The 225,868-nt window shown below is 65.3% G+C and carries 210 protein-coding genes, 1 other RNA gene and 2 pseudogenes (1 of these 213 only partly in view); 129 read left to right on the plus strand and 84 right to left on the minus strand.

Going from position 1 to position 225,868, the window contains the following annotated elements:
- Positions 1–54: 54 nt before the first annotated feature.
- The 5 genes from ACREB4_RS00275 to ACREB4_RS00295 all read right to left on the minus strand — a co-directional run bounded on the left by ACREB4_RS00275 (position 55) and on the right by ACREB4_RS00295 (position 6,356).
- Positions 55–1,779 (minus strand): AMP-binding protein, encoded by a 1,725-nt coding sequence (locus ACREB4_RS00275; RefSeq protein WP_431586401.1) that lies wholly within the window; start codon positions 1,777–1,779, stop codon positions 55–57.
- A gap of 88 nt (positions 1,780–1,867) precedes the next feature.
- Positions 1,868–2,650 (minus strand): hypothetical protein, encoded by a 783-nt coding sequence (locus ACREB4_RS00280; protein ID WP_431586176.1) that lies wholly within the window; start codon positions 2,648–2,650, stop codon positions 1,868–1,870.
- Between the two features lie 113 nt (positions 2,651–2,763).
- Positions 2,764–3,585 (minus strand): PEP-CTERM sorting domain-containing protein, encoded by an 822-nt coding sequence (locus ACREB4_RS00285; protein ID WP_431586177.1) that lies wholly within the window; start codon positions 3,583–3,585, stop codon positions 2,764–2,766.
- 39 nt (positions 3,586–3,624) lie between these two features.
- Positions 3,625–4,326, minus strand: a complete 702-nt coding sequence (locus tag ACREB4_RS00290; RefSeq protein ID WP_431586178.1) for a PEP-CTERM sorting domain-containing protein — start codon at positions 4,324–4,326, stop codon at positions 3,625–3,627.
- 206 nt (positions 4,327–4,532) lie between these two features.
- A complete protein-coding gene (locus tag ACREB4_RS00295) occupies positions 4,533–6,356 on the minus strand; it encodes an acyl-CoA dehydrogenase C-terminal domain-containing protein (protein ID WP_431586179.1) in 1,824 nt (607 codons plus the stop codon).
- A gap of 292 nt (positions 6,357–6,648) precedes the next feature.
- On the opposite strand from ACREB4_RS00295, the gene ACREB4_RS00300 reads away from it, so the two are divergent.
- From ACREB4_RS00300 to ACREB4_RS00315, 4 genes are all read left to right on the plus strand, one after another.
- Positions 6,649–7,359 (plus strand): hypothetical protein, encoded by a 711-nt coding sequence (locus ACREB4_RS00300; protein WP_431586180.1) that lies wholly within the window; start codon positions 6,649–6,651, stop codon positions 7,357–7,359.
- Positions 7,360–7,484: 125 nt separating this feature from the next.
- Entirely contained in the window at positions 7,485–7,778 is a 294-nt protein-coding gene (gene bufA2, locus ACREB4_RS00305) for a BufA2 family periplasmic bufferin-type metallophore (protein WP_431586181.1), read from the plus strand.
- Between the two features lie 23 nt (positions 7,779–7,801).
- The gene (bufB, locus tag ACREB4_RS00310) at positions 7,802–8,668 is read left to right on the plus strand and encodes an MNIO family bufferin maturase (protein WP_431586182.1); all 867 of its coding nucleotides are present in this window, start codon (positions 7,802–7,804) and stop codon (positions 8,666–8,668) included.
- Positions 8,665–9,456, plus strand: a complete 792-nt coding sequence (locus ACREB4_RS00315) for an HvfC/BufC family peptide modification chaperone (RefSeq protein ID WP_431586183.1) — start codon at positions 8,665–8,667, stop codon at positions 9,454–9,456. The genes bufB and ACREB4_RS00315 overlap by 4 nt, the downstream gene beginning before the upstream one ends.
- On the opposite strand, the gene ACREB4_RS00320 is transcribed toward ACREB4_RS00315, so the two are convergent.
- Positions 9,445–10,257: a hypothetical protein gene (locus ACREB4_RS00320; RefSeq protein ID WP_431586184.1), complete on the minus strand. Its 813-nt coding sequence runs from the start codon at positions 10,255–10,257 to the stop codon at positions 9,445–9,447. The genes ACREB4_RS00315 and ACREB4_RS00320 overlap by 12 nt on opposite strands.
- 139 nt (positions 10,258–10,396) lie before the next feature.
- Between ACREB4_RS00320 and ACREB4_RS00325 the strand changes: the two genes are divergently transcribed.
- The 12 genes from ACREB4_RS00325 (at position 10,397) to ACREB4_RS00380 (ending at position 21,589) form a co-directional block, all read left to right on the plus strand.
- Positions 10,397–11,278, plus strand: a complete 882-nt coding sequence (locus tag ACREB4_RS00325) for an RNA polymerase sigma-70 factor (RefSeq protein WP_431586185.1) — start codon at positions 10,397–10,399, stop codon at positions 11,276–11,278.
- Positions 11,279–11,332: 54 nt separating this feature from the next.
- On the plus strand, positions 11,333–11,719 hold the full coding sequence (locus tag ACREB4_RS00330) for an OsmC family protein (RefSeq protein ID WP_431586186.1): 387 nt from the start codon (positions 11,333–11,335) through the stop codon (positions 11,717–11,719).
- A 163-nt stretch (positions 11,720–11,882) separates the two neighbouring features.
- Positions 11,883–12,362: a carboxymuconolactone decarboxylase family protein gene (locus tag ACREB4_RS00335; protein WP_431586187.1), complete on the plus strand. Its 480-nt coding sequence runs from the start codon at positions 11,883–11,885 to the stop codon at positions 12,360–12,362.
- A 50-nt stretch (positions 12,363–12,412) separates the two neighbouring features.
- Positions 12,413–13,438, plus strand: a complete 1,026-nt coding sequence (locus ACREB4_RS00340) for a LysR family transcriptional regulator (RefSeq protein WP_431586188.1) — start codon at positions 12,413–12,415, stop codon at positions 13,436–13,438.
- 12 nt (positions 13,439–13,450) lie between these two features.
- The gene (locus ACREB4_RS00345; RefSeq protein WP_431586189.1) at positions 13,451–14,206 is read left to right on the plus strand and encodes an SDR family oxidoreductase; all 756 of its coding nucleotides are present in this window, start codon (positions 13,451–13,453) and stop codon (positions 14,204–14,206) included.
- A gap of 126 nt (positions 14,207–14,332) precedes the next feature.
- The gene (locus tag ACREB4_RS00350) at positions 14,333–14,878 is read left to right on the plus strand and encodes a carboxymuconolactone decarboxylase family protein (protein ID WP_431586190.1); all 546 of its coding nucleotides are present in this window, start codon (positions 14,333–14,335) and stop codon (positions 14,876–14,878) included.
- 31 nt (positions 14,879–14,909) lie between these two features.
- On the plus strand, positions 14,910–15,782 hold the full coding sequence (locus ACREB4_RS00355) for a cupin domain-containing protein (RefSeq protein ID WP_431586402.1): 873 nt from the start codon (positions 14,910–14,912) through the stop codon (positions 15,780–15,782).
- 3 nt (positions 15,783–15,785) lie between these two features.
- Positions 15,786–16,490, plus strand: a complete 705-nt coding sequence (locus tag ACREB4_RS00360; protein ID WP_431586191.1) for a glutamine amidotransferase — start codon at positions 15,786–15,788, stop codon at positions 16,488–16,490.
- 103 nt (positions 16,491–16,593) lie between these two features.
- Positions 16,594–17,160 (plus strand): carboxymuconolactone decarboxylase family protein, encoded by a 567-nt coding sequence (locus tag ACREB4_RS00365; protein WP_431586192.1) that lies wholly within the window; start codon positions 16,594–16,596, stop codon positions 17,158–17,160.
- 52 nt (positions 17,161–17,212) lie between these two features.
- On the plus strand, positions 17,213–19,378 hold the full coding sequence (locus ACREB4_RS00370) for an acetyl-CoA hydrolase/transferase C-terminal domain-containing protein (RefSeq protein WP_431586193.1): 2,166 nt from the start codon (positions 17,213–17,215) through the stop codon (positions 19,376–19,378).
- Complete coding sequence (locus ACREB4_RS00375) at positions 19,375–20,184, plus strand: DUF2007 domain-containing protein (RefSeq protein ID WP_431586194.1); 810 nt, start codon at positions 19,375–19,377, stop codon at positions 20,182–20,184. Before ACREB4_RS00370 ends, ACREB4_RS00375 begins: the two co-directional genes overlap by 4 nt.
- On the plus strand, positions 20,141–21,589 hold the full coding sequence (locus ACREB4_RS00380) for a TonB family protein (protein ID WP_431586195.1): 1,449 nt from the start codon (positions 20,141–20,143) through the stop codon (positions 21,587–21,589). The genes ACREB4_RS00375 and ACREB4_RS00380 overlap by 44 nt, the downstream gene beginning before the upstream one ends.
- A 183-nt stretch (positions 21,590–21,772) precedes the next feature.
- Here the strand turns inward: ACREB4_RS00380 and ACREB4_RS00385 are convergent, their stop codons facing one another.
- Both ACREB4_RS00385 and ACREB4_RS00390 read right to left on the minus strand, forming a co-directional pair.
- Positions 21,773–24,877 carry a TrlF family AAA-like ATPase gene (locus tag ACREB4_RS00385; RefSeq protein WP_431586196.1) on the minus strand — a complete coding sequence of 1,035 codons (3,105 nt, stop codon included), beginning with the start codon at positions 24,875–24,877 and terminating at the stop codon, positions 21,773–21,775.
- Positions 24,878–25,728: 851 nt separating this feature from the next.
- Entirely contained in the window at positions 25,729–26,724 is a 996-nt protein-coding gene (locus ACREB4_RS00390; RefSeq protein WP_431586197.1) for a DUF3616 domain-containing protein, read from the minus strand.
- Positions 26,725–26,870: 146 nt separating this feature from the next.
- Between ACREB4_RS00390 and ACREB4_RS00395 the strand changes: the two genes are divergently transcribed.
- The 14 genes from ACREB4_RS00395 to ACREB4_RS00460 all read left to right on the plus strand — a co-directional run bounded on the left by ACREB4_RS00395 (position 26,871) and on the right by ACREB4_RS00460 (position 41,587).
- Positions 26,871–27,776, plus strand: coding sequence for a hypothetical protein (locus ACREB4_RS00395; RefSeq protein WP_431586198.1), 906 nt, complete (start codon positions 26,871–26,873; stop codon positions 27,774–27,776).
- A gap of 123 nt (positions 27,777–27,899) precedes the next feature.
- On the plus strand, positions 27,900–29,018 hold the full coding sequence (locus ACREB4_RS00400; RefSeq protein WP_431586199.1) for a BMP family ABC transporter substrate-binding protein: 1,119 nt from the start codon (positions 27,900–27,902) through the stop codon (positions 29,016–29,018).
- Positions 29,019–29,036: 18 nt separating this feature from the next.
- Positions 29,037–30,131 (plus strand): ABC transporter permease, encoded by a 1,095-nt coding sequence (locus tag ACREB4_RS00405; protein WP_431586200.1) that lies wholly within the window; start codon positions 29,037–29,039, stop codon positions 30,129–30,131.
- Complete coding sequence (locus ACREB4_RS00410; RefSeq protein ID WP_431586201.1) at positions 30,128–31,051, plus strand: ABC transporter permease; 924 nt, start codon at positions 30,128–30,130, stop codon at positions 31,049–31,051. Before ACREB4_RS00405 ends, ACREB4_RS00410 begins: the two co-directional genes overlap by 4 nt.
- Before the next feature lie 20 nt (positions 31,052–31,071).
- Positions 31,072–32,121: a formamidase gene (locus tag ACREB4_RS00415; RefSeq protein ID WP_431586202.1), complete on the plus strand. Its 1,050-nt coding sequence runs from the start codon at positions 31,072–31,074 to the stop codon at positions 32,119–32,121.
- 58 nt (positions 32,122–32,179) lie between these two features.
- A complete protein-coding gene (gene biuH / locus ACREB4_RS00420) occupies positions 32,180–32,875 on the plus strand; it encodes a biuret amidohydrolase (RefSeq protein ID WP_431586203.1) in 696 nt (231 codons plus the stop codon).
- A 382-nt stretch (positions 32,876–33,257) separates the two neighbouring features.
- Positions 33,258–34,259: an ABC transporter substrate-binding protein gene (locus ACREB4_RS00425; RefSeq protein ID WP_431586204.1), complete on the plus strand. Its 1,002-nt coding sequence runs from the start codon at positions 33,258–33,260 to the stop codon at positions 34,257–34,259.
- Positions 34,260–34,274: 15 nt separating this feature from the next.
- Positions 34,275–35,054, plus strand: a complete 780-nt coding sequence (locus tag ACREB4_RS00430) for an ABC transporter permease (protein ID WP_431586205.1) — start codon at positions 34,275–34,277, stop codon at positions 35,052–35,054.
- A gap of 406 nt (positions 35,055–35,460) precedes the next feature.
- A complete protein-coding gene (locus tag ACREB4_RS00435; RefSeq protein ID WP_431586206.1) occupies positions 35,461–36,264 on the plus strand; it encodes an ABC transporter ATP-binding protein in 804 nt (267 codons plus the stop codon).
- A complete protein-coding gene (locus ACREB4_RS00440) occupies positions 36,261–37,922 on the plus strand; it encodes an ABC transporter ATP-binding protein (RefSeq protein ID WP_431586207.1) in 1,662 nt (553 codons plus the stop codon). The genes ACREB4_RS00435 and ACREB4_RS00440 overlap by 4 nt, the downstream gene beginning before the upstream one ends.
- Positions 37,919–38,614, plus strand: a complete 696-nt coding sequence (locus ACREB4_RS00445; protein WP_431586208.1) for a cysteine hydrolase family protein — start codon at positions 37,919–37,921, stop codon at positions 38,612–38,614. The genes ACREB4_RS00440 and ACREB4_RS00445 overlap by 4 nt, the downstream gene beginning before the upstream one ends.
- Positions 38,615–38,644: 30 nt before the next feature.
- Positions 38,645–40,492, plus strand: a complete 1,848-nt coding sequence (atzF, locus tag ACREB4_RS00450) for an allophanate hydrolase (protein WP_431586209.1) — start codon at positions 38,645–38,647, stop codon at positions 40,490–40,492.
- On the plus strand, positions 40,489–40,890 hold the full coding sequence (hpxZ, locus tag ACREB4_RS00455) for an oxalurate catabolism protein HpxZ (RefSeq protein ID WP_431586210.1): 402 nt from the start codon (positions 40,489–40,491) through the stop codon (positions 40,888–40,890). Before atzF ends, hpxZ begins: the two co-directional genes overlap by 4 nt.
- A gap of 10 nt (positions 40,891–40,900) precedes the next feature.
- The gene (locus ACREB4_RS00460; protein ID WP_431586403.1) at positions 40,901–41,587 is read left to right on the plus strand and encodes a GntR family transcriptional regulator; all 687 of its coding nucleotides are present in this window, start codon (positions 40,901–40,903) and stop codon (positions 41,585–41,587) included.
- 26 nt (positions 41,588–41,613) lie between these two features.
- Here ACREB4_RS00460 and ACREB4_RS00465 read toward each other — a convergent pair whose 3' ends face one another.
- The 4 genes from ACREB4_RS00465 to ACREB4_RS00480 all read right to left on the minus strand — a co-directional run bounded on the left by ACREB4_RS00465 (position 41,614) and on the right by ACREB4_RS00480 (position 45,710).
- Complete coding sequence (locus ACREB4_RS00465; protein WP_431586211.1) at positions 41,614–43,095, minus strand: FAD-linked oxidase C-terminal domain-containing protein; 1,482 nt, start codon at positions 43,093–43,095, stop codon at positions 41,614–41,616.
- Positions 43,096–43,131: 36 nt separating this feature from the next.
- Positions 43,132–43,548: a hypothetical protein gene (locus tag ACREB4_RS00470; protein WP_431586212.1), complete on the minus strand. Its 417-nt coding sequence runs from the start codon at positions 43,546–43,548 to the stop codon at positions 43,132–43,134.
- 142 nt (positions 43,549–43,690) lie between these two features.
- Entirely contained in the window at positions 43,691–44,953 is a 1,263-nt protein-coding gene (locus ACREB4_RS00475; RefSeq protein ID WP_431586213.1) for an FIST signal transduction protein, read from the minus strand.
- A 13-nt stretch (positions 44,954–44,966) separates the two neighbouring features.
- Complete coding sequence (locus tag ACREB4_RS00480) at positions 44,967–45,710, minus strand: PhaM family polyhydroxyalkanoate granule multifunctional regulatory protein (RefSeq protein WP_431586214.1); 744 nt, start codon at positions 45,708–45,710, stop codon at positions 44,967–44,969.
- 67 nt (positions 45,711–45,777) lie between these two features.
- Between ACREB4_RS00480 and ACREB4_RS00485 the strand changes: the two genes are divergently transcribed.
- Genes ACREB4_RS00485 through ACREB4_RS00495 form a run of 3 tightly spaced genes read left to right on the plus strand, consistent with a single transcriptional unit; the run spans position 45,778 to position 48,148 of the window.
- Entirely contained in the window at positions 45,778–47,370 is a 1,593-nt protein-coding gene (locus ACREB4_RS00485) for an alkaline phosphatase D family protein (RefSeq protein ID WP_431586215.1), read from the plus strand.
- 23 nt (positions 47,371–47,393) lie between these two features.
- Positions 47,394–48,008 carry a TetR/AcrR family transcriptional regulator gene (locus tag ACREB4_RS00490; protein WP_431586216.1) on the plus strand — a complete coding sequence of 205 codons (615 nt, stop codon included), beginning with the start codon at positions 47,394–47,396 and terminating at the stop codon, positions 48,006–48,008.
- A complete protein-coding gene (locus ACREB4_RS00495) occupies positions 47,963–48,148 on the plus strand; it encodes an SDR family oxidoreductase (protein WP_431586217.1) in 186 nt (61 codons plus the stop codon). The genes ACREB4_RS00490 and ACREB4_RS00495 overlap by 46 nt, the downstream gene beginning before the upstream one ends.
- 56 nt (positions 48,149–48,204) lie before the next feature.
- On the opposite strand, the gene ACREB4_RS00500 is transcribed toward ACREB4_RS00495, so the two are convergent.
- Together ACREB4_RS00500 and ACREB4_RS00505 are read right to left on the minus strand one after the other, a co-directional pair.
- A complete protein-coding gene (locus tag ACREB4_RS00500) occupies positions 48,205–48,894 on the minus strand; it encodes a Bax inhibitor-1/YccA family protein (RefSeq protein WP_431586218.1) in 690 nt (229 codons plus the stop codon).
- A gap of 38 nt (positions 48,895–48,932) precedes the next feature.
- A complete protein-coding gene (locus ACREB4_RS00505; protein WP_431586404.1) occupies positions 48,933–49,691 on the minus strand; it encodes a TerC family protein in 759 nt (252 codons plus the stop codon).
- Between the two features lie 92 nt (positions 49,692–49,783).
- Here ACREB4_RS00505 and nhaR point away from each other — a divergent pair, with 92 nt between their 5' ends.
- Entirely contained in the window at positions 49,784–50,683 is a 900-nt protein-coding gene (gene nhaR, locus ACREB4_RS00510) for a transcriptional activator NhaR (RefSeq protein WP_431586219.1), read from the plus strand.
- Positions 50,684–50,695: 12 nt separating this feature from the next.
- On the opposite strand, the gene ACREB4_RS00515 is transcribed toward nhaR, so the two are convergent.
- A complete protein-coding gene (locus ACREB4_RS00515) occupies positions 50,696–51,253 on the minus strand; it encodes an HNH endonuclease (protein WP_431586220.1) in 558 nt (185 codons plus the stop codon).
- Positions 51,254–51,528: 275 nt separating this feature from the next.
- Here ACREB4_RS00515 and ACREB4_RS00520 point away from each other — a divergent pair, with 275 nt between their 5' ends.
- The 7 genes from ACREB4_RS00520 (at position 51,529) to ACREB4_RS00550 (ending at position 60,434) form a co-directional block, all read left to right on the plus strand.
- The gene (locus tag ACREB4_RS00520; protein WP_431586405.1) at positions 51,529–52,227 is read left to right on the plus strand and encodes a TetR/AcrR family transcriptional regulator; all 699 of its coding nucleotides are present in this window, start codon (positions 51,529–51,531) and stop codon (positions 52,225–52,227) included.
- A gap of 94 nt (positions 52,228–52,321) precedes the next feature.
- A complete protein-coding gene (locus ACREB4_RS00525; RefSeq protein ID WP_431586221.1) occupies positions 52,322–54,112 on the plus strand; it encodes an acyl-CoA dehydrogenase C-terminal domain-containing protein in 1,791 nt (596 codons plus the stop codon).
- Between the two features lie 91 nt (positions 54,113–54,203).
- Positions 54,204–56,603 carry a 3-hydroxyacyl-CoA dehydrogenase/enoyl-CoA hydratase family protein gene (locus tag ACREB4_RS00530; protein WP_431586222.1) on the plus strand — a complete coding sequence of 800 codons (2,400 nt, stop codon included), beginning with the start codon at positions 54,204–54,206 and terminating at the stop codon, positions 56,601–56,603.
- A 17-nt stretch (positions 56,604–56,620) separates the two neighbouring features.
- On the plus strand, positions 56,621–57,832 hold the full coding sequence (locus ACREB4_RS00535; protein ID WP_431586223.1) for an acetyl-CoA C-acyltransferase: 1,212 nt from the start codon (positions 56,621–56,623) through the stop codon (positions 57,830–57,832).
- Positions 57,833–57,916: 84 nt separating this feature from the next.
- Positions 57,917–58,777 (plus strand): alpha/beta hydrolase family protein, encoded by an 861-nt coding sequence (locus ACREB4_RS00540; RefSeq protein WP_431586224.1) that lies wholly within the window; start codon positions 57,917–57,919, stop codon positions 58,775–58,777.
- Entirely contained in the window at positions 58,777–59,622 is an 846-nt protein-coding gene (locus tag ACREB4_RS00545; RefSeq protein WP_431586225.1) for an alpha/beta hydrolase family protein, read from the plus strand. The genes ACREB4_RS00540 and ACREB4_RS00545 overlap by 1 nt, the downstream gene beginning before the upstream one ends.
- 32 nt (positions 59,623–59,654) lie before the next feature.
- Positions 59,655–60,434 (plus strand): enoyl-CoA hydratase, encoded by a 780-nt coding sequence (locus ACREB4_RS00550; protein WP_431586226.1) that lies wholly within the window; start codon positions 59,655–59,657, stop codon positions 60,432–60,434.
- 7 nt (positions 60,435–60,441) lie between these two features.
- Here ACREB4_RS00550 and ACREB4_RS00555 read toward each other — a convergent pair whose 3' ends face one another.
- The 3 genes from ACREB4_RS00555 to ACREB4_RS00565 are packed head-to-tail and all read right to left on the minus strand — an operon-like array spanning position 60,442 to position 62,618.
- A complete protein-coding gene (locus tag ACREB4_RS00555) occupies positions 60,442–61,095 on the minus strand; it encodes a cytochrome b/b6 domain-containing protein (RefSeq protein ID WP_431586227.1) in 654 nt (217 codons plus the stop codon).
- A 10-nt stretch (positions 61,096–61,105) separates the two neighbouring features.
- Positions 61,106–61,561, minus strand: a complete 456-nt coding sequence (locus tag ACREB4_RS00560; RefSeq protein ID WP_431586228.1) for a c-type cytochrome — start codon at positions 61,559–61,561, stop codon at positions 61,106–61,108.
- A gap of 16 nt (positions 61,562–61,577) precedes the next feature.
- Positions 61,578–62,618 carry a hypothetical protein gene (locus ACREB4_RS00565; protein ID WP_431586229.1) on the minus strand — a complete coding sequence of 347 codons (1,041 nt, stop codon included), beginning with the start codon at positions 62,616–62,618 and terminating at the stop codon, positions 61,578–61,580.
- 198 nt (positions 62,619–62,816) lie between these two features.
- On the opposite strand from ACREB4_RS00565, the gene ACREB4_RS00570 reads away from it, so the two are divergent.
- The 10 genes from ACREB4_RS00570 to ACREB4_RS00615 all read left to right on the plus strand — a co-directional run bounded on the left by ACREB4_RS00570 (position 62,817) and on the right by ACREB4_RS00615 (position 76,890).
- Positions 62,817–63,653, plus strand: coding sequence for a response regulator (locus tag ACREB4_RS00570; protein WP_431586230.1), 837 nt, complete (start codon positions 62,817–62,819; stop codon positions 63,651–63,653).
- A 31-nt stretch (positions 63,654–63,684) separates the two neighbouring features.
- Positions 63,685–64,050, plus strand: a complete 366-nt coding sequence (locus tag ACREB4_RS00575) for a response regulator (protein WP_431586231.1) — start codon at positions 63,685–63,687, stop codon at positions 64,048–64,050.
- Between the two features lie 12 nt (positions 64,051–64,062).
- Positions 64,063–64,572 (plus strand): chemotaxis protein CheW, encoded by a 510-nt coding sequence (locus ACREB4_RS00580; protein ID WP_431586232.1) that lies wholly within the window; start codon positions 64,063–64,065, stop codon positions 64,570–64,572.
- Complete coding sequence (locus ACREB4_RS00585; RefSeq protein ID WP_431586233.1) at positions 64,569–66,383, plus strand: HAMP domain-containing methyl-accepting chemotaxis protein; 1,815 nt, start codon at positions 64,569–64,571, stop codon at positions 66,381–66,383. Before ACREB4_RS00580 ends, ACREB4_RS00585 begins: the two co-directional genes overlap by 4 nt.
- A gap of 37 nt (positions 66,384–66,420) precedes the next feature.
- Positions 66,421–69,819, plus strand: coding sequence for a hybrid sensor histidine kinase/response regulator (locus tag ACREB4_RS00590; RefSeq protein WP_431586234.1), 3,399 nt, complete (start codon positions 66,421–66,423; stop codon positions 69,817–69,819).
- A gap of 41 nt (positions 69,820–69,860) precedes the next feature.
- Positions 69,861–71,570 carry an AAA family ATPase gene (locus ACREB4_RS00595; protein ID WP_431586235.1) on the plus strand — a complete coding sequence of 570 codons (1,710 nt, stop codon included), beginning with the start codon at positions 69,861–69,863 and terminating at the stop codon, positions 71,568–71,570.
- 6 nt (positions 71,571–71,576) lie between these two features.
- Positions 71,577–72,305: a general secretion pathway protein GspB gene (locus ACREB4_RS00600; RefSeq protein ID WP_431586236.1), complete on the plus strand. Its 729-nt coding sequence runs from the start codon at positions 71,577–71,579 to the stop codon at positions 72,303–72,305.
- A gap of 16 nt (positions 72,306–72,321) precedes the next feature.
- A complete protein-coding gene (locus tag ACREB4_RS00605; RefSeq protein ID WP_431586237.1) occupies positions 72,322–73,761 on the plus strand; it encodes a dihydrolipoyl dehydrogenase in 1,440 nt (479 codons plus the stop codon).
- Between the two features lie 91 nt (positions 73,762–73,852).
- Positions 73,853–75,742, plus strand: coding sequence for a PAS domain-containing sensor histidine kinase (locus tag ACREB4_RS00610; RefSeq protein ID WP_431586238.1), 1,890 nt, complete (start codon positions 73,853–73,855; stop codon positions 75,740–75,742).
- Between the two features lie 5 nt (positions 75,743–75,747).
- Positions 75,748–76,890, plus strand: coding sequence for a metallophosphoesterase (locus ACREB4_RS00615; protein WP_431586239.1), 1,143 nt, complete (start codon positions 75,748–75,750; stop codon positions 76,888–76,890).
- A gap of 13 nt (positions 76,891–76,903) precedes the next feature.
- Here the strand turns inward: ACREB4_RS00615 and ACREB4_RS00620 are convergent, their stop codons facing one another.
- The 6 genes from ACREB4_RS00620 to ACREB4_RS00645 form a co-directional block, all read right to left on the minus strand.
- Positions 76,904–78,949, minus strand: coding sequence for a TonB-dependent receptor (locus ACREB4_RS00620; RefSeq protein WP_431586240.1), 2,046 nt, complete (start codon positions 78,947–78,949; stop codon positions 76,904–76,906).
- Between the two features lie 62 nt (positions 78,950–79,011).
- The gene (locus ACREB4_RS00625; RefSeq protein ID WP_431586241.1) at positions 79,012–80,346 is read right to left on the minus strand and encodes a PepSY-associated TM helix domain-containing protein; all 1,335 of its coding nucleotides are present in this window, start codon (positions 80,344–80,346) and stop codon (positions 79,012–79,014) included.
- Positions 80,347–80,356: 10 nt separating this feature from the next.
- The gene (locus ACREB4_RS00630; RefSeq protein WP_431586242.1) at positions 80,357–82,753 is read right to left on the minus strand and encodes a TonB-dependent receptor; all 2,397 of its coding nucleotides are present in this window, start codon (positions 82,751–82,753) and stop codon (positions 80,357–80,359) included.
- 64 nt (positions 82,754–82,817) lie between these two features.
- Positions 82,818–83,222, minus strand: coding sequence for a DUF2946 domain-containing protein (locus ACREB4_RS00635; RefSeq protein WP_431586243.1), 405 nt, complete (start codon positions 83,220–83,222; stop codon positions 82,818–82,820).
- A 4-nt stretch (positions 83,223–83,226) separates the two neighbouring features.
- Positions 83,227–83,970, minus strand: coding sequence for a 2OG-Fe dioxygenase family protein (locus ACREB4_RS00640; protein WP_431586244.1), 744 nt, complete (start codon positions 83,968–83,970; stop codon positions 83,227–83,229).
- 25 nt (positions 83,971–83,995) lie between these two features.
- Positions 83,996–85,843 carry a hypothetical protein gene (locus tag ACREB4_RS00645; RefSeq protein WP_431586245.1) on the minus strand — a complete coding sequence of 616 codons (1,848 nt, stop codon included), beginning with the start codon at positions 85,841–85,843 and terminating at the stop codon, positions 83,996–83,998.
- A gap of 154 nt (positions 85,844–85,997) precedes the next feature.
- Here ACREB4_RS00645 and ACREB4_RS00650 point away from each other — a divergent pair, with 154 nt between their 5' ends.
- Complete coding sequence (locus ACREB4_RS00650) at positions 85,998–87,482, plus strand: hypothetical protein (RefSeq protein ID WP_431586246.1); 1,485 nt, start codon at positions 85,998–86,000, stop codon at positions 87,480–87,482.
- 6 nt (positions 87,483–87,488) lie between these two features.
- On the opposite strand, the gene fdhD is transcribed toward ACREB4_RS00650, so the two are convergent.
- The 3 genes from fdhD to ACREB4_RS00665 are packed head-to-tail and all read right to left on the minus strand — an operon-like array spanning position 87,489 to position 91,146.
- Positions 87,489–88,283, minus strand: coding sequence for a formate dehydrogenase accessory sulfurtransferase FdhD (fdhD, locus tag ACREB4_RS00655; protein WP_431586247.1), 795 nt, complete (start codon positions 88,281–88,283; stop codon positions 87,489–87,491).
- Positions 88,280–90,637, minus strand: a complete 2,358-nt coding sequence (locus ACREB4_RS00660) for an FdhF/YdeP family oxidoreductase (protein WP_431586248.1) — start codon at positions 90,635–90,637, stop codon at positions 88,280–88,282. The genes fdhD and ACREB4_RS00660 overlap by 4 nt, the downstream gene beginning before the upstream one ends.
- Before the next feature lie 29 nt (positions 90,638–90,666).
- Positions 90,667–91,146 (minus strand): glycine zipper 2TM domain-containing protein, encoded by a 480-nt coding sequence (locus ACREB4_RS00665; RefSeq protein WP_431586249.1) that lies wholly within the window; start codon positions 91,144–91,146, stop codon positions 90,667–90,669.
- Between the two features lie 164 nt (positions 91,147–91,310).
- On the opposite strand from ACREB4_RS00665, the gene ACREB4_RS00670 reads away from it, so the two are divergent.
- Positions 91,311–93,005, plus strand: coding sequence for a hypothetical protein (locus tag ACREB4_RS00670; RefSeq protein WP_431586250.1), 1,695 nt, complete (start codon positions 91,311–91,313; stop codon positions 93,003–93,005).
- A gap of 10 nt (positions 93,006–93,015) precedes the next feature.
- On the opposite strand, the gene ACREB4_RS00675 is transcribed toward ACREB4_RS00670, so the two are convergent.
- The gene (locus ACREB4_RS00675) at positions 93,016–93,438 is read right to left on the minus strand and encodes an acyl-CoA thioesterase (protein WP_431586251.1); all 423 of its coding nucleotides are present in this window, start codon (positions 93,436–93,438) and stop codon (positions 93,016–93,018) included.
- A 56-nt stretch (positions 93,439–93,494) separates the two neighbouring features.
- Between ACREB4_RS00675 and ACREB4_RS00680 the strand changes: the two genes are divergently transcribed.
- The 5 genes from ACREB4_RS00680 (at position 93,495) to purH (ending at position 99,185) form a co-directional block, all read left to right on the plus strand.
- Positions 93,495–95,339, plus strand: a complete 1,845-nt coding sequence (locus ACREB4_RS00680; RefSeq protein ID WP_431586252.1) for an ABCB family ABC transporter ATP-binding protein/permease — start codon at positions 93,495–93,497, stop codon at positions 95,337–95,339.
- A 154-nt stretch (positions 95,340–95,493) separates the two neighbouring features.
- Positions 95,494–96,108: an FxDxF family PEP-CTERM protein gene (locus tag ACREB4_RS00685; RefSeq protein WP_431586253.1), complete on the plus strand. Its 615-nt coding sequence runs from the start codon at positions 95,494–95,496 to the stop codon at positions 96,106–96,108.
- Positions 96,109–96,247: 139 nt separating this feature from the next.
- Entirely contained in the window at positions 96,248–97,318 is a 1,071-nt protein-coding gene (dusB, locus tag ACREB4_RS00690; protein ID WP_431586254.1) for a tRNA dihydrouridine synthase DusB, read from the plus strand.
- A 7-nt stretch (positions 97,319–97,325) separates the two neighbouring features.
- Positions 97,326–97,562 (plus strand): Fis family transcriptional regulator, encoded by a 237-nt coding sequence (locus tag ACREB4_RS00695; RefSeq protein WP_431586255.1) that lies wholly within the window; start codon positions 97,326–97,328, stop codon positions 97,560–97,562.
- A 39-nt stretch (positions 97,563–97,601) separates the two neighbouring features.
- Positions 97,602–99,185: a bifunctional phosphoribosylaminoimidazolecarboxamide formyltransferase/IMP cyclohydrolase gene (purH, locus tag ACREB4_RS00700; protein WP_431586256.1), complete on the plus strand. Its 1,584-nt coding sequence runs from the start codon at positions 97,602–97,604 to the stop codon at positions 99,183–99,185.
- A gap of 28 nt (positions 99,186–99,213) precedes the next feature.
- Here the strand turns inward: purH and ACREB4_RS00705 are convergent, their stop codons facing one another.
- The 9 genes from ACREB4_RS00705 to asnB all read right to left on the minus strand — a co-directional run bounded on the left by ACREB4_RS00705 (position 99,214) and on the right by asnB (position 108,602).
- Positions 99,214–100,293: a PEP-CTERM sorting domain-containing protein gene (locus ACREB4_RS00705; RefSeq protein ID WP_431586257.1), complete on the minus strand. Its 1,080-nt coding sequence runs from the start codon at positions 100,291–100,293 to the stop codon at positions 99,214–99,216.
- A gap of 181 nt (positions 100,294–100,474) precedes the next feature.
- Positions 100,475–101,635: a hypothetical protein gene (locus tag ACREB4_RS00710; RefSeq protein ID WP_431586258.1), complete on the minus strand. Its 1,161-nt coding sequence runs from the start codon at positions 101,633–101,635 to the stop codon at positions 100,475–100,477.
- An 8-nt stretch (positions 101,636–101,643) separates the two neighbouring features.
- Positions 101,644–101,892 carry an acyl carrier protein gene (locus tag ACREB4_RS00715; RefSeq protein ID WP_431586259.1) on the minus strand — a complete coding sequence of 83 codons (249 nt, stop codon included), beginning with the start codon at positions 101,890–101,892 and terminating at the stop codon, positions 101,644–101,646.
- Positions 101,889–102,944: a 3-oxoacyl-ACP synthase III family protein gene (locus ACREB4_RS00720; protein ID WP_431586260.1), complete on the minus strand. Its 1,056-nt coding sequence runs from the start codon at positions 102,942–102,944 to the stop codon at positions 101,889–101,891. The genes ACREB4_RS00715 and ACREB4_RS00720 overlap by 4 nt, the downstream gene beginning before the upstream one ends.
- Complete coding sequence (gene prmC / locus ACREB4_RS00725) at positions 102,941–103,861, minus strand: peptide chain release factor N(5)-glutamine methyltransferase (protein WP_431586261.1); 921 nt, start codon at positions 103,859–103,861, stop codon at positions 102,941–102,943. Before prmC ends, ACREB4_RS00720 begins: the two co-directional genes overlap by 4 nt.
- Before the next feature lie 13 nt (positions 103,862–103,874).
- Positions 103,875–104,855, minus strand: a complete 981-nt coding sequence (gene nadE / locus ACREB4_RS00730; protein WP_431586262.1) for an NAD(+) synthase — start codon at positions 104,853–104,855, stop codon at positions 103,875–103,877.
- Between the two features lie 4 nt (positions 104,856–104,859).
- On the minus strand, positions 104,860–105,111 hold the full coding sequence (locus tag ACREB4_RS00735) for an acyl carrier protein (protein WP_230177685.1): 252 nt from the start codon (positions 105,109–105,111) through the stop codon (positions 104,860–104,862).
- Positions 105,112–105,141: 30 nt separating this feature from the next.
- Positions 105,142–106,668 carry a class I adenylate-forming enzyme family protein gene (locus tag ACREB4_RS00740; protein WP_431586263.1) on the minus strand — a complete coding sequence of 509 codons (1,527 nt, stop codon included), beginning with the start codon at positions 106,666–106,668 and terminating at the stop codon, positions 105,142–105,144.
- Positions 106,665–108,602, minus strand: a complete 1,938-nt coding sequence (gene asnB, locus ACREB4_RS00745; protein WP_431586264.1) for an asparagine synthase (glutamine-hydrolyzing) — start codon at positions 108,600–108,602, stop codon at positions 106,665–106,667. The genes ACREB4_RS00740 and asnB overlap by 4 nt, the downstream gene beginning before the upstream one ends.
- A gap of 171 nt (positions 108,603–108,773) precedes the next feature.
- On the opposite strand from asnB, the gene ruvC reads away from it, so the two are divergent.
- A complete protein-coding gene (ruvC, locus tag ACREB4_RS00750; protein WP_431586265.1) occupies positions 108,774–109,325 on the plus strand; it encodes a crossover junction endodeoxyribonuclease RuvC in 552 nt (183 codons plus the stop codon).
- Between the two features lie 23 nt (positions 109,326–109,348).
- Positions 109,349–110,776: a serine hydrolase domain-containing protein gene (locus tag ACREB4_RS00755; RefSeq protein ID WP_431586266.1), complete on the plus strand. Its 1,428-nt coding sequence runs from the start codon at positions 109,349–109,351 to the stop codon at positions 110,774–110,776.
- A gap of 21 nt (positions 110,777–110,797) precedes the next feature.
- Here the strand turns inward: ACREB4_RS00755 and ACREB4_RS00760 are convergent, their stop codons facing one another.
- From ACREB4_RS00760 to dsbD, 4 genes are all read right to left on the minus strand, one after another.
- On the minus strand, positions 110,798–111,955 hold the full coding sequence (locus tag ACREB4_RS00760; RefSeq protein ID WP_431586267.1) for a carbonic anhydrase: 1,158 nt from the start codon (positions 111,953–111,955) through the stop codon (positions 110,798–110,800).
- 95 nt (positions 111,956–112,050) lie between these two features.
- Positions 112,051–112,377, minus strand: an RNA gene (rnpB, locus tag ACREB4_RS00765) — RNase P RNA component class A.
- A gap of 9 nt (positions 112,378–112,386) precedes the next feature.
- Positions 112,387–113,586, minus strand: a complete 1,200-nt coding sequence (locus tag ACREB4_RS00770; protein ID WP_431586268.1) for a multidrug effflux MFS transporter — start codon at positions 113,584–113,586, stop codon at positions 112,387–112,389.
- Positions 113,587–113,649: 63 nt separating this feature from the next.
- On the minus strand, positions 113,650–115,518 hold the full coding sequence (dsbD, locus tag ACREB4_RS00775) for a protein-disulfide reductase DsbD (protein WP_431586269.1): 1,869 nt from the start codon (positions 115,516–115,518) through the stop codon (positions 113,650–113,652).
- Positions 115,519–115,591: 73 nt separating this feature from the next.
- Here dsbD and cysK point away from each other — a divergent pair, with 73 nt between their 5' ends.
- Positions 115,592–116,509, plus strand: coding sequence for a cysteine synthase A (gene cysK / locus ACREB4_RS00780; RefSeq protein WP_431586270.1), 918 nt, complete (start codon positions 115,592–115,594; stop codon positions 116,507–116,509).
- Positions 116,506–117,252 (plus strand): TetR/AcrR family transcriptional regulator, encoded by a 747-nt coding sequence (locus ACREB4_RS00785; protein WP_431586271.1) that lies wholly within the window; start codon positions 116,506–116,508, stop codon positions 117,250–117,252. The genes cysK and ACREB4_RS00785 overlap by 4 nt, the downstream gene beginning before the upstream one ends.
- Here ACREB4_RS00785 and pyrC read toward each other — a convergent pair.
- Positions 117,197–118,240 carry a dihydroorotase gene (pyrC, locus tag ACREB4_RS00790; protein WP_431586272.1) on the minus strand — a complete coding sequence of 348 codons (1,044 nt, stop codon included), beginning with the start codon at positions 118,238–118,240 and terminating at the stop codon, positions 117,197–117,199. The genes ACREB4_RS00785 and pyrC overlap by 56 nt on opposite strands.
- Positions 118,241–118,478: 238 nt before the next feature.
- Between pyrC and ACREB4_RS00795 the strand changes: the two genes are divergently transcribed.
- From ACREB4_RS00795 to ACREB4_RS00810, 4 genes and pseudogenes are all read left to right on the plus strand, one after another.
- A complete protein-coding gene (locus tag ACREB4_RS00795) occupies positions 118,479–121,175 on the plus strand; it encodes a C25 family cysteine peptidase (protein WP_431586273.1) in 2,697 nt (898 codons plus the stop codon).
- A gap of 502 nt (positions 121,176–121,677) precedes the next feature.
- Positions 121,678–121,773: pseudogene (locus tag ACREB4_RS00800) on the plus strand (PEP-CTERM sorting domain-containing protein); the annotation flags it as partial.
- Positions 121,774–121,912: 139 nt separating this feature from the next.
- The gene (locus tag ACREB4_RS00805; RefSeq protein WP_431586274.1) at positions 121,913–123,340 is read left to right on the plus strand and encodes an esterase-like activity of phytase family protein; all 1,428 of its coding nucleotides are present in this window, start codon (positions 121,913–121,915) and stop codon (positions 123,338–123,340) included.
- A 37-nt stretch (positions 123,341–123,377) separates the two neighbouring features.
- Complete coding sequence (locus ACREB4_RS00810; protein ID WP_431586275.1) at positions 123,378–123,860, plus strand: YqaA family protein; 483 nt, start codon at positions 123,378–123,380, stop codon at positions 123,858–123,860.
- Positions 123,861–124,086: 226 nt separating this feature from the next.
- Here ACREB4_RS00810 and ACREB4_RS00815 read toward each other — a convergent pair whose 3' ends face one another.
- Entirely contained in the window at positions 124,087–124,371 is a 285-nt protein-coding gene (locus ACREB4_RS00815) for a copper-binding protein (protein ID WP_431586276.1), read from the minus strand.
- A 173-nt stretch (positions 124,372–124,544) separates the two neighbouring features.
- On the opposite strand from ACREB4_RS00815, the gene argB reads away from it, so the two are divergent.
- A complete protein-coding gene (gene argB, locus ACREB4_RS00820) occupies positions 124,545–125,459 on the plus strand; it encodes an acetylglutamate kinase (RefSeq protein WP_431586277.1) in 915 nt (304 codons plus the stop codon).
- A 7-nt stretch (positions 125,460–125,466) separates the two neighbouring features.
- Here the strand turns inward: argB and ACREB4_RS00825 are convergent, their stop codons facing one another.
- Both ACREB4_RS00825 and ACREB4_RS00830 read right to left on the minus strand, forming a co-directional pair.
- A complete protein-coding gene (locus tag ACREB4_RS00825) occupies positions 125,467–126,441 on the minus strand; it encodes a CapA family protein (protein WP_431586278.1) in 975 nt (324 codons plus the stop codon).
- Positions 126,438–126,851, minus strand: a complete 414-nt coding sequence (locus ACREB4_RS00830) for a hypothetical protein (RefSeq protein WP_431586279.1) — start codon at positions 126,849–126,851, stop codon at positions 126,438–126,440. The genes ACREB4_RS00825 and ACREB4_RS00830 overlap by 4 nt, the downstream gene beginning before the upstream one ends.
- Positions 126,852–126,906: 55 nt before the next feature.
- Between ACREB4_RS00830 and ACREB4_RS00835 the strand changes: the two genes are divergently transcribed.
- The 5 genes from ACREB4_RS00835 (at position 126,907) to ACREB4_RS00855 (ending at position 132,058) form a co-directional block, all read left to right on the plus strand.
- Positions 126,907–127,620: a pyrimidine 5'-nucleotidase gene (locus ACREB4_RS00835; protein ID WP_431586280.1), complete on the plus strand. Its 714-nt coding sequence runs from the start codon at positions 126,907–126,909 to the stop codon at positions 127,618–127,620.
- A 16-nt stretch (positions 127,621–127,636) separates the two neighbouring features.
- A complete protein-coding gene (gene slmA / locus ACREB4_RS00840) occupies positions 127,637–128,257 on the plus strand; it encodes a nucleoid occlusion factor SlmA (protein WP_431586281.1) in 621 nt (206 codons plus the stop codon).
- Between the two features lie 106 nt (positions 128,258–128,363).
- Positions 128,364–128,963, plus strand: coding sequence for a PEP-CTERM sorting domain-containing protein (locus ACREB4_RS00845; protein ID WP_431586282.1), 600 nt, complete (start codon positions 128,364–128,366; stop codon positions 128,961–128,963).
- 24 nt (positions 128,964–128,987) lie between these two features.
- On the plus strand, positions 128,988–130,922 hold the full coding sequence (locus ACREB4_RS00850; RefSeq protein WP_431586283.1) for a bifunctional metallophosphatase/5'-nucleotidase: 1,935 nt from the start codon (positions 128,988–128,990) through the stop codon (positions 130,920–130,922).
- Between the two features lie 122 nt (positions 130,923–131,044).
- On the plus strand, positions 131,045–132,058 hold the full coding sequence (locus ACREB4_RS00855; RefSeq protein WP_431586284.1) for a hypothetical protein: 1,014 nt from the start codon (positions 131,045–131,047) through the stop codon (positions 132,056–132,058).
- On the opposite strand, the gene ACREB4_RS00860 is transcribed toward ACREB4_RS00855, so the two are convergent.
- Positions 131,983–132,594: a PEP-CTERM sorting domain-containing protein gene (locus ACREB4_RS00860; RefSeq protein ID WP_431586285.1), complete on the minus strand. Its 612-nt coding sequence runs from the start codon at positions 132,592–132,594 to the stop codon at positions 131,983–131,985. The genes ACREB4_RS00855 and ACREB4_RS00860 overlap by 76 nt on opposite strands.
- Positions 132,595–132,742: 148 nt before the next feature.
- Here ACREB4_RS00860 and ACREB4_RS00865 point away from each other — a divergent pair, with 148 nt between their 5' ends.
- The 4 genes from ACREB4_RS00865 to ACREB4_RS00880 are packed head-to-tail and all read left to right on the plus strand — an operon-like array spanning position 132,743 to position 137,845.
- Positions 132,743–133,618: an ATP-binding protein gene (locus tag ACREB4_RS00865; protein ID WP_431586286.1), complete on the plus strand. Its 876-nt coding sequence runs from the start codon at positions 132,743–132,745 to the stop codon at positions 133,616–133,618.
- On the plus strand, positions 133,611–134,084 hold the full coding sequence (locus ACREB4_RS00870; protein WP_431586287.1) for an NUDIX domain-containing protein: 474 nt from the start codon (positions 133,611–133,613) through the stop codon (positions 134,082–134,084). Before ACREB4_RS00865 ends, ACREB4_RS00870 begins: the two co-directional genes overlap by 8 nt.
- A 34-nt stretch (positions 134,085–134,118) precedes the next feature.
- Entirely contained in the window at positions 134,119–134,997 is an 879-nt protein-coding gene (locus tag ACREB4_RS00875) for a crotonase/enoyl-CoA hydratase family protein (RefSeq protein ID WP_431586288.1), read from the plus strand.
- A 4-nt stretch (positions 134,998–135,001) separates the two neighbouring features.
- A complete protein-coding gene (locus ACREB4_RS00880; protein ID WP_431586289.1) occupies positions 135,002–137,845 on the plus strand; it encodes an SNF2-related protein in 2,844 nt (947 codons plus the stop codon).
- Positions 137,846–137,929: 84 nt separating this feature from the next.
- On the opposite strand, the gene ACREB4_RS00885 is transcribed toward ACREB4_RS00880, so the two are convergent.
- Positions 137,930–138,277: an SWIB/MDM2 domain-containing protein gene (locus ACREB4_RS00885; protein WP_431586290.1), complete on the minus strand. Its 348-nt coding sequence runs from the start codon at positions 138,275–138,277 to the stop codon at positions 137,930–137,932.
- Between the two features lie 257 nt (positions 138,278–138,534).
- Here ACREB4_RS00885 and ACREB4_RS00890 point away from each other — a divergent pair, with 257 nt between their 5' ends.
- The gene (locus ACREB4_RS00890) at positions 138,535–139,800 is read left to right on the plus strand and encodes an NADH:flavin oxidoreductase/NADH oxidase family protein (RefSeq protein WP_431586291.1); all 1,266 of its coding nucleotides are present in this window, start codon (positions 138,535–138,537) and stop codon (positions 139,798–139,800) included.
- Positions 139,801–139,812: 12 nt separating this feature from the next.
- Here ACREB4_RS00890 and ACREB4_RS00895 read toward each other — a convergent pair whose 3' ends face one another.
- The 15 genes from ACREB4_RS00895 to ACREB4_RS00965 all read right to left on the minus strand — a co-directional run bounded on the left by ACREB4_RS00895 (position 139,813) and on the right by ACREB4_RS00965 (position 156,180).
- Positions 139,813–140,388, minus strand: a complete 576-nt coding sequence (locus tag ACREB4_RS00895; protein ID WP_431586292.1) for a PEP-CTERM sorting domain-containing protein — start codon at positions 140,386–140,388, stop codon at positions 139,813–139,815.
- A 35-nt stretch (positions 140,389–140,423) separates the two neighbouring features.
- Positions 140,424–141,980 (minus strand): PhoX family protein, encoded by a 1,557-nt coding sequence (locus tag ACREB4_RS00900; RefSeq protein WP_431586293.1) that lies wholly within the window; start codon positions 141,978–141,980, stop codon positions 140,424–140,426.
- 130 nt (positions 141,981–142,110) lie between these two features.
- Entirely contained in the window at positions 142,111–143,235 is a 1,125-nt protein-coding gene (locus ACREB4_RS00905) for an alpha-hydroxy acid oxidase (protein WP_431586294.1), read from the minus strand.
- 6 nt (positions 143,236–143,241) lie between these two features.
- Positions 143,242–143,778 carry a cytochrome b/b6 domain-containing protein gene (locus tag ACREB4_RS00910; RefSeq protein WP_431586295.1) on the minus strand — a complete coding sequence of 179 codons (537 nt, stop codon included), beginning with the start codon at positions 143,776–143,778 and terminating at the stop codon, positions 143,242–143,244.
- Positions 143,775–144,047 carry a PepSY domain-containing protein gene (locus ACREB4_RS00915; RefSeq protein WP_431586296.1) on the minus strand — a complete coding sequence of 91 codons (273 nt, stop codon included), beginning with the start codon at positions 144,045–144,047 and terminating at the stop codon, positions 143,775–143,777. Before ACREB4_RS00915 ends, ACREB4_RS00910 begins: the two co-directional genes overlap by 4 nt.
- A 40-nt stretch (positions 144,048–144,087) precedes the next feature.
- A complete protein-coding gene (locus ACREB4_RS00920) occupies positions 144,088–144,771 on the minus strand; it encodes a Fe2+-dependent dioxygenase (RefSeq protein ID WP_431586297.1) in 684 nt (227 codons plus the stop codon).
- A gap of 33 nt (positions 144,772–144,804) precedes the next feature.
- Positions 144,805–147,012 carry a TonB-dependent receptor gene (locus ACREB4_RS00925; protein WP_431586298.1) on the minus strand — a complete coding sequence of 736 codons (2,208 nt, stop codon included), beginning with the start codon at positions 147,010–147,012 and terminating at the stop codon, positions 144,805–144,807.
- 151 nt (positions 147,013–147,163) lie between these two features.
- Positions 147,164–147,946, minus strand: a complete 783-nt coding sequence (locus tag ACREB4_RS00930) for a heme ABC transporter ATP-binding protein (protein WP_431586299.1) — start codon at positions 147,944–147,946, stop codon at positions 147,164–147,166.
- Positions 147,947–147,964: 18 nt separating this feature from the next.
- A complete protein-coding gene (locus ACREB4_RS00935; protein ID WP_431586300.1) occupies positions 147,965–149,020 on the minus strand; it encodes a FecCD family ABC transporter permease in 1,056 nt (351 codons plus the stop codon).
- An 8-nt stretch (positions 149,021–149,028) separates the two neighbouring features.
- Positions 149,029–149,913 carry a heme/hemin ABC transporter substrate-binding protein gene (locus ACREB4_RS00940; RefSeq protein ID WP_431586301.1) on the minus strand — a complete coding sequence of 295 codons (885 nt, stop codon included), beginning with the start codon at positions 149,911–149,913 and terminating at the stop codon, positions 149,029–149,031.
- Positions 149,913–151,019, minus strand: coding sequence for a hemin-degrading factor (locus ACREB4_RS00945; protein ID WP_431586302.1), 1,107 nt, complete (start codon positions 151,017–151,019; stop codon positions 149,913–149,915). The genes ACREB4_RS00940 and ACREB4_RS00945 overlap by 1 nt, the downstream gene beginning before the upstream one ends.
- 24 nt (positions 151,020–151,043) lie before the next feature.
- Positions 151,044–153,206, minus strand: a complete 2,163-nt coding sequence (locus ACREB4_RS00950; RefSeq protein ID WP_431586303.1) for a TonB-dependent receptor domain-containing protein — start codon at positions 153,204–153,206, stop codon at positions 151,044–151,046.
- Positions 153,207–153,355: 149 nt separating this feature from the next.
- Complete coding sequence (locus ACREB4_RS00955; protein WP_431586304.1) at positions 153,356–154,000, minus strand: PEP-CTERM sorting domain-containing protein; 645 nt, start codon at positions 153,998–154,000, stop codon at positions 153,356–153,358.
- 150 nt (positions 154,001–154,150) lie between these two features.
- Positions 154,151–154,354 carry a hypothetical protein gene (locus tag ACREB4_RS00960; protein WP_431586305.1) on the minus strand — a complete coding sequence of 68 codons (204 nt, stop codon included), beginning with the start codon at positions 154,352–154,354 and terminating at the stop codon, positions 154,151–154,153.
- A 137-nt stretch (positions 154,355–154,491) separates the two neighbouring features.
- Complete coding sequence (locus tag ACREB4_RS00965; RefSeq protein WP_431586306.1) at positions 154,492–156,180, minus strand: M48 family metalloprotease; 1,689 nt, start codon at positions 156,178–156,180, stop codon at positions 154,492–154,494.
- A 111-nt stretch (positions 156,181–156,291) separates the two neighbouring features.
- Between ACREB4_RS00965 and moaC the strand changes: the two genes are divergently transcribed.
- Positions 156,292–156,765, plus strand: coding sequence for a cyclic pyranopterin monophosphate synthase MoaC (gene moaC / locus ACREB4_RS00970; RefSeq protein WP_431586307.1), 474 nt, complete (start codon positions 156,292–156,294; stop codon positions 156,763–156,765).
- A 4-nt stretch (positions 156,766–156,769) separates the two neighbouring features.
- Here the strand turns inward: moaC and ACREB4_RS00975 are convergent, their stop codons facing one another.
- Positions 156,770–158,584: a Wzy polymerase domain-containing protein gene (locus tag ACREB4_RS00975; RefSeq protein ID WP_431586308.1), complete on the minus strand. Its 1,815-nt coding sequence runs from the start codon at positions 158,582–158,584 to the stop codon at positions 156,770–156,772.
- A gap of 69 nt (positions 158,585–158,653) precedes the next feature.
- Here ACREB4_RS00975 and ACREB4_RS00980 point away from each other — a divergent pair, with 69 nt between their 5' ends.
- From ACREB4_RS00980 to hprK, 4 genes are all read left to right on the plus strand, one after another.
- The gene (locus ACREB4_RS00980) at positions 158,654–159,880 is read left to right on the plus strand and encodes an MFS transporter (protein WP_431586309.1); all 1,227 of its coding nucleotides are present in this window, start codon (positions 158,654–158,656) and stop codon (positions 159,878–159,880) included.
- 209 nt (positions 159,881–160,089) lie between these two features.
- Positions 160,090–160,449: a ribosome hibernation-promoting factor, HPF/YfiA family gene (gene hpf, locus ACREB4_RS00985; RefSeq protein WP_230177821.1), complete on the plus strand. Its 360-nt coding sequence runs from the start codon at positions 160,090–160,092 to the stop codon at positions 160,447–160,449.
- A 299-nt stretch (positions 160,450–160,748) separates the two neighbouring features.
- The gene (locus ACREB4_RS00990) at positions 160,749–161,219 is read left to right on the plus strand and encodes a PTS sugar transporter subunit IIA (protein WP_431586310.1); all 471 of its coding nucleotides are present in this window, start codon (positions 160,749–160,751) and stop codon (positions 161,217–161,219) included.
- A gap of 63 nt (positions 161,220–161,282) precedes the next feature.
- Positions 161,283–162,251, plus strand: coding sequence for an HPr(Ser) kinase/phosphatase (hprK, locus tag ACREB4_RS00995; RefSeq protein WP_431586311.1), 969 nt, complete (start codon positions 161,283–161,285; stop codon positions 162,249–162,251).
- A 15-nt stretch (positions 162,252–162,266) separates the two neighbouring features.
- Here hprK and fur read toward each other — a convergent pair whose 3' ends face one another.
- Positions 162,267–162,725, minus strand: coding sequence for a ferric iron uptake transcriptional regulator (fur, locus tag ACREB4_RS01000; protein WP_431586312.1), 459 nt, complete (start codon positions 162,723–162,725; stop codon positions 162,267–162,269).
- Positions 162,726–162,871: 146 nt separating this feature from the next.
- Here fur and ACREB4_RS01005 point away from each other — a divergent pair, with 146 nt between their 5' ends.
- The 5 genes from ACREB4_RS01005 to ACREB4_RS01025 all read left to right on the plus strand — a co-directional run bounded on the left by ACREB4_RS01005 (position 162,872) and on the right by ACREB4_RS01025 (position 166,991).
- Complete coding sequence (locus tag ACREB4_RS01005; protein ID WP_431586313.1) at positions 162,872–163,414, plus strand: outer membrane protein assembly factor BamE; 543 nt, start codon at positions 162,872–162,874, stop codon at positions 163,412–163,414.
- 48 nt (positions 163,415–163,462) lie between these two features.
- Positions 163,463–164,281, plus strand: a complete 819-nt coding sequence (gene dapB / locus ACREB4_RS01010) for a 4-hydroxy-tetrahydrodipicolinate reductase (RefSeq protein WP_431586314.1) — start codon at positions 163,463–163,465, stop codon at positions 164,279–164,281.
- Complete coding sequence (locus tag ACREB4_RS01015; protein WP_431586315.1) at positions 164,281–164,952, plus strand: MotA/TolQ/ExbB proton channel family protein; 672 nt, start codon at positions 164,281–164,283, stop codon at positions 164,950–164,952. The genes dapB and ACREB4_RS01015 overlap by 1 nt, the downstream gene beginning before the upstream one ends.
- An 18-nt stretch (positions 164,953–164,970) precedes the next feature.
- Positions 164,971–165,396, plus strand: a complete 426-nt coding sequence (locus ACREB4_RS01020; RefSeq protein ID WP_431586316.1) for an ExbD/TolR family protein — start codon at positions 164,971–164,973, stop codon at positions 165,394–165,396.
- Between the two features lie 95 nt (positions 165,397–165,491).
- The gene (locus tag ACREB4_RS01025) at positions 165,492–166,991 is read left to right on the plus strand and encodes an AMP nucleosidase (protein ID WP_431586317.1); all 1,500 of its coding nucleotides are present in this window, start codon (positions 165,492–165,494) and stop codon (positions 166,989–166,991) included.
- A 79-nt stretch (positions 166,992–167,070) separates the two neighbouring features.
- Here the strand turns inward: ACREB4_RS01025 and ACREB4_RS01030 are convergent, their stop codons facing one another.
- Positions 167,071–167,394: a helix-turn-helix transcriptional regulator gene (locus ACREB4_RS01030; RefSeq protein ID WP_431586318.1), complete on the minus strand. Its 324-nt coding sequence runs from the start codon at positions 167,392–167,394 to the stop codon at positions 167,071–167,073.
- A 139-nt stretch (positions 167,395–167,533) separates the two neighbouring features.
- On the opposite strand from ACREB4_RS01030, the gene ACREB4_RS01035 reads away from it, so the two are divergent.
- The gene (locus ACREB4_RS01035; protein WP_431586319.1) at positions 167,534–168,307 is read left to right on the plus strand and encodes a Crp/Fnr family transcriptional regulator; all 774 of its coding nucleotides are present in this window, start codon (positions 167,534–167,536) and stop codon (positions 168,305–168,307) included.
- On the opposite strand, the gene purT is transcribed toward ACREB4_RS01035, so the two are convergent.
- The 3 genes from purT to ACREB4_RS01050 all read right to left on the minus strand — a co-directional run bounded on the left by purT (position 168,304) and on the right by ACREB4_RS01050 (position 171,856).
- Positions 168,304–169,554 (minus strand): formate-dependent phosphoribosylglycinamide formyltransferase, encoded by a 1,251-nt coding sequence (gene purT, locus ACREB4_RS01040; RefSeq protein WP_431586320.1) that lies wholly within the window; start codon positions 169,552–169,554, stop codon positions 168,304–168,306. The genes ACREB4_RS01035 and purT overlap by 4 nt on opposite strands.
- A 35-nt stretch (positions 169,555–169,589) precedes the next feature.
- Complete coding sequence (locus tag ACREB4_RS01045) at positions 169,590–170,837, minus strand: sensor histidine kinase (protein WP_431586321.1); 1,248 nt, start codon at positions 170,835–170,837, stop codon at positions 169,590–169,592.
- A 65-nt stretch (positions 170,838–170,902) separates the two neighbouring features.
- A complete protein-coding gene (locus ACREB4_RS01050; RefSeq protein WP_431586322.1) occupies positions 170,903–171,856 on the minus strand; it encodes a response regulator in 954 nt (317 codons plus the stop codon).
- A gap of 280 nt (positions 171,857–172,136) precedes the next feature.
- Here ACREB4_RS01050 and ACREB4_RS01055 point away from each other — a divergent pair, with 280 nt between their 5' ends.
- The 4 genes from ACREB4_RS01055 to ACREB4_RS01070 are packed head-to-tail and all read left to right on the plus strand — an operon-like array spanning position 172,137 to position 174,083.
- Entirely contained in the window at positions 172,137–172,586 is a 450-nt protein-coding gene (locus ACREB4_RS01055; protein ID WP_431586323.1) for a YeeE/YedE family protein, read from the plus strand.
- On the plus strand, positions 172,583–173,011 hold the full coding sequence (locus ACREB4_RS01060) for a DUF6691 family protein (protein ID WP_431586324.1): 429 nt from the start codon (positions 172,583–172,585) through the stop codon (positions 173,009–173,011). Before ACREB4_RS01055 ends, ACREB4_RS01060 begins: the two co-directional genes overlap by 4 nt.
- Entirely contained in the window at positions 173,008–173,757 is a 750-nt protein-coding gene (locus tag ACREB4_RS01065) for a 5'-methylthioadenosine/adenosylhomocysteine nucleosidase (protein ID WP_431586325.1), read from the plus strand. The genes ACREB4_RS01060 and ACREB4_RS01065 overlap by 4 nt, the downstream gene beginning before the upstream one ends.
- Before the next feature lie 23 nt (positions 173,758–173,780).
- A complete protein-coding gene (locus ACREB4_RS01070) occupies positions 173,781–174,083 on the plus strand; it encodes an Mpo1-like protein (RefSeq protein WP_431586326.1) in 303 nt (100 codons plus the stop codon).
- Positions 174,084–174,095: 12 nt separating this feature from the next.
- Here the strand turns inward: ACREB4_RS01070 and ACREB4_RS01075 are convergent, their stop codons facing one another.
- A complete protein-coding gene (locus ACREB4_RS01075) occupies positions 174,096–175,529 on the minus strand; it encodes an aldehyde dehydrogenase family protein (RefSeq protein WP_431586327.1) in 1,434 nt (477 codons plus the stop codon).
- A 115-nt stretch (positions 175,530–175,644) separates the two neighbouring features.
- On the opposite strand from ACREB4_RS01075, the gene ACREB4_RS01080 reads away from it, so the two are divergent.
- Positions 175,645–177,441 (plus strand): AMP-dependent synthetase/ligase, encoded by a 1,797-nt coding sequence (locus ACREB4_RS01080; RefSeq protein WP_431586328.1) that lies wholly within the window; start codon positions 175,645–175,647, stop codon positions 177,439–177,441.
- A gap of 15 nt (positions 177,442–177,456) precedes the next feature.
- Here ACREB4_RS01080 and ACREB4_RS01085 read toward each other — a convergent pair whose 3' ends face one another.
- Complete coding sequence (locus ACREB4_RS01085; protein ID WP_431586329.1) at positions 177,457–178,293, minus strand: hypothetical protein; 837 nt, start codon at positions 178,291–178,293, stop codon at positions 177,457–177,459.
- Positions 178,290–178,937: a choice-of-anchor R domain-containing protein gene (locus ACREB4_RS01090; protein ID WP_431586330.1), complete on the minus strand. Its 648-nt coding sequence runs from the start codon at positions 178,935–178,937 to the stop codon at positions 178,290–178,292. The genes ACREB4_RS01085 and ACREB4_RS01090 overlap by 4 nt, the downstream gene beginning before the upstream one ends.
- A gap of 142 nt (positions 178,938–179,079) precedes the next feature.
- Between ACREB4_RS01090 and ACREB4_RS01095 the strand changes: the two genes are divergently transcribed.
- The 3 genes from ACREB4_RS01095 (at position 179,080) to ACREB4_RS01105 (ending at position 182,021) form a co-directional block, all read left to right on the plus strand.
- Positions 179,080–179,784: a response regulator gene (locus ACREB4_RS01095; RefSeq protein ID WP_431586331.1), complete on the plus strand. Its 705-nt coding sequence runs from the start codon at positions 179,080–179,082 to the stop codon at positions 179,782–179,784.
- Positions 179,781–181,061 (plus strand): ATP-binding protein, encoded by a 1,281-nt coding sequence (locus ACREB4_RS01100; protein WP_431586332.1) that lies wholly within the window; start codon positions 179,781–179,783, stop codon positions 181,059–181,061. The genes ACREB4_RS01095 and ACREB4_RS01100 overlap by 4 nt, the downstream gene beginning before the upstream one ends.
- 75 nt (positions 181,062–181,136) lie before the next feature.
- A complete protein-coding gene (locus ACREB4_RS01105; RefSeq protein ID WP_431586333.1) occupies positions 181,137–182,021 on the plus strand; it encodes an intradiol ring-cleavage dioxygenase in 885 nt (294 codons plus the stop codon).
- A 30-nt stretch (positions 182,022–182,051) separates the two neighbouring features.
- Here ACREB4_RS01105 and ACREB4_RS01110 read toward each other — a convergent pair whose 3' ends face one another.
- From ACREB4_RS01110 to ACREB4_RS01130, 5 genes are read right to left on the minus strand one after another with little or no spacing between them, the layout of a single operon-like run.
- Complete coding sequence (locus ACREB4_RS01110; RefSeq protein WP_431586334.1) at positions 182,052–182,603, minus strand: response regulator; 552 nt, start codon at positions 182,601–182,603, stop codon at positions 182,052–182,054.
- Complete coding sequence (locus ACREB4_RS01115) at positions 182,600–183,895, minus strand: HD domain-containing phosphohydrolase (RefSeq protein ID WP_431586335.1); 1,296 nt, start codon at positions 183,893–183,895, stop codon at positions 182,600–182,602. The genes ACREB4_RS01110 and ACREB4_RS01115 overlap by 4 nt, the downstream gene beginning before the upstream one ends.
- Before the next feature lie 13 nt (positions 183,896–183,908).
- Positions 183,909–184,757 (minus strand): HDOD domain-containing protein, encoded by an 849-nt coding sequence (locus tag ACREB4_RS01120; protein ID WP_431586336.1) that lies wholly within the window; start codon positions 184,755–184,757, stop codon positions 183,909–183,911.
- Entirely contained in the window at positions 184,754–184,933 is a 180-nt protein-coding gene (locus tag ACREB4_RS01125; RefSeq protein ID WP_431586337.1) for a hypothetical protein, read from the minus strand. The genes ACREB4_RS01120 and ACREB4_RS01125 overlap by 4 nt, the downstream gene beginning before the upstream one ends.
- Positions 184,930–187,446, minus strand: coding sequence for an EAL domain-containing protein (locus ACREB4_RS01130; RefSeq protein ID WP_431586338.1), 2,517 nt, complete (start codon positions 187,444–187,446; stop codon positions 184,930–184,932). The genes ACREB4_RS01125 and ACREB4_RS01130 overlap by 4 nt, the downstream gene beginning before the upstream one ends.
- A 471-nt stretch (positions 187,447–187,917) precedes the next feature.
- Here ACREB4_RS01130 and ACREB4_RS01135 point away from each other — a divergent pair, with 471 nt between their 5' ends.
- Entirely contained in the window at positions 187,918–188,994 is a 1,077-nt protein-coding gene (locus tag ACREB4_RS01135; RefSeq protein ID WP_431586339.1) for an FIST signal transduction protein, read from the plus strand.
- Here the strand turns inward: ACREB4_RS01135 and ACREB4_RS01140 are convergent.
- On the minus strand, positions 188,972–189,283 hold the full coding sequence (locus ACREB4_RS01140; protein WP_431586340.1) for a hypothetical protein: 312 nt from the start codon (positions 189,281–189,283) through the stop codon (positions 188,972–188,974). The two genes, ACREB4_RS01135 and ACREB4_RS01140, sit on opposite strands and share 23 nt — an antisense overlap.
- Between ACREB4_RS01140 and ACREB4_RS01145 the strand changes: the two genes are divergently transcribed.
- The 20 genes and pseudogenes from ACREB4_RS01145 to ACREB4_RS01240 all read left to right on the plus strand — a co-directional run bounded on the left by ACREB4_RS01145 (position 189,254) and on the right by ACREB4_RS01240 (position 207,415).
- Positions 189,254–190,087 (plus strand): ATP-binding protein, encoded by an 834-nt coding sequence (locus ACREB4_RS01145; RefSeq protein ID WP_431586341.1) that lies wholly within the window; start codon positions 189,254–189,256, stop codon positions 190,085–190,087. The two genes, ACREB4_RS01140 and ACREB4_RS01145, sit on opposite strands and share 30 nt — an antisense overlap.
- 123 nt (positions 190,088–190,210) lie before the next feature.
- Positions 190,211–190,579 (plus strand): response regulator, encoded by a 369-nt coding sequence (locus ACREB4_RS01150; protein ID WP_431586342.1) that lies wholly within the window; start codon positions 190,211–190,213, stop codon positions 190,577–190,579.
- Entirely contained in the window at positions 190,576–191,187 is a 612-nt protein-coding gene (locus ACREB4_RS01155; protein ID WP_431586343.1) for a chemotaxis protein CheC, read from the plus strand. The genes ACREB4_RS01150 and ACREB4_RS01155 overlap by 4 nt, the downstream gene beginning before the upstream one ends.
- Before the next feature lie 2 nt (positions 191,188–191,189).
- The gene (locus ACREB4_RS01160; protein ID WP_431586344.1) at positions 191,190–192,503 is read left to right on the plus strand and encodes an ATP-binding protein; all 1,314 of its coding nucleotides are present in this window, start codon (positions 191,190–191,192) and stop codon (positions 192,501–192,503) included.
- 151 nt (positions 192,504–192,654) lie between these two features.
- Complete coding sequence (locus tag ACREB4_RS01165; protein WP_431586345.1) at positions 192,655–193,692, plus strand: aliphatic amidase; 1,038 nt, start codon at positions 192,655–192,657, stop codon at positions 193,690–193,692.
- 2 nt (positions 193,693–193,694) lie between these two features.
- Positions 193,695–194,510: a CbbQ/NirQ/NorQ/GpvN family protein gene (locus tag ACREB4_RS01170; RefSeq protein ID WP_431586406.1), complete on the plus strand. Its 816-nt coding sequence runs from the start codon at positions 193,695–193,697 to the stop codon at positions 194,508–194,510.
- Positions 194,507–196,195, plus strand: a complete 1,689-nt coding sequence (locus tag ACREB4_RS01175) for a nitric oxide reductase activation protein NorD (RefSeq protein ID WP_431586346.1) — start codon at positions 194,507–194,509, stop codon at positions 196,193–196,195. The genes ACREB4_RS01170 and ACREB4_RS01175 overlap by 4 nt, the downstream gene beginning before the upstream one ends.
- A gap of 48 nt (positions 196,196–196,243) precedes the next feature.
- The gene (locus ACREB4_RS01180; protein WP_431586347.1) at positions 196,244–197,413 is read left to right on the plus strand and encodes a transporter substrate-binding domain-containing protein; all 1,170 of its coding nucleotides are present in this window, start codon (positions 196,244–196,246) and stop codon (positions 197,411–197,413) included.
- Positions 197,406–198,023, plus strand: coding sequence for an ANTAR domain-containing response regulator (locus ACREB4_RS01185; RefSeq protein WP_431586348.1), 618 nt, complete (start codon positions 197,406–197,408; stop codon positions 198,021–198,023). Before ACREB4_RS01180 ends, ACREB4_RS01185 begins: the two co-directional genes overlap by 8 nt.
- Positions 198,024–198,031: 8 nt before the next feature.
- Positions 198,032–198,856 carry a nickel transporter gene (locus tag ACREB4_RS01190; RefSeq protein WP_431586349.1) on the plus strand — a complete coding sequence of 275 codons (825 nt, stop codon included), beginning with the start codon at positions 198,032–198,034 and terminating at the stop codon, positions 198,854–198,856.
- Between the two features lie 206 nt (positions 198,857–199,062).
- A complete protein-coding gene (urtA, locus tag ACREB4_RS01195; RefSeq protein WP_431586350.1) occupies positions 199,063–200,244 on the plus strand; it encodes an urea ABC transporter substrate-binding protein in 1,182 nt (393 codons plus the stop codon).
- A gap of 17 nt (positions 200,245–200,261) precedes the next feature.
- The gene (ureE, locus tag ACREB4_RS01200; RefSeq protein ID WP_431586351.1) at positions 200,262–200,759 is read left to right on the plus strand and encodes an urease accessory protein UreE; all 498 of its coding nucleotides are present in this window, start codon (positions 200,262–200,264) and stop codon (positions 200,757–200,759) included.
- Positions 200,752–201,492: an urease accessory protein UreF gene (locus ACREB4_RS01205; protein ID WP_431586352.1), complete on the plus strand. Its 741-nt coding sequence runs from the start codon at positions 200,752–200,754 to the stop codon at positions 201,490–201,492. Before ureE ends, ACREB4_RS01205 begins: the two co-directional genes overlap by 8 nt.
- A gap of 30 nt (positions 201,493–201,522) precedes the next feature.
- Positions 201,523–202,244, plus strand: a pseudogene (locus tag ACREB4_RS01210) (urease subunit beta).
- Positions 202,245–202,246: 2 nt separating this feature from the next.
- Complete coding sequence (ureC, locus tag ACREB4_RS01215; protein WP_431586353.1) at positions 202,247–203,959, plus strand: urease subunit alpha; 1,713 nt, start codon at positions 202,247–202,249, stop codon at positions 203,957–203,959.
- A 13-nt stretch (positions 203,960–203,972) separates the two neighbouring features.
- A complete protein-coding gene (gene ureG / locus ACREB4_RS01220; protein WP_431586354.1) occupies positions 203,973–204,605 on the plus strand; it encodes an urease accessory protein UreG in 633 nt (210 codons plus the stop codon).
- Positions 204,595–205,410: an urease accessory protein UreD gene (locus ACREB4_RS01225; RefSeq protein WP_431586355.1), complete on the plus strand. Its 816-nt coding sequence runs from the start codon at positions 204,595–204,597 to the stop codon at positions 205,408–205,410. The genes ureG and ACREB4_RS01225 overlap by 11 nt, the downstream gene beginning before the upstream one ends.
- Before the next feature lie 99 nt (positions 205,411–205,509).
- On the plus strand, positions 205,510–206,073 hold the full coding sequence (locus tag ACREB4_RS01230) for a DUF3455 domain-containing protein (protein ID WP_431586356.1): 564 nt from the start codon (positions 205,510–205,512) through the stop codon (positions 206,071–206,073).
- A 62-nt stretch (positions 206,074–206,135) separates the two neighbouring features.
- Positions 206,136–206,693 carry a sigma-70 family RNA polymerase sigma factor gene (locus ACREB4_RS01235; protein ID WP_431586357.1) on the plus strand — a complete coding sequence of 186 codons (558 nt, stop codon included), beginning with the start codon at positions 206,136–206,138 and terminating at the stop codon, positions 206,691–206,693.
- A complete protein-coding gene (locus tag ACREB4_RS01240; RefSeq protein WP_431586358.1) occupies positions 206,690–207,415 on the plus strand; it encodes an anti-sigma factor in 726 nt (241 codons plus the stop codon). The genes ACREB4_RS01235 and ACREB4_RS01240 overlap by 4 nt, the downstream gene beginning before the upstream one ends.
- A 17-nt stretch (positions 207,416–207,432) precedes the next feature.
- Here ACREB4_RS01240 and ACREB4_RS01245 read toward each other — a convergent pair whose 3' ends face one another.
- Complete coding sequence (locus tag ACREB4_RS01245; protein WP_431586359.1) at positions 207,433–207,993, minus strand: pseudouridine synthase; 561 nt, start codon at positions 207,991–207,993, stop codon at positions 207,433–207,435.
- Positions 207,994–208,012: 19 nt separating this feature from the next.
- The gene (locus tag ACREB4_RS01250; RefSeq protein WP_431586360.1) at positions 208,013–208,570 is read right to left on the minus strand and encodes a TetR/AcrR family transcriptional regulator; all 558 of its coding nucleotides are present in this window, start codon (positions 208,568–208,570) and stop codon (positions 208,013–208,015) included.
- Between the two features lie 98 nt (positions 208,571–208,668).
- On the opposite strand from ACREB4_RS01250, the gene ACREB4_RS01255 reads away from it, so the two are divergent.
- The 9 genes from ACREB4_RS01255 (at position 208,669) to ACREB4_RS01295 (ending at position 215,516) form a co-directional block, all read left to right on the plus strand.
- A complete protein-coding gene (locus ACREB4_RS01255; RefSeq protein WP_431586361.1) occupies positions 208,669–209,250 on the plus strand; it encodes a hypothetical protein in 582 nt (193 codons plus the stop codon).
- 5 nt (positions 209,251–209,255) lie between these two features.
- The gene (locus ACREB4_RS01260; protein ID WP_431586362.1) at positions 209,256–210,047 is read left to right on the plus strand and encodes an SDR family NAD(P)-dependent oxidoreductase; all 792 of its coding nucleotides are present in this window, start codon (positions 209,256–209,258) and stop codon (positions 210,045–210,047) included.
- A 21-nt stretch (positions 210,048–210,068) separates the two neighbouring features.
- Positions 210,069–211,121 carry a saccharopine dehydrogenase family protein gene (locus ACREB4_RS01265; RefSeq protein WP_431586363.1) on the plus strand — a complete coding sequence of 351 codons (1,053 nt, stop codon included), beginning with the start codon at positions 210,069–210,071 and terminating at the stop codon, positions 211,119–211,121.
- 88 nt (positions 211,122–211,209) lie between these two features.
- Positions 211,210–211,656 carry a peptide-methionine (R)-S-oxide reductase MsrB gene (msrB, locus tag ACREB4_RS01270; protein ID WP_431586364.1) on the plus strand — a complete coding sequence of 149 codons (447 nt, stop codon included), beginning with the start codon at positions 211,210–211,212 and terminating at the stop codon, positions 211,654–211,656.
- Positions 211,656–212,162, plus strand: coding sequence for a peptide-methionine (S)-S-oxide reductase MsrA (msrA, locus tag ACREB4_RS01275; protein WP_431586365.1), 507 nt, complete (start codon positions 211,656–211,658; stop codon positions 212,160–212,162). The genes msrB and msrA overlap by 1 nt, the downstream gene beginning before the upstream one ends.
- Positions 212,163–212,245: 83 nt before the next feature.
- Positions 212,246–213,043 (plus strand): GDSL-type esterase/lipase family protein, encoded by a 798-nt coding sequence (locus ACREB4_RS01280; protein ID WP_431586366.1) that lies wholly within the window; start codon positions 212,246–212,248, stop codon positions 213,041–213,043.
- Positions 213,043–213,345 carry a hypothetical protein gene (locus ACREB4_RS01285; protein ID WP_431586367.1) on the plus strand — a complete coding sequence of 101 codons (303 nt, stop codon included), beginning with the start codon at positions 213,043–213,045 and terminating at the stop codon, positions 213,343–213,345. The genes ACREB4_RS01280 and ACREB4_RS01285 overlap by 1 nt, the downstream gene beginning before the upstream one ends.
- Complete coding sequence (locus ACREB4_RS01290; protein ID WP_431586368.1) at positions 213,342–214,292, plus strand: hypothetical protein; 951 nt, start codon at positions 213,342–213,344, stop codon at positions 214,290–214,292. The genes ACREB4_RS01285 and ACREB4_RS01290 overlap by 4 nt, the downstream gene beginning before the upstream one ends.
- A 27-nt stretch (positions 214,293–214,319) precedes the next feature.
- Entirely contained in the window at positions 214,320–215,516 is a 1,197-nt protein-coding gene (locus ACREB4_RS01295; protein WP_431586369.1) for a chitosanase, read from the plus strand.
- Positions 215,517–215,587: 71 nt separating this feature from the next.
- Here ACREB4_RS01295 and ACREB4_RS01300 read toward each other — a convergent pair whose 3' ends face one another.
- From ACREB4_RS01300 to ACREB4_RS01310, 3 genes are read right to left on the minus strand one after another with little or no spacing between them, the layout of a single operon-like run.
- Entirely contained in the window at positions 215,588–218,689 is a 3,102-nt protein-coding gene (locus tag ACREB4_RS01300; RefSeq protein ID WP_431586370.1) for an efflux RND transporter permease subunit, read from the minus strand.
- Entirely contained in the window at positions 218,689–219,801 is a 1,113-nt protein-coding gene (locus ACREB4_RS01305; RefSeq protein WP_431586371.1) for an efflux RND transporter periplasmic adaptor subunit, read from the minus strand. The genes ACREB4_RS01300 and ACREB4_RS01305 overlap by 1 nt, the downstream gene beginning before the upstream one ends.
- A complete protein-coding gene (locus tag ACREB4_RS01310) occupies positions 219,798–221,279 on the minus strand; it encodes an efflux transporter outer membrane subunit (RefSeq protein WP_431586372.1) in 1,482 nt (493 codons plus the stop codon). The genes ACREB4_RS01305 and ACREB4_RS01310 overlap by 4 nt, the downstream gene beginning before the upstream one ends.
- A 116-nt stretch (positions 221,280–221,395) precedes the next feature.
- Between ACREB4_RS01310 and ACREB4_RS01315 the strand changes: the two genes are divergently transcribed.
- Positions 221,396–222,013, plus strand: a complete 618-nt coding sequence (locus tag ACREB4_RS01315) for a TetR/AcrR family transcriptional regulator (protein WP_431586373.1) — start codon at positions 221,396–221,398, stop codon at positions 222,011–222,013.
- A 109-nt stretch (positions 222,014–222,122) separates the two neighbouring features.
- Here the strand turns inward: ACREB4_RS01315 and ssb are convergent, their stop codons facing one another.
- Positions 222,123–222,659: a single-stranded DNA-binding protein gene (gene ssb / locus ACREB4_RS01320; RefSeq protein WP_431586374.1), complete on the minus strand. Its 537-nt coding sequence runs from the start codon at positions 222,657–222,659 to the stop codon at positions 222,123–222,125.
- Positions 222,660–222,813: 154 nt separating this feature from the next.
- On the opposite strand from ssb, the gene ACREB4_RS01325 reads away from it, so the two are divergent.
- Positions 222,814–223,566 (plus strand): class II glutamine amidotransferase, encoded by a 753-nt coding sequence (locus ACREB4_RS01325; RefSeq protein ID WP_431586375.1) that lies wholly within the window; start codon positions 222,814–222,816, stop codon positions 223,564–223,566.
- Here the strand turns inward: ACREB4_RS01325 and ACREB4_RS01330 are convergent.
- Positions 223,547–225,151, minus strand: coding sequence for a CoA-acylating methylmalonate-semialdehyde dehydrogenase (locus tag ACREB4_RS01330; protein ID WP_431586376.1), 1,605 nt, complete (start codon positions 225,149–225,151; stop codon positions 223,547–223,549). The two genes, ACREB4_RS01325 and ACREB4_RS01330, sit on opposite strands and share 20 nt — an antisense overlap.
- Positions 225,152–225,229: 78 nt before the next feature.
- On the opposite strand from ACREB4_RS01330, the gene recQ reads away from it, so the two are divergent.
- Positions 225,230–225,868: the beginning of a DNA helicase RecQ gene (recQ, locus tag ACREB4_RS01335; RefSeq protein WP_431586377.1), read on the plus strand. 1,281 nt of this gene lie beyond the right edge of the window; the window shows 639 of its 1,920 coding nt (coding positions 1–639); its start codon is at positions 225,230–225,232; its stop codon lies off the right edge, out of view.

The following is a 225,868-nucleotide window of genomic DNA, read 5'->3' on the forward strand; positions in this document are numbered from 1 at the left end:
AGCCTCATGAAAAAAGGCCTCCAGCATGGAGGCCTTTTTGTTGGGCCCAGCGGTTCAGGCCGCGGCCTTGGTCTTCTGGCGCAGGGCCATGTCGCGGATGGCTTCATCGCGCAGGTCCTTGCGCAGGATCTTGCCGACGTTGGTCATGGGCAGGTCTTCGCGGAACTCGACGTACTTGGGGCGCTTGTAGCCGGTCAACTGCTCCTTGCAGTAGTTGGCCACGTCCTTCTCGGTCAGGCTGTAGTCCTTGCGCACCACGAACAGCATCACGGCCTCGCCGGCACGTTCGTCGGGCACGCCCACCACCGCGCATTCGGTCACGCCGGGGTGCAGGTTCACCACCTGCTCGATCTCGTTCGGGTACACATTGAAGCCCGACACCAGGATCATGTCCTTCTTGCGGTCCACGATCTTGATCTGGCCATGGGCGTCGAACACGCCGATGTCGCCGGTGCGGAAGAAACCATCGGCGGTCATGACCTTGGCGGTTTCATCGGGGCGGTTCCAGTAGCCGGACATCACTTGTGGACCGCGCACGCAGATTTCGCCGGGCTCGCCCGTGGGCTGCACCTGGCCATCGTCGTTCAGCAGCACGATCTCGGTGGAAGGCAGTGGGTAGCCGATGGCGGCGTTGTAGTCGGTGTTGGTGAGCTTGTTGACCGTCAGCACGGGCGCGGTCTCGGACAGGCCATAGCCTTCCACGATGGGCACGCCGGTGATGCGCTTCCACTCATCGGCCGTGGACTTCTGCACGGCCATGCCGCCGCCGATGCACATGCGCAGGCGCGAGAAATCGATGGTGGCGAAGTCGGGCTCTTCGATCAGCGCGTTGTACAAGGTGTTGACCGCCGGGAATTGCGTGACCTTGTACTTCTTGAGCGTCTTGATGACGCCGGGCAAGTCGCGCGCATTGGCGATCAGCAGGTTCATCGTGCCCATGCGCGCGCTCAGGAAGAAGCACACCGTCAGCGCGAAGATGTGGTACAGCGGCAGGGCCACCACGTTGATCAACTGGCCGTCGACCTTGTCGAGCTCGGGCTTGAACCAGGCCTCGCACTGGAGGATGTTGGCGGTGACATTGCGCTGCGACAGCGTGGCGCCCTTGGACACGCCGGTGGTGCCGCCCGTGTACTGCAGGAAGGCAGGGTCGGAGCCTTTGATGATCGGGCGCACGTACTTGCTGGCGCGGCCCTTGGCCAGGGCAGCCTTGAGGGTGGTTTGCTTGCAGCGCTCGTTGTCGGGCAGCGTGAAGGCCACCACATTCTTCTCGAGGTGGCGCGTGTTGAAGGTGACCAGCGGGCCCTTGATGGGACCGAAGACGTCGCCCATGGCGCTCAGCACGATGTGCTTGACGGGCGTGCGCTCGACCACTTCCTGCAGGGTCACGGCGAAGTTTTCGAGGACGATGATGACTTCGGCGCCGGAGTCCTTGAGCTGGTGCTCCAGTTCACGGGGCGTGTACATCGGGTTGACGTTGACGACCACGAAGCCCGCGCGCAGCACCCCGGCGATGGCCACGGTGTACTGGGGCACGTTGGGCATCATGATGGCCACACGCGTGCCTTGGGCCAGGTTCAGCGACTGCAGCCAGGCTGCCAGGGCCTTGGACTGGGCATCGATCTCGGCGAAGGTCCATCGCGAATCCATGAAGGCGGCCATGTCGCGCTTGGCGTGCTTGGCAAAGGCGTCTTCCAGCAGGTCAACGAGCGAGGTGTATTCGTCGGGGTTGATCGTGGCGGGGACCCCTGCGGCGTACTGGTCCAACCAAGGTTTGGCAATCGACATGAATTTGTCCTGTGAGAAAAGCCGGGATCAATCTGAAAACAACTGCTGTCATTTTGCAATAGATCCGGGCTTTTGCCATCCCTCAGTCGAGTGCGGGGTTCTCACGAGGCCTGGCGGCGGCGCTAAAAACCAAGGCGAGCAGGCCGCCACCCAGGGCCAGCGCCCAGTTGGCGGGTTCGGGCACCGCGGTGTTCGACAGTTCGACGTCGGCGTGCACCACCAGCCCCAGGAACTGGTCTTCGGTGCTGTTATTGGCATAGGACAGGCCCACTGGCGCCGTGAACGATTGGGACGGGGCGGCCAGGCTGGTGAACAGGGTCTTGGTGTAGGAGCTTTCTTCGCCGTAGTAGCCGAAGCTGAAATCGAGCAAGGCCACCGCATAGCATTCGGTAGCGCAAGTGGCGCTGGCCTGCAGCTCCGCATTGCCCGAGAAAGTCAGCCGGGTGCCGGGCGCGATCCGGATCAGCGGGGCGTAGTACGAACCGACGAGGTTGCCGCTGCTCTGGAGTAGGTAGCTGGTGGTGACGCTTGCACCGGTGGCCCCGGCTTCGACCGAATTGCTGGTGACCTGGGCCAGGGCCGTGGTCCCGTCGGCGAAAGCCTGGCTCACCGAGGCATTGCCCAGGAAAGGCACGACGTTGTCGCTGACGAAGAAGGGTGGCTTGTCATGGTAGATGGAGGTGGCTGATTTCCAGTGGTCGCTGGGCAGCAGTTCGTAGAACGGGCCCACGCCGTCGCCCGGAGTGATGTCGGTGACGGAAAACGCCAGGTTGCTGAACTTGACCGAGGCGGACAGATCGGCCGCGGCGTGCGCGGTGGCCCCGGCACAGGCCAAAAGCAAGGTGAAGGTGGTGAGACGCTTCATGAGGGGCCCCTGTTTGTTGAGTGGGACGAGCATAGGAACAAGTGAGCCGGGGGGCAAGCATGAAAAAAGGCCCTCCGGGGAAGGGCCTTTGAGGGCGTGCGTCAAGGCACTGCTCAACCTTGTGACTTAACGCGGCGGCGGCCCAGCGCGGCGGCCGTCAGCAGGCCGGCCACCATCAAGGACGTGGTCATGGGTTCCGGCACCGAGGTGATCGACGTGGCCAAAGAGTTGTCGCGCACACCGGCCTCGGCGATGAAGCGCAGCGTCAGGTCCTGCGTATGGTTGCTGAAGTTCCAGTAGGTCACGCCGGCAGAGCCCGTGAAAGTCTGGGTTCCAGTGGTCTCGTTGGCGAAATACTTGTTGAACGAGGTGGAGCTGCCAAATTCGCCATAGGGGGAAACATCGTCGAACGAGATGTTCCATTCGCTCCCTGGGAAGTCCGCCCTCAGTTCCACCGAGGAGCGACACAAGTAGCTCACCTCGGTGCAATCGGTGGTCAGCTCGATCTGGTAATCGCCGGTGACCAGGATGGCCGTCCCGGGGGCCAGCCTGATGTTGGGCGTGTAGCTGCCGATGGGGTCGTCACTGCTGGCCACGAGGGCCGACGCGCCAGGGCCGCTGGCTGAAGCCAAGAACCCCGACGCCCCGATCGACGCCTGTGCCGTGCTGCCATTGGTGGTGTCCGAACTCGTGGCGGACAAGGGGGTGAAGATGCCAGGCGCCGACTGCTCGGTCGACTCGCTGGTGACCGCCCTCACGGTCGTGGGTGAGCCGCCGCTCAGCACCTCATAGCCGGCGATGACGTTGTCCTGAGGGTTCAGATCGATGGTGGCGATGCTCAGGTTGCTGAAAGTGATGGCGGCGGTGCCCGTGGCGTGTGCGGCCGTCGATGCGCCCATGGCCAGCGCCAGCGCCAGTTGAATGGTTTTGTTCATGGTGTCCCTTGATGAATGGATTGAAGGCGTCGGTGAAATTCACGCCGCGGTTTGGCCGAGGGCTGTCAGGGCCCTGGCGCCGCGTTGGCGGCGGCTTGCCATGCCGGCGACCAGCACGCCTGCTGCCATCAGCCCCCACATGGCGGGTTCGGGCACCGTGGCGACCGACACAGATCCGCCGAGGCTCAGGCCCAGGTCCACATACTGGTTGCTGAAGTTCACGTAGCTGGCGCCGAATACGCCGTCCAGCGTTCGGCTGCCGCTGTCGATCGACAGCTCTTTGAGGAAGGAAGACTGGTTGAAGTAATCGTAAAAATTGTAGGGGGCGAAGATTCTGGCATCCAAATGGACCGTCGATTTGCAGGGCGTATTGACGGCGGGGCAATCGCTGGTCAGGGCTATTTCATAATGGCCGGACAAAAAAATGGCCGAGCCCGGTGCCAGGCGGATGAGATTGAGGCTCGTGGGGACGGCGGCGTTGGCGGCCACCGTTTCAAAGAGCCCCGTGCCTGCCACGGTGGTTTCAAACCCAGTGGCGGTGAACGAAGCGCTTGCATTGACGTTGGGCCCATCGTTGGCCGTCAGCGACACGGGCGAGAACAAGCCGGGCGTGGTCTGTTGCGTGGTCGATTGGAGGCTCTTGCGGTAGATCGATACTTGTGAACTCCCGTTCTCTTCGAACAACTCGTAAGAGGGCAGTTGCGCATTGCCAGGCACCAGATCGATCACGGTGAACGCCAAGTCGCTCACCTTGAGCGAGGCGGAACTGGTGTTGGCCTGCGCGGCCGATGAAGCGACGCAGAGCAATGCCGCCCCTGCGATGGAGGCTAGTCTTTCATTCATGGTCATCCCTTGTTTATTTGGTGGATGGCCAGTCTAATTTGACTTTCAATTCCCCATAAAAAAAAGGCCCTCGCAGGGAGGGCCTTTCATCACTGAGACACCAATCACTGAAAAGTGAAGTGCTCCGCGTCCATCGCCATCACGGCGCTGGTGGGCGCCAGGGCGCTCTTCTTGTGGCCATCCGCGCGCGGCAGCAGGCGTTCGAAGTAGAACTCGGCTGTCTGGATCTTGGCTTTGTAGAACTCGGCGGGCTCCTTGCCCTTGCCACTGGCCAGCGTCTCGGACGCCTTGATGGCCTGCAGCAGCCAGAAGTGCGCCATCATCACGAAGCCCGAGTACATCAGGAAGTCGACGCTGGCCGAGCTGACCAGGTCGCGGTCCTTGGCAGCGCGCAACATGATGCGGGTGGTCAGCACGTTCCATTGGATGGCGCGCTTGGCCAGCTGGCGGGCCATCTTGCCGATGGGGCCACCGGACAGCAGGTGCGGTTTGGCCAGGCCCAGCATGTCGCCGGTGAACTCGCGCACGCACTTGCCCTTGGTGGTCAGCAGCACCTTGCGGCCCAACAGGTCCAAGGCCTGGATGCCGGTCGTGCCTTCGTACAAGGTGGAGATGCGCGCATCGCGGGCGATCTGCTCCATGCCGTGTTCCTTGATGTAGCCGTGGCCACCGAACACCTGCATGCCGAGGTTGGCCGATTCCAGGCCCATCTCGGTCAGGAAGCCCTTCAGGATGGGGGTGTAGAAGCCCAGCTTGTCGTCGAACTCTTCGTACTTCGCCTTGTTGCCTTCCAGCACGCCGTTGACCATGTTGTCGGCCAGCTTGGCGGCGTGGTAAATCATGGCGCGGCCGCCTTCGGCCACGGCCTTTTGCGTCAGCAGCATGCGGCGCACGTCGGCGTGCCAGATCAGCGCGTCGGCGGTGTGGTCGGCGTCTTTCTTGCCGGACAGGGCGCGCATGGAGCGGCGCTCCTTGGCGTAGGGCAGCGAGCCTTGGTACGACAGTTCAGCGTGGGCCACGCCTTGCACGGCGGTGCCGATGCGGGCGGTGTTCATGAAGGTGAACATGGCTTCCAGGCCCTTGTTGGGCTCGGCGATCAGGTAGCCCACGGCGCCGTCGAAGTTCAGCACGGCGGTGGCGGAGGCGCGGATGCCCATCTTGTGCTCGATCGAGCCGCAGACCACGGGGTTGCGCTCACCGACCGAGCCATCGGCGTTCACCAGGAACTTGGGCACGATGAACAGCGAGATGCCACGGGTGCCGCGGGGGGCGTCGGGCAGGCGGGCCAGCACGATGTGGATGATGTTGTCGGCCAAGTCGTGTTCGCCGGCCGAGATGAAGATCTTGGTGCCAGTGAGCTTGTAGCTGCCGTCGCCCACGGGCTCGGCCTTGGTCTTGACCTGACCCAGGTCGGTGCCGCACTGGGGTTCGGTCAGGCACATGGTGCCAGTCCATTCGCCCGAGACCAGCGGGGGCATGTACAGGTCTTTCTGTGCTTCGGTGCCGTACTGCATGATGGTGTTCATGCAACCCAGGCTCAAGCCGGGGTACATGGTGAACGACCAGTTGGCCGTGCCCATCATTTCCGCCTTGAGCAGGTTCAGCGACATGGGCAGGCCCTGGCCGCCGTGCTTGACTTCGTGCGACAGGCCTTGCCAGCCGCCGGCCACGTACTCCTTGTAGGCTTCCTTGAAGCCCTTGGGCGTGGTGACGTTGCCGTTTTCGAAGTGGCAGCCTTCCTGGTCGCCCGACAGATTCAGGGGGGCCAGCACTTCTTCACAGAAGGTGGCGGCACCTTCCAGAATGGCTTCGACCATGTCCGGGGTGGCCTCACCGCCGTTGGACAGGCTGGCGTAGTGGCTGGTGTAGTCGAACACGTCGTTCAACAGGAAGCGCATGTCGCGCAAGGGCGCCTTGTACTGCGGCATAGGAAGTCACCTCTTTCAAAGCCGCGTGAACAGCGGCCGGGCCATGGGAGCAATCTTGGATTTTCGAACGACCGTGCTTTTCAAACGATCGTTCGAATTAAGGTCGCATTTATACCGCAGAGTGGCAGTCCGTGGGGGTGGATTGACCCTGTGGCGGCAAATTTGCTGGTCTGATGGGTGGTTTTTGCCCCCTGGAAAGGGGGGTAACCAGGAGTAACCCTGGCTTGGCTGAACGACCTGCGTGCAACGATTGCCCCTGGTCCGAAAGGTGTGAAAGGACAAGGAAGTCGTCATGTTGGTGATTAAAAAACAGCGTCGCTCGATGGTTTGGGCAGTGGGGGGCGCCGTGGTGGTGGCCATGCTGGGCGGGGCTTATTACGCCACCCGCACGCACCTGGACACCGAGGCCCCACCGCCGCACATCGAGGCCTACGCCAAGATGCTGGACAACGAACCGCCCGCGGCCACGGCCTCGACCACGGGCACGCGCGAGATCGAACGGCCCGCCGACATCGATCCCAAGGCGTGGCAGCAACTGGAAGACGCGGTGCGCAACCATCCGCAGCGTGACCAGGAGCTCCAGCGCCTGATCGGTTACCTGCGCTTCAAACGCGACATGGACAAGTGGACCGCGCTGAAAGACCAGCCCAATGCGCTGGAACGCGCCCAGGTGGGCCAGCGCATCCTGGACGCGCTGCCAGTGCGCTTCGCCAACCAGGAAGTCACCGGGCCCGAGGCGCTGTTGCTGCAGGCCGCCATCTACGCCGACATGATCCCCGACGAGGCCCAACGCAAGCCCATCGAAGACGCCGCTCGCCAGTCCTTGATGCGGGCGCTCGAACACGACGCGGCCATGGACGCCAAGCTCAAGGCCGAAGATGCCCAGACCGCCAGCTACAAGGAGCGCGAGGCGGTGATCATGAAGCGCTTCAAGGACCAGTTGATCGACCAGGGGCAGATGGAGAAGGAACTGGACGCCGCGCGCCTGGCCGCATTCAGGTAAGGCGGACTTATTTTCAAGCGGGGTGTAAGAAGTGGGCCGTGTACTCGACTACACGCTTGTCCCGGATGACAAACCACATCCGGGCCATGTTTCACAAACCCACTTGCTACCTTCGGAGAACCAACATGACCCAACGCACCCACTCTTCCGCCCTGGCCGCCGCTGCTGCCCTGATCGCCATGTCGGGCGCCGTCTTCGCTGCCGAGGCTCCCGCCGGCAGCATGGGCTCGGCCGTGGCCGCCAGCGACAAGGTGCACTGCTACGGCGTGCACGCCTGCAAAGGCAACAGCGATTGCAAGACCGCCGAGAACGCTTGCAAGGGCCAGAACGCCTGCAAGGGCCACGGCTTCAAGGCCATGGAAGCCAAGGCTTGCCTGAGCAAGGGCGGCACCATTGGCGACCTGGGCGCCGCCAAGTAATCCAGCGCTTTCAGCATCACGGCATGAGCGGCTCCCTTGCATCACCGCATGCCGTGCTGACGCGGCCCTCGCCCGGTTTCGGGCTGGGCCTGCGCACCGTGCATTACCCCGACTTCCTGGCCGGGCCTCAGCAGGTGGACTGGCTCGAAGTCATCTCCGACAACTACATGGTGCCCGGCGGCAAGCCCTTGCGCATGCTCGACGCCATCCGTGAACGCTACCCCATGGCCATGCACGGCGTGTCGCTGTCCATCGGCTCGGTGGCCGGACCTGATCCTGATTATTTGAAGCAGTTGTCGGCCCTGGTGCGCCGCATCGATCCACTGTGGGTGTCGGACCACCTGTGCTGGACAGGCGTGCATGGCCGGCAGTTGCACGACCTCATGCCCTTGCCCTACACCGACGAAGCGCTGGCGCTGGTCGTGCGCAATGTGCGCCAGGTGCAGGATGCGTTAGGGCGGCGCCTGGTGCTGGAAAACGTGTCCAGCTATGTGCAGTTCCAGAGTTCGCACATGACGGAGTGGGCCTTCATCGCCCGCCTCTGCGAAGAGGCCGATTGTTTGATGCTGCTCGATGTCAACAACATCCATGTCAGCAGCGTGAACCATGGCTTCGATGCCCTGGAGTTCTTGAACCACATCCCGGTGGGCCGCGTGCAGCAAATTCACCTGGCCGGCCACACCGACCATGGCGACCACATCATCGACACGCACGATCATCCGGTGGCCGAATCGGTGTGGTCTTTGTACGCGCACGCCTGCGAGCGCTTTGGCCCGGTGGCCACGATGATTGAGCGTGATGACCACATCCCCCCTTTGCCTGAATTGATCGCCGAATTGAACCGCGCGCGGGGCGTGGCAGCCTCGGTGCTGGAAAGACGGGCGGCATGAGCGCCACGGCGTTGGCCGCCTTGCAGGCCCGGGTGCAGGCCCGTGTGCTGATCGGTGACGAGTCTGCCTTGAGCGATGTCGTCAGCGTGCTCCCGGGTGGCGGCGCTCGCGGCCTGGGCATCTACCACCACGCCTACCGTGCCCGCCTGCTGGAGACTTTGCGCGACAGTTTCGGCCACACCCTGATGTACCTGGGCGACGAATGGTTCGACGCCTTGTCGGCCGAGTTCATCGAAGCCCATCCTTCGGCGTCGGCCAACCTGCGCTGGTATGGCGCGGCCTATCCCGACTGGTTGGCCCAGCGCCTGGACCACGCCGATGACCTGGGCGACCACCCCGAAGTTGCCGAGTTGGCCCGCGTGGATTGGGCCTTGCGTTCGGCGTTCGACGGGCCCGATGCCCAGGCCTTGGCCATGACGGACCTGGCGGCCTTGGCGCCCGAGGCCTGGGCCACGGTGGTGTTCAAGCCCCACCCGACCTTGGCCTTGCTGAGCCTGCGATGCAACACCCTGAGCCTGTGGCACGCCCTGGACCAGGATGCCGAAGTGCCTGCCGCCGAGGCCTTGCCATCGGCCATGACGGTGGCGGCATGGCGCTTGGACGAGCGGCCGCATTTCAGGAGCGCATCGCCGATGGAGGCGGTGGCCTTGCAGGCCTTGCTGCAGGGGCACTCGTTCGCCGAGACCTGTGACTTGCTGTCGGCGCGCTTTCCCGAAGAGAACGCCGCGGCCTTGGCCGGCGGCTTCCTCAGGCGCTGGACCGAGGAAGGCTTGCTCTCAGCGGCGTGAGCGGCGGCTGAAGGCGAAGAGGCCCAGCAGGCCGGTGAACATCATCCACTGCGTGGATGTTTCTGGCACCGCGGAGGTGAAGGTGCCCGAGGCGCTGGCCGTGCCCCAGTTCATGGTGCTGGCGACATGGTAGATGCCGGAGGGATTTTCTGTGTCCAGGGGGGTGCCCCAGTTGGCGCCATACAAGGCATTGATCACGATGTCCCTGGCCTCAGGGGCCAGCATCAAGCCGCCGACCGTGCTGCCACTGGCCTGGCCGTTGACGACCAAGCCCTGCGTGCCATCGGTGATGGGGGCCATGCCCTGGAACACTTTGAGTCTGCCGTGATCGCTGACCAAGGTGGCGCTGGTGGTGGTGCCGGCGTAGCTGATCACGTTGGCAGACACCGACGCGTCGCTCAAGTCGATGGTGATGTTCTCAAGCGTGATCAGATTGAGCGAGGTCGCCAAAGGATCACCGTTCTCATCCTCCATTTGAAAGAGGGAATACAGTTCAACGTGAGAATTGGCCGCGTTGAAGGAGGCCTTGCCATCCACCCCTGAAATAGACGCGCCGTCAAAGCTCAGGGCCACCGTACCAGTGCTTGGGCTATAGAGGGCGGTATTGGGCGGCAGGCTGGCTGGAGCGGCGATTCTGGATTTTGTGCTGACCCAAAGCAGTTGGTTCACCCGGAACGCGTTGTCGTGGAAATCCAGCGTGCCCGTGCCGGACACGAACGATTCGCTGGTGGGTGCCGCGAAGGCCGAGCCCATGCTGAACCCGATGGCCAGCGTGCAGATGATGTTGCGTGCGATGCTCATGTTTTCTCTCCCTTGAAACGGCCATCGCAGTTTAGTGGAGCCGGCCTGGGCCGGGCCCCCCTGCTTCACGGGGCTGTGCACCACCATCAAGCTTTGCCCCAGGTTGTCACAAAACCGGCCCCTCGCCCGTCTTGGCTGCATGAACGACACCACCGCCACTTTCAACCGCCTGCGCCCACGCTTGCAAGGCATTGCCTACCGCATGCTGAGCTCGATCGCGGAAGCGGAGGACGTGGTGCAAGACGCCTGGCTGCGCTGGCACGAGGCTGCGCATGCCACGATCGAGAACGCCGAGGCCTGGCTGGTCACCGTCACCACGCGCCTGTCCATCGACCGCCTGCGCTCGGCCAAGGTGCAGCGCGAGCATTACGTCGGGTTCTGGTTGCCTGAACCCGTGCTGACCGAATCACCCGCCACGCCCGAGCAAGTCAAGGAATTGGCCGACGACGTGTCGGTGGCTTTCTTGATGCTGCTGGAGCGCTTGTCCCCCGAGGCACGCGCGGCCTTTCTGTTGCGCGAGGTGTTCGATGCCGACTACAGCGACGTGGCGCAAGCCCTGGGCAAGAGCGAGGCGGCCTGCCGCCAGATCGTGAGCCGAGCCAAGACCCAGTTGCGCGATGAGCGGCCGCGGTATGCGGTGTCCCGCGACACGCATCTCCAGCTGTTGCGCGGGTTTGCCGACGCCATGTCTTGCGGCGACTTCGGCGCGCTGAACCTCATGTTGGCCGAGGAGGCCGAGCTCATCGGCGATGGCGGCGGCATCGTGCCAAGCTTTGGCAAGCCCCTGTCAGGCGGCAAGCGCATTGCACAGTTGTTCTACGCTTCTCACTTGCGGTTTGGCGAGGCGGTGCGTGTCGAACTGGCCCTCGTCAATGGTGAATGGGCCCTGCTGCGCTTCATCAACGGCGAGCTGGAGTCCGCGCAATCCTACGAGACCGATGGCCAACGCATCCTCCGCATCCACGTGCAGCGCAACCCGGAGAAACTGGTGCGGTTGTCGGCGGCCCTGGGCGCCTGTTGATCGGCCGAGGTCGCGTCGTTCACGTATCCTTGCCATCTTTGAAAGGACAGCACCATGGCACACGGCGTGGCCCGCATCGGGCGCGATCAGTACCGCACGCGGATCGAAGTTGGAGGCCATGCCCTGGTCTCGGACGAGCCCCCGGCCCTGGGCGGCGCCAATGCGGGCCCCGCACCTTACGATTTGCTGTTGGCCAGCCTGGGCGCCTGCACAGCCATCACCTTGCGCATGTACGCCGACCGAAAATCCTGGCCGCTCGAAAGCGTGGACGTGGGCCTGCACTTTTCGCGTGGTGAGGACGGCTCGTCGAAGATTGACCGCACGCTGGCCATCGTCGGACTGGACCAGGCGCAGAAGGCCAAGCTGGCCGACATCGCCGAGCGCACGCCGGTCACGCTGACGCTCAAGGGTGGCGTGCCCATCCACACGACGCTGACCTGAATGCCGATTGTTGCCCGCCAGGCAACACGGTGAGTCCCCCCGCGGGGCTACCGCGATGCGTGGTCGAAACCTAGGATTTGTCCATGCCGTGAACCACTCGCGGCAGCGGACACCTCAGCCGCACTGAGGGTGGCCTTCGGGCCTCATCCAAGGAGAGACGACCATGACGCAACGTGTCAACTACATCCAGCAATCGCCGGAACTGTTCAAGAAATTCATCGAGTTCAACAACCTGGTGAAGGATGGCGCGATCGAAGAAAAGACCCGCGACCTCGTGGCCATCCGGGCCTCTCAGATCAATGGCTGCGGCTTCTGCCTGGACATGCACGTCAAGCAAGCCAAGCTGCACGGCGAACGCGAATTGCGCCTGCACCACCTGGCCATCTGGCGTGAGTCCACCTTGTTCATTCCGCGTGAGCGCGCGGCCCTGGCCTGGACCGAGGTCCTCACCAAGCTGCCCGAGCAAGGTGTGCCCGATGAGCTCTACGAGCGTGTCCGCACCCAGCTGTCCGAGAAAGAAATCGCAGACCTGACCTACGTGGTGATGGCCATCAATGCCTGGAACCGCATCAACGTGGCCTTCAAGACGGTGCCTGGTTCGTCCGACAAGGCATTTGGCCTGGACAAGGCCGGGCTGGCATAAGCGCTCGCGGCGGGTGTCACAAGCTTGAGTGCTCGAACGTCTTATGGAGCATGAACGCCCATGACGCCATGTTCGACACCCTCCCCACTGCTGCCGACTCACTGGCTTCCAGTTTCGCCACCAGCCATGCGGGGGTGGTGGCCTTCATCGCGGTCGTCGCTGAAGGCAGCTTTGCCAAGGCGGGGGATCGCCTGGGCATCGGCCGCTCGGCGGTCAGTCGCGCGGTGCGGAAGCTGGAGGCCCAGCTTGAGGCGCGCCTCTTCCTGAGGACCACGCGCCGCACCGCGCTCACGCGCGAGGGCGAGCTCTTCTACGAGAACTGCCACCCCGGCGTCGAGCGCATCGTGCAGGCGCTGGAAGACATGCGCGAACTGCGCCATGGGCCTCCGCGCGGGGTCCTTCGCATCAGCGCCAACGTGGGATTTGGGCGCAAGGTCGTGGCCCCCTTGCTGGGGGGGTTCCAGGCCCGCTACCCGGACATCGCCATCGACCTGTTGCTGGACGATGGGCCCACCGACTTCATCGCCGACCGCATCGACGTGTCCTTCCGCAACGGGCGCATGGAGGACAGCCAGGTGATCGCCAAGCAATTGATCTCCATGCAGATGCTGCTGTGCGCCTCACCCGCCTATGCCCAGCACCACGGTCTGCCGCGCAGCCTTGATGATCTGGCCGATCACCGCTGCATCAACTTCCGGCTGGCTTCGGGCCGACTGGCCGAATGGTCGTTCAAGGTGGATGGGCACACGAAGAAGCTCGTGCCCCGGGCCGCGGCGACATTCAACGACGACGACCTGGTGCTGCAGGCGGTGCTGGAAGGGCGGGGGATTGCCCAGATGGCGGGTTACCAGGTTGGCGACCTGCTGCGCGCCGGTCGGCTGGTGGTTTGTCTGCCGCAGCACGCCCCGGACGACCATGGCCACCACATCTGCTACCTCAGCCGCCAGCAGCTGCCAGCCCGGGTCCGCGTGTTCATCGATCACATGACCGTGCACACGCGGGCCCTGGACCCGCCATGCCTTACCTCTCCTGTCTCAACAATCCATCAACCACCAACGGCCTCGCGCAGGCCCTGAAAGGATCACACCATGAAGATCGTCGTCATTGGCGGAAGCGGGCTCATCGGCAGCAAGCTTGTCAACCAGTTGCGCGGGGTGGGCCACGAGGTCATCGCTGCCTCGCCCGCTTCGGGTGTCAACACCATCACCGGCGAAGGCCTGGACCAGGTGCTGGCAGGCGCGCAGATCGTGGTCGATGTGGCGAACTCGCCGTCGTTCGAGGACCAAGCCGTGCTGGACTTTTTCCAGACCTCGGGCCGCAATCTGCTCGCTGCGGGGGCCAGGGCGGGTGTGCGGCACCACGTGGCTCTGTCGGTGGTGGGCACCGACCGCCTGGCCGAAAGCGGCTATTTCCGCGGCAAGATCGCGCAGGAAAAGCTCATCCGCGAAAGCCGGTTGCCCTACACCATCGTGCATTCGACGCAATTCATGGAGTTTCTGGGCGGCATCGCGCAGTCAGGTACTGTGGGCGATGAAGTGCACCTGTCGCCGGCCTTCGTGCAGCCGATTTCGTCCGACGAGGTGGCCACGGCGATGGCCGAGTACACCTTGGGTGCGCCGGTCAACGGCGTGGTCGAGATCGCGGGACCGGAGCGCCTGCGCCTGTCCGAACTCGTGCAGCGCTACCTGGTCGCGGTCAGGGATCCACGCAAGGTGGTGGCCGATGTGCAGGCGCGCTATTTTGGCGCCGAATTGAAGGACGACACCCTGGTGCCCAGCGGACAGCCCTGGCTGGGCAAGGTGAGCTTCGATGCCTGGTTCGAGCAAGGCCAAACGGTGCGTTGAACACGCGGAGTCCCCAGGTCACTTGCTGGACGAATGGGTACCAATTCTGCACGGAATGCACCCATGGGTTCGGGGTTTGTCGAGACACTGACCTGGTCAACCTCGACATCCACCCAAGGACACACCATGACCCGCGTCACGCTCCACACCACCCAGGCCCAGGCCCCCATCGCCAGCCAGACCATCCTCGGCCAGATCCAGCAGGCCTTCGGCGCCACGCCCAACATGTTCAAGGCCGTGGCCAATTCGCCGGCCGCCCTGCAAAGCATGTGGGCCGCCTTCGGCGCCCTGAGCCAGGGCACGCTGGGGCCCCGGTTGGGCGAAGAGATCGCCGTGGCCATCGCCAACCGCAACCAATGCGAATACTGCCTGGCCGCGCACACGGCGTTGGGCCAGAAGGCGGGAGCTTCGGCCTGGGAGATGGCCGCCGCCCAGATCGGCCAATCCAGCGACCCGCGCAGCGCGGCCGCCTTGCGCTTCGCGCTCAAGGTCGTCAGCGATCGGGCGCAGGTCCGTGATGCCGATGTGGCCGCGCTGCACGAGGTGGGCTTCAAGGACGAGCAAGTGGTGGAGATCCTGGCCCATGTGGCCTTGAACCTGTTCACCAACTACGTCAACGTGGCGCTGGACGTGCCGGTCGACTTTCCCAAGGTGGGCTTGCATCGGGCCTGACGTAGGATGAGGCGTTCAGCACAGCATGACGATGCCGCCCCTCGACCGATTGTCTTCATTGCTTGAGCGCTTCAGCGTTCGGGCCCACCTGTTCCACACCGGGCCCCTGTGTGGCGTGACCACCTACGCGGCCAAGCCCGGGCGTGGTTTCCTGCATGTGCTGCGGCAGGGCGAAATGGTGGTCACGCACCGCGCCAGCACGGGCCTGCGCCAGCGCACCAAGGTGTCCGAGCCCAGCCTCTTGTTCTACCCGAGGCCCCTGGCGCACGAGTTCCACAACGCCCCGAATGATGGGGCGGACTTCGCCTGCGCCACGCTCGATTTCGAGGGCGGCCACACGCACCCCTTGGTGCAGGCCTTGCCACCCCTGGTGCTCGTGCCTTTGCACCGCGTGGAGGGGCTGGCCCCTGCCTTGGCGTTGCTGTTCGCCGAAACCGAACGGGTGCGGTGCGGCCAACGCCTGCTGGCCGATCGCCTGTTCGAGGTGGTCTTGCTGCAACTGCTGCGCTGGTTGCTGGACCGCCCCGAAGACGGCGGGGTGCCCATCGGCATGCTGACCGGCCTGTCGGATCCCCAGCTGGCGCGTGCCTTGGTGGCGATGCACGACCATCCCGGCCAGCCCTGGAGCCTGGACACCTTGGCACAAGAGGCGGGCCTGTCGCGCACGGCCTTCGCGGCCCGCTTCAAAGGCGTGGTGGGGACCACCCCGGGCGACTACCTGGCCAACTGGCGCATGAGCCTGACCCAGACCGGCTTGCGGCAAGGCCGGCCGGTGAAGGTGCTGGCGTCGGAGCTGGGGTACGCCAATGCCTCGGCGCTGTCCCGGGTTTTCCTGCAACGCATGGGCCTTTCGCCCAGGGCCTGGCTTTCTGCCGTCAAGCATCCACCAACCACAGGAGAGTGACCCATGAAGTGTCTTGCCATCCGCCACTTGGCCTTCGAGGACCTCGGCATCTTCGAAGCCGTGCTGTCCGAGCGAGGTTTCGACACCGAATACCTGGACGCTGGCGTGCAGCCGATCGATGCCACCAGATTGGACGAGCCAGACCTGCTGGTCGTGCTGGGCGGTCCGATTGGTGTCAACGACACCGGTCTGTACCCCTGGCTGTCCGCCGAGCTGGATGCCGTGCGCGAGCGGGTGCTGCGCAAGCGCCCCACGCTGGGCGTCTGCCTGGGCGCGCAGATCATCGCCAAGGCCTTGGGCGCGCGCGTGTACCCGGGCCAGGCCAAGGAAATCGGCTGGGCACCGGTGACCTTGTCGAGTGCCGGGCTGGACTCGCCCCTGCGGCACCTGGCCGGCAGCCCCACGTTGCACTGGCATGGCGACACCTTCGACGTCCCCGAAGGCGCACGCCTGCTGGCCTCCACCGACCTCACGCCGCACCAGGCCTTTGATTGGGGCCCGGCCGTGCTGGCCTTGCAGTTCCATCCTGAATTCCCGGCATCGCGCATCGAAGCCTGGTTGGTGGGCCACACCATGGAGTTGGGGCTGGCGAACGTGGACATCCCCGCGCTTCGTGCCGCCACGGCCGTCCATGGGCAGGCGCAGGCTGCGGCGGGGCGCGCCATGCTGGCGGACTGGCTGGACGGGGCGCTGCAGAGGTCAAAGTAACGCTGAAGCGCGGCGCGGAGGCACCACGGATAACCCTGGCGCGATGGCGGTCGCTGCCGATCCTTATGCTCGAAGACATCCCTTTCAAAACCAAGGATCTGCCGTGCGCCTACCCCTGATTCCGCCCCAAGACCTCACGCCCGAGCAAAAGCCCTTGTACGACGACATGCGCAAGGGCATCGCCAGCCACTTCAACGCCTTCAAGGTCGAACGCGAGGACGGCGCCCTGATGGGGCCGTGGAATCCGTGGTTGCACGAGCCCACGATTGGCAAGGCGATCTGGGACCTGACCCTGGCGATGACCGCCAAGGCCGTGTTGCCCGATCCGGTGCGCCAGATCGCCATCCTGGTGGTCGGTGCGCGGTTCGACGCGGCCTATGAGTTGTACGCGCACATTGCGGTGGCCGAAGGCGAGGGCATGTCCCCCGAGCGGCTGTCCACGCTCGTGGCCGACCTCAAGCCCAACGACCTCAACAAGGAAGAAAGCGTGGCCTTCGACGTGGCCTATGCGCTCAGCCGGGGCGGCGTCCTGCCCGAGCCGGTCTACAGCCTGGCGGTGAAGACCTTCGGCCAGCATGGCACGAATGAACTGATCTACCTGGTTGGCTTGTACGCTTTGGTGTCGACCACGCTCAACGGCTTCAACGTGCCGGTGCCCGAACGCGAGTGAGCGCGCGGTATGCTCGTCCGGCAAGCCCGGCCCTCCCGGGCAGGAGATGTGCATGACGGGGCCTGCGGTGGTGATGGACGACGTGGCGCAAGCGGTGGACGACATCATCGCTCGCATTGGCAAGAGCCTGGTCGTGGGCTTGCCGCTGGGACTGGGAAAACCGGTCGAACTGGTCAACGCGCTGTACGCGAGGGCCACGCAAGACAGCAGCCTGCAACTGAAGATCCTCACCGCCCTGTCGCTGGAGAAGCCCACCGGCGGCAGCGCCATCGAAAGCGCCTTCCTCAAACCCTTCGTGGGGCGTGTGTTCGGTGGCGTGCCCCAGCTGGACGTGATCGCCGACCTGCGCGCCAACCGCCTGCCCGCCAATGTGCAGGTCTGCGAGTTCTTCTTCCGACCCGGCGCTTTCATGGACAACGCGCACGCGCAGCAGCACTACATCAGCAGCAACTACACGCACGCTGCGCGCGATGTGTTCAACCACGGCTGCAACGTCGTGGCGCAGATGGTCTGCCAGCGCGAGACGCCCGAAGGCACGCGCTACTCGCTCTCGTGCAACCCGGACACGCCACCCGAGCTGGTCGACATGCTGCGCGCCAGCGGCCGCCCGCACGTGGTGGTCGGCGTGGTCAACCAGAACCTGCCCTTCATGTTCAACGATGCCGAGGTCGGGCCGGAGGCCTTCCACATCGTCGTCGACCATGCGCGTTACACCACGCCGCTGTTCTCGAATCCCAAGCTGGGCGTGACCACACCCGACTACCTGATCGGCCTGCACGCCAGCACCCTCATCAAGGATGGCGGCACGTTGCAACTGGGCATCGGCGCCTTGGGCGATGCCATCGTGTACGCCGCGCAGTTGCGCCACGCGCGGAACGCCGATTACCTGCGGGTGCTGGGCGATTGCGGCATCCTCGCGAACTCGGGCGAGCTGATCAAGGACCTTGGCGGCACCGAACCTTTCGCGCAAGGCCTGTATGGCGCCACCGAGATGTTCGTGGATGGCTACCTGCACTTGCTGCGGTCCGGCATCCTCAAGCGCCGCGTGCATGACTTCTGGGCGCTGCAGCAACTGGTCAATGAAGGGCGCTGTGATCCCGATCATGTGACGCCGCAGGTGCTGGACGACCTGGCCTCATTGGGCGTGCGCGTGATCCGGGGTGCGGACTTCAAGGTGCTGCAACACCACGGCTTGTTCAACGACGAGACCGGTTACGACGAAGGCCACATCATCGCGCCCGATGGCACCCGCGTCATCGCCAATGTGGCCGATCCGCATGCGCGGCAGGTGATGGCCGATCAGTGCCTGGGGCAACGCCTGCGCAACGGCATCGTGCTGCACGGCGGCTTCTTTCTGGGCCCGCTGGATTTTTACGAGGGCCTGCGCCGCATGCCCGAAGACCAGGCGCGCCAGATCTGCATGACCGGCGTGAGCAAGATCAACCAGCTCGACCGCAACCCGCGGCTTTACCGGCAGCAGCGCGTGCACGCGCGCTTCATGAACACCGGCATCATGGCCACCTTGTCGGGTGCGGTGTGCTCGGATGGGCTGGACGATCTGCGCGTGGTGTCGGGCGTGGGCGGGCAGTACAACTTCGTGGCGATGGCGCACGAGCTGCCCACGGGCCGATCCATCCTGATGGTGCGGGCGGTGCGCGACAAGGGCGGCAAGGCCGGGCCCAGCAGCAACATCGTCTTCAACTATGGGCACACCACGATCCCGCGCCACCTGCGCGACATCGTCATCACCGAGTACGGCATCGCCGACTTGCGTTCGCGCACCGATGCGGAGGTGATCAAGGCCTTGCTCAACATCGCGGACTCGCGCTTTCAAGATGGGCTGATGGCGGCGGCCAAGCATGCCGGCAAGCTTGAGCCCGGCTACCAGATCCCCGATGCCTTCCGCCACAACCTGCCCGAACGGCTGGAGCGGCAACTGGCGGGCTTCAAGCGCCAGCAGTTGTTCCCGGACTTTCCCTTTGGCACCGATTTGAAGGACGAGGAGGTGATGCTGGGCAAAGTGCTGAAGGCGGTGAAGAAGCGCGCCGACACCACGCCCAAGTGGCAACTGGCCTGGGCCGCTTTGCGGCCTGGTGCATCGAACATCCCGCCATCAGCGCGGCCCTACCTGGACTGGCTGGCGCTTGCCCATCCTCGCACCCTGCAAGACAGGGTGGCGCGGGCATTGGTGGTGCAAGCCTTGAAAGATCACCCATGAAGACCGTGTACAACGCCGCCAATGCGCTCGAAGCCCAGATGCTGCTGGACGTGCTGAGGCAAGAGGGCATCACGGCCCACATCCGTGGCGCGCACCTTCAAGGCGCCATGGGCGAATTGCCTGCCGCCGGCCTGGTGCGGCTGGAGGTGGCGGAAGAAGACCACCTGCGTGCCCGCGAGGCGATTGACCGCTGGGAGGCCGCCAGCCCCGTGCCCGACACGCCGGTGGGCACCAATGCGGACGGCAGCGTTGGCCGCTCGGGTTGGGCGCTGCCCGCGTTAGGCGGCTTGGCCTTGGGCGTGGCCCTGTCGTTTGGCTTGATGCGTTTGCCCGCCTCATCCGAAGGCCAGGACAACAACGGTGACGGCGTGCTCGATGAACACTGGCGGTTCTCGGCTTCGGGCCGGCACCTGTCGACCGAGCTAGACCGGAATTTTGACCAGCGGATCGATGAGGTCATCACCTTCGATGGCCTTGGTCAGTTGGTCCGCTCTGATTCAGACGAGGACTTTGACGGCGTCATGGACACGCACCTCCACTACAAGCGCAACAACCCTGAGTTGGGCGAGGTGGACCTGGATGGCGATGGCGTGACCGATGTGCGAACGCTGTACCGCGATGGCGTGGCGCACACGGTGGAATACATCGACCCGATCACGCAGAAGGTGGCGCGCGTTGAGCATGTGCGGCTGGGGGCGGCCACCAGTGCTGACATTGACACGAATGGGGATGGGCGGTTGGACACGACGGAGGGGTACTCGCGTGTTGGGGCGGTGGTGTCGCGGGCTCCGATTGCTCAGCAATAATTACCCGATGCCGATTTCCACTTTGCGTCGATCGCTTCGCCTCCTGGTGCCCGTGCTTCTGCTGGCGGTGCTCCCTGCTTTTGCGGCCGAACCGCCTGCACCAGCTTCTGCGGCCTCCGCTCCAATTGGCGATCTGGCAGCACCGAAGGTCGGCTACCAGGGTAGGCTGACTGCAGCAGGCCTGGTGCAGGTGGGTGACTTGCTGATGCTGTCCCCCGGTGCCGCGTGGTATCCCGAGTCCGACGCCGCCATTGGCGCACAAGGCACAGCCCTTGTCGTGATGGACTTGACCCGGGACGGCCAAGTGGCGAAGGCCAGGATCGTCCAATCCACGCAAGCCCCCGCGCTTGACCGGCAGGCCCTTCGGTTGGCCTCACAACTCCACTGGATGGGCGCGCGCAAGGCCCCGCCTCAGGCCAGCCTGCGTGTGCTGTTCTCGCGTGACAGCATTGACTCGGTGCAGAAGAAAAGCTGCGCCGAATTGAACCAGGACGTCGCTTGGCTGAAAGCACACCGGCCCGTCCAGCCGCCTGAGAACGTAGGTGCGCTGCGCGTTGCCCGAAATCTGGTGTCATTCAACACAAGCTGGATGGCCGATCGCCACGATCGCGAGGCTGGCCGATCGGTGCGCGATGCGCTGTTCCTTGCGTCCCGCCGCACGGTCGCTGAGTGCGGCGCACAACCTGACAAACTCATGAAGGATGTTTTCAATCATCTGCTGCACGAAGCTTCGAAGGCCCGAGAAACAGCGCCGGCGAGTCCGGATAACGTGCCCGACGAAGCTGGGCCATTGCCCCGATCGATCTTGCACACTCAACGTGATGAGCCAATCTCACTGGGCAGCATCACCGTCACGCGTGGAGATGCCGAATATCCCCAAGCCGCGCTCACCGCTGGCGCCCAAGGTGAGGTGGAGGTCCGGGCTGAGTTGGACGAGGCCGGCATGATCGAACGGGTGGCCACCAAGAGCGATCGCTCAGGCTCTCCTATGCTGGCCAATGCAGCCCAGGAAGTCCTGCGCCGCCGATGGACCGAGGCTCGGCTTGAAAAAAAGCACCTGGCCACCTGGCCTGTGGCGATCGAGATGACGGTCGGTTTCAAGCGGGATGACACCGACAGCATCACATCACTGGATTGCGCCACCTACCGCCTGGATGCGACCGCTTGGCGAGGCTATCGCTTGCACCTGCCTGACTTCCGATCGCTGACCGATGTCCTGGGCATGCGGGCCATGGGACTGATCAGTTTCAAAGGCCGCCAGCCGCAACGCGACACCGCGATGTTCAACGACAAAGATCGATTGGCGGAAATGAACGCACTGGAAGAGGCCTGTGACGCCGCGCCGCAAAAGCTCGCGATCGACGCGCTGATCGACGTGATCGACGCCATGCCTGTGCGACCTTGAGTGGGTGATCCGTCGTCAATGAATGTCCGCTTGAGGCTGGTTGCCGACATCCGTGGGCGGCACGGTCAACGGCTGGTTTGGCTGATAGCCGACGTTAGGGCTTCGGTCACGCGGCGCCTCGGGCGAAAGTGATCGTCAGAGCGATCTCCGGGCTTAACGCCCCGGGCCGATCAAAAAAATTAGCTATACCGCCCTTGGGTGGTATTTGTTGCCGCGGTTATTGAAAGCCGGCATCGTGCCCTCCAGTACATCCACGACGTGGCCGTTGATGGCGGGATTCTCGATCGCACCCGAGAGATATGAGATTTTCGAACCGTTCTTGCGATCAAACGAGGACCAGATCAACTGCTCCGCATCGCAAACGACCGCAAGATTCGGGTTGTGCGTCACCATGATGATCTGGCGGAATTTTTTGGCCTTTGTCAGGACAGGGACGAGCAGGTTATAGACCGTCTCGTTGTCGAGATTCTCCTCAGGTTGGTCCAATATAATCGGGTTGCGGCCCTTGTCGACCAGCAGATAGAAGATGAGCAGCAAAGCGCCGCGTTGTCCCGGTGATAGCTGTTCAATCCGGGTCTCCTGAAAGAGCAACGAGTATCGAGGCTCAAGAAATGGCAAGCCGAAAAGCAGGTCGTACACATCAACGACTGCCTTGTCCTTCTTTAGTATGGACGCGACGCCGATCATAGTCTTGCCGGTCGCACTCGCCGCTTCATATACCTTCTTGTGCAGGGCATCTACGAATCCGAGAATGCCCGCCCTACTACCGAACTCGAATTTGTCGGCCAGGCCCCGAATGAGATTGAGGCTTTCATCAACACCCCGGAGTTCACCGTGCGTTTGTTTGATCAGATCAAACAAGGTCGCAGCGATAGCGTCAGCAGACCCATTCAAAGATGCCTGGAACTGAAGTTTGTATTCCTCGCGTATAAGTTCGTCACTTTGGATGAGATCCTGCACTGGCTTGAAAAGGATCTCCCGGGCTTTTCGCTGCACCTCAAGGACGTCGAAGATGTTGCCGGTGAGATTCATGCGTGCCTGCTCATGTTCAGCCAGCCGCTTCGGCAATTCGTCGAGTTGCTTGATCCGCTCCAGAAGCCCTAACTGAGCCTCAGGCGTTTCGGCTGTACCCTTCAGTTCAGCGAGCTTCTGATTCCAACTCTCAAGCGCCGCGAGTTCCTGCTGATACTGAAGTTGCGGTCCATCTAGCTTGGCATTCAAGGGCGATCGTTCGTCCTCAAGCTTGATTTTCTGTGTGGCCGCTGCATTGCTGTTTGCCTGCAAAGCATTCTGCTGGTCCGGGATCGCATCGGCGATGACCTGCAGCGCGTCATCCTTGCTTGTGAACGCGACGACTGCATCGGCTGCAAGGCCCAGCAACGCCAGATCCTTGTCAGTGTCGACCAGGAATTGCGCGTGCGCGCGCGTCAGCACCTGCACGCGCTCCCGGATGTTTTGGACAGCCCTGAGCTTCCCCGCAAGCGCTAGGCTGGTGGCCGCATCTTTCGCTGCATTCGTCTCGAGCGTCTTTAGTTCAGCCGCTATCTGCTCAAGGCGTGTGGTCGCCGCCTGTTGGTCTGGCGTCAGCGCGTCTGCCGGCTTGGGCCCAACCGTCGGCTTGATCTTCTCGTGCTCGTCGATCTGGTGATTCTTGGCCGCGAGAAGCTCCTGCACCGAGCTCTTAACGCTGGGCTGAAGCTGCTCTTCGATGGCAGCAATCTCGCCATTGATGCGATGCAAATCCTTCCGGAAGTCGTTCAGCTGAATGCGGAACCCGTCCTCTTGCTGCTCTATCAATTGGTCGAAATTGTGCGCGCCGAGGCGAATCTGCTCGCTGGTGTGCGAGAAGATCACCGAGCGTAGCTCCTGCTCAAAGGCGTTGGAGCTTCCGGTGATGTGCGCGTTGCATAGGGCTTCGAAATGGTGCTGCGGGATGTATCTCACCATCTCGACCTTGTCGGGTGCGGGGTCGTCAGAGAGAACCCTGGACCCGCTCTTGGTATCGACCCATGTCAACTTGCCGGTAAAGTTCTTCGCCGGCTCACCGTTCTTGCCGAGGAAGCGCTCCTTTTTTAGGAATGAGAAGTGCTGCTTCTGCCGGGAATTGCCGAGAAGCGCGATCACATCGGCAAGGGCGCTCTTTCCGCTGCCCTTGTTGCCGATGATCGCAACTAGGTCGGAGTTGAGAGGGATCGTGATGCCATGAAGCCAAATCCCCGGCGCGGCGGCGACGTGCTTGGTGATCTCGACGCGGTCAATAAAGAAAGGCTTGTTGTTCTCGATTTCGATCTGTTTCGGCGGTCGATCGCCGATGAATGATCGCTTCGCAGGCTCCATCATGGCCTGCTGCAGGCCGAAGAACGTCGGATCGGCCTTGATCCATGTGATCTTTCCAGATGGAAAGTCACCGTAGCCGCGTTTGTCGTTGTCACCTTTGACTCCGACGAAACAATGGGCGTCGCTGCCCGAAACGACAAGACGAGGAACGTTGCCGAGTCGTTCCTGGAACTTCTTCAGGAAGTCCTTGTTCTTCTCGGTCGGCTCGTTAATAAAGCAGTCGCGCAGTTCGAGATTGCGCGATTCGAAGATCGGGGATGACTTGAACAGCGAAATGAAGAACGCGTAGTGCTCTTGCCACTTCACTTCCTTAAGACCGTCACTGGTATCAAACGGCATGAAGCCAATCGCGAGACCATCCTTGACGTGCGCGATTGCCTCCTTGTAGCTTTCAGCAGTCAACTCGGCCAGCGAACACCCTGCGCGAAGCGCGTTTGCTTCGTCGGCCATATCGGCTTTCTTGAAGCCCTTGTGATTCAGGTTGTCCTCGGATGTCGTCCGCGCCAGTTCAATAAGCCCGGCATTCGAGAGAGCGCTGCCAGTCTCGGCGATGCGCAGCATTGATTTGAAGTCGTGAAGCGTTTGATCCGGGCTGTGGTCGGAGAACAGGACGTGTACGTTGAGACGCTTTCCCGGTATGTTCATGGGCGCCATGAGCCGGAGCTCGATACCGGGGAACACGGTCTTGTTGAGCTTTGGCGCGCCCTCTTCCTTCAGGCGACGTTGAAGCGCGAACCAGCCGTCGAACGTCCAGTAGTCCATCAACGCGAATACCGCAGGTGGGGCGGCGTTGAGGGCCCCGATCATCTGGTCGACGAGACCGCGGTTGTGCGCAGAATTCGGGTCAGCGTCGAACTTTGCGCCTTTCCAGTAGAAGGACGCGGGCGTATGGACATGCAGGTCCCACTGCCTCCATTCCGAGCCACGTTCGAATGCGTCTGACATTTGCATGGTATCTCCTCCTGGTCGATCTTGTTGTTGCTAGGGAAGGTCCGAACAACTCATCGCCGACGGCCATTTCAAGCTGGCGATTGGAACATGATGGCCGGCGCCGCAGTCGCAGGGCCGCCTAAGCCACCGATGCTGTTGGCGCCGACAACCGGGCCTTCATTAAGTCAACGTTTGACGCTTTTCGTCAATGACTGAATTTCGATCGGCAGCGCACTTCATGCTCCGCTCGGCACCGATAGCAATCGCCGCACCTCGGACTTCGCGCGGTGGGTTCGCCCCGCAGGCGGGAATGCGGCGCGAAGCCGTCATCCGACCAACTTGGACCAAAGGCCGCAACCGCTGCGAAGCAGTCATTCCGCCTAGCGCCACGAGTGACCGTCGTTGGTCGAAAGACCTCGGTCACCAACATTCATTCATCACGTCCAGCCCCACCAGCGCCGGTCCGATGCCCTGCCACCAGCGCCTTCTCCCGGCCCGCCAGGCTCCAAGCGTCACACACGCCCCTGAAAGGGGCACGCACCGAGTTCGACAGCCTTGCGCACCGAGCTCTCGAACCCCGCACGCAAGCCAAAAAGCCTTGCGCGCCAAGCTTTGAAAGCCTCGTCCCGAGCACTTCGGCCCGGCGTGCCGGGCTCCAAGCCTTGCACCACGCCCCTCAAAGGGGCGCACACCGAGTTCAACAGCCTTGCGCACCGAGCTCTTGAACCCCGCGTGCAAGCCAAAAAGCCTTGCGCGCCAGGCTCTGAAAGCCGCGCTCCGAGCACTTCAGCCTTGCGCACCGACCTTCAAGCCTCGCCCCACGCCCCTCAATAAGGCGCACGCCGAGCCCCACACCCTGGCGCTCCGCCCTTTCAACCCGGCCCCCAGCTTCTAAACCCTTGCCAGCCACGAGGCAACACCTTGCACGCCAGGCCCCGGTGCTTGCGCTGCCCATCGTCACTCAGCACCTGAACCCCCTGCATGCCCGGCACCGCGAACAACGCCTCCGGGTGCAGCCCCTTGAAGTCAACCCCCTTCACCAACACAGGCGCCTGCCCCGCATCGCCCGACCATCGATAAAGCGCAAACGTCCCCTTGTCCGCCGTTGGGCCCGCCACGATCAAATAGCTTGACCCCACCCAGTCGATGCTGCGAATCCCCCGCCTTCCCAAGTCCAATTGAATCGCCTGCCCAAACCGCGCACGCGCGCCATGGTCGATCACCTCGCTTGGGTTCTCCAGCGGCACCAGCAAGGCACGCTGATTCGACATTGGGCTTCTGAACCCGATGAGCAGGCGCCCGTCCGGCGTGGCGGCCAGGCCTTCGATGTTCAGGCCGCCCTCCGCCTCGGGCGCTTTCCCCGCAGCATCGGCCAACTTGAACGCCGCCAACGATGGCGCCGCCAGCAGATCGTCAAGCAAGCCTGCATACGCTTTGCCCACGGTGACCAGCTTGAATGGAGGCTGCGGTGATGGCGCAGTGCGGCTCAGCACCTCGGTGGCAAAAAAGCGCAAGCGCCGCGCCTGCTGCTTGCCCTCGCTGTTGCGCCCATGCGAAGACACCCAGTACGCGCGCTGGCCGATGGACGCCGCGCCTTCGATGTCCGACTCCTTGTCCGGTTTGGTCCCCAGGAAGCTTGAGACGTCCAGCGCATCCAGCGCGTCGGCTTGCCCGCGCCGGTACACCACCAGGGTGTTGCGCTCGTCGTCGGCCACGATGAAGTGGTCGGCATCCAGCGCCACGGCTGCCGACGCATCGCACAGGCCTCGATACTCGGTGATCACCCCCTGGGCGAAAGCGCCGCCCGATGTGCCGATGACGGCCGCCATGAGCGCCGCCTGGGGCGCTGTCGTGGTGAAGAAGTCCATGATCTCTCCGAAGCGTCGGGCGCCGATTCACACACTGGATTGTCACCACTCGCCATGGCCGTGGTGATTGAAGAGTTAGGGATGGTTGGCTCGGCCCAGGGTTCATAGACTGCCGTCATCACATCGCGGCCATCCAAAGGGACGTCATGACTGCAATCAAACGGAACCCATGGGTGGCGCTCTTGCTGGGCTTGGCCTTCATGGGTGCATCCCACGCGGCGAAGTCTCATGCCGATGCGTCGGTGGTGGCTTCGGGATTCGATGTTCCCACCCAGGCGCAAGATGGTGCGGGCGAGGGCGCGCAGGCCTCCAATGCCTTGACTTTTGAAGGCGACACCGGGCACGACCTGTTCGTCTCGGCCGGCGCCACCAGCCGTGCCGGCGCGGTGAGTGCCTATGCCAACGCGCGGGGTGATCTGGCGACCTCGGCCCACGGCAGTGCCTATGGGGAATGGGCCGACAGTTTTTCCATGGCGTCGGCCGGCATGACAAACCAACGCTGGGGCACCATGACTGTCTCGGTGGCGCTCAGCGGGAGCATGACCGGCTCATTCGAGGACATTGCCTACGCCACCAGCTATGTGACGGCGCGCATGGGGCTGAACTCCGGTGGCAGCTTCCACCAGGGCAATGGCTGGGTCGAAAACGGGGGCGCGCATTTCATTGGCATCGACGTGCCCGAGCGCAGCACAGGCGATCAGGAGTTTGTCCTGACCATGGACATCGACTTTGTGTGGGGCACCAATGTGTCCATGTACATGCAGTTGAGGGCGACGGCGGGCATTGTTGTGTTCGACCAGCCCGACGGTGACTCAAGCTACGCCAATGCGACCTCCCAGTACGCCCACACCATGACATGGCTGGGCATCAGCCATGTGCGCGACGAAGCCGGACAGGCTGTCAGCCACTTCACCGCGGTCAGTGCGGACACCGGCATCAACTATGCCAACGCGGTTGCCGTTCCGGAGCCAGGCGAACTGTGGCTGGTCACGGCCGGGCTGTTCGTGCTGAGATGGCGGTCAGGCCGCCCTCGCCGAGGCTGTATTTCCTGACAGGGCGGTACCGCCGGGAGGCGGGTGGGAACTTCTCCTGCACCACCATGGCTTGGCACACATGTTGCTGGTATACAAGCTGGTACATCAACGGTGCATCAAGCCGGTGCAAGGAGAAAACGCATGTCGCTGGATCATTGGAATCGTCGTTCCTGGCTCAAAACGGTGGGCGCCACCGGAGCCGGCGTGGCCATGGCGGGTTGGTCTGATTTGGTGCTGGCGCAAAAGCCCATCACCATCGGCATGATCTACGTGGGCCCCAAGGATGACTTTGGCTACAACCAGTCGCACTATGAAGCGGCTTCCGAGATCAAGAAGATGCCCGGCATCAAGATCGTCGGCGAAGAGAACGTGCCCGAGACCCAGGCCGTGCAAAAGACCATGCAGGGCATGATCTCGCAAGACGGCGCCACGCTGCTTTTCCCCACCTCCTTCGGCTACTTCAACCCCCACATCCTCGATGTCGCCAAGAAGAACCCCGACGTGCGCTTCGCCCATTGCGGCGGCATGTGGGACGCAGCCAAGCACCCCAAGAACGTGGGCAGCTTCTTCGGCTACATCGACGAAGCCCAGTACCTCAACGGCGTGATCGCCGGCCACGCCACCAAGTCCAAGAAGATCGGCTTCGTGGCGGCCAAGCCCATCCCGCAAGTGCTGCGCAACATCAACGCTTTCACGCTGGGCGCGCGCTCAGTGCACCCGGACATCACCTGCTCGGTCATCTTCACGGGTGATTGGTCGATGCCGGTGAAAGAGGCCGAAGCCACCAACAGCCTGGCCGACCAGGGCGTGGACGTGTTCACCATGCACGTCGACGGTCCCAAGGTCATCGTCGAGACGGCCGCCAAGCGCGGCAAGTTCGTCTGCGGTTACCACGCCTCCCAAGCCAAGCTCGCGCCACAGGCCTACCTGACCGGCGCCGAGTGGAACTGGGTCACGCCCTACAAGCAGATCGTCGATGCCGCGCGCACCGGCAAGCCGCACCCCAACTTCCTGCGCGGCGGCTTGAAGGAGGCCTTCGTCAAGACCTCGCCCTACGGCCCCGCCGTGTCCGAGGCCGCGCGCAAGAACGCCGATGCCATCAAGGCCCTGATGCTGAAGGATGAGTTCGAGATCTTCAAGGGCGAGATCAAGGACAACACCGGCAAGGTCGTCGTGGCCAAGGGCGCGACCATCAAGCAGATCGACCCGGTGCTGGAAGGCATGAACTACCTGGTCGAAGGCGTCATCGGCAAGGTCTGACCTCAACAAGGGGTGTCCATGAGTGGTTCTTCATCATCGACGGTGTCTGCGGTGGAAAGCGTGGTCCTGCCCATCCTGGCGCTGGCCGGGGCGGTGCTGCTGTTCGGCGGCTTCGTGTGGCTGGGGGGCACATCGCCCACCGAGACCTGGATCCTGCTGTTCAAGGGCGCCTTCGGTGATGCCTTCTCGTGGCAGAACACCTTGCAGCGCTCGGCGCCGCTGATGCTGACCGCCTTGTGCGTCACCATCCCGCAGCGCGCGGGGCTGATGGTGATCGGTGGTGAAGGCGCGCTGGTGCTGGGCGGCCTGGCCTGCGCCGGCTTGCCTTACCTGTTCGCGCCGCCGGCTTCGGCCGTGGGCACCGTGATGGTCTTGTTGGCTGGGGCGGTGGCTGGCGCCGCCTGGATCGGCATCGTGGGGGCCTTGCGGCAATACCGCGGTGTGAATGAAACCATCAGTTCGCTGTTGATGGGCTACCTGGCCGTGGCGCTGTTCAAGCACTTCGTGGAAGGGCCCATGCGCGACCCGACCAGCCTGAACAAGCCATCGACTTTGCCGTTGGACCCGGCCATCTTGCTGGGCATGATTCCTGGCTACGACGTCCACTGGGGCCTCGTGTGGGGCGTGGCTTGCTGCGTGATCGCAGGCTTCTGGTTGTACGGTTCCACCCATGGCTTTGCCACGCGGGTGGTGGGCGGCAATGCCCGCGCTGCGCGGCTGGTGGGCTTGCCCAGCCACCGCCTGGTGATCACAGCCTGCATGCTGGGGGGCGCATGCGCCGGCCTGGCGGGTGCCATCGAGGTGGCGGCGGTGCACACCAACGCCAACGCGTCCTTGATCGCGGGGCTGGGCTACACGGGCATCCTGGTGTCCTTCGTGGCGCGCCACAACCCCTGGGCCGTGATCCCGGTGGCCATCCTGTTTGGGGGCTTTGGCTCGGCGGGCAGCTTGCTGCAACGTCGGCTGGACTTGCCCGACGCGTCGGTCCTGGTGCTGCAAGGCTTTGCCTTCGTCATGATCCTGGCCAGCGAGGCCCTGCGCGGTCGCCTCGGCGAACTGCTGGCCCGCCGTCCTGGCATCCCCGCCAACAGCCTGTCACAGGTGCCCGCATGAGTAGCGGCTCCATCTGGTTCGACGTGATCATCGCGGTGCTGGGCGGTGCGATCCGCGTGGGCACGCCGTTTCTGTTCGTCAGCCTGGGTGAGTGCCTGACCGAGAAGTCGGGCCGCATCAATCTGGGCCTGGAAGGGGTGTTGGTGCTGTCGGCCATGGCCGGCTTCGCGGGCAGCTACCTGACGGGCTCGCCCTGGTGGGGTGTGCTGCTGGCGGGGTGTGCGGGGGCCTTGCTGGCCTTGTTGCATGGCCTGCTGTGCTCGCTCAAAGGTGTGAACGACATCGCCACCGGCATCGCCTTGATGTTGCTGGGCGCCGGCCTGGCCTTCTACTTGGGCAAGGCCTTGATCCAGCCGCAGGCCGCGCAGATCCCCTCGATCGACCTGGGGGGCTGGAGCGACTCGCAGCAGGTGCAGGCGGCCTTGCGCATCAACGCGCTGTTTCCGATCGGCGTGGCGCTGGCGGCCCTGATGGCCTGGGCCATGGCCAACACGCGCTGGGGCTTGATCGTGCGCATGGCGGGTGACAGCAGCGATGCCTCGCGCGCGCTGGGCTATTCGGTCAACACGGTGCGTGTGCTGGCCACCATGGCGGGCGGATTCATCGCGGGCCTGGGCGGTGCGTCGCTGTCCTTGTACTACCCGGGCAGCTGGAACGAAGGCCTGTCGAGCGGGCAGGGCCTGATCGCCGTGGCCCTGGTGATCTACGCCGGCTGGCAACCCATCAAGTGTTTGTGGGCAGCCTTGCTGTTCGGTGGCGCGGGTGCCCTGGGCCCGGCTTTGCAATCGGTGGGCATCAGTGCGGGCTACCACCTGTTCAACGCCATGCCCTATGCATTGACCTTGCTGATCCTGATCTGGACGTGCTCGCCCAAGCGGTCGCTGCAAGGGGCGCCGATGGAACTGAACGTCTCCCGGTAGTGGCTTGAAAGGAGCATGGCATGAGCGGACTGGCTGGCCTGAACAAATCGCCCAACGGTGTGGTGGTGGGCTTGGTGCAATTGCAGTTGCCGGTGGTCGAGACCCCGGCGCAGCTGGCGATGCAGACGCAGCGGGTGGTCCGCATGGTGGGCAAGGCGCGCCGCAGCTACCCGGGCATGGACCTGGTGGTCTTCCCGGAGTACTCGCTGCATGGCCTGTCGATGAGCACCGCGCCCGAGCTGATGGTGACGCTGGATGGCCCCGAGGTGGCTGCCCTGCGCGCCGCGTGCATCGAGCACCAGATCTGGGGTTGCTTCTCGATCATGGAGCACAACCCGCATGGCATGCCCTACAACACCGGCCTGATCTTCGACGACCAGGGCGCGCTCAAGCTCTACTACCGCAAGTACCACCCCTGGGTGCCGGTGGAGCCCTGGGAGCCCGGCAACATGGGCATCCCCGTCATCGATGGGCCCAAGGGCGTGAAGCTGTCGCTGATCATCTGCCACGACGGCATGTTCCCCGAGATGGCACGCGAGTGCGCCTACAAGGGTGCCGAGCTGATGATCCGCACAGCGGGTTACACCGCGCCCATCCGCCACGCTTGGGGCATCACCAACCAGGCCAACGCTTTCCAGAACCTGATGGCCACTGCCAGCGTCTGCCTGTGCGGCAGCGATGGCACGTTTGACTCGATGGGCGAAGCCATGGTCTGCAACTTCGATGGCACTGTGCAGGTGCAAGGCGGTGGCCGCCCCGATGAGATCGTCTGCGCCGAGATCCGCCCCGACCTGATCCGAGAAGCGCGCCTGAACTGGGGCGTCGAGAACAACATCTACCAGCTCTACCACCGTGGTTACGCCGCCGTGAAGGGTGGGGCGCAAGACTGCCCCTACACCTTCATGCAGGACATGGTGTCGGGCCAGTTCGCCTTGCCTTGGGGCGATGACGTGGTGGTGAAGGACGGCACCTCGTGTGGCATCCCCGCGCCCACCCGCGAGTTCCAGGGCAACGAGCCCAACCTGCTGGACACCGGCACGCAGAAGTCTTTGTTCAAGGAGGCGGCATGAACGACGCACGGCCGCCCGAAGGCGTTCGCACCGCAGTGCAAAGCACGGAGGTTACCCAATGACCATCACCATCGAATCCAAACCCTACGCCTGGCCGTACGACGGCGACCTCCAGGCCTCCAACACCGCGCTGATCATCATCGACATGCAGACCGATTTCTGCGGTGTTGGCGGCTATGTGGACAAGATGGGTTACGACCTGTCGATGACCCGCGCGCCCATCGAGCCGATCAAGAAGCTGCTGGACGCTTCGCGCAAGGCCGGCATCCTGGTGATCCACACGCGTGAAGGCCACCGGCCCGACTTGACCGACCTGCCGGCCAACAAGCGCTGGCGCTCACGCCAGATCGGCACCAACGGCGTGGGCATTGGCGACGTGGGCCCGTGTGGCCGCATCCTGGTGCGCGGCGAGCCGGGCTGGGACATCATCCCTGAGCTTTATCCCATCGCGGGCGAACCCATCATCGACAAGCCGGGCAAGGGCTGTTTCTGCGCCACCGACCTGGAGATGTTGCTGCACACCAAGGGCATCAAGAACATCATCCTGACCGGCATCACCACCGATGTGTGCGTGCACACCACCATGCGCGAGGCCAATGACCGCGGCTTCGAGTGCGTGATCCTCACCGATTGCACCGGAGCCACCGACCCTGCCAACCACGCGGCGGCGTTCAACATGGTGTTGATGCAGGGGGGGGTCTTTGGCACGGTGTCGGATTCTTTGGCTGTGATCAAGGCGTTGGAGGCTTTGTGATGGGGCATTCTTTGCATGCTGATCGCCTGGTGGGGGGCTGCGTGGGGTGGATGGTCAACTGCGCTCGTGTCCCCCGGCCGGGCTGTGCCCGACCTCCTCCTTTACCTCGCTACGTTGACCACCCACCCCACTTCGCTGGCGGCGATGGTGGTGGCGTGCCACCGAGTGGGATTGAGCGCGGCCTTGGCCGTGACCAATCCCACCCTCACCGCACCGCACGGAGGACACGGCGAGCGGGGTGCATGGCGAAGCGAGGTAAAGGAGGAGGAATGGGCCATGCCCATTCTGGGGGACACGAGCGCAGCCGTGCACCCCGCTTGCCCTGTCCGTTCGCGCCCAACCACCACCCATCTTCATCCCCCATCAAAGCATTGGAGACCCTGTGAGCTCATCTTCGTCGAACAAGCCGGGCCGCCGGCAGTTTCTGCAAGCCGGTGCGGCATCATTGGCCGTGGGGGCCGGCTTGTTGCCGTCGATGCCCGCGCATGCCGATGACAAGATCCTGATCGGCTATTGGCCCATCGCTTCGGGCCTGCCTTTGTACACGGCGCTGGAGCGCGGCTTCTTCAAGGAAGCGGGCTTGAACGTGGAAGGCGTGAAGTTCGCCAGCGCGCAGCAGGTGGCCGAAGCCATGATCGCCGGGCGCACGCATGGCTCGGCCAACGGCACGGCCTCGGCCGCGCTGGGCCTGGCCGAGATCACCTCGCCAGGCTTGTTCAAGATCATCTGCTCCAACCCGTCGAACCACAAGCTGGTGCTCGACCAGTTCGTGGTGCCCAAGGACAGCCCGATCAAATCCATCGCCGAGCTCAAGGGCAAGCGCGTGGCCTCGGGCCCGGGCATTCAGAACGTGACCCTGGCCAAGATCATTTTGGAGAAGAACGGCATCGTCGATCCGAAGGTGATCGAGCTGCCCATCGGCCAGCACGTGCCGGCCTTGGCCGCCGACCAGCTGGATGCGGTCTACACGCTGGAGCCCACCGGCACGTCCGGCCGCTTGAAGGGCCTGACCCGCGTGCTGGAAAACGGCGTGATCTCGAAGTATGTGTTGGGCGCGGCCGATGCACCCTGGTTCGGTGGTTCGGCCAGCGTGACCTCCGCCTTCCTGAAAGAGAAGCCCGAGCTGGCCAAAAAGTACATCGCCGCCTACGCCAAGGCCGTGGACTTCGTGCGCAAGAACCCGGCCGAGGTGCGCAATCACCTGGACGGCTTCACGTCCATTGACCCCTCCTTGGTCAAGGAAGTGCCGATGGCCGGTTTCACGCTGTACAACGAGTTCACGGCGTCCGACATTGGCTACTTCCAGAAGTTCTTCGATGTGTTCACCGAGCGCAAGATCTTTTCGCGCGCCGTGCCCGTCAAGCCCTTGATCTACGCAGGCTAAGCGAGGTGCCACACCATGATCCCCAAACAGCTTGACCGCTTGTTCGACGCCCGCCTGCTGCCGCTGGTCGGGCCCCTGCTGTTGTTCGCGCTGTGGGAGCTGGTGATCGCCGCGCAGTGGGTCAAGCCAGTGCTGTTGCCGCCGCCGGGTGAGACCTTGCTGCACTTGTGGGACAGCGTCATCAGTGGCGCGATCCGGGTGGATTTTCTGGCGACGTTGTGGCGCACCTTGGTGGCGTTTGGCATCGCGGTGGCGATCGGGGTGCCGCTGGGGGTGATGCTGGGCAGCTCGGTCAATGCCTACCGCAGTGTCGAGTTCCTGATCGACTTCTTCCGTTCCACGCCTTCGTCGGCGCTGATCCCGCTCTTCCTGCTGATCTTCGGCATCACGGATGCCAACAAGATCGCGATCGCAGCGTTCGCGGCGGTGCTGCTCGTGCTGTTCAACAGCGCTTATGGCGTGATGAATGCCAAGAAGACGCGGGTGATGGCGGCGCAGATCATGGGGGTGTCGCGCTGGCATGTGTTCAAGGACGTGATGCTGATGGAGAGCCTGGCGCAGACCTTCGTGGGCTTGCGCACAGGGGTGTCGATGTCGCTGGTGATCGTGATCGTGGCGGAGATGTTCATTGGGTCGGAGACGGGGCTGGGGCATCGGATCATTGATGCGCAGCAGGTGTTCAATGTGAAGGACATGTACACGTCGATTCTGATCACGGGGGCTTTGGGTTACTTGCTCAACCTGATCTTCTTGTTGATTGAAAAGAAGGTCGTGCATTGGAGTGGCAAGGCATGAAAGGCTTGGGGTTGCCGTCGCTTGGGGGTGGGGCAGTTTGGCGTGGGTGGTCGGCGCCGCTCATGTCCCCCGTCCAGGCTTCGCCTGGCCTCCTCCTTGACTTCGCTATGCCGACCACCCACGCCAAACTTCCCGGGGGCGCTCTGGCAGAGCCTTCGCTGCGCGAAGGCCAGGGAATTGAAGGAGGCGAAGGCCTCCTTCAATTCCCCTCTCACCACCCATGCGGTGCAAGAAGCGGGCAGTGGAGTGCACGGCGAAGCGAAGTCAAGGAGGAGGTCGGGCGTAGCCCGGCCGGGGGACATGAGCGCAGCCGTGTACCCCACTGCCCGCTTCGATTCCACCGCACAACCCCAAACCACAAAACAACCGCCAACCCGCACCACAGGCCATCAACGAGGATCACCCCATGAGCGCCGTTCTGCAACCCGAAGAGCCCATGGCCACGCCTGCCCCGGCCCGTGCGCACGTCACCGTGCGTGGTCTCAGCAAGTCCTTCGCCGGCAAGCCGCTTTACACCGACTTCAACCTCGACCTGCCACGCAGCAAGATCGTGTCGATCTTCGGGCCCAATGGTTGCGGCAAGTCCACCCTCATGAACATGATCGCCGGCCTGATCCCGCTGGACCAAGGCGAGATCCTGTTCGATGGCAAGACGCTGAAAGAGACCAAGATCGGCTACGTCTTTCAGAACTACCGCGATGCGCTCTTTCCCTGGATCACCGCCCGCGACAACATCGCCTACCCCTTGCGCCGCCAAGGCATGAAGGAAAACGCGGTGCAGGCCCGCGTGGACGAGCTCATCAAGCTGTTCGAGATCCGCTTCGACCTGGCCCGTTACCCCTATGAATTGTCCGGCGGCCAGCAGCAGACCGTGTGCATCATGCGCGCCCTGGCCCCCAACCCCGAGGTCATGTTCCTCGACGAGCCTTTCTCGGCGCTCGACTTCGAGATGACCCTCTTCATCCGCGAGAAGCTGCAAGAGGCGCACCTGGCCACCGGCGTGACCATGGTCATCGTCTCTCACGACTTGGAAGACGCCGTCTTCCTCGCCGACGAGATCCTGTTGCTCACGCGCCGGCCCACGCGCATCGCCGAGATCGTGCCCTTCAGCTTGCCCCGGCCGCGCCAGCCCGAGTCCATGTCCGACCCAGAATTCGTGCGCGTCAAGGCGCACACCCTGGCCGTGTTCAAGCGGGAGATGAAAGCATGACCGCGCCCCTCGACCCCAACCTGCAGCCGCCGCCCAAGACTGGCGCGCTGGCGCTGTCCACCTACAAGCTGACCAAGCGCTTCGGCAGTTTCACCGCGATGGACAGCGTGTCCATCGACGTGCGGCCCGGCACCGTGCATGCCCTGCTGGGCGAGAACGGCGCGGGCAAGAGCACGCTGGTCAAGGCGGTGGTGGGCTACCACCAGCCCGAGGAAGGTGCCGTGCTCATCGATGGCCGTGAACACGCCATCACCTCGCCGGTGGTGGCGCGCAGCCTGGGCATCGGCATGGTCTACCAGCACTTCACCGTGGTGCCCGGCATGACGGTGGCCGAGAACCTGCTGCTGGCGCGCGGCACCTTGCCCACCATCATTCCCTGGCACAAGGTGCGCCAGGAGTTGAAGGCGTTCTTGGACACCACGCCTTTCAAGCTGGACCTCGACGCGCGCCCGATGGACCTGTCGGCCGGCGAGAAGCAAAAGCTGGAGATCCTCAAGCAGCTCTACTTGAAGCCCCGCCTGCTGATCCTGGACGAGCCCACCTCGGTGCTGACGCCACAAGAGGCCGACGAGGTGTTGGGCCTGCTGCGCGACCGTGCGCACGCGGGCGATGTGTCCATCATCATGATCACGCACAAGTTCCGCGAGGTGATGGAGATCGCCGATGACGTGAGCGTGCTGCACCGTGGCCGCCTGGTTGGCAGCCACCGCGTGGTCGACACCAACCCAGCCCTGCTGGGCGCCGAGATGGTCGGCGAAAGCCACAAGCCGAAGGCACCGAGCAAGGCCGCCGACGATGTCATCGAACTGGTGCCCGAGGCCGTGCTGGAAGAGGTCGTGTCCACCGCGCCTTTGCACCGCGTGCTGCTCAGCCCCACGGCGCCTTCGCGCCTGGAAGTGGACAAGTTGGACGTGCAGGGCGACCGGGGCGAGCGCGCCGTGCACAAGCTGAGCCTGAAGGTCCGCGCAGGCGAGATCCTTGGCATCGCCGGTGTGTCAGGCAATGGCCAACGCGAGTTGATGGAAGCCTTGGTCGGCCAGCGTGACCGCGAGTCCGGTGTGGTGAAAATCGCCAACGAATCGTATGAAGCCCGCCGCGAACAGAACCAGCGCCTCAACGTGCGCAGCCTGCCCGAAGAACCCCTGCGCAATGCCTGCGTCGGCGACCTGAGCGTGGCCCTGAATATCGGCCTGCGCCGCTTCGACCAGGCGCCGGCCGCGCGCGGTGGCTGGATCCGTGGCGGCGTGCTGCGCGACCAGGCCCGCCAGCTCATCGCCGAGTACCGCGTCAAGACGCAAGGCGAGAACGCGCCCATCAAGTCCTTGTCGGGTGGCAATGTGCAACGCGCCGTGCTGGCCCGCGAGCTCGATGGTCAGGTCGATGTGCTGCTGGTGTCCAACCCAGTCTTCGGCCTGGATTTCGCCGCCGTGGCCGAGATCCACTCGCGCATCATGGGCGTGCGCAACAAGGGCGGTGCCGTGCTGCTGGTCAGCGAAGACCTCGATGAACTGCTGAAGCTGGCCGACCGCATCGTGGTGATGTGCGAAGGCCGCATCGTCCACGAATGCCAGGCGCTTGAGGCCGACCGCCGCGTGCTGGGCGCCTTCATGGGCGGTGGCCACCACGAAGAACCTGCACCTTTGGAGCAAGCCGCATGAGCACTACTTCAAGTCCAGGTAGCCTCACCGTGAAAGCCGAACCCTTCGACTACGGCTTCAGCTTGCCGCACACCGCGCTGGTCATCATCGACATGCAGCGCGACTTCATCGAACCGGGCGGCTTTGGCGAAACCCTGGGCAACGACGTGTCCTTGCTGGCCGCCATCGTGCCCACCGTCAAGCGCGTGCTGCAAGCCTGGCGCGATGCCGGAGGCTACGTGGTCCACACCCGCGAAGGCCACGCGCCCGACCTGTCCGATTGCCCGCCCGCCAAGCGCCTGCGTGGCGAGCCCAAGCTGCGCATCGGCGACGCGGGCCCCATGGGCCGCATCCTCATCCACGGCGAGCCCGGCCACGCCATCATCCCCGAGCTGGCGCCCATCGATGGCGAAGTCGTGATCGACAAGCCCGGCAAGGGCGCCTTCTATGGCACCGCCTTGGGCGAGGTGCTCGAAGCGCGCGGCATCACCCACCTCGTCGTGATGGGGGTGACCACCGAGGTCTGCGTGCAGACCACCCTGCGCGAAGCCAACGACCGCGGCTACGACTGCCTGCTGGTCGAAGACGGCACCGAGAGCTACTTCCCCGCCTTCAAGGAAGCGGCCATTGCCATGATCCGCGCGCAAGGCGCCATCGTGGGCTGGACGGCGCCAAGCGCGGCCCTGTTGGCAGCCTTGCCCTCGACATCCTGACCGACCGATTGAATCCCTGAGACCATGTCCATGCCCCACACCATTTCAGGCCTGCTGACTGCTTACCGCGAAGGCCTGCTCACGCCCGCGCAAGTCTTCGCCAGCTTCCTGGCCGTCGGCCCCGCGACTCCGGAAGACCCGGCCTGGATCCACCGCGCGCCCGCCGCCTTCATCCAGGCCCAGCTGGACGCGCTCGATGGCCAGAGCCCCGAGGCCTTGCCGCTGTTCGGCATCCCCTTCGGCGTCAAGGACAACATCGACGTGGCCGGCCTGCCCACCACCGCCGCCTGCCCGGCCTTCGCCTACACGCCCGAGAAGTCCGCGACCACGGTCGAGCGGCTGATGAAGGCCGGCGCCATCGTGGTCGGCAAGACCAACCTCGACCAGTTCGCCACCGGCCTGGTCGGCGCGCGTTCGCCCTACGGCATCCCCACCTCCACCTTCAGCGACGACCACGTCAGCGGCGGCTCCAGCTCGGGCTCGGCCGTGGTCGTGGCGCGCGGTGAAGTGCCTTTCGCTTTGGGCACCGACACGGCCGGTTCGGGCCGCGTGCCCGCCGGCTTCAACAACTTGGTCGGCGTCAAGCCCACGCCGGGCCTGGTGCCCACGGGGGGCGTGGTGCCAGCCTGCAAGTCGCTGGACTGCGTGTCCATCTTCGCGCTCACTGCGTCCGATGCCGCGCGCGTGTTGTCCGTCATGGAGGGGCCACAGCCCGGCGAAGCCGTCTTCAACGAGGTGACCTTGCAAGCGCCACGGCTGCCCGCCAAGCTGCGCGTGGGCGTGCCCCGTGTGCCCGAGTTCTTTGGCGATGCCGAATACGCCGGCGCCTTCGACCGCGCGCAGGCGCAATGGGCCGAGCTGCGCGATGTCGATGGCCAGCCCTGGCCGGTCGAGTTCGTGCCCATCGACATGGGCCCCTTCCTGGCCGTGGCCAAGCTGCTGTACGACGGCCCCTGGGTGGCCGAGCGCTACGCGGCCATCAGCGGCTTCATCGAATCGAATGCCGACGACATCAACCCCGTGGTGCGCGGCATCATCAAAGGGGCGAACCAGCACGATGCGGTCTCGGCCTTCAAGGGCCAATACCGCCTGCGTGAACTGGCGCAGGCCACCTTGCCCATTTGGCAGGCCATCGACGTGTTGATGGTGCCCACCGCGCCCACCATGCCGACCCTGGCCAGCGTGCAGGCCGACCCCGTGGGCCGCAACAGCCAGCTGGGCACCTACACCAACTTCGTCAACTTGCTGGGCCTGGCGGCGTTGGCCTTGCCCAGTGGCTCCACCGCCACCGGCCTGCCTTTCGGCATCACCCTGATCGCCCCCGGTGGCAGCGATGCCGCCTTGCTGGACCTGGGCGCGCAATGGCAACAGGCGCTGGCCCGCATCGCCACGACACCACTGGGCCATGGCTTGAACACACCCACCGACGCCGAGCTGAGCTGGCCTTGCGGCGTGCAAGCCAAAGCCGCGCCCACCCTGATGGTGTCGGTGGTGGGCGCGCACTTGAGCGGCATGCCCTTGCACTGGCAGCTCACCGAGCGGCACGCCCGCTTGGTGTCCAGCACCCACACCTCGCCCCGCTACCAGCTGTTCGCCTTGCCTGGCACCGTGCCGCCCAAACCCGGCTTGGTGCGCGTGGCGGCCGATGCGCCACCCGAAGCCGGCCACGCCATCGCGGTCGAGGTCTACGCCTTGCCGCAAAGCAGCATCGGCTCCTTCCTCGCCATGATCCCGCCGCCCCTGGGCCTGGGCTCGGTCGAACTGGAAGACGGCAGTTGGGTCAAGGGTTTCATCTGCGAGCCTTGCGGTCTGCAAGGCGCCGACGACATCAGCCAGTACGGCGGCTGGCGTGCTTACATGGGCAGGAACGCGACATGACACTGTCCACCAGCCAGCTCAACCACCCCGAGGTGCTGCAAGAAGTGACCTCCGTCTTCCTGCGCTATGAAGACGCGCTGATGGCCAACGATGTGGACGCCCTCAACGCCTATTTTTGGGCCAGCCCCTGCACCACGCGCTATGGCATCGCCGACAGGCAAGTGGGCCACGAGGCCCTGGTGGCCTACCGCAAGACGGTGTCCGCGCCCGACTACACGCGGCAGTTGCACGACGTGCGCATCACCGCCTTTGGCGCCGACATGGCCGTGGCGATGACCGAGTTCACACGCAGCGACACCCCCTTGCGTGGTTTCCAGACCCAGACCTGGGTGCGCTTTTCCGATGGCTGGAAGATCGTGTCGGCCCACGTCAGCATGATCCCCTTCAGCCCGGGATGACACCGTGAACATGATCGCGCCGCCCTTCAACACCTCTTCGCCCGCGACGCTGGCCGAACGGGCTTACGCGCAGATCAAGCAACTGATTTTCGACTTCGTGCTCTTGCCTGGCGACCGCTTCTCGGAAAGCGACATGGCCGGCCGCGTGCAGGTCAGCCGCACACCGTTGCGCCAGGCCCTGCAGCGATTGCAGAGCGAAGGTTTCCTGCAGGTGTTCCCCAAAAGTGGTTGGCAGGTCGAGCCACTCAACTTCGAGGTCTTCGACCAACTCTACGATTTCCGCGTGTTGATGGAAACCCACGCCGTGGCCAAGCTCTGCGAGGCCGAAGACCGCCCCATCCTCAAGACCTTGGCCGAGAACTGGCTGGTCAAGGTCGACGAACGGCACCCGGTGATCAGCATGGTCGACCGCTTGGACGAGGACTTCCATTCCTCGCTGGTGCACGCGACGGGCAATGCCGAGATGGCCCGCGTGCACGACGACATCACCGAGCGCATCCGCATCATCCGCCGGCTGGACTTCACCAAGCCAGCGCGCGTGGAGGCCACTTACCAGGAGCATGCGCGCATCATCCGCGCGATCACGCAAAGGCGCACCGATGAAGCGCAAAGGCTGCTGCGCGCGCACATCGAACAAAGCAAACTGGAAGTGCGGCACATCACTCTGGACATGCTGTACCAGGCCCGGCGCGGCTGAGACGAAACCGCGCAGGCGCGGCAAGCCTACAGGCGCGGCAGCTCGCTCAGTGCCGTGGTCAGCGCGGATGACCGGACCACGCCGCGCAACTCGCCGCAACGTGCCAGCATCGGGATCGCCTTGCCCGGGTTCAGCAAGCCGTCCGGGTCGAAGGCGGCTTTGAAGGCCAGCATCTGGCCACGCTCGGCATCACTGAACTGGGTGCACATCGCGTTCAGCTTTTCGACACCCACGCCGTGCTCGCCCGTGATCGTGCCGCCAAAGCCCACCGCCGTGCACAGGATGTCGTTGCCAAAGGCCTCGGCGCGTTTCAATTCATCCGGGTCATTGGCATCGAAGAGGATCAGCGGGTGCAGGTTGCCGTCGCCCGCGTGGAAGACGTTGACGCAGCGCAAGCCGTAGGTGGTCTGCATGGCGTTGATGGCATGCAGCATCTCGGCCAGGCAACGGCGCGGGATGGAGGCGTCCATGCACAGGTAGTCGGGGCTGATGCGGCCGGTGGCGGGGAAAGCGTTCTTGCGGCCGCTCCAGAAGCGCAGGCGCTGGGCTTCGCTGTCGCTGCAGTCGATGCGGGTGGCCCCGGCGACTTGCAGAACGGCGATCAGTCGGCCGATTTCTTCTTCGACCTCTTCGGGCGTGCCGTCGCTTTCGACCAGCAGGATGGCGGCGGCGCTCAGGTCGTAACCGGCCTGCACGAAGTCTTCCACGGCGGCGGTCATGGGGCCGTCCATCATCTCCAGGCCGGCGGGGATGAGGCCCGCGCCGATGATGGCGGCGACCGCATCGCCCGCCTTGCCGATCTCATCGAAGCTGGCCAGGATGCAACGCGCCACCTGCGGCTTGGGCAGCAGGCGCACGGTCACCTCGGTGGCCACCCCCAGCAGACCTTCGCTGCCGATGAAGGCGGCCAGCAGGTCAAGGCCTGGCGCGTCCAAAGCTTCGCTGCCCAGTTCCAGCAATTCGCCTTCGATGGTGAAGCCGCGCACACGCAGCACGTTGTGCACGGTCAGGCCGTACTTGAGGCAATGCACGCCGCCGGCATTCTCGGCCACATTGCCGCCGATGGTGCAGGCGATCTGGCTGCTGGGGTCTGGGGCGTAGTACAGGCCGTGGGGAGCGGCGGCTTCGCTGATGGCCAGATTGCGCACACCGCACTGGACGATGGCCGTGCGTGCCAACGGGTCGATCTGCACGATGCTGGTCAGGCGGGCCAGCGACAGGGTCACGCCCAGGGCATCGGGCAAGGCCCCGCCCGACAGGCCGGTGCCACCACCGCGCGCCACCACCGGCACCTTCAGTGCGTGGCAGGCTTTCAGGATGGCGCCGACTTCCTCGTGGGTTTCGGGCATGGCCACCGCGAGGGGGCGTTGCCGATAAGCGCTGAGGCCATCGCATTCGAAAGGGGCCACGGCCTCGTCTTGCCAGAGGATGCTGCGGGCGGGCAGCACCTTGTGCAGGGCGGCGACGACTTCACGTTGGCGGTGGGTGCGTTGGGTGGTGTTGTCCATCGCCACCACTGTAAGCCACGCACGTGGCCTTCGGGCTCAGCTGATCAGCAGTTCGGGGATGCGGCGCAACATGAGCTGGTCGCGGCTGTCGACGTTCAAGGTGGCGCCGTGGCCCTCGAAGCGGTAGTGGCGGCCAGTCACCGAGGAGCGCACGCTCAGGTTGCCACCGCCCAGGTATTTGGCGCGCAACTCGGTGGTGCGGCGTGGCGTGGGAACCGATGGTGGTGCCGGCACGGGCGTGGCGCGCGCCGGGTCCGCCAGGGTGGTGCTCACCCCGGGCCGGTGAACGAGGGGAGCGACCGTGGTGATCTTGTGGGTGCCCAAGGCGGGGCGTGCCCACGACACGGTGGCCAGCGGCACGGCGGCTCGTTGGTCCACCTTGGCCTGCTCGTCCGGCAAGGACTTGGCGTTGAAGGGAATGGGCTGGGTTTTGGTGTGAACGCGAGCAATCATGGCGACATCCTGCTGATTGAATGGCCCTGCGTGGCCGATGGTCGGCAGTGTGCTCGGCGGTGCCCGCGGTGCCTATCCCCTTCGGTGGGGAACCCCGATGGGGGCGTCCTCTTGGGGGTGTTCCCGGTGGGACACGCTTTGCTCAAGCCCAGACGGTGAGGACGCCGGTGTAGCCGTACAAGTGATGGCGCGCGATCTCGCCGCCAGCGAACATCCCCACCAGGGGGATGTCGCCCAGGGCGTGCCGGATGATTTGCATCTCGGCATCGGGTCCGCCGAAGTGAGGGCCGCCGCGCCCCGCGCAACTGATGTAGATGGCCCCGGCCGGCGTGCGGCTGAGCCCGTCCTGCGGGTCGAACTCTTCGCGGATTTCGGCGCAGGCGCGCACCAGGTCGCGCCGGGCGGCGGTCACGTTGCGTTGGCAGAAGGCCAGTTGCATGCCGACTTCAACCAAGTCGCTCACGGCCACGCCCTGGCGTTGCGGGTCCAGGCCCACCAGGTGGCGCACGCGGGTGTCGGCGCCAAAGCTGTTGCGGTGCTCCAGCAGATCGCTGGCCGCGTCGGTCAGGCCCGCCAGCGTGGCGCGCACCTTGGGCAAGGCTTCGCGCGGCAGCCCCTGGGCGGTGACCGCGGCGGTCAGGTTCAGGTCGCGGAGCAGGCAGCTCAAGGCTGGTTCGCCGTCCAGTTCGTAGACCACGTTGCGTTCTGCCGCGGTGATCTGGCGCGCCATGCCGATGGGCTGGCAGCCCTGGGTCACGCGCGACACCAGGTGCACCCGGTCCGAGAACGCCACGCCCGACACGCCGCCCGACCACACGCCCCGGGCCTGGTCGCCATGCTCGGCCAGCGGGTCAAGCGCCAGGTGGACGCTGCGGCTGCGCCCGGTGCTCAGGCCACCAAACAGGTAGCCGGTGCGCGTGCGGCCCGCCAGCTCGGTGATCAACTCCTGCAGCTCGGGCGTGTGGGCGTCGGCGTGCACCTGCGCCACGTGCGGCACAAAAGCATGGCCTGGCGACACGGACAAGGGGCTCAAGCCAACCCGCGGCAGGGCGGGCAAGGGCTGCTGGCCCGAATAGACGCGGAAATCATCGCTGGGCAGGGTGGACACCATCACGGCCAGGGCCGGCTCGTCGATGTATTCGACGCCACTGGCCAGCACGCCCACGCCCACGCCGCCCACCCAGGCCACGCCAGGCAGCCGTTCGCGCAGTCCTTGCAGGACGGCTTCGGCCTGGGGCGCGAGGGCATCGGTCAGGTAACACCAGCCCAGGGTGGCGCCCATGGTGGCCGCGCCTTGGGATTCGAGTTGCGCCCACACCAGCGACAAGGCGAGGTCCGCCTGCGGATGGGTGGCGTGCGCGTGCAGAAAACGCGGCGCCATGGTCAGGGTGGAGGTGGGCGTCATGGTGACGAGGGTGTCAATCGGCCGAGCCACCGTCCGGTGATCGGCGGCGAAGGCTGGCGGCAGAGGTTTTGCGGGTGGCCGGGCCGCGGCCCGTCTTGACGGGGACCTTGGTGGCGCCTGATGCCTTGCGCGCCTCGGCTTTTGGGGGGGCGGGGGGCTGTTCGGCACTGGCCGGGGCGCTCGCGGCGGCTTCCATGCCTTGCGCGCTGGCCTGCGCCACCTGCACGGCCTGGTTGGCCAGGTTGCTGAATTGCTGGGTCAGGGTGTCCCACCAGCGAAGCGGGTTGACGGCCGCGTCGGCCGGGGCTTCTTCCGCTGCTGCCGAGGGCGGCGGGGCGGGGGGCTCGGCGGCAGGCTGGCTGGGGGCCTCGGCCGGCGCGGCGCGGGCCTTGAGGGACTCGCGCACGGCGTCCATCGACACGTTCATGCCGCGCAAGGTGGTCAAGGTCATGCGCTGCACTTCCAGGCCCTGGATGGTCATGCCGATCAGGCGCGAGTTCTGTTCCAGCCAGAACTGCACGGTCTTCAGGTCCTGGATGCGCTTGTCCAGCTCTTCCGGGTCGAGGGTGGGCAGGCTCCAGGGTGTGGCGCTTTTGCCACCCATGCCTTGAGCTGCCTGCAGGTTGGGCAGGGCGCTGCCCGCAGCCTTCATCCAATCCTGGAAGAACGACAAACCCGCGCCCAGGCCGCTAAAGGCCGACGAGGCATCGGCGCCCGAGGTATTGCTGGGATCAGGACTGGTGGGACGCGTGGGCATGGGCGAGGCTCCTGCAAAAAAACAGCAGTCCATTGTGCGCCCAAGCCACCGCATAATCACCAGCTTCATGCAACGCCGAGACCTCTTACGCCACCTCAGTCGAACCGCCGCTGCACTGGCGTGGCAGCAGATGTTCCTGCCGCTGGCGGGGGCCCAGGCGCCCACCCTGGACAACTGGCACGAAACCGCCGAGGTCTTCACCTTGGGCGTGGCCAGTGGCGAGCCCCGGCCCGATTCGGTGGTGTTGTGGACACGCTTGGCACCCAAGCCCGAACGCGCCGACGGCGGCATGCCGACCCAGTCCGTGGCCGTGCAATGGGAGGTGGCCAGCGACTCCCGTTTTGACCACATCGTCCGAAAAGGTTCGCAGCAGGCCGAGGCGGTGCGCGCGCACAGCGTCCACGTCGAGGTGTCGGGTTTGGCGCCCGGGCGTGAATACTTCTATCGTTTCCTGGCGGCCGGACAGGTCAGCACGATCGGCCGCACGCGCACCGCGCCGGACCCTTCCGAGGCCAGTCCGCGCTTGCGCATCGCCTTGGCTTCCTGCCAGCATTTCGAGGCGGGATTCTTCAGTGTGCACCGCGACATCGCGGCCAGCGACGTGGACCTGGTGCTGTTCGTGGGCGACTATTTCTATGAAAACCAGTTGCCGGGCTACCTGCGCGTGCGGCAACACACGCACCGGTTTCCGCGCGACAAGAAAAAATACACCCTGGGCCACTACCGACAGCACCACGCGGCCTACCGTTTGGAAGCCGATCTGCGTGCCTGCCATGCCGCCCATCCGTGGTTGATGGTGTGGGACGACCACGATGTGCTCAACGACTACGCCGGCCTGACCGAGCCCGACGATGAACTGAACGAGGCGCAGTTCATCAAGGTCCGCACCGCCGCCTACCAGGCCTACTTCGAGCACATGCCGATTCCGCCCACGCGCGCGCCGGTGGCGGCCAGCATGCGCATGCACGATCGCTACGAGTGGGGCCAACTGGCCGAGCTGTGGACGGTGGACACGCGCCAGTTCCGCAGCGAGCACGTGTGCAGCACTTGGCGCGGCCCACGCAACGGCCGCATGCTGTGGCGCTGCCCGGACGCGCTCAAGCCCGAGCGCAGCATGCTGGGCCAGGCGCAGGAGCTCTGGCTGGCCGATGGCCTGGCGTCCAGCACGCGGGCCTGGAAGTTCATCGTGCAAAGCACCCAGATCAGCCCCTCGGGCCTGACCGGCCGTTTCGGCAAGCTCCTCTACGGCGATGGCTGGGACGCCTTTCCCGCCGCGCGCGAACGCCTGATGGCCGCCATCGCCCAGCCCCGCGTCCCCGATGTGGTCTGCCTGGGCGGCGATGTGCACCGCCACGTGGCGGCCAACCTGCGCCTGCAGCCGTCCGACCTCGAATCCCCCATCGTCGCCAGCGAGATCGTCACCTCGTCGATCAGCAGCCCTGGCCTGAGCGAATTCATCACGCAGTGGATGAAAGCGGTCAACCCCGACCTGCTGCACCTGCGCAGTGACGAACGTGGTTTCGTGCTGCTGGACGTGACGCCGCAGCGGGTGCACTGCGAGTTCCGCGCCACACCGCACCCGGTGAAAGCCGATTCGCGCCTGCAAGTGCAGGCCCGCTACGTCATCGACCGCGGCGTGCCAGGTCCGCGCAAGGTCTGAGCCGCCTGCCTACAATCACCGGCATGGCCATCCCCAAAGTCTCGTTCAAGCAGCAGGTGCTCAAGGCGCGCGAGGAAGCCATCGTGGCCTCCGTCAACCGCCTGCTCGCCGACAAGGGCTTCGACCTGATGACCATGGACGAAGTGGCCGCCGACGTGGGCATCGCCAAGGCCAGCCTGTACAAGCATTTCGCCTCGAAAGAAGCTCTGGCGGCCGCGGCCATGAAGCGCTTGTTGAGTCGGGCGTCGGACTACCTGGGCGAGTTGGCGCAGCAAGGCCCCACCGACCCGGTCGAGCGCCTGAAGGCCGTGGCCCGCTGGACCATGGAGGTGCAGCTGGCCGGCGAGATGCCTTCGCTGCCTTCGCAGAACTCCAGCCTGCGCGCCGAACTGATCGCCGACATGGACTACATGACGCTGCTCATGGCCGTCAGCGACAAGTTGGGCGAGTGGATCGTGCAAGGCCAGGCCGATGGCCAGCTCAGCCAGAAGCTGCCGCCCGAGTTGATCCTCTACACCTTGTTCGCCCGCGCTTGCGATCCGGTGCTGGCCGTGCTCAAGGCCGGTGGGCACCCGCATGAGCAGATCATCGCGTGGTTGATCGACAGTTGTTTTTCGGGCCTAGCTCAGCGCGGCTGATCTCGGCGGAAGCCGGCCTCTTGTCGCTGGCACGCACGCTGTCGGGCGAATGGAAAGGGCGGGGCATCCGCGTCAATGGCCTGAGTCCGGGGCCGACCTCTACCTCCGCCTTGGACAAGCTGGGCGTGGCCAACCTTTGACTGGCGAAAAAAAGCCGGGGAAGTCCCCGGCTTGGTCAACGTGGCACATCCGCCGATCAGTCGTCGTTGCCGCCGAAGATGCCCAACAGGGCCAACAGCGACTGGAACACGTTGTAGATGCTCAAGTAGACGCCCAGCGTGGCCGTGATGTAGTTGGTCTCGTGGCCATCTTGCACGCGCTTGAGGTCGTGCAGGATGAAGGCGGAGAAGATGCCGATAGAGATCACCGACAGCGTGATCATCAAGGCGCTGGACTGGATGAAGATGTTGGCGATGCCGGCCACCAGCAACATGATCATGCCGATGAACAGGAACTTGCCCATGGACGTCAGGTCGCGCTTGATGACCGTGGACAGCGAAGCCATGCCCAGGAAAATCGCGCCGGTGCCGGCGAAGGCCGTCATCACCAGGCTCGCACCGTTGGACAAGCCCAGCACGGTGCCGATCAGGCGTGCCAGCATCAGGCCCATGAAGAAGGTGAAGGCCAGCAGCACGGGCACGCCGGCCGACGAGTTCTTCGTTTTTTCGATCGCGAACATGAAGCCGAAGGCGCCGGCCAGGAAGACGATCGCGCCCACGCCAGGCGTCATCATGCTGGCGATGCCGCTGGCCACGCCCAGCCAGGCGCCCAGCACCGTCGGGATCATCGACAGTGCCAGCAAGGCATAGGTGTTGCGCAGCACGCGGTTGCGCTGGGCGACCGAGGTGCCATAGGCCTGGTCGATGGTTTGAAGCGTTTGATTCATGGTGAACCTCCAGTCAAAAACAAAAACAGTGGGACAGGTCAGGCGGCGGCGGACAGCTTCTTCTGCCGCTTGCCGCGTGCGCGGATGTTGAGGGCCTCGACCGCCAGGGAGAACGCCATCGCGGCGTACAGGTAACCCTTGGGCACGTGGGCATCGAAAGCTTCGGCGGTCAGCGCCATGCCGACCATCACGAGGAAGGCCAGGGCCAGGACCTTGACCGAGGGGTGGCGGTCAACGAAATCGCCGATGGGCTTGGCCGCGATCATCATCACGCCGACAGCGCAGATCACGGCCGCCACCATCACACCGATCTCGTCGACCATGCCGACCGCTGTGATGACCGAGTCCAGCGAGAACACGATGTCGATCACGGCGATTTGTCCGATGATGGCCCACATCATCTTCTTGCCGGCGGCGGCCAGGGCCACGGGGTCGGTCGAAGGGGGGCCATCCTGTTCGCGGGCTTCCACCTCGACGAAGATCTCGTGCGAGGCCTTGTAGAGCAGGAACAGGCCACCCAGCAGCAATACCAGGTCGCGCCCGCTGATGCTTTGGCCGGCGACATTGAACAGCTCGGCCGTCAGGCCCATCACCCAGCTCAGCGAGAACAGCAGTGCCAGGCGCGAGACCATGGCGAAACCCAGGCCCAGGCGCCGGGCCTGGTCACGCTGGGCGGGCGGCAGGCGGCCCACCAGGATCGAAATGAAGATGATGTTGTCCACGCCCAGGACGATTTCGAGGGCGGTGAGCATCGCAAAAGCGATCCAGATGTTGGGGTCGAGCAGGAATTCCACGATTTGGTCAAAGTTGAGCGAGCCTTGAATCTAGGGGAATCGATACTTCGCGTAAAGTCGAATTTTCTGAAGCATCACTTCGAAAAAGGCGCAGTATGAATTTCAAGCACCTGTACTACTTCTGGGCCACCGCCAAGTCAGGCGGCGTGATGAAGGCGGGTGAGCAATTGCACACGACGCCACAGACTTTGTCAGGCCAGATCAAGCTGCTGGAAGCCCAGCTGGGGTGCGCGCTCTTCCACAAGGTCGGGCGGCGGCTGGAGTTGACCAACGAGGGGCGGGTGGCGTTGTCGTATGCCGACCAGATCTTCGCCCTGGGCACCGAGCTGGAGGCGGCGGTGGGCAAAGCCCGCACCGGACAGGCGGTGCTGGATTTCCGCGTGGGCATCGCCGACTCGGTGCCCAAGTCCATCGCCTACCGCCTGTTGGAGCCTGCTCTGGGCCTGCCCGAGCCGGTCCGCCTGATCTGCCATGAAGGCGATTTCCACAACCTGCTGGGCCAGATCGCGGTGCACCGCCTGGACCTGGTGATTGCCGATGAGCCCATGGACCGGCAGGTCAGCGTCAAGGCCTTCAGCCACGCGCTGGGCACCACGGCCATGAGTTTCTTCGCCACGCCAGCCTTGAAGGCCTCGCTGCCAAAAAGCGCCTTTCCGCAGTGCCTGGATGGCGCCCCCATGCTCTTGCAAGGTGCCTCATCGGCCATGCGGCAAAGGCTGGACGTCTGGCTGGCCGAGCATCAATTGCGTCCGCGCGCCATCGGCGAGTTCGACGACGCGGCGCTGATGAAAGCTTTCGGCGGCGAAGGGCGCGGCGTGTTCATGGCGCCCACCGTGCTGGAAGCCGAGACCTGCGCCCAGCATGGCGTGCAGGTGCTGGGGCGCACCCAAGAGCTGGTGGAGGAGTTCTACGCGATCTCGGTGGAGCGGCGCATCACGCACCCTTGCGTGGTGGCGATCACGCAGTCGGCCCGCGAGGCATTGTTCGGGGCATGAGCGGCGCTCCGATCAGACCCGCAATCGGCTGTGTGCCGGCACGCTGGCCAGCAGGAATTCCATCTGGTCGGCCAGGATGCGGCGCCCGCGCAGGATCATGTCTTCGTGCAGGCTGGGCACGTAGGGCAGGTAATACAACTGCCAACCCAGCTCGTTGAGCGTGCGGTTGCCCTTGCGGCCATTGCAGTTGCGGCAGGCCGTGATGCAGTTCTTCCAGGAGTCGATGCCGCCACGCGAGGTGGGGACGATGTGCTCACGCGTCAGGTCGTCGAGTTGGAAGCGGTGGCCGCAGTAGGCGCAAACCTGGCGGTCGCGGGCGAAGAGCTTGGGGTTGGACAGGGCCGGTTCCTGGCGCCAGGCCCGGCTCGGAACGCTGCCGCGCACGGCGATGATGGAGTGCAAGGCCAGCTGCGATTGCAAGCCCGTGCGCCGCTGGATGCCGCCGCGCAAGACCATGCAAGGCTCGCCCAGTGTCCACGCGACACCGTCACTGGCATACAAAACCGCCGCTTCCTTGGCCGACAGCCAAGCCTGCGGACGGCCTGACACGTCAAGTTGCAGCACGTCCATACAGCCTCTCCACAAAGTCTCCAAAGGGGAATGCTGCCTACAGGATAGCGCAAAGATCTCGACACTTTGGCGACAGAGGCGCGTCCAAACAGCCTGAAAACCAAGGGTCGACCCGATCTGAACAACGCGATTGTCTAAAAATCCCCAAAAAAAGTTGAATGGAACGCACACATACCGCTTGGTTTTCTGCAAAATAGCACGATCGTTCGTTTTATTCCCCAGGAGCTTCCTTGTCCGACTCCCTGCCCCTCGACGCCAAGCAGACCGCCGACGCGGTGCGCGAGCGTGGGCGTGGAGCGCAAGGCGTGGCCAAGGGACAGCAGACCCGCGCCACCATTCTCGAGGCCGCGTTGAACCTCGCCTCACAAATGGGCATCGAGGGGCTGTCGATCGGCGCCCTGGCCGAAGTCACCGGCATGAGCAAGTCGGGCGTGTTCGCCCACTTCGGCTCGCGTGAAGAACTCCAGATTTCCGTCATCCGCGAATACCACGAGCGTTTTTCCGCCGAGGTCTTCCTGCCCGCCCTGCGCGAGGCCCGTGGCTTGCCGCGCCTGCGCGCCATGTTCGAAGGCTGGGTGGCCATGGTCGCCACCGAAATCGACTCGGGTTGCATCTACATCAGTGGTGCGGTTGAATTCGACGACCGTCCCGGCCCCGTGCGCGATGCGCTGGCCGGCATGGTGCTGACCTGGCACGGCGCGCTCGACAAGGCCATCCGCATCGCCATGCAGATGGGCCACCTGCGCGACGACACCGACCCGATGCAAATGTTGTTCGAGATCCATGGTCTGATCCTGTCGCTCCACCACGATGCGCGTTTTTTGCGCTCGAAGGGTGCGGAGGATCGGGCCCGTGCGGCGTTCGAGCGTGTCGTCCAGTTCTATGCACTGGGCGCGCCTTCGAATCCGTCTGGAACGGTGGCGTCTGACGCTGCCAAAGCCGGGTTGGCTTCGGCCCCCCTGGCAGCCGTTTGACCCGTCCCCATCCCCCTGTCATCACCACCCTGTGAAAACAAGTGTGATCAGGCTTTTCTCATTAACCTTGATTTTGTGACCGAGGAGCTCCACGATGCCTACATACAACCCCCCACTGCGCGACATGCAGTTCGTGATTCATGAGCTGCTGGGCGCGGTTGATGAATTGAAGACCATCCCGGCCTACGCCGACCTGGACGTCGACACGGTCAACGCCGTGCTGGAAGAAGGCGGCAAGTTCGCCTCCAAGGTGCTGGCCCCCCTGAACCTGGTGGGCGACGTCGAAGGTTGCGTGCTGGACAAGGCCACGCACGAAGTGAAGACCCCTGCTGGCTTCAAGGAAGCCTACAAGACCTACACCGAAAACGGTTGGTCTGGCCTGAGCGCCGATCCTGAATGGGGCGGCCAGGGCATGCCTCAGCTGGTGAACCAGGCCGTGTACGAAATGATGAACTCGGCCAACCAGGCCTGGACCATGTACCCCGGCCTGAGCCACGGCGCGCACGCTGCCCTGGAAGCCCACGGCACCGACGAGCAAAAGAAGACCTACCTGCCCAAGCTGACCAGCGGCGAGTGGACCGGCACCATGTGCCTGACCGAACCCCATTGCGGCACCGACCTGGGCCTGCTGCGCACCAAGGCCGAGCCCCAAGCCGATGGCACCTACAAGATCACGGGTTCCAAGATCTTCATCTCGGCCGGTGAACACGACATGGCCGACAACATCGTCCACCTGGTGCTGGCCCGCCTGCCCGACGCCCCCGAAGGCTCGAAGGGCATCTCGCTGTTCGTGGTGCCCAAGTTCAACGTGAACGCCGATGGCTCGATCGGTTCGCGCAACGGCATCTTCTGCGCCGGCCTGGAACACAAGATGGGCATCCATGGCAACGCCACGGCCCAGATCGTTCTGGAAAACGCCGTCGGCACCCTGGTGGGCAAGCCCCACCGCGGTCTGCCCGCCATGTTCGTGATGATGAACGGCGCGCGCCTGGGCGTGGGCAACCAGTCCTTGGGCCTGACGCAAGTCGCCTATGAAAACGCCGTGGCCTACGCCAAGGACCGCATCCAGATGCGTGCTCTGTCGGGCCCGAAGCGTCCTGACCTGGCCGCCGATCCCATCATCGTGCACCCCGATGTGCGCAAGATGCTGCTGACCTCGCGCGCCTACGCCGAAGGCGCCCGCGCCCTGGTGTACTACACCGCCATCGAGCTGGACAAGTCTCACAACCACCCCGATGAAGCCGTCCGCAAGGAATCGGACGACATCGTGGCCCTGCTGACCCCGATCGTCAAAGCCTTCATCACCGACAACGCTTTCGAAGCGACGGTGCATTGCCAACAGGTGTATGGCGGCCACGGCTTCATCCACGAGTGGGGCATGGAGCAGTTCGTGCGCGACGCCCGTATCAACATGATCTACGAAGGCACGAACACCGTGCAGTCGCTGGACCTGCTGGGCCGCAAGGTGCTGGGCGACGGTGGCGCCAAGCTGACCAAGTTCGGCAAGATCGTGGGCCGTTTCGTCAAGGAAAACGCCGACAACGAAGCCATGCAGGAGTTCACCAAGCCCCTGGCCGACCTGGGCACGAAGGTGCAAGCCTTCACCATGGAAATCGGCATGAAGGGCATGCAGAACCCCGATGAAGTCGGCGCCGCCGCGGTGGATTACCTGCGCGTGGTTGGCCACCTGGTGTACTCGTACTTCTTCGCCCGCATGGCCAAGATCGCATTGGAAAAGCAAAGCTCGGGCGACAAGTTCTACATCGCCAAGCTGGCCACGGCCCGCTTCTACTTTGCCAAGCTGCTGCCTGAAGTCGAGACCTTGATGATCACCGCCAAGGCTGGTCTGAAGCCCCTGACGGAAATGGACGAAGCCCTGTTCTAATCAACGGGCTTTGCGGGGAAGCGGTGCTTTTTGAAACCGCTTCCTCATTCACCATCTCCACATCCACAGAGTGTTCCGCTAGGAGAGAACAATGAGTCGATTCAATGTCCGCAAGGTCGCCGTGCTCGGCGCCGGCGTGATGGGTGCGCAGATCGCCGCCCATCTGGTCAACTGCAAGGTGCCGGTCGTGCTGTTCGACCTGCCCGCCAAGGAAGGCCCCAAGAACGGGGTCGTGACCAAGGCCGTCGAAGGCCTGAAGAAGCTGAAGCCCTCGCCCCTGGGCGTGACCGACGACGCCGTCCTGATCCAGCAAGCCAACTACGAAGAGCACCTCGAAGAGCTGCGCGGTTGCGACCTGATCATCGAAGCCATCGCCGAGCGCCTGGACTGGAAGGAAGATCTGTACAAAAAGATCGCGCCCTTCGTCAATGACCACGCGATCCTGGCCACCAACACCTCCGGCCTGTCGATCACGGCCATGGCCGACGTGCTGCCCGAGCAGTTGCGCTCGCGCTTCCTGGGCATCCACTTCTTCAACCCTCCGCGCTACATGTACCTGGTGGAGCTGATCCCCACCAAGTACACCGATGCCGTCATCGTCGACCAGCTCGAAGCCTTCGTGACCACCGCCGTGGGCAAGGGCGTCGTGCGCTGCGAAGACAGCCCCAACTTCATCGCCAACCGCGTGGGCGTGGCCGGCCTGTTGTTCACCATGATCGAAGTGAAGAACTTCGGCCTGGGCTACGACATCGTCGACGACCTGACCGGCAAGCGCATGGGCCGTGCCTCTTCGGGCACCTACCGCACCTGCGACGTGGTCGGCATTGACACGATGGCCCACGTGATCAAGACGTTGCAGAACGGCTGCGCCACCGATCCTTTCGCCGCCGCTTTCGCCACGCCTTCTGACGTGCAGGCGCTGCTGGACAAGGGCAACTTCGGTCAGAAGACCAAGGCCGGCTTCTTCAAGAAGGAAGGCAAGGTCATCAGCCAGTTCGACGAGAAGACCGGCGAGTACGTTCCCGCGGGCAACAAGGCCGACAAGGAAGTCACCGACATCCTGCGCAAGCCCGCCGCCGAGCGCCTGAAGGCCCTGCGCGAGTCGAGCAACCCGCAAGCCCAGTTCATCTGGGCGATGCTGCGCAACGGCTTCCACTACGCCGCCGTGACCGGTGAAAGCATCGCCGACACCTGCCGCGACGTGGATCTGGCCCTGCGCTGGGGCTATGGCATGAAGCAAGGTCCCTTCGAGATCTGGCAAGAAGCCGGCTGGAAGCAAGTGGCCGAGTGGGTCAAGGCCGACATCGACGCTGGCAAGGCCATCACCAAGACGCCGCTGCCCGCCTGGGTGTTCGACGGCCGTGACGGCGTGCACACGCCCGAAGGTTCGTGGAGCCCCGCCAAGAAGACCTACGTGCCACAGCGCAAGCTGCCCGTGTACGACCGCCAGTTCTTCCGCGAAGACGTGCTGGGTTCGGGCACCAAGTCGGCCGACACGGCTGGCAAGACGCTGTTCGAAGACGCCGCGATCCGTCTGTGGACGCTGGACGACGAAGTGGTCATCGCCTCGATCAAGTCGAAGATGCACACCATCTCGGCCGAAGTCACCGGTGGTCTGGCCAAGGGCCTGCAACTGGCCGAAGAAGGCTACAAGGGCCTGGTGATCTGGTCGCAAGACGGCCCGTTCTCGGCTGGCGCCGACCTGCAATCGATGATGCCCGCCTTCATGTCGGGTGGCGGCAAGGCCATTGCCCCCTTCGAGAAGCAACTGCAGGACTTCATGCTGAGCCTGCGCTACAGCAACGTGCCTTCCGTGGCCGCCGTTCACGGCCTGGCCCTGGGTGGTGGTTGCGAGCTGGCCGTGCACGCGTCCAAGCGCGTTGCCGCCATGGAAAGCTATGTGGGCCTGGTTGAAGTCGGCGTGGGCCTGATTCCCGGCGGCGGTGGCCTGGCTTACCTGGCCCGCCGCGCGGCCGAACTGCTGGAGCCGTCCAAGGGCGTGTCCGGCCAGATTGGTGGCGACCTGATCGGTTTCATCAAGGAAGCCTTCCAGGCGGCCGCGATGGCCAAGGTGGCGACGTCGGCGATCGAAGCCAAGAAGTACGGCTACCTGATCGACGGCGACGTGATCGTCCCCAACAAGGACGAACTGCTCTACGTGGCGATCGCCCAGGTCAAGGCCATGTACGAGTCGGGCTACCGTGCCCCGGCCAAGCGCACCTTCCCGGTCGCCGGCCGCAACGTCAAGGCCACGCTGCAATCCTCGCTGATCAACATGCGTGACGGTGGCTTCATCAGCGCCCACGACTACCTGATCAGCTCGGCCATCGCTGATGTCCTGACCGGCGGTGACGTCGATTACGGCACCCTGGTGACCGAGGAATACCTGCACGCCCTGGAGCGCAAGCACTTCTGCTCGCTGCTGGACAACCCCAAGACGCAAGAGCGCATCATGGGCATGCTGTCCACCGGCAAGCCCGTCCGCAACTGATCGATCGGAGCATCCAAATGACTCAACTTCGTGACGCCTACATCGTCGCCGCCACCCGCACCCCGATCGGCAAGTCTGGTCGTGGCGTGTTCAAGAACACCCGTCCGGACGACCTGCTGGTGGCCGTGATCAAGAGCGCGCTGTCGCAAGTGCCCACGCTCGACCCCGCTGCCATCGAAGACGCCATCATTGGCTGCGCGATGCCCGAGGCCGAGCAAGGCATGAACGTGGCCAAGATCGCCGTGCTGCTGTCGGGCTTGCCCAAGACCGTGGCTGGTGCCACCGTCAACCGTTTCTGCGCCGCCGGCATCACCGCCGTGTCCATGGCCGCCGACCGCATCCGCGTGGGTGAGGCCGAGGTCATGATCGCTGGTGGTGTCGAGTCGATGTCGATGGTGCCGATGGGCGGCAACAAGCCGTCCTTCAACCCCGAGATCGTGAACAACGACGAGAACGTGGGCATCGCCTACGGCATGGGCATGACCGCCGAGAAGGTGGCCGAGCAGTGGAAGGTGACCCGCGAAGAGCAGGACGCCTTCGCCGTCGAATCGCACCGCCGTGCGATCGCCGCGCAGCAAGCCGGTTTCTTCAAGGCCGAGACCACGCCGATTGAGATCGAAGTGCGCACACCCAACCTGGAAACAGGCGAAGTGACGATCACCAAGAAGACGATCACGCAGGACGAGGGCGCCCGCCCTGACACCAGCCCTGAAGGTCTGGCCAAGCTGCGCCCCGTGTTCGCCGCCAAGGGCAGCGTCACGGCCGGCAACAGCTCGCAAACCTCCGACGGCGCTGGCTGCCTGATCCTGGCTTCGAAGGAAGCCTGCGAGAAGTACGGTCTGAAGCCCCTGGCCCGTTTCGTGAGCTTCGCCGTCAAGGGTGTGCCGCCTGAAATCATGGGCATCGGCCCGATCGAAGCCATCCCCCTGGCCCTGAAGTACGCCGGCCTGAAAGCTTCCGATCTGGACTGGATCGAGCTGAACGAAGCCTTCGCCGCGCAATCGCTGGCCGTGCTGAAGGACCTGGACGCCAAGGGCCACGTGCTCGACCGCGCCAAGGTCAACCCCATGGGCGGCGCGATCGCCCTGGGCCACCCGCTGGGCGCCACTGGTGCCATCCGCGCTGCCACCGTGGTTCACGGCCTGCAACGCACGGGCGGCAAGTACGGCATGGTGACGATGTGCATCGGCACCGGCCAAGGTGCTGCCGGCATCATCGAACGCCTGTGATCCTTGCCTGGTTCACCGTCGTTTGACGCTGTTGAAAAAGCCCGCCACCGTGCGGGCTTTTTCTTGGAGACCGATGTGGAGTCCTTGAGCATCACCACCGATGACGGCCAGACCCTGGCCGCGCAGCATTACCGGCCGCATGGCGTGCCGGTCCGCCGTGCCGTGATCATCGCGACGGCGCTCGGGGTGCCTCAATCCTTTTACCAACGCTACGCGCTCTGGCTGGTGCAGCAGGGTTGCGTGGTCTACACCTTTGATTGGCGCGGCATGTACCGATCGGCACCGGCCAGCCTGCGCGGTTACCGCGCCAAGTTGAGCGACTGGGCCCTGCACGATGCGCCCGCCGTGATGAAGGCGGTGGCGCAGCGCCATCCCGATTTGCCCATCAGCTGGTTCGGCCACAGCATGGGCGGCATCCTGTATGGCCTGATGCCACAGCACCCGCGCATCGACCACGTGGCCACCCTGGCCAGCGGCAGTGGTTATGGCGCGCACCTGGCGCGGCCGCTGCGTTATGTCATCAGCGTGTTCTGGCACGTGATGGTGCCGCTGAGTGTGGCGCGCCATGGCTACTTCGCGGGCAGCCGCATGAAGGCCGTGGGCGATGTGCCGCGTGGCGTGGTGGCGCAGTGGAAGCGCTGGAGCCAGCACCCTGATTTTGTGCTGAGCGATGGCGAGCATGCGCGCCAGGCCTATGCGCGCGTGACGCAGCCCATCACCGCCGTGATGATCGACGACGATGTCTTCGCCAGCCACGAAGGCGTGCGGGCGCAGCATGCGCATTACCGCAATGCGCCGGTCACCCACGTGCTGGTCAAGCCCAAGGACCATGGCGTGCGCGCCATCGGGCATTTCAATTTTTTCCATGCTCACACGGGGCCCAAGGTGTGGGCCCTGAGTCGTTCCTGGCTGGGCCTGGCCGACGCTCCAACCGAGGTCCCCTGATGGAAGAGACCCTTCGCCTGCAGACCAGTGATGGCCACATCCTCGCGGCGCGCGCTTACCAGCCGGATGGCCCGGTTCGTCGGGCGGTGCTGATCTCGTCGGCCATGGGCGTGCCGCAGGCGTTCTACCGCGCCTTCGCCACCTGGCTGGCGCAGCAGGGCGTGGCGGTGCTGACCTTCGATTGCCGTGGCATGGGCGAATCCGCGCCGAAGTCGTTGCGTGGCTGTGTGGCCAGCATCACCGACTGGGTCAGGCTGGACCACCCGGCCGCGCTGGCCGAACTGCGGCGGCGCTGGCCCGGTGTGCCCTTGACCTACCTGGGCCACAGCCTCGGTGGCCAGATCTTCGGCTGGCTGGACGGGCGCGAGCACTTCGACCGCATGGTCACGGTGGCCAGCGGCAGTGGCTATTGGCGCAACAACGCGCCGCAGGTGCGTTACTCGGTGCACTTCCTGTGGTGGGTTCTGGCGCCCGTGGCTTTGACGCTGGCCGGCTACTTCCCTGGCGAGCGCCTGGGCGCGCTGGGCAACATCCCCAAGGCGGTCATGTGGCAATGGCGCCGTTGGTGCCTGAGCCCCGACTACATCGGTTCCGAAGGCCCCGCGCTGCGGGCGCGTTACGCCGAGGTGCACACGCCGATCACCGCGGTGCTGGCCGAGGATGACGAGCTGATCAGCCCCGAGGGCGTGCGCCGCCTGTACCGCCTCTACCCCAATGCGCCAACGCGCTTCGAATCCCTGCAGCCCCAAGCCCATGGCCTCAAGCGCCTGGGTCATTTCGGTTTGTTCAAACCCCAATCGTCGACCGCGCTGTGGCCCCTGGCCCTGGCGTGGATCGCCGACTGACCCCTTGCCCCCTCTCACACTAGGAGACCACCATGTCCGAAGCCCAAGCCATCCTGGCGCACGTCGAAGGCGGCGTGCTGACGCTGACCTTCAACCGACTCGACAAGAAGAACGCCATCACCACGGCCATGTACACCTCGCTGGCCGATGCCTTGGTCGAGGCTTCGACCGACGCCGCCGTGCGCGTGGTGGTGATCCAAGGTCACGAGCAGGTCTTCACCGCCGGCAACGACCTGGCCGATTTCAAGAACAACCCACCGTCCACTGACCAGATGGAGTCGATGCCGGTGTTCCGTTTCCTGGAAGCCCTGAGCACCTTTCCCAAGCCCTTGGTGGCGGCCGTCAGCGGCCCGGCCGTGGGCATTGGCACGACCTTGCTGCTGCACTGCGACCTGGTCTACGCAGGCGACAACGCGGCCTTCAGCCTGCCGTTCGTGAACCTGGGCCTGTGCCCCGAAGCCGGCGCCAGCCTGCTGCTGCCCGCACAGGTGGGCTACCTCCGCGCGGCTGAAAAGTTGCTGCTGGGCGAGGCCTTCTATGCCGAAGAGGCCGTGGACATGGGCCTGGTCAACCGCATCCTGCCGCCGCACGAAGTGGCGGGCTACGCCCAGGCCCAGGCCTCGAAGCTGGCGGCCAAGCCGGCTGAATCACTGCGCATCACCAAGGCGCTGATGAAGCAGGCGCATCCCAGCTTGCCGGCCGTGATGAAACAGGAGTTCGGCCACTTCGGCCAATTGCTGCGCGGCCCGGCCGCCAAGGAAGCCATCAGTGCCGTGATGGAAAAGCGCCGGCCCGACTTCTCGAAGCTGTGATGCCTGACTACCAGTGAACGACCCCGTACACGCCCATGGCACAGCAGCCCATCAGCAGCAAGGCCACGGTGCGCACGGGGGCGTTGTCATTGGCGGGTAAGTCGTCGCTCTCGGTGAGTTGATCGCCCGTGATCATGGGCGTGACCAGGTCGCGTTTCTTGAACACGCGGTGGTAAGCGATGGCCAGCAGGTGCAGCCCGATCAGGCCATAGATGAGCGGGCCGGTGACCTGGGCATGCAGCCAGCTGAGCTGGTCGGACAGGCCCTTGTCGATGACATGGGCAAGCGGGCCTTCGGTGGCGATGTCGTCGTTGCTGAACAGACCCGAGCCGGCTTGCAGCAGGATCACGGCCAGCATGGCCAGCACCGACAAACCGCCCAGCGGGTTGTGGCCCGAGCCATGGCCACCCGTCCGTCCGCGCAGGTAGGACACGATCGTCGCGGGTGAGCGCAGGAAGCTGGCAAAGCGCGCATACCGGGGGCCGATCAAACCCCACAAGACCCGGAACAACACCAGGACCAAGGCCGCGTAGCCAAAGCGGAAATGCCAGGCCATGGCCTCGCCGCCCAGGTACTGGGTGATGAACGCGCCAGCGATGATCACCACCAACGCCCAATGGAACAGTCGCGTGGGCAGGTCCCACACCCGGATGGCCTTCATGGGGTACTCCTCAGCGGTTGCGGTAGCTGTCGTGGCAGGCCTTGCAGGTCTGCGCCATGGCATTGAAGGCAGTCTTGAAGGCGTTCGCATCGCTGGAGCGCGCAGCGAGGGACAACCTGCTGGCCGCGCTTTGGAACTGCTCGAACTGGATCTTGAACTGGGCGGCGTCCTGCCAGACCTCGGGCTTGGTCTTGGCGGGGGCCATGTCAGAGCCAGGTGGAAAGGCATGCACCAGTTGACGCGACAGCAGTTCGATGAGGGCGGCGTTGGCTTCGGCGGCCGGCTTGTCGAAAGGGACTTCGCCTTTGGCCATGGCACCGGCACGCTGCGCATGCGTGCCCAGCACCTGGAAGGCCGCTTGGCGGTATTTCACGGCGTCGTTCAGGCGTGTGAACTGGGCGTGTGCGGGCCAAGGCAAGGTCAGTGCCGCGGCCCAGAACAAGGCGAGGATGGAGGGGCGTCGCATCTTGGTGGAACTCCGGCTACTTGAGGGCGGCGGTGCGTTGCAAGGCTTGCTCGCGTTCCCAAGCCGCGGCGGCATCGACGAGCTTCTCGAAGGTGCCGCCCTTTTCCAGCAAGGTTTTTTCCAACACGGGGTCGAGTGTTTTCTCGATGCCCTGATCGTCCAGCGGCATCTTCCTTTCGCGCACGGATTTCAGGACCCGGTGGATTTCGCCCGAAGCATGGGCCGGTGATTGGAGCAGCACCAAGCGCTTCATCTTGTCGGGGTTGTTCGGCACGTGACAGTTCAGGCATTGCGAATCGCGCAGCGAGGTCGCGAACTCGCGGTAGGACTTGTCGAGCTGTGGCTTGTAGGGGTTGTCTTCACGGTAGAGGCCATCGAACAAGGTGACGGCGGGCTGGGTCTTGCCTTGCGCGTCCGTCCACAACCACTGGCCATCGAAGGCAGGCAAAGTGGCCTTGTTCACCACATGTCCCTCGGCCGGTGCGCCCCGGTTTGAAAATTGCGCAAAACGAATCAAACCAGTTTGCGGGTCCAGCCACAAATACAGGGATCGGGCATTTTCATACATTTCCCACTTATTGGCATCGTGCCAGAAAGGATAGGGGAATTGCCCCGGCTGCAACCGGTTTCTGAAACCAACACCAAGGGTCGCCAGGAATAATTTTTCACGTTCGATGTAACTGATTTTATATTGGCCGTCAAACATGAATAATGGTATGTAAAGCCCAGTCAATATATCCGGCGCAAACTGCGTCAGGTGGGTTTCCTTCAAACTCAATGCGGGGTCTTTTTGCCGGCCCCATGAAATCACGGGTTGAACCATGGCTTGCTTGAGCAAAGAGTCCTTGAACAAGGCCTGCCGGCATTGGTCGAAAGCGCTTTGGCTGGAGGGATCGGCCAAAGGGCAAAGTTGTTTCAGCTCATTCGTGATATTTTGAATGGATTTTTCAATGTGCAATGGCGTTGATATGTCAGCGGCTGGCGCGAAGGGGCTGAAAAGGCCCGCCAACAGGGCCAAAGCGGTGTTATTGCACAATTTCTTCAATACTGCTTTCACGGCAACTCCTTGGTTGAAATCAGTCTAGCGACGTCCAAAACGGTGCGCTAATTTTTTACTCATGTAACCAGGTGTTGATTTGTGCAACACCAGTGAGCTGTGTGATTTCATGCCTGAGGGATATACCCACGCCGGGGCCGAATAAAGCAGACTGCGATTCATGGCCAGTTGTGCCGTTGTCGAGCGCTGAAGGAAATCATGAAAAAACAGGAACTCAAGGTGGCGGTCTTCACCGCGCAGCAGCGAGACATGCGGGTGATCGGCATCGTGCTCACCCACCTCAAGAGCGCCAAATACGCTTTCAGCATGGCCGAGCGGACGGGTGAAGCGCCCATCGACATCGCCTTGGTGGACGACAGCGATCCAGACATGCGCAAACGCCTGGCTTCCGCCGTGGCTCGCCACCCGAACCTGGCTGTGGTGCACTTGGTCAGCGAGGCTGGCCGCGCTGGCGAGCGCTGTGAGCTCCTGTCCAGCCAGTTGATGATGCAGTTGTTGCCCACGCTGGAGCGCTTGCTCCAGCGCATCGCTGAGCAACCGCCCGCGGCCCCCGCCCCGGCCCGCATCGAGTCCACGGTCACCGCCTTGCCGCCCACGCCCGCCAAATTGCGCGCGCTGGTGGTGGACGACAGCCAGACGGTGCGCACGCAACTGGCCAATGTCATGTCCAACATCGGCATGGCCTGCGACATCGCCGATGGCGCCAAGGCCGCGCTGGCCCAACTGGCCAACCGCCAATACGACCTGATCTACGTCGACGTGATGATGCCCGACATGGACGGCTACACGCTGACGCGTGAAATCAAGCGCGACCGCAGCAACAAGGCGCCCGTGATCATCCTGACCAGCCAGTCCTCGCCTTTCGACCGGGCGCGTGGTGCCCTGGCCGGCTGCGACATCTTCCTCACCAAGCCGGTGGGGCTGAAGCAGTTTTATGCCGCGACCACCAAGGCGCTGCGCAAATCCATGGCCGTGGACGACCTGAGCGGCTGGATCACCGATCCGACGCAGGCCAAGGCCCGGGCACACGCCTGAGCCCATCCCATCATTCACCCGGAGACCTGGCATGACCGCCAACAAAGCCCTCGTCGTCGACGACTCGACCACCGACCTGTCGAACCTCAAAACCATCCTGCAGGACGCGGGCTGGCTGGTGAACACCGCCAGCAATGGCATGCAGGCCCTGGAGCGCGCCAAGAACGACCGACCCAGCATCATCTTCCTGGACATCGTCATGCCGCAGCTGGATGGCTATGGCACCAGCCGCGCGCTGGCCGATGACCCGGCCACCAAAGGCATCCCGGTGGTCTTCGTGTCGACCAAGAACACGCGCGCCGACCAGGTCTGGGCCAAGGCCCAGGGCGGCAAGATGTTGATCGGCAAACCTTTCAGCGCCGACCAGATCGTCGACGCGCTGAAGTTCGCCGCCTGACCGGACCGCACCATGGACATCGCTGCCCTGGCGCGTGGTGTGGCCCCTGCCGCTGGCGAGTTGCGCTACGGCTTTCGGGTCGCGGGTTTGCAACTGGTGCCGGCCGCGCGCGTGCTGACCGAGATGATCGCCGAGGCGCGGGTCTTCCCCGTGCCCAAAGCGGCCCCGGCGCTGGCCGGCGTGACCAACCTGCGCGGCACCATCGTGCCCTTGCTGGACCGCCGCGAGTTTCGCCGCGGCAGCCCCGACATCCGGCCTTTCGAACACCGCGTGCTGGTGTTCGACCGGGAAGAGCAACGTGTCGGCCTCTTGCTGGACGCCGCCCCCGAACTGCTGAGCCTGGTGCCGGCCCCTGAAAGCACCACGCGCCCCGGCAGCAAGCTGAGCGCCTACCTGGTGCGAGCCTGGGCGCAAGCCGACCAGCCCGGCCAGATCTGGTGGGAATTCAACCACCGGGCCGCTTTTGAATCCCTGGCGCGCAGCGCCCATCCCGCATCCACCGAAGAAGAGGTACACCCATGAAACTCAACATCCGTCAGAAGCTGTTGCTTGGCTTCGCGCTGCTGCTGTCCGCCTTGTTCGCGGTGGGGGGTTACGCCATCGTGCAGCTCAACCAGTTGGAGCAAACCATCCGGATGACGCAGGGCAAGGAAGCCCTGCTGGGCCGGGCCAATTCGGCCTTGTGGAGCCTGCGTTACAGCCTGCCGCAGTACCTGGCCCTGGAAGACCAGGCCGCGCGCCAGAAGATCATCGACGAGCAGCCGGGCCTGTGGAAGGTGGTCGAGGACAACCTCAAGACCTATGGCGAAAGCCAGGGCCTGTCGGCCGAAGAGCGTGCCCAGCACAAGTCCCTGGTGGGCAGTTTCCCCGCCTACAAGGTGCACCGTGCCGAGTGGTTCAAGCTGGTCGTGAACAACCAGTTCGAAGAGGCCGCCGCCTGGCGCAAGAAGTACACCACGCCCACTGGCGCGGCCACCATCAAGGCTTTCGGCAAGCTGCTGGAAACCACGGTGAAGAACGACGCCATCAAGCGCGAGACGCAGTTCCAGGAAATCGCGGTGGCCAAGCAGTGGATGGCGGGCATCGCGGGCGCTGCAGCCCTGGTGGGCTTCTTCGCGGCCTTCTTCGTGGTGCGTTCGCTGATGCTGCCGATCAACAAGCTGCTGGGGGCGCTGGCCCGTCTGACGGCCGGCGACTACACCGCCCGTGCCGACCTGAAGAGCAAGGACGAGCTGGGCCGCCTGGGGTCGGCCCTGGACCGCCTGCTGGACGAGCGCCTGGAAGGCCTGAGCAAGCAGGCCAAGGAGAGCGAGCAGATCAGCAACTCCGTGGTGGAGATCATGCAGGCCATGGGCCAGGTTGCGACCACCAAAGACCTGTCGATCCAGGTGCCCGTGACCGAAGACGTGACCGGCGCCATTGGCGATGCCATGAACATGCTGACCAGCGAGACCGCCAAGGTCCTGAACAACGTGAGCGACGTGTCGCACCACGTGTCGCGCGCCACGATGGCGGTCAAGCAAAGCACCGACACGGCGATGGCCTCGGCCGCGCAGGGTCAGAACGAGGTCGAATCGGCCGCCCGCGAGTTGTCGCAAGCCGCCCTGACCCTGACCGACATGGCCCAGATGGCCACCAAGGCGAACGAATCGGCCGAAGCCGCCGTGCGCACCACGCGCCAGGCCCTGGCCACGGTGGACAAGACCGTGCTCGGCATCAACGAATCGCGCGACCTGATCCGCGAAACGGAAAAGCGCATCAAGCGCCTGGGCGAACGATCGCAAGAGATCACGCAGGTCGTGGGCCTCATCAACTCGATCGCCGAGCGCACCGGCATCCTGGCCCTGAACGCCTCCATGCAGGCCACGGCCGCTGGCGACGCGGGCCGGGGCTTTGCCATCGTGGCCGACGAAGTCAAACGCATGTCTGAAAACGCGCGTGAAGCCACGCGTGAGATCTCGACCCTGGTGCTGTCCATCCAGTCCGAGACCTCGGAAACGGTGCTGGCCATGAACAACGCCATCACGCGGGTGGTGGATGTGTCTCGGCTGGCCGACCAGGCCGGCTCGGAGATGAAGGGCACCCAGCAGGCCACCGATGCGCTGGCGTTCAGCGTGCGCGGCATCGCGGCGGCGTCGATCGAGCAGGCGCGTTCGGGGCAGACCTTGCAGGCGCGCGCGCTGACGATCCAGCAGACCAGCCGTGACACGACCAAGCAGCTGACCCAGCAGAACGAGGTGACCAACAAGCTGGTGGGCTACGCCCAGACCCTGGTGCGCGAGGTGGCGGTGTTCAAGCTGCCGCGCCGCCTGGTGGCCGCCGAGCAAGCCTGAGTCCGCTGTCCACAGTCCCTCGCTGGAGCACCCCTTGATGACCGCCACCCTTTTGCGTGAAACCCTGGAGCCGCTCCTGTTCGAGCTGTTCGACCAGGCGGCCTTGCTCCAGGACGAAGGCTCCGAGCCTTGCCTGCGGGCTTACCTGCAGCGGGTCACGGCCTTGCAGTTGGCGGCCAAACAGCACCAGTTGCTGGGCCTGAGCTATGTGGGCATGTTGGTGGAAAGCGGCTTGACCAAGCTCATCACGCTGGACCGCGAAGTGGCGGCCGAGGAATGCGCCGCGCTGGCCGCTTGGCCGGCCCTGGTCCTGGGCGAGTTGATGAGCCCGGCGATCGACGCCGCCGCCATGCCTTGGGCGGTGCTGCACGACCTGCGCAGCCAGCCCTGGTTCCCCGCCATTTCGGCGGCCAATGTGGCCTTGATCGAGCGGCGGCTGGCCGAGGATGCGGACAAGCTGGCACAGGTGACGGACGGGCTCGAGCCCTTTGGGGTGGAGCTGGGGGACCAGGTCGACCTGGCGGATGATGATGGGCTGGAGTCCGACATGGACTCCGACACCGTCTTCGACATCGGCATTGGCGAAGCACATGCCACCGCCGCCCCGGCGGTGACGGCGGAAGAACTGGCCATGCTCATCGAGGCCTTGGTCGCTTTGCAAGCCGACCTGGCCACCCTGATCGTGCCTGGTCGGGCGCTGGCCGAGCGCGATGGCCTGTTCGAGAACCACCTGGAACAGCTGCACAACCTCGTCAACGCCGCCAACCTGCTGGGCCTGGCCGGTTTCCAGCAGGTGCTGGAAGTGATCCTGATCAACACGGCCGCCTTGCAAGCCGAACCCGAGGCCCTGGGCGACCCGCACCGCGCGGTTTTGCAAGCCTGGCCCGTCCTGGCCATGGCGCACCTGCAGGCTCCCGGAGAAACCGCGCACGCGCAAGCCCTGGCCGACTGCGTGGCCGGGGCCGGCTGGCCTTATCCCGCCGACACCGACACCTTGCCCGAGTGGGTCAAGGCCATGACCGCCGTGAGCCTGGTGCGGGCAAGGCCCTCGCAGGACCGGCCGGTGAAAGCCATGCCTGCGCACGTGGACCTGGGCGTTCCGGCCGACATCGACCGCAAGGTGCTGGACAGCCTCCTGGTCGAATTGCCGCCGCACGCGCAAGAGTTCTCCGCGCTGGTGCAGCGCCTGTCGCAAGGCGGCACGCTGGACGACATGGACCAGGCCCGGCGCGTGGCCCATACCCTCAAGGGTGCGGCCAACACCGTGGGCATCAAGGGCGTGGCCAACCTCACCCATGCGCTCGAAGACATCCTGGTGGCCTTTGGCCGCGAAGAGCGCCTGCCCACGCGCGAACTGGTGGACATGCTGCTGGAGGCGTCCGACTGTCTGGAGGCCATGAGCGAAGCGCTGGTGGCCAATGCCGGCACACCACCTGAAAGCCTGGCCGTGCACCAGAAGGTGCTGGACTGGGCCAACCGCATTGACCGCGATGGCTTGCCGGTGGAGCAGGACGACGCCAGTGACAAGCTCGAATCACCGAGCGGCGTCGCGGGGCCGTCGGTCACGGTGGCGCCGACGTCGGTCGATGCGCCCACCGCCAGCGATACCCCTGCCGCGGACGAAGACGCCCAAGCCGAGACCTACCTGCGCGTGCCGGCGTCCCTCATCGATTCCCTGCTCAAGCTGGCGGGCGAGAACAGCATCGTCACCTCGCAGATCCAGGACCGCGTCACGCGCCTCAGCGACAACATCAACGCCTTGCGGACCGGTTCACGCCAGTTCGGCCAGTTGTCGGCCGAGCTGGAACAACTGGTGGACGTGCGCGGCCTGGCCATGCTGGGCGGACACACCGGCGAGCTGGACGCGCTGGAGATGGACCAGTACAACGAGCTGCACATGCTGTCGCGGCGCATCGTGGAGTCGGGCGCCGACAGCCGCGAGTTCTCGCGTTCGTTCGAACGCGAACTGACCGGCCTGCGCGACCTGATGGCCGAGAAGGAACGCCTGCAGCTGGAGATCCAGCGCAGCATCCAGCGCACCCGCATGGTCGAAGTCGCTTCGATCTCGCCACGCCTGCAACGCACCGTGCGCCAGGCCGCCCGCGTGCTCAACCGCTCCGTCGACCTGCGCATCCAGGGCGAGGCCACCATGGTCGACACCCAGTTGCTCGACCGCGTCATCGACCCCCTGATGCACCTGCTGCGCAATGCCGTGGACCATGGCATCGAGCCACCCGAGGTGCGTGAAGCATTGGGCAAGCCCGCCACCGGCACCATCACCTTGAGCTTCAGCACCGAAGGCAACAACGTGGCCGTGCGCTGCGAGGACGATGGTGGGGGCCTGGACCTGGGCGCCATCCGGCACCGCGCTCTGTCACGTGGCCTGATCGCCACGGATGCCGCGCTGTCCGACGCCCAGGTCATGCGCCTGATCGTGCTGCCGGGCTTCTCGACCCGCGAGCAGACCACGCAGCTCTCTGGCCGGGGCATTGGCATGGACGTCGTGCACCGCGCGGTGGTGGACTTGCGCGGCACGCTGGACATGGACTCTCAATCGGGCCAGGGCTCGCGCTTCGACCTGCGCTTCCCGGTGCGCATGAGCACCATCCAGGTCATGCTCAGCCGCTCCGAACACCACCTGCTGGGCATCTCGGTGCGCGGCGTCGAGCAGATCCTGCCCGCCCGCGAAGAAGTGGGCTTGGACGAGCAGGGCGGCCTGACCTACGCGCTGCAAGGCGAACAACTGGCCGCCATCCGCCTTGAAAAACTGATGGGCCTGCCGCACGAGGCGCTCAAGCAGCCCGGCGTGATGGAGGTGGCCATGATCGTGCGCGACGAGTTCCGCCAACGCCTGGCCATCATCGTGCCCGAGTTGAGCGACGCGCGCACCGTGGTCGTCAAGCCCTTCAACCCCATGATGCCGAATGCCCTGGGCATCGACGGCGCCACGGTGCTGGGCGATGGCTCGGTGGCCACGGTGATCGACCTGCCCGACCTGCTGCGCGACTTCAAGGCCGGCCAGATGCCCGGCGTGGACGAGGCGGTGGTGGCCTCGCGCCACAAGCTGCCGCTGTGCCTGGTGGTGGACGATTCGGTGAGCGTGCGCCGCACCATGGAGCAACTGATGCAGGACTCCGGCTACGAGGTCGTCACCGCGCGAGATGGGGTCGATGCTTTGGGCGCCGTGCAGTTGCGGGCGCCGGACATCGTGTTGGTCGACCTGGAAATGCCCCGCATGAATGGTTTGGAGCTGACCAGTGCCTTGCGCAACCGCAGTGCCACCAAGGCCACGCCCGTGGTCATGATCACCTCGCGGTTCACCGACAAGCACCGCCAGCTGGCCAATGACGCGGGGGTCAATGCCTTCCTGACCAAGCCCTATTCGGAAGACCTGTTGCTCAACACCATCGACGGGCTGTTGCGCAGCGCCGCCTGAGCAGGTCGCCGAAGCCTGCGCCAGCAGGTATTCTCTAGGGCATGTACGCCAAATTCTTCGGACTGAAGCACGAGCCCTTCTCGATCGCGCCCGATCCCCGCTACCTGTTCATGAGCGACCGGCACCGCGAGGCGTTGGCCCACCTGCTGTATGGCGTCGGCGGTGGGGGTGGTTTCGTGCTGCTCACCGGCGAGATCGGGGCGGGCAAGACCACGGTGTGCCGTTGCTTCCTGGAGCAGATCCCGCGCCGCTGCAATGTGGCCTACATCTTCAACCCCAAGTTGACGGTGCAGGAACTGCTCAAGTCGGTGTGCGAAGAATTCCGCATCCCCTACCAGCACGTGGGCCCGGGCGTGGAGACGGTCAAGGACTACCTGGACCCGCTCAACGAGTTCTTGCTCAAGACGCACTCGGTGGGGCAGAACAATGTGCTCATCATCGACGAGGCTCAAAATCTGTCGCCCGATGTGCTGGAACAACTGCGCCTGCTCACCAACCTGGAGACCAGCGAGCGCAAGCTGCTGCAGATCATCCTGATCGGCCAGCCCGAGTTGCGCACGATGCTGGCCCGGCCCGAACTGGAGCAACTGGCGCAGCGCGTGATCGCGCGTTACCACCTGGATGCCCTGTCCGAGGCCGAAACGGCGCAATACATCCGCCACCGCCTGGCCGTGGCCGGCTTGGCGCGCGGCAAGTTGTTCGACACCCCGGCCATGGAGCGCGTGCACCAGTTGTCGCGGGGCATCCCGCGCCGCATCAATTTGCTGTGCGACCGGGCCTTGCTGGGCGCCTACGCCGAGGGCAAAAGCCGGGTCGACCGCGGCATCGTCGACAAGGCCGCTGGCGAGGTGTTCGACCTGAGCCGGGTGCTGGCGCCAGCCCAGACCAGCGCCGGCCGCATGCCCGCCTGGGGCTGGGGCCTGGTGGCGAGCACGACGGTGCTGGGGGTGGCGGGCATGGTCAGCGTGGCCTGGATGCAGCAGCACCGTGCTGCGGGCCTGGTGACAGCACAGCATGCCGTCGCCAGCGCCCCCTTGGTGCCGGCATCTCAGGCCACAGTGGCCCCGGTCGTGCAGGCCGGCCAGGCCGTTGCCACGGCCCCGGCCGCGCCCATCGCCGTCGAGGCACCCGTGCTGAAAGCCAGTGCGCAACTGGCCTCGCTGTTCAACCACAAGCAGACCAGTGAACGCAAAGCCTGGCTGGAGTTGGCCGCCTTGTGGAAGCTGCCCGTGGCCGAGGGCGATCCCTGCGAGCAGGCCCAGCATGCGCAGGTCCATTGCTTTCGAAGCAGTCGGGGGCTGGGCCTGGTCCGCCAATTGGACCGCCCGGCCATCCTGACCTTGAACGACGAGAACGGCCGGGCCACCTATGCCTTGCTGGTCGGGCTGAGCAACCAGAGCGCCACCCTGAGCGTGGGTGGGGTGTCGCAGACCGTGCCGCTGAGCACCTTGCAGAAGATCTGGCGTGGCGATTTCTCGACCTTCTGGCGGGCGCCGCCGGGCTATTTGCAGTCCATCGTCGATGGCAATGTCGGCCCGCTGGTGGATGGCCTGGCCACCCGCCTGGCCATGGCCCGGGGCGAACCGGTCACCGCGGAAAAGCAGACTTACGACGCGGCCTTCAAGGCCAAGGTCGCCGCCTTCCAGCAAGCCCATGGCCTTCGGCCGGACGGCGTGGCCGGGCCCACCACCTTCATGCAGCTCAACCGTGTCACCGGCGTGGACGAACCACGCTTGGCGACGGGAGGATGAACGTCCATGTCTTACATCCTTGATGCCCTCAGGCGGGCTGATTCCGAACGCGAGCGGGGCGCCGTTCCCAGCATCCATGCCCCACCGGTGCCGCCAGTGGCCGACGATCCCAGGCCAGCGCGCGGCCAGTCGCCTGTGCTGGTCGCCGTCATCGTGGTGCTCTTGCTGGCGCTGGCCGGTTTGTTGGCCTGGCATCTGATGAGCGGCAAGGACGCGCCGACCCACGTGGCGGCGGGGCCCCAGCCCGTGACGGAAGGGGCATCCTTGCCGCCGCCCATGCCGGCCCAGGCGCCGCCGCAGGGCACCGTGCAAGCCCCCGCCATGCCGCAGCCGGCACCCGCCGCCGAGCCTTCACCCGCGCCGCCTCCCCTGACCATGGCACCGCCTCCCCGGGCCGCTCCGCCCATTGAGCCGGTCCAACCCACCCCATTGCCGCCGCGCCCATCGCCGCCCCGCCCATCCCTGGCCACGGCAACCACGCCCGCGCCCCAGCCCGAAGCCGACACTCGCGTCTACGCCGTCCACGAACTGCCGGCCAACATCCAGCGTGAATTGCCCAAGCTGGTGGTGGGTGGCGCCATGTATTCCGAGACCCCGGCCAACCGCATGCTCATCATCAACAGCCAGGTCTTCCACGAAGGCGACAAGCTGGGCCCCGACCTGCTGCTGCAGGAGATCAAGCTCAAGTCCGCCGTGTTCCAGTACAAAGGCCACCGCTACGGCGTGAGCTACTAGCCCGGATATCCCCACCATGAACAAGCTCCAGGCAGACGTCGCGATCCTCGGTTTTGGCTCGGCGGGCATGAGCGCCTACCGCGCGGCCAGCGACCACACCCAGCGCATCGTGGTCATCCAGGCGGGTCCCTTGGGCACCACCTGCGCGCGCGTGGGCTGCATGCCCAGCAAGTTGCTGATCGCGGCGGCCGACAGCGCCCATGCCATTGCCCAGGCGCCGATGTTCGGCGTGCACGCCGGCCCCGTCCGCGTCGATGGCGAAGCGGTGATGCGCCGGGTGCGTGCCGAGCGCGACCGCTTCGTGGGCTTCGTGCTCGACACCGTCCAGGGCTGGCCGGCCGAGCAGCGATTGCAGGGCCATGCACGGTTCATCTCGCCGCACGATTTGATGGTGGACGAGCACACCCAGGTCACGGCGGCGCGGGTGGTCATCGCCACCGGCTCCTCGCCCAGCATCCCGCCGGGCTGGCGCGAAGCCCTGGGCGACCGGCTGATCACCAACGAAGAGCTGTTCGACTGGACCACCCTGCCCGAATCACTGGCCGTGGTCGGTGGTGGCGTGGTGGGCCTGGAACTGGCCCAGGCCCTGGCGCGGCTTGGCGTGCGTGTGAAGCTGTTCAGCAGAGGGGCCAAGCTGGGGCCCTTGACCGACCCGGCGGTCAGCGCCGAGGTGCTGGGCATCTTGTCGGCCGAGCTGTCGGTGACAACCCTGGCCGAGGTGACCAAGGTCGCGCGGCAGGACGAACAGGCCCGGCTCACGTACCGCGTGCAGGGCACCGAACACACCGAAACCTTTGACCAGGTGTTGGTGGCCTCGGGACGGCAGCCCAATCTGTCCAGCCTGAACCTGGCCGCCACCGGCATCGCTTTGAACGACCAAGGCATCCCAGCCTTCGACCTCGAGACCGGCCAGATCGGCGACAGCCACCTGTTCATCGCGGGCGACGTCAGCAATGCCCACCCTTTGCTGCACGAGGCCGCCGACGACGGCAAGATCGCGGGCGACAACGCCGGGCGCTTTCCGGACGTGCGGGTGCATCCCCGGCGCGCGACATTGGCCGTGGTTTTCACCGATCCGCAAATGATGATCGCGGGCGCCAGCTTCAAGTCATTGCAGGCGTCGGGGCAGGCCTTCGAGGTGGGAGCCGTCAGTTTCGACGACCAGGGGCGCAGCCGCGTGAGCGGGCAGAACCGTGGCCTGCTGCACGTCTATGGCGAGCGCCACACCGGCCGTTTCCTGGGCGCCGAAATGGTGGGGCCAGCCGCCGAGCACATCGCCCACCTGCTGTCCTGGTCGGTGCAGCACCAGTTGACCGTGCAGCAGATGCTGGACAGCCCGTTTTACCACCCGGTGATCGAGGAGGGCGTGCGAACCGCCCTGCGCGAGTTGAACCGGCGACTGCGCATGGGGCCGGTGCCGGTGGCGCGTTGCATGGACTGCGGCCCGGGGGCTTGAAGAAACCTTGATGCGGTAAAAATGGCTCCCCCGCCGGGGCAATGTCCCCTACGATAGCGCCACAAATCCAAGAGGATGAAGGCCGACCAAGATGAAGGTCTCCGAGTCGAGCATTGAGGAGTCCCCCGATCACCGCCAGTTCGTGATGCCGCACCGACGCGAGTCCTGGCAGCCCTACGTGGCTTTCGTGGCCTTGTCGCTGGTGGTGATCAGCTTGCTGGCGACCCTGGCGGTCACCAGTGTGAACGTGCTGGGCGCCTTGCGCGCCTACGTGGGCGGCGAGAGCCTGTGGTCCAAGGCCCGCAGCGATGCTGTTCAGCACCTGCGCGACTTCGCAAGCAGCCGCAACCCCTCCGACTACGCCGCTTTTGAAAACGCCTTGGCCTTGCCCATGGGCGACCAGAAGGCGCGCGAGGAAATGATGGGGGGCAATCCCGACCTGGCCGTGGTGCGGCAGGGCCTCATCGACGGGGGCAATCACCCCGACGACATCGAAGGCATGATCACCTTGTTCCGCCGTTTTGGCGACCAGGCCGCCTTGCAGGACGCCCTCAATGCCTGGACGCATGGCGATGCCCTGCTGGCCAGGTTGCGGGCCGAGGCCCAGCGATTGCGCCAGCACTTGCATTCGCCGGCCGATGGCGTGATGGTGCTGGCCTCGCTCGAAGAGGTGCGCGAGCTGGACGACGAGTTGATGCTGACCGAGAAGCGCTTCAGCGCCAGCCTGTCCCAGGTCTCCCGACTCACCGAGAAGGTCTTGATCGGCAGCACCTTGTTCGCGGCGGTGATGCTCGGCCTGCTCAGTTTTTTCCTGGTGCGCCATGCCTTGCGGCGCCAGGAGTCCCACCGGCATGCCCTGGCGTCGGCCAACGAGCCCTGGATGCTGGCCGCCGCCGTGGCCGAACTGGGCCTCTTCGAGATGGACGTGGGGGCCGAGGTCATCACCCTGGACGCCAGGGCGGCGTCCCTGTACGGGGTGGGGTCGACCGCCATGGCCCTGTCCCGTGGCACCTTGAGGGAGTTGATCCTGGCCGAAGACCAGGCCTTGGTCCAGGCCGCTTACGGACAGACCCTGCAATCCGGTCGGACCTTTGGCGCGGCCTACCGCATTCGACGCACGGATGGCCTCGTGCGCTACCTGGAATCGACCGGCCACCTGATCGAGGGCCGCCGGCCGGGCGCGCGTCGCCTGGTGGGCGTGGTGCGGGACATCACCGACGAGCAGGCCCGGGCCGAGCGGGCCATGCAGCGCGATGCGGCCGAGAAGGTGGCCCAGTCGCAGCGCGACTTCCTGTCGAGGCTGAGCCATGAGCTGCGAACGCCCCTGAACGCCATCCTGGGTTTCGCGCAACTGCTGCTCATGGACCGCACCCATGCGCTCGACCCCACCCAGGCTCAGCGCGTCAACATGATGCTGGAGGCAGGCCAGCAACTGCTGAGCATGGTCGAAGACGTGCTGGACCTGACCAAGGTCGAAGCCGGCGAGATCACCATGGTCTTGCAGCCGATCGAGGTGGCGCCGTTGTGGCGTTCCAGCGCGGCGATGATCGAGGCGGTGCGTGAGCACCATGGCGTGACCTTCATCGACCGCCTGCCCGTGCAGGCCTTGTGGGTGCGCGCCGATGCCCAGCGCCTGGCGCAAGTGTTCATCAACCTGCTGACCAATGCCTGCAAGTACAACCGGCCCGGCGGCCACGTGGTGGTCGAAGGCTGGGTTGATGACGACCAGTCGGCCGTGGTGATCGAACTCTCGGACGATGGCATCGGCATGTCGCCGGAAGACTTGGCGCAGTTGTTCCAACCCTTCAAGCGCCTGGCGCCTCAGGCCGAGCGCATCGAGGGCACCGGGCTGGGGCTGTACATCGTCAAACAGCTCGTGGAGCGCATGAACGGGCGCATCGATGTGCACAGCCAACTCGGCCAGGGCTCGCGTTTCACCATCAGCCTGCCGCTTGCAATCGGCGATGGTGCCCCCACTTGAGGCCAATGCCTCTGTCATTGCTGTCCTTATTGGTCCATGCCTACGTGGCCTGGCGTCTGGTGCCTGCGCTGCCAGGCCCTGCCTGGGCGGGCGTGGCCCTGGGCGTGGTGTTGGCGGTATCGGCACTGGTCCTGCCTTGGGGAATGATGGCCTACCGCATCAAGCGCCAGCCTTGGTCGGACAGGCTGGCCTGGGCCGGCTTGCTGTTCATGGGCTTGTTCTCGTCGCTGCTGGTGCTGACGGTGCTGCGCGATGTGGCCTTGCTGTTGCTGACCCTGGTGCACGCCGGGGGGATCGCGTTGCCGCTGGATGCGCTGCGCGCCGAGTCCGCCCTGGCGGTGCCCTTGATCGCGGGCGCCGTCACGGTGTGGGGCTTGTTCAATGCCCGGCGCCGGGCGGCGGTGGTGCGGGTCGATGTGCCCATCACCGGGCTGCCACCGGCCCTGCATGGCTTCACCATCGCGCAGATCAGCGACATCCATGTGGGTCCCACCATCAAGGGGCCCTACCTGCAGGCCATCGTCCACGCGGTGAATGCGCTGAAGGCCGACATGGTGGCGGTGACGGGCGACCTCGTCGATGGCTCGGTGCGGCAACTGGCACCGCACGTGGCGCCCCTGGCCGGCTTGTCGTCACGGCATGGCACTTATTTCGTCACCGGCAACCACGAGTACTACTCGGGCGCGCACGCCTGGGTGGCAGAGTTGCGGCGCCTGGGCATCACGGTGCTGATGAACGAGCACGTGGTGCTGCGCCATGGCCCGCTGGTGCCGCAGGCCGAGCTGGTGCTGGCGGGCGTGGCCGACCATGGTGCCCACCACTTCGATCCCAGCCACCGCAGTGATCCCGCCGTGGCCTTGGCGGGTGCGCCTTCGACGGCCGCGGTCAAGGTGCTGCTGGCCCACCAGCCGCGCACCGCCGAGGCCGCGGCCCAGGCGGGCTTCGACCTGCAGTTGTCCGGCCACACCCATGGCGGGCAGTTCTGGCCCTGGAACCTGTTCGTGCCTTTGCAGCAGCCGTTCACGGCGGGCTTGCACCGATGGCGTGAACTCTGGGTCTACACCAGCCGTGGGACCGGCTATTGGGGCCCGCCCAAGCGCCTGGGCGCGCCGTCCGAGATCACGCAACTGAGGCTGGTGCCCGCCTGATCTGGGTGCTTGCTCAGAAATTCGCGCTCAAGGTCAGGCGGAAGGTGCGTGGCTCGACCGGGTGGAAATGCACCTGGCTGCTGGCGTCCGCGGTGGGGCTCACGCGTGATTCGTAGTAATAGTCGATGTCGCTGGCCTGGCGGTCGAACAGGTTGAAGACGTCCAGCGACAGCTTGAGGTCCCGGCTGATCTTGTAGCCGGCTCGGGTGTACGCCAGCAAGGTGGACTTTGACCGCTGGCTGTTGTCTTCGATCAGCGCGCGCGGGCCAAAGTAGCGCCACTGGAACTGGCCAAACCAGGGACCCAGTTCGGTGATGGTGGCCCCGAAGGAGGCCACGGTGTTCACGGACCCGGGGATGTACCGGCCTGCGTTGGGCGCATCGCCCTGCACGTCCTTGAAACGGGCCTGGGAGGCGGCGATGTCCAGGTCGAACAGCAGCCATGGGGTGGCCACGTAGTGGTTGTTGAGTTCGATGCCATGGCGCTGGCTGGCGCCGGTGGGCTCGGTCACGCCGGCATCGCCCACGAACATGAGCTCGGACCCCAGGTTCAACTGCCACAGGGCCAGCGAGGTTTGCAGGCCGGGAATCAGCTCGCTGCGCACACCGAGCTCAACGCCCTTGGAGCGCACCAAGGCGGGTGCCGGGTCCACCGCGCTGACGATGCCGCGCGCGTCGTTGCTGTGAAAGCCCTGGCCATGGTTGACGAAGTACTCGGTCTTGGCCCACGGACCGAACACCAGCGACAGCTTGGGGCTGCCGAGGCTGGCGGTCTTGTCGCCCGCACTGATGTTGGTCGTGCGGCCCACGTCCACATGGAGCTGGTCGGCCCGCAGGCCCGCCACGCTTTTGAACCACGGTGTCCAGCGGGTCGTGTTCTCGGCGTACAGGGCCAGGCTGGTCTGGCGCACGGTGCTTTCACGGGTGTTGGTGTCCAGGCGCTGGCCATCCTGGGCGGCGTACAGGCCCACCGGCCCCAGGCGATCGTGGCGCACTTGCAGCCCGACGGTGTGGGTGCTGTCGTGACCGGCCAGCGTGGTGTTCCAACTGCGGCTGGTGTTCAGGCCGACGACCTTGCGGTGCTCGGCCTGGGCGTGCTGGTCGCCATCCACCGGGTTGTCCAGGAAGTAGGTGAAGTTGGACACCAGTTCGAGTTGCGACTGGATGGCGTAGGCATTGAGCTTGAAGTCCCCATCGTCCATCGAATGCAGCAGGTCGTAGGACAGGCTGAAGCGCCGGGTGCGGCCCCGGTCGCTGGGGTCCAGGGTGCCGAAGCGCCCGATCTGGCCGCTGTCCACCGCGCTTTGCGGGACCTGGTCGCTGGAGTTCCAGTGGGCGGCGTAGGCCATCGCGGTCAGCGATGACTTCGTGTCGCCCTGGGCCAGGCTGTAGCGCAGCACGCCGTTCAGGCGGTGGAATTTTTCAGGGTGTTCCCAGGGTCCGTCGTTCTGGGCGCCTTCGAGTGCGTACAACAACTGGCCCGTGGTCAGCGCGGTGCTGTTGGCCACCAGCGCGCGTCGGTAGTTGTTCTCACCCACGGTGAGCGAGGCGATGCCACGGGGCAGGCTGTCGAACAGGCGCAGGCGGGCCGAGCCCGCGGAGGCGAAATCGCCGTCTTCGGCGGCATAGGGGCCCTTGCGGTAGTTCAGCCGTTCCACCAGTTCGGGGATCAGCCAGTTGAGGTCGCTGTAGCCCTGGCCGTGGGCGTGCGTGGGCATGTTCACCGGCATGCCATCGACGAAGGTGGCGAAATCGGTGCCATGGTCGAGGTTGAAGCCGCGCAGGAAGTACTGGTTGGCTTTGCCATCGCCACTGTGCTGCGTCACGATCACGCCCGGCACGAATTCCAGCACCTCGGCGGGGCGCAGCGTGGGGCGGCTTTCCAGCAGCTTGGCCGTGACCACGCCTTGGCTGGCGGCATCCGACGTGCCGACCGCGTTGTTGTAGTTGCCGTGCACCGTGATGGTGTCCAGCTCGGCGGTGGCCTGGGCCAAGGCCCAGGGTGCGCCCAAGGCGGTGAATGCCGCGGCCAGGCAGGTGCGGGCGAAAGGAGCGGTCATGTCATGGCTTTCGTCGGAGGCGTCGAGCGGGCATAAAAAAGTGCGCCATGGTAGGGCGGGACTCATGAAGGTGCTTTGGCAGGTGTTGTTTCCAAGGCAAGGCGCAGCACCTCGATGCCCATGAACACCGCCAGGCTCCAACCGAACACCGGCAGCGCCAGACTCAGGCCGGTGGCCAGTGGCAGCAGCCACCACCAGGTGCTGGCTGGTAGTTGGCGCACGGCCTGGCGGTTCAGCCGCGGGGCGGCCAGGGCCGCGCGGGGGCGGCGCAGCCACCACATCGCCAGGCCCGACGCCACCGAGAACACCGAGGCCAGCGCCACCAGGATCAGCAAGGCCTGGTTCCACCAGCCGAACTCGCCCCGGTGGAAAGGAATGCCAACGGCGGTGGCCTTGGCCAGCACGGGCAACTGGTCCCAGCCGCTGCTGAACAGGACCTGCCCCGAGTAGGCATCGAACATGGCGACGAAGCGTTTGCTGGGTTGCGCGCGGTCGAAGTTTTCGGCGCGCCACACGCCGTCCATGCCGATGGGCGGTGTCAGCTGAACACTGATGTCGGGGGCTTGCGCGCGCACCCGTTCATGCAGGGTTTGCCAAGTCAAAGGCGGGTGGCCAGCCTCCGCATGCGAGCGCAGCGTTTTCGGGGCTTTGGGCGCGGCCTGGCCCAGGGCCTGTTGGGCGGCGCGGAAGTTGTCGCCACTGTGCTCCGCCCAGGTCAGGCCCGTGACCAGCACCGTGGCGGTCAGCAGGCCGAAGCCGATGGCCACGGTGGCATGCAGATCGCGCCAGGTGAGCCGTCCGCGGCCCCAGCGTGGCCACAGGGCGCGCCAGCCGGCACCACCTTGCGCGATGGGCTTGGGCCACCACAATGCCAGGCCGGTCGCGAACAGGACCAGCATCCAACTGGCGCCCAGCTCGATCAGCCAGCGCCAGCCGTCGCCTTGCAAGGCGCTGGAATGCAGCTTCTTGGACCAGGTCTTGAAGCGTTGCAATTCGGGCAACTGGCCCAGCACCTGGGCCGTGTAAGGGTTCACGTAGACGACGCTGCCCGTGGGCAGGCCGTGGTCGTGCTCGCCGCCGGGGTGGTGGTGCGCATGGGGCGCTTGAAGGTAGACCTGCGTGCTGTCGCGCGGGCCATGGGCGGGCACCACATACCGCAAGGCTTCATCGGGGTGGCCGGCCAGGGCAGCGGCGACCTGCTGGTCCAGCGATGCCATGGGCGGCGACCCGCCGGCTGGCAGCTTGACCTGGTCCAGGTGGTCATACAGTCGCGCCTCGATCTGTGGCGACAGCGCATAGAGCAGGCCGGTCAGCGCCGCGAAGACCACGATGGGGGCGCTGACGAGTCCGGCCCAGAAATGCAGGCGCCAGAACAGGCGGTGTAGGCTGGGGTTCATCGGGGTCTCCTCACAGCTTGAAGCGCAGTTCGGCGAACAGCGTGCGACCGGGGTAAGGGTGCGATTGGTAGGCATGGGCACCCAACACATTGTTGGCGCCCAACGCCACCTCCAGCTGTTTCGTCAATTGGCAGCTGCCACGCAGGTCCAGCTGGTTGACGCTGGAGACGCCACCATACACGTCGGGGTGCACATCGGCGTTGTAGACATCGTTGTAGGCACGGCCTTCGTGGCGGTAGCCGGCGCTGACGCGCCAATCGGCGTTGACTTGGTAGGCGGCTTGCAGCGTGACGCGTTCGCGCGGCACGCGCAACCACCACTTACCGACCGACGCCGGGTCCTTCGTGTTGGCCGCGATTTTCGAGTTGGTGAAGGCGGCGGTGGCGTCCAGGGACAGGCCACTGATGAACAAGTCTTGTGCCTGCCAGGCGAACTCGATGCCGCTGGTCTTGACGCGGTCCACGTTCTGCACGCAGGTGTAGCTGGTGGTGGCGATGTTGGACTGGCAGACGCTGGCATCGGTGGTCGTCTGGCGCAGGATGGCGTCTTTCACTTCGTCGTGGAACAAGGCCATGCGCAGGCGTTGCGATGCCCATGTTTTTTCGGCGCTCAATTCGACCGCGTCCGAGGTTTCGGGCTTCAGGGTGGGGTCGGACTGCGTGATGGAGGTCGCGGTGACCGTGCCGTTGTAGAGCTCTTCCACGTTCGGGAAGCGCACGCCGCGGCCCGCGCTGAGCTTGAGGGTCACGTCGTCGCGCACGCTCCAGGCCAGGGCGGCTTTGGGTGAGTGTCCTTGCAGCGTGCGGCTGGCGTAGGCCGGTGCGCCTTTCTGCGTGCCGTCGAAAGCGCGGAATTGTTCTTCTCGCCAGCCCAGGGTCAGCTTCACGTCGTCGTGCAGGCGCCAGGCGTCTTGCGCGTACAGCGCGATGACTTCGGTCTTGCCGCCAAAGTACTGGTCGAGTGTGCCGCTGCCGGCTCGCCAATCGCTCGCCAGGGTTTCGACGGTGTTGTCCAGCTGGTAGGCATTGCGGTGCAGGCCGAAGGCCAGGGCATGGCGCCCGCCGGTCCAGTCGCCCGGACTGGGGGTCCAGGTGCCTTGCAGTTCCAGGGTGTTCCAGCCCGTGCCATCGCGGCGGGTGAGGGTGCCGGCGCCGCCCTGGGCCGCGACCGGGTCCGGGTTGTTGGCCTGGCGCGCTTCGTCGTTCAGGATGCGGTAGTCGGAGACGACCACGGAGCCGTTCCAGCCGGTGGCGTGGCGCGTCTTGAGGGTGAGGCCGATTTGCTGGTGGAGCTCGTCGCGGGTGGATGGCGCGAAGGAGTTGGCAGGCAGTTCAAACACATTGCCGTCACTGCTGACGAGGTAGTAGGACCCGGTTGTGCTGCTGCCATTCTTCTGGGCCGCGACCTGCCTGCCTTGCCACACGGGGTTGCCAGCGGCATCGCGCAAAAAGGTGGCATTGCGCATCTCGGTGGTGTTACCCCACCACGAGCCCATCACGCTGGCTTCCACCATGGGTGTGAAACGGTAACCGGCGCGCAGGTTCAAGGTGTCTTGCACCGTGTGGTCGATGGCCCCGCCATTGGCGCCAAAGATGGCCCGCTTGAACCCCTTGGGATCGGTGTCGTAGACCACGCCCGTCACGGCCGTGGGCGTGGCAGACGGGTTGGCATAGCTTGGGAACGTGCCGTTGGCTCCCGCCGACACCGCCGCGTACTGCATCGGCTGCGAGGTCGAATCCTGGTGGTTCACGTCGAAGGTGAACCACAGGCCCGTGTCCAGCTTCTGCCCCAGGTGCAGCGACAACTGCCCGCTGTCGTGGTGATCCCGCTGCCCATACTGGCTGAAGGATTGGCGCGCGGCAATCACGCGGCCCGAGGCCTCCAATCCCTTGGGCGCGTGCTGGGTCACCGCCACCGTGGTGCCGATGGAATTGCCCGGGAACAGCGCCGAATAAGGCCCGTACAGCACGTCCACCCGTTCCACGGCTTCGGGCGAGACCATGTTCCAGCGCGGCGCGTCGAAGCGGCCCAGGAAGTTCGAGATCAGGTAGCCGTCCAGGTAGACCAGCGCGCGCGAAGGCTGCAAGGTGCCGAAGCTGCGGCCGGCCAGCAAGGCGTTGCGGTCGCCGATGTAGCGCTTGCGCACCGTGGTGTTGGGCAGGTACTGCAGCGCGTCTTCGGGGTTGACCAGGTTCTGGTCGCGCAGTTGCTCGGCGGTTTTGCTGGCGGTGGAACCGGGCAAGCCTGGCGCCAGGCTTTGCAGGCCGCTGCGGGCCGCGCCCTTGTTGCCGGTGACGACGACGGGCGCCAGTTCGGTCTCGGTGGCCACGCCCTGGGCGTGGAGGCAGGAACAGCTGGCCGCGCAGGCCAAGGCCAGGACGCTGAGGCGTCCATTGAATGAAGGCATGTGGAAACTCCGGTCGGATCAGGTCCGCCAGGCCACAACGGGCGGGGCGGTGCTCAAGGGCGGATCAGACGGAAGCGGGTGGGGCGCGCGCCTGCGCTGGCGCCCACGCGAACAGGCCGCGTGAGGCGTGCAGGAAAAGGAAAGGCAGGTCGTCGGTGGCGGGTGTGCTCAAGGCCAGCGCGGGCACTTTGCTGGGCAATGCGGCGGCATCGTTGGCGTGCAGCAGGCAAAAGGGGCAGTGCTCGCCAGCATGTTCGCCACTGGGCAAGCCACGGCCGGCGTCGGCCTTTTTGACACCCGTCACCGCGACCAGCTTGAAGCCGGTGCTGGAACACACCTCGACCCAGCTGACCGGCGCGTGCGACCAGGCCCGCACCCCGTGCGACACCGTGGGCACGAGCGCACCCAGCAGGACCGCGGCGATGGCGAGCCAGGCAGTCCAGCGGCGGTGAAGGCGTGTGAAGACCATGGCCTCAAGTGTACGTGCTCGGGCCCTGGAAGCCACCGGCGCGGTAGGTCAGCACCAGGGTGTCGCGCCAGCCATGTTCGCCCAGGGGCTGGATCGGGGTGGATTCGTGGATGACGCGGGCGTCGTCCAGCAGCAGCACGCTCCAAGGCTCGGTGAGCGTGAAGCGCACGCCATGCGGGCCATCGGCCTCGAAGACGCGGGTCTCGCCGCCCTTGACCTGGTGGCGGCCGACCATGGCCACGGCCACGAAGTCGACGCCGTCGCGGTGGGCGCCCTCCGGCGTGGGGCGGCCGATGCCGCCCGCGGTGTCGACGCGGAATTGGTGCGCTTCGATGAACCATCGCGGCACGGGTTTGGCGGCGTTGAACTGCTGGCCGAGGAGGCGCAGCAGGTCTTGCCAGGCAGGGTGCTGGCTGACGCCGGCCTCGATGGGTTCGAACCAGCGCTCGAAACCGCCGTGCAGGGCGTTGTAGGTGACCGGTTGCCAGTGAGCGCGGTGCGGGGCCTGGGTCAGCGTGCCCAGGGTGTTGTCGAGCACATAGCAGCTGTGGCGGCGGAAGCGGTAGTGGCCGCCGTCGCGCAGGTGGGCATCGGCCGGCAGGTGGTTCCAGGTGGCACGCAAGGGTTCGAGTTCGGGCTCGCCCACGTCCAAGGCGGGCAGCAAGTCGGCAGGGCTCAGCAAGGCCCAGCCTTGGCTTTGCAATTGGGCGGGCAGGTCCGCGGGAGAGGTGGGCTTGACGGCATTCATGCGCCAATGGTCGCATGCTTCAAAGTCAGCACACATTTCCGCCGCAACGGCTTTTTCCCGAACCGCGGGGGTTGACCGCGGGTGGTGCTGGCTTGGGCCGTGTGGACGGTTGCTGCGATGGGGGCGCCGATCTTTGGGGCGGGGGCGCCGTTGTGCAGAGATCCCGCTCTTGACGCAGGACATCATTCAGCGAAGCCTGGTTCTTGGCCGCATTGCTGGCTTGACCGCAGCGTTGCTGTGCGGCCACCAGGCGCCGAAGCCCTTGGCTGTAAGTTCGCGCGGCCATGCATTGTTGTTGTTCTATCGACAACTTTGAGAGTTTGCCTTCAAGGGCCTTGAGCTGCTGTGCGAAATGATCTTCTTCAGCCTGCAGGTTGCATTCCGTCGAGGAAGGCGGCATGGCGCCTGCCGAGCCCCCTGCGCTCCTCACGGCCATTTCCAGCATCTGCCCGTTCTCTCCGCCAAAAATCTGCACCCCGCCAATCGAACCTGCCTTCTCGGTCAAATGGTTGTAAGACGTGAGTTTTTCGGTGAGGTTGGGGTGGCTGGATGCGCGCGCCTGGACGGCATCCCGCATCTCCTGTTCACCTTTGGAGAGCGCTGTCTGGCCCTTCTGGTACTGGCCTCGATCGATCTCGGCGAAGTCGTCGTCCGCACGGCTTTTGCCCTCCTTCGCGGCGGCCTCTTCGGTGGGTTGGAAGATGGTGGCCCACTGCGCGCCACAACGGCCTTTCATCTGTTCGTGGATTTGCTTGGGCGTGTCAGGGAAGCCCGGTTCGCCGCTGTGGATGATTCGCCATGATGCTTTTTCGCATCCGCTGTTGAACCTGACGAGCTTGCCTTTCCAACGTTTCCAGCTCTCCAGGTCCGCGGCATCCCCGCGTGGCGGAGCGTAGTTGGCGCCCCAGTAGGGATTCCAGGTTTTCGCCATGTTCGAATCGAAAAGGCCCAAAGGCTCGAACAGCTTGCCAGCGTCGCTTTCGCAAGCATCGAATCGATCCGGCCACGCCAGGACGTTCACCCCGCGGCGCTGTTGGATCATCAAGCTGGCGTTCGGGCCGATGCAGTCCTGCCGAAAGCGATCGCGGATGTCCCGCAGGGTGGCCAGGTGGTTTTCGAAAGCCTTGATGCCGGACTCTGGCGGCGGCGCGCCCTTGCCGGGCACCGCGGCCCACGTGCCAGTGGTCTTCGGGTACAGCGCGTAGAAATCTCGTGAAAATGGGTCGGTGGATTGGGCGGCAGGCTTGGGCTTGGGCAAGCTGGACTCGAACATCTTTGCCCACGCGTCTCCGCACAGCGGCAAGTACTTTTCAAAAGTCTTCCGGGGGCTCTCACTGGGGCCGTTGGCCAGCTCGTCCATGAGCACGCCCGCCATGCCGCTGCACTGGGGTGGATCCAGGCGGGTCATGCGGCCGGCTTTGTCACGCCATGCTTGCAAGTCAGAGGCTGCGCCCTTGGGGGGCGAGTATTGGGCATTCCAATAGGCATTCCAGTACCGCATCAGGCCCGGGATCACCGTCTGGTCGTGCACGGAACCGCCCGAACTCAGCGTCTTGGCATCTGCTTCGCACTCGGCGAAAAGTGTTGGCAGCACCAGGATGTTTTGGCCGTTGAATGTCCGGGTCATGTTCTTGGATTGGCCGCCCAGGCATTGGCTTTGAAGCCGATCACGCGCGCCCCTCATCCGATCAAGGAAGGCGTCGAAGTTGGCCAGTTCGGCTTGCGTGGGCGGTTCGGTTTTCTTCCCGGGCTCGCGCTTGATGGTGGCCGTGGCTGCCGGGTACTTCGAATAGAAATCCCTGGAAAGCGGGTCGTCCGATGGGGGAGCCGCTTGCGCAGAGAGCGCCGTCAGCGCCAAGGCGAGGCTTGGCAAGGTTGCCGATGTTGACCCGTGATCAGCCATGTGGCCCCCCTAACTCAAAAGCGTTGCCGTGGTCGAGCGCCAGTTAATATAACAACAAGCTTTGACCATCCATGCTGGCGTATCAACGCGAGGGAGTGCAGCGATGTGGATCCATGATGATGTGATGCCGAAATATCGTTTCGGGCCGCAGGCTTCCCGCAGGGCGCGCGCCATGCTGCTGTCGGCCGTGAGCATTTTTCTGCTCGGGGGTTGTGCCAACAAGGCCATTTTCAACACCGGGCAAGAGGGGCCTGAGTTCCTGCCGAAGGTTCAGACCAGCGCAGCGCCGAGCACCATGGACGGTGGCATTTATGTCATTCGCTGGCCGGCCGTGGTCTTGCCTGCGGCCAAACCCACCTTGGTTGACAACAATGTCAATTGGGTCAGGCGTGTGGTCGGCTATGCCGACTTCCCTGGGTTTCCCGCTTTCGCCGAATACACCGAACTCTCGTCGACCTATTTTGCCGCCGAGCTTTATTGGGCCCTTCGACGGGCGCATCCCCAAAGCACGGTTCTGCTGGAACCTCAAGCCGTTGAAGTCACTGGTTTTGGCGAGGCCAGGCAAAGGCCTTTGGCCGATCCGGCGGTCAGTCCGGACCTGGTCCTTGATCTGTGGACACTGACTGCGGCCGATGCCCCCTTGCTGGCATTCTTTTTTAATTTTTCGATTCAGACTGCCCCGTCCCGGTCTCCGGGCAACTGCGGCCTGCTGGTTTCGACGGTGACCCATCAACCCACCGAATCGGCTTTCAAGCAACTTGACTGCGTGGGCGGCGGAGAGCCGCGCAATGCGCTGCAGTCCAGTTTCTACCTGGACGGTGATGTTCGCCCCGACGGCATCCCTGGCCGCCGATCCAAGCTTGGCCTGCCATTGTCCCAGGACGAGACATCGCTCTTTCGGGTGCTCAGTTACTCCGACGGGCACATCGCCGGCGCAACGATGAGTGACTATGTCAAGAGCAGCCGGCCGCAAAAACTGGCCGATGCCGATCAGGCACCCCTCTTGTTGCAGATGGAGAACTACGCTCGGGTGGCGGTCTCGGCGCTGCCCGTGGTGAATGCCCGGGATCTGCATCCCAAGATCATGTCCAACTACGTCCGCGTGTTTGACGCCCCCATCGCGGAAGCCTTGGACGCTGGCCGTGCGCTGACCGCAACGCAGCGGCAAAACATGGCATTGATCCAACGCATCCACGCGCAAGAAGTGGTGATCCGCGCCAGGCGTGACGAAGCCATCGCCCGTGAGGTGTTCGCCGGCAGGTTCGGAGGCAAGTTCCGGCAGGCGCGTGACGATGCCTATGGCGCGCAGACCAAGCGGATGCTGGGGATGTGGGCCAGCACCGTGGCCAGTCTGGGCATGTACAACTCGCAGCTCCAGCAGGGAGGCGGTGGCTTGAACACGCTCCAGGCTCAGAACATGACGATGGACTATTTCAACGCCCAGCAGGAACAATTGGGCAAGCAGTTTGTCGCGTCCGTGGCCCCTTCACTGACCTCCGCCAGCAAGGCGTCGATCAAGGTGCTCGAAGAAGGCATCGATGTATCTGTCAATGACCAGGCTGCCCTGCGGGCGGCGCTGATGGGGCTTTACAAAAAGCACAAGCGCTGAAAAGTTTCAGGCGAAGCTGCTGAAACGTCCGTCGCGGCACCAGGCCCAAAGGCGCAACTGCCCCGCGATGGCGGCGTCGATGGCCAATGAGGTGGGCGCCGACACAGTGGCGAGCAAAGGCACACCCGCGCGGATGCATTTGTGCACGAGTTCGTGGCTCGCGCGGCTGGTCATCAGCACCCAGCCCTCGTTCATGGCCGTGCCTGACCGGGCCAAGTGGCCCAGCAGTTTGTCGAGCGCGTTGTGCCGACCAACGTCTTCGAACACCTCTTGCAGTTGGCCCTGGGGCGACAACCAGGCGGCGGCATGGAGGGCACCCGTGCGGGCGTTGAGCACCTGGTGGTCAGGCAAGGCCATCAAAGCGGCCTGCAAGGCACCGTGTTCGGGCGCCAGTTCGGAAGGTGCCCAATGCGGAGGACGGCGTGGTGCTTGCGCCCACTGCTGCAGGCTTTCGATGCCGCACACGCCGCAACCTGTGCGGCCGGCCATTTGCCGGCGGCGCTCCTGCAGGTGGGCGAAGCTGCGCGTGGCCACCTCCAGCCGCACTTCCCAGCCCAGTGGCGTGGACACCACGTCGATGCCATAGCACTGTGAGGCATCTTCCAGCAGGCCTTCGCTCAAGGCAAAGCCCAGGCCCAACTCGCTGAGGTTCAAAGGGGTCGCCATCATCACCACGTGCGACACGCCATTGAACAGCAAGGCCACCGGGGCTTCTTCGGCGACGGCCTCTTCCGCTGGGGCCCCCATGCCTTTCGGGCCGCGGCGCTGCACGGGCTTCAGACACCAACCAGCGTCGTTCATGCGGGTGCGCTTTCCGGCGAGCCTTCCGGCAGGCCGCAGTGGTCCGCGGGCTCGTTCAACGGGGCTTGCCCCACGGTGAGTCGCACCGGGATGAACTTGGACGTCGGCGTGCCCGCGCCTTCGGCCACGCTGCCCAGCGGCACCAGTGGGTTGGTCTCGGGGTAGTAGGCCGCCAGGCAGCCACGCGGGATGTTGTAGGCCACCAGCTTGAACTGCGCCGCGCTCCGGTCGATCCCATCGGTGCTGATGGTGTGCAAGTCGACCCAGTCACCGGCCTGCAAGCCAAGTGCCTGGATGTCGTCGGCGTGGATGAAGACCACGCGGCGTTGACCCCACACGCCCCGGTAGCGGTCGTCCAGGCCGTACAGCGTGGTGTTGTACTGGTCGTGCGAGCGCATGGTGGCCAGCGTGAAGACCGTGGCCTGTGGGTGGTGCCGGCGCGCCTGGTGCACGGCCGTGTCTTGCGAAATTGGGTGAACGTGGAAGCGTGCCTTGCCGGAAGGCGTGGCCCACTCGCGCTCGCTGGCGGTGTTGCGCAGGCGGAAGCCGCCCGGTGTGCGCACGCGTTGGTTGAAACCCGCGAAATCGTCCAGCGTGGCTTCGATGCGTTCGCGGATGCGGTCGTAGTCTTCCACCAGCCATTGCCAGCGTTGGCGCGGGCCCAAGGTGGCTTCGGCCAGGCGCGCCACGATGGCGGGTTCGGACAGCAGGTGCTCGCTGGCCGGCGCGTTCGTGCCATGCGACAGGTGCACCATGCTCATCGAATCTTCCACCGTCACGCTTTGCGGGCCAGCGGCCTGTGCGTCGGTTTCGGTGCGGCCCAGGCAGGGCAGGATCAGCGCGGCCTGACCGTGCACCACGTGGCTGCGGTTCAGCTTGGTCGACACTTGCACGGTCAAGTCGCAACGGCGCAAGGCGGCCCAGGTGCGCGGCGTGTCGGGCGTGGCGGCCGCGAAGTTGCCGCCCATGCCGAAGAAGACCTTGGCCCGGCCCTCGGCCATGGCGGCGATGGCCTCCACCGTGTCGAAGCCATGCGCGCGTGGCGGCGTGAACCCCAGCACCTGTTCCAGGCGGTCCAGGAAGGCTTCGCTGGGCTTTTCGTCAATGCCCATGGTGCGGTCGCCCTGCACATTGCTGTGGCCGCGCACCGGGCAGGCGCCCGCGCCTGGCTTGCCGATGTGCCCGCCGACCAGCAGCAGGTTGCTCAGCATCTGAATGGTGCCTACCGCGTGCGGGTGCTGCGTGATGCCCATGCCCCAGCACACGATCAGGCGCTTGGCATGGCGCAACACGGTCGCGGCTTCCAGCAGTTGCGGGCGGCTCAGGCCTGATTCGAGGACGATCACGTCCCAGTCCTCGGCCCGAAGGTCGGCAGCCAAGTCCTCGAAGCCCGTGGTGTGCTCGGCAATGAAGGCGTGGTCCAGCACCGGTGGCGTGCCGTACAGGCGGGCCTCGTCGTCCCAGGCCAATAGCTGCTTGAGCAGGCCCTTGACCACGGCCAAGTCGCCCCCGATGCGCGGCTGGAAGTACTGCGAACTGATGAGCGTGGAGCCGCCGGTCGTCATCTCGATCGGGCTTTGCGGATCGGCGAAGCGCTCCAGCCCGCGTTCGCGCAAGGGATTGAAGCTGACGATGCGCGCGCCGCGTTTGGACGCCGCCCGCAACTCGGCCAGCATGCGAGGGTGGTTGGTGCCCGGGTTCTGGCCGAAGATGAAGAGGGTGTCGGCCAGCGTGAAGTCGTCCAGCGTGACCGTGCCCTTGCCCACGCCGATGCTGCCCTTGAGGCCCACACCGCTGGGCTCGTGGCACATGTTGGAGCAGTCGGGGAAGTTGTTGGTGCCGTATTCACGCACGAACCACTGGTACAAAAAAGCCGCTTCATTGCTGGTGCGGCCCGAGGTGTAGAACAGCGCCTGGTTGGGATCGGGCAGGGCCTTCAAGTGGCGGGCCATCAGTTCAAAAGCGGCATCCCAGGCGATCGGCCGGTAGCGGTCACTGGCCGCGTCATAAGCCATGGGATGGGTCAGCCGCCCCAGGCCTTCCAGGAAATAATCGGATTGGGCGGCCAGTTCGCGCACGGTGTATTGGGCCAGCACCTCGGGTGTGCAGCGCCGCGCGGTGGCTTCGGCGGCCACGGCCTTGGCACCGTTCTCGCAGAACTCGAAGGACGAGCCGTGGTTGCGGTCGGGCCAGGCGCAGCCAGGGCAATCGAAGCCATCGGGCTGGTTGGCGTGGAGCAGGGTGCGGGCACCCTTGGCGGGGATGCCCTGCTCTTTCAGCTGATGCGCCACGCTGCGCAGGGCGCCCCAGCCGCCGGCGGGGTAGGGGTAGACGTCGATCTTCTGGTCGCTCATGACCCGGGACTGCTTTCAGGAAGTGAGTGTCAGTGGCGCGCCCTCACGCGGCCATTGACGACCGACACCTTGGCGCCCACGGCGTATTGCGTGTTCAGGGTGTATTCATGAACCGTGCCATTGTCCATGCGCACCGAGGTTCGGTAGACGGTGCTCTTCTTGACGTTTTTCTCGACCTCGTTGCCAGCGAAGCCGCCCGCCACGGCGCCGCCCACGGTCATCACCGTTTTGCCGGAGCCGCCGCCAAACTGGTTGCCGGCCAGGCCGCCCAGCACCGCACCGCCCACGGCGCCCAAGCCGGAGCCTTTGCCCTTGACCTGGCGTGCGGTGACGGAGGTGACTTCGCCGCAGGTGGATGGGGTGCATTGCACGCTGTTGGAGGTTGCGGCTTCAGCGCGCAGGCCGATGCCCACTCCACCGACCAGCAAAGCCGCGCCGACCAGCCATCCCACGGTGCGCATCATCGGACCTTGATCAGGCAGGGTCTTGGTTTTCAGGACATTTTTCATCTGGGTCTCCTCAGGGTGAAGGGCCAGTTTAGACCTCGCCGCCCAACCGCGCTTGTGCCAGGGTTGGGCCAGAGCCGGCCCCCGATTCCGGGTATTCCCGAAACGCTCGGGCATGGTCAGAATTCCTCACGAATTTCAAAACGAATGCCAGGGGGCAAGCAGTGATGTCGAGCAGTGGATGGCGCCATGGGTGCGCCTTGGCGTTGGCCTTGTTGTTGACGGCCTGTGGTGGTGGCGGATCGGATCCGCGCAAGACGGCCCATCAGGACGATCCCAACCGGCAAGCGGCCGGTGCGGACGGTGTGGCCGAAACGGCTTACCTGGTCATCGATGGGAATCCCTCGCAGTCGGCAGTCATTCCCCATGAGCTCTACCTGGTGGATCCGAACACCGGCGACGTGTTCAAGACCATCGACATCGGCCAAGGTGGCAGCCACGAGCTGGCCGGTGCGTTCACGCCCGCGGCGAATGGGCAAGGGGGCACGCGCGAAAACGCATCGGTGCTCTTTTTCATCCGCGATGACGGCCATGGCCAGGGTCGCCTGTTTCAGACCCCCCTGGTGGGCACGCAGGTGGGCGTTGAGACGCGCATCTCCAACCTCGCCGATGCCTGCGCCATCCGGGAAACCCAGTCGGCCAGGCTGGACGCCATCGCGACCTGGCTTAGGGTCGAGACCGCCGGGGCCGACCAAGACTGCAAGCAAACGCAGGACAACCAATACATGTTCGTGCGCTCGGACTTCGCAAGCACCGCGGCGCCCGTGGCTTCGCCTTTCGGTGACCAGGACGTGCTGGTCTGGGAATACAACGCCCAGGGCGAACTGACCTGGATCTATGGCTACGTCCCGCAGTTGCGGGCCTTGCGCGCCGTCCACGCCACCACGGCAGCGATCAAGGAGGTGTCGGGCGGCTTCACGGGCCAGGTGGTTCGACCTTTCAGCGCCTATCCAGGTGATGCCCACAAGAAGCTGGTCCGCGTGGACCGGGCCGTGCATGTGTTGAGCTGGCTCGATGGCGTGGCCACGCTCGGCCCGGCCATCATCACTTTCGCCGATCCATACATTGTTCATGTGCAGGCGGTCGATGACCAGGGTGCCTACTTCGCTGAGGGCTTGAACGTGCGGCGCATCAGTGCGCAAGGGGCGGTCAGCACTTTGGCGACCTTGCCTTCGGGCGGCGGCGCCGTCTCCGTGGAGGCGCAGACGCCCACGTCCTTGCTGGTCATCCAAGGGCCGGGCAATTCGGCCAGCAGTGGTCCCGTCGGTGCCGAGGCCCCGATCCCGTCATCCGACAGCACGCTGTGGCTGCTCAGCAAGACGGGTGTGGCCCGCCCCGTGGCTTCCGTGCCGAGCCCTGCCGGCCTTTTCGTGGCAGGCGTGTCTGGCGAAACCGTGGTCTATGGCACCAGCGACGGTGCCGATCCTTCCAACAGGTTCGTGACCCTCAAGGCTTTCATGGCGAACCTGCCATCGCAGGCACCCAAGCTGGTGGCTTCGGATGTTCGTTATCTCTACGGCGTGGGCAGCCGCCAGGTGGATGCCTACGGTGACAATGCGACCTCGCACCTGTTGTGGTGCGACGTGGCAGGCCAGAGCCACCAATGCCGGGAGGATCGCCTGCGGAGCTACAGCCTGGTCACCGGCGATGTGCTGATGCTCGGACCGCAGGCCATGCCCGTGGGCAGCCCAAGCTGGGAGCTGAGCTTGGGGGATGTGGATTACATCGACCAGCAGGGCCGCGGCATCCTGGAAGGTTTCGTGCAGGACCCCGGCATGCTGGAGGACGAATTCTCCCGGGTTCATTGGCTCCTGAACGTCGACCAGGCCCAGTCCATCAAAGGCGTCATCGCGCTGCCTTGAGGCTTCTTCTTCAGTCCTTGGGAATGGGGCGCGGACGGCCTTCGCTGTCCGTGGCCACGTAGGTGACCTTGGCCTCGGTCACCTTGACCAGGTGCGGATCGGACGGCCGGCGCTCGGCCCAGACCTCGACGTGCACGCTGACCGAGGTGTTGCCGATGCGGTCCACGCGGGCATAGAAAGACAGCAAGTCGCCCACCGACACGGCTGAGCGGAACACGAACTCGTTGACCGCCACCGTCGCGATGCGGCCCTTGGCGATGCGCGCGGGCAGCAGGCACCCGGCCAAGTCCACCTGCGACATGATCCAGCCACCGAAGATGTCGCCATTGCCATTGGCATCGCGGGGCATGGGCATCACGCGCATGACCAGCTCCATGTCGGGCGAGAGGTCGGGGGGGGTGAGCAGGGTATTGCGGGGGGAGGCAGCAGTCATGGGGAATCCGGTCGACAATCGACGCACAACGAGTAGGTAGAAACGATTGTTCCAGAATGCGCCGCACCGCAACCGCCTTGACCCCTGAAAATCCGGCATCCGACACGAAAACGGAAAGCCGTCGTTCCGATCTCGACACCTTGTCGCGCCTGTGGCCCTATTTGTGGGCCTACAAAGGCCGCGTGGTGCTGGCCCTGGCCTTCATGCTGGGCGCCAAACTGGCCAACGTGGGCGTGCCCTTGCTGCTCAAGAACCTCGTCGATCGCCTGGCGCCCAACGCTGGCGCTGCCCAGGCCTTGCTGGTGGTGCCGGTGGGCCTGCTGGTGGCCTATGGCCTGTTGCGCTTGTCGACCTCGCTGTTCACCGAGTTGCGGGAGCTGGTCTTCGCCAAGGCCACCGAAGGCGCGGCGCGGCGCATCTCGCTGCAGGTGTTCGCGCACTTGCACGCCCTGAGCCTGCGCTTCCACCTCGAGCGCCAGACCGGCGGCATGACGCGCGACATCGAGCGCGGGACCCGCGCCGTGCATTCGCTGATCTCGTACTCGCTCTACAGCATCATCCCCACGCTGATCGAGGTGGTGCTGGTGCTCACCCTGCTGGCCACGAAGTTCGACATGGCCTTCGCCTGGATCACCCTGGCAGCGCTGGTCGTCTACGTGAGCTTCACGGTGACCGTGACGCATTGGCGCACGCGCTTTCGCCGCGAGATGAATGAGCTGGACTCGAAGGCCCACACGCGCGCCATCGATTCGCTGCTCAACTTCGAAACGGTGAAGTACTTCAACAACGAGGCTTTCGAAACCCGACGTTACGACGAGAGCCTGGACCGCCTGCGCAGCGTGGCCGTCAAGGCGCAGCGCAGCCTGTCTTTCTTGAATGCGGGCCAGCAAACCATCATCGCCACCGGCCTGATCGTGATGCTGTGGCGTGCCACCCAGGGCGTGGTCGAAGGCCGCATGACCGTGGGCGACCTGGTCATGGTCAACGCCTTCATGATCCAGCTCTACATCCCGCTGAACTTCCTGGGCGTGATCTACCGCGAGATCAAGCAGTCGCTCACCGACCTGGACAAGATGTTCAACCTGATGGAGCGCGAGCGTGAAGTGGCCGATGCGCCGGATGCCAAGCCCTTGTTGCTCAAGGGGCCGCCTTCGGTGCGCTTCGACCACGTGAACTTTGCCTACGACCCCAAGCGGCCGATCCTGCACGAGGTGAGCTTCGAGATCCCGGCCGGGCAGACCGTGGCGGTGGTCGGGCCCTCGGGCTCGGGCAAGTCCACGCTGGCGCGCCTGCTCTACCGCTTCTACGACATCCAGCCGGGCCAGGGCCGCATCACCGTCAATGGCCACGACGTGCGCGGCCTGAGCCAGGACAGCCTGCGCCGCAGCATCGGCATCGTGCCGCAGGACACCGTGCTCTTCAACGACACGGTGGCCTACAACATCGCCTATGGCCGGCCCGAGGCCACGCGCGAAGAAGTGGAAGCCGCGGCCCGCTCAGCGCGCATCCACGACTTCATCGTCAACGTGCCAGGTGGGTATGACACCGTGGTGGGTGAGCGTGGCCTGAAATTGTCGGGCGGTGAGAAGCAGCGCGTGGCCATCGCCCGCACCTTGCTGAAAGACCCGCCCATCCTCGTGTTCGACGAGGCCACCTCGGCGCTCGACTCCGCCAACGAACGCGCCATCCAGGCCGAGCTGGCGGCCGTGGCCCAGGGCAAGACCGTGCTGATCATCGCGCACCGCCTGTCCACCATCGTGCATGCCAACGAGATCCTGGTGATGGAGGCCGGCCGTATCATCGAGCGCGGCACGCACGCGCGCCTGCTGGCGGCCGACGGGCGCTATGCGCAGATGTGGCGTTTGCAGCAGAGCGAGCAGGTGGCCGCGCCGGCCCTTTGAATGGGGGAACCTCGTGTTCATGTGCATTGACAGCGAAGCAAGGCATGCCAACATGGGACGGCGTTCAATGAACGCTTTTTTCAACTTGACGCCATGACGTCACAGGGAGATGACATTGAAATCGATGAAGAAAAGCGCCTTCAAGGCGTGTAGCTTGGCCATCGTCATGATGGCCATGGGCGGCCTGGCCCGCCAGGCCGAGGCGGCCAGTTTCAACCTGGGCACGGTCTCCACCACTCCCACCTCGTTTTCAGCCACGCCAGTGCTGCCAGCGGTGACCAGCGAGAACTACCGCCAGCGCAGCGTGGAGATCGACGACACCTACAACTTCACGGTGACCACGAAGAGCGCTCTGAACGCTTCGCTGACCAGCACCTCTTTTGGTGGGATGGGCGGCGTGCTCAATTGGAACCTGAGTTATTCGCTGCTTGATGCGCAGTCGAACCTGGTGGCGACGGGCGTGCTCAATCCCAACCCGGTGACCTGGAAGGGTGGCCAGTGTCAGGTCTACCAAGGGCAGCAGGTCAATTGCACCGACACGTATTACTCTTACACCACCCAATTGGCCGCCAATGAGCTGCAAGCCGGGCAATACCAATTGCGCATCACCGGAACGGAGTCAAGCCAGCTTTATGGCGGCGAGGGTAACCCTTATGCTGGCTTGGTGTCCACCACGCCGGTGCCAGAACCAAGCACGGCCTTGACGCTCGGCCTGGGCCTGGCGGGCCTGGGTTGGATGACCCGCCGAAAGGTGGCCAAAGCCGCCTGATCCTCACCTTAGGGGCTTGCCCGATCGGGCAGCCCGAGGCTATACTCTGCCTCCTTTTTAAGCAGCCCTGGCGCCTTTGCAATGCCGCAAGCGCCGGGGCTGCTTTGTCTTGTCTGGCCCGCTGTTTCACGCCATTTCAATGCACATTGGCCCCATTTCCCTGCCGAATCGCCTGTTCGTGGCCCCCATGGCAGGGGTGACGGACCGGCCGTTTCGCCAGCTGTGCAAACGGCTGGGGGCGGGTTACGCCGTGAGCGAAATGGTGACCAGCCGCAAGGAATTGTGGAACACGCTCAAGACTTCTCGCCGTGCCAACCACGAGGGCGAGACCGCACCCATCGCCGTGCAGATCGCCGGCACCGAGCCGGGCATGATGGCCGAGGCCGCCGCTTACAACATCGACCGTGGCGCCCAGATCATCGACATCAACATGGGTTGCCCGGCCAAGAAAGTCTGCAACAAATGGGCAGGCTCGGCGCTGATGCAGGACGAGGCCCTGGCATTGCAGATCGTGGAAGCCGTGGTGGCCGCTTGTGCGCCGCACGGCGTGCCCGTGACCTTGAAGATGCGCACTGGTTGGTCGGCCCTGAACAAGAACGCCGAACGCATTGCCCGCGCCGCTGAAAGCGCGGGCATCGCCATGCTGACCGTGCACGGCCGCACCCGCGAGCAGGGTTACAAAGGCCTGGCCGAATACGACACCATTGCCGCCGTCAAGGCCGCGGTGAAGGTGCCGGTGGTGGCCAACGGCGACATCGTCAGCCCTGAAAAAGCGCTGGAAGTGCTCCGCTACACCGGCGCCGACGCCATCATGGTGGGCCGCGCCGCGCAAGGCCGCCCCTGGATCTTCGGTGACATTGCACACTTCCTGGCCACCGGTGAGCGCCGTGCCCAGCCTTTGACCGAACAGGTCAAACAATGGCTGCTGGAACACCTGGACGACCACTATGGCCTGTACGGCGAATTCATCGGCGTGCGCACCGCGCGCAAGCACATTGGCTGGGCCGTGCGCGCCTTGCCGGGCGGTGAAGCCTTCCGCAGCCAGATGAACCAACTCGATGTCTGTTCGGCCCAAGTGCAGGCCGTGACGGATTTTTTTGACCAGCTGAGTTTGAGCCACGTTCGCCTGCCGAGCGTGGCAGCCCAACTCGGCGAAGACGATGACGACGCCACGCAGACCGCCGACCAGGTCCTGTGCATGGCGAACTAGAAGCACCATGAGCAAGAAGAACATCCAAGACTGCATCAAGGACAACCTGGAAGGCTATTTCCATGACCTGCGGGGCGCCGAGCCGTTCGCCGTGTACGACATGGTCGTGAACGCGGTGGAGCGGCCCATGCTCGAGGTGGTGATGGAGCGCGCCGAGGGCAACCAGTCGCGCGCCGCCGAATGGCTGGGCATCAACCGCAACACCTTGCGCCGCAAATTGATCGAGCACAAGCTCATCAAGTGAACCTGATTTCATTTTCATCTCTGACCTGAAGCATCCCCCATGAGCCAAAACCTCACCGCGCTGTTGTCCGTGTCCGACAAGACCGGCATTGTTGAATTCGCGCAAGCGCTGCACGCCCAAGGCGTCAAGCTGCTGTCCACCGGCGGCACCGCCAAGCTGCTGGCCGACCAGGGCCTGCCGGTCACGGAAGTGTCCGAGGTGACGGGCTTCCCCGAGATGCTCGATGGCCGCGTCAAGACCCTGCACCCGCGCGTGCACGGTGGCCTGCTGGCCCGCCGCGACCTGCCCGAGCACATGGCCGCCTTGAAAGAGCACGGCATCAACACCATCGACATCCTGGTGGTCAATTTGTACCCCTTCGCGCAGGCCACGGCCAAGGCCGATTGCACGCTGGAAAACGCCATCGAAAACATCGACATCGGCGGCCCCACCATGCTGCGCGCCGCCGCCAAGAACTGGCAGGACGTGGCCGTGATCATCGACCCGGTCGACTACACGCAGGTGCTGTCTGAACTGAAGGGCGAAGGCCTGACCCGTTCCACCAAGTTCATGCTGGCCAAGAAAGTGTTCGCGCACACGGCGGCCTACGACGGCATGATCACCAACTACCTGACCGCGCTCGAAGCCGGCAGCGAGTTGAAGACCGAAGCCGTGCCCGTGCGGGAGGCCTACCCCGCCGTCTACAACCTGCAGCTGCAGAAGGTGCAGGGCATGCGCTATGGCGAGAACCCGCACCAGTCCGCGGCTTTCTACAAGGAAGCCCAGGCTGTGGAGGGCACGCTCTCGCAATGGACGCAGATCCAGGGCAAGGAGCTGTCCTTCAACAACATCGCCGATGCCGATGCGGCCTGGGAATGCGTGAAGGCCTTTGAAGAGTGCGCCTGCGTGATCGTCAAGCACGCCAACCCTTGCGGCGTGGCCGTGGGCGCGACGCCGCTTGAGGCTTACCAAAAGGCCTTGAAGACCGACCCCACCAGCGCCTTTGGCGGCATCATGGCCTTCAATCGCCCGATCGATGCCGACGTGGTCGAGGCCATCAACGCCAACAAGCAGTTCGTGGAAGTGGCCATCGCGCCCGCCATCACGCCCGCGGCCCGCGCGGCCTACGCCGGCAAGCAGAACGTGCGCTTGCTGGAAGTGCCCATCAGCAAGCTCAGCAATGCGCTTGATTTCAAGCGCGTGGGCGGCGGCATGCTGCTGCAATCGGCCGACAACATCGACCTGGTCGGTGAGGTGAAGGTGGTGAGCGAAGTCAAGCCCACCGAGCAACAGATGAAGGACATGCGTTTTGCGTGGACCGTGGCCCGCTTCGTCAAGAGCAACGCCATCGTGTTCTGCAAGGATGGCATGACCATGGGCGTGGGCGCTGGCCAGATGAGTCGTTTGGACTCGGCCCGCATCGCCTCGATCAAGGCTGGCCACGCCGGTTTGACCTTGCAGGGCTCGGCCGTGGCCTCGGATGCCTTCTTCCCCTTCCGCGATGGCCTTGACGTGGTGGTCGATGCGGGCGCGACCTGCGTGATCCACCCCGGTGGCAGCATGCGCGACGACGAAGTGATCGCGGCGGCCAACGAGCGTGGCATCGCCATGGTGTTCACGGGCACGCGCCACTTCCGGCACTGATGTGAAAAAGGCCCCGAGGGGGCCTTTTTCAATGAGCTTGCCGCGTCTTCTTCCGCTTGACGCTCACCAGCATCATGCCGGCCAGCACCAGGCCGACGGTCGTGGGCTCTGGTACCGCCGTCAGCAGGACCGTGCGGTATTCCTGGTTGTGAACCGCCAGGCCCAGCATTTCGCCAGCGTTGTTGATGCTCACGATGTCGCTCAGGATCCAGTCGGCGTAGCTGGCACCGAGCTGCTCTTGCAGATCCACCAGCCCGTCCTTGCCGTACAAGAAGTAGTGGATGTTGCCGCGGAGGTCGCCATACGAGCCGATGACCTGACCCACGTCATTGATGTCGACCGGGTTGCCGCCATCCACCAGCGCGGTCATCTGGCCCCCTGAATACAGGAAAGCCTTGCCCGAAGACACGCCGATGACCTGGCCCGCGTTGTTGATGCCATAACCAACGCTGTACTCGGGCAGACCCGAACCTGCCTGCCAGGCGAGGGCGCCCAGGTCGCTCATGGTGCCGTTTTGGTAGATGAAGGCGCGTTGCTGCCCAGCGCTGTTGAAGGAAGAGCCGGTCACGGCCCCCGCGTCGTTGATGTCCAGGGCGCTGGTGCCGTCGGTGCCGCCGAGGTTGCCGATGTCGGTGGCCTGGCCTTGGCTGGACAGCACGTAGGAGCGGGAGGGTTCCCCGTTCTGGGTGGTGAAGTCGCCGACGATCTGTCCGGATTGGTTGATGCCCCGGGCGTAGGCATAGTTGCCGCCCAGGTCCTGGGTGGTGCCGCCTTTGTTGACGAAAGGCCGGTAACTGGACGGGTTTTCGGCGGAGCCGACCACTTGCCCGAGGTTGTTCAAGCCGGTGGGCGTGCTGTTGCCGCCACCCAGTGTGCCCAGGTCCTTCAACTGGCCCGCTGAATACAGCGCGGCGTGGTTGAACAGGTTGCCTTGGGCGTCGGTGGTGAAGAGGATGCCGGCGATGTCCCGGGCATCGTTGATCTTGACCGGCCGGAAGTCAGCGCTGAGGCCCAGGTCGGTGATCTTGTAATGGGGGGAAGCGGCCGCCGAAGCGTGGGCCGAGAAACCGATGGCCAGGGCCACCGCGGAAAACTGAATGAGTTTCATGTCGAAAGGAATCCGTGAAATTTATTATAGGTGGCCAAGCACACCCGGTGATATTGCACGCGGGCTGCGGTTTGCTCAAGAAGAACTTTCACTGATGGCCCGCCTTGTCCGACATTCCAAGGGCGGTCGAATCAATCTGTCGACGAAATTACGAGCGGACACAGGTTTGGCGGGCATGGGGTCAAATTCGGTCGGTGTGGAATTCGCTCAAGGTCCAGTTGGGGTGCTGAGCCACCAACGCGCGGAAGGCCTGATGGCGGCAGCTCCAGGCCATGGTCTCGAAGGGATGGGGTTGGCAGCGGAAACCCAAGCGTCGCAATTCCTGTTCCAGGTCTTGGCGGTAGGTCGTGATCACCACATAGTCGGCTTCGGCTTGATAGGCGTGCTGCAGCACCTTCCACAGCAAGGCCCTCAGGGCCCGCTTGCCCGAGGGCAGGGGCACCAGCGTGTCGGCCACCACCAAGGCCTGGCGCTGGCCGTCCAGCGGCGTCAGGCACGTCGCCATGCAGGCCTCCAGCCCGTCCTTTGACCAGGCGCCCCACAACTGGCAGGGGGTGCGGGGGTTGTCGATCAAGCGCCAACGCCACTGCGCGGGCGTGCGTTCATCGTGGACCAGCGAGGTCGCCGCCTGCCGTTGCTGCAGGGTGTCCAAGGCTTCCAGTTCGCCCGGCTCGGTCAGAGGGCGCACGTCGAGGCCGATGGCCCAGGGGGCCAGCAGCAGGGCGTTGGCCGCGCGGATGAGGTTTTCGGCGGCAGAGACGATGGCGCCGGACCGCAGCGGCGCGCGCAGGCGTGTCTTGATGAAGTGCCCGAGCCTGACAGGGTGCACGTGGGTGCGTCGGTTGGGCAGGGCGTCGAACAGGCGGTTTACCATGCCGATGGAATGAGTATTGGAGCCGATGGCCAGGGTGGCCTCCGCCTGTTCCTGCAAAGCCAGGTTCAACCACGCCCCCACGCCCGCGCCTTCCAGTTCCGGCTGGATCATGATGTCCATCAGGGACAGGGCTTGGCAGGCGAGCGGTCCGCAGCGCAGGGCCAGGTCCTGGGTGCCCACCATGCCGAGGATGTCGCCGTGGCGGGCCAGCAGCCAGCAGTCGCCGCCGCCCTGGCCAGCGCGGCCCAGGCGGTATCGCCACGACAGGTAGGCTTGGTCGTCCCAGCCGAGTTGATCGCCCAGCACGCGCGCGCGCAACGCCAGCATGCCTGGCAGGTCGTCGAGGGTGGCAGGCCTCAGGCTGGCCATCAGCTCAGCGGGGGGCATGGCCAGCGCGCGGGCCACCAGGCGCGTGGTCTGGGCCAGCGATGGGCGGGGGCGGGCGTTGCTGCTGCTGTGCTTGTTCACCGGGGTCTTCAATCGCTGAGCACGCCGTGCCGCTTCAGGAATGCCAGGGCGTCGCCGATGCTCTGCAGGGTGCGGGATTCCTCGGCGCTCAGTTCCAGTTGAAAGCGTTCGTCGAGCTCGGCGATCAGCATCAGGGCACCCATCGAGTCCCAGCCGGGGATGCTCTCGCGAGAGACCTCGGCGCTCAACTGCTCGGCGGGCTCCATGAAGCATTCCGAGAACATGGCCAAGGCCTCGGTGGTGGAGATGGGGTTCACAGGGGACTCCTCGGTGGCGCGTCCGGCGCCTGGCAGGTGTGGTGAAGCAAGGGCGTGCCGGGGTGCAGCGTGAGGATGGTCGAGCCCCATGAGAGGCCGACGCCGTAGCCCAGCAGCATGAGGCGCATGGGCTGCTCGCCGCGTTCGGCCAGCGATCGGGTCAACGTCAAGGGCACCGAGGGGCCGCCGCAGTTGCCCATGTCTTCAAGGATGAAGGGCACCCGGTCTTCCGGCAGTTCGCACTTCTTGATGAGGTGCTTCATGATGAACCGGTTGGACTGGTGGAAGATGTACGCGTCGATGTCGGCCACTTGCAGCCCGGCGTAGGCCAGGGTGTCCTTGATCAGGGCAGGCACGCGCTTGATCGTGAAATTGAAGACGCTGGCGCCGTCCATGCGCAGTCGCAGGTCGCGCGGGTCGGCCGGGCGTGGGTCGCGGAAGCCACCACCCTTGATGATCAGGCTGTCGGCGCCGCTGCCATCGGTGAACAGGCCGAAGCTGGCTTCGTCTTGGTCATCGCCCGTGTGTTCAAGGGCCGTGGCCGAGCCCGCGTCGCCGAACAGCAGGCTGGTGGCCTGGTCTTGCGGGTCGATGAAGAGGCTGGGCGTTTCGCCGTGCAGCACCAGGATGCGCTGGTGCCCGCCACCGCGAAGCATGGTCGCGGCCAGGTACAGGCCATAGGGATAGCCGGAACAGCCCAGGCCCACATCGAAGGCGGCGCACTGGTCGCTCAAGGCCAGCCGCGCATGGACGATGCAGCTGGACGAGGGCAGGAAGTGGTCGGGCGACTGGGTGACCATGATCAGGCCGGTGATGGATTCGGGCGCCCAGCCCAAGGCGTCCAGCAGGCGTTGCGCGGCGTCGGTGCACAGGTCGACGGCGGTGACACCGGGCGTGACGACATGGCGGTGGCGAACGCCGGCCATGGAGACGACCTTGCGCACCTCGACCGCGCCGAAGTCCTTGCCGGCTTCCAGGTTGTCGACCCGGGTTGGCGGCACGCAGGTGCTGACGCCCGCCACCTTGAAACCGTGCAGGCGCGAGAAGCTCATGCGATCGCCTCCTTGTGGCGGGCCAGGATGGCGCGGGGTTGGCCTTCGGCGTCCAGCGCGGATTCGACCACGTCGTAGTGGCCGGCCTTGTTCAGCCATTGCATGACGGCGGGGCCCTGGCCCAGGCCGACTTCGAAGACCAGCCAGCCGGCGGGTCGCAGGTAGCGGGGGGCTTCGCGCATCAACCGTTGCAGGATGCGGACGCCGAAGGGGCCGCCATCGAACGCCAGGCGCGGCTCGAAACCGACGATCTCGGTGGGCATGGTGTCCAGCTTGCCGGATGAGATGTAGGGTGGGTTGCAGACCAGCAGGTCCACCTGGCCATGGAAGTCGGGGTCGTCGAAAGGCGCCAGCAGGTCGCCGCTGCGGCATTGGACCCGGCCTTGCAGGCCGAGGTGGACGGCGTTGGCCTGGGCCAGGGCCACGGCGTCTTCCGACAGGTCGGCGGCGAAGACCTGGGCGCGGGGCTCGCCGTGCGCCAGGGCCACGGCCAGGTTGCCCGAGCCAGTGCAGACATCGATGACCTTGACGGGGCGTTCACCTGCGGTGCTTGCCACCTGCTTGAGCAAGGTCAAGGCGGTGCGCGCCAGCAACTCGGTTTCCTGGCGTGGAATCAAGGCTTGCGGGCCGGCCAGCAGTTCCAGGCCCATGAAGTGCTGGCGGCCGGTCAGGTGGGCCAGGGGCGTGCCGCTCAGGCGCTGTGCGGTCAACTCGTCCAGCCTGAGGAGTTGCGCGGCGTTCAACTCAGGCAGGGGTTGCCGCGTGGCGGCCTCGATGGACAGGGGCTGTCCGCCGGCCAGGTGCCAGAGTGCTTGCAGGGCCGAGGTGCTGGTTTCTTCCGGCTTGTCGGGCAGGGTGCGCAAGGCCGCGTCCAGGCGGGCCAGGCGTTCGGTGAACAACGGATGGTGGGTGTCCATGTCGGCTTGGGCTTCAGTCAGACACTTGGGGGATGGGCTCGACCAGGGCCGGGCGCGCGTGCAGGTAGTGGGTGGCGCGGCGCTTGGCCTCGATGTCGGTGTACAGGTGCTGGGCTTGTGCTTCTGTCAGGTTCAGGGCCTGTGCCAGTTCGCCAGCCGGGCGGTGGTGGTTGTGCGCCCACAAGGCCAGGTCCATCTGCGGATAGGGCAGGGCGAAGTAGAACTCGTCCTGGCCTTGCTGCAGGCTGTAGGTGTCGGTGGTAGGCATGGCTGCGCACACGGCCTCGGGCAGGCGCAGGTGGCGTGCCAAGGCATAGACCTGTGTCTTGTACAGGTGGGCGATGGGCTTGATGTCGGCGGCACCATCGCCGTTCTTCACGAAGAAGCCTTGGTCGTATTCCAGTCGGTTGGGGGTGCCGATGACGGCGTAATTCAGGCGGTCGGCGTGGAAATACTCCACCGTCTTGCGGATGCGCTGCTTGTGGTTGGTGGCGGCCACGATTTGCAAGTATTCGCGCAAGGGCAGGCGGGCTTCGTGCAGTTGGCCATCGGGCGATTGCACGATCAGCTTGAAGAAGTTGATGCGGCCTTCCATGCCGCCGGCGATGGCGATCTTGCTCTTCCATTGCTCGGTGTAGCCAGGGAAGACGGCACGCATGGCCTCGTCGCGCCAGCGGTAGCAGCCGATGGCCTCGACCGTGGGGCCGATGTTCTCAAGCTGGAAACCAATGCCAAGTTGCTCGGCCACCAACTGGCCTTGGTCGGCGCTGCCCGCGCTGGAGTCGCGTTCGGGCATCAAGAGGCCGAAGACTTTCTTGGGGCCAAGGGCGTGCACGGCCAGGGCGGCGCACACCGAACTGTCCACGCCACCCGACAAGCCGAGCACCACGCCGCGCTTGTGGAAGCCGCGCAGCGAGTCGACCAGGTGCCGGCCAATGCGCGCGACCTCGGCCTCGCAGTCCAGTGCCAGCACGTCGGGGGTGAGCGCGCTCATGGTGTCAAGCCGCCTTCTTGCGGTTGACGTAGGCCTCGATGGCGTTCAGGCCGTCGAGGTTCTCGGGCACCATGTCTTCGTCGGCGACCTGGATGCCGAAGGTGTCTTCGATGAAGACGATGAGTTCGAGGAAACCGGTTGAATCGACGATGTGCAGCTCCAGCAGCGAATCGGCATCGCTGAAAGGCTGTTCGTCGGACCCCATGATGAAGTTGTCGACGATGTACTGGCGGACCTGGTCTTTGATGCTGGACATGGTGTTGGGCGTGAAGTGGATGGGGTGGGCTCAGTTCAGCCCGGTCTTCTTGATCTTGCCGGTGTCGGTGGTGGGCAGTGAGGCGACGAACTCCACGTGCTTCGGGGCCATGAAGCTTTCGAGCTTGGTCAGGCAATGTTTGATGACGTCGCGTTCGGTCAATGCGACGCCTTCCTTCAGCACGACGAAGGCCTTGACGGCCTGGCCCAGCAAGTCGTCGGGCACGCCGACCACGGCGGCTTCGTAGACGCCTTCGTGCGCGTACAAGGCGTTCTCGACCTCGCGCGGGCTGACCTTCTCGCCCCGGCTCTTGATGATGTCGTCCTTGCGCGAGACAAAGTAGAGGTAGCCTTCGGCGTCAGTGCGGAACAGGTCGCCCGAATACAGCAGCACCTCGCCGGGCAGCGGGCCGGGCTTGAGGCGTTTGGCGGTCTCCAGAGGCTTTTCCCAATAGCCGCGCATGACGTTGCTGCCGCGGATGACGAGCTCGCCGGTGCTGCCGTTGGGCAGGCGCTGGCCGGCATCGTCGACCAGCCAGACCTCTTCATTGGGCATGCCCCGGCCCACGCTGGTGGGGCGCAGGTCGAGTTGCTCCGGTGGCAGGTAGGTCACGCGCTTGCATTCGGTCAGGCCGTACATCGAGAACAGTTGCGCCTGCGGGAACAGGCCGCGCAACTGGCGGATGCGTTCTTCGGGCAGGGCGGCGGCCGTGTTGGTGATCATGCGCAGGCCCGCCAGATCGTGCTGGTCCACGCGCTTGAGGTTCATCAGCATGGTGAACATGGTGGGCACGCCGGGAAAGACGGTGACGCGTTCGCGGGCCATCACCTCGAGCACCTTGACGGGGAAGGTGAAGGAGCGTTCCAGCACGATGGTGGCGCCGACCGCGAAGCCCATCAGCACCTGGTACAGGCCGTAGTCGAAAGCCAGGGGCAGGGCGCACAGGATGACGTCATCTTCCCGAAGGCCGAGGTAGCTGCCGACCGAGCGCGTGGCCGACACCATGTTCAGGTGGCTGAGCATCACGCCCTTCGGGTCGCCGGTGGAGCCCGAGGTGTAGATGATGCTGGCCAGGTCTTGGTCGATCAGCGGTGGGGCTTGCCAAGGCTGGCTGTTCAAGGGGCCGGTGAAGGGCCGGGTGCGTTCGTCCGTGGCTTCGGCCAGGCCGACGACGAGCACGGTGTGCACGGTCTGGTTGAGCGCCAGGGCCGCTTGGTGGCTGGAGGCCAATGTGGTCTGCGTGAGCAGCGCGCTGGCCCGGGCATCGTTCAAAAGGTAGGTCAGCTTGTCCTGCTTGGTCAGCGGATTGACGGGCATGAACACCGCGCCCGCTTTCAGCGCCGCGAAAATGCCCACCACCATCTCGACGGTGTTGTTCAGGAACAGCGCGACGCGGTCACCGCGCCGCACCCCGCGCTGTTGCAGGGCCAGCGCCAGTCGGTCGACCTGGTCGCGCAGTTGCGCGTAGCTGTGGCGCTCATCACCGCACACCAGGGCGGTCTTGTCCGGCAGGCGCGCGGCGGTCTGTTCGAAGAAGTGATGAAGCAGCGTGCTCATGAGCAGGCCTTGCCCTGGATGAACTGCTCGTGCAGCAGCATGGTCGAGAGGATGCCGACGAAGGCCATGTTGTCGGCGAAACCGATGGCGCGGCCGGCCCGGCATTTCTCGAACAATTTGCCCACGGCCTTGGGGTCGAAATAGCCAGCGTCGTTGAGGCGTGCGGGGCTGAACAGGTCGGCGACGTAGTCCACGGGGTGGCCGTTCTCGAAGAAGCTGGCGCTGTCGGGCGCGCGGTAGGGCTGCTTGGTGCGGGTGCGGATGCTTTCCGGCAGCAGGCCGGTCATCGAGCGCTTGAGCAAGTATTTCTCGGTCAGGCCCATGAGTTTGTAGCGGGGTGGCAGGCGGTTGGCGAACTCGATGACGCGGTGGTCCAGGAAAGGAAAGCGCCCTTCGAGGGAGTGGGCCATGGCGGGACGGTCGCCTTGCGAGCTGAGCAGGTAGCCGGACATGAGCGTGTGCGCTTCGACGTACTGGTCCTGGTTCAGCGTGGCCCATTGGCCGATGCTGGCGGGCAGGTGCGGGGCGATGGCGGCCAGGTGGTCACCGCCGGCCAGGCTTTGCCGCACCTCGGGCGCGAAGAACTGCCACAGGCGGCGCGTGGTGGTCCAGCGTGGGCCGTGCGCGAAATGCGCTTGGCCCAGGTGTTCGGCGCCTTCGCTGAAAAAACGTTGGGCCAGCACGCGGCTGGCGGCGGGCGAGTGGCGCAGGTAGGGGTAGAGGCGGTCCATCAGCGCAGGCCGCATGGCCGAGGCGGGCCGCCGTGCCATGAAGCGGCGCACGCTGGCTTCCTTGAAGAGGTCGTAGCCACCGAAGACCTCATCGGCGCCTTCGCCAGTGAGCACCACCTTGAAGCCGGCTTCGCGCACGCTGCCGGCCAGCATCATCATGGGCGCGGGAGCGGTCCGCACGATGGGGCTTTCGGTGTGCCACACGGTGCGAGGAAAGTGGGTGGCGATGTCCGAGCGCTTGCAGCGCAAGGCCGTGTGCTCGGTGCCCAGGTAGGCGGCCATGTCCTGCTGGTGGGCGCTTTCGTCGAACTCTTCGTCTTCGAACGTGAGCGAGAAGGTGCGCAGTGGCGTGTCGGTGAAGTGCTTGATCAGGCTGGTGATGATGGACGAGTCGAGTCCACCGCTCAGGTAGGCCCCCACGGGCACGTCGGCCCGCAGTTGCAGGCGCACGGCGTCGATCAGCAGTTCGCGCAGCTCGTCGGCCAGGTCACCAGCGCTGCGGTGCGATTCGATGCGCTCGGGGTCGAAGTCCCAATCCCAGTAGCGTTCCAGGCGTGCCGTGGCCGGGCCGCCTTCGTCGATCACCATCAGGTGCCCGGGCGGCAAAGCCTGGATGCCTTCGAACACCGTGTTGCCGGGCAAGGGCGACCAGTAGGTGAAGGTCTCGCCCAGGCCCGGCAGGCTCAGACGGCGCGGCATGTCGGGCAGGGCCATCAAGGCCTTCACCTCGGAGGCGAAGGCCAGCCGCCGTCCCGCCCAGTGGTAGAACAGTGGCCGGATGCCGGTGCGGTCGCGGGCCAGCACCAGGCGTTGTCGACGGGCGTCCCACAGTGCGATGGCGAACTGGCCGTTCAGGTGATCGACGAAGCGTTCGCCGTGTTCTTCGTACAGGTGGACGATGACCTCGGTGTCGGACCGCGTGTAGAAGCGGTGGCCGGCCTGCTCCAAGGCCTGGCGCAGCTCCAGGTGGTTGAAGATCTCGCCATTGAAGACGACCTGCACGCTGCGGTCTTCGTTGTGGATGGGTTGGTCGCCGCCCGCGAGGTCGATGATGCTGAGGCGGGCATGGGCCAGGCCGATGGGCCCTTCGGCGAAAAAGCCACGCCCGTCCGGGCCCCGGTGGTGCAGGCGGCCGATCATGTCCTCCAGGGAGGCGCGCGCGACAGGGCCTGTCACGTCCAAAATCCCGGCTATACCGCACATGCTCCGCGAATCACTTCCCTATGAATGGCTCGGGTGATCCTAGCCACGATCCTGGCCGGGGCCTAGTCCTAATTCATGGGGGTCGAGGTGGAAAAAATGCGCATTCGGCCTCGAAACCACGCCAAGGCGGCCGGCTATGCTCGGGCCTTCACGTTTTGAACGCCCGCCCACATGAGAATCCTGGGGATCGATCCTGGCCTGCAGACCACCGGTTTCGGTGTCATCGACGCCGATGGCCCGCGCCTGTCCTACGTGGCCAGCGGCACGATCCGGACCAAGGAGGCCGATTTGGGTGACCTGCCTGGGCGCCTGAAGCTGATCTTCGACGGGGTGCGCGAAGTGATGGCGCGCTACGAACCGCAGCAATCCTCGGTCGAGATCGTCTTCGTCAACGTCAACCCACAGTCGACCCTGTTGCTGGGCCAGGCGCGTGGGGCGGCCTTGGCGGCGCTGGTCAGCGGGACGGGCATGGCCGTGTCCGAGTACACCGCGCTGCAGATGAAGAAAGCCGTGGTGGGCCATGGCCATGCGCGCAAGGAGCAGGTCCAGCACATGGTGATGCGCCTGCTTCAATTGCCGTCCGAACCCAACAAGGACGCGGCCGATGCCCTGGGCCTGGCCATCTGCCATGCCCATGCCGGCCACTCGATGGCGGCCATGGCCCGCGCCACTGGCCTGACCCGCCGCACCCATGCCCAGCTCAAGGGCGGGCGCGTGTATTGACCTGAAACGCCGCAACACCTCCCATGCTGAATCCTTTTCGTCCTGCCGCCCGGCTGGTGTTCGCACTGTCGACCTCGGCCGTCCTGGGCCCCTTGCCCTTGGCCGCCCAAGCCAGTTTGATCGATGACCTGCCCGCTGGCACCGGCTACGCGGCCTGGGAGTTGTGCAGCCGCACCCTGGTCACTGGCGATGACTTCACGCGCGTCCGCGACCAGTACACCGCGCCCAAGGTGCCGCCCTTGCCCTGGATATGGCAGATCGACGCGGTGCCGGGCCAGCAGGTCGCGGTGGAAACTTGGTTGCCTTTCCTGAAAAACCGCCGCGTGGGCGTGTACCGCCCTGGCCTCGGCTGCACCTTGGTCACGCCGGGCACCTCGGAGGCGCAGGTCCGGGCCCAGCCTTTCAAGCCCGTGGCCGGGGTGCCTTCCAGCCTGAGCCCCTGGCCCGATGGCGACGGCCCCGCCCAGACGCAGGGCTTGAGCACCGCCCGCGCCGCCTTGTTGGCCAAGCACGAGCAACTGGTGTTTGCCGCCGATCCCGCGGGCACGCCGGCCAAGCAGCAGATCCACACCATCGCCTTGCTGGTGGCCCAGGATGGCAAGCTCCTGCACGAGCACTACGGCCACGGCTACCAGCGCGAGCAGCCGCAACTGGGTTGGTCCATGAGCAAATCGCTGACCTCGCTGATCGCCGGCCTGATGCATTGGGATGGCAAGCTGCAGCTGGACGAGGCCGTGGGCTTGCCGCAATGGACGGGCACGCCCAAGGCCGCCATCACCTGGCGGCAACTGCTGAACATGGCGCCTGGCCTGGCGTGGGACGAAGGCTATGGCGGTGCCAGCGACGCCACGGAGATGCTGTTCTCGCAGCCTGACCAGGCCAGCTGGGCCGCGAACCGGCCGCTGACTTCCCGGCCCGGCACGGTGTTCACTTATTCGACGGGCTTCACCAATGTGGCCATGCTGGGGCTCAAGCACCTGGCAGGGGGAACCCACCAGGCCATCTACGATTACTACCAGACCCGCCTGTTCGCCCCCTTGGGCATCCGGGGCGGCGTGATCGAACCCGATGCGTCGGGCACGCCGGTCGGTGGCGCACGCGGCCTGCTGCGTCCCCTGGATTGGTTGCGCCTGGGACAGCTCGTGGCCGACAAGGGCCAATGGCATGGCCAGGCCTTGATCTCGCCCGATTACATGGCTTTCTTGAGTGCCGCTTCACCGGCCAGCACGGCGTACGGTGGTTCGGTCTGGCGCCAACCGGGCCTGCCCGCGGACCTGCGCGCGCGCCTGCCGGCGGACCTGGTCTGGTTTGCCGGCCACATGGGCCAATACGTGGTCATCGTGCCCAGCCGTCGCCTGGTGGTGCTGCGCATGGGCGTGGCCTTCGATGGCAAGGAACTCGCCCGCCACCAGACTTTCTCGCTGGTGGCCGACCTGCTCAACACGCCTTGATGGCGGGTGGGCCAGGCAGGGTCAGAGACCTTCCTTGATCATCCGTCCCCCGGGCGACTGGATGGGACGGGCGTTGTTGGCATACAGGCGACTGAACACCGAGGCCTGGTAAGGCGACAGAGTGGCCGGCTGCTTCATCACCAGCCACAGCACGCCTTCGGTGCAAGGGGGCGTGGTGAGCGATCCCATGTAGGTGTAGTACTGGCGCTGCTCGGGCAGCATCAGGTTCATGTCGAGCAGCACGGGCGAGGCCTGCTCCACGCTCTTTTCCAAGGGCAGGCTGTTCCACACCAGTTGCACCATCGGGTGCTCCTTGCCCTGGTCCAGCAGCACGGCGATCACGGCCAGCTTGCCTTGCGCGTCCTTGTGCACCAGGTGCGCCACCATCTCGTACTGGCGGCCGTTGATGCGTTCTTCGCTGGGGCGGTGGAAGTGGAACTGCACCAGCTCGTAGCGGCGGCCCGACACGGTGATGAAGTTGCCCGAATCCACGTTGACCTGCACGGTGTGGCCGTTGTCGATCACACGGAAGGCGCTGGGGCGGTAGTCGAACTGAATGGGCTCCAACTGCACCTTGATGCCATCGCGGATGTCGATGGGGCTCTGGCGGGTGCCGGTGTTGCAGGTCTGGAACTCGGGCTTGAGCTGGCCCCAGGTTTGCGGGCCGGTGGCGCCGTTGTATTCCCAGTGCAGGTCGTGGCCAGCGGGCAGGCCAGGCACCTTGGCGGCCATGCCTGGCTTGCTGGCGTCGTTCATCGCCACTTGCACAGGCTTGCGGGGCTTGGGCGATTTGTTGACGATCTTCACAGCGGGGGCGGCGGCCTGCTTGGCGCGCACCTCGGCGATTTTCTGGTCGATCAGCTCGCGCAGTTCCGACATGGACACCGAGGTCGGCTCGTCTTTCGGGGTCTGGGCGGCTTCCTTGCTCACCTCGGTCTTGACTTCGGCTTTCACGGCCCGCGTTTCAGCCATGGGCGCGGTTTTCACCGCCGCCAGCTTGTTCTTCAGCGAGTCTTTGGCGATGACCTTGGGCTCTTCCTTCGGAGCGCTGGCGTGTTCGTCCTCGTGCCCGTGGCCGCTGGCCTGGGCAGCGCCCAAGGCCAGTCCAAAACCGGTGGCCAGGACGAGGAGGCGCGCGGCGCGCAGCGGAAAACGAAGGGAGGCGGGCGTGGGCAACATGGCGGCTTTTCCTGAGATATCAGGAGGCATTTCGACCGCCGGGCCCGCCAACTTGAGGCCTCGCGCCGCTTTCAAGGCGCGAAAAATGAAAAAAAGTGTGAAGTCAGCCGATAGGCCGGATTCTGTGCAGCCTGTCACCTTGCGATGCCAGACCGTGACCGCCATTCCTCTGGGCCGCCTGTCGCCAGAACGGCTCGGTGCCACCTACCCGCACACTCCCCGGGCCAGGTCAACGTGTGCCTATTTGGTGTTGCTGCGCGTAGAGATTGCCCGTTTCACCCAAACTTAATTGGCTCGTCTCTGTTGCTCTGATCCTCACCTTGCGGTGGAGAGGTGTTACCTCCTACGCTGCCCTGTGCAGTCCGGACCTTCCTCCAGTGCCACCTTTCGATGCTTGCACCAGCGGCGGTCTGGCCGACTTCACCCGCGCATTATCGCCTCTGCAGCCACGCCCAGGCCAACAATCCCACCGACATCAGCGCCAAGGAGGCCGCGGCCAGGTACTGCGTGCTGTGCATCACCAGCGGGGAGATGACGCCAGCCACCACGCCATTGGCCGCCGCGCCCACGAAAGCCTGCAAGGAGGCCGCCATGCCGCGCCGGTGCGGGAACAGGTCCAGCACCATGAGGGTGACCACCGGCGTCATCATGGCCCAGCCGAAGGCATAGAGGCCGATGGGGATCAGCGCCCAGCGCACGTCGGGCGGGAACAGCAGGTTGGCGGCCAGGTTGAGCACCGACACCGCCAGCATCACCGTGAAACCCAACTTGATCTGCCGGGCGCGGTCGATGCGACCCGCCAGCCGCCCGCTGACGAAAGCGCCCCCCATGATGCCGCCGATGGTGCACAGGAAGAACCAGAAAAACTGCGTGGGTTGCAGGTGCAGCAAATCGCCCAGGAAGGCCGGTGCCGACAGCACATAAAGGAACATGCCGTTGAAAGGCACGCCGCTGGCCAGGGCCAGCAGCAGGAAGCGCTTGTTCAGGCCCAGCTCCAGGTAGCCGTTCATCAAGCCTTTGACCTCGAAGGGCTGGCGCTGCGTGGTGTGCAGGGTCTCGGGCAGCAGCCACCAGTTGGCCAGCCACAGCAGCACGCCCACACCGGTCAGGAACCAGAACACGGCGTGCCAGCCCAGGTGCGTGAACAGGAAGCCGCCGATGATGGGCGCGATGGCCGGGGCCACGCCGAAGAACAGCGTCACCTGCGACATCACGCGCTGGGCCTGGTCGGGCGGGAACATGTCGCGGATCACGGCGCGCGACACGACGATGCCTGCCCCGGTCGACAAACCCTGCAGCGCGCGGAAAAAGATCAACTGGCCGATGGTGGTCGACAAGGCGCAGCCCGCCGAGGCGATCGTGAACATGGCCACGCCCACCAGCACCACGGGGCGGCGTCCGAAACTGTCGGACAGGGCGCCATGGAACAGGCTCATCAGCGCGAACGAGAACAAATAGGCCGACAGCGTTTGCTGGATCTGCAGCGGGGTGGCGTCCAGCGAGGCGGCGATGCCCGCGAAGGCGGGCAGGTAGGTGTCGATGGCGAAAGGCCCCAGCATGCCCAGGCAAGCCAGCAGCACGGCCAGCATCCAGGCGGGGGCGCGCCACAGGCTTTGGGCGTCGGGGTTCATGTGGTTTTTCTCAGCGGGGCACCACACCTTAGCGCAAGCCCCGAGGGGCCGTGGCCGCGGTCGTCAAAGACCGGCAGTTTGCAAGCTCTTGAGGAACTCGTCGGCCTTCTGGAAACCGATCACGCGGGCCTGCTGCACCAACTGCCCTTGCGCATCGAAGAACAAAATGCCCGGCGGCCCGAACAGGCCAAAGCGTTTGAGCAAGGCCTTGTGGTCAGCGTTGTTGGCCGTCACGTCGGCCTGAAGCAGCACGGCGTTCTTGAGCCGCGCCTGCACGCGCGCATCCGAGAAGGTGAGGTGCTCCATCTCCTTGCAGGACACGCACCAGTCGGCGTAGAAATCCAGCATCACGGTTTGCCCGGCCTGTGTGGCGGCGGCCACGGCAGCATCCAGTTCTTGCGGGCTGGACACGCTTTGGAAGGCCAGTGGGGACGAGGCCTCCTTCACGGCGGGGCCAGCATTCGAACTGCGGGTCGCAATGAACGGCTGCAGCGGATCCCAAGGACTGCGCGCCCCCGCCAGCCCGCCGATGATCTGGATGGCCGACAGCAAGGCCAGCACCATGCCCAGGGCCAGCGACACGCGGTGCTTCAGGCTGACGTGCGTGCTCAGGGTGTCGAAGCCACCAGTGAGTGCGGCGGCCAGGGCCAGCAAGGCGCCCAGCGACAAGGTCGCGGCCAAGGATGGCAACAAGGGGTAGACCAACCACCAGGCCACGCCCAGCAGCAGCACGCCAAAGAAGGTCTTCACCGCGTCCATCCAGCGGCCAGCGCGGGGCAGCAAGCTGCCGGCCGACAGGCCCAGCACCAGCAATGGCACGCTCATGCCCCAGGCCAGCGCGTACAGGGCCACACCGCCCACGACCACGTCGCGTGTCTGGCTCAGGTAGACCAGGGCCCCGGCCAGCGGGGCGCTCACGCAAGGCCCCACGATCAAGGCCGAGAGCACCCCCATGAAGAACACGCCGACCAGGCTGCCCCCCTTCAGTTTGTTCGAGGTGGTGGTGAGGTGGCCCTGGATGAACCCAGGCACCTGCAATTCGTACACGCCGAACATCGACAGGGCCAGCAGCACCATCAAGGCACTGAAGCCGCCCAGCACCCAGGGGTTCTGCAAAGAGGCGGCCAGCCCTTCGCCCGCGAGGCCGGCCGCCACGCCCAGCAGCGTGTAGACCAGCGCCATGCCTTGCGAATAGCTCAGCGCCAAGGTGAAGCCGCGCAGGCGCCCGACCTTGCCCTGGCCCACGATCACCGAGGACAGGATGGGCAGCATGGGCAGCACGCAAGGGGTGAAGGACAGCAGCAGCCCGGCGACCAGGAACACGCCGACGATGGTGGGCAGCTTGCCGGACGCCAGGGCCGCTTCGATGCGGTTGCCACTGGGCTCACCCGCCACGTCGGTGGGCACCGATGCGAGGGCATCCGTGCTGAACGATGAGGCCGAAGCGGCCAGACCGCTGGCAGGCATGGCGGCGCTCGTCACCGCCGTGACTTTGCCCGCCTGGCCCACGGTCAATTTGAAATGCCGTGTTTGCGGCGGATAGCACAGGCCCGCATCGGCACAACCCTGGTAGCCCACGTCCACCTCAACGGTGGTGCCGGCGGGCGTGGCCGCCTCCACGCCGGTGCGCACGGTCACCAGGCCATGGTAGACCTCCAACTCCTTGCCGAAGGTCTCGTCGAACTTGCGCTGGCCAGGCGGGATGGCCAGCGGTGTCATGCCCACGCCCGGCGTGGTGGATTCGGCTTTGAACTTGTCGCGGTACAGGTAGGTGCCATCGGCCAGGCTGAAGTCCAGCAGCAACTGGCCATCTTTCGTGGCGCTGGCTTGCAGCTTGAAAGCCTGGTCCACGGGCAGGAAATCTTGCGCAGCCTGGCAAGGGGTGGCCAGCAACCAGCCGGCCACGCTGGCCAGCACGATCCGAAATACCATTCGCCAGAAGAAGACCATCCGTGATCCTTTGTTATCTTGTCGCTCGACCTCAGCCATTGTCCAGGAGACTCGCATGAAAGCCGCCACCATTCTCGACACGATCGGAAATACCCCTCACATCCGGGCGCAGCGCCTGTTCGGACCGGACCGTGAAGTGTGGATCAAGTCCGAGCGCAGCAACCCGGGTGGGTCCATCAAGGACCGCATCGCGCTGGCGATGGTGGAAGAAGCCGAGCGCTCGGGCGCGCTCAAGCCAGGCGGCACCATCATCGAACCAACCTCGGGCAACACGGGCATCGGCCTGGCCATGGTGGCCGCGGTGAAGGGCTACAAGCTGATCCTGGTGATGCCGGACAGCATGTCCATCGAGCGCCGGCGCCTGATGTTGGCCTATGGCGCCAGTTTCGATTTGACGCCGCGCGAAAAGGGCATGAAGGGCTCGATCGCCCGCGCGCAGGAGCTGGCCGCGGCCACCGAAAACGCATGGGTTCCGCAGCAGTTCGAGAACCCCGCCAACATCGATGCGCACGTGCGGACCACGGCGCAAGAGATCCTGGCCGATTTCCCCGAAGGCCTGGATGCGCTGATCACCGGCGTGGGCACGGGTGGCCACATCACGGGGTGTGCGCGCGTGCTCAAGGCCGCGTGGCCGCAACTCAAGGTCTATGCGGTCGAGCCCACGGCCTCGCCCGTGATCTCGGGGGGCAGTCCGGCGCCGCACCCCATCCAGGGCATTGGCGCGGGCTTCGTCCCTGCCAACCTGGACACCAGCGTGCTCGACGGCGTGATCCTGGTCGAGGCCGAAGCCGCCCGCGAGATGGCCCGCCGCGCCGCGCGCGAAGAAGGCTTGCTGGTGGGCATCTCGTCGGGCGCCACGCTGGCCGCCATCGCGCAGAAGCTGCCCGAGTTGGCGGCGGGTGCCAAGGTGCTGGGCTTCTGCTACGACACGGGCGAGCGCTACCTGTCGGTCGAAGGCTTCCTGCCGGCATGAGCACCGCCAACCCGCCTCCCGCCAAACGCCGTCGCTCGCCCATGGTGACCCGCCCTTATGGCGGCGTGCATGCCGACACGCGGCGGCAGGAACGCCGCGCGCGCTTGCTGGCAGCGGGACTGGAAGTCATCGGCACACGGGGCTTTCACCTGTCCACCGTGCGTGATGTCTGCGCGCATTCGGGCCTGAGCGAGCGTTATTTCTACGAGTCCTTCAAAGGCATGGGCTTGCTGTTCGAGGCCCTCTATGCAGATTTGCATGCCGAGTCGCAGAGGCGCGTCATGGCCGGCTTCGTGGGGGCCAGCGCGCTGAAGGCCGACGCCATGCAAATGGCCGAATCGGCCCTCATCGCCTGGTTGCACTACATCAAGGAAGACGCGCGCCGCGCCCGCATCCTGCTGATCGAGGCGGTCACCGTCAACGAATCCAGCCTGCGCAGCACCAAGGCGGCTTTCCAGGATTTCGCCAGCATCATCCAGGCCTTTGTCCAGAGGCTCTACCCCGACCTCGGCAAGCTGGGTTACGAGACGCAGATGATGTCATCGGTCCTGGCCGGTGCTTGCCTGCAGGCGGCCAAGACCTGGATGTGGGCGGATTTCCAGCAGCCGGTGGAAGACGTTGCTGCGCACCTGACCGTGGTCTTCCGCAGCCTGCACGACTTCTACGTGCGCGAAACCGCGCGCCTGGTCACGCCGCCGGCTGAAGCCGCCAAGCCAAAGTCTCGCCGCCGCGCAGGGGCTTGATGCTGGCTTGTTCACCGAAGGTCAGGGACTCGGGCACGACCCAGGGCTCGCGCTTCAAGGTGACTTGATCCACATTGCGTGGCAGGCTGTAGAAGTCGGGCCCATGGAAGCTGGCGAAGGCTTCGAGCTTGTCGAGTGCGCCCGCGTTTTCAAAGGCTTCGGCGTACAGCTCCAGGGCGCAGGGCGCCGAATAGCAGCCGGCGCAACCGCTGGCGTGTTCCTTCAGGTTGGCCGCGTGCGGCGCGCTGTCGGTGCCCAGGAAGAACTTCTCGCTGCCACTGGTGGCCACCTTGACCAAAGCCTGGCGGTGCTCTTCGCGCTTGAGGATGGGCAGGCAGTAGTAGTGCGGCCGAATGCCGCCCATGAAGATGGCGTTGCGGTTGTAGAGCAGGTGCTGCGGGGTGATGGTGGCGCCCACGAAGCGGTCGGCCTCGCTCACGTACTGCGCGGCTTCCTTGGTCGTGATGTGCTCGAACACGATCTTCAATTCGGGGAAGTCGCGGCGCAGCGGGATCAGCTTGTCATCGATGAAGGCCTTCTCGCGGTCGAACACGTCGACCTCGTTGTCGGTCACCTCACCGTGCACGCAGAAGACCAGGCCTTCGCGTTGCATGGCTTCCAGCACCTGGTAGGTCTTGCGCAGGTCGGTCACGCCGGCATCGCTGTTGGTGGTGGCGCCTGCGGGGTAAAGCTTGAAGGCCACGGCGCCCATGGCCTTGGCCTTGGCCACTTCCTCGGCGGGCGTGTTGTCGGTCAGGTAGAGCACCATCAAGGGCTCGAACGTCACCCCGGCCGGCACCGCCGCGCGGATGCGGTCTCGGTAGGCGATGGCTTGTTCGGCCGTGGTCACCGGGGGGCGCAGGTTGGGCATCACGATGGCGCGCGCGAACTGCTGCGCCGTGGCAGGCACCACGCTGGCCATGGCCGCGCCATCGCGCACGTGCAGGTGCCAGTCATCGGGGCGGGTGAGGGTGAGGGTGTCGCTCATCTTGTTGAAAACTCGGGTTGAACCAGGGCAAGCCGGCATTGTTGCATTGGGGCGTCAGCCGCCCCCCAAAACCCCCTAAGCCTTGGGCCCTAGATCTAGGTTCCCCCCTAGCTTGACCGTCCCCAACCCTAGGGGCTTTGGGCCTTGGCGCCCTTGTGAGCGGTGTCCGCCTTCCCTAGTCTCCGCTCCACACCAACCAAGCAGGCCCGGTGCCTGTTCCACACCTTTGGAGGCGACCATGAAAATTTTGTCCCTGATGAACCAGCGGCCTTGCACGCCGTCGCGCACCGCGCAAGCCGTGGCGGCCATGCTGGCCCTGACCTCGACGGCCTGGGCGCAAACGGCCCCGACCTTGCACGTCGAAACCGTGTCTTCGTCCCCCGACCAGACCGTGCTGCGCGTGGTCGTGCCCACGCCCAAGCTGGACAGCGTCGAGACCCCCAGCGGCGTGTTCCAACGCTTCTCGCTGGTCAATGGCGGTGGCGCCATCAACGACGTCCGCGAAATCGGTTTGCCTGAAGTGCCGCTGAGTGGCTTCTCGCTGGCCCTGCCGGTCGATGGCAAGGGCGATGCGGTGATGGACGTCACGCCTGAAGGTTCGATCAAGCGCCTGCAGGCCCGCCTGTACCCGGTGCAGCCGCCTGAAAGCGCCGTGGCCGGCGATCTGAGCGCGCCCAAGTTCGCCTTCGATGCCGACCGTTGGGCCAAGGGCGTCAAGACCCCCGGCCAGGACCAGGGCGCCTTGCCCGTGTTCAAAGGGGATGCCAATGTGAACGGCTACCGCATCTCGCCTTACGGCTACAACCCGGCCGACCAGCTCATCACCTACTACTCCAGCTACCTGATCACCATCAAGCACCCAGGCAACTGCTTCGTGTACGACCGCCTTCTGCTCAAGGGCGTGGTCGGATCGCAGAAGCTCGGCTTCGACGGCATCGACCAGCGCATCGAACAACTGCCCCTGCCAGCCACGCAGTTCACACTGAACAAGGACCTGCTGACCAAGCTGCGCTGCGCCCCGCCCATCACCATCAACCCCGCCATCCTGGGGGCGCGTTTCCTGATCGTCACGCACCCCAACTTCAAGGCAGCGGCCGACACCCTCAAGGTGCACAAGCAGGCCCTGGGCATCACCACCCGCGTGGTCACCACCGCGGACATCACCGGCGCCGGCCCCAATGCCACCGAAGCCCAGATCCGCGCCTGGATCGCCAACTACTACAACACGCACCTGATCCGTCCCAAGTGGGTGCTGTTCTTGGGTGACGCCGAGTTCGTGCCCACCCACTACGACCAGCCCAACATCTGGGACTCTGCCAAGAACGCGGGCGACATGTGGTACGGCCAGTTCCTGCCCGGCGCCACGGCCACGACCATCCCGCCCTTCGGCATCGGCCGCTTCCCGGTGGACACGCTGGCCCAGGCCAACACCATCGTCTCCAAGGTCATGGCCTTCGAGAACTCGCCCCCGTCCAACCCCATCTTCGGGCAGGACTTCTACAGCCGCCTGACCTTCGCGTCCTTCTTCCAGATCACGGAGAACGGCAATACCACCACCACCAAGGACAAGCGCTGGTTCGTTGAAACCTCCGAGAAGGTGCGTGACCATGCCGTCGGCAAGGGCTACAGCGTGGCCCGCCTCTACACAGCGGATGCCGCGGCGAACCCCTTGTTCTACAACAGTGGCGCGTCCATCCCCGCTTCCTTGAAGAAGCCCGGCTTTGCCTGGGATGCCGACGTCAACGACGTGGCGGCCGCTGTCAACCAGGGCACGGCCATCCTGTACCACCGCGACCATGGCTGGTGGAACGGCTGGGGGGACCCGTCCTTCGGCACGGGCAACCTGGGCCTGATCTCGGTGACCAACAACCAGTTCCCGGTCGTGTTCAGCATCAACTGCGCCAGCGGCGTGTTCGACAACGAGACCGTGGACCTGGCGGGCAACAAGGTCGGTGCCGGCTACAAGACACCGGGCAGCGGCACGCCCATCGCACCGGGCTCCACTTACTGGGCCGAGTCCTTCCTGCGCAAAGCGGACGGCGCCTTGGCCGTGATCGGTGATTCACGCCAGAGCAGCACCATCGACAACAACCACCTGACCTTCGGTTTGTTCGACGCGGTGTTCCCCGGTCTGGTCCCGACCTTCGGCACCAACGCCAAGATCCAGCGCCTGGGTGACCTGTTGAACTACGCCAAGACCTACATCTCCGATGTGAGTTCCGGCGCCCAGGCCAACATCCATCCGCTGAACAGCGGCGGCACCCGCCCGGCCGTCGGCAACCTGCGCCAGGAGCTCAACATCTACAACCTGTTGGGCGACCCCACCGTGAAGCTGCGCATCAGCCCGCCCTGGAAGTTCGGCCTGCCCTTCTTCACCCTGGAGAAGACCTTGGTGAAGATCAAGGTGCCCGTGCAGCCTGGCTGCCTGACCTGCCCCCCCGAACTGCTCACGCCCGAGTGGGTCACCGTGGTGGCGTTCGATCCCAAGTCTGGTCTTGAACTGGGCCGTGGCCTGCTCAATGCCGATGGCGTGGGCGAGATCGACCTGGGCGACGAGTTCAAGGGTGACAACGTGCTGGTGCGCGTGGCCTCGCCTGATGGCACCACCACCCAGGCCGCCGTCAAGGAAACCGACAGCGATGGCGATGGCGTGCCCGACAGCCGCGACAACTGCGTGGCCGTGTCCAACAAGGAGCAGCTCGACAGCGATGGTGATGGCTACGGCAACGCTTGCGATGCCGACCTGAACAACGACGGCTTCGTCAATGCGCTCGACCTGTCGATCGTGCGTGGCCAGTTCGGCAAGCGCGGCGTCGCGGGCGACATCAACGGCGACGGCATCGTCAACGCCCTTGATGTGAGCCGCTTCAACAAGCTGTTCGGCAAAGCCCCTGGCCCCTCCGCCTTGCACCTGCCCACCGTGGCGGCCAAGTGATTCCCCTTCTTTTTCGACCTGACCATTCTTTTCAAGGACTCACCACATGAAACTGCACCAAACCCTCATCGCCGCCGCCGTCTCGCTGGCCGCCTTTGCCGCCCAAGCCCAGACCGTGTCGGTCGGCCCCGCCGTCACCAACGTGAAAATCGGCGACAGCTTCACCCTGGACCTGAGCGCCACGGGCTTCCCCGACAAGATCTTCGGTGGCGGCTACAACATCGCCTTCGATGCCAGCATCCTGCAGCTGGACGACGTCACCTTCCCGTCCAACTGGGAGTTCGCGGTGAGCAAGGGCACCAAGGTGGGCGGCACCGTGAGCGATGTGTTCTTCAACACCTTCGTGGCGCCCATCAGCGGTGACTTCCTGACCTCGACCCTGAAGTTCACCGCCATCGGTGCTGGCACCTCGGCCATCACCTTGAGCGATTCGCCGTCCTTCCCCTTTGGCGATGAGTTCGCCAATGCCGTCAGCGTGACCTACGTCGGTGGCGTGGTCAACGTGGCCGCCGTGCCCGAACCCGGGTCCGTGGCCTTGATGCTGGCCGGCATGGGCGCCGTGGGCTTCATGGCTTCGCGCCGTCGCCGCCAAGGCTGATGGGTTGCCGGCCCGCGCCGGCTTTCCACCAAGGCGATGCACCGCCCAGGCGAGTGCATCGCCTTTTTCGTTTGTCAAACGCCTGTCATGAAAGGCCGCCATCCTCCGGCGTTTGCGTCATCAGCCTCACGGAGTACCCATGCGTTTTCACCGCCTCGCCCAAGCCGCTGCCCTGGCAGCCTTCCTGTCCGCCTCGGCCTCGTCCCATGCCGGCGTCGACCTGATCGCCGTGGGCGCCCTGGGTGGCACCACCGACCTGTCAGGTCTGTCGGGTGTGCTTGAAAGCGGTTTGCGCGCCGATGTGCTGGGCGGCATCGGATCGGGCCTGGCCTGGGCCGGTGGCGACACCTTCCTGGTGCTGCCCGATCGTGGCCCCAACGCCACCAGCTACCTGGGTGGCTCGGTGGTCGACAACACCACCTCGTTCATCCCGCGCTTTCACACCGTGACGCTCAACCTCACGGCGTCCGCCTCGGGCGGCTTGCCCTACACCTTGACGCCCACCCTGAAGGCCACGACCTTGCTGTACAGCCCGACGCCGCTGTCCTACGGCACCACCGCCGGCCTGCCCAGTGGCGCGCCCACGCAGAACACGGCGGGCAAGCACTACTTCACCGGCCGCTCCGATGGCTTCGCCACCGGCAACTCGCTGACCCCCAGCAACGCCCGTTTCGACCCCGAGGCGCTGCGCGTGTCCCGTGATGGCCGCAGCGTGTTCCTGTCCGACGAATACGGCCCCTACATCTACCAATTCAACCGCGCCACCGGCGAGCGCATCAAGACTTTCACCCTGCCCACCCACCTGGCAGCGCCCAACCAGAACGCGCAAGGTGCGCTGGAGATCAGCGGCAACAGCAGCGGCCGCGTGGCCAACAAGGGCATGGAAGGCCTGGCCATCAGTCCCGATGGCAAGACCCTGGTCGGCTTCATGCAAAGCCCCCTGGCGCAGGACGGTGGTGATGGTGGCCGCGCCAACCGCATCGTCACGGTCGATGTCGAGACCGGCGAGACCCACGAATACGCCTACGACAACGTCATTGGCGGCAAGGCCTACAACAGCAGCGAGATCCTGGCGCTGAACAACCACCAGTTCCTGGTTCTGGAGCGCGACGGCAAGGGCCAGGGCGATGGCTCGTCCGCCAAGGTCAAGCAAGTCTGGGCGGTGGACGTGGCGGGTGCGCAGGACGTGAGCGGCTTGTCGGGCGCCAATGCGCTGCTGGCGCTGGCGCCCAACAAGACCTTGTTCCTGGACATCGCCGCCGCCCTGAAGGGTTTCGGCGTGCCCGACACCGAGATCCCGGCCAAGCTGGAAGGCCTGAGCTTTGGCGAGGACATCGTCGAGAACGGCGTCACCAAGCACACCCTCTACATCGCCAACGACAATGATTTCGTGCCAGGCGTGGCCGGGAGCAGCCGCTTCTACGTGTTCGCCTTCACCGACGCTGAATTGGCCGACAAGGGCCTGAGCTTCACCCAGCAATCGATCGCCACCGTGCCCGAGCCCGAGTCCTTCGCCCTGGTGGGCGCGGGTTTGGCCGTGATGGTCTGGGTGCGCCGCCGCCGTTGATTCCAAGGGCCTTTCTGAAACCCCCCACAATCCAGGCATGGAAGCTTGGATGGTCGCGGGGGTTGCCGCGTTCTTGAATTGGTTCGCTTTGCCCCAGGTGGGCTTGAGCGCGGTGTTCTTGGTGGCCTTTGTGTCGGCCACGCTGCTGCCTTTGGGCTCCGAACCCGCGGTGTTCGCCGTGGTCAAGCTCAACCCCGAAATGTTCTGGCCGGCCGTGCTGCTGGCCACCTTGGGCAACACCCTGGGGGGTGCGGTCACCTGGTGGATGGGCTGGGGTGCGCGCAAGGGCACCGAGAAAGTCATCCACCACGAGGCCAGGGTCAATTCGCGGGCCCTGCGCTGGTTGCAACGCTTTGGCGCCAAGGCCTGTCTCTTGTCTTGGTTGCCCATCGTGGGCGACCCGCTGTGCGCGGTGGCCGGCTGGCTCAGGCTGCCTTTCTGGCCTTGCATGGTCTACATGGCCATCGGCAAGGGCGCCCGCTACATCTCGATGACGGTGTTCATGCTCTGGGTGGTTTGAATTTCACCATGCGCCATCCCATGAACATGGGATGCATTTTGTAACCATTTTGTCCGGCGCCCTGGGATGTTGCGCAACCCGGCCCACTAAGATGACGGCAATCGCGAAGCAAAAATCTTTGACTCCAATCGCGACCATGCACGCTGTCATCATAAAAAAGGTCCAGGGAGGGCTGATCGATGACAAGCCCCGGAAGCGCAAGCTCCGGGGCTTTTTCATGCCTGGATCACTTCTTGGTCAGCGAGGTGATGGTGAATTGCCCATTGACCTTGTCGGCCGAGAAATCGACCTTGTCGCCCACCTGCACAGCCGTGAGCCACGCCGGGTTGGCCACGCGGAAGGCCATCTGCATGGCCGGCAGGTCCAGGCTTTTGATCTCGCCGTGCTTGAGGGTGATCTTGCCGGCCTCGGCGTCGATCTTGCGAACTTCGCCGTCCACGGCCAGGGCCGAGGCCGACAGGCTCAGGCCCAGGATCAAGGCGGTGGTGCTGGCGAACAATGATGTCTTCACGTGAGGCTCCTTCTCGGACACAGGGGTCCAGTATGAACCGAGGCGCGCACGGACGCGGTCCTCGCCTTCCTTAGACGCGCGGGCCTGTCATCGGGTTGACAAGTTTTCTGCGGAAAGCCCGTCCAGTGTCCCTAAAATGATTGCTTTGCTTGTTACAAGAAACGCGCGCCGCCATGACCGCCCAGCCCCCCACCTCTCCCGACACCCTGGTCAACATTTCGCCCCGTGACAAGGCCGAAATCCTCGCGCAGGCGCTGCCCTACATCCGCAAGTTCCATGGCAAGACCATCGTCATCAAGTACGGTGGCAATGCCATGACCGACCCGGAACTGCAGGCCGATTTCGCCGAAGACGTGGTGCTGCTCAAGCTGGTGGGCCTGAACCCGGTGGTGGTGCACGGCGGTGGTCCGCAGATCGACGCGGCGCTGAACAAGATCGGCAAGAAGGGCCAGTTCATCCAGGGCATGCGCGTCACCGACGACGAGACCATGGAAGTGGTCGAGTGGGTGCTCGCCGGCGAGGTGCAGCAGGACATCGTGGGCCTGATCAACGCCGCCGGTGGCAAGGCCGTGGGCCTGACCGGCCGCGACGGCGGGCTGATCCGCGCGCGCAAGCTCAAGCTGCTCGACCTGGAAGACCCGAACAAGGAGCACGACGTGGGCCAGGTGGGTGAGATCGACTCCATCGACCCCAGCGTGGTCAAGGCCCTGCAGGATGACCAATTCATCCCCGTCATCAGCCCCATCGGCTTTGGTGCGCAAAACGAGAGCTACAACATCAACGCCGACCTGGTGGCCGCCAAGCTGGCCACCGTGCTCAAGGCCGAAAAGCTCATGCTGCTGACCAACATCAAGGGCGTGCTCGACAAGGACGGCAATCTGCTGACCGACCTGACGGCCCGCCGCATCGATGAGCTGGTGGCCGATGGCACGATCAGCGGCGGCATGCTGCCCAAGATCGCTGGCGCCCTGGACGCCGCCAAAAGCGGCGTCAACGCCGTGCACATCGTCGATGGCCGCGTGCCGCACGCCATGCTGCTCGAGATCCTGACCGAGCAGGCTTACGGCACGATGATCCGTTCGCACTGACCGCGGATCACGGCGGCGGCGCGGGCTTCAGGTCGATCGGGACCGGCCCGCCCTTGGGGTGTGGCGTGCCATGCCGGTCGATCCGGCCCACCTGGATGCTGGCTTCGCGCACACCACCGCGGCCCACCAGCAGGCGCAATGCCCAGGCGGTGTTGTTGTCGGCGTCGTCGAACCCATCGAAGATGAAATTGCCCAAGCTGTAGACGATGGGCTTGCCTCGGTAGACCTCGGTGTCCTGCACCACGTGCGGGTGCGTGCCCACCACGGCATCGGCGCCCGCGTCGATCATCAGGCGGGCCAGTTCGCGCTGGCGGTCGTTCGCGCGGGGTTGGTGCTCTTCGCCCCAGTGCATGAAGGGGATGACGATGTCGGCGCGGTGGACCGCACGGGCGCGCCGGATGTCCCTCGCCACCTGCTCGTCTTCGCTCCAGGCCACGCCGGCATGCTGGTCGCCCGCTTCAAAAGCGCGGGGAAAGAACTCGTCGTAGCCCAGCAGGGCGATGCGCAAACCATGGCGTTCGATCAGCAGCGGTTCGTGGGCCTCGCTCAGATTTCGGCCGCCGCCAAAGAAGGGCAGGCCGGTTTGGCGCATGCGGTCCAGCATCTCGGCGAAGGCCTGGCGGCCGAAGTCGCCGGAGTGGTTGTTGGCCACGGACACGGCGTCCACGTTGCGCTTGAGCAGGGGCAGCACGCGGGGATGGGCGCGGAAGGTGTAGGGCTTGTCCACGGGCTTGCCGCTCCGCGCCACCACGCACTCCAGGTTGGCCACGCGCACGTCGGCATCTTTCAGGATGCGGGCGAAAGGCGCGAAAGGGTCGTGGCCTTGCTTGACTCGCTGGCCCGGGTGGTCGGCCAGCATGACGTCGCCCACGAAGACGATGGACACGGTGGGCTCGCTGGGTTCGGCCAGGGCGGAGGCCGTGCCACACAGCAGGGCGGTGAGCCACCACATCGACAAGCCATGGCGCAGGAAATGTCTCATGGGGCAGCCTGGTCCAGTGCGCAGCCATAGACCATCTCGCGGCCCAGCTGGGCGGAGTAGACATGGTTCCAGCCGGTCAGGCCGGGCAGCGCGGCTTGGTCGGCGAATGGCGGCTGGTGCACCACTTCGTGGATCAGCAATGGCGCGCCGGGCAGCTCCATGTCGTAGGCGTACAAGGCGATGTGGTCCACCTTTTGCGGTGTGCCGACCATGACTGCCTTGAAGCGGAAGCGCCCGCCGATGTCCTTCGCGGCGACGGTGTAAGGATCGCTCACCGCGCGCGCCTCGACCAGGATGGTCTCGCTGGCATAGCGCACTTGGCAGCGCAGCACCGTGGCGCTGGAGGGGGCCGCCAATGCCAGGGCGGTCAGCATGGCAAGCCCATGGATCAAAGGGAGGGAGGGTTTCATCCGCCGCACTTTACAGGGTGCTAGAGTCGTGAAACAACAGCGCTCGCGGGTATTCATGTCGTCGACGGTCTTCAAAAATGCACCCATCTGGTTGTTCGACCTCGACAACACCTTGCACGACGCCTCGGGCGCGGTGTTCTGGCGGCTGAACAGCTCGATGACCGATTACATCGAGGAACACCTGGGCCTGCCCCGCGAAGAAGCCAACCAGTTGCGCCTGCGTTACTGGCGGCGCCATGGCGCGACCTTGCTGGGCCTGGAAAGGCACCACGGCATCCGTGCCGCGCACTTCCTGGCCCAGACCCACCAACTGCCGGGCCTGGAACGCGATCTGCGCATGCCGCCCAGCGATCGCGCGGCGCTCAGGCGCCTGCCAGGCCGCAAGTTCATCCTGACCAACGCCCCGGCCGATTACGCCAAGCGCGTGGTCACCGCTCTGGATCTGGCCACCTGCTTCGAAGGCATCATTTCCATCGAAGGCATGCGGGTGTTCGGCGACCTGCGCCCCAAGCCCGACGCCCGAATGCTGCGGGTGGTGCTGGCCCGCCACCGTTTGCCAGCCCACCGCTGTGTGTTGATCGAAGACACCCTGGCGAACCTCAAGACCGCCCGCGCGGCGCACCTGCGCACGGTGTGGATGCAGCGCTACCTCAAGCGCAACCCTCACGGACCCGAAGCAGGTGCCCACTTGCACCGCCGCCCCGCGTGGGTGTGTGCCAGAATCCGTCGGCTGCGTGCGCTTCACGCGGTTTTCACCTCCAGCCCGTGACGCTGCAAAAGATGCGATGAACGACGACCTCATCCCCGCTGCCGAGCCTGCGCCCCGCAAACGTCCCAAGCCGGGCGAGCGCCGCGTTCAGATCCTGGAGGCCCTGGCGACGATGCTGGAGCAACCCGGCGCCGACCGCATCACCACGGCGGCCCTGGCGGCTCGCCTGGAGGTCAGCGAGGCAGCCTTGTACCGCCACTTCGCCAGCAAGGCGCAGATGTTCGAGGGGCTGATCGATTTCATCGAACAGAGCCTTTTCACGCTGGCCAACCAGATCATGGAGCGCGAGGCCGACCCGGGCGTGCAGATCGCGCGCATCCTTGGGCTGGTGCTGCAGTTCGCCGAGAAGAACCCCGGCATGGCCCGCGTGATGGTGGGCGATGCCTTGGTCTTCGAGCACGACCGCCTGGCCGTGCGCATGAACCAGGCCTTCGAACGGCTGGAATCCTTGCTGCGCCAGGGCTACAAGGTGCGTGCCGAGGCGCGCGGTTCCCAGACCCCGACCGTGGACGCGCAAACCGGGGCCTCGCTGGCCACCAGCGTGATCCTGGGCCGCCTGCACCGCTTCACGCGGACTGGCTTCAAGCGCCTGCCCACCGAACACCTCGACGCCACCTTGCGCCAGCTGCTGGCCTGAAGCCTGGCGGCGAATCGTGGCGCTTCCGGTGGCATTTTGTCCACGCCATGCCCCGGATCAAAGCTTTGCCATGACCTTGTCATGACCTCCTGTTGAGATGCGAGCCATGCATTCAACCGGAGGTGTGGTCATGGGTGGTTTCAAGTCTTTCCTGGTTCTGGCATCGGCGATGCTGTCGATGGCGGGTGCCCAAGCGGGCCCTGTCTCCACGACCCCAACGCTGGATGGCCGCTGGTATGCCGTGTTCATGGACACGGCCGAGTCGGGCACCAGCGCCTGGTTCGACATCGAAGGCGACCACGCCGACACCGTCAGCTTCGACTTCACCACCACGCAGGCCGTGTGGCTGACCGTGGTGGATGCCGGCTTCACCGGCGACACCTTCCAGGTCCTCGATGGCAACGTGGTGCTCGGCACCACCTCGGTGCCCGGTGCGGCCAACTACCCCGGCCTGACCTTCGACTTCGACGAGGCCTGGGCCGATGGCAATTTCAGCCGCGGCACTTACCTGCTGCAGGCAGGCACGCACCACATCACTGGCTGGCTGGCGCAATCGGCGCTGGACGATGGCGGGGTGCCCATCAATGCCACGTTCGCGGGTCTGAAGCTGGAAGTGGCCGCGGTGCCCGAGCCCTCGTCCTGGCTGCTGGCCTTGTCGGGCCTGGCCTTCGTGGCGTCCTTGGCGCGCCGTCGTTTCAACGCCTGACTGGCAGGTCCAGAGGAGTCCACCATGAACACCCCCATCCGCTTGCTGGGCGCCAGCCTGGCCCTGGCTTTCGCCGGCTGCGCGACCGCTGTCACGCCTGCCGCCAAGCCGCCCTTCCAGGTCAAGCTCATCGGCTTCAACGACTACCACGGCAACCTGCAGTCGCCCGGTACCTTCGGGCTCAACACCGCCACGCTCAGCGCCAACCGGCCCGCGGTGGGCGGTGCCGACTACCTGGCCGCCTATGTGGGCAAGCTCAAGGCGCAGAACCCCTTGAACGCCGTGGTGGGGGCGGGCGACTTCATCGGGGCATCGCCCCTGGTGTCGGCCTTGTTCTTCGACGAGCCGGCCATTGAAACGCTCAACAAGATCGGCGTGGAGTTCAATGCCGTGGGCAACCACGAGTTCGACAAGGGCGCCGTGGAACTCAAGCGCTTGCAGAACGGCGGCTGCAAGCTGACCCATGGCGTGGTCGATCCCAACAGCTGCAAGGGCCTGGGCTCCGGCGTGGCGGGCCAGTTCGATGGCGCCAGGTTCAAGTGGCTGTCGGCCAATGTGCTTGAAACCGCGACCGGCAAAACGCTGCTGCCGGCGTATGGCGTCAAGACCTTCAATGGCGTGAAAGTGGCTTTCATCGGCATGACCCTGAAAGCCACGCCCACGATCGTGACGCCCAGTGGCGTGGCCGGCCTGGAGTTCAAGGACGAGGCCGAGACCGTGAACGCCCTGGTGCCTCGCTTGCGTGCGCAAGGCATCGAATCCATCGTGGTGCTGGTGCACCAGGGTGGTTTTCAGGGCGCGGGCCTGGGCGACATCAATGGCTGTGATGGCGACCTGGTGGGCTCCGACCTCGCCAAGGTGGTCGGTCGGCTCGACAACGCGGTGGACCTGGTGGTGAGCGGCCACACGCACGCGGCCTACAACTGCTCGTCCGGCACCGTGAACGTGGCGGTCCAACTCAACGAAGCCGGCCAGCCCTTGAAGGACGCGCAAGGCAACACCCTGACCACCCGCACGCCACGCACGGCCGGCCTGCCCAACGTCGTCGGCCGCCTGGTGCCCGTGACCAGCGCCAGCGCTTTCGGCCGGGTGCTGAGCGACATCGACCTGACCATCGATCCCAACACCCGTGATGTCACGGCGGTGAAAGCCACCAATCGACTGGTGGACCGCACGGATGCGACCGTGGCGCCCGATGCCGTGGTGGCCGGCATCGTCAATGGCTACAACGCACTGGTGTCGCCGATCGCCGGGCAGGTCATCGGCTCGATCACGGCGGCCATGGCCAACACCTCCGATGCCGCGGGCAACATGCCGGCCGGTGAGCTGATCGCCGACTCGCAACTGCTGGCCACGCAAGCGCCGGGCTTTGGCGAAGCGGTCATCGCCTTCATGAACCCGGGTGGCGTGCGCGCGCCGGGCTTCACCTACGCGTCGGGCGCGGCCGGCGAGGGCGATGGCAACGTCACTTATGGCGAGGCTTTCACTGTCCAGCCCTTCGGCAACAGCCTGGTCACCCTGACCCTGACCGCGCAGGACCTCAAGAACGCCCTGGAGCAACAGTTCGTCGGCTGCCGTGGCCAGTCCACCCAACGCATCCTGATTCCTTCGGCAGGCTTGAAGTACAGCTGGAACGCTTCGGCCCCTTGCGATGCACGCATCAGCAATCTGCGCTTGGTGGACACGGCCACGGGTGTGGTCATCGACCAGATCGTGACGGCCGCTGGCGTGCTGACCGATCCGCTCAAGACCTACCGCGTGACGATCAACAACTTCCTGTCGACCGGTGGCGATGGCTTCACGGCCTTCGCCAATGGCAAGGATCTGTTGGGGGGTGCCCAGGACATCGATGCCTTGACCGCCTACCTGGCGCGCTTCAAGTTGCCAGCGCAAACCGCCTACGACCCCAGCGCGGCGACCCTGCAGAAGCCCCGCATCACCAAGGTCTCGGCACCTTGAGATGCTGGTGCGCTGCCGGGGTGGCCATCGCCGTGTGGTGCCTGGCCACGGCCCCTGGCTTGGCAGGCGAGGTCCATGACCATGGGCATCAACGGCCCCGCTCCCCCGAGACGGCGGCCTGGGTGACCCAGTCAGAAGCGGCGTTGGCGGGCGGAGACGTGGCGCTGGCCTTGAAGTCCTTCGAGCAGGCGGCGGCGCGGGAGCACGCCACCGACATCGAGCAGGGCATCGTCCGTGCCCACATGCAGGCTGGTGAGTACCGGCGTGCCTTGGCCTTCGCGGCCCACACGGCGGGTGCGCATGGCGATGAGGTGGGTGGCGCGGTGCTTTACGCGTGGCTGTTGAACGCAGGTGGGCAAGGCGCTTTTGCCCGCCAGTTGCTGGAAGGGGTCGAGCGCCGTGTGCCAGGACAAGCCGTGGTGGCGCTGGCCCTGGCACAGTTGCGCGCACCCTGGCCGCGTGCCACTGATGCTTTGCTGCTGGGGCCGACGCGCCTGGCGCCCATGGGTGTGCCAGGGGCCATGCCACCCGGCTTGCACGTGGTAGGGAGCGGGGTGTTGATCGACCAGGGGCGTCGGGCGCTGGTGCCTGCCGACCTGGTGGCGCGCCCCGAGGCGGTGTGGCTGCGCGATGGCCTGGGGCGCGAAGCCCAGGCCGAGGTGGAACGCCGCCTGGACCCCTTGGGCCTGGTCTTGCTGAAACTGGCATCGCCCATGCCGGGTGCGGCCTCTTGGCGCAGGCCGCCCCGCGACGCCTTCGCCGGCAGCCCGGTGTACACACTGGAGCATGCGGTGGCATCGAGCCCCGACCCCGCCTGGCCCTTGCTGCGCCTGGGCTTCCTGGGGGCAGGCCAGGGCCTGGGCATCGACGTGCCGGCCGGGCCCCATGGTGGGCCGGTGGTGGACGCGGCGGGTCGCCTGGTGGGCGTGGCCTTGCCTGGTTCATCAAGCACCGAAGGGGCCGCCCGCGTGCCGGTGTCCGCGCTGGCCGAGGCCCTGGGCGGTTTGTTGGGCCCCGTGGCCGAGTCGCCGCCCAACGCCCGCCTGCCGATGGACGAGCTCTACGAGCTCGCCTTGCCCTTGACTTTGCAGGTCCTCACGCCCAGCAGGCCCAGTCCCGACAGCAGCAAGAGGTAAGCGCTGGGTTCGGGCACCGCGCTCAGGTTGATGTTGTCGACGTTGAAGGAACCTGGGCCGCCGCTTGAGATGTCGAAGGTCAAGGTGTCGATGGCCAGCGAGCCGCCACCACTCAGGGTTTGGAAAGCCGCGCTGGCCGCCTGGCTGCTGGCCACGCTGAACAGCACGGTGCCCCCGCGCGAGCCTCGGATCTCATAACCCACGCCCGAGTTGAAGGCCTGCAGGTCCAGCGAGTTGAAGATGAACAAACCACCGCCCGCGGTGATCTGCAGGTTGCCGAAGGGGGTGTCCGGGCCCAGGTCCGACACGTAGATGCTGGGGAGCGGGTTGCCGAAAACGTGGGCTTCCTTCCATTCACCCAGGGTGGGCGTGACGGTGAAGCCCGCCTCGCTGTAGGCGCTCAGCGGGTCGGCGGTCTCGCCTGTCAGGCCATCGAAGGTGATGATGGCGGCCGAAGCCGTGGTGGACATCAGGGTCAGGGCGATCAGGCCGCTGGTCAAGCCAAGGGACGCCGCGGATCGGGTGGACAGGGTCATGGTGCTTCTCCGGTGGAACTTCAGGATTGAGGGAGTCGTCCGAGGACAGCATGGACAGCGCATTTTTGTCCTTCAAGGGGCGGCGCAACAAGCGCTGGTCGGCTTCAAATTAGGGGGCGCTGGCCCCCAAGCCTCTACACTGGGCACCATGAGCACGCCCGACCTGACCTCCCTGATCAGCCGCGCCGAACACCTGATGGCCCGGCTCGAAAACGTCCTTCCACGCCCCTTGAGCGAGCCCGATTGGGCGGCCTCGGTCGCCTGGCGCTACCGCAAGCGCAGCAGTGGTGTCGCCTCGCTGGAGCCGATTCGCCACATTGGCGGCATCAAGCTGTCCGACTTGCAAGAGGTCGACACGCAAAAGGAGCGCTTCACCCGCAACCTGGCGCAGTTCGTCGCTGGCCGCACGGCCAACAACGTGCTGCTGACCGGCGCGCGCGGCACGGGCAAGTCCTCGCTGGTCAAGGCGGGCCTCAATGAGTTCGCCGACCAAGGCCTGCGCCTGATCGAGGTGGACAAGGCCGACCTGGTGGACCTGGCCGATCTGGTGGACCTGGTCGACGGCCGGCCCGAGCGCTTCATCGTCTTCAGCGACGACCTGTCCTTCGACGAGGGCGAGCCCGGCTACAAGGCGCTCAAGTCGGTGCTCGATGGTTCGGTCTCTGCCGCCGGCGACAACGTGCTGATCGTGGCCACCTCCAACCGCCGGCACTTGCTGCCCGAGTACCACGCCGACAACAAGAGCTATCACCGCAGTGATGATGGCGAACTGCACCCCGGCGAGGTCGTGGAAGAAAAGGTCTCCTTGTCCGAACGCTTCGGGCTGTGGATCAGTTTCTACCCCTTCACCCAGGACGAATACCTGGCCATCGTGGCGCAATGGTTGAGCCACTACCAGGTGTCCGCCGAAGCCATCGCCGCCGCCCGCCCCGAAGCCCTGGTCTGGGCACTGGAACGCGGCTCGCGCTCCGGCCGCGTCGCCTACCAGTTCGCGCGCGACTACTCGGGCCGCGGCCATGGCTGAGCCCAAGTCCTACCATGTGATGGCCGAAACCGACCGCGTCCCGGTCGAGGTGGCGGTGGGCGTGCTGATCGAGCGCGATGCGCAAGGCCGCGAGGCCCGCTTCCTGATGACCTCGCGTCCGGAAGGCAAGGTTTACGCCGGGCACTGGGAATTCCCCGGCGGCAAGGTCGAGCCTGGCGAGACCATCGAAGAGGCGCTGCGCCGCGAGCTGGTCGAAGAGTTGGGCATCACCATCGGCCAGGCTCACCCCTGGCAAATCGAGGTGATGGATTACCCCCATGCCAAGGTGCGCCTGAACTTCTGCAAGGTCTACGACTGGACTGGCAAGCTGGAAATGCGTGAAAGCCAGCAGATGGCCTGGCAGACCCTGCCCGTCGAGGTCGTGCCCGTGTTGCCGGGCACCGTGCCCGTGTTGTTGTGGCTGGCCAGCGAACGGGGTCACGAAGGCGTCACGCACAGCGGATAATGGGGGTCGCCCCATCCACTGGAGGAGACATCCCATGACCTACCACACCTTGGACTACGCGGTCGGCGACGACGGCGTGCTGCTGCTCAAACTCAACCGCCCGGAGCAGCTCAACGCCTTCACGGTGGAAATGGCCAATGAGCTGGTCGATGCTTTCACGCGCGCCAGCAACGACGACGCCGTGCGCGCCGTGGTGGTCACCGGGTCGGGCAAGGCCTTCTGCGCCGGCATGGACCTGACTGTGCCGGGCAATGTGTTCGGCCTGGACGAAACCCAGTGGCCAACCATGGACGACCTGCGCGAGCGTCTGAACGATCCCGCCATCTTCAACGGCGTGCGCGACACCGGTGGCCGCGTCGTGCTGTCCATCTTCGATTGCAAGAAGCCCGTGATCGGTGCCATCAATGGTGCGGCCGTGGGCATCGGCGCCACCATGACCCTGCCCATGGACATCCGCCTGGCCTCCGACAAGGCCCGCATCGGCTTCGTCTTCGGCCGCATCGGCATCGTGCCCGAGGCTTGCTCCAGCTGGTTCCTGCCCCGCGTGGTCGGCATCTCGCAAGCCTTGGAATGGACCTACATGGCCGACGTGTTCGACGCGCAGGAAGCCTTGCGCGGCCGCCTGGTCAAGGCCGTGGTGCCCCACGATCAATTGCTCGATGAAGCGCTGAAGATCGCGCGCCGCATTGCCAGCGAACGCTCGGCCGTGGGCATCGCCCTGACGCGCCAGATGATGTACCGCAACTCGGCCCAACCGCACCCGCTGGCCGCGCACCAGGTCGATTCGCTGGCCATGTTCTACACCAGCATCGGCGATGGCAAGGAAGGCGTGAAGGCCTTCCTGGAGAAGCGCCCGGCCCAGTTCGAGGGCAAAGCGTCCGAGATGCCCTCCTTCTATCCCTGGTGGGAATGAGCCCTTGACTGACTTCGCGCTGCCCCACGACTTCGACCTCGGGGAATACTTTGACGGCCGCACCTTGGCGCGCGCCGTGGACCTCAAACCCGAGCAAGCCGTTCAATCGATGCAGGTGATCGGGCCGGTCCTGTCGACGCGCCTGCATGGCAGTGGCGCGCAGGCCTACGCGCAACGCACCGAGCTGGTCAACGACCGGCGGCTGGGCTTGCGCGTGGTCGGGCATTGCACCTGCCCGGTCGGCCTGAATTGCAAGCACGTGGCCGCGGCCCTGATGGCTTTCGAAGCGCAGCAGGTCCGCAAGCAGCGGGGCGGTGGTGCCTCCGACGAGGCCTTCGTGCAGGCCGCGCCGGCCCCGGTCAAGGCGGTGGCGCCCGCGCCCGAGTTGCCCACGGTCAACCTGGGCGCCTTGCCCTTGATCCCGGTGCTCAAGCTGAGCACCTGTGTCGACGTGGTGTCCGAAGCCATGCTGCACCACCGCTATGGCTCGCAGTCGTCCATCAACACCAAGATCCGGCAGGCCTCGGCGCAGCTGATCTTCCGCTACCAGCCCGAAGGCGCCGAGCCCGTGGACTTTCATTTCCCGGCCGTCCACGGCGCGCAAGGCTTCACTGAACGCGAAGACCCCGGGCAACCCGGCCAGCGCCAAACGGTGCGTTTCGAACGGCAGAGCAAGCTGGAGGCCACGGCCCTGCTGGACCTGTGCAACACGCTCGAGTTCCGCTCCTGGAGCCTGTCGGCGGGGTTGGCCATCAACCGCCTGACCCGCCTGAACGCGGGCGGTGCGGGCTCGAACCTCGAAGGCGATCCGCTCATCCTGGTGCCGCAACGCCGCGAGCAGTGGCCCAACATCCTGACCATGCAGTTGCCGCTGCTCAAAAGCCGTGGCTGGGTCGTCGAGGTCAAGCACGACTTCCCTTACGAACTGCACACCGCCGATGAGTGGACGGTCGACGTCGACGAAGAAGCCGGTGGCGACTGGTTCAAGGTGGGCCTGAAAGTCACGGTGGAAGGCCAGCGCGTGGACCTGCTGCCCTTGCTGGTGGGCCTGGTGCAGACCGGCTGGCTGAAACTGAACGCCGATGTGCGCGATGGCCAGCAGCGCGGCGAGGTGCTGGTGCCCTGGCCCGACGACTCACCCGCCATGCCGGGGACCTTGCCGCGCCAGCGCCTGCTGCGCATTCCCGTGCAACGCGTGGCGCCCTTGATGGAATGGATGCGTTCGGTCTTTGCATCGCACGGCCGGGATGGCGGGCCCTTGCGCTTGTCTCGTTTCGACCTGGGCACGCTGGAAGCCGTCACCGCGCAGTCCACCGTGGTGGCACCGCCGAGCTTCACCGATCTGATCGAACAAGTGCGCCTGCTCGGCAGTGGCCGCAGCCTGCCCGCCGTGCAGCCTTCGCCCAATGTGCAGGCCACCTTGCGCCACTACCAGCTCGATGGCCTGGCCTGGATGGATTTCCTGCGACGCGCCCGGCTGGGCGGCGTGCTGGCCGACGACATGGGCCTGGGCAAGACCCTGCAGACCCTGACCTTGCTGCAAGGCGAACTGGACGCGGGGCGCCTGGACCGGCCCAGCCTGGTCGTGGTGCCCACCAGCCTGATCACCAACTGGCAGACCGAGGCGCAGCGCTTCACGCCCGGCCTGAAGCTGGTGGTGCTGCATGGCCCGCAGCGCATGCAGCATTTCAAGCGCATCGAACACGCCCACCTGGTCATCACCAGCTACCCGCTGGCGGTGCGCGACATCGACACGCTGGCCTCGCACGAATGGCATTACCTGCTGCTCGATGAAGCCCAGCGCATCAAGAACAGCCGCAGCCAGGCCACGCTGTCGCTCAAGGGCCTGCGCGCGCGCCACCGCCTGTGCCTGAGCGGCACGCCACTCGAGAATCACCTGGGCGAGTTGTGGAGCCTGATGGACTTCGTCTGTCCCGGCCTGCTGGGCAGCGAGGCACAGTTCCGCGAGCATTACCGCAACCCCATCGAAAAACGCAAGGACACCCTGCAGGCCGAACACCTGGCCCGCCGGGTGCGCCCCTTCATCCTGCGCCGCACCAAGCTGCAGGTGGCACGCGAACTGCCCGAGAAGACCGAGACCCACCTGCGCGTGGACCTGACGGGCACGCAGCGCGACCTGTACGAAACCGTGCGCGCCACCATGGACAAGAAGCTGCGCGAAGCCATCGAGAAGCAAGGCCTGGCGCGCAGCCAGATCATGGTGCTCGATGCCTTGCTCAAGCTGCGCCAGGTCTGCTGCGATCCACGCTTGCTGAAGATGGGGCCGGATGGCGCACCCGCCGTCGGCAAGGCCGCGCCTTCGGCCAAGATGGCGCTGCTGCTCGACCTCTTGCCCACCTTGGTGGAAGACGGGCGGCGCATCCTCTTGTTCTCGCAGTTCACCGAGATGCTGGCGCTCATCGAGCCCGAGCTGGTGCGCTTGAAGATCGACTACCTCAAGCTCACGGGTGAGACGCACGACCGCGCCGGCCTCGTGGACAAGTTCCAGGGCGGCAAGGTGCCTTTGTTCCTGATCAGCCTGAAGGCCGGTGGCACGGGCTTGAACCTGACCGCGGCCGACACCGTGATCCTGTACGACCCCTGGTGGAACCCGGCGGTCGAACAACAAGCCATCGACCGCGCTTACCGCATCGGGCAGGACAAGCCCGTGTTCGTCTACAAGCTGCTGGCCAACGGCACGGTGGAGGACAAGATGGTGGAGCTGCAGGCGCGCAAGGCCGGCCTGGCCGACTTGCTGCTGTCGGGCGTGGCCAGCGATGCCGCGCTGAACGCGCAGGACTTCGACGAACTGTTCAAGCCCCTGATCCCTGAAGAGTCGACGCCCTGAATGAAAAAAGCCCGGTGTTCTTTCGAACCACCGGGCTTTTCAATCAAGGGGCGTGGCGGGCTCGTCAGCCCACCAGGCTCAGGCTCACTTCAGCTGATCGCTGATGAGCTTGGTCATCTCGAACATCGAGACTTGAGCCTTCTTGAAGATCACCTTCAGCTTGTCGTCTGCATTGATGTTGCGCTTGTTGGCGGCATCTTGCAGATTGTGCTTCTTGATGTATTCCCAAACCTTCTTCGTCACTTCCGTGCGCGGCAGGGGATCGGCGCCAATGACGGCGGCCAATGCTGGGCTCGGGGTCAGTGCCTTCATGAAGGCGGCATTCGGGGTGCGCTTGACAGCGACCTTCTTGGCTGCAGGTGCAGCCTTCTTTGCCGGGACTTTCGCAGGTGCCGCAGCCTTCTTGGCCGGGACTTTCTTCGCAGTTGCCATGTGAATTCACTCCAATCTAGGGTCAGATCTGATGCCTTGCCTCGGGCACGTGCTGTGTTCGCACGTGTTCCTCAAGGGTATTGCGCTTGCGATGGTAATGCCACTTCCCTCTGAAAAACAGTGTTTATGAATGTTTGTGGCCCCTCAACGTCAATGAAATGTGCATTGAAGCGCCCCATGAAGGCCTTTGTGCGCTGCACGCATTCGCGTTTCGGTGTTCAATCGCGTCTTTGTCGGTGTTTTCAGGAGTACGTTGGATGACGCCTCAAGCCGTTCTGGCCCAACCGTTCACGCTGCCCAATGGCGTGCTGATCAAGAATCGCCTCTTCAAATCGGCGATGTCCGAAGCCCTGGGCAACCGCGATCGCGCGCCCACGCCCGAACTCGTTCGCCTGTACCAAGCCTGGGCCGATGGCGGCGTGGGCTTGTGCGTGACGGGCAACGTGATGATCGATCGGCGTGCCTTGGGTGAGCCTGGCAACGTCGTCATCGAAGACGACCGTGACCTGGCGCAGCTCACGGCCTGGGCGCAAGCGGGCACGCGCAACGGCACGCAATGCTGGGTGCAGCTCAACCACCCGGGCAAGCAAGCACCCAAAGGCTTGAACAAGGAAACGGTCTCGCCATCGGCCGTGCCGTTCAGGCCCGACATGAAAGCTTTCTTCGCCACGCCACGCGAGTTGACCGATGCCGAGGTGCAGGCCCTGGTCGCGCGGTATGGCAAAGCCGCCGGCATCGTCAAGCAGGCGGGCTTCTCGGGCGTTCAGATCCACGGTGCGCATGGCTACCTGGTCAGCCAGTTCTTGTCGCCGCACCACAACCGCCGCACCGATGAATGGGGTGGCACGGCCGAGAAGCGGCGTCGTTTCGTGCTGGCCGTTTACCGGTCCATGCGCGAGAACGTCGGTCCGGATTTCCCGATCGGGATCAAGTTGAACTCGGCCGATTTCCAACGCGGAGGCTTCACCGAAGAAGAGTCCCTGGACACGATCCGCGCATTGGCCGCAGAAGGCATCGACCTGATCGAGGTGTCGGGCGGCACGTATGAAGCGCCAGCCATGACCGGGGTCAAGGCCGATCAAGCCGCGGTGAAAGACAGCACGCGCCAGCGCGAGGCTTACTTCATGGCCTTCGCCGAGAAAGCGCGTCAGGCGGTCAAGACGCCGCTGGTGGTGACGGGTGGGTTCCGCTCATCCCAAGGCATGGCCGAGGCGATCACTTCGGGTGCGGTCGACATGGTGGGGCTGGCACGCGTGCTGGCGGTCGAGCCCGACCTGCCCAAGCGTTTGCTGGCGGGTCAAGAGGCCATCAACGTCATCAAGCCGATCAAGACCGGCATCGGCTTCATCGACAAGATGGGTTTGCTGGAAGTGACTTGGTACACCGGGCAGCTCAAGCGCATCGGCAAGGGCGAAGCCCCCAAGCCGCGTGAATCGGCCCTGTGGGTGTTCGCCAAGTTCATCGCGCACCAGGTGAGCGCTGGGCGCAAGAAACGCTCGCCCACGAAGTTGCGGGCGAGCTGACAAGCCTGTGGATCAGGCTTGGCGGCGGCGTGCCAAAGCGCCGACCGCGGCCAGGCCCAGCAAGGCCATGATGCAGCTTTCGGGTTCGGGCACGGAGGCCGTGATGGTCAACACATCACCGGCGTTCAAGCCGGAGGTGTCGATCACCCAGTTTTGCGCGCTGGGGTTGCCCAGCGGGTTGCCGATGGCCACGTCCAGGTACTCGGGCGAACCGAAGCCGATCACGGCCAGTTGGCCACCCTGGCTGCTCGACAAGGTGTAGGCCGTGTCGAAACTGCGGGTCACGGTGCCCATCGACTGGAAACTGGCCGAGCCCAGGCCGAAGCTGAATTGATTCAGCCCGGCGCCGGTCAGGTTGCGCAGCACGGCGTTGAAGTCCAGGCCGGACAACAGGTCGGCGGCGGTCAGCTGGTAACTCAGCGTGACCGGTGCATTGTCATGGAGGTCCAGGTCGAACGAGATCAGGCCGCTGCCGCTGTAGTCGGTGACGATGCTGGTGCCGCCAGTGCTGCCGATGAAGTTGGCGGCGAAGGCGGGTGCGCTGGCCAGGCCGCACAGGGCCAGGGATGCGATGATGATTTTTTTCATGAAGAAAACTCCTTGGTACATGGGCTGAGGCAGGCTCAGAGCGTGCCGTTGGCCCAGGGGCCGGTGATGGCCACGGTGATGCCGGGGCCTTGCAGGTTGGCGAACAGCACGCGGCCGTCCGGGCTGAACACCGAGCCGCACCATTCGGTGTTGCGCTGGTTGCCCGTGGTGGCACCCGACTTGCCCGCGGCGGCCAGTTGGGCTGCGGTGAAGTTGTAGTTGTTGCTGGCGAATTCGTACGAGCCGCCATTGGGGTGCAAAGCCATCAGGCGCTGCGCCGGCACGGACACCGTGGTGCCACTGCTGGTCAGGCCGGACGAGCTGCCGTCTTCGCAGAACAGCACGCCGCCGCGCGGGCTCACGCACAGGTTGTCGGGCGAGTTGCCCACGCGGATGTCGTTGCTGACGAACACGGCGCGCAGCACCTGGGTGGTCAGGTCGAGGGCCCAGATGCGGCCAGCGCGGTTGGGGTTGGCGGTGACCTGCTTGTCGGTGAAGAACACGACGCCGTTGGTGACCCAGACGCCTTCATTGGCGCCGAAGATGGCGGCGCCCTTGGCGTAGGCCTGGATGTAGGGGCCGCTGGCCGACACGTTGCCCACCACGGATGACAGCGTGGCGCCGTCCAGGTCCGGGTTCTCGATGGTCACCCATTCAACGTCGAACTCCTGGCACAGCGTGGGCATGCGCATGTCGGCGTTGTTGACGTTCTTGACCTTCAGGCCTTGCATCACGCCGCCCGCGTGCAGCGAGTTCAGGCCGCCGCTGGCGTTGTTGGGCAGGAAGCGGTACAGGGTGTTGGCGTTGCCTTGGTCTTCGGTCAGGTACCAGTAGCCGGTGCGGGGATCGAGCGCGCAGGCTTCGTGGGCCATGCGGCCCATGCCGATGATGGGATTGACGTTGGCGGCGGTCAGGCTCGTGTCGGCCGGCACTTCGAAGATGTAGCCGTGCTTCTTGCCGGTGCTGCTGACGGTGTTGCTGCGGATTTCTTCGCAGGTCATCCACGAGCCCCAATTCGACGAGCCACCCGCGCAGTTGCGGTAAGTGCCGCCGAACGAGGCATAGCTCTCGGCCCAGTTGCCATCGCGCCAGATCAGGTTGGTGGTGCCGCCCTGTTGGTAGCCGGTGATGCCGGAAGAGGTGATGCCCGTGTCGTACTTGGCGACCGAGGCGCGGCTGGCACCGATGATGCCCGAGGCCGAGCTGCCATTGCTGCGCTCGTGGTTGCGGACCAGCACCAGTTCGTTGCTGCGGCCCACGCGGCGCGACAACACCACGCCCATGCCGTCGTGCGTGCTGGGCGTGGGCAGGCCATCGGCCATCAGGTCGCCGGTCCAGCCATAGGATTTGTACGAGAAGCCTGGTGGCAACTGGATCAGCGGCAGGCCGGTGGTCAGGTCATTGACCGGAGACAGGGGGCCGTAAGGGCTGTCGAGCAAAACGGAAGACGTGCCCGCCATGCAGCTGGACGTGGAAGCTTCGGCCACGCGGGTGGCCAGTGCGGCGATCGGGCCACCGAATGCGGCGGCGATGGCGGCGGAACCGCCTTTGAGGAGGGTGCGGCGAGACGTCGAGACTTCAGGGGCGTCCATGGGGGTCCTTCAAAGGGTTGTTGAAGGCCCGGAATCTGCCTGCGGCGTGTGACGCTCGCGTGACGGCGCGGCGGTGGCTGGAGACCCGCTCGGGTTCAGGCCATTGACCTCAGGGCGTCAAAACCGTGTGCTAAGGCTGTTGGAACAACACCGCGGGCGTGATGTCGGCCAGCGTGGCGCAGCCAGTCAGGGCCATGGCGATCTCGAACTCATCGCGCAGCAGGCGGATGACGTGGGCCACGCCCAGCGCGCCGGCCGTGGCCAGCGCATGCACATAGGGCCGCCCGATCATGACCGCATCGGCGCCCAGGGCGAGGGCCTTGAGCACATCGGTGCCCCGCCGGATACCGCCATCGACCAGCAAGGGCAGGTCGTGGCCCACCGCTTGCGCGATGCGCGGCAAGGCCCAGGCGGTGGGCACGGCGGTGTCGAGCGTGCGGCCGCCATGGTTGGACACGATCAGGCCTGATACGCCCAAAGCGCGCGCTTGCCGGGCATCGTCTTCGTGAAGGATGCCCTTGAGCAGGATGGGCAGGCGGGTGATGCCTTGCAGCCATTCGATGTCGGACCAGGTGGGGGCCATGGTCAGCAGGTCGTCGAACATGGCGCTTTGGCCAGCCTGCAAGGTCGCGGGAACGCGTGAGCTCAGGCCGGCCAGGTTGACCGCGCCGATGCCTGCGGGCAGTTGGAAGTCGACCCGGCGTTCGCGGTCGCGCGCGCCACTGCAGGGGGCATCGATGGTGAGCACCAGGGCTTCGTAGCCGGCTTGCTCGGCACGTTGCACGAGGGCTTGCGTGAAGCCCTTGTCGTGCTGGAGGTAAAGCTGGAACCACAAGGGGCCGCGGCCCGGGTCGGGCAACACGGCCTGTGCGATGTGTTCAAGCGGCATGCTGGCCTGTGTGCTCAGCACCAGGCCCGCGCCTTGCGCGGCCGCGGCATAGGCGGTGCCCAGTTCGCCATCGGCATGCGCCAGGCGCTGGAAGGCCACGGGGGCCAGCAGGATGGGGTGTTCGAGCATGCGCCCCAAGAGGGTCGAGCGCGTGTGCCCGCCGGTGAGCGAGCGCAGCACGCGTGGGTGCAGCCTCAACGCATCCCAGGCGTCTCGGTTGGCCTGCATGGTGAGTTCATCACCCGCGCCTCCGCCGAAATAGGCCCAGGCATTGGCGTCGAGCCGCGCACGCGCATGGGCGGTGTAGTCGCTCAGGTTGACCGTGCCAGGTGGGATGCTGCCGAGTTCGGGCGTGGTGGCGCTCATGGCGTGTCAGGCGACGTCATCGCCATGAGGGGCTGGTTTGCGGCCCGTGATCATGGCGCGCACCAGGTTCTCGCGGTGGCGAAGGCTGGTGAAGACGACGCCGGCCAGGTGCAGGGCGATGAGGCCGAGGAGGGTCCAGGCCAGGCCCGTGTGGACGAACTCCAGGGGTTCGGAGCCCCAGTAGCGGTCGGTGGTTTGAAGCCAGCCTGTGAAGGCCGTGCCGGCGGTGCAGGCCAGCAAGGCCAGCACCATCCAGCCGCCCAAGGGGTTGTGGCCGATGTGGCGGGGCTCCTGCCGGCGCCACACTTGTCGGCTGTAAGCGAGGACCTCGGAAGGGGGGCGCACGAACTGGGCAAAGCGGGCATATCGGCGACCCACCCAACCCCACAGCAGCCGGCCCGACACCACGGCAGCGGCCACATAGCCTGCGCGTTCATGGGCCCAGCCCAGGCCGAGGTCCATGGTGCTGAGCCAGGTCGTGGCGACGGCCAGCACCAAGGTCCAGTGCAGCAGGCGGACCAGCCGATCCCAGACCTGGATCACTGCAGAATGTTGCCGACCACTTCCAGTGTCTTGGGGTTGAAGTAAGACTCTTTCTTGTTGCCTTGCTTGTCGAAGCCATAGACCTCGTAGCAGCCGTTGTCGACCTTGATCTTGCGGATCTGCCAGCCTTCTTTCTCAAGCTTGCTGACCAGCTCGTCGCGCTTCTTCCATTCGGCGGGCGGTTCGCTGCACTTGAAATCGCCGTGGGCGTGGACCAGGGCTGGGGTGGCCGCCAACAGGGCGAAGGAGAGGATGAGGTGTGCTTTCATGGGAGGCTTCCTGTCAGAGCGCAAGGCCGAACCCGGATCATCAGGAGTCGGCCCACATGCGCAGGAGATTATGGTACAGGCCGGTCAAGCCGACCACGGAGGGGTCTTCGCCATGCTGAGTGCGCAGGCGCAGCAAATCCATGTCCATGTCGAAGAGCAACCGGCGTTGGTCGTCGCGACGCACCATGCTTTCGATCCAGAAGAAGCTGGCGACGCGCTGGCCCCGTGTCACGGGTTCGACGCGGTGCACGCTGCTGGCGGGATACAGCACCAAGTGGCCAGCGGGGAGCTTGACCTTTTGTGCGCCGAAGGTGTCGTTGATGACCAGCTCTCCGCCATCGTACTCGGCCGGTTCGGTCAGGAACAGGGTGCAACTGATGTCGGTGCGAACCCTTTCGCCAGTGGCGGCGGAGTGCATGACGGCGCCGTCGACATGGTCGTCGTAGCGGTTGGTGTCATGGCCGTAGCGGTTGAACTGCGGTGGGAAGGTCTTCCGGGGCAGCGTGGCTGAGAAGAACAAGGCATGGCGGCTCAAGGCCTGCAGGACCAGGTTCTGCGCGGCCTTGGCCTGCTCGCTGCCAGGAACCACTTGCTCGTTGTTCTTGGCATGCACGGCCTGTGTTCCGGCCGTGGCCCGGCCGCCTCGCCATGCCGCTTCGCCCAAGTGTCCGTGCAGGGCACGCAACTCTTCAGGCGTCAGGACATCCGGGATCTGAAGCAGCATGGCGGTGAAAGGTGGGGTTCAAGACCCCACAGTTTAGAACGTGAACTTGAAGCTCAGCTGTGCGTTGCGTGCTGCACCAGGTGTGTAGAAACCGGTGTACAGGCCGTCGGCGTACAACTCGTCGGTCACGTTGTTGACATTCAGGCGCACGCTCATGCGCCAGTCGATGGTGTATTCCACCATCAGGTCGGCCGTGGTGAAGTCCGACGCTTTGACCGCCCGGCTGGTTGCTGGCGTTTGCGAACCACGGTGGTTCAAGCCGGCACCGATGCGCCATTGCGGCGTCAGCTGGTAGGTATTCCACAGGCTGGCGCTGTGCTTGGGGGTCAGGCCTGGACGGTCACCCTGGCGCGGCGCATTGCCGGTGGTGACGTTGCTCTTGTCAATCTTGGCGTCAGGGATCCAGGTATAGGACAGGTAGGCTTCCCAATCCTTGGTGACCTTGCCGGCGATGTCCAGGTCGACGCCAGCGGCATGCCGCTTGCCCGACAGCAATTGCTGCGTGGCTGCGCTGTCCGGATCGGTGTTGCGCTCGTTGTACTTCTCGGAATAGAAGATCGAGGGATTGATCGACAGGCGCTGGTCCAGCAGATTGAACTTGGCGCCGACCTCGAAATTGCGGCTCTTCTCGGGTGGGGTGTTGGCGTCCTTGGCGCTGGGGCCCTGCACGGCGAACTGGTAGGTGTCGCCTGAAACGTTGAAGGACGTGCCGTAAGACGCGTGGAAAGATGCTGCTTCGTTGGGCTGGAACAGGAAGCCCAGGCGTTCGCTCCACAGACTGTCGTCGCGTGCGAAGCTGGCGCCGGCAGCGGTGTGGTACGTGGCGCTGAACTGGTCATTGCGCAGGCCCGTGATCAGCTTGAACTGGGGCGTGAAGGCCAGCGTGTTCTGAGCGTAAAGGCCCAAATTGCGGGCGAAGAAGTGGTTGTAGGGGATGGCGCCGCGCAAATCAGGCGCCACAGCGCCATTGTCGGGCGTGCCCACCGTGGTGGACGCAAATGGCGCCCCGAGGTTGGGGAAGTTGTTCGCGCGTGAGGCGTGGTCCCAGGACAGGTCGGCGCCGGTGATCAGGGTGTCCGTCATGGAGCCGAACTTGAAAGTCTGGTTGTAGTCGCTTTGCAGCAGGGTATTGCGCGTGGCCGCGATCCGGCCTTTGGAGGCATTGCGTTGCAGCACGGTGCTGTCGCTGAGGTTGTCCAGAGTGGTGGCCGGCACTGTGCTGCTGGCGGGAACAAACCGGATCGTGGTGGCCAGCAGGTCGCGCTTGTAGTAGCCCTGGCGCAGCGTGGTCTTGAGTTCGCCACCGTTGCCAAACTTGTGCAGGTGGCTCAAGGTGCCATAGGTGACGTTGCCTTTGTTGTGGTCGCTGTCAAGGCCGTAGAAGTGGTCGGCTTCCAGAACGGGATTGATGCGCCCGTTCACGATGATCCAGGGGTGGTTGTACGTGGGGTTGTTGTCGTACTGCAGGTGGTACAGGCTGGCGGTGAATTCGTCAGCGGTGCCGATGCCCCAGCGGTAGGTGGGCGCGATGCCGCGCTTGGACACGGTGGCGCCGCGGTTGTCGGCATCCTGCGTCATGGCGTTGATGCGCAAGGCGGCCGTGTCGCTGGTCTGGATGTTGAAATCACCGGTGAGACGAACCATCTTGCCAGTGCCCACGGTGGTTTCCACCTCGTGCTGGGTCATCAGGTAGGGTTGCTTGCTGACCTGGTTGACCACGCCACCTGTGGAGCCTCGGCCAAACAACATCGAGGCCGAGCCGCGCAGGACTTCGATGCGGTCGTTGTTGAAAGTGTCGCGTTCGTACAGCGAAGGATCGCGCAGACCGTCGATGTAGATGTCGCCCGACTGGCTCAGCGAGAAGCCGCGCAGGCGGATGTCCTCTTCGCCGGTTTCGCCGGCCAGGAAGGTGACGCCGGCGGTGGTGTGCAGCACGTCCTTGATGTCGGTGAGGCCGCGGTCCTTCATCAGCTTTTCAGTGACGACGGTCACCGATTGAGGAATGTCGCGCAGTTCCTGTTTGCCCTTGCCAATGGTGGTCGTGGTGGCCTGGTAGGTGTTCTTCGCGGGAGGCGTGCGATCAATGGTGCCTTGCACCGTGACTTCAGGCAAAGCTGCGTCGGTTTTCTTGGCAGCGTCGGTGGCGGTTTGGGCGAGGACGCTCGAGCCCATCAGGCTCAGGCCGAAACCGGCGGCGAGCGCACCCAGGGGCAGCGCGGGATTGGTGCGTTGGCGAGACATTACAACTTGCTCCGAAAATGAAAACACGGTCCCAGACGGGAATAACTTCGCAAATGATAACAATTCGCAACATTGTTAAGACTGAGAGGTGCCCCCCTGAAGCAGGGGGCGGGGCATCGTTGTTGTTGTCTTGCAACGGATCTGCGGTCCTTCAGGAGAACGCCAGCCACCCCCTTGCCGGATCCTCGCGTGGCAGTCTTTCGCACACGACGCCCCACACCCGTTCCACCAAAGAGGGTTGCAGCACTTGTTCGCAATCGCCAATGGTGTCGATGCGTCCTTGGTCCATCACCAGCACCTGATCGGCATAGGCCCCGGCCAGGTTGATGTCGTGCAGCACCGCGATGACGCCCACGCCTTGCCGGGTTAGCTCGCGCAGCAGGCGCATCACGGTGTGCTGGTGGGCCAGGTCGAGCGCGGCGGTCGGTTCGTCCAGCAGCAGCCAGCGTTCGGTGGGGTGGTCGGGGTGGGCCCAGACCTGGGCCAGCACGCGGGCCAGGTGCACGCGCGCTTTTTCGCCGCCGGACAGCAGTTCGTAGCGTTGGTGCACCAGCTGCAGTGCACCCGCCATCTGCAGGGCGTCGTCCACCAGGCTGGCTTCGCGCGGATGCGGTTGGTCGCTGTGCGGGTAGCGGCCCATGCGCACGATGTCGCGCACATTGAAGTCAAAGGGCACGGGGTTGTCCTGCGGCAGCAGGGCGCGCACGCGCGCCAGCGCCAGGGTGTCCCAATGTGACAGCGGGTGTCCCAGCAGGCGCACCTGCCGCAGCACGCTGTGCTCCAGCCCGGCCAGGGCGTTCAGCAGGGTGGATTTGCCCGCGCCATTGGGGCCGAGCAGGGCGTGCAGCTTGCCCGCGCCCAGGCTCAATCGGGGGATGTCGAGCAGCGTGCGCTGGGCTTTGTTCAGGCGCAGGTCGAAGGCGGTCAGGCTCATGGTGGCTCCTTATCTCAGTCACACGGTGGCGTGCCGCTGGCGCAGCATCCACAAGAACAAGGGGGCGCCCAGCAGGCCGGTGAGCACGCCCAGGGGCAGCTCGACCGGGGCGACGACGGTGCGCGAAGCGGTGTCGGCCAGGATGACCAGGATGGCGCCCAGCAGGGCCGATCCGGGCAGCACGGCGCGGTGGTCGGCGCCCACCAGCAGGCGCACGCCATGTGGCGCGATCAGGCCGACAAAACCGACCATGCCGATGTGCGCGGTGAGCACGCCGACCACCAGGGCCGACCACCACACGCCATGCCGTTTGAGGCGGTCCACCGGCACGCCCATCAGGCGGGCTTGTGCTTCACCCAGTGCCAGCGCATTGAACTGCGGGGCCAGGCGCCAGGTCAGCCACAAGGCGAGCAGCACGGGGCCAGTGGCCCAGGCCACGCTGTTCCAGCGGGTGCCGCTCAGGCTGCCCAGCAGCCAGAAGGTCAGGGAACGCAGTTGGGCGTCGTTGGCCATGAAGCTGAGCCAGCCCAGGCCGGACGCCGCCAAGGCATTCACGGCGACCCCCATGAGCAGCAGCAAGGGCAGGCGAACCTGGCCCTGGATGCTGGACCAGCGCCACACCAGCGCGGTCACCAGCAGGCCGCCCAGGAAGGCGGTGAGCAAGGGCAGCGATGGGCCCAGGAAGCTCCACCACTCGGGCGGCATGGCGGAGCCCAGCACGATGGCGACGCCCGCGCCGAGCGCGGCGCCGCTGGTCACTCCGATCAGGCTGGGGTCGGCCAGGGGATTGCGGTAGAGGCCCTGCACCACAGCGCCTGTCAGGCCCAGGCCCGCGCCGGACAGCAGCGCCATCAGCAGCCGTGGCGCGCGGATGTGGAAGAAGACCTGGGCATCAGGGTGCGTGGCCCATGGTGCGGGCGAGGTGAGCAGCGTCCACAGGCCGTTCAAGGGGATCGGGTAGGCACCTTGCGTGGCGCCGAAGGCCAGGGCCAGCACCAGGGTGGTGGTGCCGATCAGCGCCAGCATCCGCGCCGAGAGATGGCGAGGCGCTGACACCGGGGACCGCGAGGTCATGGCCGTGCTCATGCCGGAACCGTGCCCAATTGCTGCGCCAGTGATGCCACGGCGGCGGGAAGGCGCGGGCCGAAGCCCAGCAGGAATTGCATGTCCATCACGACCAGGCGTTTGGCGCGGCCAGCGGGCGTGAAGGCCAGGCCGGGGTGTTCCCAGAAGCGGTCGGTGCCGCTACTGGCCTGGATGGACTCCGCCGTCGTCAGGATCACGTCGGGCAGCGCGGTGGCGGCGGCTTCGGGCGTCAGGCTTTTGTAGCCGCTCGACTCAGCCAAGGGGTTGCGGGCGCCGGCGAATGCCAGCATGGCGTGGGCCGCCGTGGCCCGTCCGGCCACCTGGGCCTTGCCGCCGTGGGCCATCACGAACAGCACGCGCGGGGCTTTGGAGGTCGGGGCCTTCTGCACCCGTTGTTGAACCGCGCGCCACTGCTGTTTCAACTCGGCGACCAGGGCCTCACCTTGTGCCAGCCGCTGGCTCGCCTGGGCCGCGGCCTGGACCTTGGCCAGCAGCTCTTCGAAGCTGTGGTCGGCCTGCACCAGTTGCAAGGCCACGCCCGCATCGCGGAGTTGGTCGAGCACGGCGGGCGGGCCGACTTCGTGCGTGCCGAGCACGGCGGTGGGTCTGAGCGACAGCACGCCTTCGGCGGACAACGCGCGCATGTAGCCCACCTTCGGCGTGTGCAGCGCGGCTTCGGGGAAGACGCTGGTCGTGTCGGTGGCCACCAGCCAGCGCTCGGCCCCCAGGCGGTAGATGACCTCGGTCATGCCGCCGCCCAGGCTGATCAGCCTGGGCGTGTTGGCCTGGGCCCAACTCATGGGTGAAGCCGAAGCCAGCAGGGTCGACGCCGACGCCAGGCGCAGCCAGGCCCGGCGCTTCATCAGAAGGTGGGCGTTCATCACGCGGCCTCCGTTTGCGCGACCGTGACCGGACCTTGTGCCAGTTGATGCGCCAGCGCCCGCCAGGCCGGCAACTCGGGCTTGCCGGGTTTGCGTTCGCCAAAGAACATGGCAATGACCTGGCCTTGCTCGTCGAACAATTCGATCGAGGTCACGGGGCCATCGACGGTGGGCTTGGTGACCAGCCAGCTTTCGGCCACATGGTCGTGGCGCAGGTGCAGGTTGAAGCCTTCGTCCAGCACGTTCAGCCAGGGGCCCATGACCTCGATGCGGTGCACGGCGCCAGTGTGGATCTGCAGGCAGCCTTCGTTGCCCGCGAACACCATGATGGGCAAACCGGTGCCCGCCGCCGCTTCCAGCAGCCACTGCACGCTGACCAGCGGTGTGCGGCGCGTGTGCACGCCTTCCATGAGCCGGAAGCTCTGTGCGCGGTCGACCTCGAACTTGCGCAGCAGTGTGAAGAACTGGTGCGTGTCGTTCATGGCCGACCAGGCCTCCCTCAGTCCTGGCGCGTCGATGCGGTCATCCGCCAGGATCGGTGGGCGCAAAGGCGAGCCGGGCATGAAGACGGGGCGCGCCTCCGGCCGCGCATGGCGCTGCACCAGCGCCTCCAGTGCATTGAGGTCGGTCTGCGGGCGGGCGTGGACCTTGTGCACCGCGCGGCCGTGCGCATCGAAGAACTGTAAGCTGTGCTGTTCGCCTTTGGGCGTGTGCTCGACCACGTGGAATCCGGCGTGCCACTTGGACAGGAACAGGCGCAGGTCGATCTCGGGGCCCAGGGCCAGGCCCATCAGGCCGGTGGCGCTGACGTTGCGGTACACGCCAATCTTTTCGTGGACCACGCTGTCGTTGCGGGTCAAGGCCATCACGGGGCCGCAGTTCTCCAGGCCTTGCAGCAGGTTGACCCAGTCCGAGTCCAGCGGCATGGTGGTGTACAGGCTGTGCTCGGCCACGTCGGGGTGCATCTGGTTGGCGGCGTGCGCGGCCATCACATCGCCTTCGCTGAGTGCCAGCTTGCGCGCTGCATCGCGGGCCCGCAAGCCTTGGGCGCGGAGTGCGGCAAACTGCTCGCGCAGCGAGGTCAGGTGGTTGGTGTCGGTGATCATCGGGGGTGCTCCGTCAAGGAAGGGTCAATAGATCGCGGTCAGTGCCACGCGCACATTGCGGCCGGGGGCGTCGGTGCCTTGGCCGCCACCAAAGCCATTGCTGAGCTTGTAAGCGGCGTTGCGCAGGTTGTCGCCGCTGAGGTTCACGTTCAGGTGGGGGTTCACGTTCCAGCGCAGGCTCATGCCCAGGAGGTGGTAGCCGCCTTGAATGCCCGTCAGGGTGGGGTCTTGCAGGCTGCCGACGGTGGTGAGGCGGCTGCTCACCTGCTGCCAGCGCAGGGTGACTTCCACGGCGGTCCAGCGCCAGCCCAGGCTCAGGTTCACGCTGTCGGCAGGGGCGGTGGTCAGGGCCAGGCGCTGGCGTCCATCGAACTGGTCGCCCCGGATGCGGGTGGCCGCCAGGCTGGAGAAGGCCGGGCCCATCTCCATCACCGCTTCCAGTTCGGCGCCGTGGCGTCGTTCCCAGCCCGCTTGCTCGACGAGGCCGCTGCCGCCAGGCTGGGCCAGGATCGATTCCAGCAGGTGGTCGGTGCGGTTGCGGAACAAGGTGAGCTTGGCGCTGAGGCTGTGGCGCAGCTTGAAGCCCGAGCCCAGGAACTGCGGCTGGCGTGTGCTCAATCCCCACTCGATGCTGCGCGAGGTCTCGGGCTGGTACAGGTCGCCGCAGATGCCCGACGATGGCGCCACGCGGCTGGCCGAAGCGTAACCGGGCAGGTAGCCGCCAGAGGTCGCGCCGGTCAGGATGGCGTCCACGCAGCGGCCATAGCCACCTTGCGTGAACACTTCGTCGATCAGTGGCGGCCTGAAGGCCTGGCCCATCTGCGCGAAGGTGGTCCAGCGTTGCGGCACCAGGTCAAAGGAGAGATTCAAGCTGGGGGTCGTGCGCTGGTAGGTCACCGTGGTGGCTTGTCCAGCCTTGTTCAATTCGCTGACGGTGAGGCCCGCGGCGTCGACCGATACCTGGTCCCACCGCAGGCCGGGCAGCACCTGCAGGCGGCCCCAGCGCCAGTCGGGTTGCAGGTACAGGCCCAGCGTGTCCTTGGCCCCAGAGGGTTGGGCGCGGTTGAAACCACCGGGGTACTGCGACTGGTTCCACGCTTCATTGCTGGTCACGCGGGTCACGGTGCGTTGCTGCTGGCCCCATTGCAGACCCATGCGCAGGTCCACCTGGCTGGCCGGCCCTTTCATCAGGCGCCAGGTGCCCTGGGTGTCCAGCGTGTTGTGTTCGTAGTGCAGGTCGTCGTCGGTGTCGTACAAGCTGGAGAACACCGAGTAGCCCTTGGGCATGTGGTCGTGCACCTTGGTGTGGGACTGGCCCACGGTCAGCTTCCACTGGTGGCCGCGCTCGCTGTCCTGCCACTGCGCGCGCAGCGACAGGGTGTCGTCCTCGACGCGGCGCACCACGCGGCCGAAGCTGCCGGCGACGCCGCCGGTGGCGTCGTAGGGTTGCAGGCCCTCGTCGCCAAAGCTGATCCACGACGCGCTGAATTGCCAGGCGTCGTTGGGGAACCAGCGTGCCTTGAGCAAGGTGCTGTCGGCGTTGGTGGACGACAAGTCCAGCCTTTGGCCCGTGGGCAGTGTCAGGTCACCGCCTTCGCGTTGCGAGTGGGCGGCCACCCAGTCCACCGTGTCACTGGCCAGCCCGTACAGGGCGGTGAAGGTGTGGCGTTCGTCGTTGTTGCTGGCCCAGCCGGCGCGCACGCGGCCGCCCACTTTCTGGCCGGGGCGCAGCAGGTCGGACCCGTCCTTGGTGGTGGCCGAGACCGTGCCACCCAGGGCGCCAGCATTCTCGATGCTGGCGCCGCGGCGCACTTCGATGGACTTGATCAAGTCGGGCTCGATGAAGGTGCCGCCGAAGCGGTATTTCTCAAAGCCCTTGGCGACGCCGTCGAGTTGGACGGCGACGTCTTCGTTGTCGGTGTAGCCGCGGATGTTGAAGCCCATGCCGCTGGCCCGCGGGCCGCCGTTCACGGCCACGCCAGGCACTTCGTTCAGCACTTCGAAGACGCTCTCGGGCTGGCGTCGATCGAGCGACTGCGGGCCCACCGTGGTCACGGGGCGCGTCGGGTCGGGCTGGCTTTCTCGTGAACGCGTCATCGGGGTGCCTTGCACGGTGATGGTGGGCAGCGGGGCGTCGCTGATGGGGGCGGGGTCGGGCGTCGCGGTGGTGGTCTGGGCGAGGGCCATCCATGGGGCGGCGACCGACCACCACAGAGCCCCTCTTGAAAAGCGCGAGCACGTGGAAAACAACAACTGCATGGCAAGCACTCATGGGCGCGCGGGCCCCGAGCCCTGGTGGACTCGGGGACATCGTCAGCCAGGTTGGCGAACGAGGATCAGGCCGCGTGGTTCAGGCGCTGACGGCGGCGGCCGATGAAGCCCACCATGCCCAGGCCGGCGCCCATCAAGGCCCAGGTGCCGGGTTCGGGCACGGCCGTGGTCGAAGAGGTGACGGCGTACACGCCTACCTGGTCCAGGCTCAGGCTGCTGCTGGAGGCGCCAAAGGCGAAGTTCAGCGTGCTGCCGCCGGTCAGGGTCCACTTCCACAGGCTCTCTTCCTCGGCGCCGCCGAAGGTGCCGCCCAGGTTCTCGCTGAAGACGATGCTGCGGGTGGCGCTCACGCCGTTGAGCGTGGCGGTGTCCAACACCGGGTTGCCCAGGCCGCCGACGCGCAGGTACACGTCCCAGCTGCCGGCGCCGAGGGCGGCGGTGCTCACCGTGAAGGCGGTGGCGGCCGAGAAGCTGTAGACATTGCCGCCGCTGGTCAGGAAGGCTGTGCCGGTGGTTTCGGTCAGCGTGCCGGCGCCAGCCACGTCAGGCGTGCTGTCCGTGGGGTAGGTGTTGATGACGTTCCATTCGGCCAGGGTCGTCGTGCTGGCGGGCAGCGTCGAATCCCATTGACCACCGGTGGCGGAGGCCAGCAAAGGCGCGGCCAGCAGGGCGGCGGACAGCAGGTGTTTGAAAGCGATGGCGTGTGACATGTGAATGACCTCGTGAGTTGGTTTGGAAGAAAAAACGGACTGGTGAAGTCCCTTCCCCACGAAGGCGACACACGGTGCGCTGATGGCAGCGCCGAGCAGGAACAGATGCGCATGCAGCCTGCGGCCTCACGCCGCCAGGCACTGGACGAGTCAGCGTTGGTTCAGGTCGGGCACATCCACGACGAACCGGTACTGCTTGCCGCAGTCCAGGATCACTTCCTTCTGGCCGCGCTTGAGCAGGCGGACGTCAACGCGGACCGAGCCGAAGCCATCGTGCGACAAGACCTCGTCCAGCAGACTCAGCAATTTGGTCTGAAGGGGGGGCAGCGCAAGGGCGGTGGCGGGTGAATCCAAGGTGACAACTCCGGGCAAAGGCGGCGACCAGCGGTTTCGTGATCGAGTGCATGGATTGTATTGCGAATAATTCGCATTCGCAATACTTTGCCCGGTAAAACCTGCGGGTTGCCGCCCCCCCGGATCGGAGGGGGGGTTCAGCGGCTCCCGTCCTCTGCCAGGTCCTCGTGCTGCTGGCGCCGCCAGGCGCGCAGGCGGGACTGCATCACCGACAGCTCGATGGCGTCGGCGGGCGATGGGCGGCGCGCATTCTTGGTGCCCCCCTCGATGCGGTCGATGGCGCCGGGCAAGTCGCCGAAGGCGGCCGTGGCCTCGGCCTCGGCCCGCACGGCGCGCAAAGGCTGGCCCAGCCGTTGCCAGAGTGAAGCCAGCAGTCCCCAGGAAGTGGCGTCTTCCGGGTGGGCGCTGACGTGGGTCTGCAGGCGCGTGGCGGCGTCGAGCCAGGCCTCGCGGTTGTCCCGCGCGTCGGGCAGGTTCAAGGCGATGCGGGCGTTCAACAGCAACTCGGGGCGGGCGTCCAGCATCACCACGCCTTGCCCTTGTTCCACCGCCTTGGACAGCACGGCGGCGGCCTGCACGGCCTGGCGCACATCCACCAACGTGTCGGCTTCCTCCAGCGCCAAGATGCGCTCCACCGCGGCTTGTTGTGCCTTGGGCAGTGTGGCGGCGGCGCTGCGCGCCAGCTTCAAGGACGTGCCCACCTGGGCTCGGTCGTTCAAGCGCTGGGCGGCCAGGGTGGCGGCGTAATGCAAAGCCACCGTGTCCAGTGCCGACGTGCCCTTGGGCACATTGGGGCTGAGCAACGGGATCAGGCTGACACTGCGCGTGTCCATCAGGATGCGGCTGCGGGCGGACATCAGGGCGTGCTGCGCCACCAGGGCCTCGCGGGCATCGCTGTGGTCGATGGCGCTTGGCAGGAAGCCATTGGTGCCCATGCGTGAGCGCGCCTCGCCGATGCGTTCGGTGGTCAGGGGATGGGTGCGCAGGTAAGGGTAGCTGTTGTCGTCGGTCAGCCGCGCGGCCTGCTGCAGGTGCTCGAACATCTGCGCCATGCCGGCCGGCGCGAAGCCCGCATCGTTCATCACGCCGAAGCCCACGCGGTCGGCCTCGCGCTCCATGTCGCGCGAAAAATTCAGCTGTCCCTGGATGGCGATGGCCTGTCCGCCGGTGATCATGGCCTGCGCGGCCGCGGGTGCCCGGCTGACCGCCAGCGCCCCCAGGATCATCGAGGCGATGCTGATCCAGGATTGCCGGCTCTGTTCGCCGATCATGCGCGCGATGTGGCGCTGCGTGACGTGCGACAACTCGTGCGCCAGCACCGAGGCGAGTTCGTCCGGCGTGGTCGTCATGGCCAGCAAGCCCAGGTGGACACCGATGTAGCCACCGGGCAGGGCGAAGGCATTGACGCTGCGCTCGCGCACCAGGAAAGGCCGCCAGGCGTGGGTCGAGTCGATGTCGGCGTTCAGGTCGCCGCGTTGGCGCGCGCTGGTCAGCAGTGCCTGCCATGTGTTGTTGATGTACTCGAGCACCAGCGGGTCATCGATCACATCGGGGTCGCGCAGGATGGAACGCATGATGCGGTCGCCCAGGCGGCGCTCGGCCATGGGCGACAAGGTTTGCGCGGCCGCGTCGCCCAGAGAGGGCAGGGCCATGTACGTGGAGGCCGTGGAGCCGGAGGGCAGCGCGCCAATGTCGCTTGCCGAGGCGCTCAGGCCGATGGGCCAGGCCAGCAGGGCCATGGCCGCGGCATGCCATGCCTTGCCTTGAGAAGGCGCGCTTCTCGCGAAGCGGCGTTGAATGGAAGAAGGCGTTTTTTTCGAAAGCATGGAGGCGCAGTAGGTTTGCCACGCTGGGCAGTATGCTGTGTCTGTCGCCGCTTGGAGTGCCGTGGCCCAGTCGGGGTTCGGCGCGCAGGGTGATCTTTACATCCGGCAATCATGACTGAACTGACCCATTTTGACGCCCAGGGCCAAGCCCACATGGTCGACGTGTCCGACAAGCCTGCCACCATGCGCCGTGCCGTGGCCGAAGGCCGCATCCGCATGCGGGCCGAGACCCTGGCCTTGATCACCGAAGGCAAGGCTGGCAAGGGCGACGTGCTGGGCGTGGCCCGCATCGCGGCCATCCAGGGGGCCAAGCGCACCTCCGACCTGATTCCCCTGTGCCACCCACTTCCGCTGTCCAAGGTCGCGGTCGAATTCAACATCGAAGCCGACCCACCCGCCGTGCTGTGCCGTGTCACGGCCCAGACCGTCGGCCCCACCGGCGTCGAGATGGAGGCCCTGACCGCCGTGCAGGTGGGCCTGCTCACCATCTACGACATGTGCAAGGCCGCCGACCGCGGCATGGTCATGACCGACGTTGCCCTGCTGGAAAAGCTCGGGGGCAAAAGCGGCCATTGGCAGCGCTGATGGTTCAAGGCGGCAACAGTTCCCGCCAGGTGTAAGAGCGCTGGGCCGGCGTGCACTGGAAGGGCGCTTCCGCCAGGTCCGGCGTGTCCTTGCATTCGTTCAGGAAGGCGTCGCTGGTGGCGTTGTGGAATTCCCGCAGCCGGTCGACCACGAACCGGCCCTTGTCGATGTCGCCATGCTCGGCCAGTGACCGGGCATAGGCCATCATCAAACGCGCGTCCACCAGGTTGTGCAGCGTGCGCTTGAAAGCCTGCGGTGGCTTGGACGGTTCGTCCTCTTCCACACCGGTCACGTCGGCGTAGTCGGCCTGGTAGGCGAACCAGGGCATGCCTTGTCCGAAGTGGATGCGTTCCGCCAGCGGCCCCGCGCCTTCCCGTGGCGCGTAGATGTTGGAGGCCGCCAGGTAGTCCCAGGTGCACCAGGCGGTGGCGATGGACATGGCCAGCGAACAGGCGACCAAGGCTGAGCGCGTGGCGGGGCTGGTGGGGGCCTGGAGGGCCTGGCCTCGGCTCGCCTGCCGGGCCCGTGCGGCCAGCCCCATGCCCCAGGCAAACGCCGTGGGCAGCAGGAAATAGCTGTACCACAGCGGGTACTCCAGCAAGCTGTGCAGGCCCACCAGGGCCACGATCACCGAGGTCGCGCCCGCGGGGGTGCCCGCGAAAGGTTGGCCGGGTGCGGGGCTGGGCGCCCTGCAGCGGTTCAGGCCCGGGCCCAGCAAGGCCCACAGCCCCCAAAGGCTCAGCGCCGTCATCAGCGCCGTCATCGGCAGGCCGAATTCCACCGCCCATTGCAGCAGCAGGTTGTGGGTGTGGTCGAAGAAGGCGATCGGCCGCGTGGGAAAAGGCGTCAGGGTCCAGGCCAGGTTGAATTCACCATAGCCCACGCCCGCCCAGGGATGGTCGGCGATCAAGGCCAGCACATTCGCCCAGATCTTGAAGCGCGAACTGGAAATGTCGCTGTGGTCGTGCAGGCGCGCCTCGGCCGCGAAGGCGACATCCGTGTCCAGGTGCGACCACCACCACATGCCGCCCCACCACGCGCCGTAGATGAGCGGGGCCAGGATCAGCACCCACCGCAGCCGTTTGGGCAGGTCGCGGTCGCACAAGCCCCAAATGGTCAGGAAGGCCATGGCCACCGTGCCGGTGCGCGAAGCCGTGAAGACCACGCCCCCAATCATCAGCACCATGGCCGCCATGGCCACGCCTTGATTCCAGCGCCCGCGCGCGCCCAGCCACGCCACGGCGCAGCAGGACCACACCAGCAGGGTGCTGAAGTGGTTGGGTTGGCGCAGGTTGCCCACCGCGCGCCCCGGCATGGTGGGTTCGGCGATCGGGTTGCCCGTGGCCCAGGCCGGGTGAAAGACCTGGATCAGCGCCAGCACCATGCCCGCGATGCCAGCCCAGGCCAGGGCTTCGCAAAACACGTCGAAGACGCGGTCACCTTGTTCGCTCAGCCCCACGCGCCAAGCCACGCCAAACACCAGCAGCGCCGACAAGGCCATGCCGGTGCCCATCATCGACAGCCCGGCGGGCAAGCCGCTCACCCAGGGCGCGATCAAGGCCAGCAAGGCATTCAACAAGAGCATGGCGGACAGGGCCCACACCGGGCGCCGATCGACCGGGCCGACCTGGGCCTGCCCGCGCAAGACCGGCCCGGCCAGCGCGGCGGTCCACAGCCCCCAGGCGAACAGCGCCAGGACCTGGTTGTAGAAAGTGACGGACGGTGGGTCATGGGCGGCCACCAGGGTCGGGCCGACGATGGCCAGCAGGGCCAGGGGCAGCCAGATGTACGCCGACGGGTGCTTGAAAATGAAAATCATCCGCGCATTGTCTCGCGTGCAAGGCCTTGGGCCGTCCCGGCGCCGCAAATGCGGGCAGACTGGCGAGCTATGTCGTCTTCTACCCTCACTCCGTCCAAGGAACGCTGGTTGCTCTGGAGCCTCTCCGGCGTCCAGTTCACCCACATCGTCGATTTCATGGTGATGATGCCCCTGGGGCCGCAGCTCACGCGCCTGTTCGGCCTCAGCGATGCCCAGTTCGGGCTGCTGGTGTCGGTCTATTCGTTGGCGGCGGGCGTGTCAGGCCTGCTGGCCTCTCTGGTGATCGACCGCTTCGGGCGCAAGCGTGCACTGCTGGCGATGTACGCGGGCTTCATCGTGGCCACCTTGGCCTGCGGTCTGGCGCCCAGTTATGGCAGCCTGATGGGGGCGCGCATCGCGGCGGGCGTCTTTGGTGGCGTGCTGGGGGCGCTGGTGCAGACCATCGTGGGCGATGCGATCCCTTTCGAGCGGCGCGGCCGGGCCATGGGCGTGGTGATGGCGTCGTTTTCGCTGGCCACGGTGGCGGGGGTGCCCGCCTCCTTGTGGCTGGCCAGCCAGGGCGGCTGGCATTGGCCTTTCTTCGCCATCGCCTTGTTCAGCGTGCCGGTGTGGCTGATCGCCTTGGGCGTGGTGCCTTCACTTCGAGGGCACCTGGCCGGCGCGGCGGCGGGATCGTCCTTCAACCAGTTGCGGCGCGTGCTGTCCGAGGTCAACCACTGGCGCGCGTTCGGCTTGTCGGCCCTGATGGTGCTGGGCAGTTTCAGCATCATCCCTTACATCACCATCTACACCACCACCAACCTCGGCCTGACTCAGGAGCAGGTGCCGCTGATCTACCTGGTGGGCGGTGTGGCCACCTTCTTCACGGCCCGGATCTGGGGCCAGTTGGCCGACCGACATGGCAAGGTGCTGGTGTTCCGGGCGATCAGCGTGGTGGCCGTGTTGCCCATGCTGATCCTCACGCACTTGCCGGTGGTGCCGGTGGGCGTGCTGGTGCTGGTCACCACGGCATTTTTCATCTTCGTGTCGGGGCGCATGGTGCCCGGCATGGCCCTGCTGACCGCCGCCCCCCCGCCGGCCATGCGCGGTGCTTTCATGAGCGTCAATGGGGCCTTGCAATCGGGCGCGATGGGCCTGGCGGCCTGGTTGGGTGGCGCGCTCATTTCACGCACCCCGGATGGCCTCGTTCAGGGCTATGGGCGCACGGGTTGGCTGGCCCTGGCTTCTACCATCGTCATGGTCTGGTGGGTGGGCCGTTTGCGGGTCCACCAGGCAGGACAAACCCCTGCGGTTTGAGTTCGAATCAGGCCGCTTCGGAGGCGATTAAATCGCTTTGCGGGGTTTCTTCACATTGAACGGTTTCTCAATGTAAACACTGACGTCATGGGCTTGTCATCTGTTCATGGCAGGCGCAAACTGGGTTTCCGGTTGGCCCATTTTTGGAAGCCTCCTGAGGCTGAGCCAGCCGGATGTCTTCAACCCTTCTGCGCTCGAAAGGATGCAGTATGAATTTGACGATCAGTGGGCACCACCTGGAAGTTACCGCCGCTTTGCGTGAGTACGTTCTCACCAAGTTAGAGCGGGTAACCCGACACTTTGACCAAGTGGTGGACGTTACCGTCCTACTCAGTGTTGAAAAGCAAAAGGAAAAGGATCGCCGCCAGAAGGCCGAAGTCAATTTGCACGTCAAGGGAAAGGACATCTTTGTCGAAACCGCCCACGAGGATCTCTACGCTGCCATCGACCAACTGATGGACAAGCTCGATCGCCAGGTCTGCCGCCACAAGGACCGCGTGCAGGACCACCACCACACCTCATTCAAGCGTCATGAAGGCGCCACCAACTGGGACGCCGCTGTTCAATGACCTGCCACGCCAAATCCAGCATCCAGCTTGGTGCCACCTGATGGTGGGACGCCCGTGCAGGCGAGTACCAAGTTAACGGCCCTTCGGGGCCGTTTTTCATGCGATGTGCAAAATGGCGCAGACCTAGAGTGAAATTGTTGGGAATGTGGCTTGCTGCGCTGCAGCAACCGGTGCAGAATCCCCTGAATCAGTGGGTGTTGCGGCACCTGTCAGTAGTCTTTGGGTTCCTATAATCCGCCCCTCATCCGTCCCGGGGGTGGGGGTCAAGGTGCCAAACCGTCGCCCCTGCTTGTATCAAGATGAATCGACTCTCCGCCATCCTTCCTGCCATCCAAGTGGTCGTGGATCTGGACGCCAGCAGCAAGAAGCGTGTGTTCGAGCACGCCGGCCTGTTGTTCGAAAATCATCACGCCATCGCGCGCGCCACCGTGACGGACAACCTGTTCGCCCGCGAGCGCCTGGGCTCCACCGGGCTCGGGCATGGCGTGGCCATTCCTCATGGCCGCATCAAGGGCCTGAAAAATCCGCTGGCCGCCGTCATCCGCCTGCGCCAGCCCATCCCATTCGATGCGCCGGACGACGAATCCGTCAACCTGCTGATCTTTTTGCTGGTGCCCGAGGCCGCCACGCAGCGCCACCTCGAAATCCTGTCGGAGATCGCCGAACTCTTGTCCGACCGCGAACTGCGTGAACGGCTCAAGACCGAAGGCGATTCGGCCAAGGTGCACGAGCTGATCGAGCGCTGGCAGCCGCTCAAATCCGTGGCCTGATTCCCCCTTAACTGCGCGCATGGGGCATCATCCGGGTTCTGTTGTTCAAAACACCAACGCCTCGTGAGTGCCAAAGACCTTGCCGTGATCAGCGCCGAAGCGCTGTTTGAAGCCAACCGCACCGCCCTGCACTGGGAATGGATCGCGGGCCATGCTCACCCTGAACGCCGGTTTGACGAAGAAGCCGTCAAGGCGGCGCAGTCGGCGGCCGATCTGGTCGGTTACCTGAACTACATCCACCCCTACCGGGTGCAGATCGTGGGCCGGCGCGAGGCCGCCTATTTCAACAGCTCGACCCCGGAAGACCAGGAACGCCGCATCCAGCGCATCGTGACGCTGGAGCCGCCTGTGGTGGTGGTGGCCGACGCGCAAGCCCCGTCCGACCGCCTGGTGGCCATGTGCGGCCGTGCCGGCATCCCCTTGTTCGTGACCTCCGAGCCCGCCGGGCACGTGATCGACGTGCTGCGCTCCTACCTCACGCAGCATTTCGCCGAGCGCCTGACGCGCCATGGCGTGTTCATGGACATCCTGGGCTTGGGTGTGCTGCTGACCGGCGAGTCCGGCCTGGGCAAGAGCGAATTGGGCCTGGAGCTGATTTCCCGCGGCCATGGCCTGGTGGCGGACGACGCGGTCGACCTCTACCGCGTGTCCCGCACGGCCATCGAAGGCCGCTGCCCTGAATTGCTGCAAAACTTGCTGGAAGTGCGAGGCATCGGCCTGCTGGACATCAAGTCCATCTTTGGCGAGACCGCCGTGCGCCGCAAGATGCGCCTCAAGCTGATCGTGCACCTGGTCCGCAAGGAAACCATGGAGCGCGAGTTCGAACGCCTGCCCTACGAGCCTCTTTTCGAGGAGATCATGGCCGTTCCCATCCGCAAGGCGGTGATCGCCGTGGATGCCGGCCGAAATCTGGCCGTGCTGGTCGAAGCCGCCGTGCGCAACACCGTGCTGCAACTGCGGGGCATCGACACCTACAAGGAATTCATCGAGCGCCACCAGAAGGCGTTGGACCGCAGCGCGGGCCAGGGCTGAACCGCCCCTCGGCCCTCAACCGTGGCTTGAGCCCCGGGGCAGGGTGACCTTGCTGCCGGCGCAGCCATCGCGGTTGCACACCACGTAGAGCGACAGGGCGTGGTCTTGCAGCACGTAGCCGCGCTCCTTGGCGATCTCTTGCTGGCGGCGCTCGATGTCGGCGTCGTAAAACTCTTCGACCCGGCCGCAGACCACGCACACCAGGTGGTCGTGGTGCTTGCCTTCGTTCAGCTCGAACACGGCCTTGCCGGTCTCGAAGTGGTTGCGCGAGAGGATGCCGGCCTGCTCGAACTGCATCAGCACGCGGTAGACCGTGGCCAACCCGATGTCCGAACCTTCGTTGAGCAGCACCTTGAACACGTCTTCCGCCGCCAGGTGGCGTTGGGCCGACTGCTGGAACACTTCCAGGATCTTGATGCGCGGCAAGGTGGCTTTGAGGCCGCTGCTTTTGAGTTCTTCGGCGTGGGTGGTCATGGGAGGCTCCGACAGTCGGCGGCGGCCTGTTGGCCCCCGCTAGAATCCCCAATGATATCGATTCAATCCGGCCCCAGGCCGATTTGAGGCCAATATCGCGTTTGTGATGCACACTGTCCGGCTCCTTTCCAAGGGCGTTTGATGCCATGTTGATTTCCGTGACCCGCCGATCCCTCCTGGCCCCCGTGGCCGCGCTTGCCGTGCTGTCCTTGTCGGCCTGCAGTTCACGCCTCAGTTCGCCCGAGACGCTGTTCGGCCTCATCCAGCCCTACCAGATCGACGTGGTGCAGGGCAACGTCGTGACGCAAGAAATCATGGCCCAGATCCAGCCTGGGCTGGGCCGCACCCAGGTGCGCGAGATCCTCGGTTCGCCCCTGCTGGCCGACCCCTTCCACGCCGACCGCTGGGACTACGTGTTCACGATCCGGCGCCAGGGTGTGCCGCCCCAGCAGCGCCGCGTCACCGTGTTCTTCAAGAACGACGTGGTCGAGCGTTTCGACGCCGATGTCCTGCCCAGCGAGCACGAGTTCGTGGCCGCGATCGACAAGCCCACCGATCTCAAGAAACCCCCGGCCAACCTGAGCGATGCCCAGATCGCCGCCTTGCCGGTGCCGGCCAAGGTCGACGAGGTCCGCAAGGCCCCGCAGGGCGCGGCGCGCGATTACCCGCCGCTGGAAACCGGCCGCTGAGCCGTCCCCGCCGGGGGCTGCTTCTCAATTCCTCACCAATGTCATGGCATGAGCGCAAACCAAGCAAACCACAAGATCGCCATCGCTGGCGCCTCCGGCCGCATGGGCCGCATGCTGATCGAGGCCGTGAAGGCCGCCGATGACTGCGTCCTGGCCGGTGCCCTGGACATCGCGGGCAGCCCGGCCATCGGCATCGATGCCATGGCCTTTTCAGGTCAGGCCAGCGGCGTGGCCATCACGTCTGACCTGCGTGCCGGGCTGAAGGGCGCGCGCTACCTGATCGACTTCACCCGCCCTGAAGGCACGCTGGCGCACCTCAAGGTGTGCCGCGAACTGGGGGTCAAGGCCGTCATCGGCACCACCGGCTTCACGCCAGCCCAGCTCGACGAAGTGCGCGATGCCGCGCGCGACATCGCCATCATGATGGCGCCCAACATGAGCGTGGGCGTCAACGTCGTGCTCAAGCTGCTGGCCCAGGCCGCCAAGGCCTTGAAAGAAGGCTACGACATCGAGATCATCGAAGCCCACCACCGGCACAAGGTCGATGCCCCCAGCGGCACGGCCCTGAAGATGGGTCAGGTGGTGGCCGATGCCCTGGGGCGTGACCTCCAGGCCTGCGCGGTCTACGGCCGCGAAGGCGTGACTGGCGAGCGCGATCCCAGCACCATCGGCTTCGCCACTGTGCGGGGCGGCGATGTCGTCGGCGACCACACCGTGCTGTTCGCCGGCATCGGCGAGCGCATCGAGATCTCGCACAAGTCGTCCAGCCGTTCGACCTACGCCCAGGGCAGCTTGCGCGCCGTGCGTTTCCTGGCGAACCAGCCCCACGGCCTGTTCGACATGGACGACGTCCTGGAACTCAAGTGATGGGTGGCCTCTCGCACCTGTGGACCCAGGGTGACGCCATTTCCAAGGCGGTGGCGGCGTTGTTGCTGCTGATGTCCATCGGCGCCTGGGTGGTCATTTTCTGGAAAGGCTGGTTGCTGGCCCGTGCCCGCCATGACCTGGCGCGTGGCGTGCCGGTGTTCTGGCGCGCCAGCGACATGGCCGCGGCCCGCCTGGCCGTTCAGCCGCTGGACCGCGAAGCCATCCTGCTGCCGCTGATCGACGCGGCCAAGCTGAGCTCGCAGCCCGGCAGCCTCGAAGCTCAGGTGCAGCCCGAGGCGCAACTGACCCGCCGCCTGCGTGACAGCCTGCACGAGGTGCTGGGGCGCTTGCAGGCCGGGCAGGTGCTGCTGGCCTCGGTGGGGGCGGTGTCGCCCTTCGTCGGCCTGCTGGGCACGGTCTGGGGCATCTACCACGCCATGATGGGCATCAGCAACGAAGGCTCGGTCAGCCTCGACAAGGTGGCCGGCCCCGTGGGCGAGGCGCTCATCATGACGGCGGCCGGCCTGGCGGTGGCCATCCCGGCCGTGCTGGCCTACAACGTCTTCGGCAAGATCCTGTCGGCTTGCGAAGCCGACCTGGAAGGCTTTGCCCACGACCTGCGCGAAGCCGTGCTGGGCCACCCTGCGCGCGGCGCCGGCTCGGACGCCTGAGCCCCTTCGGAGCACACCATGGCATTCGGCCGACTTGAACGACGCCAGGGCGCCCAGCCCATGAGCGAGATCAACATGACCCCGCTGATCGACGTCATGCTGGTGCTGCTGGTGATCTTCATGCTGACCGCGCCCCTGATGACGTCCAGCCTCAAGCTGAACCTGCCCAAGGCCGACGCCCGGCAGAACGACGCCACGCCGCACAGCCTGATGATTTCCCTGGCAGCCGATGGCCAGACCTACCTCAACGACAGCGTCGTGACCCCCCAGGGCTTGACAGCCCAGGCCAAGGAAGCCGCCCGCCAGAGCGCGGACACCGAGGTGCAATTGCGCGCCGACGAGGCCGTGTCCTATGGGCGCGTGGCCGAATTGATCGGCTTGTTACAGCAGGCCGGCCTGAGCCGCATCGCCTTCGTCACCGAAGCCAAGCTCAGCCCGCCCTGAATCTGTCCGATCGTGAAGGTGTCGGGCACTGACGACAACCTTGGCGCGCCCACTGGCGCACAATGGGGTTGTATTGACTGCCGCCCAGGAGTGGTATGGCCGCCCCCAAGTTCCAGACTCAGCGTTACGACAATTCCCAGGCCACCCTGGCCCGCATCACCGAACTCTACGAGTCGCAGATCAACTACCTGAGGGACTCCTTGCAGCGCTTCGTCGGTGGCGAAACCTTCAAGGAACATGTCCGGGCCAAGTATCCTTTCCTGCGCATCCACACCGACACCGTGGCCCGCGCCGACTCGCGCCTGTCCTATGGTTTCGTGGCCGGTCCTGGCATCTACGAAACCACCCTGACCCGCCCCGACCTGTACGCGGACTACTACCGCGAGCAGATCGACCTGCTGCTCAAGAACCACGGCGTGTCGGTGGAGGTGGGCTTGAGCAACGAGCCCATCCCGGTGCATTTCTCGTTGGCCGAGCACGACCACCTCGAAGGCAGCTTGCCCGCCGATCGCCGCCTGCTGTTGCGCGACCAGTTCGACCTGCCCGACTTGGCCTCGATGGACGATGGCATCGCCAACGGTACCTATGAAACCAGCCACGGCGGCCCACGTCCCCTGGCCCTGTTCACCGCGCCGCGCGTGGACTATTCACTGCACCGGCTGCGCCACTACACCGGCACCTCGCCCGAGCATTTCCAGAACTTCGTGTTGTTCACCAACTACCAGTTCTACATCGACGAGTTCGTGCGCATGGGGCATGAATTGATGAGCCGCGCGCCCGATCCTGCCAACCCACGTGACGACGACGATTGCATCGCCTTCGTGGAGCCCGGCAACGTGGTCACGCGGCGGGTAGGCGTGCCCGCCGAAGCCGGAGACACGCTGGGCGCCGTGCCGCCGCGTTTGCCGCAGATGCCGGCTTACCATCTGATGCGGGCGGACCGCAGTGGCATCACCATGGTCAACATCGGCGTGGGCCCGGCCAACGCCAAGACCATCACCGACCACATCGCCGTGCTGCGGCCTCATGCCTGGATCATGCTGGGCCATTGCGCTGGCCTGCGCAACACGCAGCAACTGGGCGATTACGTGCTGGCCCACGGTTACGTGCGCGAGGACCATGTGCTGGACGAGGACCTGCCGCTGTGGGTGCCGATCCCGCCTCTGGCCGAGATCCAGCTGGCGCTGGAAGGCGCGGTGGAGGACGTGACGCAGTTGAGCGGCTACGAGCTGAAACGCATCATGCGCACGGGCACCGTGGCCTCGACCGACAACCGCAACTGGGAACTCCTGCCGCACCGGGGCCCGGAGCGGCGCTTCAGCCAGAGCCGCGCGGTCGCGCTGGACATGGAAAGCGCCACGATCGCGGCCAATGGTTTCAGATTCCGGGTGCCCTACGGCACCTTGCTGTGCGTGAGCGACAAGCCGCTGCATGGCGAGCTGAAACTGCCAGGCATGGCGAATCAGTTCTACCGTGAGCGGGTCGATCAGCACCTGCGCATTGGCCTGCGGGCCATCGAACGCCTGCGTGGCAACCGCGCGGGGCAGTTGCACAGCCGCAAGCTGCGCAGCTTCGCCGAAGTGGCCTTTCAGTGACCACCAAAGCAGGCCCGGGTTAGGCGAGCGCTTAACCGGGCTGGGTTACCGTGGCGGCAACCCCGCCGACCCCTGTTTTTCAGGCGGCGACGGCGTCCATCGAGCCGACGGTGTCGGCCACAGGCAGCACCTCGCGGCGGATCTGATCGCCAGCCAATTGGGCGGCCACTTTCAGGTCGTAGGCCGTTTGCAGGTCCATCCAGTACTGGGCCGGTGTGCCGAAGAATCGGGCCAGACGCAGCGCCGAATCTGGGCTGATGCCACGGCGCTCGCGAACGATGTCGTTGACGCGGGGGGCGGGCACGTGCAGGCGAATGGCCAGGCCGCTGGCGGACAAACCGTGGCGGTCCATGAATTGGCTGCGCAGAATGGCGCCAGGATGTACGGCTTCAGAATTGCTCATGATGGTCGGCTTTTTGAAAGATACTGAGGTGCATCCTAGAGGTTAGTGGCCGCCATGACTGTCAATATCGGTACAGTTTGCATGCGTTCCATCTAACCCATTCGGGGGGTGCCTTGAGTCTGCCACAGAATTGCCACGCATGCCGTTCCTGAACCGCCGCACCGAACCCGTTCCCGCTTCTTTGCTGCCTGCGCTGCGCTCGCACATCTGGTTCGCCAGTTGTCCCCCGGCGATGCAGGAAGGTCTGCTCGAGCGAGGGCGGCTGGTGTCCCTGAAAGCCGGTGAAACCCTGTTTGCCCAGGGAGACGATCACCCCGGTTTGTGCTGCGTGGTGGCGGGGGCCCTCAAGGTTGGTTCCCTGAACCCGCGCGACGGCACCCACCGCTTGTCTCTTTACCTGGAGCCCTACCAGTGGTTGGGCGAGATCGCCTTGATCGACCGCAAGCCGCGCAGCCAGGACGCCGTGGCGGACACGGATGCCACCGTGTTGATGATCCCGCAGGCGGTGCTCGAACCCTGGCTGGACGCCCACCCGCACTACTGGCGCGACATGGCGCGCCTGGCGTGCGGCAAGCTTCGCTTGATGTTGATGGCCGCGGAAGACACCGCCACCATGCCCATCGAGCAGCAGCTGGCGCGGCGCCTGGTGTTCGCGGCCACCAGCTACGGACACGCCGTTCAGCCCACCTTGCGCCGCAGGTTGCGTCTGCCCCAGGAGTACCTGGCGCGGATGATGGGCGTGTCCCGGCAGACCATCAACAAGGCGCTCAAGTCGCTGGCGGCCGACCGCATCATCGCCGTGCACTACGCCGAGATCGAGATCCTGGACGCCAGGGCCCTGGCCACCCAGGCGGGCCAGTTCGACGCGGCCCTGTGGAGCGGCCTGGAAGACAGCGACGGTGGCCGTGCTTAAACGGGCCGCTGGTCAGCGGCGCGGGGCCTGACTTTGCCCGCCGCTTCCTTGGCGCGGGCGCGGGCCGTGTCGACATCATCGTCAAAGGCCAGGGCCACGCCCATGCGGCGCTTGGCGAAGCTTTCGGGCTTGCCGAACAGGCGCAGGTCGGTGTTGGGCACGCGCAGTGCGTCGGCCACGCCGTCAAAGACGACGGCCTGCGTGTCCACGCCGCCATAGATCACCGCCGAAGCGCCGGGTGTGCGCAGGGCGGTGTTCACCGGCAAGCCCAGGATGGCGCGGGCGTGCAGCTCGAACTCGCTTTGCACCTGCGTGGTCAGCGTGACCAGGCCGGTGTCGTGCGGGCGCGGGCTGACTTCGCTGAACCACACCTGCGGTCCCTTGACGAACAGTTCGACCCCGAACAGGCCCTGGCCACCGAGGTTGTCGGTCACGGCCTGGGCAATGGCCTGGGCCTGGTCGAGTGCTTCTGGGTGCATGGGGTGCGGCTGCCAGCTTTCCACGTAGTCGCCGCTGACCTGCAGGTGGCCGATGGGGGCGCAGAAGCTTGTGTCGACCTGGCCCTGGGCGTTCACTGCGCGCACGGTCAGCAAAGTGATCTCGTAGTCGAAATCGATGAAGCCTTCGACGATGACGCGGCCGTGGCTGACGCGGCCACCGGCCATGGCGTGATCCCAGGCCTTCTGCACGTCGGCCGGGCCATCGATCTTGCTCTGGCCTTTGCCGGACGAGCTCATCACCGGTTTGACGATGCAGGGGTAGCCGATCTTGTCGTTGATGGCCGCCTGCAGTTCCTGCAATGAATCGGCGAAGACGTAGGGGCTGGTGGGCAGGGCCAGGGTTTCGGCGGCCAGTCGGCGGATGCCTTCGCGGTCCATGGTCAGGCGCGCGGCGCGGGCCGTGGGGATGACGCGGACCACGCCCTGCGCTTCGAGTTCTTCCAGCACTGGCGTGGCGATGGCTTCGATCTCGGGCACGACCAGGTGGGGGCGCTCGGCCAGGATCAGGGCGCGCAGCTGGTCGGCGTCGCTCATGGTGATCGTGCGGCTGTGGTGGGCCACTTGCTGGCCGGGTGCGTGGTCGTAGCGGTCGACCGCGATGGTCTCGACGCCCAGGCGCTGCAGTGCGATCAGCACCTCTTTGCCCAGTTCACCCGAACCCAGCAGCATGACGCGCGTGGCCGCGGGTGACAAAGGGGTGCCGAGTTGAAGGGTGTGGCCTGGGGTGCTGCGGGTAGGTGTGCTCATGGCGGGCTGACGGCGGGGTTGGGTGGTGCGTGGTGTCAGCCATTGTCGGCCATGGGCAGCTCCACGGTGAAACGGCTGCCGCGGTCGGGGTGGCTGTCCAGGTGCAGGCTGCCGCCCAGGCGTTCGACCAGGCGTTTGACGACAGCCAGGCCCAGGCCCGAGCCTTCGACCCGCAAGGCCCGGGCGTCTTCCAGGCGCACATAGGGCTGGAACACGGTTTCCAGGTGCTGGGGCGCGATGCCGATGCCCGAGTCTTCGACCTGCAGCCACAGGTGGCCGCGCTGCTTCGTCGACAGGCTGGCGCGGATGGTCACGCCCCCGACCAGCGTGTACTTCAGCGCATTGCTGGTCAGGTTGCAGACGATCTGCCGGACGCGCGTGGCATCGGCCCGCCAGGTCTGAAGGACGGCTTGGTCACTGGGCGCGATGTCGAGGCTCAGGCTCAAACCTTTGGCCTGGGCTTGCGGCAGCCACTCTTCGCGCAGTTCGTTGAGCAGGCGGACCAGGTCGAAAGTCTCGGCCTGGATGCGCAGGGCGGGGTTCTCCAGGCGGGTGAATTCGGTGACGTCGCGCAGGTGGGCGTCCAGCTGGATGGCGCTGCCACGCAGGCGGTCGAGTGCGCGGGCTTCGGTGCCGCCGCGCAGTTTCAGGGCCAGCAGGTCGATGGTGCCGAGCATGGCCTGCAGCGGCGTGCGGATCTCGTGCGAGAGCATGGCCAGGAAGCGCTCTTTGCCCTTGAAGGCATCTTGCTGCGAGCGGTTGAGTTGTCCGCGCAGGTGGGTGATGAAGCTCAGGGCCAGGATGCCGCCGGGGTGCATCACCAGCGCAGCCAGCAGCGTCTTGTTGGTGACGAGGTAGAGCTCGCTCGCGCCGCCCATGGGCAAGGGGGTTTGCAGGCTGAACAGGTACTGCAGCACCAGGCCGCTGTAAGTGATGCCGCTGACCCAGGCGCCGCCGCGTGGCCAGGCCACGAAGGCCACGATGTAGAACACCGGCAACATCTGCGCGATGGAGCTCATGGCGTACAACTGTTGCACGGAGGACGGCCCTGCCATGGCCAGGTGAATGGCGCCCAGCAAATAGATGCTGGTGGCGATCAGGGTGGGCGGCAAGCCCAGGCCGATGTGGCGAGGCCGGACGACGTGCAGGATGCCGACGCCAAGGTAAAGGGCCGCCAGCATGGGGATGGCCCACAGATCCCATTCAGTGGCCAGGCCGCGTTGGCGGTCGGTGACCCAGATGAGCATGGCGCCCATGGCGGCGAGCAGGGCAACGCCGGTCATCAAGCGGTCGTGCCGATGGTCGACAGGCCTTTCTGGCGTGGAAGTCATGCGGGCGTGTCTGCGGGCTAGAGGGCGCTGTTGGCCAGGCGGTCCAGTTTGCTTTGGATGGTGGCCGTCAGCACGGCTGGGCGCACTGGCTTCTCGAAAAAGGCCACGCCTTGCGTGCGCAACAAGGTGGTCAGGTCGGCTTCGGTGGCGGCGCCGTCCCGCAACTGCCCGGTCAGCAGCACGATGGGCGCCACGGGCCGCGCGGCGCGGATTTGCTCGACGAGGGCATGCGCGGTCTGGCCTACGCCAAGGATGAGGTCGACCACGAAGGCGTCGTAATCCGACAACGCGGTGCCGAGCAACTGGGCGGCGCTGGTGAAGGCGTCTGCCCGGTAGCCGGTTTCGTTGAACCAGTCGCCCAGGGCCTCGGCCGATGCCAGGTCGTCGTCAACCACGGCGATGCGGGTGGGTTTGGCCTGACCGTCCTGGGTCAGCGAGACCTGGTTGACCAGGTAATGCGGTCCGCGAAGTCCCACCTTTTGCAGGGCAGCCTGGCCGCCGACCCACCAGCCTCGCGCATCGTGGGCGGCGGCCAAGGCCACGTGGCCTGCAGCGCCGGACCGGATCTGCGCACCCAGGCGCACTTGGCAGGGCAATTCCTGTCCATCCACCAACAGGCGCGCGGCCTGGCTGGCGGTGCTGCCCAGGCTGTCCAGGGCGGGCGAGGCCGGCAGTGGACGCGAAGCCTGCTGGGCGAAGACCTGGTCCAGGGATTCGCCAAAATGCTGCGCGACCGCGAGCACCTCGCCAAACAGCCACACCGCGCCTCGCAGCTTGCGGCGGGCCTGGCTGATCGAGATGTCGGTGATTTGGGCCAGGGTAGCGGCTTGCTGCCGCGCAGGAACACCATGGCGCTCCATGAGCGCGCTCAGGCAGTCGGCGGCGAGGGCGGACGAGGGGTCGCGTGGCTCTTCGCTCAACAGGACGGGGTCTTGGTGTTCCAGGGCGGCCATGCGGTCGTTCATGAGCATTTGAGATTCGTTTGAATCATTTTTGCACCTTATGTTCTGTTTTTGGCGATACAATCGTCGAAACGCTCAAATATGCCCGCGTGCGGCACCCGCTCAGGGAACCCATGTACAACAAAATCACCGGCCCCTTGGGGTTGGTCGGCGAGCCCGCTGTTCTGTCATGAACATGGCCGCCGGATGCCACAGGCTTTGAAGGCCACCTTCTCCAAGGTGGCCTTTTTCATTGTCGGTCAATTCCGTGATGGGATGATGTCCTCCTTGTCGTCCGGAGGAATGAACGATGTCGATCGCCTGGAATGCGTTCACCCCTTGGTCCGCCCTGGCCGGAGGGGTGTTGATCGGCACCGCGGCCGCCATGCTGGTCTTGTTGAACGGCCGCATCGCGGGCATCAGCGGGGTGCTGGGGGGCTTGTGGAGGCCGGCGCCGGGTGAGGTCGGTTGGCGCCTGGCCTTCGTGCTGGGGCTGGTCGGCGCGCCACTGGTGCATGGGCTGTTCAAGGCCTGGCCGGCCCCGGCGATCGACGCCGGCATGGCCGAGTTGGTCGTGGCGGGGCTGTTGGTGGGCGTGGGCACGCGGTACGCGGCCGGCTGCACCAGCGGACATGGCGTGTGTGGCCTGTCGAGGCGGTCGCCCCGGTCCTTGGTGGCCACCTTGGCGTTCATGGGCATGGGCTTCGCCACGGTGTTCGTGTTGCGCCACGTGCTGGCCTGGCAGGGCTTGGCGCCATGACCCTGCTGTCGGCGTTCCTGGCAGGCCTGGTGTTCGGCCTCGGCCTCATCGTCTCGGGCATGGCCAACCCGGCCAAGGTGCTGGGCTTCCTGGACTTGGCGGGCGCCTGGGATCCTTCGCTCGTGCTGGTGATGGCGGGGGCCATCAGCGTCGGGATCGGGGCCTTCGCGGTGGCAGGTCGGCGTTCGGTGTCCTGGCTTAGCGAGGACATGCACTTGCCGACAGCGCGCCAGATCGACCGGCGTTTGGTTGGCGGCAGCCTGGTCTTCGGCCTGGGCTGGGGTGTGGCGGGTTTCTGCCCCGGCCCTGCCTTGGTCGCCTTGGGCATGGGTGAATTCAAGGCGGTGGTGTTCGTGGTCGCGATGTTGGCAGGCATGGGTTTGTTCGAAGTGCTGGAGCGTTGGCCGGCCAGGGAGCGTTCATGACGGGATCGGTGCGGCGCGTGGCCATCGTGGCGGCCATGCCTGAAGAGTTAGGTGCCTTGCTGCGGGCCATGTCGCCCGGCCAGGTGGTGCAGCGCGCCGGGCGCAGCTTCCACCTGGGCCATTGGTGCGGGCACGAGGTGGTGGCGGTGCTGTCGCGCATCGGCAAGGTGGCCGCGGCCACCACCACCACCCTGCTGCTGAGCGAGTTCGGGGTGGACCGTGTGCTGTTCACTGGCGTGGCCGGCGGCCTGGGCGATGGGGTGCGGGTGGGTGACGTGGTGGTGGCCGATGCGCTGCTGCAGCACGACATGGATGCCTCGCCCCTGTTTCCGCGTTTCGAACTGCCGGGCTTGGGGTTGGACCGCTTGTGGGCCGATGCCGACCTTGTCAAACTGGCGGGGCAGGCGGCCACCGAAGTCTTGGCCGAGGCGGCGTTGCATGGCTTGATCGAGGCCACACCACGTGTGCACCAGGGCTTGGTGGTCAGTGGCGACATCTTCGTGGACACCACCGCCGAAAGCGCGGCCTTGCGCCTGGCTTTGCCCGAGGCCTTGGCCGTGGAAATGGAAGGCGCGGCGCTGGCCCAGGTGTGCCACGATTTCGGCGTGCCGTTCGCCGTCATCCGCACGATCTCGGACCGGGCGGACGACGCGGCGCACGTGGACTTCCAGCGTTTTGTGCTGGAGGTGGCCAGCCGCTATTCACTGGCCGTGGTCAGGGCCATGCTGGAACGCCTGCCGCCGTGATCCATTCGAAGAAGGAGACAGACATGAGCCGCTTCAATTCATTCAAGGAGTTCTACCCCTTCTACCTGTCGCAGCACACCGACCTGGTGTGCCGGCGCCTGCACGTGCTGGGCTCCCTGCTCGTGCTGGTGGCGCTGGCGACCGTGGTGCTGTCGGGGCAGTGGGCCTGGTTGGTGCTGGTGCCCTTCGTCGGCTATGGCTTCGCGTGGGTTGGCCACTATGTGTTCGAGAAGAACAAGCCGGCCACTTTCAGCCACCCGGTCTACAGCTTCATTGGCGACTGGGTGATGCTGTGGCAGGCCTTGACGGGTAAGGTGCGCTTGTGAGCTCAGCTCAGCTCAGCTCAAGCGGTCGGCGATGGAGCGGATGAGGCGGTGGCGTGAAGCGGTATAGGGCGGGAAGAACACTTTGACCGTGTTCAGCCAGCCGGCTTGCATCACCGATCGCTCGTGTGAAAACGCCTTGAAGCCATGGTGGCCGTGACAACTGCCCATGCCCGAATGGTTGACGCCGCCAAAAGGCAAGCCGGAATGCGCCACGTGCACGATGCAGTGGTTGACGCAGGCCCCGCCCGAGCTGGTGTGGCCCAGCACGTGGTGCGCGCGGGCCTGGTCCTTGGTCCAGATGTAGAGCGCCAGCGGTTTGGGGCGACGGTTGATCTGCGCGATGACCTGGTCCAAATCGGTGTAGCCGATGACGGGGAAGATTGGCCCGAAAATTTCTTCCTGCAGCAAGGCCGCTTCAGGCGGCAAGCCCTCGATCAGGGTGGGGGCGACGTAGCAAGCGGCCACGTCGACCTCGCCGCCCGCCAGCAAGGTGCCACCGCGCCGCACCCCATCGTCGATCAGCGCTTGCAGGCGCTGGGTGTGCCGAGGGTTGATGATGCGGGCCAGGTCGGGGCTGTTCTGGCGATCCTGGGCGCTGTGGCCATAGCGCGCTTGCAGCACCGCCTGACAGGCGGCCAGGAAGCGTGCCTTGATGCCTTCGTGAACGTAGAGGTGGTCGGGTGCCAGGCAGGTCTGGCCGGCGTTGATCAGCTTGCCCCAGAGGATGGTCTTGGCGGCTTCGGCCACGTCGGCGGTGTCGTCCACGATGGTGGGCGACTTGCCGCCCAGTTCCAGGGTGACGCTGCACAGGTGCCTGGCGGCGGCGGCCATCACTACCTTGCCGACGCTGGGTGAGCCGGTGAAAAAGAGGTGGTCGAAAGGCAGGTCGAGCAAGGCCTGAGCGGTGGGCAGGCCACCTTCGAACACGGCGACTTCATCCAGCTTGAACACGGTGGCGATGATGCGGACCAGGACGGCGCTGACGCGGGGCGCCATCTCCGAGGGCTTGAGGATCACGGTGTTGCCCGCCGCGATGGCCGAGATCAGCGGGCAGACCGACAGGTTGAGCGGGTAGTTCCAAGGCGCGATGACCAGGCAGCGGCCACGCGGCTGTGGCTGGACCCAGGCGCTGTTGCCCAGGGTCAGCAAGGTGGGCCCGATCCGCCTGGGCTTCATCCATTGCCGGAGGTGGCCGATGGCGTGGCGCAGTTCGTCGAGGATGGGGATGATCTCGGAGCCTTCGACCTCGGTCTCGGGCTTGCGGAAGTCGTGGTGGAAAGCCTCGTAGAGCGGCGCCCGGTGCGCCAGGATCACTTCACGCAGCTTGACGAGGCGCGCGATGCGTTCGCCGGCCGTGGACGTGCGCCAGCGCAGCGCGGTCGAGCCTTGCGCGTCGAAGACTTCTTGCATCAGAGCGGGGTCGCTCTCGGGCGTGGTGGCGGTCATGGGGGCGCTCCTCAAGCCTGAGGCACTGTATCGAGCCGGCGTGACCTGTCCTATAAGCGTTTTACCCAATGGATATCAAGTTGACGTTAACGTCAGTCGCGCCTAGAGTGGGCCCATGCAGAACTTCGTCTCCACACCGGCCCGCTTCGTGCAGACCGCCTTGCGCCATGCCAACCAGCCTGGCTATTTCGTGCGCGAAGCTGGCGGCTGGCAGGCCACCTCGTGGAACGACTACGCCGACCAGGTCGATGCCGCCGCGCGGGGTTTGCTGGCCTTGGGCGTGAACCCGGGCGACGTGGTGTGCGTGCTGGGTTTCAACCGGCCCGAGTGGGTCATCATGGACATGGCCGCGATGATGGTCGGTGCCGTGCCAGCCGGCATCTATTGGACGAGTCCGGCCAACGAGGTCGAGTACATCCTGAACCATTCGCGCAGCCCCGTGCTGCTGGTGGACAGCGACGAACGCTTCCAGCAGGTGGATGCCATGCGTGCCCGCTTGCCTGCCTTGCGCCAGGTCATCCGCATGAAGGGTGGGAGTCCATCGGGGGAGGCCTTGTCTTGGGAGGCCTTCATGGCCTTGGGCGAGCGGCGCTTGCAGACCTTGGTGGAAAAGCGCCTGCAGGATTTGCGGCCGCAGGATCCGGGCACCTACATCTACACCTCGGGCACCACAGGGCCATCGAAGGCGGTGGTGCTGTCGCACGCCAACCTGGCCTGGAGCGCAGTGGCCCTGAGCCAGTCGCTCACGGCCACGCCCAAAGACCGCGTCATTTCCTACCTGCCCTTGGCCCACGTGGCCGAGCAGATGATCAGCGTGCACACGCCGACGCTGGCGGGCTTTCCGATCTACTTCGCGCGCAGCCTGGATGAATTGAGCGAGCACCTGAAGGAGGTGAGGCCCACCATCTTTTTCGGCGTGCCGCGCGTGTGGGAAAAGATGCACGCGGGCATCCAGGCCAAGCTGGCCACGGCCACGGGCGTGAAGAAGCACCTGGCGGCCTGGGCCTTGCGCACGGGCCAGCAATGGCACGAAGCGATCCTGGACGGACGCCAACCCGGCCTCTGGCTGAACTGGCAAAAGAAGTGGGCCAGCCGGCTGGTTCACCAGAAAGTGAAGGCAGCCATTGGCCTGGACCAGGCGCACATGCTGTCGTCCGGGGCGGCGCCCATCGCGGCTGACAAGCTCAAGTTCATGACCGGTTTGGACCTGGTGATCCGCGAGGTCTACGGGCAATCCGAAACCTGTGGCGCGACCAGCCTGAGCACCGAGGGCGCCACGCGCATCGGCTCGGTCGGGCGCCCCTTGAAAGGCGTGGAAATGCGGGTGGCCGCCGATGGCGAGATCTTGGTGCGCGGGCCGCACATCTTCCAGGGTTACGCAGGCAGTCCGCAGGCCACCGCCGAGGCCATGCAGGACGGTTGGTTGCTCAGCGGCGACCTGGGGCACATCGACGCCGATGGCTACCTGTACATCACCGGGCGCAAGAAGGACCTGCTGATCACCTCGGGCGGCAAGAACATCTCGCCGGCCAACATCGAGGCCGACCTGATGAACGTGCCCCTGATCGAACATGCCGTGGTCTGCGGCGATGGCCGCCATTACCTCAGCGCCTTGCTGACCCTCGACCAGGCGGTGTTGTCGGCCCTGGCCGCGGCCAGCCTGTTGAACGGCCCCGACCTGCACCGGCACCCGCTGGTGCTCGAAGAGTTGCAACGCGGCATCGACCAGGTCAATGCCCGGCAGGCGCGCGTGGCGCACATCCGCAAGTTCAGCATCCTGCCGAGCGCCTTGACCATCGATGCCGGCGAACTGACGCCCACCTTGAAGGTGAAGCGCAGGGCCGTGATCGACCGCCACCAGCACTTGGTCGAGGCCATGTACGACGAGGACAAGCCCGCGATGCGGGCCTGAACCGGGCTCCTTTGCTCAGGTGGTGGGGGGTGTCATGCCGGGTGGCATGCCGCCTCCACCTGTCGGGGGTGTGCCCCCGCCGCCCCCACCGCCGCTGTTGGTCTCCGCACTGCTGCAGCGGGTGCCCGCGTCGATCAGGATGTCGAACTTGGCGGTGGCGTACTTGGCCGTGCGGGCGACGGTGAGCTTGAGCGAATCGCCCGCCACCGCGCCCGGGATGCAGCTGTTGTTGCCGTTGTAGACCTGGTCGGTCGAATGCGGTTGGTCGGGCAGGCCGTGGGGGTAGTAGGGCAGCATGCTGTCGGTGTAGACCAGTTGCGTCAGCTGTTCATCGAAGAAGAACTGCGTGGTCAACTCCGAGGTCTTGGTGCCGTTGGTGTACTGGCGCACCTTGCAGTGAATGTGCGGCGAGCGGCCCGAGTACCAGCCGGGGTAGATGCTGCGGAACTGGACCTTGCCCTGCTTGTCGCTGACCTGGTAGCCGCGCAGGAATTTCTTGCCCACGGTGTTGTTGGCGCTCACGTCCGAATACAAACCCAGGGCGTTGCAATGCCAGAGGTCGACGACCGCGTTGGGCAGTGGCTTGGTCAAGCCGGTGGCCGTGTCCAGGGTCGAGACCGACACGGACAGCAACAGCAGCAGGCCGTCTTGCGTGCTGCCATCGCTTGGATCGACGCGGATGTCGGGCCGGTTCAGCAACTCGTCCACGAAGTAGGGGCCTTCGGTCACATCCACGGTGGAGTGGTTGCCGAGGGCGGCGCGTGTGAGGGGCGCGGCCACGATCAGCGCGGTGCCCGCGGCGGCTTGCTTGAGCAGCAGCCGGCGGGGGGTGTTGATCAGGTGGGTGCTCATGCGTTGGCCTCCTTGGACCTGGCGCGCGCGCATGCCAGCAAAGGCAGGGCGCCCAGCCACAGCAGCAGCGTGGCGGATTCGGGCACGGCGCTCACCGTCACCTTGGCTTGCAAGGGGTAGAGCGTGCTGTTGGTGAACCACACATCGCCAGCGTCATCGCTGTTGGCCCACAAGCCCGTGAAGCCGGTGCCCGTGCCCTCGCTGGCCTCGGTCCACGACCAGTTCGTGCCGCCGGCGCCATTGCTCAGGACCAGCCAGTAGCTGCTGCCCGCGAGCAGGTCAATGCCGCTCAAGGTGAAGCCCAGTGAGCCGCCGTCGGTGGAGGTGGCCGTGAAGGTGGCCAGCAGGCTGTCGGGGATCAGGCCGCTGGCGTCGCTGCTGTACAAAGCCAGGGTGCTGGCGCCGCTGTCGACCGAGCCGGAAAGCACCGCGTCCAGCGTGGCCAGGCTGTGGTCCGCATCGGACGTGAAGCTGGCGGCCAGCCAGCTGGTGGCGGTGGCCGCCAGGGTGCCGCTGGACACCTGCTCGGTGTTGTCGGACAAGGTGGTGGCCTGGGCGGCGAAGGGGGCCGTCCAGGTGAGGGCGCTGAAGACGCAGGCGAGGCCGATGGTCCGCAGCGTGGCGGTGATGGGTCGGTGTCTCATGGTGGCTTGCTCCGGTTTGTTGACAGGAGGCGCCAGCTTGACCACGGCGTTTGTCCGCTTTTTGCCCGCTTCATGTCCAGTTGGACACACTCCGTGTACGCCCCTGACAAGGTGCGTGGCCAGACTGCCTAGAATGAGTTCCATGAATCGATGCCTGGTGGTTGACGATGACGGCGAGATCCGCGACTCGGTGCGCGATTACTTGCAGCGTTTCGGCATGACGGTGACCACCGCCTCGTGCGGCGCGGAGATGCGCCGCTTGGTGCAGCCCGGTGCCTTCGATGTCATCGTGCTGGACCTGATGCTGCCCGACGACAACGGCCTGGCCTTGTGCCGCTGGGTGCAAGAGCACGCCGGCACGCCCGTGATCATGCTGACGGCGCAAGGCGACCCGGCCAGCCGCGTCCTGGGGCTGGAGGTGGGCGCGGACGATTACCTCGCCAAGCCCTTCGAGCCGCGCGAACTGGTGGCCCGCATCAACGCCGTCTTGCGCCGTGCGCAAAAGGGCGAGCGTGGCAAAGAAGACGCGCAACGCACGGTGCGCTTCCAAGGCTGGACCTTCGACCGCCTGTTGCGCCAGCTGGTGTCGCCGCAAGACGTGGTGGTGGCTTTGTCCAGTGCCGAGTTCCGCCTGTTGTCGGCCTTCGTGGAGCGGCCGGGCCGCGTGCTCAGCCGCGACCAGTTGATCGACATGACGCGCGCGCCTGGCGTCGATGTCAACGACCGCAGCATCGACCTGGCCGTGTCGCGCCTGAGGCAGAAGCTGGGCGACTCCTCGCGCGAGCCTGTGCTCATCAAGACCATGCGTGGCGAGGGCTACTTGTTCAACGTCAAGGTGCTGGCATGAGCAGGCTCAAGCGTTGGCTGGGCGACACCTTGTTCATGCGCCTCTTCATCCTGATGTGGGTGGCGCTGGTGGTCAGCCACGTGGTGGCGTATTCGGTGGTGACCTCGTGGCATGAGGCCCCATCGCATGCGCAGGATGAGCCTGGACCCGGCCTGCCGACCTTCCCATCCCTGCCACCGACGCCGGGCCTGGAGGCAGGCCCCGGGATGCGGCCGGGTGGTCCGGCGGGGCCGGGCGGAGGCCCGATGCCCAACCGTGGCCCGAGACCGCCCATGGCGCCGGGGGGCCTCACGCGTGAGCCGCCGGACGAGCAGCCTTTGCCCTGGCGCGGTGACGCGCAGCCCGGGGCGCAGGCGGCCAGTTTGCCGCCGCCGTCCCACTCGCGGGCAGGCATGTTGGTCGTGGATTACGGCATCCGCTTCCTCATCATCGGCCTGGCGGCGTGGCTGGGCGCGCGCTGGTTGTCGCGGCCCATGCACACCTTGGCCTCGGCCTCGCGCGAGTTGACCGCCTTGCTGGGCCAAGACCCGCAGCGCCTGCCCAAACTGGACGAGTCCCGGGGCACGACCGAGGTGCGTGAAACTGCCCGGGTTTTCAACGACATGGCGCAGCGGCTGAGCGACCAGTTCAAGGCGCGGGGCCTGATGCTGGCGGCCCTGTCCCACGATCTGCGCACGCCCTTGACGCGCATGCGCATGCGCATGGTCAGCCTGCCCGAGGATCCGCTGCTCGACCGTTGCGTGAACGACATCCGCGAGATGAACGAACTGATCGATTCGGCCTTGCAGATGTTCCGCGATGCGGGCGCCAACGAACCGGTCCAGAACGCCGATGTTTGTTCGGTGGTGCAGTCGCTGACCGACGACCTGATCGAGCAAGGGCAGGCCGTCACTTTCCAGGGGGACACGGCCGTGGTGAAGTGCCGGCCGGTGCTGCTGCGCCGAGTGGTGTCCAACCTGGTGGGCAACGCGCTGCGCTATGGCCAGCGGGCGGATGTCTCGGTGCGCTGGCAAGGCCAGCAGGTTCGGATCGTGGTCGATGACGCGGGGCCAGGCATCCCGCCAGAGCAACTGGACGCCGTGTTTCAGCCCTTCTACCGCGTCGAAAGTTCGCGCAACCGACACACCGGTGGCACGGGGCTGGGCCTTTACATCGCGCGTGACCTGATCACTCGCCAAGGCGGCACGCTGACCTTGCGCAACCGGCCCGAAGGTGGTTTGCGCGCCGAGGTGCTGCTGCCTCGGACGCATGTGTCGGGGTCGACACAAAGCCGCTAAACGCCCGACAAGCCCGCTGGTTGCAATGCCTGGACGGGCAAGACGTGCCCGCATCAACACGACGAGGCACCCCGCATGAGCGACCACCACCACGACCACGATCACGACCAGGGCCTGGCACACGACCTGCAAATGCTCATCCTGTCATCCACCCAGCGCCGGCAGGCCCTGCGCTGGTTGTTGGGGGCCGGTGCCACGGCCCTGGTAGGCTGCGGAGGTGGCGGCGACCCCAGCACCACCTCCGCCAGCAGCACGACGGGCAGCACCACGACGACGTCCGGCACCACCACAGGCACGGGCACCGTCGCGTCGTGCTCGGTCATCCCGGAGGAAACCGCCGGTCCTTATCCAGGCGATGGTTCCAACAGCAGCAATGGCTCGATCGCCAATGCCCTGGCCCTGAGCGGCATCGTGCGCAGCGACATCCGTTCCAGCATTGCTGGGGCTTCGGGGGTGGCAGCCGGGGTGCCGCTCACCATCGAGTTGCGCTTGGTCAACACGGCGTCCAGTTGTGCCGACCTGTCGGGTTATGCCATCTACCTGTGGCATTGCGACCGCGATGGCAAGTACTCGATGTACTCGTCCGGCATCACCGCCGAGAACTACCTGCGCGGCGTGCAGTCCACCGACAGCAGTGGGGTGGCGAGCTTCACCACCATCTTTCCGGCGTGCTATTCGGGCCGCATGCCGCATGTGCACTTCGAGGTCTACCAATCGGCCAACGTGGCCACGCAGTACAGCAACAAGCTGAAGACCTCGCAACTGGCCTTTCCCGTGGCCGTGTGCCAGACCGTCTACAACGGTGCCTCGGGCTACAGCGCCAGCGTCAGCAACCTGGCCCAGATCAGCTTCGCCACCGACAATGTGTTCAGCGATGGCGTGAGCCTCCAGACGGCCACCGTCACCGGCGACCTCGTGAACGGCTATGTGGCCACGCTGACCGTGGGCATCTCGGCGTGAGCCTCCTCCTCGGCCCCAGGTGCGAATGGCTCAGTTGACTGGATCCTCGTCCAGCCCGGGCATCAGGACCTCGCCGTTCGGCCCCCATTCCACGTGGGTGATGCCCGGCTCCTGCTCTTCCAATCGCCTTTTCTCAGCTTCCTGGGCACTCAAGTCATTCTGGCGCACCCTCATCTCGTCGACGGCTTTGCGCTCCTGCAGATTTTTCTGGGCACGCTCCAGGGCCAATTTGACGCATGACACCAGTTCGCCTTCCTGCCATGGCTTGGTCAGGTAACGGAACACCTCGACGTCGTTGATCGCCGTCATGATGGTCTCGACCTCCGTGGTGGCGCTCAAGATCATGCGAATGGCTTGGGGCTGCTTGTCGCGCACCTTTCCCAGGAACTGGACGCCGTTCATCTGGGGCATGCGGAAGTCGCTGACGACGACGTCGAACGACACCACGTCCGTGCGCGCCAGCGCCTGCAGCGGGTTGTCGAAGCCTTCCACCTTGACGGAGGCCGGCAAGGACCGGCGCAGCAAACGCTGCAGGGCGAAGACCACGTTGGGCTCATCGTCAAGGAGCAGTATGCGGCTCATGAACGCTCCTGTGGCTGCTTGATGGCCAGCAAGATGGGTTGGCCACCCCGCCGCTCGAAGGTCTTGATCCGCGCAATCAGTTCATCGGTCAGCACATGGTCTGCTGCCAGAAGCAAGACGCCTTCGGCGGACAGGAAGTCAACGGCGAGCACCATGCCGGGTTTCAGTTCGTCCGTTCTCAACTTGAGCGGACGGTGCGTGGGCGGCGGCGGTGGTTTGGCAAACAGGCTCAGAAAGGCATCGATGACCGCTGGATCGAACTGCGTGCCTTTGCCTCGGCTGATCATTGTTCGGGCCTCGTGCGGCGAAAGGCATTCGGTGATGAGGTGGCCGGCCTGCATGTCTTCATAGGCATCGACCACGGCCAGGATGCGGGCCCCCACTGGAATGGCCTCGTCCTTGAGGCCATCCGGGAATCCACGGCCATCGTGGCGCTCATGGTGAGACCGGATCAAGGCTGCCACGGGTTGCATGTCATCCAGGCCCATCAAAGCCTGCTCCCCAAAAATCGGGTGAAGCCTGTAGCGGGCGGACTCTTCCGGCGTCATCTTCGAAACCGGCTTGGACAAGGTCGTGTCCGACAGCCCGATCTTGCCGATGTCGTGCATCAAGGCCGCGATGAAAACCTCGTGGGCCTGCGTGTCGTCCAGATTCAAGGTCTTGGCCGTGCGCCTTGCCAGGTCCGCCACTTTGCGTGAATGGCCCACCAGTTGCCCACCCCGCAGTTCGATCAGATTGGAGAACGACTTGATCGAGTTGAAGTAGTTCTTCTTCAGTCGGTCATTGAGTTGCGCCAACTCGGCCGTGCGCTCCTCGACCTTCTGCTCAAGCGTGGCATTGAGCGCCTTGAGTTCTTCGTTTTGCCGGATGCTCAGGGCTTCAAGGCGATTCTTCTCGGCGACAAGCGCTTTGCGTTCAAAGGCTTCGGCGACAGTGCCCAGGATCTCGCTGTCTTTCCAGGGCTTGGCGATGTACCGATGAATCTGCCCCTCGTTGATCGCGGAGATGGTGGAATCGATGTCGGCATAGCCCGTCAGCAAAAGCCTCGTGATCTCGGGCCAGCGCGTGCGCACTTGCGAGAGCAACTCGGCGCCAGTCATCATCGGCATGCGCATGTCGGAGATGATCAGATCGACTGTTTCGGTTTCGAGCAGCGCCAAGGCCGCCGCGCCGCTTTCCGCGGTCAGGACCCGGTGCCCTGACGAGCGAAACAGGCGCTTCATGGCGGAAAGGATGCTCGGCTCGTCGTCAACGCAGAGAACGGTCCGGGGAATGGCTTGAGGCGTGTCCATGGGGCTCCTGGCATCAGACCTGCAAGGCCTGACACACATCTTCAAACTGGTTTTGCACTTGGGCGAATGCCGCCATGCAGGCTTCCTCGCCGGGGAACATGGCCGCCCAGATGTCAGGCGGGGTAGGCGGAACCGTCTCATCGGCATCGCCCGAAAAGCCCAAGGCGTGCGAGAACGCATCGGCGAGGTGCGCCAGCCCCACCAGCCCCGGACCATGGTGCATGGACGGTGCATGGTGAAACTCGATGGCTTCGACAATCACTGGTGAGAACCGCCAGTGCTCCGCGATCCTGGCCCCGGCGACGGCATGGTCGATGCCCATCAAAGACCGTTCGGCATCCACCAGCAGCAGGTCATGCTGGCGCTGGTGTGCCAGGACCTTGGCGTAGACATCGCTGTAAGAACAGGCCAGGGCAATGCGCCCGATGTCATGCAGCAGCCCTGCCGCAAAGCCAATGTCGCTGTCCATGCGAAGTTCATGCGCGAGCGCCTGCCCGCACAGCGCCGTGCCGACCGCATGCCGCCAGAAGCCCCTGAACTCGAAGCCCGGAACCTGAGGGGGCTTGAAGCTGCCGGTGACCCCTGCGGCCACGACCACCGTTCGAACGGTCCTCATGCCCAAGATCGTCAGTGCTTCGGGAATGGACCCAATTTGTCGGGTCATGCCATAGAAGGCCGAGTTGGCCATGCGCAGTGTCTTGGCGCTCAAGGCAGGGTCTCGCGACAACTTGGCCGCAAGCTCTTCCGATGACAATGATTCGTTGCCGAGGCAGGCGATGAGCTCCATCACGACCGCAGGGAGGGAGGGCAGTTCTCTGACACGCGCTTTGAATTGGTCTGGCGTGATGACCAGGTCGCTCATGGCAAGGCTCCCAATTTGTACCTCATCACCAGGTGATAGAGCGGGCTGACTTGACCGGAGCCGAGGATGTGCCGGAACCGGTGCTCGATCTGCCGCCTTGTTTCCTCGCGCTGCGCCTCGGTCGATGCCGATGGGATGAGGTCTGTGTCGGTCTTGGGGGTCTGGTCGGGTGTCATGTCGAGCTTCCGTCGGAGGGGAGGGCCTCTTTTGACTGCGGCATGAGGACCAGCAGCGCGCCTCTTGACTTCGCGGCCCCGGTCATGGGGCGGCACACCGCCCGAAACGCCAAGCCTTTGAGGGTGATGTCATGGTGAAGGCCATCACAGGTGTTCCAAAGCGCCGCCAAGGGCTCCAGCTTGATGTCGTTGACGTGCATGCCCAGCAGGTTCCCAGCGTCGCTGAACAGTTCTTCGGCGTCGGTGTTCATGAAAGCGACCATGCCTTCCGGGTCGAACCCGATCAGCGGCGCCGGGATGTTCTCCAGCACATCCCTGGCCATGGTCAGGCTGCTTTCTTCGCGGTTGATCTGTTCTTGCTGGTAGGCCAGAAGATGCTGAAGCCGCTTGTTGACTTCGGCCAATTCGAGGTTGGCATCCTGGACCTCGCGGTCAAGCCGCAGGTTCTCATCGGCCATTTCCTTTTGCTGAAAGGCTTCCTTGATGTGTCCCCGAACCAGCTCGTCATTCCATGGCTTGGTCAGGAACTTGTAGATGGCGCCCTCGTTGATGGCGTCCGTGATCGATTGGAGTTCGGTGTAGCCCGACAGCACCATGCGCACCGTCTTGGGATAAAGCTCCTTGGCCCTGCGCAAGAACTCGACCCCCGTCATGCCCGGCATTCTCTGGTCGGACAAGATCACGTCCACCTCGTACTCGGCCAGGCGCTGCAAGCCTTGAGGTCCGCTGTTGGCGGTGACGATGTCATAACCATCACGGCGCAGCAGGCGCTTCAGGGATGACACGATGCTTTCTTCGTCATCGACCAGCAAGAGCGTGCGCTTGCGCCCCTTGCGTCCAATCATGTCCTGGGGCAGGCACTTCTTGTCACGCAGCAGCGCGAGCATGTCCTGCTCGTGCAGGGGTTCGCTGAAATAGAAGCCCTGCATCTGGTCGCACTGGTTGGCCACCAGCAGGGCGACTTCGCCATCGCTTTCAACGCCCACGGCCACCACCTTCATCTGCAGGCTGTGCGCCAGGTTGATGATCGCCCGGGTGATGGACACATCCTGTGTGGCCGCCGTGACGTCGGGCACCAGCGATCTTCCAATCTTGATCATGTCGATCGGCAAGCGGCGCAAGTTGACCAAGCTCGAGTAGCCAGTGCCAAAGTCGTCCAGCGCGATGTGCACGCCAATCGACTTGAGCGCGCTCAGCGCGTCGGCCACACGCGCCAGGTCATTCATCAACATGCTTTCCGTGACTTCGATGGTCAGGCAATGCGGATCCAGGCCGGTCTGTCGCAAGACCGCTTCGACCGAGCCGGCGATGTCGGGTTGATTCAACTGCCTTGCCGACATGTTCACGGCCATTCGCAAAGCCGGCAGCCCTGATTGTTGCCACCGCATGGCACTCTCGCAGGCGGTCTTGAGCACCCAGCTGCTGATCTCCAGGATGAGTTCCGTTTCCTCCGCGATGGGAATGAAGTCATCGGGAGCGAGGTCACCGAACAAGTCGTTGCGCCAGCGCACCAGCGCTTCCACGCCGATCACCTGGCCTGTGAGCAGGTCGATCTGCGGTTGGTATTGAAGGTAGAGCTCCTGCCGGCTCAAGGCCTCCCGCAGGGCCGCCGCCCGGGCGAGCTTGTCTCCCAGCTTGGCATTGGCTTCGGCGGTGAAAAAACAGATCTGATTGGGCCCCATGGCTTGTGCCATGCGCATCGCCGCCTCGGCTTGCCTCAAGGCATGGCGTGGCTCCTCGTCCCCGTCCTGGGGGAACACCACGATCCCGATGCCGCACGAAACCTCGACCACGGCGCCGTCCAGTTTGACCGGGCCCGACAGGGTCTCCACCAGCTGGCGGCTGAACTGCAATGCCAGCTCGTCATCCAGTTGGCCGTCGTCGGTCAGCAGGAACATGAACTCGCCCGAGCCCATGTGGGCCCATGTGTCCGACTTGCGCAAGGCAGCGGCCATTTTGCGGGTCAGCAGCAGCAGCAATTGATCCCCAAGCGCGTAGCCCAGCGACCCGTTGATCTTCTGGATTTCATTGATCTCGATCGCCACCAAGGCGATCCGCCGTCCTTGGGGAAGGGCAAGCCTTGCTTCGGCCTGGAGGCGGTCGTGCAGCATCTGGCGGTCGGGCAGGCCGGTCACCGTGTCAAACCGGGCCAGCCGCAAGGACTGTTCCTGCGCTTCCTGCCGCCCCGATGTGTCATGCGCATAGAGCACGACAAAGCTCTTGGCGTCGTATTCCAGGGGCGAGGCATGCAACTCGACCGTGATCATGTGGCCATCGGCAGCTCGCCAGTCGCTGGAAAGTGTGCGGCTGCCTGTGCGCTTGAGCGTGTCCGAGGTGTTGCGCCACATGTCTGGACGCCGATGCGGGGCGATGTCGAAGATGCTCATCTCCTTCATGCCTCCTGCGCCGTATCCCAGCAGTTTTTCAGTGGCTTCGTTGACGTAGCTCAACAGCCCGTCCTCATCCACGACCAGCACTGGCACAGGCGAGTGGTCCAGCATGAATCGACTCATGCGCAGTGCTGGATCCGATTCATGCAAGAGGTTTGGCGAGGACTGGTCGTTCAAAGTGCCTCCTGGTGACACGTGCTGCCGCGTTTTAGCAACGCGGATCTCTCGTCTTCTATCGGTTGATGCTCCTGAAACATGATGGCCGGTCATCCCACAGGAGGTCGCGTCTGTGTGATCTCGACGGGAATGACCGGAGTCGCTTCTTGGAATGTGCGCCATTCGGGCAGAAACCAGCGGCTTTCCCATGCTGCTGGTGTGTTTGTTCGGTCGTGCTGGCACCGAGTGGCGTAAAAGACCAGCATCCGCCACAAGTTCACGTTTGGATGCAAAGCCCGGTTCGCTGGTGCTCAATCGTTTGGCCGAATTGCCGAAGTCTTGGCCTGGGGCCGTTCCCATCGCCTTTGAAAATCGCCAATGCAGACAGAACAGTTGACGTGGAATGCGCAAACCGGCTGGAGCCAGGACAAACCGGCCATGAAAAGCCCTGTGCATTGCGTGCTGGCCTTCGGCTCTCCTGAGGCGCTTCAAAATGTGGAAGCCTTGGCGCAACTCCGCATTTGGTACCCACAGGCTCACATCGTCGGCTGTTCGACCGCTGGCGAGATCTGCGGCATGAGTGTTCAAGACAACACGCTGGTGGCCACGGCGCTGCATTTCGCGCACACCCACCTGCGGATGGCCAGCGCCATGGTGGTCGACGCCTTGGACAGCCACCAGACAGGCGCGACACTGGCCGCCGAACTCAACACACCGGGGCTGGCCCATGTGATGGTCCTGTCCGATGGTCTCCATGTCAATGGAACCGCCTTGGCCAATGGCCTGCGCGAACACCTGCCCGCCACGGTGGCGGTGACCGGTGGACTGGCTGGCGATGGCGATCGTTTCCAAAGCACCCTGGTTTGCGTGGACAACAAGGTCTCGGAAAAATGCGTGGCGGCCATCGGCTTCTACGGCGACCGCCTGAAGGTGGGTTATGGCTCGATGGGCGGTTGGGACAGCTTCGGGCCAGAGCGGCTGGTGACACGTTCAAGCGGCAATGTGCTGTTCGAGCTGGATGGGCAGCCGGCACTTGATCTGTACAAGCGCTACCTGGGTGAGCACGCCCAGCAGCTTCCCGCCAGCGCCTTGCTGTTTCCTCTGGCACTGCGTGGCGATTCGATCGACGGCAGCGTGGTCCGCACCATCCTGGCGGTGGACGAGGCCCAGGGCAGCATGACCTTCGCGGGTGACATGCCGCAGGGCACCCATGCGCGGCTGATGAAAGCCAATTTCGACCGTTTGATCGAAGGCGCGGCGGGTGCGGCGCGGGCGGGGCTTCAAAGGCTGGACAGTTTCGAGCCCGAGTTGGCCATCCTGATCAGTTGTGTTGGGCGCAAGCTGGTCCTCAAGCAGCGTGTCGAGGAAGAAATCGAAAGCGTCCGGGAGGTGCTGGGGCCGCAGGCAACTTTGGCGGGCTTCTACTCCTATGGCGAGATCTGCCCGCACCTCAACCTCACCAAGTGCGAGCTGCACAACCAGACCATGACGGTCACCACGTTCTCAGAGCAGTGAAGTGAATTACCACAAGCTGCTTGAGCGCCAGATTGGCCGCCACCTTCCCGAAGGTGCGCCACCTCATGAACTGGGTCGGCTGCTGGCGGCGGTCAATGAGGCCTACCGCGACGCGGATGCCGACCGGAGTGCGATCGAACGCTCGCTGGAGCTGATGTCGGCGGAACTGACCGAGCGCAATGTTCAGTTGCAGTTCGAATTGCAGGAGCGCCATGCGGTCGAGCAGGCGCTGCTGCAGGAGAAGTCGGAGCAGCAGGCTTTGATCAAGAAGCTGGAAGAAGCCCATCATCAGCTTCTGCAGGCTGAAAAAATGGCCTCGATCGGGCAATTGGCGGCCGGGGTGGCCCACGAAATCAACAACCCCATCGGCTTTGTGGGCTCCAACATGGGGACCTTGCGCGAGTATGTTCAAAGCCTGCTTGATCTCATCGCGGCTTATGAATCGCACGAGGCTGACATGGAGGCTTCGATTCGGCAGCGCATGTCGGGTTTGCGCGCTCAAATCGATCTCAGCTACCTGCGCCAGGACATTCCGAACCTGGTGAGCGAATCCATCGACGGCATCGAACGTGTCCGCAAGATCGTTCAGGACCTGAAGGACTTCTCGCACGTGGATGAGGCGCAGTGGCAATGGGCCGACCTTCGCTGTGGGCTGGATAGCACATTGAACATTGTTCAAAATGAAATCAAATATGTGGCCGAGGTGGTCAAGCACTACGGAGACATTCCGGATGTGGAATGCATGCCATCTCAGCTGAACCAGGTCTTCATGAACTTGCTGGTCAATGCCGCGCACGCGATGCATGAGCGGCGCGGCAAGATCACGGTGACTGTGGGCTCGGCGCTGCCCGAGTCAGTCTTCGTCGAGATCGCAGATGAAGGGCATGGCATTGCACCAGAAAACCTCAAGCGGATCTTCGACCCTTTCTTCACCACCAAGGCTGTTGGCAAGGGAACGGGCTTGGGCTTGTCCTTGTCTTATGGCATCGTCAAGAAACACGGTGGCCAGATCACGGTGGAAAGTCAGCCTGGGGCTGGCACCGTCTTTCGGATTGCGCTGCCAGTCCGCCAACCCGAAAGGCGGCCGGATTGACTGCCTTCTCAATGGCCGACTCAAGGCGTACCATTTCCCCGATGCACGGCGGTTTCGCGCATCGCACTCAGCTTTCCCCTGCAGGTCGGGGCGCAACCGCGGTTCATTCGCAAGGTCTCAGACATGAGCACATCGGTTCTGGTTGTTGACGACTCGGCCATGGCGCGCAAGATGCTGATTGCAGCACTGCCGCCATCCTGGGACGTGTCCATTCGCCAAGCCTCCAATGGCCAGCAGGCCCTGGAGGCCTACCGGGAGGGCGGGATCGACGTGATGTTCCTCGACCTGACCATGCCCGTCATGGATGGCTTCCAGGTTCTGGAGCATCTCCGCAAGGAAGACATGAACTGCCTGGTCATCGTGGTGTCGGCCGACATCCAGCCAGAGTCCCAGCAACGTGTGAAGCAATTGGGGGCCATTGCCTTCATGCGCAAACCCATCAATGCAGACGCCGTGCATGCGGTGCTCAAAGAATACGGATTGGCGCTATGAACGCACCGCTGCTGAACGAGGACCAGCGCGATGCGCTGCAAGAAATCACCAACATCGGCATGGGCAGGGCAGGCGACTCGATCGCCCGCATCTTCAACGAGTTTGTCGAGTTGTCGGTGCCCCGCATCCTGACCGTGGAAGGCCTGCAACTGGCCGACAAAGTGGCGGAGATGGTGGGGTGCAAGGACGTCTCTGGTGTGCGGCAGGCATTTCATGGACAGCTGCGTGGCGAAGCCCTGGTGATCTACAACCACCAGCACTGCAATCAATTGGCGGAGTTGTTCGGCTACGAACCTGAATCGGTCTCCGGCTCCGAAAGCGAACTCCTGCTGGATGTCACCAACGTTCTGGTGGGCGCGTGCCTAGGGGGGATGGCCGAGCAGTTCCAGATCGACATCGGTTTTTCGGCGCCAGCCCTGATGGGCGAGCATGGCGCGGTCACGGACCTGCTCCGTGTCGAGCAGATCGAGACCAAGCAGGTGCTGTTCGTCGAGGTCAACTTCAAACTCGAGCGGCACAGCTTTTCCTGCCACCTGATCATCCTGATGTCCGATGCACAGATCGCCATGGTCGAACGTGCCATCGACGCGTTCATCGAAAGATTCTGAGCATGCCGCCAGACGATCAATTTGAGATGCTGGGCTTCATCGTTGACCACGTTGAAGTGGGCCTCTTTGCCGTTGATCCGGAATTTCGCATCACGCTTTGGAATGGTTTCATGGCGATGCACAGCGGCAAGAGCTTTGACGAGGTGAAGGGCCGCAATCTGTTCGAGTGCTTCCCTGAGCTGCCGTCCAAATGGCTGGAAAAGAAGATCCAGAACGTTTTCCTGTTGAAGAACTACGCCTTCACGTCCTGGGAGCAGCGGCCGCATCTCTTCAAGTTTCCCCACAATCGTTCAGTGACGGGTGGCATGGAATCCATGCGCCAGAACTGCACATTCCTGCCGGTCAAACGTGGCGATGTGGTGGACCACGTCTGCGTGGCCCTGTTTGACTACACCGACACGGCGCTGTTTCAAAAGCAGCTGACCGCCACCATCGCGGCGCTCGAGGTTGAAAAGGCCGAGCAAAGAAAATTGATCGCACAACTCGCGGAGGCGCAAGGCCAGCTCCTGCAGGCCGAGAAGATGGCCTCGATCGGCCAACTTGCGGCGGGCGTTGCGCACGAGATCAACAACCCCATCGGCTTCGTGAATGGCAATTTTGGAAGCCTTGAAAGCTACATCTCCGACCTGATGCGTTTGTTGGGCGAATACGAAGGGCTGGAATCCTTGCTGGAGCAGCATCCTCAGGCCCTGGCCCGTGTCAAGGCGGTCAAGCAAGAGATCGAGATCGATTTCCTGCGGGAAGATTTGCCCCAACTCTTCAAGGAGAGTCGCGATGGGCTTGACCGTGTCAAACGCATCGTTCAAGACTTGAAAGATTTCTCCCGGGTTGACCAGGTGGAATGGCAGAGTGCCAACCTCCACGATTGCTTGAACAGCACCCTCAGCATCGTTCAGAACGAGGTCAAGTACAAGGCGGAGGTGATCAAGAACTACGGCGATCTGCCCCTTGTGGAGTGCATGCCGTCTCAGCTGAACCAGGTTTTCCTGAATCTTCTGGTCAATGCCGCGCAGGCGATCAAGGAACGCGGCCAGATCACCATTCGAACGGCCGTTGAGCAAGACTGGGTGGTGGTCTCCGTGTCGGACACCGGTTCTGGTATTCCACAAGATGTGGTCAAGCGGATCTTCGATCCCTTTTTTACCACCAAGCCCGTGGGATCGGGGACGGGGCTGGGCCTGTCGGTCTCTTACAGCATTGTGAGCCGGCATGGCGGCCGCATCGACGTGGACACGCAAGTCGGCGTGGGAACAACCTTCTTGGTCTGGCTCCCGATCGCCCAAACCAAGGGTGCCGCCGAGCCTGGCAGGCCGTGACCGCTTAGGCTTCCCGGACATGCATTCCGGGCTGACCTTCCTCACCGGTCACCAACACCTTGAGGTGCAGGGCGCTGGTTTTTTGCTTGCCCGATTCTTGCTTTGACGGATTGGTGGCTGATCAAACCATCTTTCCCCAAAGGAGTTCCCCATGAGACACGGAGACATTGGCAGCAGCAACGACACCGTCGGCGTGGCCGTCGTCAACTACAAGATGCCCCGCCTGCACACCAAGGCCGAGGTGCTGGCCAACGCCCGCAAGATTGGCGAAATGCTGGTCGGCATGAAGCAGGGCCTGCCCGGCATGGACCTGGTCGTCTTTCCCGAGTACTCGACGCACGGGATCATGTACGACGCCAAGGAGATGTACGACACGGCCTCGACCATCCCCGGTGAAGAGACCGAGATCTTCGCCGCCGCCTGCCGCAAGGCCAATGTGTGGGGCGTGTTCTCGCTCACTGGCGAGCGCCACGAAGAGCATCCCAACAAGGCGCCCTACAACACGCTCATCCTGATGAACAACCAGGGCGAGATCGTCCAGAAGTACCGCAAGATCATGCCGTGGACGCCCATCGAGGGCTGGTACCCGGGCAACTGCACATACGTGAGCGATGGCCCCAAGGGCATGAAGATCAGCCTGATCATTTGCGACGACGGCAACTACCCCGAGATCTGGCGCGACTGCGCCATGCGCGGCGCCGAGTTGATCGTGCGCTGCCAGGGCTACATGTACCCCGCCAAGGAGCAGCAGATCATGGTTGCCAAGACCATGGCCTGGATGAACAACGTCTACGTGGCTGTGGCCAACGCCACCGGATTCGACGGCGTGTACAGCTACTTCGGCCACTCGGCGTTGGTGGGCTTCGACGGCCGCAGCCTGGGCGAGTGCGGCACCGAAGAGATGGGCATCCAGTACGCCGAGATGTCGGTCAGCGCCATCCGCGATGCGCGCAAGAACCAGCAGTCCAACAACCACCTCTACAAGCTGGTGCACCGCGGCTACACGGGCAAGATCAACTCGGGCGAAGACGCCAAGGGTGTGGCGGCCTGCCCCTTCGAGTTCTATGGCAAGTGGGTGAACGACCCTGAAGGCACGCGCGAGATGGTCGAGTCCATCACCCGCTCGACCGCCGGCACGCCCGAGTGCCCGATCGAAGGCATCCCCAACGAGCCCGCCCAGCACCGTTGATGATGGGGCTCGACACCTACCGCATCGCGGCCGAGCCCTATTACCAGGCGACGGGCAACGAAGTCGCCTTGTTCGAGCATGCGCACCGCCACCGCATGCCCTTGTTGCTCAAGGGCCCCACCGGTTGCGGCAAGACGCGCTTCGTCGAGCACATGGCCTGGAAGCTGGACCGGCCGCTGGTCACCCTCGCGTGCAACGAGGACATGACCGCGTCCGACCTGGTGGGCCGCTACCTGCTGGACGCGGACGGCACCCGGTGGCACGACGGCCCACTGACCCTGGCTGTGCGTCACGGGGGCATCTGCTACCTCGACGAGGTGGTGGAGGCGCGGCAGGACACCACCGTGGTGATCCACCCCTTGACCGACGCGCGCCGCATGCTGCCGCTGGACAAGAAGGGCGAGGTGGTCCAGGCCCACCCTGATTTCCAGCTCATCGTGTCGTACAACCCGGGCTACCAGAGCCGGTCCAAGGACATGAAGACCTCGACCCGCCAGCGTTTCGCAGCGCTGGATTTCGATTACCCGCCGATGGCCGTGGAAGCCGGCATCGTGGCGCATGAAACCGGCGTGGCGCTGGAGGTGGCGACGCGGCTGGTGCGCATCGCCCACCAGTCGCGCGCGCTGAAAGGGCGGGGGCTGGACGAGGGCATGTCCACCCGCATGCTGATCTATGCGGGACTCCTGATCGGCTCGGGCCTGGACGCGCGTGAAAGCTGCGACATGGCCTTGACCCATGCGCTGACCGATGACCCGGACATGGCGCGGACCTTGCGCGATTTGGTGGCCGCGCAGTTTGGCGAGGGGGCGGTGGCATGAGGTCGGGCGAGGCTTCGGTGAAGGACTTGGGTGCTTTGCCGGGCGCCTTGCCATCGCTGCGTTGGTTGGCACAAGGCTTGTTGGGCCGCGACCTGGCGTTGCAGCCGGGCGGCTCTTGTGCGGCGGAGGGTTTGCCTTCGCGTCCCGTGCTGACGCCCACGCACCTGTTGCTGCCCGATGACCTGGCCGTGCCAGAGGGGCTCGATCAGCGTGGCCTGCTTCGGGCTGCCATCGCGCACGCGGTGGCCCATTTGAAATTCTCGACGCCGGCGTTGCCTTCTGTCGGTTTGAAGCCGATGACGGTCGCGCTGATCTCGGCGCTGGAGGACGCGCGCGTCGAGCGCCTGCTGTTGCGCGAGCACCCGGGCATGCGCGACTGGTTTCTGGCGCCTCTGCGCTTGGCCCTTCAGCCTGAAGGCGTGGGCTTTGCCTCGCTGACCTCACGCCTGGATCTGGCGCTGATGGACCAAGGCTACCGCGACGATCATCCCTGGGTCCACAAGGCCCGCACCCTGTTCGAACAGCACGCCGCCGATCTTGAGAACACCGAGGGCTTTCGCCAGATGGCCCTGAACCTGGTGCACGACCTGGGTCAGACGCGCGTGGCCTTCAGGCCTGGGCAGTACCAAGTGTCCGCCCCTTACCGGGACGACAACACCTTCCTGTGGCAACACGACTTTTCGGCCGCCGACCCGCCGCCTGAATTGGAACTGCAGGTGCCGCAGCAACGCCCGCCGCAGGCGCAGACCCTGAAGAAACGCAGCGATGGCGAGACGCCCGAAGTGGCCGTTGAAGAAGTGGCCTTGAGCCAGAACCTCTACCCGGAATGGGACCACCGCCTGTCAATGCTGCGCCAGGATTGGTGCACGGTGATCGACAAGCTGCCGACTTGGCGCCATGCGCCCAGGCTGGTGCGGCCGGTGTCCGCCATGCCCATGTCCTTGAAGCGATCGCTGCGTTTGAATGGCGGCCGCCGCATCCGGCGCCAGCCGGAAGGCGATGAGCTGGACCTCAACGCGGTGGTGGAGTTCATGGTGGCGCAGCGCTCGCAACGCTTTGCCGAATCCCGCTGCTTCATCCGCCGTGCGGCGGCTGACACGCCAGCCAGCATCCTGGTCTTGCTGGACCTGTCTGAATCCACCAATGACCGATTGGGCGAAGGCACGCCAACTTTCCTCGACCTGGAAAAGCAAGCAGCCCTGATGCTGGCCGACGCGGTGCACGCCAGTGGTGACCGCATCGCCGTGCATGGTTTCTCGTCCAACACGCGTGCCGAGGTCAGCTATTACCGCCTGCTTGATTTCGGTGCCCCCCTGGATGCTGCCGCGCACATGGTGCTGGCATCGGCCCCGGCGCGCCACTCGACCCGATTGGGCGCGGCCTTGCGCCACGCCACCGCCTGCCTGCTGGAGGAAGCCAATGATCTGAAAGCCATCCTCGTGCTGACCGATGGCGCGCCCTCTGACATCGATGTGCACACCCCGCAGCACCTGGTGGAAGATGCGCGCCATGCCCTCCATGAGGCGCGTTCTGGCGGCGTGCAGGTGCATGGCCTGGTCGTGGACCGGCAAGCCGACACCTACGCGCGCCGCATCTTCGGCTGGCGCCATTACCACGTCGTGGACCAGCCCAGAGCCTTGCCCGATCGCTTGTGCGGCCTTTACCGCTGGCTGACCGCGGCCTGAACTCAACAAGCACTGTTCTAGAACGACCTATCTTCATTGACAAGCAAAGTGGCCAACAAAGATCCAATCAAGGTGGGTGTGCTCTTCTCTCGGGAAGGGGCCACCTCGCGTGTTGAAACCTCGATGCTGCTGGGCACCATCTTCGCCATCCGCGAGATCAACGATGCCGGTGGCCTCGATGGCCGCGAGCTGGTGCCCGTGCACTACGACCCGCAATCCAGCGCCATGCGCTACGCTGACCTGGCCAGCCGCCTCATCCTCGATGAGAAGGTCAATGTGATCTTCGGCTGCTACATGTCGAGCAGCCGCAAGGCGGTCATCCCCGTGGTCGAGCGCTGGAACAAGCTGCTCTTCTACCCCACGCTGTACGAAGGCTTCGAGTTCTCGCCCAATGTGATCTACACCGGTGGCACGCCCAACCAGCACAGCGCGCCGCTGGCCAACTTCATGAGCCGCCACTTCGGGCCGCGCGTCTACATGGTGGGCAGCGACTACATCTTCCCGTACGAGTCCAACCGGACCATGAGCGACTTCATCCTGCAATGCCCGGGGGGCAAGAAGCTGGGCGAGCGCTATGTCTCGCTCGACTCGCAGGAGCGCGACTTCACGGCCATCGTGCGCGACATCAAGGACAAGCAACCCGACTTCGTGTTCTCTACCGTGGTGGGCAAGACCACGCGCATGTTCTACCAGGCCTTCGCCGATGCTGGGCTGGACCCCTTGAAGATGCCGATCGCCAGCCTGTCGACCACCGAGACCGAGGTGGCCGAGATGGGCAAGCGCATCGGGCAGGGGCATTACACCGCCGGGCCCTATTTCCGATCGATCAAAACGCCCGGTAACGAAGACTGCGTCTCGCGCTTCGTCAAGCTGTTCGGTGACCGCGTGGAGCCCAACATGCTGTGGGAGGCGGCCTACTTTCAGGTTCATTTGTTCGCCAACGCCTTCATTGCGGCCGGCAGCGACGAGCACGACATCCTGCTGCCCCACGTGCTGGGCAGCGAGTTCGACGCACCGCAAGGCCGCGTGCGGGTGGACCCGGTGACGCACCACACCAAGCTCTATCCCCGCATCGGCCGGGTCGACGCCACGGGGCAATTCACCATCATGGCCGAGGCGGCGGGCGGCATCGAGCCGGACCCCTACCTGGTCAGCCACACCTTCGACGATTGGGGTCAGGCGCTCAGCCTGGTCGCGCAGGATGGCCAGCATGGCTGAGGCAAAGCGAGGCAAGCGGCTCACCCCGGAGTTCCTCAAGCAGTTGCGCATGAAGCGCGTGGCGGTGGTGCACCCCAACGATGCCGATGGCAGCGTGCTGATCCAGCAACTGCAGCGCATCGGCTGCCAGGTGCAGACCTTCTGGCCGGCCCCGCCCGAGTTGCCCGAGAACATCGACATCGTGTTTTGCGCGGTGCAGCCCAGCGCGCGCGGCAGCCATGCCGATTTGACGCGGCGTTGCGAATCGGCCGTGATCATCGCCATCATCGGTTATGAGAACCCGACGGTGTTCGACGAGATGCTGCAGCTGGGGGCCTCGGGCGTGCTGACATCGCCCGTGCGGTCCACCGGCGTGCTGGCCGCGCTGGTGATGACCCTGGGACTGAACGAGGAACTGCAAAGTCTGCGCAAGCGCGTGGTGCGGTTGGAGCAGAAGCTGTCCAGCGTCAACCAGGTCAACGATGCCAAGTCCATCCTGATGCGCACGCGCCATGTCAGCGATGTCGAGGCCTACCGCATCATCCGCGAGCAGGCGATGAGCAAGCGCGTGGCCATCGAAGAGATCGCGCGCGCCATCATCCACGCCAACGCCATCCTTTCGTCCGATTGAACAACAACATGCCCGAGCTTCACCATGACTGGCCCATGCTGTGCCTGCTGACTGTGCTGCTGGGCGCGAAGCACGGCTTTGACGCCGATCACCTGGCGGCCATCGATGGCCTGACCCGCCTCAACCTTCAAGCGGGCCGGCGCCTGGCACGGCATTGCGGCAGCCTGTTCTCCTTGGGGCACGGTGCCGTCGTGATGATCATCGCCCTGGTGGCTGGGTTGGCCAAAGGCCATGTGCAAGCGCCAGACTGGTTGGAGGCGTGGGGTGGGTGGACTTCGGTGGTTTTGTTGTCACTGCTGGGAATCATGAACCTGCGCACGGTCGCGGTGGCGGCACCGGGGCATGTCGTGTCCACGGTGGGTTTGCGCAGCCGCCTGTTCGCGCGGGCCCTGCGTGCGCAGACACCGGTGGGCGTGGCCTTCGTGGGCGCGCTGTTCGCGGTCTCGTTCGACACATTGACGCAGGCGCTGTTGTTCTCGGCGTCGGCGGTGAGGGTCGGCGCGCCGCTGCAGGCCTTGGTGCTGGGCGCCTTGTTCACGCTGGGCATGTTGATCACCGACGGGCTGAACGGCCTGTGGCTGGCGCGCTTGCTGAGGCGTGCCGATCGCAGGGCGGCCATCGCTTCGCGGGTGATGGGTTTGAGCGTGGCCGCCGTGACCTTGACCATCGCGGCCTTGGGCGCGGCCCGCCTGGTGTCGCCAGGATTTGCGCTGTTCGAGGGCCGGGAGATGGTGGTGGGATGCGCCGTGCTGATGGCCGTGGGATTCAGCTATCTGTGGGGAAGGCGACTTTCAAGCCATTTGGCGCTTGACAGCGCCAGCACACATCCTTAGTATTCAAACCATTCGCTGGCCGCCAACATTGCCGGCCAGCGAAAAGGCAAAAGGGCCTGCACGAGTCACTGATTCGGCAGGCCTTTTTGCATTGCCCATTCATTTTCCTGAGCTGGTCGATCTGTGCGCAAAGCCACCCTGGCCGCGCAGGCGCCTTCACGCCTCAACACAAGCCTTCCATCCATTCAAACCTTTGTAGGACCGCCATGACACAGCAAAGCACACGCCGCCACATCGTCAAAGCCCTGGGCCTGGCCTCGGTGGCCAGCCCCTGGATGGTGCAACAGGCATTCGCGCAGGAGGGCACCGTCAAGGTCGGCATCCTGCATTCGCTCTCGGGCACCCTGGCCCTGGCCGAAGCTTCGGTGGCCGATGCCGAGAAGCTGGCCATTGACGAGATCAACGCCGCTGGTGGCGTGATGGGCAAGAAGATCGTCGCCGTGGTCGAAGACGGCGCCAGCGACTGGCCCACCTTCGCCGAGAAATCCAAGAAGCTATTGGAAAAAGACAAGGTGGCGGCCGTGTTCGGCTGCTATACCTCGGCTTCGCGCAAAGCCGTGCTGCCGGTGTTCGAACAACTCAAGGGCCTGCTGTACTACCCCACCTTCTACGAGGGCATGGAGCAGTCGCCCAACGTGATGTACACGGCGCAAGAGGCCACGCAACAGGCCATGGCCGCGTGCAACTGGCTGATCGATAAGAAGGGCAAAAGCGTCTACATGATCGGCTCGGACTACATCTGGCCTCGCGTGACCAACAAGATCGCCCGTCCCACCATCACCAAGGCCGGCGGGCGTGTGCTGGGTGAAGAATATTTGCCGCTGGGGGCCACCAACTTCGGTTCGGTCATCAACAAGATCAAGGCGCTCAAGCCCGACATCATCCTGAGCACGGTGGTGGGCGGCTCCAACGTGGCCTTCTTCAAGCAGCTCAGCTCGGCCGGGGTCGATTTCAGCAAGACCACGGTGATGGCCCTGGCCGTGACCGAGGAAGAAGTCTCGGGCATCGGCGCCGAGAACGTGAAGGGCGCCTACACCTGCATGGGCTACTTCCAGAGCCTTGGCAACCCGGCCAATCAGAAGTTCGTGGCGGCCTTCAAGGCCAAGTACGGCGCCAAGCGCGTGACGGGCGACACCTTGTCGTGTGCCTACACGGCGGTCTACCTGTGGAAGGCAGCGGTCGAGAAAGCCGGCAGCTTCGAGGTGGACAAGGTGGTGGCGGCGTCGGCGGGCCTGGAGTTCGACGGGCCCGAAGGCAAGATCAAGTTCCACGCCAGCAACCACCACCTGTGGAAGCACGCGCGCATCGGCACCTTCGGCGCTGATGGCCAGGTCAAGGTGGTCTACGAATCGCCACTGATCGAACCCAATCCCTTTGCCAAATTCTGAACGATCGGAGGCGCGCCATGCTTCGTGTGACCCAACTTGTGGGACAGGCTTGCGAGCCCGCGATGGCCGACCGGCTGCATGACCTTGAACACCATGGCGTGGTCGAGACCGTGCACATCTCGCGGGGCGACATGTCGCGGCGTCGGCAGCAGGTGACCTCGGACCGCGGCACCGAACTGGCCTTGCTGCTGGACCGCGACGCGGTGCTGCAGAACGGCTCGGTGTTGTGGCTGGAAGCCGGGCGCGCCGTCGTGGTGGCGCTGGACGCGCCGCAGTGGCTGGTTTTGCGCACCGGCCATGCGGCACGGGCGCTGGAGCTGGGGTACTTCGCGGGCAACATGCACTGGAAGGTGCGCTTCGAGGGCGAAGCCTTGTGCATCGCGATGGAAGGGCCCAGGTCCGGCTACCTGGACCGCATGGCGCACTTGCTGCACCAGGGTGACGTCATCGTGGACCCGGCGCCAGACCACGAGACGCCCGAGCACGGCCATTCGCACGCGCACGCCCATGGATAGGGCCACCATCGCTGGCGATGCAGCCCCGCAAGCCTCTAGCCTCCTGGCCATCCTGCAGTTTGCCGACAGCTTTTTCCCAAGCGGGGCCTCGGCCTTCTCATGGGGACTGGAGTCGATGAACCACGATGGCCTGGTGAAGGGTGCCGACCAGGTCTTGGCCTTGTTGACCGCGATCATCGAAGAACGCTGGGCGGGCGTCGACCGAGGCCTGATGCGGGCCGCGCACCAAGCGTCCGCTCGATGCGACGTGAATGATGGCGAAGCGCCCGACTTCAACGAACTCATCCGCATCGACGAACTCTGCGAATGCATGACCCTGAACCAGGAGGGCAGGGCGGCCAGCCGTCGTTTGGGCGTGACCCAGTTGAAGGTGCACGCCGGCCTGGGCCTGCCCATGGCCCAGGCCTACCTGAGTGAGGTGCAGGCCCAATGCGCCCCCGGCCACCTGCCGGTGGTGCACGGCCTGATCTGCCAGGCCCTGGGCCTGAGCGCTCTGGAAGGCGAGGCCATGTCGGCCTTCGGCCAGTGCACCGCCGTGGTCGGCGCCGCCATCCGCCTGGGCATGCTGGGCCATGTCGATGGCCAGCGCATCTTGATGCAGATGCGCCGCCGCATCGCCGCCGTGCTCGGCACCGATCCCCCTGAACTGGACGACCTGTGGAATGGCGCACCAGCGTTGGAGTTGGCCGCCATGCGCCACGAAACCCGCTCCGCCCGCCTCTTCGCCAACTGACATGAACCACCCAAATCGCAGGAGCACGCCGTGCTGTTGACCCCCACCGAACTCGAGAGGCTGACGATTTTCAACGCGGCCGAATTGGCTCGCCGACGCCGCCAACGGGGCTCAAGCTGAACTGCCCCGAAGCCATCGCCATCATCGTGGACGAAATCCTGGAAGGCGCGCGCGATGGTCGCACCGTGGCCGAGCTGATCTCCTTCGGATCGACCGTGCTCGATGGCGACGACGTGCTGCCTGGCGTGCCGGCGCTGATGCCCATGATCCAGGTAGAAGGCAGTTTCCCCGATGGCACCAAGCTGGTCACCGTGCACGACCCGATCCGTCCCGGCCGCGCCACCAGCGAGGCGCCCGCAGCATTGCCCGAAGAAAAGCCGACCTACCTGCCCGGCGAAATCATCGCCGGCGAAGGCCGCATCGAGATCAACGCCGGCCGCCGCACGGTCAGCCTGCGCGCCGTCAACACCGGTGACCGCCCCGTGCAGGTCGGCAGCCACTTCCACTTCTTCGAAGCCAACCGCGCCCTGCGCTTCGAGCGCGAGAAGGCCTACGGCATGCGCCTGGACATCGCCGCCGGCACGGCGGTGCGCTTCGAGCCCGGCGAGGAGCGCGACGTCACCCTGGTGGCTTTCGGTGGCACGGGCGAGGTCCACGGCCTGAACGGCCTGACCAACGGCCCCACCTTCAACGACCAAGGCCTGGCCGCGGCGCTGCAACGCGCCCGCGATGCCGGCTTCCAAGGAGCCTGACCATGGCCTGGCTTTCACGCAAAGAGTACGCGGCCCTTTACGGCCCTACGCAGGGTGACATGGTGCGCCTGGGCGACACGGCCTTGCTCGCCGAAATCGAGCACGACCACGCCGTGCCTGGCGACGAATGCCTGCATGGCGGCGGCAAGACGCTGCGCGATGGCCTGGGCATGATGGCCGGCCTGACTTCAGCGCAGGGCGCGCTCGACATGCTCATCAGCAACGTCATCGTGATGGACCCGGTGCTGGGCATCGTCAAAGGCGACATCGGCGTCAAGGACGGCCGCATTGTCGCCATCGGCAAGGCCGGCAATCCACAGGTGATGGATGGTGTGCACCCCCAACTGCTGGTCGGCAACGCCACCACCGTGCGCGATGGCGAAGGTCTGATCGCCACGCCCGGCGGGCTCGATGTGCACGTGCACTTCGATTCGGCGCAATTGGTGGAGCACGCGCTGGCTTCGGGCATCACCACCATGTTCGGCGGCTCGCTCGGACCCATCACCGTGGGCATCGACTGCGGTGGTGCCTGGAACGTGGCCCGCATGCTGCAAGCCTCCGAGCAGTGGCCGATGAACTTCGGCTTCCTGGGCCGGGGTAATTCGTCGCGGCCTGAATCGCTGGTCGAACAACTGGAGGCCGGCTGCCTGGGCCTGAAGATCCACGAGGACTGGGGCGCCACGCCCGCCACCATCGACACCTGCCTGTCGGTGGCCGACCAGCTCGACTTCCAGGTGCAGCTGCACAGCGACACGCTCAACGAATCGGGCTTCCTGGAAGACACGATGCGTGCGGTCAAAGGCCGGCCCATCCACATGTACCACACCGAGGGCGCGGGTGGTGGCCACGCGCCCGACATCATCGCCGTGGCCGGCCTGCCTTATTGCCTGCCCTCGTCGACCAACCCGACCAACCCCTACACGGTCAACACCTTCGACGAGCACCTGGACATGATCATGGTGTGCCACCACCTGAATCCGGCCGTGCCCGAAGACGTGCGCTTTGCCGAGAGCCGCATCCGCGCCCAGACCATCGCCGCCGAAGACGTGCTGCACGACATGGGCGCCATCTCGATGCTGGGATCGGACAGCCAGGGCATGGGCCGCATCAACGAGGTGATCTGTCGCACCTGGCAACTGGCCAGCAAGATGAAGGAGCAGTTCGGCCGCCTGCCGCAGGAGCGCACCGCCCAGGCCGACAACGAACGCATCCTGCGTTACTTGGCCAAGTACACGATCAACGCGGCGCGCGTGTTCGGCGTCGACGAGCACGTGGGGTCACTGGAGCCCGGCAAGCTCGCCGACATCGTGCTGTGGCGGCCGGCCTATTTCGGCATCAAGCCGGAGATCGTGGTCAAGGGCGGCTTCATCGCCCACGGCGCCATGGGCGATTCGGCCGCCTCGCTGATGACCTGCGAGCCGCTGATCATGCGTCCGCAATGGGGCGCCTTCGGCCGGGCCAAGCAATCGCTGTCGGCCAACTTCGTGTGCGGTGCGGCCATCGGCAAAGGGTTGGAAGACCGGCTCGACATCCGCAAGCCGCTGCTGGCCGCGCGCGGCACGCGCACGCTGAGCAAGGCCAGCATGTTGCGCAACGACGCGTGCCCGAACATCACTGTCAACCCCCAAAACTTCGAGGTCAGCGTGGACGGCAAAGTCATCGGCTGCCCGCCCGCCACCACCGTGCCGCTCAACCGCCTTTACATGCTGAGGTAACGCACCCATGTCCATGAACCCATCACACGACCGGCCCCGGGGCGCAGCCCGCGTGGGCGTCGGCGGGCCCGTCGGCTCCGGCAAGACCGCCTTGCTCGAGCAACTCATCCCGCGCTTCATCGCGCGTGGCACCGACCTGGCCGTGATCACCAACGACCTCGTCACCGCCGAAGATGCCGAGCGCATCAAGCGCACCGGCCTGATCGCGCCCGAACGCGTGCTGGCGGTCGAGACCGGGGCCTGCCCCCACACCGCCATCCGCGAAGACCCGACCCTGAACCTGGCCGCGGCCGATGAACTCGACCGCCAATTCCCGGGCCTGGAGCTGATCCTGGTCGAAAGCGGAGGGGACAACCTGGCTTCGTCCTTCTCGCTCGACCTGGTCGACTACTGGTTGTTCGTGATCGACGTGGCCGGCGGCGATGACATCCCCCGCAAGCGCGGCCTGGGCGTGCTCAAGTGCGACTTGCTGGTGGTCAACAAGGTAGACCTGGCGCCGCACGTGCGCGTGGACCTGCCGCGCATGCTGCGCGAGGCTGGCGAGGTGCGCCCAGGCAAGCCCACCTTGCAGACCAACTGCGCCACCGGCGAGGGCGTCGATGCCATCGTCAACCAGATCGCGCGCGAGGTGCTGTTTGACCGCTAGCGCCCCTCCGCGCTGCTTCGACCTGGAGTTCGCCGTGGACCGGGGCGGGCGCACCTTCCTGGGCGGGCAGTTCGTCCGTTATCCGGTGCACATCTGCCGGGGTTTGCATGTGGATGAGCAGGCGCCCGAAGCCTGCGCGGTCACCTTGCAATCGGTGTCAGGCGGCTTGTTCGAGTCGGACCTGGTGGCCGGCCGCATCCGTGCCCAGGCGGGCGCGCAGGTGCTCGTGAACACCTCGGCCTCGACCATCGTGCACGCGATGCGGCAGGCCGGGGCCGAGCAGGCGGTCGAGCTGCAGGCGCACCAGGGTGCTTTCCTGCAGTACCTGCCAGAGCCCCTCATCCTCTTTCCTGGCAGCCGCCTGCGAAGCACCACCACCGTGCAGGTGGCCCGCGGCGCGACCGCCTTGTTCTGTGAAAGCTTCCTGGCGCACGACCCCTCGTCGACGGCAAAAACCTTCGCTTCCCTGGACACGCGCATCGATGTGTTGGACCCGGATGGCAGGTTGCTGGTCCGCGACCGCATGGTCCTGTCCGGTGAACGCTGGCAGGCCCGCACACCCGGGGTGTCCAGCCGATACCCGGTGCATGGCAGCGTCTGGCTCATCCAGCCAGAGGAAGATCAGACTGCCGCGCTCGCGTCGATCCGTGCGGTGTTGGAAGACGGCACGGCCTACGCCGGTGCTTCGCGGCTGCCACATCGGGCGGGTTTGCACGTGCGCATCCTCGGCTTGGACGCCGTCAGCGTGCGGCGGGCCTTGCGCCGTGTTGCCGCCCAGGTCAGGTCGCCCGAACTTGCTCGGTGAATTTTTTTGACCGCCCTGCATCCAAACGGCGCTCCGGTGGCCAGTACCCGGTGTGAGCCACGGCCACACCCCTCTGATCCACCCTTTCAAGGAGCCGCCATGAACAAGAACCTCCCCGCCGCTGGTCTGACCATCGCCTGCCTTGCCCTGCTGTCCGCCTGTTCGGGCATGAAGGACCACATGGCCATGGACAAGCCTTTCATGCAGGACGCGCTGCCCGATGCCGTCAAGGTCCCTGCTGGCCACCAAGTCGCGGTGCAAACGGTCGGCGTCGGCCAGATCACCTATGAATGCAAGGCCAAGGCCGACATGCCTGGCAGCTTCGCCTGGGTCTTCGTCGGGCCGCAAGCCGACCTGCTGAGCCGTGGCGGCGCGAAGCTGGGCACCTATTTCGGCCCGCCCGCCACCTGGGCCTCCAGCGATGGGTCCAAGGTCACCGGTACACAGCTGGCCGTGGCCCCCGCTGGCGCCGGCAACATCCCCTTCCAGCTGGTCAAGGCCAATCCAGCCATGGGCGTGGGCGCGATGACCGGCATCACCCACATCCAGCGCGTGGCCACGCAAGGCGGTGTGGCGCCGACCAGTCCGTGCGACAGCACGGCAGCCGGCCGCAAGGAGGTCGTGAAGTACCAGGCCGACTACATCTTCTGGAAAGCGGCCTGACCTCCAGCGCGCGGGCAGGTACAGTGGGCCTGCCCTTCAAGCCGACCTGCCCGCCCTGACGCATGCCGAACACCGACGCCATCCCTTTCGACTACGAAGCCGCCGTGCTCGCCTGTGCGCGGGGAGAGCGCTTCGCCTTGCGTGCCTTGTACGAACGCGAAGCGCGCTGGTTGCTCGGGGTGGCCCTGCGCATCGTCCGCGACCGGGAACTGGCCGAAGACGTCCTGCACGATGCTTTCCTGCTGGCCTGGCAAGGCGCGGCCAGCTTCAAGCCGGAGCTGGGCTCCGCGCGTGGCTGGCTCTACACCATCGTGCGCCACCGCGCCCTCAAGGAAGTGCGCCACCCGGGCCGGATGCAGGTGATCGACCCGACCGACCTGGCCACCTTGTCCGACCAGCAACAGGCCGGCGTCGGGCTTGAAGATGACCGCGGCCTGGACGCCGACAGCCTGGAGCGCTGCCTGCAGCGCCTGGACGAATCCCGGCGTGCCTGCGTGGTGCACGCCTTCGTGGACGGCTACACGCACGAGCAGATCGCCGAGCGCCTGCAAACGCCGCTGGGCACCGTGAAGTCGTGGATTCGCCGCAGCCTGGCGAGCCTGAAGGAGTGCATGTCGTGATCAACCTCCAAGATCCCGAAGAGCGTGCCGCGGCCACCGGCGAATACGTGCTGGGCACCTTGAGCCAGGATGACCACGCCGTGTTCAGCCAGGCCCTCGCGCAAAGCCCTGTCTTGCAGGCGGAGGTCTATGCCTGGCAGGACCGCCTGTTGAGTTTGAGCAAACGCGCCGCGCCCCTGTCACCCAGCGCGCAGCTCTGGCGGCGCATCGATGCCACCTTGGGCGCGATGGCGGCCGCCGCCTTGCCCCGTCCTGCCAGCCGGACACGCTTGCCGTGGTGGCAACGCCTGGGCTGGTGGCAAGGCCTCAGTGGCCTGGCCGTGGCGGCCAGCCTGGTGATGGCGGTGCTGCTGGTGCAGCGCGGCAGCCTGGACCCCACGGGCGATCGCTACCTGGCGATGCTGCAAAGCCCCAAGGATCAGACGACCGCCTGGGTGGTCGAAATCCGTGCCGGTGGCACCTTGCGCTTGCGGCCGGTGTCCGACATGGGCGTGGTTCCCGCAGGCCGCTCGCTGCAGTTCTGGACCAAGATGCAAGGTGCGGCGGGTCCCACCTCCTTGGGCCTGGTCAAGGCCGGCCAAGCGCTGGAACTGCCGGTGTCGCGCCTGCCTGGCTTGGGCACACAGCAGTTGTTCGAGATCACCCTGGAGCCCGAGAACGGCTCGCCCATCGGCAGGCCCACCGGCCCCATCCTCTACGTGGGCCGCACGATCGCGCTGTGATGCTGGCGGGATGAAGCTCAGGCGCCGGGCTCACTCAGCCAGGTGCCGGGCGCCAGCCCATCGAGCGTGTAAGGCCCGATGGCCGCGCGCACGAGCCGCAAGGTGGGAAAGCCCACGGCCGCGGTCATGCGCCGCACCTGCCGGTTGCGGCCTTCCTTCAGCACCAGCTCGATCCACGACGTGGGAATGGCCTGGCGCACGCGGATGGGCGGGTCGCGCTCCCACAAGGCCGGCGGCGCTTCCAGCAAACGTGCGCCCGCTGGCCGCGTGGGGCCATCGTTGAGCGTCACCCCCGAACGCAAGGCCGCCAGCGCGGCTTCGGTCGGCACGCCTTCCACCTGCGCCCAATAGGTCTTCTCCATCTTGAAGCGCGGGTCGGCGATGCGGGCTTGCAACCGCCCATCGCTGGTCAGCAGCAACAGGCCTTCGCTGTCGGCATCCAGGCGCCCGGCCACGTGCACGCCCGGCAGGTCGATGTAGTCCTTCAAGCCTTGCCAGCGTCCCTCGGCCGTGAACTGGCTGAGCACGCCATAGGGCTTGTTGAAGCGGATCAGGCGTGGCGTGTCGGCGGATGTCATGGCGTTGAAGTCCGGCGATTCAAGCGTTCACGGCGGGGCGCGATCCGGCACCGGTCAACCACGTCACCACGGTCTCGCGCTCTTGCAGGGAGTGCGGGTGCGACAACAGCCCCTCGACCACGTAGGTGCCCACCGTGGCCATGACCGATGCCTGTTCGGGGGCCATGCCCTGTGCGGTCAGTTGCGCGATCAGCAGCCCGTCCAGCATCTGGTGGAACTGTTCATGCCAAGCGCGGATGACCGGCGAATGCTCCAGCCGGCCATGCACCGTCATCACCAGCTTGCTGGCCTGGTCGAACTCTTTCAGCAGCCACAGGATCTGCGCCGACATGGGCTGGTCATGCAGGCCGGCGTGCACCGTCAGCGCCTGCTTGACCAGGCGGTTCAGCACCGCGATCAACACCTCGTCCTTGTTGGCGAAATACCAGTACAGGGTGTTGGGCGCCACGCCCGCCGACGTGGCGATGCTGGCCATCGACGTGGCGTCGTAGCCCTGCCTCAGGAAAAGCTGGCAGGCCGCTTCTTCAATCTCGTCCTGCTTCAGCTGTCGATCGATGTCGCGCTTGTTCTTCGCCATCCAGGGCCTGTGGGGTGGAGTCGCACTCTTCTTGAATGCCAATCTAGATATGTTACAGTGCCTCGACTTGAATGTCATTCAAGATAAAAGGAGACCCCATGATTGCTGGCAGCCGCGCCGCCATCGACCTGCCCCGACTGGGCTTCAAGGACACGCTGGCCTTGTTCGCCAAACTGGACGCACCGGCGCTGGCCGACATGAACGGCGAGTACGCGGCCAGGCTGCTGAACCAGCCATCCTGGCTCGCCACCGTCATCGGCCAGGCGACGGTCAACAACCCCCTGGCGCCAGGCCGCTGGCTGTGCAAGTCCTTCCGCCCGGTCGACCATCAGGTGGGCAGGGGCTACAACACCTTCCAGCACCTGGGACGCACCGTGCAGCGCTTCCCCATGCAGACGCTGATCGCGCCCTCGCGCTACGACGGCCGGCCCGCCTACCAGCTGGTCTACCGTGCCTACCACTCGATGTGCGGCGAGATCCACATGGTCGACGAGGTCCGCCGAGTGGGGCCCGACCTGTTCCTGGGCATCGGCACTTGGGGTTTCAGCGACCGCCAACGGCGCGTTCCCCTGCCTTTCATGCTGCGCGGCCCCATCGCGCCCTACCGGGGCGACATCGGACGCCCTCGCGCGGGCTTCGACCCGCGCTCTGAAATCCCCGCCCTGAAGAAGAAAGCTTGACGACCATGACCTCCGCTTCCCGCACCGCCCTGATCACCGGCGCCTCGGCCGGCATCGGCGCCACCTTCGCCCGCCACCTGGCCGCGCAGGGCTACCACCTGCTGCTGGTGGCCCGCCGCGCCGATCGCCTGCAAGACCTGGCGCGCGAACTGGCCCAGCGGCATGGCGTGCGCTGCGAAGTCTTTTCGGCCGACCTCATGGACCCGGCATCGCCGCGCGCCGTCGTGGCCCACGCCGCGCAGTTGGGCATGAGCATCGATTTCCTGGTCAACAACGCGGGCCTCTCCGGCCACCGCAAGTTCATCGACACGCCTTGGCCCGAGTTGGCAGGCGAGATCCAGTTGATGATGACCACCCTGACCGAACTGACCCACCTCGTGGCGCCCGGCATGGTGCAGCGCGGCTGGGGCCGCATCATCAATGTGTCTTCGCTGGCGGCCTTGTCGCCCCCGGGCGAAAGCCTGCTCTACTCCGCCATCAAGAGCTACGTCATGGTCATGTCCCAGTCGATGGACATGGAGTTCAAGCCGCATGGTGTGCACGTGACCGCGCTGTGTCCTGGCTTCACGCACAGCGAATTCCACGATGTCATGGGCACCCGCAAGACGGCGAACCAACTGCCGCCGATCCTGTGGCAACAGCCGCAAGACGTGGTCCAGGAAGCCATCAAGGCGGTGATGAGTGGCAAGCCCGTGTGCGTGCCCGGCACCTTCAATAAAATCATGGCCTCGCTGATGCGTCCATTGCCCTTGTGGCTGCAGTACCAGCTGGGCAAGGCTTTCAACCCCTTCAAGTGAAGCGAGCCGATGATGGAATGGATGATCTACGGCGCCAACGGCTACACCGGTGAACTGATCGCGCGCGAGGCGGTGGCGCGGGGCCTGCGGCCCTTGCTGGCCGGGCGGTCGCGGGCCAAGCTGGAACCGCTGGCCCGCGAACTGGGTTTGAAATACCGCGTCTTCACGCTCGACCAGGCGCCGGCCGACATCGCCACGCACCTGAACGGCATGGGCCTGGTGCTGCTCACGGCCGGGCCGTTCTCGGCCACCAGCGCTCCCATGGTGCAGGCCTGCCTGCGCGCACGCGCCCACTACCTGGACATCACCGGAGAGATCGATGTGTTCGAGCGCATCAGCGAACAGCATGGGCGTGCCCAAGCGGCGGGCGTGGTGCTGTGCCCCGGCGTGGGCTTCGACGTGATCCCCACCGACTGCGTGGCCGCCGCCCTGAAAGCCGCTTTGCCCGATGCGGTGGCATTGTCACTGGGGTTCGACACCGACGCGGGCATGTCGCCCGGCACGCTCAAGACCACCCTGGAAAGCGCACCGCAAGGCGGTTGCGTGCGCATCGATGGTGCCTTGGTGCGCGTGCCGCTGGCGCACCGCACCCGGCGCATCGACTTTGGCCGTGGCGTGCGCCTGGCCATGGCCGCGCCTTGGGGCGACGTCTCCACCGCTTTCCACAGCACCGGCATCCCGAATGTCACCGTCTACTTCCCGGTGTCGCGTCTGGAATGGATGGGCGTCAAGCTGGTCAACGCCTTGCGGCCCTTGCTGGGCTTGAAGGCGGTGCAAGGCGCCTTGGCTGGCCTGGTGTCGGCCACCGTGCGCGGCGCTGATGCCGAGCAGCGCGCGAGAACGCCCACGCATGTCTGGGGCGAGGCGGTCAACGCCCGGGGTGAACGCCGCACGGCGCGGCTCCAGACCGACAACGGCTACAGCTTCACCGTCACCGGGTCCTTGGCGGTGGTGGGCCATTTGCTGAAGGCAACGCCAGGGTCGGGCCAGTCCGGCTTCTTCACGCCCTCGCGGCTGATGGGCGCTGGCCTGGCGTCCAGCCTGCCTCATTGCGGTCCCATCCGCATCGACTGACGAGGGCATTTTCCAAAGCACTGGCCTTGATCAACCCGGGCGTGGCACCATTTGTCAAAAGACAGTCGCAACCACCAGGAATGAGCACATGCCCAAGTACTCCAAATCCCCCGAGGCCCTGGCCGCCTTGACGCCGGAGCAGTTCCATGTCACCCAGAAAAGCGGGACCGAGCGGCCTGGCACTGGCGAATACCTCGGCAACAAAGAGCCTGGCATCTACGTCGACATCGTGTCCGGCGAGCCCTTGTTCGCCTCGTCCGACAAGTACGAGTCCGGCTGCGGCTGGCCGAGCTTCACCAAGCCGATCGCCCCTGCGCACATCAACGAGCTTCGGGACACCACACACGGCATGGTCCGGACCGAAGTCCGTTCGACCCACGGCGACAGCCACTTGGGTCACGTCTTTCCTGACGGCCCCGCCGACCGGGGCGGCCTGCGCTATTGCATCAATTCGGCCTCGCTGCGCTTCGTTCACCGGGACGACATGGAAGCCGAAGGCTATGGCGAATTCATCGACCAGGTGGAGGACCTCTGATGGGCCAGCCACAACGCGCCATTTTGGCGGGCGGATGCTTCTGGGGCATGCAGGACCTGTTGCGCCGGTATGACGGGGTGATCTCGACCCGCGTGGGTTATTCGGGGGGCGACGTGCCCAACGCCACTTACCGTCACCACGGCACCCACGCCGAAGCCATCGAAATCGTTTTCGACCCGGACCGCCTCAGCTACCGCAGGCTCCTGGAGTTCTTTTTCCAGATCCACGACCCGACGACTTTGAACCGCCAGGGCAACGACCGGGGCCTCAGCTACCGCTCCGCCATCTTCCACGAGAACGACGCGCAGAAACAGGTGGCACTGGACACCATTGCCGACGTCGATGCCTCGGGCTTGTGGCCGGGCAAGGTCCAGACCGAAGTCGCGCCAGCGGGACCATTCTGGGAGGCTGAACCAGAGCACCAGGACTACCTGGAGCGGATCCCGGATGGCTACACCTGCCACTTCATCCGTCCGGAGTGGCGGCTGCCGGTCAGGCCCAAGTGAGGAGGCTGGGTTCAAAGTAGGGATGTGCTTCGAGCAGGTCCGCCGCGATACTGGGGTTGTCAACACCAGGGAGGGGCGCGATCATGCCGACCAAGAATGTGCACTGGGGGCTCAGTTCATTGCTGTTCCAACGGCAAAAGGTGGGCGATCCCACGATGCTGATGCTGGGCGATTCCTGGTTCTGGTACCCACTGGACAACCTGGCCGTCGAACTGGGGTCGGCCTTGAGGGTCAGCAACCACCTCATCGGGGTCATCGGCTACAACGGTGCCGAGGCGAGCGAATGGCGGGACAAGTACCGCAAGGAGCTGGACGTCGCCATCGACTTCTATGGCGCGGGGCTCCAGGGTTTTTTCCTCAGCGGTGGCGGCAATGATCTGGCGGGCATGCGGGACTTCCTGCGCCTGCTCAAGGACGATTGCTCGTCGGCCACCAAGGTCGATGAATGCTTCCGGCCGGGCCAGCCCGAGGCCAGCCTGGCGGTGATCGATGGTGCTTACCGGGAAGTCATCGCCAAGGTCAGGGCCCGCAACCCGACCGTGCCCATTTTCGTGCACCAGTACGACCATGCCTGGCCGACTGGCAAAGGCGTGTTCGGGCCCTCGGACTGGCTCAAGGCCCCGATGGAGAAAGCCCTGGTCCCGGAGCCTCTCAGGCGTCCGCTCTTCAAGGCCCTGATCCAGGCCCTGAAGGTTTCGCAGGAGAAACTGGCCCAGCAGGACCAGAACGTCGTGGTCGTGCCCACCGCTGGCGTGATGCCGGAGGATTCCAAAGTCAAGGACCAGTACTGGTCGAACGAGCTTCATCCCACGCCAAGGGGTTTCAAGCTCCTCGTGTCCCAAGCCTTCATGCCTCAGCTCGAAGCCCGGGGCCTGGCCTGATGGGCTCACTGCGTTGGGGCGCCGTGATCGTTGGTGCTTTGCTGGGCTTCGGTCTGTCGGGTTGCGCCTATGTGAGTGTTGACGAAGACGGCCGCCAAAGGATCATCGGCTTCGTCTACCTCGACCTGCCTTCGCCAGAAAAAGTGAACACGCCGGCGATGCGCCTGCGTGCGGTCGGCATGCAGTTGATGCACACGCCCTGGGGGAGCAGCTTCTCGCTGGGCTACAGCGACCAGGCCTTTCTCGCGCTGTCCAACGACAGCTGCGTTCGTTTTTCATCTTTGCAAGGAGTTCTGCCATGACGGTCTCTGTTCGCCATCGCCCCTCATTCCGCGTGGTCTGCGTGGTGTCGCTGCTGAGCCTGGCTTGGCTGGCCGGCTGCGCCACGCCGCGCGACACGGTCGTTTTCGTCACCAAGACCTCTCTGGGGCTGGACGTGGACAGCAACCCACCCAGCGCGAGTTTCGCCTACGACCGCGTCGAAGGCTACGTGGGGCCGCGCTTCAACAGCGCCACCGCCGCGCCGGTGGCCGGCAGCATCGCGACCAATGGGAAATTGATCGGCCGGTCGATCCGCCAGACCTATGCCACGGGCCACGCGGCCAAGTTGATCACTTTGCCCGCGGGCGCGACGGCGCCCACCGCCCCGATCGAGTCCTACAGCGGCGAGCACAAGGTGATGTTCTTTGGCACGAGTACCGTGCTGGGCTTGAAGTTCGCCTTCTCGCCGAGCAGCGCGATCGACTCCTTCACGCTGGGCTACAAGCGCAAGGAGGCCTCCTTCATCCCCATCACCGCATCGGGCGTGCCATCGGTCCTGGCTTCGGTCAGCACAGAGGCCAAGGCCGAAAGCCTGAGCAACTCCGACCTGCAGGTGGAGCAGTTCTTCGCCACGGGCGTGGCCGCCGATGCGCTGGCCGCCGACCCGGCGATTGTTCAAAATTTCAAGCGCCAAAGTGGCGACCTGGTCCGGTACAAGGCCAACAAGGAAGAGCAGGCCACGCTGGCGCTGGAATCGCTGACCTGCGTGGCCAAACTGGCCGATGCCGACTTGCCGGATGTCTGGAAAAACATCGGCGAGCTCAGGCTCCTGGACGACAGTGCCATCGTGGGCCGATTGAACGCTGCCGCCCCCAAGGACGCCCGCGCCTTGTACACGCGCGAGCTCGGGCTGCTGGCGCCTGATTCGCCGGTCCGCACCGGCCTCATGACCGCGCACCGCAACCACGTTTGCAAAGTCGCATCTTGAACCCCAAGTCCCTCAGGAGACGCCACCATGTCCCGAACACGCACCATACTTTGCGATGAATGCGAGCGCCAGAAGATCACCTTGACGCTGGCTGGCTTTGACGTGCTGGGGTGTGTCCCCGCGCCCGGCCGGCCGGGGTTCTGCGTCATCAGTTTCGAGGAGGCGGCCACGCCAGCAACGGAAGGCGTGGCCGGGGCTGCTCAGCCGGCCAGCGTGGGAGGGGTCGCCGCCACGGCGGGCGAGACCGCCCGTGCGGGTGTGGCAACGCCGACCGTGCCTGCCGAGCTCACACCTTTGCAGACCAAAACATGCGAAGCCATCGTCAACATCTTCGAGACGGGCTCCGTGCTGGGTGACTACGGGATGGTCACGCTGATCCCGGGTGACACGGGTGGCCTCACTTATGGGCGCTCCCAGACCACGCTCGGCTCGGGCAACCTGGCCAAGCTCCTGCAAGCGTATTGCGCCAACCCGGGCGCGAGGTTCCGCCAGCGCCTGTCGCGGGAGTTGCCGCGGTTCGAGTCGAAAGATGCAACGCTGGAGCGTGATGACAAGGTCAAGAACCTCATGCGTGCCTGCGCGGACGACTCGGTGATGCGCGAGGTGCAGGACAGGTTCTTCACCCAGCACTACATGGAGCCGGCCCGCAAGGCCGCGCAAGCCCTGGGCGTCCTCACGCCACTGGGCGTTGCGGTCGTCTACGACAGCTTCGTGCATGGTTCATGGAAGACCATCAAGGCTGCCACGGACCAACAGGCTGGCGCGCTGAAAGACATTGGCGAGCAGGCCTGGATCCACGCGTATGTGCGGGTGCGCCGGGCCTGGCTGGCCAGCAGCGCCCGCCGTGACCTGAGGGCCACCGTCTACCGTGCCGACGCCTTCATCCGCTTGATCGAGCTGGGGGCCTGGGGATTGACGCTGCCGATCGTGGTGCGGGGGACCGAGGTGTCGCAGGCCACCCTGTCCGGGTTGCCGCCCGGCTGCTATGACGGGCCGGTGGTCGGTTCAAGGCCCTTGTCCTTGCAACAGCCCCTGGCGAGGGGGCTCGACGTTCGCCTGCTTCAACTGGGGCTGTCGGAGCGGAATGTGCCGGTCGTGGCGGACGGGGTGTTTGGCCGTGGGTCCGTGGACGCGGTCCGGGCCTACCAACTGTCGCAAGGCTTGGCAGGGATCGGCATCGCCGACCCGGCGCTGATCATGGCCTTGACGCGCGATGTTGCCTGAGCAATGCAAGGGCTGGCTTCCGGTCCGAAGTCCGGTACTCAGCCTCGGGCGGCCACAGGTGCGGCTGGGCCTCATGCGGGGAAAGCTGGCGGCTCAAGGGCTTCAACTCCCGGTCCGACGGGCCCATGCGGCCTGATCCAGACCATGTACAGCGCCGGCACGAACACCAATGTCAGCACCGTGGCCGCGATCAGCCCGCCCATGATGGCCATCGCCATGGGGCCCCAGAAGATGCTGCTGGTCAGCGGCACCATGGCCAGCACCGCGGCGGCGGCCGTCAGCACCACTGGGCGTGAGCGGCGCACCGTGGCCTCCACCACGGCCTGCGCCTGCGGCATGCCGGCGGCGATGTCACTGTCGATCTGGTCCACCAGGATCACGGCATTGCGCATGATCATGCCGCCCAGCGCGATCACCCCCAGCAAGGCCACGAAGCCGAAGGGCGCGTTGAAGATCAACAGGGCCGGCACCACGCCGATGAGCCCCAGCGGCGCGGTGAGGAACACCAACCACATGCGCGAGAAACTCTGCAGCTGCACCATCAGGATCAGCAGCATCACCACCAGCATCAGCGGGAAGACCGCGAACAGCGCCTGGTTGGACTTGTCGCTTTCTTCGATGGCACCGCCTTGCTCGATGCGGTAGCCGGGCGGCAGCTTGTCGATGATCGGCTGGAGAGATGGCCAGACCTTCATCGTGGCCGACGGGCCCTGCACGCCATCAATCACATCGCTGCGCACGGTGAGCACCATGTCGCGGTTGCGGCGCCACAGCACGGGCTCTTCGAAGGTGGGTACCAGCGTGGCCACCTGCGACAAGGGCACCACGGCGCCGCTGCGGGTGAACAGGCTCACGTCGCCCAATTGCTCCAGCGCCAGCCGCTCGCTCGGCGCGGCGCGCACGGTGACGTCGATCAGGTCCTCGCCGCGGCGGATCTGCGTGGCGGGCGCCCCGCTCAGCACGGTCTGCACCATGGCCGAGACATCGGCGCTGGTGACGCCCAACAGGCGGGCCTTGTCCTGGTCGATCTGGACGCGCAAGGTTCTCACCTGCTCGTTCCAGTCGAGCTGGGTGTCGCGCACCAGGGGGCTCTGCCGCACGGCATCACGCACCTGGTAGGCGATCTCGCGGACCTTGCCCGTGTCGGGACCGATCACGCGGAACTGCACCGGAAAGCCGACGGGCGGGCCGAACTCGAAGCGCGTGACGCGGCCGCGCAGGTCGGGGAAGGCCCGCTCGGCGGCGAACACGTCGAGCAGGCGGCGCCGCACGGCTTCGCGGTCGGCCACATTGGCGGTCTTGATGACGATTTGCGCGTAGCTCGGGTTGGGCAGCTCGATGGGCAGCGACAAGAAAAAGCGCGGCGCCCCGGCGCCCGTGTAGGCGCTGAAATGCTGCACCTGCGCATCGTTTTTCAGCACCTGCTCGAAACGCTTGACCTGGGCCTCGGTGGCCGTGAACGAGGCGCCTTCGCGCAGGCGCAGGTCGACGATGAGTTCCAGGCGCGAGGCGGTCGGGAAGAACTGCTGCTGCACCAGGCCCATGCCGGCGATTGCGCCGACGAAGAGCACGGCCGTGGCGGCCAGCACCATCACGCGGTGGGCCATGCACCATTGCAGCAGGCGGCGCAGGCGTTGGTAAAGTGGTGCGGCGTAAGGGTCATGCGCCGCGCCGCCATGCGCCTTCATGGTCTTGGGCAGCAACACGATGCCCAGGTAGGGCGTGAACACCACGGCCACGAACCAGGACGCGATCAGGGCCACGCCCACCACCCAGAAGATGCCGCCCGCGTACTCGCCGCTGATCGACTTGGCAAAGCCCACCGGCATGAAGCCGGCCACGGTGACCAGCGTGCCCGTCAGCATGGGAAAGGCCGTGGACGTGTAGGCGAAGGTGGCCGCGCTGACGCGGTCCCAGCCCTGCTCGATCTTCACGACCATCATCTCGACGGCGATGATGGCGTCGTCCACCAACAGGCCCAGGGCAATGATCAGCGCGCCCAGCGAGATGCGGTCCAGGCTCCAGCCCGCGGCCAGCATCACGATGGCGACGATCGCCAGCACCAGCGGCACGGAGGCCGCCACCACGATGCCCGTGCGCCAACCCAGGAAGAGGAAGCACACCGCCAGCACGATGGCCAGCGCCTCCAGGAAGGAGCGCTCGAACTCCCACACGGACTCTTCGACGATATTCGGTTGGTCGGCCACCTTGTCCACCACCACGCCCAGGGGCAAGCCGGCCTTCAAAGCGGCCATGCGCGTTTCGAGCTCTTGGCCGAGCGTCAGGATGTTGCCGTGCCGGTCGAAGGTGATGGCGAGCACCAGCACCGGCTTGCCGTCATGCCGCACGGTGAAGGAGGGCGGGTCTTCCAGGCCCGATGTGACCTTGGCCACATCGCCCAGGCGCAGCAGCTTGCCGCCCGCGGTGACGGACACATTGGCCACGTCACGCGCATCGCGCAGGGTGCCATCGATCCGCACGAACACCTGGTCGCCGCGGCCTTCGGTCGAGCCCGACGGGCTGACGGTGTTCTGGCGCGCCAATGCTTCGATCACGGTCTGGGCACTGATGCCCAGCGAGGCCAGGCGCTGGCTTGAGAACTCGACATGGACCTTCTCGGCCTGCCGCCCGAACACATCGACCTTGGTCACGCCGGGTTGGGCCTGCACCTGGCGCTTGATGTCTTCGGTCAGCACCTGCAGTTCGGGCCAGCTCAGATCGGCGGCGCTGATGGCGTACATCACGCTGTAGACATCGCTGAACTCGTCATTGAAGATGGGCCCCAGGACGCCCTCAGGGAACTGGTGGCGCACGTCGCCGATTTTCTTGCGGGCCTGGTACCAGGCGCGTTCCAGATCGGCCTTGGACGTGCCGCCCTTCATCCAGAGGTTGACCGCGCCATAGCCCTGGCGCGAGAAACTGCGGATGAAGTCGACACCCTCCATCTTCTGCAGTTCGCGTTCCATGCGGTTGAGCACCTGGTCCTGCACCTGCTGGGCCGAGGCACCGGGCCAGGCCACCACGGCCGTCATGGTCGGTACCATGAACTGCGGGTCTTCCAGGCGGCCCAGCCGCGTGAACGCGAAGGTGCCCACCAGCAGGCTGCCGATGATCATGAACAGCACCATGGCGCGGTGCGTGACGGCCCACTCAGAGAGATTGAAGGACTTCATCACAGGCTCCCGGGGCGCATCACGGCCTGCACCTTCATGCCCGCATCGAGCTTCTGCGCGCCCGCCGACACCACCAGCACACCATCGGGCAAGCCGGTCACACGCACTTGGTCGGTGGACTGCGACAGCAGCGTGACCGCTTGCCGCGTCAAGGTGCCAGCCTTGTCATTGACCAGCCAGACCGACGGGGTCTGGTTGGTCGTGAGCAGCGCGCCCGATGGCAACTCGGCCGAAGCAGTGCTGCCCTTGCGTGCCAGCTGCACATCGGCCGTCACCCCCATGCGCAGCCCTGTGATCGGTGATGCGATGGCGTAGCGTGCCCGGAAGGTGCGGGCCTGCGCCGAAGCGCTGGGCGCCAACTCGCGCAGCTTGAGCTTCACCAGATCGGGCAGGCCCGCCATGCGGGCTTGGCTGATCTGGTTGTGCAAATCCGCCGCGAGGGCTTCAGGCACGTCCACCACCACTTCCAGCTCGCCCGGCTTGGCCAGCGCCATCACGGCTTGCCCTTCCGCCACCATCTGCCCCACCTCGATCTGCCGGCCGGTCACCACGCCATCGAAGGGCGCAACCAGCACCGCATAGCCCGCCCGGTTGCGCAGCACCTCCAGTTGCCGTTCGGCCTGCACCAGGCGCGCCGCGGCGGCATCCGAGCGGGCCTGCTGACGCTCCTGGTCGGCCGCGCCCACCGAGCCGTCGGCCAGCAGTCGCTTGAAGCGTGCCGCATCGCTGGCCGCCTGCGTGGCGTCCACCTGCGCCGCGCGCAGTTGCTCGGCGGCGGCGTCTGCGGCGAGTTGGTAGTCGGCCGCGTCGATGCGTGCCAGCGGCTGGCCCGCCCGCACGGCCTGGCCGATGTCGACCAGGCGGGCCGTGACCTTGCCCCCGGCTCGGAACGCCAGATCGCTCTCGACGCGCGGGCGAACGGCGCCGCTCAAGATCCGCACGTCTTCGCCGTGGTCGTTGTGCACCGGCGTGACGTAGACGGCTGGGATGGGGGGCACCTTTTCAGCGGCGGGCGAACAGGCGGTGAGAACCGCCAGCCCGCTGAGGACCCAACTGGTCCAGACCAGGGCATGGGCGAACTTCATCAAGCGGAAGTCGGAGACGTCAATCATGGCAAGCTTTCAGGAGCAATGCTGGTGTGGGTGCGGGTGGTCATGGCGGCAGGCGTGTCCTGCCATCCACCGCCGAGGGCCGAGGCGAGCTGAACCGTGTTCAGCGCCAACTGAGCCTGGCCATCGATGGCCGACAGTTCGGCGGCGATCACCGCGCGCTGCGCATCGAGCAGTTGCAGCAGGTCGATCTGGCCTTCGCGGTAAAGCGATTCGGCATGGTGCAGGCCCGTGCGTCTTTGCTGGGTGGTGGCGTCCAGCGCGGCCGAGCGATCACGCTCTTGGGCCAGGGCCACCAAGCTGTCGTCAACGTCCTTGACGGCACCGAGCACGGCCTTCTCGTACTGCAAGGTGGCCATGCGCTCTTTGGCGGATTGCCGCTCAACGGCCGCGCGCAGGCGACCCGCGTCGAACAAGGGCATGGTGAAGGCCAGCGCCGCGGTGCTGTACCGCACCGGAGACAAATCCAGCGCATTGAGGCGCAGGTCTTGCCGCCCGAACGCCGCGGCCAGGAAAAACTTGGGCCACTGGTCGGCTTGGGCCTCGCGCAGGCGTGCGGCTTCGGCCATGAACTGCTTTTGCGCCACGCGCAGATCGGGGCGCCGCATCAACAGATCGGCAGGCTGCCTGGCGGACAAGCGTGGCGGGGTGGGCAGCCATGGCGCCGTGGCTGCGTCCAACTCGGGCAATGGCCGGTTGGGATTGGCGCCCACCAGGACTGCCAATTGGGTCTCGGTCACGGCGACGAGGGTCTTCAAAGGCGGCAGTTGCGCGGCCAGCGCTTGCACTTCACCCGCGGCCCGGGCCACGTCGAAGCGACTGGCCAGCCCCGCGGACTCTCTGCTGCGGGTCAGCCGCTCGGTGTCGGCCTGGGCTTTCAGCAAGGCATCCAGCTTGGCCAGCCGCAGACGCGCGCTTTGCCAAACGATGTACTGCCGCGCGACTTCGCTGCTCACCAGCCAGCGCGCCGTGTCGACGCCCTCTTCGGCGGTCAGCGCATCCAGCTCAGCGGCATCGGCGCCAGCGCGTGCGGCGCCAAACACGTCGAGCTCCCACCCCAGGTCCAGTGCGCCCCGGTAAGTCCGCGTGTCGGGCTTGCCTTGCTTGACCTGGTCGGGCAAGCCGCTGCGCTCGTCGGACGCCGACCCGGTGAGCGACACGGTGGGCCAGAGCCTGGACGCCACCGCCGTCTGCCCAGCGCGGGCTTGCCGCACACGCTGCATGGCGATGCGGACGTCGTGGTTGGCCGAGTGGGCGCGCTGGACCAGGGCCATGAGCGCGGCGTCGTCAAAGCCTCGCCACCAGCTTGTCTCGACCGGAGGTCCTTGGTCTGCTTCTGCTGCCTGCCGAAAGCTTGCGTCTTTGGCCGCCGACACATCGGGCGGCTGAGGTTTGGGCGAGGCGCAAGCCGACAGCAAAGCGGCCAGGCACACGGCGAGCAAAGGCGGAAATCGCAGGAGCCGCAATGGCGAAAAAGGCATGATGTCGCTTCAATGGTTGACACTGTCTACCATTTTGCTTACAAATGTAGACAGTGTCAACCAGGTGTCTTCACCCCCTACACTGGCGCCTCGAAGCCACCGCTAGACTCCACCGCATGCCCAAGCAAAGCCCATCGCCCGCGGCGCCCCTCGAACTGCGAGAGGCGTGCGTCATCGCCGCTCAAGAGGTCATTGCCGAAAAAGGTGTGGAAAACTTGAGCCTGCGGGATGTGGCTCGCAAACTGGGGGTGTCGCACCAGGCGCCCTACAAGCACTACCCCAGCCGTGACCACCTTCTGGCCGAAGTGATGCGACGCTGCTTTCAGAGGTTTGCCAAGCACCTGGATGCGCGAGGGCAATTCGACAAGCCACAGGAGGATCTCGCTGCCTTAGGGCGCCAATACCTCAGCTATGCGCGGGATCACCCGCTGGAATACCGCCTGATGTTCGACACCCCATGGCCAGAATCAGCGGAGCACCCTGATCTGATCAAAGACGCCGTCCACGCTTACGACATCCTGCGCAAGGTATTGCGCCGCTTGCACGGGGACTCTGCCAACTTGCAAGACCGGGTGGATCTGGACGCCCTCTACATTTGGTCCACGGTGCATGGCATGGCGGGTGTGATGAATGGCAACTGCATTGGCAAGCTGAACTTGAAACCCAAGGTGCTTGAGCAAGCCATCGAACACGTCATCAAGATGGTGGAGTTGGGGCTGCTGGCGAAGCACTGAAAAAATGGCCAGCGCTGCTGCCTTGGACGGCTAGACACCTCAACAAGAAAAAAGCCCCAAGTGACGAACACTCAGGGCTTCTTATTCACCATCTAGGCAAAGGTCAATCCTAGAACGGGATGTCGTCGTCCATGTCATCGAAGCCGGTCGATGACTTTTGCGGCGCGGGGCGCGAAGCAGCGGGTGCCGGACGGGCCGCGGGGCGGCTGGGCGCGGCTGAAGGCGCATCCTGGTTGAAGTCATCGCCGCCGCCTTGACCCTGGCCGCCGCCATAACCACCACCGCCGCCGCCGCCACCACCGCCACGGGTTTCACGACCGCCCAGCAATTGCATTTGTTCGGCCACGATCTCGGTGGTGTAGTTGTCCTTGCCATCCTTGTCGGCCCACTTGCGGGTCTTCAGGCGGCCTTCCACGTACACGGGGCTGCCTTTTTTCAGGTATTCACCCGCGATTTCGGCCAGGCGGTCGTAAAACACGACGCGGTGCCATTCGGTTTCTTCAACCTTGTCGCCGCTGGTCTTGTCTTTCCAGTTGCGCGTGGTGGCAACCGACACATTGCACATGGCGGCACCGCTGGGGGCGTAGCGCACTTCCGGGTCGCGACCCAGGTTGCCGATGATGATGACTTTGTTGATGGAGGCCATGGCCTGGGTTCCTGACTCGGTGGATTCAATTCGGAAAGAAAACTTTCAGCGATTATGCCCAAGGCCCTCGGCCGAGCCCAGCCCCTCTGTCAGGTGCGTCCTTTCTGGGGTGGCGCCAAGGGTGGCGTAGCATTCACCCACAAGGAGCTTCGATATGTGCCAGCTGCTGGGCATGAACTGCAACACGCCCACCGACATCGTTTTCAGTTTCACCGGGTTTGCCACCCGCGCGCACGAGCATGGCGACGGCTTCGGCATCGCTTTTTTCGAAGGACGGGGCGTGCGCCTGTTCGTGGACGACGATGCCGCCAGCGCTTCCCCCGTGGCCGAGCTGATCAAGCAATACCCCATCAAGAGCCAAAACGTGATCGCGCACATCCGCAAGGCCACGCAGGGCCGCGTCGCGCTGGAAAACTGCCACCCCTTCGTGCGCGAACTGTGGGGCCGCTATTGGGTGTTCGCCCACAACGGCGACCTGAAGGATTTCGCGCCCAAGCTGCACGCCGCGTTTCGACCGGTGGGCGACACCGACAGCGAACAGGCCTTCTGCTGGTTGCTGCAGGAACTGGCCAAGCACCACGCCAGCCTGCCCACCATCGAGGCCCTGACCGACACACTGCGCGAACTGGTGCCCACCATCGCGAAGCACGGCACCTTCAATTTCATGCTCAGCCAGGGCGATGCTTTGTGGGCGCACTGTTCCACCAAGCTGCATTACCTGGTCAGGCAAGCGCCCTTCGGCATGGCGCGCCTGCAGGATCAGGACATGTCCCTGAACTTCGAAGACCTGGCCAGCCAGGACGACCGAGTGGCCGTCATCGCCACCGAGCCGCTCACGTCCGACGAGGTGTGGACGAGTTTCCAGCCCGGCGAGCTGAAAGCCTTCGTCAACGGGCGGTCGGCATGATGAAGTCGTTGCCCTTGGCGATGCTCTCGGGCCAGCGCTGCATGATCGATTTCTGCCGGGTGTAGAAGCGCACGCCTTCCTCGCCGTAGGCGTGCATGTCGCCGAACAGGCTGCGCTTCCAGCCGCCAAAACCCTGCCAGGCCATGGGCACCGGGATCGGCACATTGATGCCCACCATGCCCACCTGCACGCGCCTTGAAAACTCGCGCGCCACGTGCCCGTCGCGGGTGAAGCAGGCCACGCCATTGCCGAACTCGTGGGCGTTGATCAAGGCCAGGGCCTGGTCCAGGTCGGCCACGCGCACGCAGGCCAGCACCGGGCCGAACACTTCCTCTTGGTAGAGCTTGTTCTCAGGGCTCACGTGGTCGAACAAGGTGCCGCCCAGCCAGAAGCCGCCGTCCTGCCCCGGCACCGACAGGCCGCGCCCGTCCACCAGCAGTTGTGCGCCTTGCCGCACGCCATCCTCGATGCAGCCGCTGATGCGGTCCAGCGCGGCGCGGGTCACGATCGGGCCCATCTCGGCTTCGCCATCCATGCCGTCGTTGACCTTCAGGGTGCGCGTGCGCTCGATCAGTTGGGGCATGATCTGGTCGCCGACATCGCCCACCAGCACCGCCACCGAGATCGCCATGCAGCGCTCACCGGCTGAGCCGTAGGCCGCGCCCACCAGCGCATCCACGGCTTTGTCCAGGTCGGCGTCGGGCATGATCACCATGTGGTTCTTGGCGCCGCCCAGGGCCTGCACGCGCTTGCCGAAGTGGCTGCCGCGCTCGTGGATGAACTGCGCCACGGGCGTCGAGCCCACGAAGCTCAATGCTTTCACGTCCGGGTGTTCGATCAAGGCATCCACCGCGGCCTTGTCGCCCTGCACCACATTGAACACGCCATCCGGCAAGCCGGCCTGTTTCAGCAACTCGGCCATCAGCAGCGAGGGCGAAGGATCGGTCGGGCTGGGCTTGAGCACGAAAGTGTTGCCGCAGGCGATGGCCACGGGGAACATCCAGCAGGGCACCATCACCGGGAAGTTGAAGGGCGTGATGCCCGCCACCACGCCCAGGGGCTGGCGCATCGTCCAGTTGTCGATGCCGGTGGAAGCCTGCTCGCTGTAGTCGCCTTTGAGCAGTTGCGGGATGCCGCAGGCGAACTCGACGATGTCGATGCCGCGCGTGACTTCGCCCTGCGCATCGCTGAACACCTTGCCGTGTTCTTGCGTGATCAGCCGGGCCAGTTCGTCCTTGTGCTGGTTCAGCAAACCCCAGAACTTGAACAGCACCCGGGCCCGCTGGATGGCGGGGGTGTCGGCCCAAGCGGGGAAGGCCGCCTGGGCCGCCGCCACGGCTTGGTCCACCTCGGTGTGCTTGGCCAAGGCGACCTGGGCGGTGACCGCACCGGTCGCGGGGTTGTAGATGGGGCTGGTCCGGCTGTCGGCCGCCAAGGGCGCCAAACGGCCGTTGATGAAATGACCCACCTTGGCCGTACTGCTGTCTTGAAGGGAGGGCACGCGATTCTCCAGAAAATGTGGTCGATGGGGCCAATGATCTCGCAGCCCAAGCGATTTTTGTGCGCGATGCGCGCGGCGGGCCATGGCAAACGTCCGATGGTGGCTCCCCAGGGCGGGGGAGGGGCTGCTTGGGCCCGGGGAAGCGGCCATTTAGCGCGCACAATGCGGGACCGTTCCCCTTCTGCCTCCGTTTTCGCCCCGACCGTGTCCGCCACCGCCCTGAACCACCCGGCTCCAGCCACGTCGGCCGAGGCCATCCTGCAAGAAGTTTTCGGCTATGGCGCTTTCCGGGGCCAGCAGAAAGCCATCGTCGATCACACGATCGGCGGCGGGGATGCCCTGGTGCTCATGCCCACGGGCGGCGGCAAAAGCCTGTGCTACCAGGTGCCCGCCATTGCACGGCACCGCGAAGGCAAGGGCGTCACCATCGTGGTCTCGCCCCTGATCGCGCTGATGCACGACCAGGTTGGCGCCCTGGAAGAAGCGGGCGTTCACGCTGCCTTCCTGAACAGCACCCACAGCCTGGAGGACACCCAGCGCATCGAGCGCGAGATGATGTCCGGCCGCCTGGTCATGCTCTACGCCGCGCCCGAGCGCATCACCAACCTGCGCTTCCAGGCCCAACTGGCCAGCCTGCACGAACGCGGCCTGCTCAGCCTGTTCGCCATCGACGAGGCGCATTGCGTCAGCCAGTGGGGCCACGATTTCCGCGAAGACTACCTGCAGCTCAGCATGCTGCACGAGCGCTTCCCCGATGTGCCGCGCCTGGCCCTGACCGCCACCGCCGACGACCACACCCGC

Origin of the sequence: Aquabacterium sp. (assembly GCF_050725395.1) — a bacterium.
Classification (GTDB): Bacteria; Pseudomonadota; Gammaproteobacteria; order Burkholderiales; family Burkholderiaceae_C; genus Aquabacterium.

Bases quoted from the DNA above. Each gene is read 5' to 3' on its own strand.
- ACREB4_RS01030 (WP_431586318.1), bottom strand. From the start codon at position 167,394: ATGAGCAATTCTGAAGCCGTACATCCTGGCGCCATTCTGCGCAGCCAA.
- ACREB4_RS00625 (WP_431586241.1), bottom strand. From the start codon at position 80,346: ATGAACCCCAGCCTACACCGCCTGTTCTGGCGCCTGCATTTCTGGGCC.
- ACREB4_RS01265 (WP_431586363.1), top strand. From the start codon at position 210,069: ATGATCTACGGCGCCAACGGCTACACCGGTGAACTGATCGCGCGCGAG.
- ACREB4_RS00675 (WP_431586251.1), bottom strand. From the start codon at position 93,438: ATGACTGCTGCCTCCCCCCGCAATACCCTGCTCACCCCCCCCGACCTC.
- ACREB4_RS00770 (WP_431586268.1), bottom strand. From the start codon at position 113,586: ATGAACCCCGACGCCCAAAGCCTGTGGCGCGCCCCCGCCTGGATGCTG.
- argB (WP_431586277.1), top strand. From the start codon at position 124,545: ATGACCGCCCAGCCCCCCACCTCTCCCGACACCCTGGTCAACATTTCG.
- hpxZ (WP_431586210.1), top strand. From the start codon at position 40,489: ATGACACTGTCCACCAGCCAGCTCAACCACCCCGAGGTGCTGCAAGAA.
- ACREB4_RS01050 (WP_431586322.1), bottom strand. From the start codon at position 171,856: ATGCTCATGAACGACCGCATGGCCGCCCTGGAACACCAAGACCCCGTC.
- ACREB4_RS01020 (WP_431586316.1), top strand. From the start codon at position 164,971: ATGGCATTCGGCCGACTTGAACGACGCCAGGGCGCCCAGCCCATGAGC.
- nadE (WP_431586262.1), bottom strand. From the start codon at position 104,855: ATGAGCGCGCTCACCCCCGACGTGCTGGCACTGGACTGCGAGGCCGAG.
- ACREB4_RS00825 (WP_431586278.1), bottom strand. From the start codon at position 126,441: ATGAGACATTTCCTGCGCCATGGCTTGTCGATGTGGTGGCTCACCGCC.
- ACREB4_RS00485 (WP_431586215.1), top strand. From the start codon at position 45,778: ATGCAACGCCGAGACCTCTTACGCCACCTCAGTCGAACCGCCGCTGCA.
- ACREB4_RS00360 (WP_431586191.1), top strand. From the start codon at position 15,786: ATGAAGTGTCTTGCCATCCGCCACTTGGCCTTCGAGGACCTCGGCATC.
- ACREB4_RS01255 (WP_431586361.1), top strand. From the start codon at position 208,669: ATGATTGCTGGCAGCCGCGCCGCCATCGACCTGCCCCGACTGGGCTTC.
- ACREB4_RS00950 (WP_431586303.1), bottom strand. From the start codon at position 153,206: ATGGCCCTCGCCCAGACCACCACCGCGACGCCCGACCCCGCCCCCATC.
- ACREB4_RS01230 (WP_431586356.1), top strand. From the start codon at position 205,510: ATGAACAAGAACCTCCCCGCCGCTGGTCTGACCATCGCCTGCCTTGCC.
- ACREB4_RS01260 (WP_431586362.1), top strand. From the start codon at position 209,256: ATGACCTCCGCTTCCCGCACCGCCCTGATCACCGGCGCCTCGGCCGGC.
- ACREB4_RS00735 (WP_230177685.1), bottom strand. From the start codon at position 105,111: ATGTCCAGCATCAAAGACCAGGTCCGCCAGTACATCGTCGACAACTTC.
- ACREB4_RS00375 (WP_431586194.1), top strand. From the start codon at position 19,375: ATGAAGACCGTGTACAACGCCGCCAATGCGCTCGAAGCCCAGATGCTG.
- ACREB4_RS00805 (WP_431586274.1), top strand. From the start codon at position 121,913: ATGCGTTTTCACCGCCTCGCCCAAGCCGCTGCCCTGGCAGCCTTCCTG.
- ACREB4_RS00865 (WP_431586286.1), top strand. From the start codon at position 132,743: ATGAGCACGCCCGACCTGACCTCCCTGATCAGCCGCGCCGAACACCTG.
- ACREB4_RS00415 (WP_431586202.1), top strand. From the start codon at position 31,072: ATGAGCGGACTGGCTGGCCTGAACAAATCGCCCAACGGTGTGGTGGTG.
- cysK (WP_431586270.1), top strand. From the start codon at position 115,592: ATGAAAGCCGCCACCATTCTCGACACGATCGGAAATACCCCTCACATC.
- ACREB4_RS01105 (WP_431586333.1), top strand. From the start codon at position 181,137: ATGAGCGACCACCACCACGACCACGATCACGACCAGGGCCTGGCACAC.
- ACREB4_RS00285 (WP_431586177.1), bottom strand. From the start codon at position 3,585: ATGAACAAAACCATTCAACTGGCGCTGGCGCTGGCCATGGGCGCATCG.
- ACREB4_RS01175 (WP_431586346.1), top strand. From the start codon at position 194,507: ATGAGGTCGGGCGAGGCTTCGGTGAAGGACTTGGGTGCTTTGCCGGGC.
- ACREB4_RS01310 (WP_431586372.1), bottom strand. From the start codon at position 221,279: ATGCCTTTTTCGCCATTGCGGCTCCTGCGATTTCCGCCTTTGCTCGCC.
- ureG (WP_431586354.1), top strand. From the start codon at position 203,973: ATGAACCCATCACACGACCGGCCCCGGGGCGCAGCCCGCGTGGGCGTC.
- ACREB4_RS00350 (WP_431586190.1), top strand. From the start codon at position 14,333: ATGACCCGCGTCACGCTCCACACCACCCAGGCCCAGGCCCCCATCGCC.
- ACREB4_RS01300 (WP_431586370.1), bottom strand. From the start codon at position 218,689: ATGAAGTCCTTCAATCTCTCTGAGTGGGCCGTCACGCACCGCGCCATG.
- dusB (WP_431586254.1), top strand. From the start codon at position 96,248: ATGCACATTGGCCCCATTTCCCTGCCGAATCGCCTGTTCGTGGCCCCC.
- ACREB4_RS00795 (WP_431586273.1), top strand. From the start codon at position 118,479: ATGAAAATTTTGTCCCTGATGAACCAGCGGCCTTGCACGCCGTCGCGC.
- ACREB4_RS00470 (WP_431586212.1), bottom strand. From the start codon at position 43,548: ATGATTGCTCGCGTTCACACCAAAACCCAGCCCATTCCCTTCAACGCC.
- ACREB4_RS00475 (WP_431586213.1), bottom strand. From the start codon at position 44,953: ATGACGCCCACCTCCACCCTGACCATGGCGCCGCGTTTTCTGCACGCG.
- ACREB4_RS01065 (WP_431586325.1), top strand. From the start codon at position 173,008: ATGACGGGATCGGTGCGGCGCGTGGCCATCGTGGCGGCCATGCCTGAA.
- ACREB4_RS00590 (WP_431586234.1), top strand. From the start codon at position 66,421: ATGACCGCCACCCTTTTGCGTGAAACCCTGGAGCCGCTCCTGTTCGAG.
- ACREB4_RS01160 (WP_431586344.1), top strand. From the start codon at position 191,190: ATGCCGCCAGACGATCAATTTGAGATGCTGGGCTTCATCGTTGACCAC.
- ACREB4_RS01280 (WP_431586366.1), top strand. From the start codon at position 212,246: ATGCCGACCAAGAATGTGCACTGGGGGCTCAGTTCATTGCTGTTCCAA.
- ACREB4_RS01090 (WP_431586330.1), bottom strand. From the start codon at position 178,937: ATGAGACACCGACCCATCACCGCCACGCTGCGGACCATCGGCCTCGCC.
- ACREB4_RS00975 (WP_431586308.1), bottom strand. From the start codon at position 158,584: ATGATTTTCATTTTCAAGCACCCGTCGGCGTACATCTGGCTGCCCCTG.
- urtA (WP_431586350.1), top strand. From the start codon at position 199,063: ATGACACAGCAAAGCACACGCCGCCACATCGTCAAAGCCCTGGGCCTG.
- ssb (WP_431586374.1), bottom strand. From the start codon at position 222,659: ATGGCCTCCATCAACAAAGTCATCATCATCGGCAACCTGGGTCGCGAC.
- ACREB4_RS00630 (WP_431586242.1), bottom strand. From the start codon at position 82,753: ATGCCTTCATTCAATGGACGCCTCAGCGTCCTGGCCTTGGCCTGCGCG.
- asnB (WP_431586264.1), bottom strand. From the start codon at position 108,602: ATGTGCGGTATAGCCGGGATTTTGGACGTGACAGGCCCTGTCGCGCGC.
- ACREB4_RS00320 (WP_431586184.1), bottom strand. From the start codon at position 10,257: ATGAGCATCGCACGCAACATCATCTGCACGCTGGCCATCGGGTTCAGC.
- ACREB4_RS00515 (WP_431586220.1), bottom strand. From the start codon at position 51,253: ATGGACGTGCTGCAACTTGACGTGTCAGGCCGTCCGCAGGCTTGGCTG.
- dapB (WP_431586314.1), top strand. From the start codon at position 163,463: ATGAGCGCAAACCAAGCAAACCACAAGATCGCCATCGCTGGCGCCTCC.
- ACREB4_RS00925 (WP_431586298.1), bottom strand. From the start codon at position 147,012: ATGTCTCGCCAACGCACCAATCCCGCGCTGCCCCTGGGTGCGCTCGCC.
- msrB (WP_431586364.1), top strand. From the start codon at position 211,210: ATGCCCAAGTACTCCAAATCCCCCGAGGCCCTGGCCGCCTTGACGCCG.
- ACREB4_RS01080 (WP_431586328.1), top strand. From the start codon at position 175,645: ATGCAGAACTTCGTCTCCACACCGGCCCGCTTCGTGCAGACCGCCTTG.
- ACREB4_RS01060 (WP_431586324.1), top strand. From the start codon at position 172,583: ATGACCCTGCTGTCGGCGTTCCTGGCAGGCCTGGTGTTCGGCCTCGGC.
- nhaR (WP_431586219.1), top strand. From the start codon at position 49,784: ATGAATTTCAAGCACCTGTACTACTTCTGGGCCACCGCCAAGTCAGGC.
- ACREB4_RS01055 (WP_431586323.1), top strand. From the start codon at position 172,137: ATGTCGATCGCCTGGAATGCGTTCACCCCTTGGTCCGCCCTGGCCGGA.
- ACREB4_RS00615 (WP_431586239.1), top strand. From the start codon at position 75,748: ATGCCTCTGTCATTGCTGTCCTTATTGGTCCATGCCTACGTGGCCTGG.
- ACREB4_RS00850 (WP_431586283.1), top strand. From the start codon at position 128,988: ATGAACACCCCCATCCGCTTGCTGGGCGCCAGCCTGGCCCTGGCTTTC.
- ACREB4_RS00835 (WP_431586280.1), top strand. From the start codon at position 126,907: ATGTCGTCGACGGTCTTCAAAAATGCACCCATCTGGTTGTTCGACCTC.
- ACREB4_RS00585 (WP_431586233.1), top strand. From the start codon at position 64,569: ATGAAACTCAACATCCGTCAGAAGCTGTTGCTTGGCTTCGCGCTGCTG.
- ACREB4_RS00640 (WP_431586244.1), bottom strand. From the start codon at position 83,970: ATGAATGCCGTCAAGCCCACCTCTCCCGCGGACCTGCCCGCCCAATTG.
- ACREB4_RS01250 (WP_431586360.1), bottom strand. From the start codon at position 208,570: ATGGCGAAGAACAAGCGCGACATCGATCGACAGCTGAAGCAGGACGAG.
- ACREB4_RS01115 (WP_431586335.1), bottom strand. From the start codon at position 183,895: ATGGACACGCCTCAAGCCATTCCCCGGACCGTTCTCTGCGTTGACGAC.
- ACREB4_RS00410 (WP_431586201.1), top strand. From the start codon at position 30,128: ATGAGTAGCGGCTCCATCTGGTTCGACGTGATCATCGCGGTGCTGGGC.
- ACREB4_RS00945 (WP_431586302.1), bottom strand. From the start codon at position 151,019: ATGATCACCGACACCAACCACCTGACCTCGCTGCGCGAGCAGTTTGCC.
- ACREB4_RS00860 (WP_431586285.1), bottom strand. From the start codon at position 132,594: ATGACCCTGTCCACCCGATCCGCGGCGTCCCTTGGCTTGACCAGCGGC.
- ACREB4_RS01295 (WP_431586369.1), top strand. From the start codon at position 214,320: ATGTCCCGAACACGCACCATACTTTGCGATGAATGCGAGCGCCAGAAG.
- ACREB4_RS00465 (WP_431586211.1), bottom strand. From the start codon at position 43,095: ATGGACAACACCACCCAACGCACCCACCGCCAACGTGAAGTCGTCGCC.
- ACREB4_RS00740 (WP_431586263.1), bottom strand. From the start codon at position 106,668: ATGAGCACGCTGCTTCATCACTTCTTCGAACAGACCGCCGCGCGCCTG.
- ACREB4_RS00330 (WP_431586186.1), top strand. From the start codon at position 11,333: ATGGCACACGGCGTGGCCCGCATCGGGCGCGATCAGTACCGCACGCGG.
- ACREB4_RS01315 (WP_431586373.1), top strand. From the start codon at position 221,396: ATGCCCAAGCAAAGCCCATCGCCCGCGGCGCCCCTCGAACTGCGAGAG.
- ACREB4_RS00635 (WP_431586243.1), bottom strand. From the start codon at position 83,222: ATGGTCTTCACACGCCTTCACCGCCGCTGGACTGCCTGGCTCGCCATC.
- ACREB4_RS01095 (WP_431586331.1), top strand. From the start codon at position 179,080: ATGAATCGATGCCTGGTGGTTGACGATGACGGCGAGATCCGCGACTCG.
- ACREB4_RS01075 (WP_431586327.1), bottom strand. From the start codon at position 175,529: ATGACCGCCACCACGCCCGAGAGCGACCCCGCTCTGATGCAAGAAGTC.
- ACREB4_RS00595 (WP_431586235.1), top strand. From the start codon at position 69,861: ATGTACGCCAAATTCTTCGGACTGAAGCACGAGCCCTTCTCGATCGCG.
- ACREB4_RS00845 (WP_431586282.1), top strand. From the start codon at position 128,364: ATGCATTCAACCGGAGGTGTGGTCATGGGTGGTTTCAAGTCTTTCCTG.
- hpf (WP_230177821.1), top strand. From the start codon at position 160,090: ATGAATTTGACGATCAGTGGGCACCACCTGGAAGTTACCGCCGCTTTG.
- ACREB4_RS00990 (WP_431586310.1), top strand. From the start codon at position 160,749: ATGAATCGACTCTCCGCCATCCTTCCTGCCATCCAAGTGGTCGTGGAT.
- ACREB4_RS00810 (WP_431586275.1), top strand. From the start codon at position 123,378: ATGGAAGCTTGGATGGTCGCGGGGGTTGCCGCGTTCTTGAATTGGTTC.
- ACREB4_RS00530 (WP_431586222.1), top strand. From the start codon at position 54,204: ATGAGTCGATTCAATGTCCGCAAGGTCGCCGTGCTCGGCGCCGGCGTG.
- ACREB4_RS01085 (WP_431586329.1), bottom strand. From the start codon at position 178,293: ATGAGCACCCACCTGATCAACACCCCCCGCCGGCTGCTGCTCAAGCAA.
- ACREB4_RS00500 (WP_431586218.1), bottom strand. From the start codon at position 48,894: ATGAATCAAACGCTTCAAACCATCGACCAGGCCTATGGCACCTCGGTC.
- ACREB4_RS00570 (WP_431586230.1), top strand. From the start codon at position 62,817: ATGAAAAAACAGGAACTCAAGGTGGCGGTCTTCACCGCGCAGCAGCGA.
- ACREB4_RS00575 (WP_431586231.1), top strand. From the start codon at position 63,685: ATGACCGCCAACAAAGCCCTCGTCGTCGACGACTCGACCACCGACCTG.
- ACREB4_RS01285 (WP_431586367.1), top strand. From the start codon at position 213,043: ATGGGCTCACTGCGTTGGGGCGCCGTGATCGTTGGTGCTTTGCTGGGC.
- ACREB4_RS01120 (WP_431586336.1), bottom strand. From the start codon at position 184,757: ATGAGCGACCTGGTCATCACGCCAGACCAATTCAAAGCGCGTGTCAGA.
- purH (WP_431586256.1), top strand. From the start codon at position 97,602: ATGAGCCAAAACCTCACCGCGCTGTTGTCCGTGTCCGACAAGACCGGC.
- biuH (WP_431586203.1), top strand. From the start codon at position 32,180: ATGACCATCACCATCGAATCCAAACCCTACGCCTGGCCGTACGACGGC.
- ACREB4_RS01135 (WP_431586339.1), top strand. From the start codon at position 187,918: ATGAAAAGCCCTGTGCATTGCGTGCTGGCCTTCGGCTCTCCTGAGGCG.
- ACREB4_RS00385 (WP_431586196.1), bottom strand. From the start codon at position 24,877: ATGCAAATGTCAGACGCATTCGAACGTGGCTCGGAATGGAGGCAGTGG.
- msrA (WP_431586365.1), top strand. From the start codon at position 211,656: ATGGGCCAGCCACAACGCGCCATTTTGGCGGGCGGATGCTTCTGGGGC.
- ACREB4_RS01025 (WP_431586317.1), top strand. From the start codon at position 165,492: ATGGCCGCCCCCAAGTTCCAGACTCAGCGTTACGACAATTCCCAGGCC.
- ACREB4_RS01190 (WP_431586349.1), top strand. From the start codon at position 198,032: ATGCCCGAGCTTCACCATGACTGGCCCATGCTGTGCCTGCTGACTGTG.
- ACREB4_RS00940 (WP_431586301.1), bottom strand. From the start codon at position 149,913: ATGAACGCCCACCTTCTGATGAAGCGCCGGGCCTGGCTGCGCCTGGCG.
- ACREB4_RS00680 (WP_431586252.1), top strand. From the start codon at position 93,495: ATGCGCCGCACCGCAACCGCCTTGACCCCTGAAAATCCGGCATCCGAC.
- ACREB4_RS00370 (WP_431586193.1), top strand. From the start codon at position 17,213: ATGACGGGGCCTGCGGTGGTGATGGACGACGTGGCGCAAGCGGTGGAC.
- ACREB4_RS01325 (WP_431586375.1), top strand. From the start codon at position 222,814: ATGTGCCAGCTGCTGGGCATGAACTGCAACACGCCCACCGACATCGTT.
- ACREB4_RS01045 (WP_431586321.1), bottom strand. From the start codon at position 170,837: ATGACCGGCGTTGCCCTGCTCGCCGCCATGGGCGCCATGCTCATCTGG.
- purT (WP_431586320.1), bottom strand. From the start codon at position 169,554: ATGAGCACACCTACCCGCAGCACCCCAGGCCACACCCTTCAACTCGGC.
- ACREB4_RS00490 (WP_431586216.1), top strand. From the start codon at position 47,394: ATGGCCATCCCCAAAGTCTCGTTCAAGCAGCAGGTGCTCAAGGCGCGC.
- ACREB4_RS01245 (WP_431586359.1), bottom strand. From the start codon at position 207,993: ATGACATCCGCCGACACGCCACGCCTGATCCGCTTCAACAAGCCCTAT.
- ACREB4_RS00325 (WP_431586185.1), top strand. From the start codon at position 10,397: ATGAACGACACCACCGCCACTTTCAACCGCCTGCGCCCACGCTTGCAA.
- ACREB4_RS00930 (WP_431586299.1), bottom strand. From the start codon at position 147,946: ATGAGCCTGACCGCCTTCGACCTGCGCCTGAACAAAGCCCAGCGCACG.
- ACREB4_RS00980 (WP_431586309.1), top strand. From the start codon at position 158,654: ATGTCGTCTTCTACCCTCACTCCGTCCAAGGAACGCTGGTTGCTCTGG.
- ACREB4_RS00445 (WP_431586208.1), top strand. From the start codon at position 37,919: ATGAGCACTACTTCAAGTCCAGGTAGCCTCACCGTGAAAGCCGAACCC.
- ACREB4_RS00405 (WP_431586200.1), top strand. From the start codon at position 29,037: ATGAGTGGTTCTTCATCATCGACGGTGTCTGCGGTGGAAAGCGTGGTC.
- ACREB4_RS01150 (WP_431586342.1), top strand. From the start codon at position 190,211: ATGAGCACATCGGTTCTGGTTGTTGACGACTCGGCCATGGCGCGCAAG.
- ACREB4_RS00315 (WP_431586183.1), top strand. From the start codon at position 8,665: ATGAGCGCCACGGCGTTGGCCGCCTTGCAGGCCCGGGTGCAGGCCCGT.
- ACREB4_RS00620 (WP_431586240.1), bottom strand. From the start codon at position 78,949: ATGACCGCTCCTTTCGCCCGCACCTGCCTGGCCGCGGCATTCACCGCC.
- ACREB4_RS00890 (WP_431586291.1), top strand. From the start codon at position 138,535: ATGACGCCTCAAGCCGTTCTGGCCCAACCGTTCACGCTGCCCAATGGC.
- bufB (WP_431586182.1), top strand. From the start codon at position 7,802: ATGAGCGGCTCCCTTGCATCACCGCATGCCGTGCTGACGCGGCCCTCG.
- ACREB4_RS01125 (WP_431586337.1), bottom strand. From the start codon at position 184,933: ATGACACCCGACCAGACCCCCAAGACCGACACAGACCTCATCCCATCG.
- ACREB4_RS01110 (WP_431586334.1), bottom strand. From the start codon at position 182,603: ATGAGCCGCATACTGCTCCTTGACGATGAGCCCAACGTGGTCTTCGCC.
- ACREB4_RS00440 (WP_431586207.1), top strand. From the start codon at position 36,261: ATGACCGCGCCCCTCGACCCCAACCTGCAGCCGCCGCCCAAGACTGGC.
- ACREB4_RS00280 (WP_431586176.1), bottom strand. From the start codon at position 2,650: ATGAAGCGTCTCACCACCTTCACCTTGCTTTTGGCCTGTGCCGGGGCC.
- ACREB4_RS01185 (WP_431586348.1), top strand. From the start codon at position 197,406: ATGGCTGAGGCAAAGCGAGGCAAGCGGCTCACCCCGGAGTTCCTCAAG.
- ACREB4_RS01005 (WP_431586313.1), top strand. From the start codon at position 162,872: ATGTTGATTTCCGTGACCCGCCGATCCCTCCTGGCCCCCGTGGCCGCG.
- ACREB4_RS01035 (WP_431586319.1), top strand. From the start codon at position 167,534: ATGCCGTTCCTGAACCGCCGCACCGAACCCGTTCCCGCTTCTTTGCTG.
- ACREB4_RS00915 (WP_431586296.1), bottom strand. From the start codon at position 144,047: ATGAAAGCACACCTCATCCTCTCCTTCGCCCTGTTGGCGGCCACCCCA.
- ACREB4_RS00480 (WP_431586214.1), bottom strand. From the start codon at position 45,710: ATGCCCACGCGTCCCACCAGTCCTGATCCCAGCAATACCTCGGGCGCC.
- ACREB4_RS00660 (WP_431586248.1), bottom strand. From the start codon at position 90,637: ATGAGCGACCAGAAGATCGACGTCTACCCCTACCCCGCCGGCGGCTGG.
- ACREB4_RS00525 (WP_431586221.1), top strand. From the start codon at position 52,322: ATGCCTACATACAACCCCCCACTGCGCGACATGCAGTTCGTGATTCAT.
- ACREB4_RS01330 (WP_431586376.1), bottom strand. From the start codon at position 225,151: ATGGCCCGCCGCGCGCATCGCGCACAAAAATCGCTTGGGCTGCGAGAT.
- ACREB4_RS01015 (WP_431586315.1), top strand. From the start codon at position 164,281: ATGGGTGGCCTCTCGCACCTGTGGACCCAGGGTGACGCCATTTCCAAG.
- ACREB4_RS00665 (WP_431586249.1), bottom strand. From the start codon at position 91,146: ATGAAAAATGTCCTGAAAACCAAGACCCTGCCTGATCAAGGTCCGATG.
- fur (WP_431586312.1), bottom strand. From the start codon at position 162,725: ATGACCACCCACGCCGAAGAACTCAAAAGCAGCGGCCTCAAAGCCACC.
- ACREB4_RS01290 (WP_431586368.1), top strand. From the start codon at position 213,342: ATGACGGTCTCTGTTCGCCATCGCCCCTCATTCCGCGTGGTCTGCGTG.
- ACREB4_RS00610 (WP_431586238.1), top strand. From the start codon at position 73,853: ATGAAGGTCTCCGAGTCGAGCATTGAGGAGTCCCCCGATCACCGCCAG.
- ACREB4_RS00555 (WP_431586227.1), bottom strand. From the start codon at position 61,095: ATGAAGGCCATCCGGGTGTGGGACCTGCCCACGCGACTGTTCCATTGG.
- ACREB4_RS00580 (WP_431586232.1), top strand. From the start codon at position 64,063: ATGGACATCGCTGCCCTGGCGCGTGGTGTGGCCCCTGCCGCTGGCGAG.
- ACREB4_RS00550 (WP_431586226.1), top strand. From the start codon at position 59,655: ATGTCCGAAGCCCAAGCCATCCTGGCGCACGTCGAAGGCGGCGTGCTG.
- ACREB4_RS00760 (WP_431586267.1), bottom strand. From the start codon at position 111,955: ATGTTGCCCACGCCCGCCTCCCTTCGTTTTCCGCTGCGCGCCGCGCGC.
- prmC (WP_431586261.1), bottom strand. From the start codon at position 103,861: ATGGACACCCACCATCCGTTGTTCACCGAACGCCTGGCCCGCCTGGAC.
- ACREB4_RS00430 (WP_431586205.1), top strand. From the start codon at position 34,275: ATGATCCCCAAACAGCTTGACCGCTTGTTCGACGCCCGCCTGCTGCCG.
- ACREB4_RS00545 (WP_431586225.1), top strand. From the start codon at position 58,777: ATGGAAGAGACCCTTCGCCTGCAGACCAGTGATGGCCACATCCTCGCG.
- ACREB4_RS00340 (WP_431586188.1), top strand. From the start codon at position 12,413: ATGAACGCCCATGACGCCATGTTCGACACCCTCCCCACTGCTGCCGAC.
- ACREB4_RS00335 (WP_431586187.1), top strand. From the start codon at position 11,883: ATGACGCAACGTGTCAACTACATCCAGCAATCGCCGGAACTGTTCAAG.
- ACREB4_RS00935 (WP_431586300.1), bottom strand. From the start codon at position 149,020: ATGACCTCGCGGTCCCCGGTGTCAGCGCCTCGCCATCTCTCGGCGCGG.
- moaC (WP_431586307.1), top strand. From the start codon at position 156,292: ATGACTGAACTGACCCATTTTGACGCCCAGGGCCAAGCCCACATGGTC.
- ACREB4_RS01305 (WP_431586371.1), bottom strand. From the start codon at position 219,801: ATGATTGACGTCTCCGACTTCCGCTTGATGAAGTTCGCCCATGCCCTG.
- ACREB4_RS00875 (WP_431586288.1), top strand. From the start codon at position 134,119: ATGACCTACCACACCTTGGACTACGCGGTCGGCGACGACGGCGTGCTG.
- ACREB4_RS00830 (WP_431586279.1), bottom strand. From the start codon at position 126,851: ATGAAACCCTCCCTCCCTTTGATCCATGGGCTTGCCATGCTGACCGCC.
- dsbD (WP_431586269.1), bottom strand. From the start codon at position 115,518: ATGGTATTTCGGATCGTGCTGGCCAGCGTGGCCGGCTGGTTGCTGGCC.
- ACREB4_RS00395 (WP_431586198.1), top strand. From the start codon at position 26,871: ATGACTGCAATCAAACGGAACCCATGGGTGGCGCTCTTGCTGGGCTTG.
- ACREB4_RS01130 (WP_431586338.1), bottom strand. From the start codon at position 187,446: ATGAGTCGATTCATGCTGGACCACTCGCCTGTGCCAGTGCTGGTCGTG.
- ACREB4_RS00705 (WP_431586257.1), bottom strand. From the start codon at position 100,293: ATGAAACTCATTCAGTTTTCCGCGGTGGCCCTGGCCATCGGTTTCTCG.
- ACREB4_RS01100 (WP_431586332.1), top strand. From the start codon at position 179,781: ATGAGCAGGCTCAAGCGTTGGCTGGGCGACACCTTGTTCATGCGCCTC.
- ACREB4_RS01140 (WP_431586340.1), bottom strand. From the start codon at position 189,283: ATGATGGGCTTCTTCCAGCTTCTTGATCAAAGCCTGCTGCTCCGACTT.
- ACREB4_RS00955 (WP_431586304.1), bottom strand. From the start codon at position 154,000: ATGTCACACGCCATCGCTTTCAAACACCTGCTGTCCGCCGCCCTGCTG.
- ACREB4_RS00720 (WP_431586260.1), bottom strand. From the start codon at position 102,944: ATGAGCTTCTCGCGCCTGCACGGTTTCAAGGTGGCGGGCGTCAGCACC.
- ACREB4_RS00605 (WP_431586237.1), top strand. From the start codon at position 72,322: ATGAACAAGCTCCAGGCAGACGTCGCGATCCTCGGTTTTGGCTCGGCG.
- ACREB4_RS00300 (WP_431586180.1), top strand. From the start codon at position 6,649: ATGTTGGTGATTAAAAAACAGCGTCGCTCGATGGTTTGGGCAGTGGGG.
- ACREB4_RS01155 (WP_431586343.1), top strand. From the start codon at position 190,576: ATGAACGCACCGCTGCTGAACGAGGACCAGCGCGATGCGCTGCAAGAA.
- ACREB4_RS01165 (WP_431586345.1), top strand. From the start codon at position 192,655: ATGAGACACGGAGACATTGGCAGCAGCAACGACACCGTCGGCGTGGCC.
- ACREB4_RS00600 (WP_431586236.1), top strand. From the start codon at position 71,577: ATGTCTTACATCCTTGATGCCCTCAGGCGGGCTGATTCCGAACGCGAG.
- ruvC (WP_431586265.1), top strand. From the start codon at position 108,774: ATGAGAATCCTGGGGATCGATCCTGGCCTGCAGACCACCGGTTTCGGT.
- ACREB4_RS00900 (WP_431586293.1), bottom strand. From the start codon at position 141,980: ATGGACGCCCCTGAAGTCTCGACGTCTCGCCGCACCCTCCTCAAAGGC.
- ACREB4_RS00785 (WP_431586271.1), top strand. From the start codon at position 116,506: ATGAGCACCGCCAACCCGCCTCCCGCCAAACGCCGTCGCTCGCCCATG.
- ACREB4_RS00560 (WP_431586228.1), bottom strand. From the start codon at position 61,561: ATGCGACGCCCCTCCATCCTCGCCTTGTTCTGGGCCGCGGCACTGACC.
- slmA (WP_431586281.1), top strand. From the start codon at position 127,637: ATGAACGACGACCTCATCCCCGCTGCCGAGCCTGCGCCCCGCAAACGT.
- ACREB4_RS01205 (WP_431586352.1), top strand. From the start codon at position 200,752: ATGGATAGGGCCACCATCGCTGGCGATGCAGCCCCGCAAGCCTCTAGC.
- ACREB4_RS00670 (WP_431586250.1), top strand. From the start codon at position 91,311: ATGTCGAGCAGTGGATGGCGCCATGGGTGCGCCTTGGCGTTGGCCTTG.
- ACREB4_RS00895 (WP_431586292.1), bottom strand. From the start codon at position 140,388: ATGAAAAAAATCATCATCGCATCCCTGGCCCTGTGCGGCCTGGCCAGC.
- ACREB4_RS00435 (WP_431586206.1), top strand. From the start codon at position 35,461: ATGAGCGCCGTTCTGCAACCCGAAGAGCCCATGGCCACGCCTGCCCCG.
- ACREB4_RS00345 (WP_431586189.1), top strand. From the start codon at position 13,451: ATGAAGATCGTCGTCATTGGCGGAAGCGGGCTCATCGGCAGCAAGCTT.
- ACREB4_RS00695 (WP_431586255.1), top strand. From the start codon at position 97,326: ATGAGCAAGAAGAACATCCAAGACTGCATCAAGGACAACCTGGAAGGC.
- ACREB4_RS00870 (WP_431586287.1), top strand. From the start codon at position 133,611: ATGGCTGAGCCCAAGTCCTACCATGTGATGGCCGAAACCGACCGCGTC.
- ACREB4_RS01070 (WP_431586326.1), top strand. From the start codon at position 173,781: ATGAGCCGCTTCAATTCATTCAAGGAGTTCTACCCCTTCTACCTGTCG.
- ACREB4_RS00885 (WP_431586290.1), bottom strand. From the start codon at position 138,277: ATGGCAACTGCGAAGAAAGTCCCGGCCAAGAAGGCTGCGGCACCTGCG.
- ACREB4_RS00650 (WP_431586246.1), top strand. From the start codon at position 85,998: ATGCCGAAATATCGTTTCGGGCCGCAGGCTTCCCGCAGGGCGCGCGCC.
- fdhD (WP_431586247.1), bottom strand. From the start codon at position 88,283: ATGAACGACGCTGGTTGGTGTCTGAAGCCCGTGCAGCGCCGCGGCCCG.
- ACREB4_RS00755 (WP_431586266.1), top strand. From the start codon at position 109,349: ATGCTGAATCCTTTTCGTCCTGCCGCCCGGCTGGTGTTCGCACTGTCG.
- ACREB4_RS00295 (WP_431586179.1), bottom strand. From the start codon at position 6,356: ATGCCGCAGTACAAGGCGCCCTTGCGCGACATGCGCTTCCTGTTGAAC.
- ACREB4_RS00460 (WP_431586403.1), top strand. From the start codon at position 40,901: ATGATCGCGCCGCCCTTCAACACCTCTTCGCCCGCGACGCTGGCCGAA.
- ACREB4_RS00965 (WP_431586306.1), bottom strand. From the start codon at position 156,180: ATGCTTTCGAAAAAAACGCCTTCTTCCATTCAACGCCGCTTCGCGAGA.
- pyrC (WP_431586272.1), bottom strand. From the start codon at position 118,240: ATGAGCGACACCCTCACCCTCACCCGCCCCGATGACTGGCACCTGCAC.
- ACREB4_RS00920 (WP_431586297.1), bottom strand. From the start codon at position 144,771: ATGCTGCTTCAGATCCCGGATGTCCTGACGCCTGAAGAGTTGCGTGCC.
- ACREB4_RS00400 (WP_431586199.1), top strand. From the start codon at position 27,900: ATGTCGCTGGATCATTGGAATCGTCGTTCCTGGCTCAAAACGGTGGGC.
- ACREB4_RS00905 (WP_431586294.1), bottom strand. From the start codon at position 143,235: ATGAGCGCCACCACGCCCGAACTCGGCAGCATCCCACCTGGCACGGTC.
- ACREB4_RS00535 (WP_431586223.1), top strand. From the start codon at position 56,621: ATGACTCAACTTCGTGACGCCTACATCGTCGCCGCCACCCGCACCCCG.
- ureC (WP_431586353.1), top strand. From the start codon at position 202,247: ATGGCCTGGCTTTCACGCAAAGAGTACGCGGCCCTTTACGGCCCTACG.
- bufA2 (WP_431586181.1), top strand. From the start codon at position 7,485: ATGACCCAACGCACCCACTCTTCCGCCCTGGCCGCCGCTGCTGCCCTG.
- ureE (WP_431586351.1), top strand. From the start codon at position 200,262: ATGCTTCGTGTGACCCAACTTGTGGGACAGGCTTGCGAGCCCGCGATG.
- ACREB4_RS00390 (WP_431586197.1), bottom strand. From the start codon at position 26,724: ATGGACTTCTTCACCACGACAGCGCCCCAGGCGGCGCTCATGGCGGCC.
- ACREB4_RS01170 (WP_431586406.1), top strand. From the start codon at position 193,695: ATGGGGCTCGACACCTACCGCATCGCGGCCGAGCCCTATTACCAGGCG.
- atzF (WP_431586209.1), top strand. From the start codon at position 38,645: ATGCCCCACACCATTTCAGGCCTGCTGACTGCTTACCGCGAAGGCCTG.
- ACREB4_RS00355 (WP_431586402.1), top strand. From the start codon at position 14,910: ATGCCGCCCCTCGACCGATTGTCTTCATTGCTTGAGCGCTTCAGCGTT.
- ACREB4_RS01235 (WP_431586357.1), top strand. From the start codon at position 206,136: ATGCCGAACACCGACGCCATCCCTTTCGACTACGAAGCCGCCGTGCTC.